The sequence below is a fragment of the Streptomyces sp. NPDC004126 genome, from assembly GCF_050275515.1.
Taxonomy (GTDB): Bacteria; Actinomycetota; Actinomycetes; order Streptomycetales; family Streptomycetaceae; genus Streptomyces.
In genome coordinates this window covers 1-182,593 of the sequence record NZ_JBNNPF010000012.1, presented here as the reverse complement: position 1 = coordinate 182,593, position 182,593 = coordinate 1, and the positions used below count along the sequence as shown (strand labels likewise).

Annotated in this window: 155 protein-coding genes; 74 read left to right on the top strand and 81 right to left on the bottom strand. The window is 73.0% G+C overall.

Annotated elements, in window-relative coordinates:
• Positions 1-257: 257 nt before the first annotated feature.
• Entirely contained in the window at positions 258-1,229 is a 972-nt protein-coding gene (locus tag ACQKM2_RS14655) for a helix-turn-helix transcriptional regulator (RefSeq protein ID WP_427709654.1), read from the top strand.
• A 257-nt stretch (positions 1,230-1,486) separates the two neighbouring features.
• Here ACQKM2_RS14655 and ACQKM2_RS14650 read toward each other — a convergent pair whose 3' ends face one another.
• Together ACQKM2_RS14650 and ACQKM2_RS14645 are read right to left on the bottom strand one after the other, a co-directional pair.
• Positions 1,487-2,536 carry a phosphatase PAP2 family protein gene (locus ACQKM2_RS14650; protein WP_427709670.1) on the bottom strand — a complete coding sequence of 350 codons (1,050 nt, stop codon included), beginning with the start codon at positions 2,534-2,536 and terminating at the stop codon, positions 1,487-1,489.
• 288 nt (positions 2,537-2,824) lie between these two features.
• Positions 2,825-3,955, bottom strand: a complete 1,131-nt coding sequence (locus tag ACQKM2_RS14645; RefSeq protein WP_427709669.1) for a hypothetical protein — start codon at positions 3,953-3,955, stop codon at positions 2,825-2,827.
• Positions 3,956-4,251: 296 nt separating this feature from the next.
• On the opposite strand from ACQKM2_RS14645, the gene ACQKM2_RS14640 reads away from it, so the two are divergent.
• Together ACQKM2_RS14640 and ACQKM2_RS14635 are read left to right on the top strand one after the other, a co-directional pair.
• Positions 4,252-5,994, top strand: coding sequence for an MFS transporter (locus ACQKM2_RS14640; RefSeq protein ID WP_427709652.1), 1,743 nt, complete (start codon positions 4,252-4,254; stop codon positions 5,992-5,994).
• Positions 5,995-6,089: 95 nt separating this feature from the next.
• Entirely contained in the window at positions 6,090-7,274 is a 1,185-nt protein-coding gene (locus ACQKM2_RS14635; RefSeq protein ID WP_125816313.1) for an acyl-CoA dehydrogenase family protein, read from the top strand.
• A gap of 57 nt (positions 7,275-7,331) precedes the next feature.
• On the opposite strand, the gene ACQKM2_RS14630 is transcribed toward ACQKM2_RS14635, so the two are convergent.
• Entirely contained in the window at positions 7,332-7,790 is a 459-nt protein-coding gene (locus ACQKM2_RS14630; protein ID WP_427709650.1) for a cell division protein SepF, read from the bottom strand.
• Positions 7,791-8,074: 284 nt separating this feature from the next.
• Here ACQKM2_RS14630 and ACQKM2_RS14625 point away from each other — a divergent pair, with 284 nt between their 5' ends.
• The 4 genes from ACQKM2_RS14625 to ACQKM2_RS14610 all read left to right on the top strand — a co-directional run bounded on the left by ACQKM2_RS14625 (position 8,075) and on the right by ACQKM2_RS14610 (position 11,918).
• Positions 8,075-9,394, top strand: a complete 1,320-nt coding sequence (locus tag ACQKM2_RS14625) for a DUF5685 family protein (protein WP_427709648.1) — start codon at positions 8,075-8,077, stop codon at positions 9,392-9,394.
• Between the two features lie 93 nt (positions 9,395-9,487).
• Positions 9,488-10,297, top strand: a complete 810-nt coding sequence (locus tag ACQKM2_RS14620) for a DUF1684 domain-containing protein (RefSeq protein WP_427709646.1) — start codon at positions 9,488-9,490, stop codon at positions 10,295-10,297.
• Positions 10,298-10,459: 162 nt separating this feature from the next.
• Positions 10,460-11,344: a S1 family peptidase gene (locus tag ACQKM2_RS14615; protein WP_427709645.1), complete on the top strand. Its 885-nt coding sequence runs from the start codon at positions 10,460-10,462 to the stop codon at positions 11,342-11,344.
• Between the two features lie 94 nt (positions 11,345-11,438).
• Entirely contained in the window at positions 11,439-11,918 is a 480-nt protein-coding gene (locus ACQKM2_RS14610; RefSeq protein ID WP_427709643.1) for a hypothetical protein, read from the top strand.
• A 21-nt stretch (positions 11,919-11,939) separates the two neighbouring features.
• Here ACQKM2_RS14610 and ACQKM2_RS14605 read toward each other — a convergent pair whose 3' ends face one another.
• From ACQKM2_RS14605 to ACQKM2_RS14570, 8 genes are all read right to left on the bottom strand, one after another.
• Entirely contained in the window at positions 11,940-12,836 is an 897-nt protein-coding gene (locus ACQKM2_RS14605) for a DUF4231 domain-containing protein (RefSeq protein ID WP_427709667.1), read from the bottom strand.
• A 73-nt stretch (positions 12,837-12,909) separates the two neighbouring features.
• Positions 12,910-16,887 (bottom strand): FxSxx-COOH system tetratricopeptide repeat protein, encoded by a 3,978-nt coding sequence (gene fxsT, locus ACQKM2_RS14600; protein ID WP_427709642.1) that lies wholly within the window; start codon positions 16,885-16,887, stop codon positions 12,910-12,912.
• Positions 16,884-18,311 (bottom strand): TIR-like protein FxsC, encoded by a 1,428-nt coding sequence (locus ACQKM2_RS14595; RefSeq protein ID WP_427709666.1) that lies wholly within the window; start codon positions 18,309-18,311, stop codon positions 16,884-16,886. Before ACQKM2_RS14595 ends, fxsT begins: the two co-directional genes overlap by 4 nt.
• Before the next feature lie 43 nt (positions 18,312-18,354).
• Positions 18,355-19,206 (bottom strand): aminoglycoside N(3)-acetyltransferase, encoded by an 852-nt coding sequence (locus ACQKM2_RS14590; RefSeq protein WP_427709640.1) that lies wholly within the window; start codon positions 19,204-19,206, stop codon positions 18,355-18,357.
• A complete protein-coding gene (gene fxsBH / locus ACQKM2_RS14585) occupies positions 19,203-21,458 on the bottom strand; it encodes a radical SAM/SPASM protein FxsBH, inactivated beta-hydroxylase extension form (protein WP_427709638.1) in 2,256 nt (751 codons plus the stop codon). The genes ACQKM2_RS14590 and fxsBH overlap by 4 nt, the downstream gene beginning before the upstream one ends.
• Before the next feature lie 29 nt (positions 21,459-21,487).
• The gene (gene fxsA / locus ACQKM2_RS14580; RefSeq protein WP_427709636.1) at positions 21,488-21,652 is read right to left on the bottom strand and encodes an FxSxx-COOH cyclophane-containing RiPP peptide; all 165 of its coding nucleotides are present in this window, start codon (positions 21,650-21,652) and stop codon (positions 21,488-21,490) included.
• Between the two features lie 229 nt (positions 21,653-21,881).
• Complete coding sequence (locus ACQKM2_RS14575; RefSeq protein ID WP_427709634.1) at positions 21,882-22,127, bottom strand: hypothetical protein; 246 nt, start codon at positions 22,125-22,127, stop codon at positions 21,882-21,884.
• 166 nt (positions 22,128-22,293) lie between these two features.
• Positions 22,294-23,184: an alpha/beta fold hydrolase gene (locus ACQKM2_RS14570; protein ID WP_427709632.1), complete on the bottom strand. Its 891-nt coding sequence runs from the start codon at positions 23,182-23,184 to the stop codon at positions 22,294-22,296.
• 285 nt (positions 23,185-23,469) lie between these two features.
• Between ACQKM2_RS14570 and adhE the strand changes: the two genes are divergently transcribed.
• Positions 23,470-26,064, top strand: a complete 2,595-nt coding sequence (gene adhE / locus ACQKM2_RS14565) for a bifunctional acetaldehyde-CoA/alcohol dehydrogenase (RefSeq protein WP_427709630.1) — start codon at positions 23,470-23,472, stop codon at positions 26,062-26,064.
• 60 nt (positions 26,065-26,124) lie between these two features.
• Here the strand turns inward: adhE and ACQKM2_RS14560 are convergent, their stop codons facing one another.
• Positions 26,125-26,727: a TetR family transcriptional regulator C-terminal domain-containing protein gene (locus ACQKM2_RS14560; RefSeq protein ID WP_427709628.1), complete on the bottom strand. Its 603-nt coding sequence runs from the start codon at positions 26,725-26,727 to the stop codon at positions 26,125-26,127.
• Positions 26,728-26,857: 130 nt separating this feature from the next.
• Here ACQKM2_RS14560 and ACQKM2_RS14555 point away from each other — a divergent pair, with 130 nt between their 5' ends.
• Both ACQKM2_RS14555 and ACQKM2_RS14550 read left to right on the top strand, forming a co-directional pair.
• Complete coding sequence (locus tag ACQKM2_RS14555; protein WP_427709626.1) at positions 26,858-28,234, top strand: purine-cytosine permease family protein; 1,377 nt, start codon at positions 26,858-26,860, stop codon at positions 28,232-28,234.
• Positions 28,235-28,266: 32 nt separating this feature from the next.
• Positions 28,267-29,916 (top strand): amidohydrolase, encoded by a 1,650-nt coding sequence (locus ACQKM2_RS14550; protein ID WP_427709624.1) that lies wholly within the window; start codon positions 28,267-28,269, stop codon positions 29,914-29,916.
• A 69-nt stretch (positions 29,917-29,985) separates the two neighbouring features.
• On the opposite strand, the gene ACQKM2_RS14545 is transcribed toward ACQKM2_RS14550, so the two are convergent.
• Positions 29,986-31,071: a DUF3533 domain-containing protein gene (locus ACQKM2_RS14545; RefSeq protein WP_427709623.1), complete on the bottom strand. Its 1,086-nt coding sequence runs from the start codon at positions 31,069-31,071 to the stop codon at positions 29,986-29,988.
• A 144-nt stretch (positions 31,072-31,215) separates the two neighbouring features.
• Between ACQKM2_RS14545 and ACQKM2_RS14540 the strand changes: the two genes are divergently transcribed.
• The 3 genes from ACQKM2_RS14540 to ACQKM2_RS14530 all read left to right on the top strand — a co-directional run bounded on the left by ACQKM2_RS14540 (position 31,216) and on the right by ACQKM2_RS14530 (position 38,032).
• Positions 31,216-34,821: a DNA polymerase III subunit alpha gene (locus ACQKM2_RS14540; RefSeq protein ID WP_427709621.1), complete on the top strand. Its 3,606-nt coding sequence runs from the start codon at positions 31,216-31,218 to the stop codon at positions 34,819-34,821.
• A complete protein-coding gene (locus tag ACQKM2_RS14535) occupies positions 34,818-36,170 on the top strand; it encodes a DNA polymerase Y family protein (RefSeq protein WP_427709619.1) in 1,353 nt (450 codons plus the stop codon). Before ACQKM2_RS14540 ends, ACQKM2_RS14535 begins: the two co-directional genes overlap by 4 nt.
• 1,001 nt (positions 36,171-37,171) lie before the next feature.
• Positions 37,172-38,032: an esterase/lipase family protein gene (locus ACQKM2_RS14530; protein ID WP_427709617.1), complete on the top strand. Its 861-nt coding sequence runs from the start codon at positions 37,172-37,174 to the stop codon at positions 38,030-38,032.
• Between the two features lie 19 nt (positions 38,033-38,051).
• Here the strand turns inward: ACQKM2_RS14530 and ACQKM2_RS14525 are convergent, their stop codons facing one another.
• The 4 genes from ACQKM2_RS14525 to ACQKM2_RS14510 all read right to left on the bottom strand — a co-directional run bounded on the left by ACQKM2_RS14525 (position 38,052) and on the right by ACQKM2_RS14510 (position 41,393).
• Complete coding sequence (locus tag ACQKM2_RS14525) at positions 38,052-38,621, bottom strand: hypothetical protein (protein WP_427709615.1); 570 nt, start codon at positions 38,619-38,621, stop codon at positions 38,052-38,054.
• A gap of 88 nt (positions 38,622-38,709) precedes the next feature.
• The gene (locus tag ACQKM2_RS14520; RefSeq protein ID WP_427709613.1) at positions 38,710-39,786 is read right to left on the bottom strand and encodes a lytic polysaccharide monooxygenase auxiliary activity family 9 protein; all 1,077 of its coding nucleotides are present in this window, start codon (positions 39,784-39,786) and stop codon (positions 38,710-38,712) included.
• A gap of 183 nt (positions 39,787-39,969) precedes the next feature.
• The gene (locus ACQKM2_RS14515) at positions 39,970-40,452 is read right to left on the bottom strand and encodes a DUF402 domain-containing protein (RefSeq protein ID WP_427709611.1); all 483 of its coding nucleotides are present in this window, start codon (positions 40,450-40,452) and stop codon (positions 39,970-39,972) included.
• Positions 40,449-41,393 carry an N-acetyltransferase family protein gene (locus tag ACQKM2_RS14510; RefSeq protein WP_427709609.1) on the bottom strand — a complete coding sequence of 315 codons (945 nt, stop codon included), beginning with the start codon at positions 41,391-41,393 and terminating at the stop codon, positions 40,449-40,451. The genes ACQKM2_RS14515 and ACQKM2_RS14510 overlap by 4 nt, the downstream gene beginning before the upstream one ends.
• 71 nt (positions 41,394-41,464) lie before the next feature.
• Here ACQKM2_RS14510 and ACQKM2_RS14505 point away from each other — a divergent pair, with 71 nt between their 5' ends.
• On the top strand, positions 41,465-41,854 hold the full coding sequence (locus tag ACQKM2_RS14505; RefSeq protein ID WP_427709607.1) for a GntR family transcriptional regulator: 390 nt from the start codon (positions 41,465-41,467) through the stop codon (positions 41,852-41,854).
• A 487-nt stretch (positions 41,855-42,341) separates the two neighbouring features.
• Here ACQKM2_RS14505 and ACQKM2_RS14500 read toward each other — a convergent pair whose 3' ends face one another.
• Together ACQKM2_RS14500 and ACQKM2_RS14495 are read right to left on the bottom strand one after the other, a co-directional pair.
• Positions 42,342-43,091, bottom strand: a complete 750-nt coding sequence (locus tag ACQKM2_RS14500; RefSeq protein WP_427709605.1) for a bifunctional DNA primase/polymerase — start codon at positions 43,089-43,091, stop codon at positions 42,342-42,344.
• A 149-nt stretch (positions 43,092-43,240) separates the two neighbouring features.
• Positions 43,241-43,867: a TetR/AcrR family transcriptional regulator gene (locus ACQKM2_RS14495; RefSeq protein WP_427709603.1), complete on the bottom strand. Its 627-nt coding sequence runs from the start codon at positions 43,865-43,867 to the stop codon at positions 43,241-43,243.
• 158 nt (positions 43,868-44,025) lie between these two features.
• Here ACQKM2_RS14495 and ddaH point away from each other — a divergent pair, with 158 nt between their 5' ends.
• A complete protein-coding gene (gene ddaH, locus ACQKM2_RS14490) occupies positions 44,026-44,835 on the top strand; it encodes a dimethylargininase (protein ID WP_427709601.1) in 810 nt (269 codons plus the stop codon).
• A 3-nt stretch (positions 44,836-44,838) separates the two neighbouring features.
• Here the strand turns inward: ddaH and ACQKM2_RS14485 are convergent, their stop codons facing one another.
• Together ACQKM2_RS14485 and ACQKM2_RS14480 are read right to left on the bottom strand one after the other, a co-directional pair.
• Complete coding sequence (locus ACQKM2_RS14485; protein WP_427709599.1) at positions 44,839-45,852, bottom strand: small ribosomal subunit Rsm22 family protein; 1,014 nt, start codon at positions 45,850-45,852, stop codon at positions 44,839-44,841.
• A gap of 9 nt (positions 45,853-45,861) precedes the next feature.
• Positions 45,862-47,268, bottom strand: coding sequence for a Bcr/CflA family multidrug efflux MFS transporter (locus ACQKM2_RS14480; protein WP_427709597.1), 1,407 nt, complete (start codon positions 47,266-47,268; stop codon positions 45,862-45,864).
• A gap of 108 nt (positions 47,269-47,376) precedes the next feature.
• Between ACQKM2_RS14480 and ACQKM2_RS14475 the strand changes: the two genes are divergently transcribed.
• Entirely contained in the window at positions 47,377-48,138 is a 762-nt protein-coding gene (locus ACQKM2_RS14475) for an SDR family oxidoreductase (protein ID WP_427709595.1), read from the top strand.
• Between the two features lie 79 nt (positions 48,139-48,217).
• On the opposite strand, the gene efeU is transcribed toward ACQKM2_RS14475, so the two are convergent.
• The 6 genes from efeU to ACQKM2_RS14445 all read right to left on the bottom strand — a co-directional run bounded on the left by efeU (position 48,218) and on the right by ACQKM2_RS14445 (position 54,782).
• A complete protein-coding gene (gene efeU / locus ACQKM2_RS14470) occupies positions 48,218-49,069 on the bottom strand; it encodes an iron uptake transporter permease EfeU (protein WP_427709593.1) in 852 nt (283 codons plus the stop codon).
• A gap of 22 nt (positions 49,070-49,091) precedes the next feature.
• Positions 49,092-50,363 (bottom strand): iron uptake transporter deferrochelatase/peroxidase subunit, encoded by a 1,272-nt coding sequence (gene efeB, locus ACQKM2_RS14465; protein ID WP_427709591.1) that lies wholly within the window; start codon positions 50,361-50,363, stop codon positions 49,092-49,094.
• Positions 50,364-50,394: 31 nt separating this feature from the next.
• Positions 50,395-51,546 carry an iron uptake system protein EfeO gene (gene efeO / locus ACQKM2_RS14460; protein WP_427709589.1) on the bottom strand — a complete coding sequence of 384 codons (1,152 nt, stop codon included), beginning with the start codon at positions 51,544-51,546 and terminating at the stop codon, positions 50,395-50,397.
• A 164-nt stretch (positions 51,547-51,710) separates the two neighbouring features.
• Positions 51,711-52,667 (bottom strand): heme ABC transporter ATP-binding protein, encoded by a 957-nt coding sequence (locus ACQKM2_RS14455; RefSeq protein WP_427709587.1) that lies wholly within the window; start codon positions 52,665-52,667, stop codon positions 51,711-51,713.
• A complete protein-coding gene (locus ACQKM2_RS14450) occupies positions 52,664-53,743 on the bottom strand; it encodes a FecCD family ABC transporter permease (protein WP_427709585.1) in 1,080 nt (359 codons plus the stop codon). Before ACQKM2_RS14450 ends, ACQKM2_RS14455 begins: the two co-directional genes overlap by 4 nt.
• Position 53,744: 1 nt before the next feature.
• On the bottom strand, positions 53,745-54,782 hold the full coding sequence (locus ACQKM2_RS14445) for a heme/hemin ABC transporter substrate-binding protein (RefSeq protein ID WP_427709583.1): 1,038 nt from the start codon (positions 54,780-54,782) through the stop codon (positions 53,745-53,747).
• Between the two features lie 163 nt (positions 54,783-54,945).
• Between ACQKM2_RS14445 and ACQKM2_RS14440 the strand changes: the two genes are divergently transcribed.
• From ACQKM2_RS14440 to ACQKM2_RS14425, 4 genes are all read left to right on the top strand, one after another.
• Positions 54,946-56,376, top strand: a complete 1,431-nt coding sequence (locus ACQKM2_RS14440) for an HtaA domain-containing protein (protein WP_427709581.1) — start codon at positions 54,946-54,948, stop codon at positions 56,374-56,376.
• Between the two features lie 62 nt (positions 56,377-56,438).
• Positions 56,439-57,923: an HtaA domain-containing protein gene (locus ACQKM2_RS14435; protein WP_427709579.1), complete on the top strand. Its 1,485-nt coding sequence runs from the start codon at positions 56,439-56,441 to the stop codon at positions 57,921-57,923.
• 36 nt (positions 57,924-57,959) lie between these two features.
• Positions 57,960-58,625 (top strand): PhzF family phenazine biosynthesis protein, encoded by a 666-nt coding sequence (locus tag ACQKM2_RS14430; RefSeq protein ID WP_427709577.1) that lies wholly within the window; start codon positions 57,960-57,962, stop codon positions 58,623-58,625.
• Positions 58,626-58,680: 55 nt separating this feature from the next.
• Positions 58,681-59,793: a hypothetical protein gene (locus ACQKM2_RS14425; RefSeq protein ID WP_427709575.1), complete on the top strand. Its 1,113-nt coding sequence runs from the start codon at positions 58,681-58,683 to the stop codon at positions 59,791-59,793.
• 46 nt (positions 59,794-59,839) lie between these two features.
• Here the strand turns inward: ACQKM2_RS14425 and ACQKM2_RS14420 are convergent, their stop codons facing one another.
• On the bottom strand, positions 59,840-60,487 hold the full coding sequence (locus tag ACQKM2_RS14420; protein ID WP_427709573.1) for a heme oxygenase (biliverdin-producing): 648 nt from the start codon (positions 60,485-60,487) through the stop codon (positions 59,840-59,842).
• 134 nt (positions 60,488-60,621) lie between these two features.
• Positions 60,622-61,479 carry a type I methionyl aminopeptidase gene (gene map, locus ACQKM2_RS14415; protein ID WP_427709572.1) on the bottom strand — a complete coding sequence of 286 codons (858 nt, stop codon included), beginning with the start codon at positions 61,477-61,479 and terminating at the stop codon, positions 60,622-60,624.
• 108 nt (positions 61,480-61,587) lie between these two features.
• Between map and ACQKM2_RS14410 the strand changes: the two genes are divergently transcribed.
• A complete protein-coding gene (locus ACQKM2_RS14410; RefSeq protein ID WP_427709570.1) occupies positions 61,588-61,836 on the top strand; it encodes a hypothetical protein in 249 nt (82 codons plus the stop codon).
• Positions 61,837-61,845: 9 nt separating this feature from the next.
• Here the strand turns inward: ACQKM2_RS14410 and ACQKM2_RS14405 are convergent, their stop codons facing one another.
• Positions 61,846-62,454: a hypothetical protein gene (locus ACQKM2_RS14405; protein WP_427709568.1), complete on the bottom strand. Its 609-nt coding sequence runs from the start codon at positions 62,452-62,454 to the stop codon at positions 61,846-61,848.
• A 72-nt stretch (positions 62,455-62,526) separates the two neighbouring features.
• Between ACQKM2_RS14405 and npdG the strand changes: the two genes are divergently transcribed.
• On the top strand, positions 62,527-63,231 hold the full coding sequence (gene npdG, locus ACQKM2_RS14400) for an NADPH-dependent F420 reductase (protein WP_427709566.1): 705 nt from the start codon (positions 62,527-62,529) through the stop codon (positions 63,229-63,231).
• A gap of 57 nt (positions 63,232-63,288) precedes the next feature.
• Here npdG and ACQKM2_RS14395 read toward each other — a convergent pair whose 3' ends face one another.
• A complete protein-coding gene (locus ACQKM2_RS14395) occupies positions 63,289-65,403 on the bottom strand; it encodes a TerD family protein (protein WP_427709564.1) in 2,115 nt (704 codons plus the stop codon).
• Between the two features lie 230 nt (positions 65,404-65,633).
• On the opposite strand from ACQKM2_RS14395, the gene ACQKM2_RS14390 reads away from it, so the two are divergent.
• Positions 65,634-65,813: a hypothetical protein gene (locus ACQKM2_RS14390; protein WP_427709562.1), complete on the top strand. Its 180-nt coding sequence runs from the start codon at positions 65,634-65,636 to the stop codon at positions 65,811-65,813.
• Between the two features lie 21 nt (positions 65,814-65,834).
• Here the strand turns inward: ACQKM2_RS14390 and ACQKM2_RS14385 are convergent, their stop codons facing one another.
• Complete coding sequence (locus ACQKM2_RS14385; protein WP_427709560.1) at positions 65,835-66,638, bottom strand: site-2 protease family protein; 804 nt, start codon at positions 66,636-66,638, stop codon at positions 65,835-65,837.
• Between the two features lie 94 nt (positions 66,639-66,732).
• Here ACQKM2_RS14385 and ACQKM2_RS14380 point away from each other — a divergent pair, with 94 nt between their 5' ends.
• Positions 66,733-70,239, top strand: a complete 3,507-nt coding sequence (locus tag ACQKM2_RS14380; protein ID WP_427709664.1) for an AfsR/SARP family transcriptional regulator — start codon at positions 66,733-66,735, stop codon at positions 70,237-70,239.
• A gap of 63 nt (positions 70,240-70,302) precedes the next feature.
• Here ACQKM2_RS14380 and ACQKM2_RS14375 read toward each other — a convergent pair whose 3' ends face one another.
• The 3 genes from ACQKM2_RS14375 to panB form a co-directional block, all read right to left on the bottom strand.
• A complete protein-coding gene (locus ACQKM2_RS14375) occupies positions 70,303-71,151 on the bottom strand; it encodes an ABC transporter permease (protein ID WP_427709558.1) in 849 nt (282 codons plus the stop codon).
• Positions 71,148-72,179, bottom strand: coding sequence for an ATP-binding cassette domain-containing protein (locus ACQKM2_RS14370; protein ID WP_427709556.1), 1,032 nt, complete (start codon positions 72,177-72,179; stop codon positions 71,148-71,150). The genes ACQKM2_RS14375 and ACQKM2_RS14370 overlap by 4 nt, the downstream gene beginning before the upstream one ends.
• 178 nt (positions 72,180-72,357) lie before the next feature.
• Positions 72,358-73,218: a 3-methyl-2-oxobutanoate hydroxymethyltransferase gene (gene panB / locus ACQKM2_RS14365; protein WP_427709554.1), complete on the bottom strand. Its 861-nt coding sequence runs from the start codon at positions 73,216-73,218 to the stop codon at positions 72,358-72,360.
• Between the two features lie 306 nt (positions 73,219-73,524).
• Between panB and ACQKM2_RS14360 the strand changes: the two genes are divergently transcribed.
• On the top strand, positions 73,525-74,553 hold the full coding sequence (locus ACQKM2_RS14360; RefSeq protein ID WP_427709552.1) for an endonuclease/exonuclease/phosphatase family protein: 1,029 nt from the start codon (positions 73,525-73,527) through the stop codon (positions 74,551-74,553).
• Between the two features lie 41 nt (positions 74,554-74,594).
• On the opposite strand, the gene ACQKM2_RS14355 is transcribed toward ACQKM2_RS14360, so the two are convergent.
• Both ACQKM2_RS14355 and ACQKM2_RS14350 read right to left on the bottom strand, forming a co-directional pair.
• On the bottom strand, positions 74,595-76,349 hold the full coding sequence (locus tag ACQKM2_RS14355) for an NAD+ synthase (protein WP_427709550.1): 1,755 nt from the start codon (positions 76,347-76,349) through the stop codon (positions 74,595-74,597).
• A 94-nt stretch (positions 76,350-76,443) separates the two neighbouring features.
• Positions 76,444-77,763 carry a DUF4190 domain-containing protein gene (locus ACQKM2_RS14350; RefSeq protein ID WP_427709548.1) on the bottom strand — a complete coding sequence of 440 codons (1,320 nt, stop codon included), beginning with the start codon at positions 77,761-77,763 and terminating at the stop codon, positions 76,444-76,446.
• Positions 77,764-78,366: 603 nt separating this feature from the next.
• Here ACQKM2_RS14350 and ACQKM2_RS14345 point away from each other — a divergent pair.
• Positions 78,367-79,095 carry a DUF998 domain-containing protein gene (locus ACQKM2_RS14345; protein ID WP_427709546.1) on the top strand — a complete coding sequence of 243 codons (729 nt, stop codon included), beginning with the start codon at positions 78,367-78,369 and terminating at the stop codon, positions 79,093-79,095.
• On the top strand, positions 79,092-79,991 hold the full coding sequence (locus tag ACQKM2_RS14340; RefSeq protein ID WP_427709544.1) for an alpha/beta fold hydrolase: 900 nt from the start codon (positions 79,092-79,094) through the stop codon (positions 79,989-79,991). The genes ACQKM2_RS14345 and ACQKM2_RS14340 overlap by 4 nt, the downstream gene beginning before the upstream one ends.
• Here the strand turns inward: ACQKM2_RS14340 and ACQKM2_RS14335 are convergent.
• The 3 genes from ACQKM2_RS14335 to ACQKM2_RS14325 form a co-directional block, all read right to left on the bottom strand.
• Positions 79,988-80,650, bottom strand: a complete 663-nt coding sequence (locus ACQKM2_RS14335) for a DUF305 domain-containing protein (protein ID WP_427709542.1) — start codon at positions 80,648-80,650, stop codon at positions 79,988-79,990. The two genes, ACQKM2_RS14340 and ACQKM2_RS14335, sit on opposite strands and share 4 nt — an antisense overlap.
• Entirely contained in the window at positions 80,647-81,297 is a 651-nt protein-coding gene (locus tag ACQKM2_RS14330; protein ID WP_427709540.1) for a DUF3105 domain-containing protein, read from the bottom strand. The genes ACQKM2_RS14335 and ACQKM2_RS14330 overlap by 4 nt, the downstream gene beginning before the upstream one ends.
• 71 nt (positions 81,298-81,368) lie before the next feature.
• Complete coding sequence (locus tag ACQKM2_RS14325) at positions 81,369-81,746, bottom strand: hypothetical protein (protein WP_427709538.1); 378 nt, start codon at positions 81,744-81,746, stop codon at positions 81,369-81,371.
• A 175-nt stretch (positions 81,747-81,921) separates the two neighbouring features.
• On the opposite strand from ACQKM2_RS14325, the gene ACQKM2_RS14320 reads away from it, so the two are divergent.
• Positions 81,922-83,283 carry a glutamine synthetase family protein gene (locus tag ACQKM2_RS14320; protein WP_007263785.1) on the top strand — a complete coding sequence of 454 codons (1,362 nt, stop codon included), beginning with the start codon at positions 81,922-81,924 and terminating at the stop codon, positions 83,281-83,283.
• A gap of 57 nt (positions 83,284-83,340) precedes the next feature.
• Here the strand turns inward: ACQKM2_RS14320 and ACQKM2_RS14315 are convergent, their stop codons facing one another.
• From ACQKM2_RS14315 to ACQKM2_RS14305, 3 genes are all read right to left on the bottom strand, one after another.
• Positions 83,341-84,030, bottom strand: a complete 690-nt coding sequence (locus tag ACQKM2_RS14315; RefSeq protein ID WP_427709536.1) for a hypothetical protein — start codon at positions 84,028-84,030, stop codon at positions 83,341-83,343.
• 56 nt (positions 84,031-84,086) lie between these two features.
• Positions 84,087-86,165 carry a PIG-L family deacetylase gene (locus ACQKM2_RS14310; protein ID WP_427709534.1) on the bottom strand — a complete coding sequence of 693 codons (2,079 nt, stop codon included), beginning with the start codon at positions 86,163-86,165 and terminating at the stop codon, positions 84,087-84,089.
• Positions 86,166-86,377: 212 nt separating this feature from the next.
• Positions 86,378-88,870, bottom strand: a complete 2,493-nt coding sequence (locus tag ACQKM2_RS14305) for a PIG-L family deacetylase (protein WP_427709532.1) — start codon at positions 88,868-88,870, stop codon at positions 86,378-86,380.
• A 500-nt stretch (positions 88,871-89,370) separates the two neighbouring features.
• Between ACQKM2_RS14305 and ACQKM2_RS14300 the strand changes: the two genes are divergently transcribed.
• The 4 genes from ACQKM2_RS14300 to ACQKM2_RS14285 are packed head-to-tail and all read left to right on the top strand — an operon-like array spanning position 89,371 to position 94,787.
• A complete protein-coding gene (locus ACQKM2_RS14300) occupies positions 89,371-92,358 on the top strand; it encodes a bifunctional [glutamine synthetase] adenylyltransferase/[glutamine synthetase]-adenylyl-L-tyrosine phosphorylase (protein WP_427709530.1) in 2,988 nt (995 codons plus the stop codon).
• Positions 92,359-92,406: 48 nt separating this feature from the next.
• Positions 92,407-92,868: a hypothetical protein gene (locus ACQKM2_RS14295; protein ID WP_427709528.1), complete on the top strand. Its 462-nt coding sequence runs from the start codon at positions 92,407-92,409 to the stop codon at positions 92,866-92,868.
• A gap of 9 nt (positions 92,869-92,877) precedes the next feature.
• Positions 92,878-94,305 carry a hypothetical protein gene (locus tag ACQKM2_RS14290; protein WP_427709526.1) on the top strand — a complete coding sequence of 476 codons (1,428 nt, stop codon included), beginning with the start codon at positions 92,878-92,880 and terminating at the stop codon, positions 94,303-94,305.
• A 41-nt stretch (positions 94,306-94,346) separates the two neighbouring features.
• Complete coding sequence (locus ACQKM2_RS14285; protein ID WP_427709524.1) at positions 94,347-94,787, top strand: hypothetical protein; 441 nt, start codon at positions 94,347-94,349, stop codon at positions 94,785-94,787.
• Positions 94,788-94,835: 48 nt separating this feature from the next.
• On the opposite strand, the gene ACQKM2_RS14280 is transcribed toward ACQKM2_RS14285, so the two are convergent.
• On the bottom strand, positions 94,836-95,432 hold the full coding sequence (locus ACQKM2_RS14280) for a dihydrofolate reductase family protein (protein ID WP_427709522.1): 597 nt from the start codon (positions 95,430-95,432) through the stop codon (positions 94,836-94,838).
• A 288-nt stretch (positions 95,433-95,720) separates the two neighbouring features.
• On the opposite strand from ACQKM2_RS14280, the gene ACQKM2_RS14275 reads away from it, so the two are divergent.
• Complete coding sequence (locus ACQKM2_RS14275) at positions 95,721-97,313, top strand: amidohydrolase (RefSeq protein ID WP_427709520.1); 1,593 nt, start codon at positions 95,721-95,723, stop codon at positions 97,311-97,313.
• Here the strand turns inward: ACQKM2_RS14275 and ACQKM2_RS14270 are convergent.
• The 3 genes from ACQKM2_RS14270 to ACQKM2_RS14260 all read right to left on the bottom strand — a co-directional run bounded on the left by ACQKM2_RS14270 (position 97,310) and on the right by ACQKM2_RS14260 (position 101,221).
• Positions 97,310-98,203 (bottom strand): phosphatase PAP2 family protein, encoded by an 894-nt coding sequence (locus tag ACQKM2_RS14270; RefSeq protein WP_427709518.1) that lies wholly within the window; start codon positions 98,201-98,203, stop codon positions 97,310-97,312. The two genes, ACQKM2_RS14275 and ACQKM2_RS14270, sit on opposite strands and share 4 nt — an antisense overlap.
• Positions 98,204-98,318: 115 nt before the next feature.
• Positions 98,319-99,350: a LacI family DNA-binding transcriptional regulator gene (locus ACQKM2_RS14265; RefSeq protein ID WP_042800839.1), complete on the bottom strand. Its 1,032-nt coding sequence runs from the start codon at positions 99,348-99,350 to the stop codon at positions 98,319-98,321.
• Positions 99,351-99,376: 26 nt separating this feature from the next.
• Positions 99,377-101,221, bottom strand: coding sequence for a glycoside hydrolase family 13 protein (locus ACQKM2_RS14260; protein ID WP_427709516.1), 1,845 nt, complete (start codon positions 101,219-101,221; stop codon positions 99,377-99,379).
• Positions 101,222-101,443: 222 nt separating this feature from the next.
• On the opposite strand from ACQKM2_RS14260, the gene ACQKM2_RS14255 reads away from it, so the two are divergent.
• The 6 genes from ACQKM2_RS14255 (at position 101,444) to ACQKM2_RS14230 (ending at position 108,096) form a co-directional block, all read left to right on the top strand.
• Positions 101,444-102,715, top strand: a complete 1,272-nt coding sequence (locus ACQKM2_RS14255) for an extracellular solute-binding protein (protein ID WP_427709514.1) — start codon at positions 101,444-101,446, stop codon at positions 102,713-102,715.
• Positions 102,716-102,723: 8 nt separating this feature from the next.
• Entirely contained in the window at positions 102,724-103,755 is a 1,032-nt protein-coding gene (locus tag ACQKM2_RS14250; RefSeq protein WP_427709512.1) for a carbohydrate ABC transporter permease, read from the top strand.
• Positions 103,756-103,922: 167 nt separating this feature from the next.
• The gene (locus tag ACQKM2_RS14245; protein ID WP_427709662.1) at positions 103,923-104,714 is read left to right on the top strand and encodes a sugar ABC transporter permease; all 792 of its coding nucleotides are present in this window, start codon (positions 103,923-103,925) and stop codon (positions 104,712-104,714) included.
• A gap of 51 nt (positions 104,715-104,765) precedes the next feature.
• Positions 104,766-106,355, top strand: coding sequence for a glycoside hydrolase family 13 protein (locus ACQKM2_RS14240; protein ID WP_427709510.1), 1,590 nt, complete (start codon positions 104,766-104,768; stop codon positions 106,353-106,355).
• Positions 106,343-107,356 (top strand): LacI family DNA-binding transcriptional regulator, encoded by a 1,014-nt coding sequence (locus tag ACQKM2_RS14235; RefSeq protein WP_427709508.1) that lies wholly within the window; start codon positions 106,343-106,345, stop codon positions 107,354-107,356. The genes ACQKM2_RS14240 and ACQKM2_RS14235 overlap by 13 nt, the downstream gene beginning before the upstream one ends.
• Before the next feature lie 485 nt (positions 107,357-107,841).
• Complete coding sequence (locus tag ACQKM2_RS14230) at positions 107,842-108,096, top strand: hypothetical protein (protein WP_427709507.1); 255 nt, start codon at positions 107,842-107,844, stop codon at positions 108,094-108,096.
• Between the two features lie 57 nt (positions 108,097-108,153).
• Here the strand turns inward: ACQKM2_RS14230 and ACQKM2_RS14225 are convergent, their stop codons facing one another.
• Complete coding sequence (locus ACQKM2_RS14225) at positions 108,154-108,408, bottom strand: hypothetical protein (RefSeq protein WP_427709505.1); 255 nt, start codon at positions 108,406-108,408, stop codon at positions 108,154-108,156.
• Between the two features lie 167 nt (positions 108,409-108,575).
• On the opposite strand from ACQKM2_RS14225, the gene ACQKM2_RS14220 reads away from it, so the two are divergent.
• Positions 108,576-109,361: an alpha/beta fold hydrolase gene (locus tag ACQKM2_RS14220; RefSeq protein ID WP_427709503.1), complete on the top strand. Its 786-nt coding sequence runs from the start codon at positions 108,576-108,578 to the stop codon at positions 109,359-109,361.
• Positions 109,358-110,005 (top strand): DUF7003 family protein, encoded by a 648-nt coding sequence (locus ACQKM2_RS14215; protein WP_427709501.1) that lies wholly within the window; start codon positions 109,358-109,360, stop codon positions 110,003-110,005. The genes ACQKM2_RS14220 and ACQKM2_RS14215 overlap by 4 nt, the downstream gene beginning before the upstream one ends.
• A gap of 104 nt (positions 110,006-110,109) precedes the next feature.
• Here ACQKM2_RS14215 and ACQKM2_RS14210 read toward each other — a convergent pair whose 3' ends face one another.
• A complete protein-coding gene (locus ACQKM2_RS14210) occupies positions 110,110-110,757 on the bottom strand; it encodes a hypothetical protein (RefSeq protein ID WP_427709499.1) in 648 nt (215 codons plus the stop codon).
• Positions 110,758-111,015: 258 nt separating this feature from the next.
• Between ACQKM2_RS14210 and ACQKM2_RS14205 the strand changes: the two genes are divergently transcribed.
• Positions 111,016-112,737, top strand: a complete 1,722-nt coding sequence (locus ACQKM2_RS14205; protein ID WP_427709497.1) for a carbohydrate-binding module family 20 domain-containing protein — start codon at positions 111,016-111,018, stop codon at positions 112,735-112,737.
• Positions 112,738-112,774: 37 nt separating this feature from the next.
• Positions 112,775-118,180, top strand: coding sequence for a pullulanase-type alpha-1,6-glucosidase (pulA, locus tag ACQKM2_RS14200; RefSeq protein ID WP_427709495.1), 5,406 nt, complete (start codon positions 112,775-112,777; stop codon positions 118,178-118,180).
• Between the two features lie 63 nt (positions 118,181-118,243).
• Here the strand turns inward: pulA and ACQKM2_RS14195 are convergent, their stop codons facing one another.
• The 8 genes from ACQKM2_RS14195 to ACQKM2_RS14160 form a co-directional block, all read right to left on the bottom strand.
• A complete protein-coding gene (locus ACQKM2_RS14195; protein ID WP_427709493.1) occupies positions 118,244-118,837 on the bottom strand; it encodes a polysaccharide deacetylase in 594 nt (197 codons plus the stop codon).
• A 177-nt stretch (positions 118,838-119,014) separates the two neighbouring features.
• Positions 119,015-119,539 (bottom strand): N-acetyltransferase family protein, encoded by a 525-nt coding sequence (locus ACQKM2_RS14190; protein ID WP_427709491.1) that lies wholly within the window; start codon positions 119,537-119,539, stop codon positions 119,015-119,017.
• Between the two features lie 29 nt (positions 119,540-119,568).
• Entirely contained in the window at positions 119,569-120,276 is a 708-nt protein-coding gene (locus ACQKM2_RS14185) for a TetR/AcrR family transcriptional regulator (protein ID WP_427709489.1), read from the bottom strand.
• A gap of 53 nt (positions 120,277-120,329) precedes the next feature.
• Entirely contained in the window at positions 120,330-121,373 is a 1,044-nt protein-coding gene (locus ACQKM2_RS14180) for a PDR/VanB family oxidoreductase (RefSeq protein WP_427709487.1), read from the bottom strand.
• Positions 121,370-122,266: a metal-dependent hydrolase gene (locus tag ACQKM2_RS14175; RefSeq protein ID WP_427709485.1), complete on the bottom strand. Its 897-nt coding sequence runs from the start codon at positions 122,264-122,266 to the stop codon at positions 121,370-121,372. The genes ACQKM2_RS14180 and ACQKM2_RS14175 overlap by 4 nt, the downstream gene beginning before the upstream one ends.
• A 153-nt stretch (positions 122,267-122,419) precedes the next feature.
• Complete coding sequence (locus tag ACQKM2_RS14170) at positions 122,420-124,342, bottom strand: hypothetical protein (RefSeq protein WP_427709483.1); 1,923 nt, start codon at positions 124,340-124,342, stop codon at positions 122,420-122,422.
• Positions 124,343-124,461: 119 nt separating this feature from the next.
• Positions 124,462-125,256 carry a tyrosine-protein phosphatase gene (locus tag ACQKM2_RS14165; protein WP_427709481.1) on the bottom strand — a complete coding sequence of 265 codons (795 nt, stop codon included), beginning with the start codon at positions 125,254-125,256 and terminating at the stop codon, positions 124,462-124,464.
• A 121-nt stretch (positions 125,257-125,377) separates the two neighbouring features.
• Positions 125,378-125,962 (bottom strand): rhomboid-like protein, encoded by a 585-nt coding sequence (locus ACQKM2_RS14160; RefSeq protein ID WP_427709479.1) that lies wholly within the window; start codon positions 125,960-125,962, stop codon positions 125,378-125,380.
• A gap of 92 nt (positions 125,963-126,054) precedes the next feature.
• Between ACQKM2_RS14160 and ACQKM2_RS14155 the strand changes: the two genes are divergently transcribed.
• Entirely contained in the window at positions 126,055-126,942 is an 888-nt protein-coding gene (locus ACQKM2_RS14155; RefSeq protein ID WP_427709477.1) for a hypothetical protein, read from the top strand.
• A 77-nt stretch (positions 126,943-127,019) separates the two neighbouring features.
• Positions 127,020-128,549 carry a PepSY-associated TM helix domain-containing protein gene (locus tag ACQKM2_RS14150; RefSeq protein WP_427709475.1) on the top strand — a complete coding sequence of 510 codons (1,530 nt, stop codon included), beginning with the start codon at positions 127,020-127,022 and terminating at the stop codon, positions 128,547-128,549.
• A gap of 99 nt (positions 128,550-128,648) precedes the next feature.
• On the opposite strand, the gene ACQKM2_RS14145 is transcribed toward ACQKM2_RS14150, so the two are convergent.
• The 3 genes from ACQKM2_RS14145 to glnII form a co-directional block, all read right to left on the bottom strand.
• Entirely contained in the window at positions 128,649-129,260 is a 612-nt protein-coding gene (locus ACQKM2_RS14145; RefSeq protein ID WP_427709473.1) for a winged helix-turn-helix domain-containing protein, read from the bottom strand.
• A 366-nt stretch (positions 129,261-129,626) separates the two neighbouring features.
• Complete coding sequence (locus ACQKM2_RS14140) at positions 129,627-130,583, bottom strand: DUF6891 domain-containing protein (protein ID WP_427709471.1); 957 nt, start codon at positions 130,581-130,583, stop codon at positions 129,627-129,629.
• 127 nt (positions 130,584-130,710) lie between these two features.
• A complete protein-coding gene (gene glnII / locus ACQKM2_RS14135) occupies positions 130,711-131,730 on the bottom strand; it encodes a glutamine synthetase (RefSeq protein WP_427709469.1) in 1,020 nt (339 codons plus the stop codon).
• A gap of 199 nt (positions 131,731-131,929) precedes the next feature.
• On the opposite strand from glnII, the gene ACQKM2_RS14130 reads away from it, so the two are divergent.
• Positions 131,930-132,868: a Gfo/Idh/MocA family protein gene (locus tag ACQKM2_RS14130; protein WP_427709660.1), complete on the top strand. Its 939-nt coding sequence runs from the start codon at positions 131,930-131,932 to the stop codon at positions 132,866-132,868.
• Here the strand turns inward: ACQKM2_RS14130 and ACQKM2_RS14125 are convergent.
• On the bottom strand, positions 132,861-133,388 hold the full coding sequence (locus tag ACQKM2_RS14125) for a hypothetical protein (RefSeq protein WP_427709467.1): 528 nt from the start codon (positions 133,386-133,388) through the stop codon (positions 132,861-132,863). The two genes, ACQKM2_RS14130 and ACQKM2_RS14125, sit on opposite strands and share 8 nt — an antisense overlap.
• Before the next feature lie 704 nt (positions 133,389-134,092).
• On the opposite strand from ACQKM2_RS14125, the gene ACQKM2_RS14120 reads away from it, so the two are divergent.
• Complete coding sequence (locus ACQKM2_RS14120; RefSeq protein WP_427709465.1) at positions 134,093-135,016, top strand: GDSL-type esterase/lipase family protein; 924 nt, start codon at positions 134,093-134,095, stop codon at positions 135,014-135,016.
• 151 nt (positions 135,017-135,167) lie between these two features.
• A complete protein-coding gene (locus tag ACQKM2_RS14115; protein ID WP_427709463.1) occupies positions 135,168-136,241 on the top strand; it encodes a Kelch repeat-containing protein in 1,074 nt (357 codons plus the stop codon).
• Between the two features lie 590 nt (positions 136,242-136,831).
• On the opposite strand, the gene ACQKM2_RS14110 is transcribed toward ACQKM2_RS14115, so the two are convergent.
• Both ACQKM2_RS14110 and ACQKM2_RS14105 read right to left on the bottom strand, forming a co-directional pair.
• The gene (locus tag ACQKM2_RS14110; RefSeq protein ID WP_427709461.1) at positions 136,832-137,296 is read right to left on the bottom strand and encodes a hypothetical protein; all 465 of its coding nucleotides are present in this window, start codon (positions 137,294-137,296) and stop codon (positions 136,832-136,834) included.
• Between the two features lie 191 nt (positions 137,297-137,487).
• On the bottom strand, positions 137,488-138,300 hold the full coding sequence (locus tag ACQKM2_RS14105) for a helix-turn-helix domain-containing protein (RefSeq protein ID WP_427709459.1): 813 nt from the start codon (positions 138,298-138,300) through the stop codon (positions 137,488-137,490).
• A 194-nt stretch (positions 138,301-138,494) separates the two neighbouring features.
• Between ACQKM2_RS14105 and ACQKM2_RS14100 the strand changes: the two genes are divergently transcribed.
• Positions 138,495-138,983 (top strand): ATP-binding protein, encoded by a 489-nt coding sequence (locus ACQKM2_RS14100; protein ID WP_427709457.1) that lies wholly within the window; start codon positions 138,495-138,497, stop codon positions 138,981-138,983.
• Here ACQKM2_RS14100 and ACQKM2_RS14095 read toward each other — a convergent pair.
• Complete coding sequence (locus ACQKM2_RS14095; RefSeq protein WP_427709455.1) at positions 138,973-139,410, bottom strand: MarR family winged helix-turn-helix transcriptional regulator; 438 nt, start codon at positions 139,408-139,410, stop codon at positions 138,973-138,975. The two genes, ACQKM2_RS14100 and ACQKM2_RS14095, sit on opposite strands and share 11 nt — an antisense overlap.
• Before the next feature lie 62 nt (positions 139,411-139,472).
• Here ACQKM2_RS14095 and ACQKM2_RS14090 point away from each other — a divergent pair, with 62 nt between their 5' ends.
• Positions 139,473-140,360 carry an alpha/beta fold hydrolase gene (locus ACQKM2_RS14090; protein WP_427709453.1) on the top strand — a complete coding sequence of 296 codons (888 nt, stop codon included), beginning with the start codon at positions 139,473-139,475 and terminating at the stop codon, positions 140,358-140,360.
• A gap of 5 nt (positions 140,361-140,365) precedes the next feature.
• Here ACQKM2_RS14090 and ACQKM2_RS14085 read toward each other — a convergent pair whose 3' ends face one another.
• Entirely contained in the window at positions 140,366-141,577 is a 1,212-nt protein-coding gene (locus ACQKM2_RS14085) for an alpha/beta hydrolase (RefSeq protein WP_427709451.1), read from the bottom strand.
• 142 nt (positions 141,578-141,719) lie between these two features.
• Complete coding sequence (locus ACQKM2_RS14080) at positions 141,720-142,106, bottom strand: ArsC/Spx/MgsR family protein (protein WP_427709449.1); 387 nt, start codon at positions 142,104-142,106, stop codon at positions 141,720-141,722.
• 106 nt (positions 142,107-142,212) lie between these two features.
• Here ACQKM2_RS14080 and ACQKM2_RS14075 point away from each other — a divergent pair, with 106 nt between their 5' ends.
• Positions 142,213-142,470, top strand: coding sequence for a hypothetical protein (locus ACQKM2_RS14075; protein ID WP_427709447.1), 258 nt, complete (start codon positions 142,213-142,215; stop codon positions 142,468-142,470).
• Positions 142,471-142,525: 55 nt separating this feature from the next.
• Here ACQKM2_RS14075 and ACQKM2_RS14070 read toward each other — a convergent pair whose 3' ends face one another.
• Positions 142,526-143,434 (bottom strand): thermonuclease family protein, encoded by a 909-nt coding sequence (locus ACQKM2_RS14070; RefSeq protein WP_427709445.1) that lies wholly within the window; start codon positions 143,432-143,434, stop codon positions 142,526-142,528.
• A gap of 16 nt (positions 143,435-143,450) precedes the next feature.
• Complete coding sequence (locus ACQKM2_RS14065) at positions 143,451-144,692, bottom strand: PP2C family protein-serine/threonine phosphatase (protein ID WP_427709444.1); 1,242 nt, start codon at positions 144,690-144,692, stop codon at positions 143,451-143,453.
• On the opposite strand from ACQKM2_RS14065, the gene ACQKM2_RS14060 reads away from it, so the two are divergent.
• From ACQKM2_RS14060 to ACQKM2_RS14035, 6 genes are all read left to right on the top strand, one after another.
• On the top strand, positions 144,610-145,299 hold the full coding sequence (locus tag ACQKM2_RS14060) for a VIT1/CCC1 transporter family protein (protein ID WP_427709442.1): 690 nt from the start codon (positions 144,610-144,612) through the stop codon (positions 145,297-145,299). The two genes, ACQKM2_RS14065 and ACQKM2_RS14060, sit on opposite strands and share 83 nt — an antisense overlap.
• 92 nt (positions 145,300-145,391) lie before the next feature.
• The gene (locus ACQKM2_RS14055; RefSeq protein WP_427709440.1) at positions 145,392-145,724 is read left to right on the top strand and encodes an effector-associated constant component EACC1; all 333 of its coding nucleotides are present in this window, start codon (positions 145,392-145,394) and stop codon (positions 145,722-145,724) included.
• On the top strand, positions 145,717-147,030 hold the full coding sequence (locus tag ACQKM2_RS14050) for a caspase, EACC1-associated type (protein WP_427709438.1): 1,314 nt from the start codon (positions 145,717-145,719) through the stop codon (positions 147,028-147,030). The genes ACQKM2_RS14055 and ACQKM2_RS14050 overlap by 8 nt, the downstream gene beginning before the upstream one ends.
• 51 nt (positions 147,031-147,081) lie before the next feature.
• Positions 147,082-147,474: a hypothetical protein gene (locus tag ACQKM2_RS14045; RefSeq protein WP_427709437.1), complete on the top strand. Its 393-nt coding sequence runs from the start codon at positions 147,082-147,084 to the stop codon at positions 147,472-147,474.
• Between the two features lie 114 nt (positions 147,475-147,588).
• Positions 147,589-148,482, top strand: coding sequence for a TIGR01777 family oxidoreductase (locus ACQKM2_RS14040; RefSeq protein ID WP_427709435.1), 894 nt, complete (start codon positions 147,589-147,591; stop codon positions 148,480-148,482).
• A gap of 172 nt (positions 148,483-148,654) precedes the next feature.
• The gene (locus ACQKM2_RS14035) at positions 148,655-149,929 is read left to right on the top strand and encodes an FAD-dependent oxidoreductase (RefSeq protein WP_427709433.1); all 1,275 of its coding nucleotides are present in this window, start codon (positions 148,655-148,657) and stop codon (positions 149,927-149,929) included.
• A 47-nt stretch (positions 149,930-149,976) separates the two neighbouring features.
• Here ACQKM2_RS14035 and ACQKM2_RS14030 read toward each other — a convergent pair whose 3' ends face one another.
• On the bottom strand, positions 149,977-151,416 hold the full coding sequence (locus tag ACQKM2_RS14030; protein WP_125595524.1) for a regulator: 1,440 nt from the start codon (positions 151,414-151,416) through the stop codon (positions 149,977-149,979).
• A gap of 173 nt (positions 151,417-151,589) precedes the next feature.
• On the opposite strand from ACQKM2_RS14030, the gene ACQKM2_RS14025 reads away from it, so the two are divergent.
• From ACQKM2_RS14025 to ACQKM2_RS14005, 5 genes are all read left to right on the top strand, one after another.
• On the top strand, positions 151,590-151,925 hold the full coding sequence (locus ACQKM2_RS14025; protein ID WP_427709431.1) for a hypothetical protein: 336 nt from the start codon (positions 151,590-151,592) through the stop codon (positions 151,923-151,925).
• Between the two features lie 78 nt (positions 151,926-152,003).
• A complete protein-coding gene (gene lipB / locus ACQKM2_RS14020; RefSeq protein ID WP_427709429.1) occupies positions 152,004-152,816 on the top strand; it encodes a lipoyl(octanoyl) transferase LipB in 813 nt (270 codons plus the stop codon).
• Between the two features lie 112 nt (positions 152,817-152,928).
• Positions 152,929-153,876 (top strand): lipoyl synthase, encoded by a 948-nt coding sequence (gene lipA / locus ACQKM2_RS14015; RefSeq protein ID WP_007263733.1) that lies wholly within the window; start codon positions 152,929-152,931, stop codon positions 153,874-153,876.
• Between the two features lie 253 nt (positions 153,877-154,129).
• Positions 154,130-154,327 (top strand): hypothetical protein, encoded by a 198-nt coding sequence (locus ACQKM2_RS14010; protein ID WP_007263732.1) that lies wholly within the window; start codon positions 154,130-154,132, stop codon positions 154,325-154,327.
• Positions 154,328-154,337: 10 nt separating this feature from the next.
• Positions 154,338-155,036, top strand: coding sequence for a DUF4191 domain-containing protein (locus tag ACQKM2_RS14005; protein WP_427709427.1), 699 nt, complete (start codon positions 154,338-154,340; stop codon positions 155,034-155,036).
• Positions 155,037-155,205: 169 nt separating this feature from the next.
• Here the strand turns inward: ACQKM2_RS14005 and ACQKM2_RS14000 are convergent, their stop codons facing one another.
• Complete coding sequence (locus ACQKM2_RS14000; protein WP_427709425.1) at positions 155,206-155,673, bottom strand: RDD family protein; 468 nt, start codon at positions 155,671-155,673, stop codon at positions 155,206-155,208.
• Positions 155,674-155,857: 184 nt separating this feature from the next.
• Here ACQKM2_RS14000 and glnA point away from each other — a divergent pair, with 184 nt between their 5' ends.
• Positions 155,858-157,267 (top strand): type I glutamate--ammonia ligase, encoded by a 1,410-nt coding sequence (gene glnA / locus ACQKM2_RS13995; RefSeq protein WP_427709423.1) that lies wholly within the window; start codon positions 155,858-155,860, stop codon positions 157,265-157,267.
• Between the two features lie 91 nt (positions 157,268-157,358).
• Here the strand turns inward: glnA and ACQKM2_RS13990 are convergent, their stop codons facing one another.
• A complete protein-coding gene (locus ACQKM2_RS13990) occupies positions 157,359-158,321 on the bottom strand; it encodes a hypothetical protein (RefSeq protein ID WP_427709421.1) in 963 nt (320 codons plus the stop codon).
• A 214-nt stretch (positions 158,322-158,535) separates the two neighbouring features.
• Here ACQKM2_RS13990 and ACQKM2_RS13985 point away from each other — a divergent pair, with 214 nt between their 5' ends.
• The 3 genes from ACQKM2_RS13985 to ACQKM2_RS13975 all read left to right on the top strand — a co-directional run bounded on the left by ACQKM2_RS13985 (position 158,536) and on the right by ACQKM2_RS13975 (position 160,561).
• The gene (locus ACQKM2_RS13985; RefSeq protein WP_427709419.1) at positions 158,536-159,993 is read left to right on the top strand and encodes a hypothetical protein; all 1,458 of its coding nucleotides are present in this window, start codon (positions 158,536-158,538) and stop codon (positions 159,991-159,993) included.
• A 13-nt stretch (positions 159,994-160,006) separates the two neighbouring features.
• Complete coding sequence (locus tag ACQKM2_RS13980) at positions 160,007-160,192, top strand: hypothetical protein (protein WP_427709417.1); 186 nt, start codon at positions 160,007-160,009, stop codon at positions 160,190-160,192.
• A 90-nt stretch (positions 160,193-160,282) separates the two neighbouring features.
• Positions 160,283-160,561, top strand: coding sequence for a hypothetical protein (locus tag ACQKM2_RS13975; RefSeq protein WP_427709415.1), 279 nt, complete (start codon positions 160,283-160,285; stop codon positions 160,559-160,561).
• 37 nt (positions 160,562-160,598) lie between these two features.
• On the opposite strand, the gene ACQKM2_RS13970 is transcribed toward ACQKM2_RS13975, so the two are convergent.
• On the bottom strand, positions 160,599-161,252 hold the full coding sequence (locus ACQKM2_RS13970; protein ID WP_427709413.1) for a TetR/AcrR family transcriptional regulator: 654 nt from the start codon (positions 161,250-161,252) through the stop codon (positions 160,599-160,601).
• Positions 161,253-161,337: 85 nt separating this feature from the next.
• Between ACQKM2_RS13970 and ACQKM2_RS13965 the strand changes: the two genes are divergently transcribed.
• On the top strand, positions 161,338-162,108 hold the full coding sequence (locus ACQKM2_RS13965) for an SDR family NAD(P)-dependent oxidoreductase (protein WP_427709411.1): 771 nt from the start codon (positions 161,338-161,340) through the stop codon (positions 162,106-162,108).
• Here the strand turns inward: ACQKM2_RS13965 and ACQKM2_RS13960 are convergent.
• The 6 genes from ACQKM2_RS13960 to ACQKM2_RS13935 all read right to left on the bottom strand — a co-directional run bounded on the left by ACQKM2_RS13960 (position 162,105) and on the right by ACQKM2_RS13935 (position 171,606).
• The gene (locus ACQKM2_RS13960; protein WP_427709658.1) at positions 162,105-162,623 is read right to left on the bottom strand and encodes a DUF4240 domain-containing protein; all 519 of its coding nucleotides are present in this window, start codon (positions 162,621-162,623) and stop codon (positions 162,105-162,107) included. The two genes, ACQKM2_RS13965 and ACQKM2_RS13960, sit on opposite strands and share 4 nt — an antisense overlap.
• A 117-nt stretch (positions 162,624-162,740) precedes the next feature.
• On the bottom strand, positions 162,741-165,422 hold the full coding sequence (aceE, locus tag ACQKM2_RS13955; protein ID WP_427709409.1) for a pyruvate dehydrogenase (acetyl-transferring), homodimeric type: 2,682 nt from the start codon (positions 165,420-165,422) through the stop codon (positions 162,741-162,743).
• A 278-nt stretch (positions 165,423-165,700) separates the two neighbouring features.
• Positions 165,701-166,327, bottom strand: coding sequence for a GntR family transcriptional regulator (locus ACQKM2_RS13950; protein ID WP_427709656.1), 627 nt, complete (start codon positions 166,325-166,327; stop codon positions 165,701-165,703).
• A gap of 212 nt (positions 166,328-166,539) precedes the next feature.
• Positions 166,540-168,285, bottom strand: a complete 1,746-nt coding sequence (gene sucB / locus ACQKM2_RS13945) for a 2-oxoglutarate dehydrogenase, E2 component, dihydrolipoamide succinyltransferase (protein ID WP_427709407.1) — start codon at positions 168,283-168,285, stop codon at positions 166,540-166,542.
• A gap of 53 nt (positions 168,286-168,338) precedes the next feature.
• Entirely contained in the window at positions 168,339-169,727 is a 1,389-nt protein-coding gene (gene lpdA / locus ACQKM2_RS13940; RefSeq protein ID WP_125595533.1) for a dihydrolipoyl dehydrogenase, read from the bottom strand.
• Between the two features lie 340 nt (positions 169,728-170,067).
• Positions 170,068-171,606, bottom strand: a complete 1,539-nt coding sequence (locus tag ACQKM2_RS13935; RefSeq protein ID WP_427709405.1) for a leucyl aminopeptidase — start codon at positions 171,604-171,606, stop codon at positions 170,068-170,070.
• A 356-nt stretch (positions 171,607-171,962) separates the two neighbouring features.
• On the opposite strand from ACQKM2_RS13935, the gene ACQKM2_RS13930 reads away from it, so the two are divergent.
• The 5 genes from ACQKM2_RS13930 to ACQKM2_RS13910 all read left to right on the top strand — a co-directional run bounded on the left by ACQKM2_RS13930 (position 171,963) and on the right by ACQKM2_RS13910 (position 178,854).
• Positions 171,963-173,990, top strand: a complete 2,028-nt coding sequence (locus ACQKM2_RS13930; RefSeq protein WP_427709404.1) for a hypothetical protein — start codon at positions 171,963-171,965, stop codon at positions 173,988-173,990.
• 157 nt (positions 173,991-174,147) lie between these two features.
• A complete protein-coding gene (gene pelF, locus ACQKM2_RS13925; protein WP_427709402.1) occupies positions 174,148-175,692 on the top strand; it encodes a GT4 family glycosyltransferase PelF in 1,545 nt (514 codons plus the stop codon).
• Positions 175,689-177,314 carry a hypothetical protein gene (locus ACQKM2_RS13920; RefSeq protein ID WP_427709400.1) on the top strand — a complete coding sequence of 542 codons (1,626 nt, stop codon included), beginning with the start codon at positions 175,689-175,691 and terminating at the stop codon, positions 177,312-177,314. The genes pelF and ACQKM2_RS13920 overlap by 4 nt, the downstream gene beginning before the upstream one ends.
• Before the next feature lie 62 nt (positions 177,315-177,376).
• Complete coding sequence (locus ACQKM2_RS13915) at positions 177,377-178,030, top strand: spherulation-specific family 4 protein (RefSeq protein ID WP_427709398.1); 654 nt, start codon at positions 177,377-177,379, stop codon at positions 178,028-178,030.
• Positions 178,027-178,854 (top strand): endo alpha-1,4 polygalactosaminidase, encoded by an 828-nt coding sequence (locus ACQKM2_RS13910; protein WP_427709396.1) that lies wholly within the window; start codon positions 178,027-178,029, stop codon positions 178,852-178,854. The genes ACQKM2_RS13915 and ACQKM2_RS13910 overlap by 4 nt, the downstream gene beginning before the upstream one ends.
• 496 nt (positions 178,855-179,350) lie before the next feature.
• On the opposite strand, the gene ACQKM2_RS13905 is transcribed toward ACQKM2_RS13910, so the two are convergent.
• The 3 genes from ACQKM2_RS13905 to ACQKM2_RS13895 form a co-directional block, all read right to left on the bottom strand.
• A complete protein-coding gene (locus ACQKM2_RS13905; RefSeq protein ID WP_427709394.1) occupies positions 179,351-180,034 on the bottom strand; it encodes a DUF4937 domain-containing protein in 684 nt (227 codons plus the stop codon).
• 130 nt (positions 180,035-180,164) lie between these two features.
• Positions 180,165-180,479 (bottom strand): 4a-hydroxytetrahydrobiopterin dehydratase, encoded by a 315-nt coding sequence (locus ACQKM2_RS13900; protein ID WP_427709392.1) that lies wholly within the window; start codon positions 180,477-180,479, stop codon positions 180,165-180,167.
• Between the two features lies 1 nt (position 180,480).
• Complete coding sequence (locus ACQKM2_RS13895) at positions 180,481-181,728, bottom strand: Twin-arginine translocation pathway signal (protein ID WP_427709390.1); 1,248 nt, start codon at positions 181,726-181,728, stop codon at positions 180,481-180,483.
• 112 nt (positions 181,729-181,840) lie between these two features.
• Between ACQKM2_RS13895 and ACQKM2_RS13890 the strand changes: the two genes are divergently transcribed.
• Entirely contained in the window at positions 181,841-181,981 is a 141-nt protein-coding gene (locus tag ACQKM2_RS13890; RefSeq protein ID WP_427709388.1) for a hypothetical protein, read from the top strand.
• Positions 181,974-182,228, top strand: coding sequence for a hypothetical protein (locus ACQKM2_RS13885; protein WP_427709386.1), 255 nt, complete (start codon positions 181,974-181,976; stop codon positions 182,226-182,228). Before ACQKM2_RS13890 ends, ACQKM2_RS13885 begins: the two co-directional genes overlap by 8 nt.
• Positions 182,229-182,593: the final 365 nt, after the last annotated feature.

The window sequence follows — 182,593 nt, the reverse complement described above, 5'->3', positions numbered from 1 at the left end:
CCCCAGACCCCCGCGCCTCAAACGCCGGCGGGGCTGAGATGTGCTGCGCACATCCCAGGCCCGCGCGGCGTTTGAGGCGCGGGGTCAGGGGCAGCGCCCCTGGGAACGGTGGAAGGGCGGGTAGGGGACCAGCCCCGCGCGGCGGCCAGCCCAGCCGCGGACGATTCACCGGCCCCGGCCACGGGAACCCGCAGCGGCGTGGATCCGGGAGGCCCGTCAGGGACGGGTGGTGCGGGCGGCGCGCCAGAATGGGGGGCGTGCTTGAGACCTCCGCGCGACTGCTGCGCCTGTTGTCCCTCCTGCAGGCCCATCGGGAATGGACCGGTGCCGATCTCGCCGCCCGCCTCGGGGTGACACCCCGCACCGTGCGGCGGGACGTCGACCGGCTCCGGGAGCTGGGGTACCCCGTGAACGCCAGCCCCGGCACCGGCGGCGGGTACCAGCTCGGGGCGGGGGCGGAGCTGCCGCCGCTGCTGCTGGACGACGACGAGGCCGTCGCGGTCGCCGTAGGGCTGCGCACGGCCGCCGGCAACGGCGTCGAGGGGATCGGGGAGGCCTCCGTACGGGCCCTGGCCAAGCTGGAGCAGGTGCTGCCGTCGCGGCTGCGCCGACGGGTCTCCGCGCTCAACGAGTTCACCGTGCCCATGCTGCGCGGCCCGGGCCGCGACACCGTCGACCCGGCCGTGCTCACCGACCTCGCCGCCGTCTGCCGGGACGGCGAGCGGCTCCGGTTCGGGTACCGGGACCACGGCGGCAGCGTCAGCCGCCGTACCGTCGAGCCGCACCGGCTGGTGTGCTCCGAGCGGCGCTGGTACCTCGTCGCCTGGGACCTCGACCGGGAGGACTGGCGGACCTTCCGCGCGGACCGGATCGAGCCCCGCCCGCCGCACGGCCCGCGCTTCGTCCCGCGCCCGGCGCCCGCCGAGGACCTCGCCGCGTACGTGTCCCGGGGCGTGTCGCACCGTGCCTACACGACCCGGGCGGTGGTGCGGCTCCGCGTCCCGGCGGAGGAGGCGGCGCGGATCATCGGGCCCTCCGACGGGGTGCTGGAGCCGGTCGACGCGCAGAGCTGCCTGCTGCGCACGGGGGCGGTGAGCCTCGACGTCCTGGTGATTCACGTCATGCTGATCGGCTGTGAGTTCGAGGTGGTGGAGCCCCCCGAGCTGGCGGACCGGATCCGGGCTCTGCGGGACCTTCTCGGGCGGGCCGTCGAAGCCCCGCGGGAGTAAGTCCGGGGCGGGTAATTCGGGTTCCGCGGGGGAATTCGAAAGGCGTCCGGAAAAGCCGGGATTACCGGCGGCGACCGTCGACAACCCGTGACACAAGCGTGACCCGGTACGGAGGAACATCCGCTCGGCGGGCTGACGTGTCCGGACATATGAACGCCGCCCGGCGGCGCGGAACGCCGACGGCGGGCCGGTCCGTCGGACCGGCCCGCCGTTCGCGCGGTGCGGGGTGGGGCTGTGCGTACCGGCCCCGCGTCGGGTCAGCCCCCGGTGGCCGGGCGGGCCGAGGCCCCCCGGGCGGAGGGCCGCTCGGTGTGTGCCGGCCGGCGGCTGCCGCCCGGGGTGATCGGGGTGCGCTCGGAGCGGATGACGTGCTGCCGGGAGACCTGGTGCGCGTGCGCGGCGGGGCGCAGCCCGGGGGAGTGCCCGGCGGGGGTCTGGGAGGCGGCGGCCGCCGGGGCCCCGTCCTCGGCGGCGGCGGGGGTGCGTCCGGGCTGCCACTTGCCGCCCGCGGAGAGCAGCGGGGTGAGCGCGGCGGCGACCGGTTCGGAGACCCGGCCGTCCTCCAGCCGGCGGCGCCACTGCTCGCGGAGTCCGAAGACGTAGGCCTCGGTGCGGGCGATGAGCGGCTCGAACCAGGGCAGCGCGAGCATGATGAGGAGTCCGGCGGTCCAGCCGAGGAGCACGTCGCTCACCCAGTGGGTGCCGAGGTACACGGTGGTGGCGCCGACGCTCAGCGAGAGGACCCCGGAGAGGATGGACAGCACCCGCCGGGTGACGGTGGTGGAGGCCAGGTAGGCCAGGATCCCCCAGGTCACGACGGCGTTGGCGGTGTGGCCGGAAGGAAATATATCGCCGCCGGCGAAGAGCTCCGCGGAGCCGATCTGGGTGGCGTAGTGCGGGCCGAGCCGGCCGAGGCCGAGCTTGACGGAGCCCACGGTGATGTTCAGGAGCAGCAGCGCGACGCCGAGTGCGATCAGCGGGCGGAGGGTGTGCTGGCGCCAGGAGCGCCAGCCGAGCCAGGCCGCCACCATCACCGCGGTGGGTCCGCGCTGGCCGAGTACGACGAGGTAGTCGAGGAAGGCGTGTACCTGCGGCCACTGCTCGTAGGGCCGGAAGAACATGATCTGCCAGTCCAGGCGGACGAGCCAGGAGGTCGTCAGCACGGCCACGACGATCACCAGGTAGAAGGCGAGCGTCGCGGAGAGGAGCACGATGCGGTGCCGGCTCATCTGCGGAGTTTGCAGATGAGCCGGTCGCTCGGGTTCCCGGTCGAGCCGGGCGAACACCGGCTCCAGACGGGCAAGCATTTGGTCAGTACGCACTCAATCGACGTTACCGCGCGTCGAAGCGCACCCCGGGCGAATCGCGCGCTTTGTGATGACCATGTGATGTGGAGTGCGTCTCACGGGGGACTTAATTCCCCTTGTTCCGGCACTTGTTGGAACTTTCCGGATTCAACTCCGGGAGTCCGGGAGTACTGCCACCGCAATTATCGGCATACTTACACGGTATTTATCGCCAGGGCTCAATTCCTTTGCACAACCATGGATTGGAATGATCCATTCCGTGATCGCGCCCGCAGGCCCGCGGTCGCCCTACGGGGGCCCCGAACCGTTCAGCCAGAACGCCCCGTACAGCGCCGAGGCCAGCGCCAGCGCAGCCGGCACGGCCGCCGCCCGCCCGGTCCGCCACCGCGCCAGGGCCGCCGCCAGGGGCAGCATCAGCGGGAACGCGGGCAGCAGCAGCCGGGGCTTGGAGCCGAAGTACCCGGAGGCGCACAGGGCCAGCGCCACCACGACCCCGCAGTACACCAGCAGCGCGGCCGGCTGCCGGTCGCGCACGCACAGCCGGTACAGCCACAGCACCAGCAGCACCCCGGCGATCAGCCCCGCCCCGGCGGCGAACGCGGGGGAGGCCAGCCGCGCCCAGACGAACCGCGCGAAGGCCCAGCCCCCGTCGAAGCCGTTGCCCCAGCCCGCCTGCACGTCCAGGTAGCCCGTCAGCCCGCCGCCGGTCCGGGCCCCCACCCACAGCGCGTACGCCGCCGCCCCCAGCGGGGCCAGCAGCACCCCCGCCGCCATCCGCCACGAGCGCTCCCCGCGCCGCCAGGCCAGGGCCGCCGCCACCCACACCGCCGCGACCACCGCCGCCCCGACCGGCCGGGTCAGCCCCGCCCCCGCCGCGAGCAGGCCCGCCACCACCCACCGCCCGCGCAGCACCGCGTACAGCGCCCAGGCGGCCAGGGCGGTGAACAGGGACTCGCTGTACGCCATGGACTGCACGATCCCCACCGGCAGCGCCGCCCACAGCGCCACCGCGAGCACCCCGGCGCGCCGCCCGTGGAGCAGGTCGGCGACGGCGAAGATCCCCCACGCCGCGGCGAGTCCCGCCACCGCCGAGACCACCAGGCCGGCCGAGCCGTACGACAGCCCCGTGGGCGCCGCCACCAGCCGCTCCAGCCACGGCAGCAGCGGGAAGAAGGCCAGGTTCGAGTGGACGGCCCCGCTCGGCAGGACCACCTCGTACCCGTACCCCTCGGCGGCGATCCGCGCGTACCAGAGGGAGTCCCAGCGGGCCGAGAGCAGGGTGTGCGGGCTGCTGCCGGACGCCGCGCTCCACAGTGCGAGCACCGCCAGCCCCAGCAGCCGCACCGCGGCGAAGGCCGCGAGTGCGGGCGCGGCACGGCGCGGTCCGGGGTACTTCGCGGGGGCGTCGTCAACGGGCAGAGTGGTCACGGGGACGAGTATCGGCGCCACGACCGGCGAAGACGAAAACCGTGGACACGGAGCGTGAGCGGGCGTGCGCGCGGGGGGGAGGGCGGATCGGGGCGAGTGGCGCACACCACACGGGGGCCGCCGTCGCGATGAGAGCTTGGCCACGTGTCGGGCACGCGAACTCGCGTACGCTGACCCTTCACTCGCGTGTCGATGCCGGACCCCGTAGGACGCCGCACAGCGCACCACCCCGCGGCGACCCACGACGCTGTCCGCCGAGTGCGAGGGACCACCTGGGAGGTACATGCATGTCGGGGACGAACACGGCCGGCGACAGGAAGTCCTCCCTCCGGCAGCGGGTCGCCGCCGCCTCCGGCGGGGCCAACCGCTGGGTGGTCCTGGCGGTCCTGTGCGTCAGCCTCGTGCTCGTCGCGCTCGACGCGACCATCCTGCACGTGGCCGTCCCCTCCGTCACCGAGGACCTGCGCCCCGGCTCCCAGGAGCTGCTGTGGATCGTCGACGCTTACCCGCTGGTCTGTGCCGCGCTCCTGATCCTCTTCGGCACCCTCGGCGACCGCGTCGGCCGCCGCCGGATCCTGCTCCTCGGCTACACCCTCTTCGGCGTCGCCTCCGCCATCGCCGCACTCGCCGACAACGCGCAGGTCCTGATCGCCGCCCGCGCCCTGCTCGGCGTCGGCGGGGCGATGATCATGCCGGCCACCCTGTCGATCCTGCGCCAGGTCTTCCCCGACCGGCGCGAGCGGGCCCTCGCCATCGGCATCTGGACCGCCGTCGCCGCGATCGGCGCGGCCAGCGGCCCCGTGCTCGGAGGGTTCCTCGTCCAGCACTTCTGGTGGGGCTCCGTCTTCCTCATCAACATCCCGCTGATGGCCCTGATCCTCCCGCTCGGCCGCTGGCTGCTGCCCGAATCGAGGGGCGCGGCCGACGGGCCCTGGGACGTGCTCGGTGCGCTGATGGCCGCCGCCGGCGTCCTCGGAGCGGTGCTCGGCATCAAGCGGATCGGCGCGGAACGCCACCTCACCGACCCCGGGGCGCTGGTCCCGCTGCTGCTCGGCGTGCTCCTGCTGGTCCTCTTCGTACGCCGGCAGAAGCGGCGCGAGCACCCGCTGATCGACATGCGGATGTTCTCCCGGGCCGCGTTCTCCACCTCCGTCGGCTGCATCGTGCTCGCCATGCTGGCGCTCGTCGGGCTGGAGCTGCTCGCCGTCCAGTACCTCCAGCTGGTGCTGGAGCTCAGCCCGCTGGAGACCGGCCTGCGGCTGCTGCCGCTGACCTTCGCCGCCATGGCCGCCGGCGCCACCGGCTCCTACACCCTGCAGCGGGTCGGCCCCCGCACGATGGTCTCGCTGGGCTTCGTGCTCACCGCCGGCGCGGTGCTGCTGCTCACGCTGATGGGCCACGACGACCGGCCCGTGCTGCTGACCGCCGGCTTCATCCTGCTCGGCTTCGGGCTCCAGACCACCCTCTTCGCCGCGTACGAGTCCATGCTGAGCGAGGCCCCGGCGGAATCCGCCGGCGGCGCCGCCTCCATAGGCGAGACCTCCTACCAGCTCGGCGCGGGCATGGGCATCGCCCTGCTCGGCAGCGTCATGAACGCCGCCTACCGGCCCGGCCTGCTGGACGTCCCCGGCGTCCCCGCCGAGGACTCGGCCGGAGCCGCGAACTCCCTCGGCGAGGCCTACAAGATCGCCGCCCACCTCGGCGGAGCGGCGGGGGAGTCCCTGCACACGGCGGCCCGGAACTCCTTCGTGCACGGGCTGCACGTCACCCTCGTCGTGAGCGCCTGCCTGCTGCTCGCGGGCGCCGTGATGGCGCTGAAGCTGCCGCGCACCATGGAGAACGCCGAGCCGGAGGGGAGCGCCGGGTGCGGCGCGACCGCCGCGGACGCCGTCGCCGATGCCGGGGCCGCCGTACGCCTGCCCGCGCAGCCCGCGGGCCCGTCCCGGCCGGCCGCCGGGGCGCGGATCCCCGGCCCGGCACACCCCGAGCGCGATCCCGCGGTCGGCGGCAGGCCCGGCCGCCAGGGCTGACCCGCCCCCGCCGGAGCCGGGGGTGGACCCGGGGCCTGGTCGGCGACAAACTTGCACCGCTAGGTTTCGCCCCACGTGGCCGCCGGGAGGCCCCTTTGTCCGCGCCGAAGACCCCGTTCGCCCCCACCGACCCGCTCGGACTCGACGAGCTGCTCGGCCCCGAGGACCTCGCCGTCCGCGACACCGTCCGCTCCTGGGCCGCCGACCGGGTCCTGCCGCACATCGCCCAGTGGTACGAGGACGGAGAGCTCCCGCAGATCCGCGAGCTGGCCCGCGAGCTCGGCTCCATCGGCGCGCTCGGCATGTCCCTGACCGGCTACGGCTGTGCCGGCGCGAGCGCCGTGCAGTACGGCCTGGCCTGCCTGGAGCTGGAGGCCGCCGACTCCGGGATCCGCTCGCTGGTCTCCGTACAGGGCTCCCTCGCCATGTACGCGATCTGGAAGTACGGCTCCGAGGAGCAGAAGCAGCGGTGGCTGCCCGGCATGGCGGCCGGCGAGCTGATCGGCTGCTTCGCCCTGACCGAGCCCGACATCGGCTCCGACCCGGCCGCGATGCGCACGTACGCCAAGCGCGACGGCTCCGACTGGGTGCTGAACGGCCGCAAGATGTGGATCACCAACGGCTCGGTGGCCGCCGTGGCCGTCGTCTGGGCCCAGACGGACGAGGGGATCCGCGGCTTCGCCGTCCCCACCGACAGCGCCGGCTTCTCGGCGCCGGAGATCAAGCACAAGTGGTCGCTGCGCGCGTCGGTGACGAGCGAGCTGGTGCTGGACGACGTACGGCTGCCCGCGGACGCGGTGCTTCCGGACGTCACGGGGCTCAAGGGTCCGCTGGGCTGCCTGAGCCACGCGCGGTACGGGATCATCTGGGGGTCGATGGGCGCGGCGCGCGCCAGCTTCGAGGCGGCGCTCGACTACGCGAAGACGCGGGAGCAGTTCGGCCGGCCGATCGGCGGCTTCCAGCTCACCCAGGCCAAGCTCTCGGACATGGCGCTGGAACTCCACAAGGGCATCCTGCTCGCCCACCACCTGGGCCGGCGCATGGACGCGGGCACCCTGCGGCCGGAGCAGATCAGCTTCGGCAAGCTCAACAACGTCCGCGAGGCCATCGACATCTGCCGCACCGCGCGGACCATCCTCGGGGCCAACGGGATCTCCCTGGAGTACCCCGTCATGCGGCACGCGACCAACCTGGAGTCGGTCCTCACCTACGAGGGCACCGTCGAGATGCACCAGCTGGTCCTGGGCAAGGCGCTCACCGGGCTCGACGCCTTCCGGTAGGCCGGTGAGGTGGGCCGGTGAGGTCCCCCGGCCACCGCTGGGAGGGTGCCCCCAGGCTCAGCTCTGGTTGAAGAAGTCGCGGGAGCGGCCGCCCGCCTCACCGCTGACGATCTGGGTGTCGGCCGGGGTCAGGAGGAAGACCCTGGTCGCCACCCGCTCGATCGACCCGCGCAGCCCGAAGGTCAGGCCGGCCGCGAAGTCGACCACGCGCTTGGCGTCGGTCGGGTCCATCGACGACAGGTTCACGATGACCGGGACGCCCTCGCGGAACAGCTCGCCGATGCCGCGCGCGTCGCGGAAGCCGTCGGGGGTCACGGTCGCGATGCGGCGTCCGCGCTCGACCGCGGAATCCGAGGCCACCTTCACCCGGGGGTCGGTGACCCACTGGTCGCCGGGGCCCGAGACCGAGCCCTGCTGGCGCTCCACCGCCTCCGCGTAGTCGTCGTCGTAGTACCGCTCGTCGTCGTTGTCCTCTACGAGACCCAACCACGCACTCGCCTTGCGTACCGAACCCATGGACGCCTCCTTTCACCGTGGCCAGTCTGTCTTCTTCTCCGCTGCCCCTATGGTCGTCCATGATGCTGACAACGCGCCAAGTGGATAGCCGCCGCGCAGATGTTTCGTGACGGGACTGGTGCAGAACATCCGTTGCACGGACGAGCTTCCCGGACGCTACCGCTGCTGACTGAGTGAAAATACGACCGCTGCCGCCGTCCGGGTGAGGCACTGGGGCGTACGAGTGATCGGCCCGGCTGGATACGATGCCCCGGAATCTTGCGTATGACACACGGGGGAAGCGGTTGTTCGGCATCGTCAGACCTTGCGCGCACCGGCTGGGCGAGCGCTTCAAAACGGAGTGGATGGCCCATCTGTGCGGCCTCTGCCTGGCACTTCGCGGCGACCACGGGCAGTTCGCCCGGATCGTCACCAACTACGACGGGCTGCTCGTCTCCGTCCTGACGGAGGCTCAGGCCGGTCCGCTGCCCGGCGCCCGGCGCACGGCCGGGCCCTGCCCGCTGCGCGGCATGCGCACCGCGCCGGTCGCCAACGGCGAGGGCGCCCGGCTCGCCGCCGCCGTCTCGCTCGTGCTGGCCTCGGCGAAGGTACGGGACCACGTGGCCGACCGGGACGGCCTGTTGGCCCGCGCGCCGATCGCCGCCGCCGCGCGCAAGGTGGCCCGGGGCTGGGACCGGGCCGGTGCCCGCACCGGCGCCTCGCTCGGCTTCGACACGGCGGTGCTCGTGGACGCCGTGGACCGCCAGGGCGGCATCGAGTCCCTGGCCGGGTCCGGTACCTCCGTGCTGGTGGTCACCGAGCCGACGGAGACCGCGACCGCGGCCGCCTTCGCGCATACCGCGGTCCTGGCGGGACGGCCAGGCAACGGCCCGGCCCTGGCGGAGGCCGGCCGGTACTTCGGGCGGCTCGCGCACCTGCTGGACGCCGTCGAGGACCAGGCCGCCGACGCGCGGACGGGCGCCTGGAACCCGCTCACCGCCACCGGTACCTCGCTCGCCGAGGCCCGCCGGCTGTGCGACGACGCGCTGCACGGCATACGGCTGGCCCTGCGCGAGGCGGAGTTCGCCGACGCGGGGCTCGCCCACCGGCTGCTGGTGCACGAGCTGCGCACCTCCGTGGACCGGGCGTTCGGCACCTCCTCGTGCGGGCACGCCGCGACGAACTCGGCTGGCCAGGGCTACGGCCAGCCCCCGCAGGGGTACGGGCAGCCGGGGTACGGCCAGCCCCCGCAGGGGTACCCGGCCGGGTACGGCCAGGGCGGCCCGTACGGCGGCGGCCAGGCGAACCCGTACGCCCCCAGCGGGCCCGGCGCGCCGCCGCCGATGGGCCCGGGCGGTGGCGGTGGCGGTGGCGGTTTCGGCGGGCTCCCGCCGCAGCGGCCGCGCCGGGGGCTGCTGGCCGGCTGCGCGGTGGCCATCGGCCTCTTCTGCACCTGCCAGCTCTGCTGCGCGGAGCACGAGGGCCCCTGGTCCCGGCAGAAGCGCGACCCCTGGTGCGACGCCTGCGAGTGCTGCGACAGCTGCTCCAACTGCTCCGACTGCTGCAACTGCTGCGACTGCGACGGCTGCTGCTGTGACGGCGGCTGCGACTGCGGCTGCAGCTGACCCGCCCGCCGCTGAAGGGCCGTCACTCTTCCCCAGGTCCGGACGGGTTACCGGAAGGTTCCCGCCCGGCCCGCGGGGGAAGGGCTGAGCGGCATGAGCGACGACGCAGAGACCAAGGCCTGGCGGGAGTGGCACGAGCACCGGACGGCCACCGTGTCCGCCCCGTACGGACCCCTCGCCCTGACGGGCACCTTCTGGCTCGCCGACTACCCGGAAGGTCGACTTCCGGCCGTTCCGGGGCACTGGCGCGTCCACGGCGGCGGGGTCCTGCTGAGGGCCCGCGCCGAGGACGGCGTCGAGCTCGACGGGCGGCCCTTCATAGGGGAGGCCGCCCTCGCCGCGGACGAGGGCCGGCCCGCGCAGTCCCGGCTCGCGGCCGGGGACGTACGGCTCGTGGTGATCCGGCGCGAGGGGCAGTGGGCGGTCCGCGTCTACGACCCCGCCGCCCCGGCCCGGCGCGCCTTCGCCGGGATCGAGGCCGGCCCGTACGACCCCGCCCTCGTGCTGCCGGGGCACTTCCGCCCGTATCCCGAGCACCGGACCGTCCAGGTCGGCAACGCCGACGGGCGCGCCCGCGGCCTCGGCCTCGGCGGCGAGCTGACCTTCGCCCGCGAAGGCGTCCCGCACACCCTCCAGGTGGCCGTGGACGAGGGCGACGGCAGCCTCTGGGCCGTCTTCGCGGACGCCACCAGCGGCGGCTCCAGCTACCGCTTCCGCTTCCTGCACCCCGGCACGCCCGGCCCGGAGGGCTCCATCACGGTCGACCTCAACCGGGCCCAACTCCCGCCCTGCGCCTTCGCCGACCACTTCATCTGCCCGTTCCCGCCCCCCGGGAACACCCTGCCCTTCGAGGTCGCCGCCGGGGAGCGGCGGCTGAAAGGCGCCCTTGCAGCCGGTAACTGACGCCAGGACACTCCCGTTCAGCGTCACCCGGCGGACTTGTCAGGGCCACGTCGAGAGTGTGGCTTCCCGGCCGCGCACCCGCAGTGTCCCCCCACCGCCGCTCACGGGCTCCGGCACCCCCACCCCAGCCGGGCCCCCGACCCCCATCCGGGAGGACGTGAAGTGAGGACCAACAGCAGCACCCGCCTCCGCCTGCTCGCCCTGGCCGCCGGCCTGGCCGCGACGGCGGCCCTCGCGGCCCCCACCGCCGCCAGCGCCGACGACAACGGCAACGGCTTCAGCGCCGCCCGCCTCGCCGCCGCCGGGGCCTCCGTCCTGCGCGCCGACGTCGCCGGCACCGCATGGCACACCGACCCCGCCACCGGCACCCTCGTGGTCACCGCCGACTCCACCGTCACGGCCGCCGACATCGCCAGAATCCGGCGCGAGGCCGGCCCCGACGCCGCCGCGCTCCGCATCGAACGCACCCCCGGCAAGCTGACCAAGCTGCTCTCCGGCGGCGACGCCATCTACGCCAGCAGCTGGCGCTGCTCGCTCGGCTTCAACGTCCGCAGCGGCGGCAACTACTACGTCCTGACCGCCGGCCACTGCACCGAGGGCGCAGGCACCTGGTGGACCAACTCCTCCCACACCACCGTCGTCGGCAGCACCGCCGGCTCCAGCTTCCCCACCAACGACTACGGGCTCATCAAGTACGCCAGCAACAGCCCGGTCCCGCCCGGCACCGTCGGCAGCCAGGACATCACCAGCGCCGTCAACGCCACCACCGGCATGTCCGTCACCCGGCGCGGCTCCACCACCGGCATCCACAGCGGCTCGGTGACCGGCCTCAACGCCACCGTCAACTACGGCGGCGGCGACATCGTCTACGGGATGATCAGGACCAACGTCTGCGCCGAACCCGGCGACAGCGGCGGCCCACTCTACTCCGGCAGCCGCGCCGTCGGCCTCACCTCCGGCGGCAGCGGCAACTGCTCCTCGGGCGGCACCACCTTCTTCCAGCCCGTCGTGGAGGCCCTGAACGCCTACGGCGTCAGCGTCTACTGACCTCCACCCCACCCGCCGCAGGCCCCCTGGACGTCCTCCCTCCTTCTGGGAGGATGTCCAGGATGTCCTGGGCGCCCACGGGGGAGGAGCTCGTATGAAGCGCATCGGAGTGACCGGCCACCGGTCGATTCCCGATGAGGTGCTCGGCCACGTGCAGGAGGGACTGCGGGCCGTGCTCACCGGCCACCCCGGCCCACTGGAGGCCCTCTCCAGCCTCGCCGACGGAGCCGACCAGCTCTTCGCGGACATCGCCCTGGAACACGGCGCCGACCTCACCGTCGTGATCCCCAGCGAGGACTACGAGGACACCTTCGAGGACCCCGACGCCCTCGCCGGCTACCGCAGGCTGAGGCGCCGCGCCGCCCAGGAGGTCCGGCTGGACTTCGCCCGCTCCACCGACGAGGCCTACTACGCCGCCGGCACCTACATCGCCGACTGCTGCGACCGGCTCGTCGCCGTCTGGGACGGCCTCCCCGCGCGCGGGCACGGCGGCACCGGCGAGATCGTCGCCTACGCCCGCGCCCTCGGCAAACCCGTCACCGTCATCTGGCGCGAGGGCGTGGCCCGAGCCTGAGCCACGCCCCGGAGCCCGGCCTCAACTGCTGTGCCGGGCCAGCCAGTCGGTGTGCTGCGGCGACACGTACCGCTCCGTCTCGTACACGGCGGACGGCCACTGCGTCTCCGTGATGGTCGTCTGCATCACCACCATCATCGCCGCCAGGTCCTGCTCGATCAGCGTGTGCGCCTCGATCAGCGGATGGCGGCGGCGCACCTCGTTCCAGGCGATCCCCGCCGCCGCGGCCGCGCTCAGCAGCCCCGCCGGCCCCGCCCCCGCCCCCGAGCCGAAGGCGCCCAGCACCGCCAGCAGCAGCGCCAGACAGGTCAGCAGCACGATCGCCCACGACCACACCGCCGTCGCCCGCCGCGACCCCTCCGTCCTGCGCCGGTACCAGTTGCGCTGCTCGATCAGCCGGTCCCGTACGTACGTCTCCCTGCGCACCTGGTAGTCCAGCCCGCGCAGCCGCTGCATCGCCCCGGTGATCTCACCGCCCTCCGGCACCAGCCCCGCCGCCCGCGGATCCTCCCAGCCCATCTTGCGCAGCTCGTCCAGCCCCTTCTCCAGCCGCTCCCGGTACACCCCCTCCGGCCCGGCGACCTCGGACCCGAACGGCGCCCCGTGCACGGCGTACCGCCACGCCAGGGACTTGATGAACTCGGCCGCGCTGCGGTTGAGCTGCCACTGCGGACGGGCCCGCCGGCTGCTCGCCCGTACGCCCGCGGCCAGCACCCCCGCGTACGCCAGAGCGCTCACCGCCGCGAACACGTGCAGCCCGCCGGCCGCGGGCCCGGCCGGCAGGGCCGCGGCCCCCGCGGCCGCGACCAGCAGCAGCAGCTGCACGCGCGTGGCCCGCGTCGACTCCCGCTGCCGGGAGACCGCCGCCTGATCGGTGTGGTGGAAGAGGACCGGCAGGTCCTCGTTGCGAAAGGTCATGCTGTCGGTCACGGCGCCCCCTGCGCTCGCTCCCGGGCGGCGGGGCCGCGAAGCCCCGCCGCCCGCCGTCGGATCACACCGCGAGCGGCTCCAGGTCCCGGTGGACCCTCCGCTCGTCACGGGCGTACCGGGTCAGACCGTGGTCCTCCCCGAGCAGCCGCGTCAGCTCGGCCACCGCCTCCGCCCGCACCCGCGCCGCCTCCTCCTTGCGGCCCATCATGTCCAGGCTGACGGCCATGTTCGACGAGCTCGCCAGGGTCTCCGGATGGTGCGCCCCCAGCGCCTCGCGCAGCCGCCCCACCGCGATCCGCTCCAGCTCCAGCGCCCCCTCCGGGTCACCCAGATCGGCCCGCGCGTTGGCCAGGTTCAGGTGAGCGAAGATCGTGTGCGGGTGGTTGTCGCCCAGCACCTCGCGCATGCTGCGGATCGTCTGCCGCAGCAGCGGCTCCGCCGTCTCCGCCGCGCCCGTGCCCCAGTGGAAGACCGCCAGGTTGTTGACCGCCGCCAGGGTGTACGGGTGCTTCTCGCCCGGCACCTTCATGTACTCGTCCACCACCTCCTGCGCCAGGTCCCGGGCCCCGCCCGGATCACCCGTCGCGAACAGGTCCGAGGCCAGGTTCAGCTCACAGGCCAGCAGGTCGGGATTGACCGAGGTGTACTTGGCCCGGTACCGGTTGCGCGTCGCCGTCGTCAGCCGCAGCGCGTTCTCCAGCTCCCCGGCCCGCCGCAGCGACACCGCCAGGTTCTTCGCCGCCGACAGCGTGCCCGGGAACGCCCGGCCCAGCTGCCGCTTGTAGATCTCGTACGTCCGGCTCAGCAGCTGCACGGAATCGTCGTACCGGCCCACCTCGCGCAGGTCCCGGGCCAGGTTCTGCGCCGAGGACAGGGTGTACGGGTGCTCCGGGCCCAGCACCTCGGTGCGCCGGTCGAAGACCTCCTGGTCGATCTCCCGGGCCCGCGCGTACTGGCCGACCATCCGCAGGTTCAGCGCCAGGTTGTTCGCCGCCGCCAGGGTGCGCGGGTGCGCCTCGTGGAAGATCTGCCCGAAGCCCTCGTACGCGGCCGTCGCCAGCTCCATCGCCTTCCCGTACTGCCCCAGCGCGCCCAGGTCCATCGCCAGACCGCTGGTGGTCATGTACGTGTGCGGGTGCGAGGCCCCCAGCGCGGCCCGCTGCCGCTCCAGCGTCACCTCGTCCAGCTCCTTCGCCTCCACGAACCGGCCCCGGGAGCGCAGGATGTTCGACAGGTGGAACCGCAGGTACAGGTACTGGAGGTCGTCGCTGCCCAGCATCTCCCGCCAGGCCTCGCGCAGCTCCTCGCCCAGCGCGTACGCCGCCTTGAAGTCACCGCGCTTCCACAGGTAGCGGACCCGGTCGATCAGCAGCCGGCGGGTCTCCGGCTCGGAGCAGAACCGGGCCTCGGACGGGTTCAGGTGCGGCCAGATGGTGTTGAACCTCGGCCAGGTCTCCGGGTTGTCGATCGGCTCGTCGTCGTCCGGGCGGGCCCCCGCCAGGATCCGGTGCACCGCGTGCCGCGCCTCGCGCTGCTCCTCCTCCGACAACTGCGCCCGGATCACCGCCTGGACCAGCCGGTGCACCTGGATGCTGTTGCCGACCTGGTCGACCTTGGCCATCGCGAACCGGCTGATCTCCCGGATCACTTGGCCCAGCACCAGCTTCTCCTGGAGCGAGGGGTCGTACGGCTTGAGCGCGTCGATCATCTCCTTGCTGTAGAGGAGGTTCGCCGAGATCGGCTCCGGCGCGAAGAACGCGCACAGCTGGAGCAGCCGCACGGCGGCGGGGGAGCGGGACTGGAGCCGCTCGATCGACACGTTCCAGGTCGCCGCCACCGGCTTCGGGTAGCGCTCCGGCCGGTCCAGGCTCAGCACCCGCGCCGTCTGCTGGGCGAGCTGGTCCAGGTACACCGACACCGGCATCGCGCTCTCCGCGATCCAGGCCCCCGCCTGTTCGACGGCCAGCGGCAGGTCGCCCACCGCCACGGCCACCTGCTCGGCGTCCTCCTTGCTCAGCCCCGGCGCCCGGCGCTGGAGGTGCTCGATGGACTCCTCGCGCAGGAACACGTCCACCGGCAGTGCGTCCCCGTACTGCGACCAGGACTGGTTCCGCGAGGTGACCAGCACGTGCCCCGGGCCGCCCGGCGGGATGTACCGCTTCAGCATCTCGGGGTCGTCGGCGTTGTCGAACACCAGCAGCCAGCGCGAGGTCGGCACCCCGCGCCGCAGCAGGTCGATCGCCTCCTTGGAGGCGGCCTCCACGTCCTCGCCGGTCTGCGCGCCCAGCCGTACGGCCAGTTCCGCGAGGGAGGCGCGCACGGCGTCGGTGTGCTCCGAGGAGATCCACCACACCAGGTCGTAGTCGGCCATGAAACGGTGCACGTACTCCAGCGCCACCTGGGTCTTGCCCACGCCGCCGAGCCCGTACAGGGTCTGCGGCTGGGGCAGCACCACGGCCATGCCGCCGCCGAGCTGGTCGCGCATCCGCTCCAGCACGATGGAGCGGCCGGTGAAGCCGGGGTTGCGGGGCGGCGCGTTCCAGATCTTCGGGACCGTGCCGGGGAAGCGGGGGCCGGGCTGCGAGGAGCTGGCCACGGTGTCCGGCAGCGCCATCGGCCGCTCCACCGCGCGCAGCAGGGCGGCCGTCGCGTGCACCTCGTCGAGCCGGAACAGGTCCACCGGGTTCCGGTCGATGTAGGGCGTGGCCAGGCGTACGTCGCCCACCCGCAGCGGTATCAGGTGGCGCCGGCCCCCGGTCGGGTCCTCGGCGGCGGCCCGGTTCCACACGTCCACGGCCCGGGCCGACTTGAGGTAGGCGCTGGAGAGCAGCACCACGGTCCGGGCGGCGGTGTCCACGCCGAGCCCCGCCCCGCCCAGGGTGTCGCCGGCGGCCGCGTCGGGCGCGCGCTCGGCGGACACGTCCTTGGGGACCACCCGGAACCCGGCCCGGGTGAGCACCGACTCGATCCAGTCGGCCCACATCCGGTTCTCGGCGACGTAGGAGAGGAACAGGTCGGCGGGCAGCGCCGGGCGGCGCCGGGTGAAGGCGTCGCGGATCCGCAGCCGCACCTCCTCGCCGATGACCGGCATGGAGGTGATCTCGCCGCCGGTGACCACCGTGGTGAGCCGTTCGAAGGCGGAGAGCAGGGAGTTGGTCAGCCCGGCCTCGTCGCCGAAGGTGGCCAGCGTCTCCTCGTAGGCGTAGTAGGGGCGGTACGGGATCTCCACCGCGCCCCAGTAGGAGGTCAGCTCGTCCCCGACGAGGCCGTTGGGGAAGCGGTCGAACTTCAGGCGGGCCAGGGCGCGGCCGGCGTCGGCCTTCTCCTTCTCGCCCTCGTCGATGCGCATGGGCACCGGGTAGATCTTGATGCCGCGGTCGTTGAACCGCTCGTCGATCTGCCGGGCCACCGAGGCGGCGCCGTCGATGGACTGGTCGGACAGGGTGAAGCAGTCCACCAGGACGTCGGGGAGGTGGACGGTGCAGATGTCGGCGATGTCGGACAGGCCGGTACGGCTGTCGATCAGGACGTAGTCGTAGTTGGCCTTCATGTCGGCGCGCAGGGCGTCGAAGAAGAGGCCGCCGCCGAGCCGGTCGTAGAAGTTGTCCCAGTCGAAGGTGGACACGGTCGCCGAGTACTCGCGGTTCTGCCGGCCCGCCGAGACGAAGTCGAGGGTGCCGCCGTCCGGGAACTCCCAGCCGAGGGTCTCGGGGGTGAGGGAGACGGCGTGCGGCTGGATCCGCGCGTACTCCTTGTGCCAGTCGGCGGCGCGCTGCACGGGGCTGGTGGCGGCCCAGGCGTACTCGCTGATCAGGTCGATGACGCCGGTGGTGGCCCCCAGGGTGGAGGGGTCCAGGAAGGGGTGGAAGAAGCGGTGCAGGCCCGGGGCCTCCAGGTCCCAGTCCACGGCGAGGACCCGCTTGCCGTTGGCGGCGAGGATCCAGGCGGTGTTGGCGAGGGCCATGGTGCGGCCGGTACCGCCCTTGTACGAGTAGAAGGTGACGATGCGTCCGTCTCGGCTGTCACGACTGGCTGTCATCCGCGTCCCCCCGGGTCTGTGTCGGTGTCTTCGCCGTGCTCGTCGGTCTCGCCGTCCGGGCCGCCGGCGCCGTCGTGCCGCCGTGCGGGCGGGAAGGGGGCCGGCGGTGGTAACGGAGGCGGCCCGCCCATCCCCATCGGGCCCAGCAGCCGCGGACGTCCGGTGGAGGTGTTCCCGGCCGGCAGGTAGACCTGCGCGTGTCTGAGGTACTGCTGCGCGGCCGCCTCGACCACCTGCGGCAGGATCTGGCCGAGGGTCTCCATGCTGGCCACGCCGTTGGCCGCGGCCCGGCAGGCGGCCCGGCCCTGGCTCATCTTGACCGGCAGGGTCTCCTCCAGCCGGCGCGCGAGCTCCGCCTCCTTGGCCCGGCTCTGGTGGTCGTACCGGTTCCACGGCACGACCACGTTGATCCACGGGCGGTGCTCCTGGTCGAAGGCGGCCAGCCGCTGGCGCCGCTGCTCGTCCTCCACCGCCCAGCGGTCGACGATCAGGATCTCGGGGCGGGTGGGCGGCTGCTTGCTGTCGAAGTGGCCGGCCTCGTCGTCGAAGGAGGACATCGTGGTCTGGTAGTTGAGGTTGCGGACCAGGTCCTCGGCGACGTAGGCGACGGGCCGCTGCGAGGTCGGGTGGTACGGGTTCCAGTCGAGCGCGCTCTCCCCGTAGTACTCGGGGCTGCGCCCGTCCGGCAGGTCGTGCCGGGAGGCGGCCGCCACGGTCACGTGGAGGGTGCGCGAGGGGCTGCCGCCAGGGACGGGGCCCTGGCCGCCGCTGTGCCCGAACGCGCTCGGCACCACCCGGTAGTCCAGCGGGCGCACCGGGTGCAGCCGCACGGTCTCGGCCACCCGGACGATCCGCCGGGCCAGTTCGTACACGGCCTGCTCGTACTGCTCGGCGTACCCGCGCAGCTTGATCAGGCCGTACAGCCCGTCGGTGACGTAGCGCTCGCCGAAGGTGTTGTGGTTGAACTGCAACCGCTCGGCGGGGCCGGGCAGTTGGGAGGGTGGTACCGGCACCCACAGGGCGGGGACGATGGCCTCGGCGGCCGGCTGGTTGCTGACCGCACCGTGCTGGATGGTGCGCTGCGCGAAGGCGAACCACTCCTTCCCGCACATCTCACTGGCGAAGTAGCGCGGCGAGAACAGGGGGACGAAGACCCGGCAGGTGGCGAGCGCCGCCCCGAGCCGTTCCGACCAGCCCTCGCCGCTGCGTATCTCCCGGTCCATGAAGCCGGCCTCGGACCCGGCGGGCAGGTCCGTGAGCGCCATGATGTGGCTGCACAGGTCACGGAAGAGGCGCTCCACCCACATGTCGGGATCGGGTCCTCCCGGCCCGAACCTCGGTGTATGCGCATAACTGAGGAAAAAATACGGCTGCACTGATGCGGGCACACGACCCCCGTCCCGAAGCTGCGAGCGAAGAAACATCATTCCGGAGCTGCTTCGCCACATCCCCTCATCGTTCAGTCAATCAGCGTCTGTTTTCGGTCATCCAGGCCTGAGCGTGGTCCACGGCGTGCGGAATCGAGAAGAACACCGCGGACGCCCCTCCCACCCGCCCCCCGCGCACCAGGGAATCCGGGAACGCCCGGCCGATCTCCTCGAAATCCCCGTCGTCCAGCGCGACGTCCTCGTACGTCGTCCACTCACCCGCGTCGGAGCGCCCTCCCCGCCCCTCGTGCCCGCCCCGAAGGTTCACCTTCACCACGCAGTCGTACATCCGCAAGGGGGGCTTCGGAATTCGATACTCCGCGAGATGGAAAGCGGTACAGGCCGAAAATCCCACATTGATCATGAGTACCTGTCCTCCCTCCCAGCACAGCTTTCCCAGCGGGGAATCCTCACCCAGGTGGCTTTCGGTGCGGTGCCCCGCGCACAGCCGGCGCGCGTCCGCGCCGAGCGCGGCGAACGAGGTCTGCGGGTGGCCGCTGCGGGCGGCGCCCGGGGTGGTGCGGACCACCTCGGCGAAGACGCCCACGCCCTGGCTCGGGGTGCGGTCCGGGTCGAAGGGCTCCATCCGCGCCCGGAAGGCCGCCGCCCCGGCCTCGTCGAGACCGGCGACGCGGGCCAGGTGGGCCGTGGAAGTGAGGGAGTTCTCCGCCGTGAAGGCCGGGACGACCAGCGTGCCCCGGGGGCCGAGGACCCCGAGCAGGGCGTCGCGCAGCGTCCCGGCGCGCAGGCCGGTCCCGCCGAGGGCGGCGTGCACCAGCAGCCGCTGCCCGGGGCGCACGCCGAGCAGCCGCAGCTGGGCGGCGAGCCGGTAGCGGCCGGGCGGGGCGGGCGGGGCGGGTGGGCCGGCGGCCGGGCCGGGCGGGGCGGTCACGCGTCGACCGCCTTCAGTTCCCAGCGCAGCTCCTCCACCAGCCGCTTGCCGCTGACCGTCAGTTCCGCCGCCTCCGCCAGCCGGTCCAGCGCGCGGTGGATCCGGTCCGAGCCGCCCGGCTCCTGCGTGCCCGTCGCCCGGCGGTACGCCTCCACCGCGACCCGCTCGTGCACGTCGGCCAGCAGCCGCGACACCGGCACCGGGCGGGTCCGCCAGGGCGAGGGGTGCTGCCAGGCCCCGTCCAGCGCGTAGAGGTCGGCCACCTCGGTCAGCTCCCGCAGCCGGGCCCGCCGCCGCCCGGTCAGCAGGGCCAGCGCGGTCTCCCGCACCCCGGCCGCGTACGGCACCCCGAGCGCGGCCGGCCCGTGCCGCCCGGCCTCGCCCCAGCCCCCGGCCCGCGGGCCGCCGGCGAGCGGGGTGAGGGTGCCCAGCCCGGCGACGGCCGCCCGCGCGAAGCCGGGGACGGTGCGCAGCAGCAGTGCCCGGGCCGCGTCGAGCCGGCCCCGCCACTCCTCGGCCTCCCCGGCGCCGAGCCGCAGCCGGGGCGGGCGGGCGAAGCAGTTCCGGTACGGGTCCAGGTCCTCCAGCGCAACCGCGGGCTCCCCGGTCCCGGGCGACCAGGTCCGTACCGGCAGCCAGCGCGCGTCCCCCGCCGACGGGCCGAAGCGGTGCTCGGTGCGGCCCGCGCGGACGACCGCGTACCCCTCGCCGGTGGCGTGCAGCAGGGCGCGGCCCCGGGTGCCGGGCTCTCCGAGCCGCAGCAGCCCCAGCGTCGGCAGGTACACCTCCCCGTCCCGGTAGGCCACCTCGGCCGGCAGTTCCAGCCCGCCCCGCAGCACGGCGGCGGCCGTCAGCGCGGCGAGCCGGCGGGCCGCGGCCGGGCCGTCCGGGCGCCCCTCCCGCACGGCGTCCAGGGCCTCCAGCACCCAGGTGCGGGTGAACGGGTGGGCCAGTACGGCGTCCAGCGCGTCCGCACCCGCCTCCCCGGCCCCCTCCACCCCGGCCAGCAGCTCCCAGGCCCGCGCCCAGGCGGGGTCCCCCGCGAGGTCCCCGTGCAGCCGGGCCAGCAGGATCCGGGTCAGCTCCTCCTGGGACCGGGCCAGTCCGGCCGGGTCGGCCAGCTCGGGGGCGGTCTGCCGGGCGGCGGTGCGCCCCTCGACCCCGTCCACCAGCTCGCGCAGGTCGGAGCAGTACACGGAGGGGTTGTCGAAGCCGTTGTCCTCCCGGTAGCGGTGCGTGTACAGGCCGCCGCCGCACGAACGTACGACAGGGCAGCGGCGGCACGTGCCGCTGACGCCGGCGAGCCCGAGCTGCCGGGCGCGCACCCCGGGGTGCGCGGCGACCTCGTCGAAGGCGTGGCGGAAGACGTCGAAGCCGGTGGCGGCGGCCCCCTCGAAGGCGCTCTTGAGGGAGTCGACCTGCTCCAGCGTGCCGTCCGTCTCCACCACGACCAGGTCGGTCGGGGCCAGCCCCAGGGACTCCGTCAGGCTGGGTCCGCCGCGCAGCGTGGACAGCAGGGACTCGAAGAGCCGGACGGGCACCGGCCGTTCCAGCTGCTCCCAGCGGTCGAAGACGCGCAGCAGCCAGCGCGCGTAGGCGTCGGGCGCGCCGTCGGGGCGCTCCGGCGGGGTCTCCCAGGTGGCGTGGGGGAGCAGGAAGTCCACCCGCGGCGGCTCCAGGGCGACCAGTGCGTCCAGCACGGCGACCGGGTCGTTGGCCACGTCCACGGTGCACAACAGGCCCTGGTAGAGGTGCCGGTAGGGCGCGGAGCGCAGCAGTTCCAGGGCGGCCAGGACCAGCGGGTGGCTGGAGCGGCCGTCGGCGAAGCGGCGGTGGCGGTCGTTGGCCGCGCGGTCCCCGTCGAGGGAGACGCCGACCCGGACGCCGTACTCGGCGAAGAGGTCCAGGTAACGGCGGCTGAGCTGGAGCCCGTTGGTGTGGATCCTCAGGTCGAGCTCGGCGGTTCCGGCGAGTGCGCGGGTGAACTCCTCGCACACGAGGCGCAGCCGGTCGGGACCGGCCAGCAGGGGTTCCCCTCCGTGGAGGATCACCGTGACGGAGGGGAGTGCATGGTCACGGGCATGTTCGGCGAGCCGCGACGCGGTCTGGGAAATGACCTTGGGGGAGATCACTTTCGGCCGGGCTCGCCAGCTCTGATCTGCGTGTTCGTAGACATAGCAATGATCACAAGCGAGATCGCATCTGCTGTGAACCTTCAGGACGATCTCGCGGAAAGCGATCGTGCGGGTCATTCCACCAGTCTAGAGCGCATAACTGATCGTCAGAGCGCGGAGTTGAAGATCGGTGCCTGAACGCGACGACCGGATTCCGACGGAAGTACGCGTTCGAGGACGGCGGCCGCGGAAGCGCTGCGGACGTCGATCTTCGCGAGCGGGACACGGCGGTTCTTGACCGTGCTGGTCGGGGGGGTTGCGGAAGTGTTCACGACACCGTCCTCGGGGAGGCCATGTGAAATGGGAGGGATTGACATCAGCGCATCGCTGCTGTCAAGCGTGGACTTTACTCGGCCACACCCCATTGGCAACCGAGGCATGACGCCTGGTCAAGCGTTCTATAGAAAGCGTGACGCATTTATCGAGCGCCCGCGTCCGGCCGTTCGCCGAGGCGTCGGATCCGGTTTCCCGGCCGTCCGCCCCGGACGGCATCACCGCAGGTCAGGTCCGGCTGGAGGACTGAGTGGTGCCCAGGGGGGCCTCCGGGCCGGACGCCTGCTGCTGACTGCCCCCGCCGAACAGGAGCACGAGGGCGGTGACCACCATGGTGGCGGCGGCGATGGCGCCTACGACGTCGCCCTTCCCGGCCGGGCCGGAGGAGCGCTTCGTGTGGTGGTGGACGGTGTAGCCCACGACGAGGCCGACGACGAGGATGCCCATGCCAAGGGGGCTGATGTGCAAGGTCATTGGGGTGCCTTCCCGGCTCTCGCTTCCGCGAGGGTGAGGGCGGGGCCGGACGCTTCGCTGCGGTGCCGGCCCTGCGCGGCTTACCCCTTTCAGTCTACTGCTCCGGATTCCTCGTCCGACTGCGACGGCGGATCCGTTTCCCGTGGGACGCGCGGGCCCCGAGGGGCTACGCCGGCTGCTGTTCCCCCAGGGGTTCGCGGAGCAGCCAGGCGAGGACGTCGGGCAGTGCGCGCAGGGCCGCGAAGTGGGCGGCGGCCGGGTCGATGGCGGTGGTGGCGCCGGGGATGCGGCGGCCCAGCCAGCGCGCGTGGCCCACGGGGGAGAAGACGTCGAGCTCCCCGTGCCAGATCAGTACGGGGCAGCGGATGTCGGCGGGGTCGAAGCCCCAGGGGCTGCTGAAGGCGAGGATGTCGTCGATCCAGCCGTAGGCCGAAGTGCGCACGCCCTCGCGGTAGTTGCGCAGCAGCATCGACCGCAGGCCCGCGTCCGAGACGATCATGCGGTCGCTCGCGGTCAGCTCCCGGCGCAGCTCGTCCAGGAGCCGGCCGGGGTCCCGGGCGATGCCGGCGGCGCGCGGGATGAGCCGGGCCGCGAGCTCGTCCGGGTCGTCGGTGGCGGTGGTGTACTCCCGTACGTTCGAGGCGGCCATACCGGCGAACCAGTCCAGGTCCTCCGCGTCCCGGGGCGCGAGGGGCACCAGGGCCGCGGTCCGCGTCACCCGCTCCGGCAGCAGGGCGGCGCAGGCCAGGGCGCCGGGGGCGCCGCCCGAGCGGCCGGCCACGGCGAAGGTGTCCAGCCCGAAGGCGTCGGCGACGGCGGCCACGTCGTGGGCCACGTCGGCGACGGAGCGGCCCGGGTGGCGTCCGGAGCCGCCGTAGCCGGGCCGGTCGTAGGCGATGAGCTGTGTCCGCCGCTGGTAGAGGACCATGCCGCGGGGGGCCGGGCCGAGCCTGCTGCCGGGCATCCCGTGGAGCAGGAAGACGGGCCTGCCGTCCGGGTCGCCCCACCGCTCCGCCGTCAGAACGCGGCCGTCCGCGGTGCGCACCTCTTTGCGCACGCGCTCCCTCCCTCACGTCAGGCTCGGGCAGTCAGGCCGATTGTGCTCCCCGGTGGGGGAGCGCGGTAGGGCGCACAGGGAGGGAAATTCTTGTGAAAGTTTTCACAAGCGCACACGGGTATTTCGTCCTCCGGTGTTTCCGCAGCTCAGTGGCGTGATCGCGAGGCCCGGTGCGGGTGGCGAGGGGCTTTCGGCCTACCCGGAAAGGCCCTTTTCGGCAAGGTTGCTTCCGCTTTTGGGTGTCGAATTGAGCCATCAGGATTTCCCATCGAAGGAGTTCCCGCCATGCAGGCCGACGAGATGGTGGACGCGCTGGTCGAAGGGGCGCTGGAGGCGCTCCGCCGGTTCGAGTCGCTCGATCAGGAGCAGGTGGACCACATCGTCAGGAAGGCGTCGCTGGCGGCCCTGGGCCGGCACGGCGAACTCGCCCGGCTCGCCGTGGAGGAGACCGGCCGGGGCCTCTTCGAGGACAAGGCGGTGAAGAACCTCTTCGCCTGCGAGCACGTCGTGAACTCGATGCGCGGGCTGAAGACCGCCGGCGTCGTCCGCCGCGACGAGCTGAACGGCATCACCGAGATCGCCGAACCCGTCGGTGTCGTCTGCGCGATGACCCCGGTCACCAACCCCACCTCCACCACCGTCTTCAAGGCCCTGATCGCCCTGAAGACGCGCAACCCGATCGTCTTCGCCTTCCACCCCTCCGCGCAGAACTGCTCCGCCGAGGCCGCACGGACCGTGCGCGACGCCGCCGTCGCCGCGGGCGCCCCGGAGAACTGCGTCCAGTGGGTCGCCGAGCCCTCCATGGAGGCCACCGCCGCCCTGATGAACCACCCGGACGTCTCCACCATCCTCGCCACCGGCGGCAACGCCATGGTCAAGGCCGCCTACTCCTGCGGGAAGCCGGCCCTGGGCGTCGGCGCGGGCAACGTCCCCGCGTACGTCCACAAGAGCGCCAAGCTGGGCCGCGCGGTCCACGACATCGTGCTCTCCAAGGCCTTCGACAACGGCATGATCTGCGCCTCCGAACAGGCCGTCATCCTCGACGCCGAGATCTACGAGCAGGGCATGGCCGAGTTCGAGAGGCTCGGCGCGCACGTGCTGACCGCCGCCGAGAAGACCAAGCTGGAGGAGTACGTCTTCGGTACGACGGCCCGCGCCGCGAACTGCTCCGGCGCGAAGCTGAACGCGGCGGTCGTCGGCAAGTCCGCGGGCTGGATCGCCGGACAGGCCGGCTTCACCGTCCCCGAGGGCACCTCGATCCTGCTCGCCGAGTGTGCCGAGGTCGGCGAGCGCGAGCCGCTGACCCGCGAGAAGCTCTCCCCGATCCTCGCCGCGCTGAAGGCCGCCGACACCGAGCACGGCATCGAACTGGCCGCCGCGATGGTCGAGTTCCACGGACTGGGCCACAGCGCCGCCGTACACGCCGAGGACGAGGGGCTGGTCGAGGAGTTCGGCAAGCGGGTCAAGGCGATCAGGGTCATCGCCAACTCGCCGTCCACCTTCGGCGGCATCGGCGACGTCTACAACGCCTTCCTCCCCTCGCTCACCCTCGGCTGCGGCTCGTACGGACACAACTCGGTCTCCGGCAACGTCACCGCGGTCAACCTGGTCAACATCAAGCGGATCGGACGGCGCAACACCAACATGCAGTGGTTCAAGGTCCCGCCGAAGATCTACTTCGAGCGCGGCGCCATCCGCTACCTCGGCGAGATGGAGGGCATCGGCCGGGTCTCGATCGTCACCGACAAGACCATGGTCGCCCTCGGACACGTGCGGAAGGTCACCGACATCCTCCAGGCGCGCCCGGGCGGCGTCACGGTCCAGGTCATCGACGACGTCGAGCCCAACCCGGAGCTGTCGACCGTACGGGCGGGCGCCGCGCTGATGCGCGACTTCCGGCCCGACACGATCATCGCCCTCGGCGGCGGCTCCCCGATGGACGCCGCGAAGATCATGTGGCTGATGTACGAGCGCCCCGAGGTGGAGTTCGGGGACACGAAGGAGAAGTTCTTCGACATCCGCAAGCGCGCCTACACCTTCCCCTCGCTCGGAGAGAAGGCGAAGCTCGTCGCCGTTCCGACGACGTCCGGCACCGGCTCCGAGGTCACCCCGTTCGCCGTCATCTCCGACCCGGCCGCGGCCCGGAAGTACCCGCTCGCCGACTACGCGCTGACCCCGCACGTGGCCATCGTCGACCCGGTCCTGCCGATGAACCTGCCCCCGGACGTGACGGCCGACTCCGGCTTCGACGCCCTCACCCACGCCACCGAGGCCTACGTGTCCGCGTACGCCAACGACTACACCGACGGGCTGTGCCTCCAGGCGATCAGGCTGGTCTTCGGCAACCTCGCGCGGTGCGTGGCCGACGGGCCGGGCGACCCCGAGGCCCGCGAGAAGATGCACAACGCCTCCACGGTGGCGGGCATGGCCTTCGCCAACGCCTTCCTGGGCCTGGTGCACGCCATGGCCCACACCCTGGGCAACACCTTCCACGTGGCCCACGGACGCACCAACGCGATCCTGCTGCCGCACGTGATCCGCCACAACGGCACGGTCACCCACAAGGCCACCCCCTGGCCGAAGGCCGAGGTCTACCGGGCGCCGGAGCGCTACCAGGAGATCGCCAGGACGCTCGGCCTGCCGGCGGCCACCCCGGCCGAGGGCGTGGAGTCCTACGCCCGGGCGGTCGAGGAACTGCGCGCCGAGTGCGGGATCCCCGCCTCCTTCGCGGAACAGGGCGTGGACGAGCGGGCGTTCATCGAGGCCCTCCCCGTCCAGGCCGTGAACGCGTACGCCGACCAGTGCGCCCCCGCGAACCCGCGGATGCCGATGATCGAGGACATGGAGCAGCTGATGCGCCGCGCCTACTACGGCGCGTAGCCGCCCCGGACACCCCGGCCGCCCCGCGGCACACCGTGCCCCCGGACCCCGTCCGGGGGCTCAGCGGTGCTCGACCAGCAGGGCCGCCGCCGAGCGCGCCCGCTCCAGGGCCCGCGCCCGGTCCGCGTCCCGCTGGCCCAGCACCACCCGGGTGCTCAGCCCGTCGAGAAGGGCGAGCAGCTCCGAGGCCCGGGCGGCCGTGTCGGTCGGCGCGAACCGGCCCTGCTCCACGCCCTTGGCCAGCAGCGCCCCCAGGTCCGCGTGCCAGCCCGCGTCGATCTCCTCCTGGGCGGTGCGCAGGTCCTCGTTGGACGGCGTACGGGCCCACAGCTCGATCCACAGGGTCCAGCGCGGGTCGCGGGGGCCCCGGGGCAGGTACAGCTCCAGGAAGAGCTCCAGCTTGCGGGCGGCCGTGACCCGGCGGCGCAGCAGGGCCGCGCGTTCGGCCGCGAGCTGTTCCTCGCTCCAGCGCAGCGCCTCCAGCAGCAGCCGGTCCTTGCTGCCGTAGTAGTACAGGATGTGGCCGCCGCTGGTGCCGAGGCGGTCGGCGAGCTTGGACATGGTCAGTGCGGCGAGCCCGTCCTCGGCGATCGCCGTCATGGCCTCTTCCAGCATCCGCTCCTGGGCGATCTGCCCGTCGCGCCGCCGTGCCGCTCCTGCCACCGCTGCCGCCTCCCGATCTTCGTGGACCGACCTTATCCCGGACAGGGTCTTGACGGGGGTCGGACGCACCCCTCATCTTGAATGCCATTCAAGAACTTAGAACGCCATTCAAGATCAAGGTGCGTGCACGATGAGTGACGAGATCTTCAGAGTCGAGACGCGCGGCATCGATCCGATCCCGGACGCCGAACGGCACGGCAGCGCCCGTGACCTCTTCTGGCTCTGGTTCGGCTCCAACCTGACCTTCACCTACGTGATCAACGGGGCCCTGGCCGTCGCCTTCGGCCTCACCTTCTGGCAGGCCACCGCCGTGGTCGTGATCAGCGGACTGGCCTTCTTCGCCATCAGCGCCGCCGGACTGTCCGGCATCCGCACCGGCACCGCCACCCTGGTCATCTCCCGCGCCGCCTTCGGCGTCCGGGGCAACCTCCCCGCCGGAGTCCTCAACTGGCTCGTCGGCATCGGCTACACCATCCTCAACACCGTCGTCGGCACCCTCGCCCTGGAGGTCTTCCTGGAGGACCTGGGCCTGCTCCACGGCACCCCCGCCCGGGCCGCCGCCCTCTTCGTCACCCTCGCCCTGACCTTCGTCGTGGCCATGTGGGGCCACGCCACCGTCCAGTTCGCCGAACGCTGGATGGCCTACGTCCTCGCCGCCGGCTTCGCCGCCCTGCTCGCCTTCCTGCTCCCCGGCGCCGACACGGCCGCCCCCGCGACCACCGTGCCCGGCGCCTCCGGCTGGAGCCTGGCGTTCGTGATCATGCTGGCGGCCCCCTTCTCGTACCTCCCGATGCCCGCCGACTACACCCGCTACCTGCCCCGCACCACCTCGCTGAAGTCGATCACCTGGTACGGGGCCCTCGGCGGCTTCCTCTCCTCCGTCGCCCTCGGCGTCGCGGGCGTCGCCGCCGCGACGCGGACCGACATGACCGACGCCGTCGCCGGCACCGAGAGCCTGCTGCCCGGCTGGTTCCAGCCGCTGTTCCTGGCCCTCGTCCTGGGCGGCTCCGTCACCAACTCGATCATCACCCTCTACTCGTCCAGCCTGAACCTCCAGGTCCTCGGCATCCCGTGGACCCGCGCCAAGGCCATCGTCGTCAGCGCCGCCATCACCGGAGCCGGCTCCCTCGCCGCGCTCTTCCTCACCGACTTCACCAGCGCGCTGACCTCCTTCCTCTCGCTCCTGATCATCGTCTTCGCGCCCTGGGGCGGGGTCTTCCTCGCCGACATGCTGCTGCGCCGCTGCCGCTACGACGGCCACGCCCTGCACACCACCGGCCCCGACAGCGCCTACTGGTACCGCTCCGGCTACCACCCGGCCGGCCTGGCCGCCCTCCTCGCCGGCATCGTCTTCGCCGCCCTGACCTGCGACTCCGAGCTGTGGACCGGCCCGCTCGTGGCACCGCTGGGCGGAGCCGACCTCACCCTCCTCGGCTCGGTCGTCTCCGGCCTCGCCTACGCGGCCCTGTACCGCCGGACCCCCGCCGCCGTCCCGGCCGCGGCCTGACCCCTCCCACCCCCGCGACAGGAGCACCACCCGTGACCGCGAACCACCCCGCCGACCTGCTGCTCACCGGAGCCCGCATCCACACCGTGGACCCGGACCTGCCCGAGGCCGAGGCCCTCGCCGTGCGCGACGGCCGCATCGTGTGGGTCGGCCCCGACCGCGAGGCAGCCGCCTGGGCCGGGCCGGACACGGAGCGGATCGACGCCGCCGGGAAGCTGGTCCTGCCCGGGTTCATCGACGCCCACAACCACGTCCGGCTCGGCTCCGACGACGCCTGCGTCCAGCTCGCCGGGGTGCGCACCCTGGAGGGCATCCACGAGCGGATCCGGGCCTGGCGGGCCGAGCACCCGGGCGCCGAGTGGATCGAGGCCGAGGCCTTCGACTACTCCGCCATCCCGGGCGGCCGGATGCCGTGCGCCGCCGACCTCGACCCGGTCACCGGGGACGTACCGGCGATCGTGCTCTCGTACGACGTCCACACCGCCTGGCTGAACACGGCCGCCCTGCGCCGCCTCGGCGTCGGCCGCGACCGCACCGACCTGCCCTTCGGCACGGCCGCGACCGACCCGGAGACCGGTGAGCCCACCGGCTTCGTCACCGACTTCGCCGTCAAGGGGCTCTCCCGCGCGGGCCACCGGGCGCTGCGCGAGCTCGGCGTGCCGTGGGCGTCGCCGGACCGGCAGTACGGGCGGCTCGCCAAGAGCCTCGACGACGCCATCGGCTTCGGCATCACCACGGTGGTCGAGCCGCAGAACTCCCTCGACGACCTCGAACTCTTCGAACGGGCCCGGGCCGAGGGGCGGCTGCGCTCCCGGATCGTCGCGGCGCTGTTCCACCCGCGCGGCACCGGCGACGCCGACCTCGACGAGTTCGCCGACGCGGCCCGCCGCTTCGCGGACGACCGGCTGCGGGTCGGCCCGCTCAAGCTGTACATCGACGACGTCGTGGAACCCCGTACGGCCGCCCTGCTGGAGCCGTACACCGGCTGCGGGCACCACCGCGGCGAGACCTTCTACCCGGCGGAGGAGTTCGCGGAGCTGCTGGCGAAGCTGGACGCGAAGGGCTTCCAGTGCTTCGTGCACGCCACCGGCGACCGGGGCATCCGCACCGTCCTCGACGCCGTCGCGCACGCCCGGGCGGTGAACGGCCCGCGCGACGCCCGCCACCAGGTCGTCCACGTGGAATGCCTCGACCCCGAGGACGTGCCCCGCTTCGCGGAGCTGGGCGTGGTCGCCTGCATGCAGCCGAGGCACTGCGCGCCCGAGATCGCCGGTCCGGGCCAGGACTGGGCCGAGAACGTGGGCGAGGAGCGCTGGCACAAGGCCTGGCCGATGCGGAGCCTGCACGGGGCGGGGGCGGTGCTGGCCTTCTCCAGCGACTGGAACGTCGCCGAGATGGACCCGATGATCGGCATCTACACCGCGGTCACCCGCCGTCCCCTGGGCGGCGGCGAACCCTGGCGGCCGGAGGAGACGGTGGACGTGGAGACGGCGGTCCACGGCTACACGATGGGCTCCGCCCACGCCAACTTCCTGGAGGGGGAGCGGGGTTCGCTCACGGTCGGCAAGGCCGCCGACTTCGTGGTGCTGTCCCGCGACATCCTGCGGATCGCCCCGGAGTCCATCCCCGGCACGGTGGCCGAGACGGTGGTGGTGGCGGGCGAGGTCGTCCACCGGGCCTGAGCAGCCGCGCGGGTCACCACCGCCGGCGGGTGCGCGGTGGGCGGTGGTTCCCGGCCGCCGGGGTGGTGGTCACGTCCCGGTGAAGCGGGGGACGGACGGGGCGTCGTCGGGGAGGCCGCTGCCCACCGCGGCTCCGGGGCGGCCGCGGCGCATGACGCCGCAGGCCAGGGTGATCACGGAGCCGGCCACCGCCCAGGCGGCCAGCACCAGCATGGGCCCGCCCGCGCCGTTGCCCTTGAAGTACGCGATGGAGCGCGCGGCGTACGTACCGGCGCCCGGCGGCAGGGCCGGGCCGATCGCCCGCCAGAACGGCGGCAGCAGCGGGTACGGGTAGGCGCCGCCGGCACTCGGGTTGCCGAACACCACGACCACCAGGATGGCCAGGCCGATGCCGACCACGCCGGCGACCCCCTGGAGGGCCAGGGTGAGCGCGCCGACGGCGAAGACCACCAGGGTGCCCAGCCCCCACAGGGCCATGAGCGGGCCGGGCAGCGCACCCAGCACCGGGCCGGCGATGACCGCTCCGAGGAGCCCGGCGGCGATCGAGTACAGGAGCAGCGCGCCGAGCCGGATGACCGCGCGGTGCATGTTGGCGGGCCGGGCGCCGGCGCTGATCGCGAGGATCGCGGCGCACAGGTAGCCGCCCACGCACCAGCCGACCACCAGGTAGAAGGAGCTCAGACCGCGGCTGTCGCCCCGGTCGGCGGGGGCCACGTCGACGACCCGGACCGTGCGGCCCTGCGCCTTCTCGGCCAGGCCGACGATCTGCTCCAGGGCCTGGGAGAGCGAGGCCCCGGCGCCGCTCGCGACCAGCAGCCGGTCGGTGGTTCCGGCCGGGTCGACGACCAGGGCGCCGTCCACGTCGCGGTTCCGGATCTGCGCGAGCGCCGCCGCCTCGTCCTCGACCGCGCGCGGGTCGAGCGGCCCGCCGGGCAGGTCGTCGAGCGCCTTCGCCGTCCGCGCGGCGAGGGCCTCGGCGGGGGCGGCCACCGCGATCGGGATCTCGCTGGGCTTCGGGTGGTGGAAGGCCCCGATGTAGGAGGTGATGAACGCCAGCTGGAGGGCCAGCACCCCCAAGACCAGCAGGGCTGCCCGGGCGGTCACGGCGTCCTTGATCTCGGCGAGGAAACCGCTGCTCTCGGTGGGGTGGGTCATGGTGCCCACGCTCGGCGCGCCGGGGGTCCGGCGCAGCAGGGGAGGCCCGAATGGATGATCGAACAAGTGTTTCGCACGGATATTCGAATTGCTCTATGGTGGAGAAGGGGGAGGTCGAAGGTCGAGCGAAGCAGGAGGCCGCGGGTGCCTGGTTTTACGCATCTGCACACCGTTTCGGGGTTCTCCGTGCGGTACGGGGCCTCGCACCCGGAGCGGCTGGCGGAACGGGCCGCCGAGCGGGGCATGGACGCCCTCGCCCTCACCGACCGCGACAGCCTCGCGGGCGCGGTGCGGTTCGCGAAGGCGGCCGCCGCGGCCGGGATCCGGCCGCTGTTCGGCGTGGACCTGGCCGTTCCCCCCGCGGACCCGGCCGTTCCTCCCGCAGGCCCGGCCGGCGAGGCCTCGTACCGCAGGCGCACCCCCGTCAGGGGCGGGGCCTTCGTGGACGAGTCCGCCCCGCGTGCGCTCTTCCTGGCCCGGGACGGGGCCGCCGGCTGGGCGGAACTGTGCCGGATGGTCACCGCCGCCTCCGCCCTGGCCGGGCGGGGGGAGGGGAGCGGGGCCGGGGCCGCCACCCCCGATGGCGCCCCCGACGGGGCCCCCGGCGGCGACGGGCTCGTGGTGCCGGGCGGCTTCGACGGCCCCGGCCGGTTCGCGGGGCCGGGTTCCGGTGCCGCCGGAGCGCAGGGGCTGTCGTGGGAGGCGTTGCGCGGGGAAGGGGTGTTCGTGCTGCTCGGGCCCGGGTCCGAGGTGGGGCGGGCGCTCGCCGCCGGACGCCCCGACCGGGCCGCGCGGCTGCTCGCGCCCTGGCGGGAGGTCTACGGCGACGCCCTGCGCCTGGAGGCCGTCCACCACGGCCGCACCGGCACCGGCCCCGGCTCGCTGCGCCTGGCCGCCCGTACCGTCGGCTTCGCCGCCGAGCAGGGCGTCACGGCCGTGCTGACCAACGCCGTCCGGTACGCCGACCCCGGCCAGGGCCCCGTGGCCGACGTCCTCGACGCCGCCCGCAGGCTCGTCCCCCTCGGCCCCCGCACCACCCGCGACAGCGGCGAGCGGTGGCTCAAGGACCCCGCCGCCATGACCGAGACCGCCGAGCGGATCGCCGAGGCGGCCGGACTGCGCGCCGCCGACGCCCGCCGGCTGCTCGCCCGGACCCGGGAGACCGCCGGGGCCTGCTCCGTGGACCCCGAGGACGACCTCGGCATCGGCTCCGTGCACTTCCCCGAGGCCCGCCTCGTCGGCGCCGCCCGCCGCACCGCCCAGCGGGTGCTCGCCTCCCGCGCCTCGGCCGGCATGGTGCTGCGCGGCTACGCCGGGCGGCGCGCGTACTGGGACCGGATGGAGGAGGAGCTCGACGTCATCGCCCACCACGGCTACGCCTCCTACTTCCTGACGGTCGCCCAGGTCGTGGACGACGTACGGGAGATGGGCATCCGGGTGGCCGCGCGCGGCTCCGGCGCGGGCTCCCTCGTCAACCACCTCCTCGGCATCGCGCACGCCGACCCCGTCGAGCACGGCCTGCTGATGGAGCGGTTCCTGTCCAAGCGCCGCCGCGTGCTGCCCGACATCGACATCGACGTGGAATCCGCCCGCCGGCTGGAGGTCTACCGCCGGATCATCGGCCGCTTCGGCACCGAGCGCGTCGCCACCGTCGCCATGCCCGAGACCTACCGGGTCCGCCACGCCGTCCGCGACGTCGGCGCCGCCCTGTCCATGGACCCGGCCGCCGTCGACCGGCTCGCCAAGGCCTTCCCGCACATCCGGGCCCGCGACGCCCGCGCCGCCCTGGCCGAACTGCCCGAACTCCGCGAGGTGCGCGAGGCGCGGGCGGAGGAGCACGGGCGGCTGTGGGACCTCGTCGAGGCGCTCGACGCGCTGCCGCGCGGGACCGCCATGCACCCGTGCGGGGTCCTGCTCTCCGACGCCTCGCTGCTCGCCCGCACCCCGGTGGTCCCCACCAGCGGCGAGGGCTTCCCCATGTCCCAGTTCGACAAGGACGACGTGGAGGACCTCGGCCTGCTCAAACTCGACGTGCTGGGCGTGCGCATGCAGTCCGCGATGGCGCACGCGGTCACCGAGCTCAAGCGGGCGACGGGCCTCGACCTCGACCTCGACGACCCCGCGCAGGTCCCCCCGGGCGACGGGCCGACGTACGAACTGATCCGCTCCGCCCAGACGCTGGGCTGCTTCCAGATCGAGTCCCCCGGACAGCGCGACCTGGTGGGCCGGCTCCAGCCCGACTCCTTCCACGACCTGGTCGTCGACATCTCCCTCTTCCGGCCCGGCCCGGTCGCCGCCGACATGGTGCGCCCCTTCGTCGAGGCCCGGCACGGGCGGGCCCCGGTCCGCTTCCCGCACCCGGACCTGGCCGACGCGCTGCGCGAGACCTACGGGGTGGTGGTCTTCCACGAGCAGATCATCGAGATCGTGCACGTCATGACCGGCTGCGGCCGCGACGAGGCCGACCGGGTGCGGCGCGGGCTCTCCGACCCGGAGTCCCAGGGCCGGATCAGGGCCTGGTTCGCGGCGACGGCCGCCGGGCGCGGCTACGCGCCCGAGGTGGTCGCCCGGACCTGGGAGATCGTCGAGGCCTTCGGCAGCTACGGCTTCTGCAAGGCGCACGCCGTGGCCTTCGCCGTGCCCACCTACCAGTCGGCGTGGCTCAAGACCCACCACCCGGCGGCCTTCTACGCGGGGCTGCTCACCCACGACCCCGGGATGTACCCGAAGCGGCTGCTGCTGGCGGACGCCCGGCGGCGGGGGGTGCCGGTGCTGCCGCTGGACGTGAACCGGTCGGCGGTCGCCCACCGCATCGAACTGGTGTCCGATGGTCCGGAGCGGTGGGGGCTGCGGCTCGCCCTGTCCGACGTCCACGGCATCAGCGAGGCCGAGGCCCGCCGGATCGAGGCCGGACAGCCGTACGCCTCCCTGCGCGACTTCTGGGACCGCGCCCACCCGGGCCGCCCGGTCGCCGAACGTCTCGCCCAGGTCGGCGCGTTGGACGCGTTCGGCGCCAACCGGCGCGACCTGCTGCTCCACTTGACGGAACTGCACGGCGCCCAGCGCACCGCAGGCGCCGGGGGAGCGGCCCAACTGCCCCTCGGCAGGGGCCGTTCCACCGCCCCCGTCGGGCTGCCCGACCTGACCGACGCCGAACGGCTCAGCGCCGAACTCGGCGTCCTCGGCATGGACGCCTCCCGCCACCTGATGGACGACCACCACGCCTTCCTCGCCGAGCTGGGCGTGACCCCGGCCGCCCGCCTGCGGGACACCGGGCACGGGCGGACCGTCCTCGTCGCGGGCGCCAAGGCGGCCACCCAGACCCCGCCGATCCGCTCCGGCCGCCGCGTCATCTTCACCACCCTCGACGACGGCACCGGCCTGGTCGACCTGGCCTTCTTCGACGACAGCCAGGAGGCGTGCGCGCACACCGTCTTCCACTCCTTCCTGCTGCTCGTACGGGGAGTCGTGCAGCGGCGCGGCCCGCAGAGCCTGAGCGTGGTCGGGGCCGCCGCCTGGAACCTCGCCGAGCTGGCCGAACTGCGCGCGCACAGCGGCCTGGAGGCGGTCACGGCCCGGCTCGCCGAACCCCTGGCCGGGGACGGCACCGGGGACGCGGCCGGCACCCGCCGCCGCATCCACCTCCCCACCGGCTACGAGATGAACCCCTGGGCCGACCTCCAGCCGCCCGGGGAGCGCGCCGCCACCGGCCGCAAGCTGTGGCACTCCAGCCCGGGGAGCGCGGGATGAGCACCGCCTCGACGAGCACCGCCGGGGCGGGCACGGCCGGGGCGAGCACCGCCGGTGCGGCCGGCGTGCTGCACGTCCGCTGCGCCCCCACCCTGTCCGGGGAGGGCTACCGCGAGGTGCTGGAGCTGCTGCGCGAGTTCTCCCCGCTGGTCCAGGCCCTGCCGCCGCGCGCCGCACTGGTCCAGGTCCGCGGCGCCCAGCGGTACTTCGGCGCCGGCCCGGCCCGCATCGCCGAAGTCGTCCGGCTGCGCGCGGTGGCCCGGCTGGGCACCGACGTCCGGATCGGGGTCGCCGCCACCTGGGCGGTGGCGTCCATGGCGTCCGCCCGGATCGAGGGGCCCGGCGGGGTGCTGGCCGTGCCCGGAGAGGCGGTGGCCGGCTTCCTGGACCCGCTCCCGGTGGAACGGCTGTACGGGCTCGGCTCCCGGCAGGCCGACGCGCTGCGCCGGTACGGGCTGCACACCGTCGGGGCGCTCACCCACGTCCCGCCCGGGGTCGTCGAGCGGATCCTCGGCAAACGGGCCGGCCGGCTCGCGGCCGAGCGGGCCCGCGGGATCGACCCGCGCCCGGTCACCCCGCGCGACCTGCCCTCCTCGGCCGCCGTCCGCACCGGGTTCACCCGCCAGGAGCTGGACGGCCCGCACGCCCGCGCCGAGCTGCTCGGCCTCGTGGTCCGGCTCGGCGCGCAGCTGCGCGGACGCCGCCAGGCCGCCCGGTCCCTGTCGCTGACCCTGCAGTTCGCGGGCGGCACCCGGTGGGAACGGTCCCGGCGGCTGGCGGAGCCCTCCGCCCACGACGAGGACCTGCGCACCCTCGCGTACCGCCTGATGGACGCGGCCGGCCTGCAACGGGCCCGGCTGACCGGGATGGTGCTGCGCGCGGAGGACCTCACGGCCGCGGAGGGCGTGACCCGCCAGCTCACGCTGGACCCGGTCCGCGAGTCCCGGCTGACGGTGGAGGCGGCCGTCGACCGCGCCAACGCCCGGTTCGGGCCCGGCACGGTCCGCCCGGCGTCGGTCGCGGGCCCGGTACGGCGGCGCTCAGATCCCGTCGAGCATCAGCCGGGCCGTCTCCGCGCGCAGCGGGGTGGTCTGGGCCTGGATCAGGTGGAACTGGGCCTCGCGGGAGAGCCGGCCGGCGGTGTGCCCGTACTGGATCGCCCGGCCGCCCGCCACCGCCACGCAGGTCGCGGCCGCCCGGACGGCCAGGTCCAGGACGGCGGCCCGCAGGGTGAGGCGGTCCCCGGTGCGCTCCCCGCGCGGGACCTCGTCGCGCAGGGCGTAGGCCTCGGCGCGCAGCCGGGCGGTGCGCTCGGCGAGGCGCAGGCCGAGGTCCTCGTACGGGGGTGACTGGAGGAGGAAGGCGGCGGTGGCACGCAGCTGGCCGAAGACGGCGGGCTGCGCGTCGGCGTTCTCCAGGTCGTAGGCGCGGATCCAGTCGGCCCGCGGCAGCAGCCCGACCACCCGCCCGTCGGGTACGCGGACGTCGCGCAGCTCGACGGTGGCGGTGTGCGTGCCGCCCATCGCCCACAGCGGGGCCCCTTCGGCGGATCCCAGGCCGCTGTCGGTGCGGTCGACCAGGGCGAGGACCGCCTCGTCGGAGGGGCCGACGGCGCCGGCGAACACGGTGTCGGCCAGGTCCCATCCGGTCACCCAGGGCATCCGCCCGTCGAGCCGCCATCCGCCCGGGACCCGCCGGGCGGTGACGGGCGGGCGCGGGTGGCGCAGGAAGGCGAAGCCCGCGGTGGCGCGCGTCTTCCCGGAGGCGAGGTCCGGCAGCCGGCTCTCGCGCAGGGCGTCGCCCGCCGGGCCGGCCGCCTGGTGCAGGGCCTTGGCCAGCGGGACGTGCTGGGTCCACACGAACCAGGTCGAGGGGTCCACCGCCGCCAGTACCTCGTGCACCTCCCGGAACACCTGGCGGGCGGTCAATCCCCCGGCCGGATCCGGTTCGTATCCGATCAGCCCGTACGCGCCCGCCGCGGCGAGCGCGTCCAGGTGCGTGCGCGGCACCCCGTTCACGGCGGTCCGCTCCGCCTCCGGCGCCAGTACGCGTACGGCGGCCTCCGTGACGGCGGCGACCAGCGGATCGGCCGCCAGTCCGGGCGGGGCGGCCAGGGCGGTACCGGCTCCGGGGGCCCTCTGCATGGCGCGGGTTCACCTCAAGTCCGTGTCCGGGGGCGTCCATTGTTCCTGAGCGGGACTGGAGGAAGGCTCGACACACCAGTTTTTACCGACGCGTAACTTCCAAGTTTTGCTACTGGACCGTAATTTAGCCACAGCAGCCCCCCTTGTGATCCGGATCACGGGACGAACCCCCACGCATTCCCCTTGACCCGCAAGGAGATCACACGATGCTGCCCTGGAGACGCCTGCTCCGCCCGCTGGCCGTCCTCGCCCTCACCGCAGCCGCCCTCGTCGCCCCCACCGGCGCCGCCCAGGCCGCGACAGCCCCCAGCAGCGGCTGGAACAACTGGTCCTGCAAGCCGTCCGCCGCCCATCCCCGGCCCGTCGTCCTGGTCCACGGCACCTTCGGGAACTCCGTCGACAACTGGCTCGGATTCGCCCCCTACCTGGTCCACCGCGGCTACTGCGTCTACTCCCTCGACTACGGCCAGCTGCCCGGCGTGCCCTTCTTCAACGGCCTCGGGCCCATCGACAAGTCCGCCGGCCAGCTCGACGCCTTCGTCGACAAGGTCCTCGCCTCCACCGGCGCCGCCAAGGCCGACCTGGTCGGCCACTCCCAGGGCGGCATGATGCCCCGCTACTACCTCAAGTTCCTCGGCGGCGCCGCCAAGGTCAACGCCCTCGTCGGCCTCGCCCCCGACAACCACGGCACCACCCTGTCCGGACTCACCCAGCTGCTCCCGTACTTCCCCGGAGCCGAGGACCTGATCAGCACCGCCACCCCCGGACTCGCCGACCAGATCGCCGGCTCCGCCTTCCAGCAGAAGCTGAACGCCGGCGGCGACACCGTCCCCGGGGTGAAGTACACGGTCATCGCCACCAGGTACGACGAGGTGGTCACCCCCTACCGGAGCGCCTTCCTGGACGGGCCGGACGTCCGCAACGTCGTACTCCAGGACCTGTGCCCGCTGGACCTCTCGGAGCACGTGGCCATCGGCCTGACCGACCGGATCGCCTGGCACGAGGCGCTCAACGCCCTCGACCCGGCCAACGCCGAACGCACCACCTGCGCCTCGGTCTTCGGCTGAGACCGGGCGCGGGCCGTCCTCACAGCGCGTTGAACGACCAGAAGACGCCGACCTCGTCCGCGGACACCGCGACCAGGCCCAGATCCATCATGTAGCCGGTGAAGGGGTGGCCGCCTTCGAGGTCCCGCGCCAGGAAGTCGGGCGCGTCGCAGGCGCGGGCGAGGTCGGAGGAGGTCCAGAACGCCGCACCGGGGCCGAAGCGGTCCAGCACGGTCCGGGCGTCCGCGAGCACCGCGTCGCGGTCCTCCCGCGCCCGGACCGGGGAGGCCTCGAAGAACCACTCCTGCGCGAGCGAGGCGAGCAGCCCCACCGCGGCTCCGGCCTGGATCGGCCGGAGCCCGGCCCGGACGTCCTCGGCGGGCACGGCACGGAACGGGTGGAAGGGGTGACCGCCCTCCCGCACCGCGTCATCCGCCTGCCAATCCAGTGCGGACCAGCCCCGAGGGTCGGCGACCGAACGCTCCATCACGGCGAGAACGTCCTCGGCCCAGTCCTCGTGCAGCCTGGGGCCGCTCCTCGCGAGGGTGTGGACGTCGCCCAGGAGCCGCACCAGTGCGGCTTCCCAGGTGTTCCTGTCGGGGGCGTTCATCACGGATCCTGCGGTCCTCCGGTCGGGGCGGGGCGAGTGCCCCTCACCCCGGCCCCATCGTCCCACCGCTCCCTCGCCCCGGCGGACGTCAGCGGCCGTGCCGGCCGGCCGTCGCGCGGCGGCGGGCCATCGCGAACATCACCGCCGCACCGGCGGCGAGCGCCCCGGCCCCCGCGACCGCGATCAGCGGGGTCGCCGAGCTGCCGCCGGTCGCGGCGAGGTCCCCGCCGGTGCCGGTGCCGGTGCCGGTGCCGGTGCCGTTGGCATTGGCGGCCGGCGAGGACGCGGCGGAGGCCTCGCCCGAGCCCGGGGCGGCGGCGATCGGGGAGGCGGCCGCCCGGCCGTTCGTCTTCGGGTCGTTGTCCCCGTGGCCGTTGTGCTCGATCGTCGACTTGCCCGAGCCGTCGGAGATCTGCTGGTCCGTCGGCGCCTTGGGCGGCTCCACGGGCTTGGCGGAGGAGCCGGCCGACGGCTTCGCGCTCGGGGCGGTCCCCGTACCGGGCGCCGTACCGCTGCCGCCGCCGTCCTTGCCGAAGACCACGTCCGAGCAGGTGTAGAACGCCTCCGGGCTGTCCGAGCGCTGCCAGATGCTGAAGATCAGATGGCGGCCGGTCTTCTTCGGGACCGTGCCGCCGAAGACGTAGTCGCCGTTCTGCATGCCCGGGTCGGTGGCCTTCGCGAACGGCGCCGGCTCCAGGTCGGACCACTTCAGCGGCTTCGACGGGTCATAGCCGTCCTTCGTCACGTACAGCTCGAAGGAGCCCTTGTGCGGGGCGGTCCCCTTGTACCGGAAGGTGTGCGCGCCGGCCGTCATCGGGGAGGCCGGCCAGTCGGCGCGGGCCAGGTCCAGGCCCTTGTACTTGGCGTTGCCCGCCGAGCACAGCTGCCCGTCCGGGATCAGCGACTTGTGCTGCCCGGCCGCGTTGGCGATGTTCACCCCGTTCCAGTCGTAGAACGCCTGCGGCCCGGCCGCCGTGACGGCCGCCTTGCACGCCGCCGACTTCGGGGCCTCGGGACCCTCCGCGTAGCAGGCCGCCACCCGGCTGACCGGGTCCGTCATCGACCCGTGGGCGGCCGCCGGCCCGGCGGCGTACGCGGCCACCGCGAGCGGGGCCAGACCGGCGGCGGCGATACGGGCGGCGGTACGGGAACGGCGTGCGGACATGGGTGGATCTCCTTCGGGCGCAAGGCGGGGGAGCGCCAGCGGAACCGGCCGGCGGCCCTCCCTGGCCCCGCCAAGCTAGCCCGCGGAAAAGCCCGTCCGGCCCGGATGGGGCCCCGGGAGGGGATCCTTAGGGTCCGCTTAAGGAAGGCCTAAGCGGGCCCACAGAAACGCCCCCGCCGACGCCTATGCGAGGAGCCCGGCGAGCCCCTCCGCCGTGCGGGCACGCTCCTCCAGGGAGTCCAGTGCCCGTACGGCCCGGGCCGCCGCCTCCGGGTCCCGCGCGGCCAGCCCGCTCGCCGCGAACTCGTCCTCGTCCAGCCGCAGTACGGACTCCCCGTCCGCGGACACCCACAGGTCGAGGTCCAGGTCGTCGACCACGATCTCGCCGCCGCGGACCACGGCGGGCCGCGTCACGTCGCAGTACCAGCCCTTGAGGACGCCCCCACCGGTCCACACCTCCTTGACCGCGTACCAGCGGGTCCGCCAGAAGTGCTCCACGAACACGTCGCCCGGCTCGAAGCGGACGAACCCGAAGTCCTTCACCCCCTCGGCCGCCCAGGGCGCGCGCACCGAGATCCGGTCCCCGTCGTCGGCGAGCTGCGCCGCCGGGTAGCTGATCTTGGTGCGGCCGGCCTTGGTCAGGGTCACGGTCCAGGACACGGTCATCGGGAGGCTCCCAGCTGCTTGGTGAAGCGCGTCTCGGTCGCGCAGGTCTCGTACCCGAACCACTCGTTGATCGCGAGCATCGGGCTGTTCCCGGCGTCGTTGCCGGTGAAGGCCTCGGTGTACCCGGCCGCGCGGGCCCGGTGCAGCGAGTCGGTCTTGGCGAGCTTGGCCAGCCCGCGGCCGCGGAAGGCGCGCCGGGTGCCGGTCATCGCCGTGCCGTAGCGGGTCGCGCCGTCCGTCCGCGCCGCGGTGAAGGCCGCCACGGCCCCGTCGACGAGGACGACCGTCGTCAGCTCGTGGTCCAGGGTCGGCTCGTGCCAGACGGTGTCCAGCCAGTCCTCGTAGTCGTCCAGCTCGATCGGCACGTCGCCCGGCTCGTCGGCCGTCACCTCGGCGTCGGCCTCGTACAGCGGGCGCGGGTCGGCGGCGAAGGCCGACCCGGGCCGCAGCTCCACCCCGGCCGGCAGCTCCCCCGGCAGCGGCGGCAGGGTGCCCGCCGCCAGGTCCAGCCGCAGGAAGTGCGCGCTGCGGCTGGGGCGGTAGCCGTGCCGCTCGGCGAAGCCCCGGTGCGCGGGCCCGTCCAGCACCCAGGCGTACGCGTCCACCGCGCCCCGCACCGCGAGGTGCTCCTCGGCGGCGCGCAGCAGCGCGGTCCCGGCGCCGAGGCCCTGGTGCGCGGGGTCGACGTGGACGTTCACGAAGGACAGCCCCGGCTGCGGGCTGTCGTACGCGAGCCCGGCCTGCGCGGTGCCGAGGGGACGTCCGTCGGGGGACTCGGCGAGGAGCAGGCGGTAGTGCTTCTCCGGGTGGGCGGAGGTGAGTTCATGGGCGACGCCGACGGGGGTGCTGATCATGAAGGGCAGTGCCGCGCGGCGGATCCGTACGACGGCCTCGGCCGCCGGGAGGTCTTCGGGTCGGACGGCGCGGACGTGGATGGTCATGGGGCGGACGTTACGGGCGGAGATCCCTGCGGCGCCTGCGAATTACCGGCCGGATGGGGGAGAATCGGCCCGTGACCTCGACCAACCTCAGGATCAGGATCGACGGCTCGGCCGGCTCGGCCGCCCCGTACGAACAACTGCGCGCGCAGATCGCGGACCGGGCCCGGTCGGGAGCACTGCCGGCGGGCTACAAGCTGCCGACCGTGCGGGGGCTGGCGGAGGAACTGGGGCTGGCCGCGAACACCGTCGCGAAGGCGTACCGGGCGCTGGAGGCCGACGGGCTGATCGAGACGCGCGGCCGGAACGGGACGTTCGTCGCGGCGGCGGAGGGCTCCTCGCGCGAGGCGGCGGCCGCCGCGCAGGCGTTCGCGGACCGGGCCCACCGGCTGGGCCTCACGGAGGCGGAAGCCGTCGCCGCCGCCACCGAGGCCCTCCGCGCCCGCTACGCAGGTACCTTTTAACGCGCCGCTCGCGCGGCTCGGCCCCTGGGGGCCTCCCCGGCTTCGCGCCGCTGCGCCGGACTCCGTCCGTCGGGGCCTGGGCGGGGTTGGTTTGGGTGGCCGTTGCCGGTGGGTGTGTGCGGGTGGTGGGCCGCTGCGCGGGGCGAGGTCCCCTACCCGACCTTCCACCGTTCCCAGGGGCGCTGCCCCTGACCCGCGCCTCAATCTCCCCCAGCTACCGCTGGGAGGTGCCCCCAGGCGGGGCTGAAAGACCCCGGGGCTCCGCCCCGGACCCCGATACCGGACGCTCCGCGCCCGGTGCGCTCAAACTCCCCCAGCTACCGCTGGGAGGGGCCCCCAGCGCGGGCTGGATTCGCGCAGCGAATTCCAGCCTCGCCGGCGTTTGAGGCGCGGGGGTCTGGGGGCGGAGCCCCCAGGAGGGGGTCCGGGCGGAGCCCGGGGAACGGGCGAAGGGTGGGTAGGGGAACCAGCCCCGCGCGGCGAAGGGCTAGTGGCCCGGGGGCCAGGCGGCCGCGGCCGGGGTCTGGTCCAGTGCGCCCGCGTACTGGGCGCAGGCGTCCGTCAGGGTTTCCAGGAGGGTCAGCGGGTCCGGGAGCGGGTGGCGGACGTCGCGCAGCCAGGTCACCGCGTGGTCGCCCGGGAGGGCCGCCGGGGGGAGCAGGACGTAGCTGCCGCGGCAGTGCCAGCGCAGGCCGGGGTGTTCGTCCATCGTCTCGGGGTGGCAGTCCAGTTCGCAGGGCCACCATTCGTCCTCGTCCTCCGGCGTACCGCGGGTCGCCGTGAAGAAGAGCATCCGGGCCTGGTCGCCGGTGCCGCCGGACTCGGCGACGGGGCCGACCTCGATGCCCGCGGCCAGCAGGCGGTCCAGCGCGCTGCGGCCGGCCTCCAGGGGGACGTCCAGGACGTCGTGCACCATGCCCGTCGCGGTGATGAAGTTGGCGTGGGGCTGGTTGCGGGCCCAACGCTCGATCTGCGCGCGGTCGGTGGTCGACTGGGTCTGCCAGGCGAAGGAGACGGGGTGCCGGGCCGGCGTGGGACAGCCGATGCGGTCGCACGAACACCGGTACCCCGAGGGATGGGCGGCGGGGGCGAGGGGGAGTCCGGCGGCGGCGACGGCGAGCAGGAGCGCTTCGCGCTCCTTGCCGGGGTCCTCGGGGGCGGGTTTCGAGCGGCGGCGCAGCCACTGGGAAATCCTGCTCAGCTCGCCGCGTTTGACGCGGCCGGACTCAGACCCCATCTATCCCCTACCTCACCGTTGCCCCGGCAGACCATTCCATGGTCCCACCATCGGGAGCGCCGAGTGACCGCACCCCCCGGAGGGACTCCCCGAACGAGTGCCCCACATAACGGCACAATCAGGCCATATGGTTCTCGGCCGTGCCGGTGTCAGCGGCTCTCCGGCCGCCCGGCGGTGACGTATCCCACGCCCGCCAGCACCACGTCCACCAGCGCGTCCGCGAACCCGTGCGCCAGCGGGGCGGTCCGCAGCAGCCACCGGTAGGTCAGCGGGCCCAACAGCATCTCCACCGTCAGCCGCAGGTCGGTGCCCGCCGGGAGCTGCCCGGCGTCCCGGGCCGACCGCAACCGGGCCTCGTACAGCGCGAGCTGCGGCTCCAGCAGCCGCTGGGTGAAGCGGGCCCCCAGCTCCGGGTCGGTCGCCCCGGCCGCGGTCAGGGCGCGCGCGGGGGCCTCGTACCGGGCGTCGGCGAACTCGTCCACCGTGGCCCGCAGTACGGCCTTCAGGTCCGCCGCCAGGTCCCCGGTGTCCGGGAAGCCCGTCCAGCCGGCCTCCGCGCCCGCCTCCCCGGCCAGCGCCAGCGAGGCGTCCAGCAGCACCTCGGCCTTGGAGGACCACCACCGGTAGATCGTCTGCTTGCCGACTCCCGCGCGGGCCGCGATGGCCTCGATGGTCAGCTTGTTGTAGCCGACCTCGCCGACCAGCACGAGGGAGGCGTCGAGGATGGCGCGCCGGGAGCGGTCGCTGCGGCGGGTGGCATCAGGGGTCTTGGTCACCGCCCCAACGTACCAAGCCGGTCCGAGACGTCTCGTCTTCCGGCCGTTGTGGTAATTCACCCGATCAGTTCACTGCGCGGCCACCCCCGAGGAGAGACGATTCTCTCGACACACGCACAGCACCGTGAGTCCGTAGTCACAGTCGTGAGGAGCTTTCTTTGCGCAGAGACGCCACACCCCGGCGCTACCTGATGTGCCCACCCGCGCACTTCAAGGTCACGTACTCCATCAACCCGTGGATGGACCCCACGAAACCGGTGGACCTGCCCCTCGCACTCGCCCAGTGGGAAGACCTGAGGGACCGCTACCTCTCCCTCGGGCACACCGTCGAGACCCTCGTCCCCGACCCCGGCCTGCCCGACATGGTCTTCGCCGCGAACGGGGCCCTCGTCGTCGACGGCCGGGTGCTCGGCGCCCGCTTCGCCTACCCGGAACGCGCCGCCGAGGCGGAGATCCACCTCGACTGGTTCCGCGCGCACGGCTTCACGGACGTCCACGAGCCCTCGCACGTCAACGAGGGCGAAGGGGACTTCGCCGTCACCGCCGACTACATCCTGGCCGGCCGGGGCTTCCGCTCCAGCCCCCTCTCGCACGACGAGGCCCAGGAGTTCTTCGGCCGCCCCGTCATCGGCCTCGACCTGGTGGACCCGCGCTACTACCACCTGGACACGGCGCTCTGCGTCCTCGACGGCGACGAGATCATGTACCACCCGCCGGCCTTCTCCGCCGGCAGCCAGGCCGTGCTGCGCCGGCTGTTCCCGGACGCCCTGATCGTGGAGGAGGCGGACGCGGCGGCCTTCGGCCTGAACGCGGTCTCCGACGGGCGGCACGTCCTGCTCCCGCAGGGCGCGACCGGACTGCCGGCCCCGCTGCGCGACCGCGGGTTCGAGCCGGTCCCGATGGACCTGGGCGAACTGCTCAAGGGCGGCGGCAGCGTGAAGTGCTGCACCCAGGAGCTGAGGCCGTAGGCCCTACTCGGCGTCGGAGGCGGCGGGCGGCCAGGCGTCGCCCCACTCCGCGTCCCGGGCCGCCTTGTAGAGGCCGCCGTGGCGCTTGGTCACGGTCGCCCGGGACAGCCCCGCCTCCTCGGGACCGCACAGGTCCAGCAGGACCATCCCCTTCCGGATCTGCGGCTTGCGCGTGATCCGGGAGGGGACCGGCGTCACGGGGAACCGCGTCGCGGCGACGTAGCTGAACTTCTCGTCCTCGTACGGCAGGGACCCGCCCTTGACCTTCCGGTGCAGCGAGGAGCGGCTGACCCGCGCCGAGAAGTGGCACCAGTCCTGCCCCACCTCGATGGGGCAGGCCCCGTCGTGCGGGCACGGCGCCGCCACCGTCATCCCGGCCGCGAGCAGCTGCTCGCGGGCCTCGCGGATGCGCAGGTAGCCCTGCGGCGTGCCCGGCTCGACCAGGACGACGGCCCGCCCGGCGCGGGCCGCCTCGGCGACGACCGCCGTGCGGGCCTGCTCGGTCAGTTCGCCGAGTACGTACGACACGGTCACCAGGTCCGCGTCCGGCAGGGCGATCCCGCTGCCGATGACGGCCCGGCGCCACTCGGCGGCGCGCAGCACCGCCGACGCCGAACGGCCCGCCAGCTCCTTGCCGAGCGCCAGCGCCGGCTCCGCCCAGTCCAGCACCGTCGTCGTGCGGGGCCCGTCCCAGGTCGCGTCCACGGCCCAGGTCGCGGAGCCCGTGCCGCCGCCCACGTCCACGTGCGAGCCCGGCGTCCAGTCGGGGGCGGCCTCCGCCAGCCCGTCCAGGGCGGACCGTACGGCTTCGAAGGTGGCCGGCATCCGGTACGCCGCGTACGCCGCCACGTCGGAGCGGTCGCGCAGCACGGGGGCGTCGGTGGGGGTGGCGCCCCGGTAGTTGGCGATCAGCCGCTCGACGGCGGCCGAGGCCTGCTTCGGCGGGAGCCCGTCGAGCAGCCCGGCGAGGGCGCTGCGGAGGGTTTCGGCGGTGGTGGGGGCGGGTGCGGCGTTCACCCGGGAAGTTTACGGCGCCCCGGAACCCGGCTCGGAGCCCGCGCCGGAGCCCGCGCCGGCCTCCGCCGGTGCGCCCGGTGCCGCGGGCCCGGCCATGGGCTCCCGCGTCCGCCAGGGCCGGCACATGCCGAGGAAGCAGGCCACCGCCAGCAGCGAGCAGCTGACCTGCACGAGCGCCATCGGCACCGCCGTGTCCTCGCCCGCGATCCCGACCAGCGGCGAGGCGACCGCGCCGACCAGGAAGGAGGAGGTGCCCAGCAGCGCGGACGCCGATCCGGCGGCGTGCGGGGTGCGCATCAGGGCCTGCGCGTTGGTGTTCGGCAGGACCAGGCCCATCGCCGACATCAGCACGAACAGCGCGGCGGCGACGGGCACCAGCCCGGCCTTCCCGAACACCCCGGTGGACATGAGCAGCAGGGCGACGGAGGCGGCGGTGATGACTGCGAGCCCGGTGGCCAGGGCCTTGTCCAGGCTGACCCGGCCCACCAGCAGCTTGCCGTTGATCTGGCCGACGACGATCAGCCCGACGGAGTTCAGGCCGAACAGCAGGCTGAAGGCCTGCGGGGAGGCCCCGTAGATCTCCTGCACCACGAAGGGCGAGGCGGAGATGTAGGAGAAGAGCACCGCGAAGGCGAAGCCGCCCGCCAGGGTGTAGCCGGCGAAGACCCGGTCGCCGAGCAGCCCGCGCATGGTCCGCAGCGCGGCACCCACCCCGCCGGTCTGGCGGCGCTCGGGCGGCAGCGTCTCGCCGAGGCTGCGCCACACGACGAGGGTGAGCGCGAGGCCGACGGCGGTGAGGACGACGAAGACCCCGCGCCAGTCGGCGAACCGGAGCACCTGGCCGCCGATGAGCGGGGCGATGATCGGGGCGGTGCCGGATATCAGCATCAGCGTCGAGAAGAAGCGGGCCATCTCGACGCCCTCGTACAGGTCGCGCACGACGGCCCGGGCGATCACGATGGCGGCCGCGCCGGCCAGGCCCTGGAGCAGCCGGAAGGCGATGAGCAGCTCGGCGCTCGGGGCGAGGGCGCAGATCGCGGTGGCGAGGACGTAGACGGCCATGCCGGTCAGCAGCGGTCTGCGGCGGCCCCACTTGTCGCTCATCGGGCCGATGACCAGCTGTCCGAGCGCCATGCCGGCGAGGCAGGAGGTGAGGGTGAGCTGGACGGTCGCGGCGGGGCTGTGCAGGGCGGCGGTGACCTCGGGCAGGGCCGGGAGGTACATGTCCATGGACAGCGGGGGGAGGGCGGTGAGCCCGCCCAGGATGAAGGTGACGAGCAGGCCGGTGCGGCGCGCGGCCGTCAGGGGGGCGGCGGTACCGGGGGCTTTCGGGGACGACGGCGCGGGCGACGGCTCGGGCGACGGCCGGGGCGACGACCCGTGTGAGGAGGCCGTAGAGGGGCCACTCTCCGACATGCGGAACTCCAGTCTTTTCATCTGCTTTACGCACCCCTGACCGACCCATGCTCTCAGCTGTTGGAACGTCCCAGAACGGATGTGCGCTGTGACGTAGCCTGCGGCCCCATGAGCGCACCTGCGAAGAAGATCGCCGTAGTGACCGGAGCCGGCTCCGGGATCGGCCGTTCCGTGGCCCTGGCCCTGGCCGGGGCGGGCTGGTCGGTGGCCGTGGCCGGGCGCCGGCCGGGCCCGCTGGAGGAGACCGCCGCCGCGGCCGGAGCGGGCGCGGACGTACTGCCCGTACCGGCCGACGTCAGCGACCCGCAGGACGTCGCCGCGCTGTTCGAGGCCGTACGGGACCGGTACGGGCGGCTCGACCTGCTCTTCAACAACGCCGGCACCTTCGGCCCCGCCGGGGTCCCGCTGGAGGACATCGGCTACGAGGCCTGGCGCCAGGTCGTGGACGTCAACCTGACCGGCTCCTTCCTCTGCGCCCAGGCGGCGTTCCGGGTGATGAAGGAGCAGGACCCGCAGGGCGGCCGGATCATCAACAACGGCTCCATCTCCGCCCACGTCCCGCGCCCGAACTCCATCGCGTACACCGCGACCAAGCACGCCATGACCGGCCTGACCAAGTCCCTGTCGCTCGACGGGCGCCCGTACCGGATCGCCTGCGGGCAGATCGACATCGGCAACGCGGCCACCGAGATGACCGAGCGCATGCAGACCGGCATCCTCCAGGCGAACGGGCAGCTGGCGGTGGAGCCCGTGATGGACGCCGCCGACGTGGCCCGCACCGTGCTGCACATGGCGGACCTGCCGCTGGAGGCCAACGTCCAGTTCGCGACGGTGATGGCCACCGCGATGCCGTACATCGGCCGCGGCTGACCGGGGGACCCGGGACGCGGCGAAGGCCCCCGGTACGCGCGGGTGCGCGTACCGGGGGCCTTCGCCGTCGGTGCGGGTGTCAGCTCCTGGAGCCGGTCCGGGAGTCCGCCGGCGCCTGTGCCGGGGTGCGCAGGCGGGCCGGGAGGAGGAACAGGGTCAGAACGACCGCCAGGTACAGGGACCACACCACCAGCTGGTAGACGGTCGGGTCCGGCTGGAAGTTGAAGACGCCCTTCAGCAGCACCCCGTACCAGCTGTCCGGTGCGATCACCGAGCTGATGTCGAAGGCCCTGTCGTTCAGGCCGCCGAGGAACTCGGCCTCCTGGAGGTCGTGGACCCCGTACGCGAGCACGCCCGCGGCCACGACCACCAGCATCCCGCCGGTCCACTTGAAGAACTTCGCCAGGTTGATCTTCAGCGCGCCCCGGTAGAACAGCCAGCCGAGGACGATCGCCGTCGCGATGCCCAGCAGCACGCCGATCAGGGGGGCCGAGGAGCCCTCGCCGCTCGCGCGGACCGACGCCCACACGAACAGCGCCGTCTCCAGGCCCTCGCGGCCCACCGCCAGGAAGGCGGTGGCCACCAGCGCGCCGGTGCCCATGGCGAGCGCCGAGTCGAGCTTGCCGTGCAGTTCGGCCTTCAGGTGCCGCGCGGTGCGCTTCATCCAGAAGACCATCCACGTCACCAGGCCCACCGAGATGATCGACAGGCTGCCGCCGAGCAGCTCCTGCGCCTGGAAGGTCAGCTCCTGGGTGCCGAACTCCAGCAGTGCGCCGAAGGTGAGCGAGAGCCCGCAGGCGATTCCGATGCCGAGCCAGACCGGGCGCAGGGCGGCCCGGTTCCCGGTCTTGACCAGGTACGCGACGAGGATGCAGACGACCAGGCTGGCCTCCAGCCCCTCGCGCAGGCCGATCAGATAGTTGCCGAACACGGCGTTTCCTCTCCGGCGGGGACTACGCGAACAGGGACCGGCCCCACCAGTCGTCCTTGTCGCGGACGCCCGGCGGGACGGCGAAGATCGCCGAACCCACGTGCTGGATGTACTCGTTCAGGACGTCCGACTTCGCCAGCTGCCGCTGGATCGGGATGAAGCCCTTGCGGACGTCGCGCTGGTAGGCCAGGAAGAACAGGCCGGCGTCGAGGCGGCCCAGGCCGTCCGTGCCGTCGGTGAAGGAGTAGCCGCGGCGCAGGATCGTCGCCCCGTTGTTGCTGTCGGGGTGCGCGAGGCGCACGTGCGCCTCCGGCTTCATCGCCTTCAGGAACGGCTCGTCGCGCTCCTTGGACTTGCCCACGGGGGCGCCCTCGCCCTTGTCGCGGCCGAAGATGTCCTCCTGCTCCTGCAGGGGGGTGCGGTCCCAGATCTCGATGTTCATCCGGATGCGCCGCGCGACCAGGTACGAGCCGCCGGCCAGCCAGTCGCTGCCGTCGCCCGCGCCGACCCACACGTGCTTGTCCAGGGCGGCCTTGTCGGTACCCGAGATGTTCCGGGTGCCGTCCTTGAAGCCCATCATGTTGCGCGGGGTCTGCTCCTCGGGCGTGGTCGAGGAGGTCTTGCCGAAACCGAGCTGCGACCAGCGGACGGCGACCTTGCCGAAGCCGATGCGGGCCAGCTGGCGGATGGCGTGCACGGCGACCTGCGGGTCGTCGGCGCAGGCCTGGACGCACAGGTCGCCGCCGGAGCGGGCCTGGTCCAGGTTGTCGCCGGGGAAGAGCTCCAGGTCCACCAGGGCCTCGGGGCGCTTGCCCTCCAGGCCGAAGCGGTCCTTGGCGAACAGGCCCGGGCCGAAGCCTATGGTCAGGGTGAGGCGGGAGGGCTTGAGGCCGAGGGCCTCGCCGGTGTCGGTGGGCGGCGCCTCGGGCGAGCCCTCGAACACGTCGCCGACCGGCAGTCCGGCCGTCATCAGCCGGGCCGCGGCCGTCCACTCCTTGAGGAGCGCGACCAGCTCGTCGCGGCTCTTCGTCTTCACGTCGAAGGCCGCGAAGTGCAGCCGGTCCTGGACGGCGCTCGCGATGCCGGCCTGGTGCTCGCCGTGGAAGGGCACGGCCGCCCCGGCGGAGGCCGCCGGGGAGATGTCCGAGCCGCTGCCGAACGCCGCGACCGCGCCGCCGGCGGCGGCCGCTCCGACCGCCAGCCCCGCGCCGCCCCAGCCGAGCACGGCACGGCGCGAGGGCGTTGCCTTGGCGCCCTCGGCGCCGGTGGTCTCTTCCGACACCTGGTCGGTCATGGTGGTTCTCCCGCCTCTGACTGGCTCTGGACTACTTGGCGACCGCGGCGGCCAGCTTGGAGAGCGGCTCGCCCAGCGCGCTGACGGCGTCCGAGAGTTCCTTGCGCTCGGCCTCGCCGACCTTGTCGTACGCGGTGAACTCGTAGGTGTTCTTGTCGGCGCGGTACTTGTCCAGGAGGGTGTTCATCGCGGCGAACTGGGTGTCCAGCTGCTTGGCGAGCTCCGGGTCGTTCTTGGCGGTGACCGTCTTGAGGAGCTCGTAGGACTTCTGGGCGCCCTCGACGTTGGCCTTGAAGTCGACCAGGTCGGTGTGGCTGTAGCGCTCTTCCTCGCCCGTCACCTTGCCGGTGGCGACCTCGTCGAGGAGCTCCTTGGCGCCGTTGGCCATGGAGGTGGGGGTGATCTCGGCCTGGCCGACCTTCTTCTGCCATTCGGTGAGGTCGGCGATCAGGGTGTCGGCGAGCTTCTTGTCGTTGTCGTCGATCTTGTTGTCCTGGAAGAGGGACTTCTCCAGGCGGTGCCAGCCGGTCCAGTCCTTGGCCGGGTCCTGGCCGGCCTCCAGGCCGTCCTCGCGGACGTCGACCTTCGGGTCGATGTCGCCGAAGGACTCGGCGACGGGCTCGGTGCGCTCCCAGCCGATGCGGGACGGGGCGTAGGCCTTCTTCGCCGCCTCCAGGTCGCCGGCCTTGACGGCGTCGGCGAAGACCTTGGCCTTGGGCAGGGTCTCGTCGGCCTGCTCCTGGACGTACTTGCGGTACGCGGCGACCGCGGCGTCCAGCTCGGGGCTGCGCTTCTCGGTGCCGCCCTTGCCGGTGGCCTTGACCTGGGTGCGGATGCCGTCGCCCTTCATGCCGGGCTTGCAGGTGAAGGCGTAGTCGCCCGCCTTGATCTCGGCGGTGATGGTGGCCTTGGTGCCGGGGCCGATGTTCTCGCGCTCGGCGACGATCCGGTCGTCCGGGAAGAGCACGTACAGCTCGGTGACCTTGGAGCCCTTGTTCTCGACCTCGATGGTGACCTTGCCGGCCGGGAACTCGGTCTTGGAGACCTCGCAGGCGCTGTCGGTCGCCTTCACCTGGATCGCGCCGGAGCCGCCCTTGTCGCTCTTCTCGGCGCAGCCGGTGACTGCGGTGAGCGCGGCGACGGCTGCGGCCGCGGTGAGGACGGTGAGGCGGGCGGGGCGCATGTGGGCTCCTGGCGGGGGTGAAGGCTGGGGGAGGGCCGGTGAGGCGGACCTAACTTAACCGAGGCTTACCTGACCGATACCCACTCGTCCAGTGATTCAGCTCTCACCTTTCGGCCCCGGACACAAGCCCGTCACGGGCCCTCCATGACCGGCTCAAGCGAGGGTCAAGCGGGAGTCAAGTCGCCGTCCGAATTCCGTGCGGGACCCTTGTTACCGTCCGGTTCGATCCCTTGTGCCGCCTGGGCGGGAGGCTGATCCGGAACACCTCCGTCCCGTATCGGGAGCACCAGCGGAGCACCCGTGCGGGGGTGCGCCAGCACCTCCACCGGCTGCCGGTAGACCCGGCTCAGCAGCCCGTCCCCGAACACCTCCGCCGGGGGCCCGGCCGCCGCGATCCGGCCACCGTGCAGCACCGCCGCCCGGTCCGCGTACGCCGCCGCCAGCCCCAGGTCGTGCAGGACCACGACCACCGCGTCCCCGGCCGCCGCCCGCTCCCGGCAGAGCCGCAGCACCAGCTCCTGGTGGCGCAGGTCCAGGGCCGCCGTGGGCTCGTCGAGCAGCAGCAGCGGGGTCCGCTGGGCCAGGACGCGGGCCAGCGCGACCCGGGCCCGCTCGCCGCCGGAGAGATCCGGGAAGGACCGATCGGCGAAACGGGTGACCTCGGTGGCGGCCATCGCCTCCGCCACCGCCTCCTCGTCGGCGTCCGCGAGGCCCGTCCCCGCCCAGGGGGCACGGCCCATCCGGACCACATCCGCGACCGGGAAGGGGAAGGACAGTGCGGCCGACTGGGGGAGCACCGAGCGGCGCAGGGCCAGCTCGGCGGCGCTCCAGCCGTCCACCGGGCGCCCGTCGATCCGTACCGTGCCCGAGGCGGCCGGCAGGTCGGCGGCGAGGGCCGCCAGCAGGGTGGACTTCCCGGCCCCGTTCGGGCCGACCAGCGCCAGCACCTCGCCGGCGCGGGCGGCCAGGCCGATCCCGGCGAGCACCTCGCGCTCCCCGAGCCGGACGTGCAGGTCTACGGCCTCCGCGACGGCGGCCCCGGGCGCGGGACGCGCGGGCACGGTACGGCGGCCGCGCGGCAGGAGGCCGGCCGGCAGGAGGCCGGTCGGAAGGAACCTCATGCCCAGCCCCCCTGACCCCGGCGGGTGCGGCGCAGCAGCCAGAAGAAGAACGGGCTGCCGAGCAGCGCCGTCAGCACGCCGAGCGGCAGCTCCGCCGGCCGGGCCGCCGTACGTGCGGCCAGGTCGCCCGCGGCCAGGACCACGGCCCCGGCCAGCGCGCTGCCGGGCACCAGGAAGCGGTGCCCGGGCCCGTTCGCCATCCGCAGCAGGTGCGGGACCAGCAGCCCCACGAAGGTGATCACCCCGGCGACGGCCACGGCGGCGGCCGTCAGCAGGGCCACGACCACGATCAGGGCCAGCCGCAGCCGCTCGACGTCGACCCCCAGGTGGCGGGCGGGCCGCTCGCCGAGGGCGAGGAGGTCGAGCCTGCGGGCGTAGAAGGGGGCCGCGACCAGCCCGACGAGCGCGCACGGCAGTACGGCGAGCACCTTGGGCCAGGTCGCCTGCGCGAGGGAGCCGAGCTGCCAGAAGGTGATCTGGTTGACCTGGCCGCTGTCCGCGAAGAAGACGAACAGCCCGATCAGGGCGCCCGCGAAGGCGTTGACGGCGATTCCCGTCAGGATCAGCGTGACCACCTCCGTCCGGCCGCCGCTGCGGGACAGCAGGTAGACGGCGCCGACCGTGACCAGCCCCGCCACGAAGGCGCAGGCGGTGACCGTCCAGTTGCCGAGGAAGCTCAGGCCCAGCGCGATCGCGGCGACCGCGCCCACGGCGGAGCCCGCCGAGATGCCGATCACCCCGGGCTCGGCCAGCGGGTTGCCGAACACCCCCTGCATCAGCGCCCCCGCACACCCCAGGCTCGCGCCGACCAGCAGCGCCAGCGCGACCCGGGGAAGGCGTACGTTCCACAGCACGCTCTCCCCGACCCGGTCCAGCGGAGCCCCGCCGAGGCCCGCCCGGTGCTGGACGGAGGCGAGCACGTCCCCGGTGGGGATGGCGTACGCGCCGACCCCGGCCGAGACCAGCGCGAGCAGCAGCAGCGCGGCCAGCAGTCCGGCCGCCAGCAGCGGCGCCCCGCGGCCCGGCCGCCGCCGCGCCGGCACCGCCTCCGGGCGCGCCCCGGCGGAGACGGCCACCTCAGGCCCCCTTGCCGTGGAGCTGCGCGACCAGCGAGGACAGCACCTGGTCGGTGCGCGGGCCGTAGTTCAGCAGCACCCCGTCGTCGACGGTGACGACCCTGCGGTCCATCCCGGCCGGGGTCTGTGCCACGCCCGGGATCTTCACCAGCCCGTCGACGCCGCCGACCGATTCGAGGCCCTTGGACATGACGAGGAGGGCGTCCGGGGCGGCCGCGGCCAGGGCCTCGCTGGTGATCGGGGTGAAGTCCTTGCCGAGCCCCGACTCCTTGCCGGTGTCCACCGCGCCCGCCGCCTCCAGCAGCGAGCCGGCGCCCGAGTCGGAGCCGCCCAGCAGGTAGACCGAGGCGGTGCCGCGCAGGTAGAGGAAGGCCACCCGGGGCTTCTTCCCGGTACCGGCCGGAACGCCCTCGCGGGCGGCGGCGATCCGCTCGGCGGTGCGCCGGTTCAGCTCGGCGCCGGCCTCCTTGACGCCGAGCGCGGCGGCGACGGCCTCGATCCGCTTCGGTACGTCCTCCAGGGCCTTGGCGGGCGCGACCACCAGGACCGGGACGCCCGCGTCGCGGATCTGCCGCACCGCCTCGGCGGGGCCGGTGGTGGTCTCGGCCAGGACCAGCGTCGGCCGCAGCGAGAGCACGCTCTCGGCGGAGACCTCGTGGCCGCGCGTCACCACCGGCAGGGCGGCGGCCTGTTCGAAGGTGGCGGTGATGTCCCGGGCGACGACCTGCGGGCCGAGGCCGAGGGTCTGGACGATCTCGTTGAGGCTGCCGGTGAGCGGGATGACCCGGTCCGCGGAGGTGACGGTGACCTGCTGCCCGTCGGCCGAGGCGACGGTCACCGGCAGCGCGGGCCGCGCGGCGGCCGCGATCGGCTCCACCCGGTCGGGGAGGGCGGGGGCGGAGCGTCCGGCGGCGGGGCCGGCGGGGCTGTCCGTACCGGCGCAGCCGGCGGCGGAGAGCGCGAGCACGATCGAGAACGCGAGGGCCCTCAGGGCAACGCCCAGGCGGGAGAAGCGGGTTGAGGAGGCGGGCGTAGGCACGAGGACACCGTCCTGATCGGCCGGCCGGGAGGCGGGGCCGGGGGCTGGGTCGGATCGAGGGGTTCCCCGCTCGACCGGGATAGCTTAGGTTAGCCTAACCTTAGTTACCAGTCCTCGGGATCTTCCGCCGGTCCCTCGATCGCCAGACCCTGGAGGGGACTTCATGTCCGCAAGACCCGTCCGCGCGTTCGCCGTGACCCTGCTCGCGGCCCTTCTCGCGGCCCTGCTCCCGGCCGCCGCCGCCCGCGCGGAGAGCCGTGCCGTGCAGGGCGGACGGCTCGACTGGGGCCTCAAATCCTCCTTCCAGAGTTACGTCACGGGTCCGGTCGCGAAAGGCGGTTTCCAGCTGAAGGGCGGAGCCGCCACCGTCGGCGGCAGCCTCTTCCGCTTCCACTCCGCGACCGGCTCCTACGACCCGGCCTCCGGGCGGTTCGAAGCCGCCTTCTCCGGCGGGGTGACCTTCCAGGGCCACCGGAAGCCCGATGGCACCCATGAATTGGACATGACCATCAGCCGCCCCACCGTCCGGATCGCCGACGGCAGCGGCACCCTCTACCTCGACGTGTCGAGCAGGGCCAAGGACACCGGCGCGGTCGTCAACCAGTCCCAGGTGCCCTTCGCCACCCTCGGCCTCGGCGGCATCGACATGAGGGGCGGCGGCAGCCCCATCGCCCTCACCAACGTCCCCGCCACCCTCACAGACCAGGGCGCCAAGGCCTTCGCCGGCTATTACCAGGCCGGCGCGCAGCTCGACCCGGTCAGCCTGTCCGCCGACGTCAAGGCGGCCCCCGCGGCACCGGCCGCCCCGCAGCCCACCCCGCCCGCCCAGCCGCCCGGCACCCCCGCCGCCGCCCAGCCGGCACAGGCGGCCTTCACCGACGCCGCCGTCGACTGGGGCGTGCGCCGCACCTTCCGCGAGTACGTCACCGGCGCTGTCGGCCAGGGGAAGTGGACCCTCGCCGAAGGCGCCCAGGACGGCGGCGCGCTGTTCCGCTTCCCGCAGGGCAAGGGGACGTACGACAGCCAGAAGGGCGCGCTCGCCGCGGAGTTCACCGGTAGCGTCCGGTTCACCGGCGCCCAACTCGACCTCACCCTCGGCAAGGTGGGCGTCAAGGTGGAGAACGGCAAGGGCGTCCTCTCCGCCGACGTGACCACCGGCGGCCGGACCAGCCCGGCCGTGGCGCTCGTCGAGTTCGACGCCAAGGGCCTCAAGGCCGAGGGGAAACTCGCCACCCTGACCGAAGCCCCCGCCACCCTCACCGAAGGCGGCTCCCAGGCCTTCGGCTCCATGGCCCCACTCTCCTCGTACAAGGCCGGCACGGAGATGGACCCCGTCTCGCTGGCCGTCGCCCTCGAAGCCGGTGCGCCGCTGCCCGCCCTGCCCGACATCGGCTCCACCGCCTCCCCGGCCCCCGCGGCACCGCCCGCCCCGTCCTCCGCCTCCCCGGCCCCCGCGGCCGCCGCCCCCGCGGCCGACTCCGCCGACACCGGCCTGTACGCGTCCCTCGCCGTGGCCGTCCTGGTCCTGGCCGGCGGGGCCGCCCTGCTGGTGGTCCGCAGGCGCCGCGCGACGGCGTCCGGGACCACGCCGTAGCCCCCCTTCCTTTCTTCCTTCCTTCCTTCCTGTTCGTCACGTACCTCCAGGAGTTCTCAGCCATGTCCTCCCACCGCCGCCCGATCGCCGCAGCGGCCGCCGTACTCACCGCGGCCGCCCTCGGCACCGCCGCCCTCGCCCTGCCCGCCACCGCGGCGGACACCGCCCCCGCCCCCGCCGCCGGGGCCGCCCGGCCCGCCGGCGCACCCATACCGATCGTGGGCGGCACCCTCGACTGGGGGGTGCTCGCGAGCTTCCGCACCTACGTCACCACCATGGCCAAGGGCAAGATCACCACGGCGGACGGTGCCGCGCAGAACACCGACGGCACCTTCCGGTTCGGCTCGGCCACCGGCCAGTACGACAAGGACGGCGGCCACGTCGTGAAGGCCGCCTTCAAGGGCAGCGTCACTTTCGAGAGCGCGGCCCACGGCTTCGTCATCAAAATGGAGAACTTCCGCTTCGACACGGGCATCAAGAAGCTCACGGTCGACATCACCAAGAACGGCACGCTCACCAAGGACGTCCCGGCGGCGACCGTCGCCTTCGCCGGGACGAACATGAACGGCCTGGCCACCACCCTCACCAAGGAGTTCGGCGAGCAGCTCGGCGCCCCCCAGTACGAGGGACGTGACGGCGACAAGCTGACGGCAGCCCTGGAATTCCCGAAGCCGCCGGCCCCGTCCCCCTCGACGTCCACCTCCGGCTCGCCGTCCCCGTCGGCGCCCACCGGCTCCGCGCCCGCCCCGACACCGTCCGCCGACGGCCCGCAGAAGATCCTGCGGGGCAAGCTGTCGTGGGGCGTGATGGCCTCCTTCCACGACTACGTCGGCGAGAAGGGGATCACCGCGAGCGGCGGAGCCACCAAGAACGGCAAGTCCTTCGACTTCTCCTTCGGCAAGGGCGAACTCGACGTCAAGAAGCAGAAGCTGAACGCCGCCTTCGAAGGCGCCGTGCGCTTCGAGTACGCCGCCCACGGACTCGACCTGACCTTCGGCAACATCCGGATCGAGACCGCGGGCAAGACCGGCACCCTGGTCCTGGACGCCAAGACGGCGGCGGGCGCGACCAAGGACGTCCCGTTCGCCACGCTCGACCTGTCCAAGGGCGACTACAAGACCAAGGACGGCCTGCTGACCCTCGCATCCGTCCCCGCCGTCTTCACGGAGAAGGGCTCGGCCGTCTTCGCCAACGGCGGCTCCGTCCCCGACAAGTACAAGCCGGGCAAGCCCATGGACCCCGTGACCCTCTCCGTCTCCGTCGACAAGGACGCCCCCCTCCCGACCTCCGGCGCCACCGGCACCCCCACGAGCGGCACGGGTACCACCGGCGGCTCGGGCGGCACCACCACGGGCGGCACGGCCGGCGGGTCCGTGGGCGGCGGTGGATCCGCGGGCGGGTCGGCCGGCGGCTCCGCGGGCGGCAACCTCGCCTCCACCGGGGCCGAGGTCCCGGCCGGAGCCCTGCTCAGCGCCTCCGCCGGCGTGGTCGCGGCCGGCGCGGGAGCCGTCTACCTCGGGCGCCGCCGCCGGGCGGCCCGGAGCTGACGGAGTCCGGACACCGGGGCGTGCTTGAATGCCAGCGTGAACGATCTAGACGTGATCAGGGTCTTCTGCGCGGGTGACGGCCGCTTCGGCAACCTGCTCGGAGTCGTCCGCGACGGCCGCACCTGCCCGGACGACGACGCCCGGCAGGCCCTCGCCGCCGAACTGGGCTACAGCGAGACGGTGTTCGTCGACGACCCCGAGCGCGGGGTCGTCGACATCCGCACCCCCGGCACGCGGATGTCCTTCGCGGGACACCCGCTGGTCGGGGTCGCCTGGCTGCTGGACATCGAGGAGCTCCAGCCGCCGGCCGGATCCGTATGGGCGCGCGACGACGGGGAGTTCACCTGGATCACGGCCCGCCCCGAGTGGGTCACCGGCAAGCGCACCGAGCAGTACGCCACCCCCGCCGACGTCGACGCCCTGCCGGCCCCGCCGCCCGGCGAGGGCTGGCTGTACGCGTGGGCCTGGGAGGACGAGGCCGCGGGCCGCATCCGCGCCCGGGGCTTCCCGCGCCGCCCGGACGGGGCCATCACCGAGGACGAGGCCACCGGCTCGGCGGCGATCCTCCTCACCGCCCAGCTGAACCGCGCCCTCAACATCACCCAGGGCGCCGGCTCCCAGATCCTCACCGCCCCGGGCCCCGACGGCACCATCGAGATCGGCGGCCGCGTCCGCTTCGCCGAGCACCCCCCGAACGCCTGAGCTCCGGTCAACCAACTTCTCGCCGAGCAAGGTCATTTGGCCTAGGCTGCTGCGAATGAGCGGCATAGACCTGGGCAACGGAGTGGTGGGCGCGGTCCTGGGGGTGGTCTTCGCCACCCTGTTCCAACAGTGGCTGCAGGACGCGTGGTTCAAGGTCAGGCGGCGCTCGGCGGGAATGATGCGCAGCATCACCTTCCGGGACCGGAACGAGCCCCGGGCCTGGTCGACGTTCTCCCTCGGCCCGCTGCGCACTTCCGCCCTGCTCGTCGACGGCGACGGCGAGACGGTGATCGCCCCCGAGTCCGTCCACATCCAGGTCCTGGACGGCGAGGTCGAGCTGCCCGCGGAGATGGCGGCCTGGCGCGGCGAGATCGAGGCGGAGGAGGGGCGGGTCCGGGCGACGGGCGAGCGGGCGCCCGTGTGGAACGGCCCCCGCTACGCCGTCGAGTCCGTCGAAGCCTCCCGGACCGCCCTCGACGAGCAGGCGGAGATCCACCTGCGGCTGCGCCCGACGGACTACTACACCTTCCTCGCGGCCCAGCAGCTGGACCGCAGGCTCCCGGACGGGAGCACGCCGCGCACCCGCCACCTCGACCCCGGCCGGCCGCTGGTGGCCCCGGCCTTCCTGCAGTGCAGCTTCGCCCTCAACGTCGCCGTGGTCACCTCCGACCACCTGCTGGTCGTGAGCCGGCGCAGCGACCGCGTGCGCATGGCGCCCGGCCTGTGGAACTCCTCCGTCAACGAGGGGCTCTCCCGGCACATCGACTCGGCCGGCCGCAACGCCCCCGACCTGTACGCCGCGGCCCGGCGCGGCATGCGGGAGGAGCTCTCGCTGGAGCCGCACGAGTGCACGCTCTCCCTGCTGGGCATCGTCCTGGACGTCGACAAGCGCCACTGGAGCGCACACTTCTACGCCCGGCTGAACGACCTGACCGGCGAGCAGCTCCAGGCGCGCATGAGCAGGGGAGTGCCCGACCGCTGGGAACACCAGACGATCGAGTACGTCCCCTTCCGCGCCGCCGAGGTGGCCCGGTACCTGCTGCGCCCCGACCGGATCCACCACTGGGCGCCGCTCGCCCCGGCCCTCTTCCACCTCGCGCTGGTGCACGTGCACGGCAGGGCGTCGGTAGAGCGGGCCGAGGCGCAGGCCGTGCGCCGGCTCGGCTGACCTGAGCGCCGAAGGCTCACGCGCCGAGGGATCACGTGCCGACGGGCTACGCGCTGAGCGGGAACTCCTCGCCCAGCTCGCGGAAGACCGCCCCGTTGAAGTCGAAGGCCCGCTTGCACTCGTCGATGATCCGCTGCTTCTCCAGGTCGTCCGCGGCGATCGCGTCCAGCAGCTCCCGGTAACCCCGCTTGAAGGCGGCCGGGTTGGAGATGTCCGCGAAGACGTAGAACCGGACGCCGTCGCCCTTGCGCTCGAAGCCCCAGGTGCGCTCGGCCTTGTCCCGGATGATCTGGCCCCCGGACAGGTCGCCCAGATAGCGCGTGTAGTGGTGGGCCACGTACCCGCCCGGCCAGGAGGCCGCGCACTCCGCGACCCGGGCCGCGTACGCCTCCGTCGCGGGCAGCGCGCGCACCGCGTCGCGCCAGCCGGTGCCCAGCAGGTGCGCCAGGTCGCGCTCGATCTCGGCGACGCGCATCAGCTCCGGCTGTATGAACGGGCCCGCCACCGGGTCGTCCCGCAGGGACGCGGCGCCGTCCTCCAGGGCCCGGTACACGAACCACAGCTGTTCGGTGTAGCGGGTGTACGCGTCCACGCCGAGCCGCCCGCCGAGCAGGTCGCTCATGAACGAGGAGGTCTCGGCTTCGGTGTGCTGCTCGTGCGAGGCGACACGGATGACCGTGGAGAACGCGTCCAAGACTGACCTCCGTCGGGAGAGGGGCGGGCCGTGGCGGCACGCCGCCGCCACGCCCGATCCTCCTACTTAGGCTTACCTAAGTCAATGTGTTCCCGACGTGTTGTCGGTAAAAACCCTCCGGGCGGCAAAAACTCCTAGGGCAGGGTCAGGATCTCCGTGCCGGTTTCCGTCACCACCAGCGTGTGCTCGAACTGTGCCGTGCGCTTGCGGTCCTTCGTGACGACCGTCCAGCCGTCCTCCCACATGTCGTACTCGTGGGTGCCCAGCGTCAGCATCGGCTCGATGGTGAAGGTCATCCCGGGCTCGATGACGGTCGTGGCGTGCGGGCTGTCGTAGTGCGGGACGATCAGGCCCGAGTGGAACGACGAGTTGATGCCGTGGCCGGTGAAGTCCCGGACCACCCCGTACCCGAAGCGCTTCGCGTACGACTCGATGACGCGGCCGATGACGTTGATCTGCCGGCCGGGCTTGACCGCCTTGATCGCCCGGTTCAGGGCCTCGCGGGTGCGCTCCACCAGCAGCCGCGACTCCTCGTCGACGTCGCCGCACAGGTAGGTGGCGTTGTTGTCGCCGTGCACCCCGCCGATGTACGCGGTCACGTCGAGGTTCACGATGTCGCCGTCCCGCAGGACGGTCGAGTCCGGGATCCCGTGGCAGATGACCTCGTTGAGCGAGGAGCACAGGGACTTCGGGAAGCCCCGGTAGCCGAGCGTCGAGGGGTAGGCGCCGTGGTCGCACATGTACTCGTGCGCGACCCGGTCCAGCTCGTCGGTGGTCACCCCCGGCGCGATGTGCTTGGCCGCCTCCTCCATCGCCTGCGCGGCGATCCGGCCGGCGATGCGCATGGCCTCGATGGTCTCGGCCGACTGCACCTCCGGTCCGGTGTACGGAGCGGGCGCGGGCTTGCCCACGTACTCGGGCCGGCGGATGTTTCCGGGGACGGAACGGACGGGAGAGAGCTCGCCTGGAACGAGCAGCGACTGGCCAGACATGCAAGCGAGTGTATCCAGCGGTCATGGGGCAGCATGGCGACGAGGAGCGGTATCGAACGGTATCGAGCGGCGGTGCCGGGAGACCGAGCCGGAAGGAGTCCGAAGGCGATGGCCCTGTTCAAGAAGCGTCAGGTGGGCAAACCGGGCGAGTGGTACTACTGCCTGGTCCACCAGAAGGTGGAGGAGGGCCCCGAGTGCCCCGCCAAGGACCGGTTCGGCCCCTACACCACGCGCGAGGAGGCCTCCCACGCCATGGAGACGGCGCAGGAGCGCAACCTCGAATGGCAGAACGACCCCAAGTGGAACGACAAGACCCGTGAGGAAGAGGAAGGCGGCGGCACCGCCACCACCCCCTGACCCCGCGCCCTACCAGCGGCTGGGCGACGGCGGGGCGGTCAGCTGGTCGGCCAGCCGCGCCAGCCGGTCGCGCAGCCGCCGCGGGCCGCGCCGCTGCGGCGGGGCGTTCTCCCCGGCCGCCGCGCTGACCAGGTGCTGCACCGTGTCCAGGTCCAGCTCCGAGCCGGCGGCCGGCACCGACAGGGCGTCGTGGGCGAGACCGGCCAGGTCCGGGTCCCCGCCGTCCAGGGACAGTACGGTCGCCCCCGCGCGCCGGGCGTCGTGCACCCGCTCCAGCAGCCCCCCGCCGGGCCGCTCCGGAGCCACCACCAGCAGCGTGTGCCCGCGCCGGGCGGCCTCCAGCCGGCCCAGCCCCACCGACAGGTGCGGCGGCTCACCCGGCCGCACGTGATGGCGCACCAGCGTCGGCGCCAGCTCCGGCTGACCCGACCAGGCCGCCTCGTCCACCAGGTGCGCCGCCAGGTGCCAGGGCTCGTACTGCTCGGTGCCCACCAGCAGCAGGCTCCCGCCGGCCGGCGCCACCGACCGCCGCAGCGAACCCGCGAACCGCCGGGCCTCGTCCGGCCACCGCGTCCCGGCGAGCACCTCGCGCAGCAGCGCCACCCTCACGGCATCCATGCGGCATCCATGGCCGCATCCTGCACCATCGGACCCTCCTCGTCCGGCCTACCCGGCAGTACGCTCGCCAGCATGACTTCCTCAGACAGCACGCAGAAGCCGCCGGCCAGGGACCCCTGGGACCTCCCCGACGTGTCCGGCCTCGTCGTCGGCGTCCTCGGCGGCACCGGCGACCAGGGCCGCGGCCTCGCCTACCGGCTCGCCCGCGCGGGCCAGAAGGTGATCATCGGCTCCCGCGCCGCCGACCGCGCCGAGACCGCCGCCGCGGAGCTCGGCCTCGGCGTCGAGGGCGCCGACAACGCCGAATGCGCCCGCCGCAGCGACATCGTGATCATCGCCGTCCCGTGGGAGGGCCACGCCAAGACCCTCGAAGCCCTCCGCGAGGACCTCGCCGGCAAGCTCGTCGTGGACTGCGTCAACCCCCTCGGCTTCGACAAGCAGGGCGCCTACGCCCTCCAGGTCGAAGAGGGCAGCGCCGCCCAGCAGGCCGCCGCCCTGCTCCCCGGCTCCCGCGTCACCGCCGCCTTCCACCACCTCTCCGCCGTCCTCCTCCAGGACGCCTCGGTCGAGGAGATCGACACCGACGTGATGGTCCTCGGCGAATCCCGCGCCGACACCGACGTCGTCCAGGCCCTCGCCGGCCGCATCCCCGGCATGCGCGGCGTCTTCGCCGGACGGCTGCGCAACGCCCACCAGGTCGAGGCGATGGTGGCCAACCTCATCTCCACCAACCGCCGCTACAAGGCCCACGCCGGCCTCCGCCTCACCGACGTGTGACCCCACCGCCCCCCGGACCCCGCACCGGCGGCGGGGCCCGGGGGCAGGGGGCAGCCGTCAGCCCTTGCGTCCCGGACGGGTCTCGAAGGCGCCCAGATGGGCCAGCACGCCGTGGTAGAAGCGCTCCACGGCCTCGTCGACGCCGCGGATGAACCCGGACTCCGTGTTGCCCCGCGTGGTCCCCGTTCCCTTGAACAGCGACAGCCGGAACCCGGTGAGCTGGGAACCGTCCCTGGGCAGCAGGTCACCCGGCTCCGGCCGCAGCCGCTCCAGCGTGCCGCGCGGCCCGTTCGCCCCCTCCACGAGGCTCTCCACGTGCAGGTCGGCCGGCGCCTCCGCCAGCAGCCGCACCAGCCGCTTCACCGTGGTCAGCGGGTACGAGCCCACCGGTGCCGGCACGTCCACGGACGTGCGGACCTTCGCCGTCCGCAGGTCCGCCGTGACCGCGATGACCGTGCTCGTCCCCTCTATCCGCAGCTCCGCCGCCAGCCGCCCCTCCGCGCAGAGCCTCTCCGCCGCCGCCACCCGCCGGGCCTGCGGGTCGCTGCCGCGCCGCGCCCGCTGCACCGGCAGCGCCTTCTGACCCAGCTCCCCGCCCAGGCGCAGGCAGACCTGCCGGATGAGCCGCTCCCAGCTCTCCACGACGTCCACGGCCCGCGGGTCGCCGGCACTCAGGGTCTCGTCGTCGATCCCCTTGCGCACGGGAACCCAGGACGGCCCCATGTTCTGGAAGCCGTGGCAGCCCGAGTTCTCGTGCCGCAGGTACTCCAGCAGTTCCTGGAGCAGCCAGGCGTGCGCGGCGTTGGCCACCCCTTCGTGCCGGATCAGCATCTGGGTCTGGTGCGCCACCTCCGCCCACGACAGGTGCCACAGGCTCACCTTGTGCTTGCGCCGGCCGTCGATCTTCACGTCCACCACGGGAGCTCCGTCGAGCGCCACGTCGTTCGAGAGCGTGATCACGGCCTCGTAGCCGCGGCGCGCGGCGATGTCCATGTACTCCTGGACCTGCTCCGCCTTGAGGGGGTTCCCGTTGGTCTTGGTCTCGACCAGTGCCGTCCACAGCTTGCCCGCGCGCTCGACCCGGATCACGCCGTCCGGGCGCCGGGGCGTCTCGCCGTGCGGCAGGGACACCTCGGTGAAGGTCTGCATCCGTCCGGCGGGCGCGCCGAAGCCCGCGGTCAGCCGGCGGCCCAGCTCCGGCACCTGGGACATGACGGCCAGCAGCACCGACGTCGCGCGGACCTCGCGCTCCCGGTCGCTCTTGAGGGAAGGGACGGGGAACAGCCGCGCGGGGCGCCAGGAGTCGTTCTCGGCGAGGGACTTCCCGGCCACCTTGGGGAGGGTGACCTTCTTCCTGGTGGTACGGCCCCTGCCGCGGGTCTGCGCCGGCACGACCGGCCCGGCGTCGGACGCGGGCGCGGACGCGGGGTCCCGCGCCTCCTGGGCGGCCTCCGCGTCGCCGTCCGCCCCGGGGACCCCGGGGACCGGGGAGACCGCGGAGACCGCGGAGACCCCGGGGGTCGCACCTGCGGTCTCCCCGGGCTCGGCCGGGCCCGCCGCCCGCCCCGCCCCCTCGGCGGCCGCCGCCTCCGGCTCGGAGGCCCCGGAGGTCCCGGAGTCGTCGGCCTCCTCCTCCACCACGACGCCGAAGTCCGTGGCCAGCCCGGCCAGCCCGGTCTCGTAGCCCTGTCCCACGGCGCGGAACTTCCACTCCTCGCCCCGCCGGTAGAGCTCCCCGAAGATGAAGGCGGTCTCCACCCCCGCGTCGTCGATGGAGAACCCCACCAGCGGCTCACCGGACCGGTCCGCCACCGTCACCCGCAGGTCGTCGAGGTCACCGAAGCGGGCACCCCCGTACTGGCTGGCCGCCACCACGATCCGCGCCACGTCCTGCGGCACCGCGGTCAGGTCCAGGCTGATGCGGTCCTCGTCCCCGCTGTCGGTGGGCGTCTTGCCCAGGAGCTGCACGCTTCCGTCCGGGGCGGCGGGGTTGTTGTAGAAGTAGAAGTCGTTCTCGCTGCGGATCTTGCCGTTCTCGTCCACCAGCAGCACGGAGACGTCCGCGTCTCCCGCACCCGACGCGCTGGTCCAGCCCAGGCTCACGACGACCGCGCCGACGTCCTCGCTGAGGGCGTTCAGGCTGACGTTCGCACCCTTCTGGATCTCCTGCATGGCACTCCCCCCACCTGCCCGGATGCTCCCGCCGACGACGACGGGAACCCGGGCTGTCGTTCTGCTCTTGCCGTTCTCGCACGATCGAATCGCGCGCCGGGCGAACCGTAACCGGGAGCAGAGCGGAAGATCAGGCAAAGCGGGAAATCGACCCCCACCGGGGACGGGGGACGGATGGGGGACACTGGAGGGGTTCCACCCCCTTCCGTGTCGCCGAGGAGCTGTTCCGGATGCCCCGCCTTGCCCTGTTCGCCGTTGTCGTCTGCGTCCTCGCCGTGGCCGCGGCCGTGGTCGCCTTCGTGGAGGGCAGCTTCCTCGGGATCGTGTGGGTGCTGCTGGCCGGCGTCACGTCCAACATGGCCTGGTTCTACTTCCGCAAGGCCAAGGCCGAGAAGCAGCGGGCGGCGTAGCCCGCCGCGCCGGTCCTGGGGTCAGTCCTGCGGGGCCGTGCAGAAGAAGCCCTCGGAGTCCTGCCAGAAGCGGTACAGGTCGCGGCCGCAGTAGGTCTCCAGGTCCGAGACGCCCAGCGCGCGCAGGACCCCGCGCACCGCGTCGAAGAACACGGCGTTCACCTCCGGGATCCACAGCAGCGCGAACACCCCGATCAGCGCGAACGGCGCCAGCGGGGCCAGCTCGCGGCGGACGCGGTGGGACAGCCACGGCTCGATGATCCCGTAGCCGTCCAGGCCCGGCACCGGCAGGAAGTTCAGGATCGCCGCCGAGACCTGGAGCAGCGCGAGGAACGCCAGCGCGAAGCGGAACGGCAGCGGGACCCCGTCGAGGGCGTCCAGCCAGAACGGCGCCGTGCAGACGACGGCGAAGGCCACGTTCGTCAGCGGGCCCGCCGCCGACACCAGGCTGTGCTTCCAGCGGCCCCGGATCCGGTCGCGCTCGATGTACACCGCCCCGCCGGGCAGGCCCAGCCCGCCCAGAATCACGAAGACCACCGGCAGCACGATGCTGAGCAGCACGTGCGTGTACTTCAGCGGGTTCAGGGTCAGGTAGCCCTTCGCGCCGACCGTGATGTCACCGCCGTGCAGCGCGGTGCGGGCGTGCGCGTACTCGTGCAGGCACAGCGAGACCACCCACGCCGACGTGACGAAGAGGAACACGGCCAGCCCCGGGCTCGCCGCGTAGCCCGTCCACACCGCCCAGCCGGTCACCGCCATGACGGCGACGATGCCGAGGAACACGGAACTGATCTGCCGCTCACCGCGGACGCCCTGATGAACCATGCGGCGAAACCTATCCCGGGCTCGGCGGCGGCGGGGGTGCGGGGCCGGGGAGAATGGGCCGGTGCGTTACGTGATTCTCGGCACCGCCCAGGCCATGAGCGACGACGGCAGCCCCGTCGCCGTCGGCGGAGCGCGCCTGCGCGCGCTCCTGACCGCCCTCGCCCTGCGCCCCGGCCGCGCGGTCCCGGCCGGGCTGCTGGTCGCCGAGGTGTGGGACGCCGACCCGCCGGGCGACGCCGTCGCCGCGCTCCAGGCGCTGGTGGGGCGGCTGCGGCGGGCGCTGGGGCACGCGGCCGTGCGGTCCGTGGAGGGCGGCTACCAGCTGGAGGCGGAGCGGGAGGACGTCGACCTGTACCGCTTCGAACGGCTCGCGCGCGCCGCCGCGGCGGACCGGGACCCGGCCCAGGCGGCGGCCCTGTACGACGAGGCGCTCGCACTGTGGCGGGGCCCCGCGCTGGCCTCCCTCCCCGATCCGGCGGCCGAGTCCGCGCGCTGGGAGGCCGTACGGATGGACGCGCGCCGGGGCCGCCTGGGCGCGGCACTGGCACTGGGCGAAGCGGAACAGGCCCTGCCGGAGCTGACCGAGCTGTGTGCGCGGCAGCCCCTGGACGAGTCCCTGCAGGTGCTGCGGATCCGGGCCCTGCGGGCGGCGGGCCGCCCGGCGGAGGCGCTGGCCGCGTACGAGACCGTCCGTCAGGACCTCGCCGCCCGCCTCGGCACGGACCCGGGCCCGTCCCTCCGCACCCTCCACGCGGAACTCCTCGCCCCCACCCCCGACACCGCCCCGGCCGGCCCCGCGACCGGCGCCCCGGCCGCCTGGCCCGGAGCCCCGGCGCCCTCGGCCCCGGCTGCCGCTCCCGGCGCCCCGATGCCCGCGGGTCACGCCCCGGCCCTGGACCCGGCCGCCCCGGCCACGTGGCCCGCGGACCAGTCCGGGGCCCCCACCGGCGGCACCCCGACGCCCGCACCCGCCCCGGCCGGACCCGCGACCGGCGCCCCGGCCGCCTGGCCCGGCGCCCCGGCGTCCGCGGCCCCGGCCGCCGTCCCCGGGAACCTGCGGGCGCGGCTGACCACCTTCGTCGGGCGGGAGGAGGACATCCGCGTCATCGGCGACGACCTCGGCAGGGCCCGGCTCGTCACCCTGCTCGGTCCCGGCGGGGCCGGGAAGACGCGGCTGTCGCAGGAGGCCGCCGAGACCCACGCCCGCACCGCCGGCGGCGACGACGGCTGGGCCGACGGGGTGTGGTTCGTCGAGCTGGCGCCCGTGGAGGATCCCGAGGACGTCCCCGAGGCGGTCCTCGCCGCGCTCGGCGCCCGCGAGACCAAGCTGCGCGGCGCCGCCGCCGAGGAACTGCGCGCGCTGACCGACCGCGGCGGGGACGACCCCCTCGACCGGCTCGCCGAGCACTGCTCCCGCCGCCGGCTCCTGCTGCTCCTCGACAACTGCGAGCACGTCATCGGCGCCGCCGCCCACCTCGCCGAACGCCTCCTCACCCACTGCCCCGGCGTGCGGATCCTCGCCACCAGCCGGGAACCCCTCGGCGTGCCGGGGGAGTTCCTGCGCCCCGTCGAACCCCTGCCGGACCCCGTCGCGCTCCGGCTCCTCGACGACCGCGGGGCCGCGGCCCGGCCCGGGTTCAGCGTCGCCGCGGACCCGGCCGCCGCGGCCGAGATCTGCCGCCGCCTGGACGGCCTGCCGCTCGCCATCGAGCTGGCCGCCGCCCGGCTGCGCCTCCTCACCCCCCGCCAGATCGCCGACCGGCTCGACGACCGCTTCCGCCTCCTGACCGGCGGCGCCCGCACCGTCCTGCCCCGCCAGCAGACCCTGCGCGCCGTCGTCGACTGGTCCTGGGAGCTGCTGGACGAGCCCGAACGGGCCGTGCTCCGCCGGCTGTCCGTCTTCGCGGGCGGCTGCGACCTGGAGGCCGCCGAAGCCGTCTGCGCGAGGGCCGAGGACCTCGTCGACGTCGCCGACGCCATGGCCACCCTCGTCGACAAGTCCCTCGTCGTCGCCGCCCCCGGCCCCGCCGGCGACATGCGCTACCGCCTCCTGGAGACCGTCGGCGAATACGCCGCCGAGCGCCTCGCCGAAGCCGAAGCCGAAGCCGGCGCCGGCCGCGACCGCGCGGCCACCGAGCACCGCCACCTCGTCCACTACCGCGAACTCGCCCGCACCACCGAACCCCTGCTCCGCGGCCACGGCCAGCGCGCCGCCGCCGACCGGATCGCCACCGAGTACGAGAACCTCCGCAGCGCCCTGCGCCGAGCCGTCGCCGACCGCGACGCCCACGAGGCGCTGTGCCTGGTCCACTCCCTCGGCTGGTACTGGCACATGCAGGACCTGCGCGCCGAGTCCCGGCACTGGTCCGAAGCCGTCGCCGGACTCGGCCCCGACCCCTTCCTCGCGCCCCACACCCCCGCCGAGCCCGTCTACGAACGGCTCGTCGACTCGCCCCCGCCCTACTCCGGCGAGGTGCTCGCCGAGGGCTGGCGCGCCCTGCACCTCGTACGCCTCTCCGCCCGGGACCAGACGAACACCGACTGGGACAGCCCGGAGGTCCGCGAGCAGGTCGCCGGGGTGCTGGCCACCTACCGGCCCGGCCTCCCGCAGACCTGCCGCACCCCGGCCTCCCTGTGGATCTACGCCGTGATGATCGCGGGGGATCCGGGCCTGCTCAAGCGGGTCGTCGACGCGACCGTCGACACCGCCCGCGAGCTCGGCTACCGCTGGGAGCTCGCCTCCGGCCTCCAGCTGAGGGCCAACATCCTCGCCAACCGGGCCGACTGGGCCGGCGACGCCTCCCGCGACGCGGACGAGAGCCTGGCCCTCTTCCGCGAGCTCGGCGACGACTGGGGCTGCGCCGAGGCCCTGTCGGCCCGCGCCGAGACCCGTGAGAAGTGCGGGGACTACGGCCTGTCCGCCCAGGACTACCTGGAAGCGATCGAACACGCCGAGCGCCTCGGCGCCAAGGCGCAGGTGACGGTGCTGCGCGTGCGGATGGCCGGCTCCCTCGTCGAGAGCGGCCGGATCGAGGAGGCCGAGCGGATCCTCACCGACACCCTCACCACCTCGGTGCGGTTCGCCAACGAGTCCGTGCCCGCCGCGCGGATGTTCCTCGCCTCCGTCTACGGGCGCACCGGCCGGATCCCCGAGGCCCGGGAACAGATCCGGCTGCTGCGCGAGGAGTTCGCGATGGGCGCGTTCGCCGTCTTCGACGTGTTCCTGCTCGCGACGACGGCCTGGCTGGACAACCAGGACGGCAAGTACGAGGAGGCCCTGGTCCTGGCCCGCGAGGCCGCGGGGGCCGTCCGGCACCCCCTCGCCATGATGGTCGCCCCGTACATGCCGGCCGTGTACCTGCTGACGGCCGCCGTGGCCCGGCTCGGCCTCGGCGGCCCCGGGCAGGCGTACGAGGCCGCGCGGCTGATCGGCGCCTACCGAGCCCAGCTGCCGCCCGGGCACGTCCCGGTCTCCTCGGAACGCGAGGACGCCGCCCACGCCGAGGAGGGGGCGAGGGCGGCGCTGGGCGACGCGGCGTACGAGGCCGCGTACGCCGAAGGCGGCGGCCTCTCCCTGGAGGAGGCCACCGCCCTCATCTGATCCGGCCGGCTCCCCCGTGCGGTGCCGTCCGGGACGCGATCCGGACGGACCGGCCGCCCGGGATCAGGTCTTCTGGCGGAACTTGCGGACCGCGATCGGCATGGTGACGGCCGTGATGCCGACCGACCAGGCCAGGGTGATCCACACGGAGTTGCCCAGCGGGGTGCCGTTGATCAGGCCGCGGGCCGCGTCGGCCAGGTTGGACAGCGGGTTGACGTCGGTGAAGCTCTGCAGCCAGCCCGGCATCGTGGTGGGCGGGGCGAAGATCGAGCTGCCGAACTGCAGCGGCATCAGGACGATCATCGCCATGCCCTGGACCGCCTGGGCGGTCTTCATGGTCAGACCCAGCAGGATGAAGATCCACATCAGCGAGGAGCCGAAGACGGCCGACAGTCCGATGGCCAGGAACAGGTCCAGCACCGAGGACTCGATGGACAGGCCCAGGATGAAGCCCACGGCGAGCAGGATCGCGATGGCGACCATCATCCGGCCGAGCTCGACCACGATCTTCGCGATGAGGACGGAGGACCGGGCGATGGGCATGGACCGGAAGCGGTCCATCACGCCCTTCTTGAAGTCGTCGTTGACGCCGGTGCCGACGCCCATGGAGATGTTCATGCCCATCATCGCCATCAGGCCCGGCACGACGTAGTTGACGTACTCGCCGTTGTTGCCCTTGCCGGAGATCGCGCCGCCGAAGACGAACACGAACAGCAGCGTGAAGATGATCGGCATGAACACGACGTCGAACATCGACTCCGGGTCCTGCTTGATCTGGAGGGCGTTGCGGCGGACGAGCGCGCCGATGTGGCGCAGGTTGCCCCGCAGGCCGATCCGGCCCTCGCCGGCCGGCGGGGAGGCGGCCGTGGCGGCCGCGGTGGTGCTGGGCTTCGTCGTGGTTACGGTGCTCATGCCGCGACCTCCTGATCCGTCTCGGTCTTCCGGGTGGGCGCGGCGTCCCCGTCCGCCACCGGCTTCTGGCCGGTGATGGACAGGAACACCTCGTCCAGGCTGGGCAGGTACGTGCCGAGGTCGGCGATGGCGTACCCGCGGGCGGCCAGCAGGCCGACCACGGCGGTCAGCTGCTCGTCGCTGAGGATCGGGACCAGCAGCACGCCCTCGTCCGGCACCGCCTGGGAGCCGGCGACGCCGTCCAGGCCGGTCTCCGCCAGCGCGCGGGCCATGCCCGGCAGGTCGGACGCGTCCACCGGACGGATCCGCAGGGTGCGGCCGCCCACGCGGGCCTTCAGCTCGTCGACCTTGCCCTTGGCGATGACCTTGCCGCGGTCGATGACCGTCAGCTCGTTCGCGAGCTGCTCGGCCTCCTCCATGTACTGGGTGGTGAGCAGGACGGTGGCGCCCTCGGCGACCATCCGCTGCACCTCGTCCCACACCTCGTTGCGGGTGCGGGGGTCCAGGCCGGTGGTCGGCTCGTCCAGGTAGAGCACCGCCGGGCGGCCGATCATCGAGGCGGCCAGGTCGAGCCGGCGGCGCATGCCGCCGGAGTAGTTCATCGCCGCCTTCTTCGCGGCCTCCGTGAGGGAGAACCGCTCCAGCAGCTCGTCCGCGCGGGCCCGGGCGTCCTTGCGGGACAGGTCCAGCAGCCGGCCGATCATGTAGAGGTTCTCCCAGCCGGAGAGCTTCTCGTCGACCGAGGCGTACTGGCCGGTCAGGCCGATCGTGCGGCGCAGCTGCCGGGGCTGGCGGACCACGTCGTAGCCGGCGACGGTGGCGGTGCCCGCGTCGGGGACGATCAGGGTGGACAGGCAGCGGACCAGGGTGGTCTTGCCGGCGCCGTTCGGGCCGAGGACACCGAGCACGGTGCCCTCGCGGACGTCCAGGTCGACCCCGTCCAGTGCCTTGGTCTCGCCGTAGTGCTTGACCAGCCCCCGCACTTCCACGGCGTTGGGGTTCTTGTCGTTTCGCGTCATGTCCACCATGGGACCAGCCGCCACTGACAAAGCTCCGACAGTCGACCGACAGCCCACCGACAGCCGACCCGGTCTCGAACGACAGCCCGCCGACAGGACTGTCGGCGGGCTGTCGGTACCGGTCGTACGGCCGGTCGTACTACCGCCCGGTGGCACCGGGCGGTGCCACCGGCCGGGTCTCCCGGGACTAGTGGAAGGCGTGCTCCTCCTGCGGGAACGCTCCGCCGACCACGTCCTCGGCGAAGGCCTTCGCCGCGTCACCCATGGTCCGGCGCAGGTTCGCGTACTGCTTCACGAAGCGCGGCATCTTCCCGCCGGTCAGGCCCATCATGTCGGTCCACACCAGCACCTGCGCGTCGCACTCCGAGCCGGCGCCGATGCCGACCGTCGGGATGTGCAGGGACCGGGTGACCTCGGCGGCCAGCTCGGCCGGGACCAGCTCCAGGACCACCGCGAACGCGCCCGCGTCCTGCGCCGCCTTCGCGTCCCGCAGCAGCTGGTGCGCGGCCTCGTCGGTGCGGCCCTGCACCCGGTAGCCCATGGCGTTCACGGACTGCGGGGTCAGGCCCAGGTGGGACATGACCGGGATGCCGGACTGCACGATCAGCTCGGTCTGGTGCAGCGAGCGCTCGCCGCCCTCCAGCTTGACCGCCCCGACACCGGCCTCCTTCACCAGCCGGGTGGCGCTGCGCAGGGCCTGCACGGCGCCTTCCTGGTAGGAGCCGAACGGCAGGTCGCCGACGACCAGGGCACGGCTGGTGCCCCGTACGACGGCCGCCGACAGCAGGGTCATCTCGTCCATCGTCACGGGGACGGTGGTGTCGTAGCCGAGGTGACAGTTGCCCATCGAGTCACCGACGAGGATCACCGGGATGCCGGCCTCGTCGAACACGGACGCCGTCATGGCGTCGTACGCGGTGAGCATGGGCCACTTCTCGCCGCGCTCCTTGGCGAGCATGAGGTCGCGGACGGTGATCCGCCGGGTGCCAGTGCCTCCGTACAGGGTGGGGGAGGCGGCTTCGCGGGCAGGCGAAACGGCATGCGTCATTGCAACTGCTCCTTGTGTCATCTCGAGGCGCCCTCACGGCGTCCCCGGACTCACCCACCATGGTGGCACCCGTCCGGCCGTCGGCGGAAGTGGCGGAGCCGCGACGCGCTGACCCGTCCGTCACACTCCCGGCCCGCTTCCGGGCGCGCCGGAGCCAATGTGCGCGTTTCGTGACAACCGGAACCCTTGCCGCACGGCCGTTCGTCCTCCCGGTTGTACGGCCGCGAGGTCGGCACGGAAGGCTCCGAACATCGCCTAGGGTCAAGGGGCGGGGACGGAGCGCGAGCACGGCAGCGAGGAATGGGCATGGCACAGGCGTACATGACGGAGACGGGGAACGGCGGCTCCGAGCCCGGGCCCTCCGGATCCGGACTGAAGCGCCGGCTGGCCGAGCTGGGCCGTGACCGGGGCATCTGGAAGCGCGGGATCGTCACCGCCGGGTTCGCCGCGCTGATCTCGCTGATCATGATCTTCCACGCGGAGCTGCCCAACGACATCGGCAACCTCGGCAGCCTCACCGAGACCTTCCTGCCCTGGCTGGGCGTGTTCGTACCGGTGCTGCTGGCCATCGCGGTGGTCCGCAAGTCCGCGACCGCCCTGATCGCGATACTGCTGACGGCCGCGGTCTGGGTGAACCTCTTCGGCGGCCTGGTCACCGACAAGTCGGGCTCCGGCGGCAACCTCACGGTCGCCACCCACAACGTGGACGCCGACAACCCGGACCCGAAGGGCACCGCCGAGGCGGTCGCCAAGTCGAAGGCCGACGTCCTGGCCTTGACCGAGCTCAAGGCGAGCGCCGTCCCCGTCTACGAGAAGGCCCTCGAAGGCACGTACAAGTACCACGCGGTCGAGGGCACGGTCGGCGTGTGGAGCAAGTACCCGCTGACCTCCAGCAAGCCCGTGGACATCCGCCTCGGCTGGACCCGCGCCATGCGCACCACCGTCGCGAGCCCCTTCGGCGAGATCGGCGTGTACGTCGCCCACCTGCCCTCGGTCCGCGTCAAGCTCAACGCCGGCTTCACCGCCAACCAGCGCGACAACAGCGCCGACGCGCTCGGCGCGGCCCTCGCCGCCGAACCGCTGAAGAACGTCATCCTGCTCGGCGACCTGAACGGCACCATGAACGACCGCTCCCTGTCCGAGGTCACCTCGCAGATGCGCTCCACGCAGGGCGCCGCCGGCAACGGCTTCGGCTTCAGCTGGCCCGCGCAGTTCCCGATGGCCCGCATCGACCAGATCATGGTCCGCGGCGCGAAGCCGGAGGCCTCCTGGACCCTGCCGCGCACGGGCAGCGACCACCTGCCGGTCGCCGCCCGTCTGAGCGTGCGCAAGTAGGCGGCGCGACGCGGCCGTGGGCCCTGCGGGCGGGGCGGGGGCTACGGCCGCTCGCGCCAGCCGTTGGTGATGGGCAGCCGGCGGTCCTTGCCGAACCCCTTCGCGGAGATCTTGGTGCCCGGCGGGTACTGGCGGCGCTTGTACTCCGCCGTGTCCACCATCCGCAGCGTCCTCGCGACGAGCTCCCGGTCGAAGCCGGCCGCGACGATCTCCTCCAGGCCCTGGTCCCGGTCCACGTACCGGTCGAGGATCGCGTCGAGCACCGGGTAGTCCGGCAGCGAGTCCGTGTCCACCTGCCCCGGCCGCAGCTCGGCGCTCGGCGGCTTCACGATCGAGTTCTCCGGGATCGGCGGGGTCTCGCCCCGCTCCTCGGCGGCCCGGTTGCGGTAGCGGGCCAGCCGGAAGACGTCGCTCTTGTACACGTCCTTGATCGGCCCGTAGGCGCCGACGGAGTCCCCGTACAGGGTGGAGTAGCCGACGGCCAGCTCGGACTTGTTGCCCGGGGCCAGCACGATGTGGCCCTCCTGGTTGGAGACCGCCATCAGCATGGTGCCGCGCAGCCGGGACTGGAGGTTCTCCTCGGCCAGGCCCGTCAGGCCCAGCGAACCCATGTAGGCGTCGAACATCGGCTCGATCGGGACGGTGCGGAAGTTCAGCCCGGTCCGCGCCGCCAGATCGGCGGCGTCGCCCTTGGAGTGCTCGGAGGAGTACTTCGAGGGCATGGCGATGCCGTACACGTTCTGCGCGCCGACCGCGTCGCAGGCGATGGCCGCGACGAGCGCCGAGTCGATGCCCCCGGAGAGCCCGATCAGGACGGAGCGGAAGCCGTTCTTGCGGACGTACGCGCGCAGGCCCACCACCAGCGCGTCGTAGACCTCCTCGTCGTCGTCCAGCCGCTCGGCGTAGCCGCCGGTCACGACCGGCTCGTACGCCTCCAGCGGCTCCTCGGAGAGGATCACGCGGTCGATGCGCAGTCCGTCGTCGACGACCCCCTCGGGGGCGTCGGGGCGTGCCGCCGGGAGGTCCAGGTCGACCAGGACGCAGCCCTCGGAGAACTGCGGGGCCCGGACGACGACCTCGCCGGAGGCGTCCACGACGATGGAGTCGCCGTCGAAGACCAGCTCGTCCTGGCCGCCGATCATCGCCAGGTAGGCGAGGGTGCAGCCGGCCTCCTGGGCGCGCTTGCGGACCAGTTCGAGGCGTACGTCGTCCTTGTTGCGCTCGTACGGGGACGCGTTGATCGAGATCAGCAGGCCGGCCCCGGCGGAGCGGGTGGCGGGGACGCGGCCGCCCTCCTGCCAGAGGTCCTCGCAGATGGCGAGGGCGACGTCGACGCCGTGGACCCGGACGACGGGCTGGGTGTCGCCGGGCACGAAGTACCGGAACTCGTCGAACACGCCGTAGTTGGGCAGGTGGTGCTTGGCGAACCGGAGCACCACCTCGCCCCCGTACAGCACGGCGGCGGCGTTCTCCGGGGAGCCGGCGGGGCGGCCGAGCCGGGGGGCGGCCCGCTCGCTGCGGTCGAGGTAGCCGACGACGACCGGGAGCCCGCCGAACCCCTCGTCCGCCAGCCGCCGGGCCAGCGCGGTCAGGGCGGCGCGGGACGCGTCGACGAAGGACGCGCGCAGGGCCAGGTCCTCGACGGGGTAGCCCGTCAGCGTCATCTCCGGGAACGCCACCAGGTGGGCGCCCTGCTCGGCGGAGTGCCGCGTCCAGTGCACGACCGAGTCGGAGTTGGCGGCGATGTTGCCGACCTGCGAGTCGATCTGATTCAGAGCGAGGCGAAGTTGAGGCACGGGGCCCAGTCTAATCGTCTTTCTGACGCGATGTCCTGGGCCCCGGCCGTTCCGGGCGGTTCTCAGGTGCCCGGCGCGTGGTTCGGCGAGTGGTTCAGCGGACGGGGCCGGTGAACTTCGCCGGGGGCAGCAGGACACTGGGGGAGAGCTCCGCGCTGATGCTCGTGGTTCCCGCGGGCACCTCGTACGCGGCACTGCCGGAGGCCGTCTGACCGGGTTCGAGCACCCGGTCGACGCGCTTGGGCGTCCGGCCGTCGAAGACGAGCCTGCCGGCGTTGCCCCGGCCGTCGCGGACCTCGGGGATCGCGTGGACCACGCGGAGGGGCTCGGCGGAGGTGTTGGTGATGGTGAAGGGCACCTCGACCGCGTTGCCGACCTCGATCCACTTGTTGCCGCTGGTGTACTTCCGGGGCGCCTCGACGGTCACCTTGACGCCGCCCGGGTACGTGTACGTACGGCCGAAGTCGAGCGGGGTGGTCATGCCGGGGCCCGGCGGCGGCGTCGGGTGCGGGTTCACCTCCCAGTCCTCGCCGTCCCCCCAGTCCTCGTCCCAGTCCGGCTCGACCGTGGCGGCTTCGCGGGCGCGGTCGACGGCCTTGCCGACGAGGTTCACGGTGAAGAACCAGCCGCCGACGGAGGCGCCGAGACCCAGGACGCCGAGGGCGACGCCGAAGAGGGACATCACCTTGCGCGGGGCACCGGCCCGGGCGCGCACGAAGGCGGCGATGCCGAGGGCGACGGCGGTCACGCCGAGGAGCGTGCCGACCCAGAACACGAACGGCACGAGCGCGACCGGCACCGCCGCCAGCCCCAGCACCAGTGCGGCGACGGCCATCCCGTTGGAGGGCGCCGGGGGCACGGGCGGGTACGCGGCGTATCCGGGGTACCCCGGATACCCGGGGTACCCGGCGTAGGGCGCCGTCGGGGCCTGACCGGGCGGCCCCCACGCGGCGGCGGGCGGCACGGGCGGCGCCGGGACGGCCCCGGGGGCGGGGGTCGCCCAGGGGTTGAACTCCCCGGCCGGGGGCGCCTGCACCTGAACGGGCTCCGACCACGGGGCCCCGCCCGGCGACGGCCCCGGCTGCGCGGGCGCGGCGGTGTCCTGCGGGGTCTTCGTGAGCGAGGGCCTGGCGGGCTCCGGCTGGGGTGCGGCGGGCCCGGCGGGCGGGGTGTCCGCGGGCGGGGTGGTGGCGGCGGGCTCCGCCGGTGGGGCTGCGTCCTGCGGGGTCTTCGTGAGCGACGGCTTCGCGGGCTCCGGTTCCGGTCCCGGCTCCGGTGCCGCGGTCCCGGGCGTGGGGGCGTCCGCGGGCGGGGTCTTCTCCAGGGACGGCTTCGCCGCCTCCGGTATGGGCGTGGCCTCGGGCTCGGGCGGCGGACCGGACGGGGTCCCGGGCGGGTTCGGGGGCGTGCTCATACCTGGCGGCGTCCTTGGGGTGTGCGGCGTACGGGGCGGGAACGCGGTGTACGGACGATGCGGGCAGACTGCCATGCCCCCCGGCACCCTCCAAGCCGTTTCGGCCCCGGCCCCCGCACCGGCGAGCGGTATCTGCCGATGTGCCGGAATCAGGACCTCCACCCGGGCGGGGCACGGGGTGTCCGACGGATCAGGACCGGTTCCGGCCGCCCCGGCCTCCGCCGGGGCCCCGGGCACGTCCCCCCGGCGGTGGCCGCGGAGACCCGGACCGTCCGGCCGGGACCAGCGGGTCAGCCCCGTGGAACGCGGCAGCGGGCACGCAGCTCCCGACCGTATCCGGCAGCCCCGGGCCGGCCGGCCGTGCTCGCAGCCCCCGGGGGAGTGCGGCAGCGGGCACGCACGTCCCGGCCGTATCGGGCAGCCCCGGGCCGGCAGGCCGGCCGTGACCGCAGCCCCCGGGGGAACGCGGCGGCGGGCGCGCACGTTCTCAGCGTGTGGGACTCGGCCGGATGGCCCAGGACGCGTATCCCGGCGATCCCCAGCGGCGGCGCCGCCCGGCAGCGCCGCACGCCGACGCCGGATCTGCTGAGGATCATTCACACCATGCGCACAGAACGCCCGAACCGTCCGCCCCGCCCCGAAGGAGCCCCGCCCCCCACCACGTGGCCCGTCGTCCTCCTCGTCGGTCTCGGCGCGGCCGCCTACACCGCCTGGGTGCTCGAAGTCGTCCTCTCTACCGGCCTCAACCCCATCGAGACCTACGTCAGCGAGCTCGCCGCCCAGGACCAGCCCCTCGGCGGCCTCTTCCGGGCCACCGACTTCACCGCCGGCCTGCTCGTCTTCCTCGGCGGGCTGCTCGCCCTGGCCCGCCTGGTCCGCCACCCCGGGTCCCGGGGCTTCTGGGCCGTCACGGGCTGGGCCGGCGTCACCCTCTTCGGCGCGGCCACCGCCGCCGACGCCTGGCTGCCGCTCAGCTGCCAGCCGACCGCCGACCCGGAGTGCGCCGCCCGCGAGACCGCCGGCCTCGTCCCGGCCACCCACCAGGCCCACGCCGTCAGCAGCAGCCTCGCCATGACCGGCGCCCTCATCGGGATAGTGGCCCTCACCGTCGCCGCCCGCCGGTACCGGCGGCACGCGCCCCTCGCCCGCTACGGCCCCGCCCTCGTCGTCCTGGAACTGCTCGCCACCGCCTGGACCCTGACCGCCATCGCCCTGTTCACCGCCGGGCACGGGACCTGGGCGCTCGGGGCGGGGCAGCGGCTCCAGGTGCTGCTGGTCGCGCTCTGGCTGGGGCTGCTCGCCTACTCCGTCCACAAGGAGGGGCGTACGTGAACACCCGCTTCGTCCGGGTCGACGGCGTCCCGCTGCACGTGGTCGTCGAGGGCGCGGGGCCCCCGGTGGTGCTGAGCGCCGGGCTCGCCATGGCCTGGTTCGACTGGGACCCGGTCGCGGCCCTGCTCGTGGCCGGGGGCCGCACCGTGATCCGCTTCGACCGCCCCGGGCACGGGCTCAGCGCCCCGGCCGGCGGACCGTCCGGCGCCGCCGCCGAGGCCCGCCGGATCGCCGGGCTGCTGGACGCACTGGGGCCGGGCGCGCCGGGGCCGGGCGCCGCCCCCGGTACAGCCCCCGGTACAGCCCCCGGTACAGCCCCCGTCACCGTCGTCGGGCACTCCATCGCCGGGTTCCACGCCGAGGCCTTCGCCCGCCTGTACCCGGAGCGCACCGCCGCCCTGGTGCTGGTCGACTCCAGCGTCGAGGAGGCCCCCCGCACGCTGCTGCCCGCCGCACTGCGCACCGGCGCCGCCCGCGCCCTCGGCCGGGCCGTCACCGCCGCCGGGCTCCCCGCCGCGCTGGGGCCCGCGCTGCGGGGCGCGGCCGTACGGGCCTCCCGGGCCGGCCGGGCCGCGGACCCGGCCGCGCGGGACCTCGTACGCCGCTGCTACCGCACGGGCCGGGTCTGGCGCGGGGCCCTCCTGGAGAACTCCCGCTACCCGGACACCGCCGCCGAGCTCCTCGCCCTGCGCGCGGAGCACCCGCTGAAGGCCCCCGCCACCGTCCTGGCCGGCCACGACGGCCCGCCCGGCGGCCCCGCCCCGCGCTGGCTCGGCCGCCAGGCGGCCCTGGCCGACGTGCTCGGCGCCCGCTTCGAGGTCGCCGCACCGGCCGGGCACCTGGTCATGCTCGACCGCCCGCACCAGGTGGCCCGGGCGGTCCTGCGGGCGGCCTAACGCGGCGCCGCCCCCCGCTGGCGGAGCATGTCCTCCATCAGCTTCAGCTCAGACTGCTGCGCCTCGACCATGCCCTGCGCCAGCGCCTTCTCCGTCGGGGTGGCGCACTGGCGGGCGCAGCCCTCGGCCATCGCGACGCCGCCCTTGTGGTGGTCGGTCATCAGCTGGAGGTACAGCACCTCGGCGTCCCGGCCGTTCGCCGCACCGAGCCGCTCCAGCTCCTCCTTGGTGGCCATGCCGGGCATCAGCGCCCCGGCCTTGGCGGCGCCGTGCCCCGCGTGGCCGCCGTGGCCCTCGCCGGCCTGCATCCACGACATCGGCGGCTCGTCGGCCACCACCTTCGGCAGCCCCCACAGGTCCAGCCAGCCCAGCAGCATGCCGCGCTGGTTGGCCTGCGTGTTGGCGATGTCGTACGCGAGCCCGCGCACGGGCTCGTCCTGGGTGCGGTCGCGGACGATGAAGGACATCTCCACCGCCTGCTGGTGGTGCACCGCCATGTCCCGGGCGAAGCCCGCGTCCGGCGAGTACAGGGCGGGCGCGGCCGGCGCGGCGCGGTCGCCGCGGCCGTCCGGGCCGTTCGCGGTGGCGACCGTGGCCCCCACCGCGAACAGCACGGCCAGCACGACCGCCGCGCCCGCCGCCCAGTACGTACGGGTCACTTCTCGCCCAGCCCGTTGGTGCAGGCCGCGCCCGGCTCGGGGGTCTGCGGGCCCTGCACGTACTTGGTGAAGAACTGCGCCACGCGGGGGTCGTCCGCCTTGTCCACCGTCAGCTGCTTGCCCCAGGCGCTGAGCATGATCGCCCCGGCCTGCTCCTTGACGGGGCTCAGCAGCGTGTAGGGGGTCTTGCCGACCTTCGCCGCGAGCTTGTCGACCTCGGCCTTGTCGGCCTTCTCGTTGTACGTCACCCAGACCGCGCCGTGCTCCAGCGAGTGCACGGCGTTCACCTCGGGGACCGCGTTCTTGTAGACGTCGCCGTTGCAGTTCATCCAGCGCGGGTTGTGGTCACCGCCGACGGGCGGGTTCATCTCGTACTTGACCGGGGTCTCGACGTGGTTGCGGCCGAGCTTCTTCGCGTCCCAGGTCTGCTCGCCCGAGACGGGGGCCTTGCGGGCCGCCGCCTCGTCCTTCTCCTTCTGCTTCTGGTCGATCAGCACCCAGGCCCCGAAACCGACGAGTCCGGCGACGATCGCCGTGGAGATGCCGATCGCGAGGAACTTGTTGCGCCGCTCGCGTGACTGCTCGGCGCGGCGCATCTCGGCTATGCGCTGCTGGCGGGAGTTCTGCTGTGACGTCCTGCTGGCCATGTGCCCTTGATTCCTTCTGCTGAGGGGGGTGTGGGGGTGGTGCCGTGATGCCGTGCGGTGCGCCGGAGCGCTCAGGTCCGCAGCACTTGCAGGACGTGCAGGCCGGGGGCGCGTGCGAGGGTGCCGGGCGGCCGCACCGGCCCCGTGGCCGCGCCCGGGCGGGCGGCGGGCGCCGGCCCGTTCCCGGGCAGGGCCGCGGCGGGCGGCGGGGCGGGCAGCACGGCGGGGGTCACATGGGAGAGGGGGGAGCAGCCCGGAGGGTCGTACGGGGACACGCAGGTGGCGTGCGCTCCGTGTCCGGCGTGCACCCGTCCGGGTTCCGCCGCCGGCCGCACGCACAGGAAGGCCATGCCGGCCGCCACCCCTGCCGCGACCAGCAGCACGAGGACGGCACGCCGGAAGGGACGCCGCTCGTGGCGCCCGCTCCGCGTGTGCTCCCAGCCCCCCATGGCCGCTGATGGTAATGCTCATGACGGCCCCTGGGTCAGAGCGGGGGTGCCATCGTCCTCGGGGGGTGCGTAATGTGGCGGAAACCACCACTGGCGATACTGGACGGGCCCGGCTGCGCCCCCCGTCCTTTTGGGGTGGTGGTGCACAGATCGTCTGAACTGCGAGGATGAAGGCATGGACAAGCAGCAGGAATTCGTCCTCCGGACGCTCGAGGAGCGCGACATCCGCTTCGTGCGCCTGTGGTTCACCGATGTGCTGGGCTTCCTGAAGTCCGTCGCGGTCGCCCCCGCCGAGCTGGAGCAGGCCTTCGACGAGGGCATCGGCTTCGACGGCTCCGCGATCGAGGGCTTCGCCCGGGTCTACGAGTCCGACATGATCGCCAAGCCGGACCCGGGGACCTTCCAGATACTGCCGTGGCGCGCCGAGGCGCCCGGGACGGCCCGGATGTTCTGCGACATCCTGATGCCGGACGGCTCCCCGTCCTTCGCGGACCCGCGCTACGTCCTCAAGCGCATCCTGGCCAAGACCTCCGACCTGGGCTTCACCTTCTACACCCACCCGGAGATCGAGTTCTTCCTGCTGAAGGACAAGCCCCTGGACGGCACCCGCCCCGTCCCCGCCGACAACTCCGGCTACTTCGACCACACTCCGCAGAACGTCGGCATGGACTTCCGCCGCCAGGCGATCACCATGCTCGAATCCATGGGCATCTCCGTGGAGTTCAGCCACCACGAGGGCGCCCCGGGCCAGCAGGAGATCGACCTCCGCTACGCCGACGCCCTCTCCACGGCCGACAACATCATGACGTTCCGCCTGGTCATGAAGCAGGTCGCCCTCGAACAGGGCGTCCAGGCCACCTTCATGCCGAAGCCCTTCTCCGAGTACCCGGGCTCCGGCATGCACACCCACCTGTCCCTCTTCGAGGGCGACCGCAACGCCTTCTACGAGTCGGGCGCCGAGTACCAGCTCTCGAAGGTCGGCCGCTCCTTCATCGCGGGCCTCCTGCGCCACGCCGCGGAGACGGCGGCGGTCACCAACCAGTGGGTCAACTCCTACAAGCGCATCTGGGGCGGCTCCTCCCGCACCGCCGGCTCCGGCGGCGAGGCCCCCTCGTACATCTGCTGGGGCCACAACAACCGCTCGGCCCTGATCCGCGTCCCGATGTACAAGCCGGGCAAGACCGGTTCCTCCCGGGTGGAGGTCCGCTCGATCGACTCGGGCGCCAACCCGTACCTCACCTACGCCGTCCTCCTGGCGGCGGGCCTCAAGGGCATCGAGGAGGGCTACGAACTCCCGGCGGGCGCCGACGACGACGTCTGGGCCCTCTCCGACGCCGAACGCCGCGCGATGGGCATCGAACCCCTCCCGCAGAACCTGGGCGAGGCCATCTCCCTGATGGAACGCAGCGAACTGGTCGCCGAAACCCTCGGCGAGCACGTCTTCGACTTCTTCCTGCGCAACAAGAAGCAGGAGTGGGAGGAGTACCGGAGCGAGGTCACCGCCTTCGAACTCCGCAAGAACCTGCCGGTGCTGTAGGGCAGCGGCCGTGCTGTTCCTCCGGGCCCCGGGCGTCGACCGGGGCCCGGAGGCGTTTCAGGGCTTGACGCAGGACAGGGTGAGTTCCGGGCTCTTGACGGCGATGTCCGCCGAGGGGATGTGCAGGGTGACGTACCCCGTCGGTGGTTGTCCGCCGACGGAGTAGAAATCGGCCACCACGGGGACTGGCTGGGTGGTGGTGCCGCCGGGGAAGGTGACCTTGCCCCCGCCTATGCGCTGGGAGCCGGAGATGAGGGTCCAGTAGTAGCTGACGTCGCCCTTGCCCGTGGCGGTGATCCGGCCGTCGAACGCGACCCTGATGCTCTTCTGGGTGCAGTCGACCGGGGTGCCCTGCTTGGTGACGGGGGAGATGACGACGGTCGTGACCCGCACGTTCCCCTGCTTGCCGCCGTCGTGCTTCTCCCGGGGCGGGGTCAGGCAGCCGGTGCGTTTGCCCTTGGCGGTGACGCTGTACTGGCCGTAGCGGACGCCCTGCTTGTCGAGGGTGCCGTCGTCGCCGACCCGGGTGCGCTGGCTGGTGTTCGGGCCGTTGATCGTGACCGACTGGTTCGGGTCGAAGCCCTCCAGGACCAGGGTGTACGGGCCGCTGCCGGCCTCCCCGGTCGCGACCAGCTCGCACGAGGCGGCCGGCAGCGGGGCCGCGGACGCCGGGGACGCGAGGGCGGCGGCGGCCGGGGAGAGGAGGAGCGGGACGGCGAGGAGCGTGAGGTGGCGGTGCCGGATCATCGTGCTGCCCTCCGGGACGGGAAAGCCCCCGATGCTCCTCCCAGGATATCGGCGGGTCAGGCGGGCGGCGGGAGGACGGCCGGGTGCCAGCTGGCGGCGGGGGAGGCGGGGCGGCCGGTGGTGGTGTGGAGCAGGGCGTCCAGGCCCAGGACCGCCGTCGTCGTGGTGCCGGACGGGTCGAGGACGGCCGAGGGGGCGCCCGCGTACAGCATCCGGGACTCCGTCCAGGCGGGCGGCCCGCCCAGGGTGGTCGCGGCGACGGTGCCGGAGTCCGCGCGGCCCGTCACCGAGCGCCCCGCGACGCCGACCGCGCCGTAGCCCGCCCGGCCGCCGGACTCCGAGACGCTGGAGACCTGCGGGGCGCCCGGGCCCGCGGTGACGAGCGCGCTGCGCACCACCCCGGAGTCGGGGCGGCGGAAGTAGAGCCGGACGCCCGCGCCGTCCCGGGCCGCCGAGAGGGGGACCGTGGTGGCGGGGAGTCCCGTCGGGTACGGCCCGGCCAGCGGGGCGCCGGGGGCGGGCTGCGTCCAGGCCAGGGCGGACTTGGTGGTGGTGGCGTACACGTGGCGCCGGCCGGCGGAGTCGACGACGGCTATCGGGTCGCTCTGGAGGTCCTCGCCGCCCAGCTGCTGCCAGTCGGCGAAGGCCCCCGACGGCTGCTGCACGCGGGCGCGCAGGGTGCGGCGGGTGTCGCGGAGGTAGACGGTGAGCCGGCCCTGGGCGTCGACGGCGGCGGCGGGGGCGCTGACGGCCGAGGTGCCCGGCTCGTCGCCCGGCTCGGGGGTGCCGAGCGACTGCCACGCCCCGAACGGGCCGTCGGGCGCGGCCTGGGCGGCGTACACCACCTCGCGCCGGTAGTCCGCCGGCCGGGGCCCGAGGGTGGTGCGGGTGGCGAGGACCGTGACGCGGCCGTCGGGCAGCCGGACGGCGGTGGCGCCGGGGTCGATGCCGGTGCCGGGGAGCAGGGCGGGCCCGGTCCAGGTCCCGGCCCGGTCGCGGTTCCAGACGGCCATCCGCCCGTCCAGCACGGCGAAGGCCCAGAGCCGTCCGGGGGCGCCCTCCGTGAGCCAGGAGGAGGTGTCGGCGCGGGCGTAGCGCAGCGACTGGGCCCAGTTGCGGCCGGTGGGGCTGCCCGCCACCTTGCGGTCGCCGCAGCCGGAGGGGGAGCCGCCGCAGTAGTCCGCCCGGTCCTGCCAGGCGTACGTCTTCAGGAAGCCGGTCTTCGTCTCGGCGGTCTGCGGGTCGAGCGCGTGGGGGAGGGTGCCGTTGTGGTACCCGAGGTAGTTCTGGACCGAGAACCGCGGCCGGTCCGCGACCTGCTCCGCGTACAGGGCGGTGGCGGCCTGCACGAAGCGGGCGCCGTACATGTGGTCCTGGTGGTCGGTGTACTTGCCGGTGTCCGCGTACCGGCCCGGCGTCGGGTCCTGCATCCGTATCGTCGTCGGCCGGTACCGCTCCAGGATCCCGGCTATCGACCGGACCACCTGGTCCTTGGTGTACGAGAACTGCTGCTTGACCGGGGTGCCGGTGGTGAGCTGCGCCTCCAGCGCCGGTATCCGCCCGTTCCACAGGCCGCGCAGGCTGTCCGGGTTCTCCGCGGCCGGGTTGCGGGCCTCGCGGAGCTGGAACCAGACCAGGTTGACCTGCGGGCGGGCGACGAGGACGTCGAGCTCGGCCTGTCCGCCGCCGGCGGTGGGTATGACCGTGCGCTTCCACGCGCTGGTGCGGTCGCCGGTGGCCATCTGCGCGTACGCGGACCGTATGCCGTTCTGCCGGGCCTCCGCGTACTGGGCGCGGTCGGCGGGCTGCTCCGGGTCCTTGGCCTCGCCGCCGCGCGCCTCGTTGCGGCCGTCGGCCTCGCCGGAGGTGAGGTAGGCGGTGGTGACGGGGATCCCGGCCAGCAGCGAGCGGCTGAGGTCGGGGTTCATGAAGAACAGGTCGTCGTCGGGGTGCGCGACGATCTGGACGACCGTGCCGGAGGTGGTGCTGGCGGGCAGGGCGGCGGCCGGGCCCTTCCCGTCGGCGGTCTCGGCCGAGGTCTGCTGGCCGGAGGCGATGGAGAGGACACCGGAGGCGCCCACGGTCAGCATGGGCAGCACGGCCGCGAGGAGGAAGCGGCGGCGGGAAAGGGGCATGGTCACGGCCTCTTGAGGTCGCTTCGGGCAGGAAGAACCGCTGTGCAGTCAGTGAGAGGCCAAATCGGGGGAGTTGGTTCACCGATTTCGCCGATGACGCACGCTTTTCCGAAAACGACCGGATGTGATTGTGCCCTGCCGGTGCCCGGGCGGTGCCGAACCGCCCGGATCGTGGACGGGGTTGGGTCGGGCCGGGTGGGCGCGCGCTGTGGCTACGGGGCCGTGTTGCGCGGGCCCACCGGCTGCCACGGCGCGAGGTACGCGTCGGAGTCGTCCGTCGAGGAGGTGACGTACAGCCGGGCGTCGAGGCCGACCACGGCCAGGCTGACCAGGTTCTTCCCCGTCATCGTGCTGGACGGGGCCCCCACGAACATCAGCGGCGAGCGCTGCCAGGCCCCGCCCGGGCCGACGTCCGAACCCAGTTGCCCGCCCGCCGAGCGGCCCGCCAGTACGTGCCCGCTCGCCGTCACCGGGCCGTAGCCCGCGAGCCCGCCCAGGTCGGTGAGGGCGTCCGCCTTGAGCCCGCCGTCGGCCGTCACCAGCGCGGAGCGCACGTTGCCCGAGCCCGGCTTGCGGAACAGCAGCCGTACGCCGCCCTCGCGCCCCTGCGCCGTCAGCGGGAGCGTGGTGTCCGGCAGCCCGGTGGGGGTGGCCGGGCCCAGCGGGGCGCCGGGCTCCGGCTGCGCCCAGGCCGTCACCGTCTTCGTGGTCGCGGCGAACACCATCCGGCGTCCGGCGCCGTCGGTCGCGGTGGCCGGGGTGCCGTGCAGGTCGGAGCCGCCGAGGGAGTCCCACGGACCCCACTCCCCGTCGGGGCGCTGGACGCGGCCGCGCAGGGTGGAGGCGCCGTCGCGGACGTACACGGCGAGCGCCCCGGTGCCGTCCACGGAGACGGCGGGCGCGCTGATGTCGGAGGTCCAGGTGTCGTCGGCGCCCTCCGGGGTGCCGAGCGACTGCCAGGGGCCGAACTCCGCGGAGCCGGGGGCCTGCTGGACCGCGTACACGACCTCGCGGAGGTAGTCGGTCGGCTTGTCGCCGAAGGAGGTGCGGGTGCCGAAGGCGGCGATCCGGCCGTCCTTGAGGGTGACGGTGGATATGCCCTGGTCCATCCCGGTTCCGGGGAGCAGGCGGGGGCCGGTCCAGCTGCCGATCAGGCCGGTGCGGTGCCAGACGGCGACCTGGCCGTCGAGCACCTTGAAGGCCCACAGGCCGTGCTCGGCGTCGGAGGCCAGCCAGGAGGTGCTGGTGCCGCGGGCGTAGTTGATGGACTGCGTCCAGCGGTTGCCGGAGGGGTGGTCGGCGACCTTGAGGTCGCCGCAGCCGGCCTCGCTGCCGCAGTGGTTCTCCTTGTCGAGCCAGGCGTAGGTGTCCAGGATGTCCAGCTTCTCCTTGGCCTCGCCGGGGTCGAGGGCGCTGGGGAGCGAGCCGTTGAAGTAGCCGATGTAGTTCTGCACGGCGAAGTGCGGGCGGTCCTTGACCTCCTGCGCGTAGGCGGCGGTGGCCAGCTGCGCGAACCGGGCGCCGTAGAAGTGGTCCTGGTGGTCGGTGTACCGCTTGGTGTCCTGGAACCGGCCGGGGGTGGGGTCCTGGGCGCGGATGGTGGTGGGCCGGTAGCGCTCCAGGACGCCCTCGATGGTCCGGACGACCTGCTCCTTGGTGTACGTGAACCCCTGCCGGACCGGGGATCCGGAGGCGAGGACGGACTCCAGGTGCGGGACGCGGCCGTCCCACAGGCCGTGGAGGCTGTCGGGGACGTCCGCGTAGACGCTGCCGGCCTCGCGCAGCTGGAGCCAGACGAGGTTGATCTCGGGCTTCGCGACGAGGACGTCCACCTCGGCCTGGCCGCCGCCCTTGGTCGGGATCACGGTGCGCTTCCAGGCGCTGCGGCGGTCGCCGGTGGCCATCTTGGCGTAGGCGGCGCGGATGCCGTTCTGGCGGGCCTCGGCGTAGGCGGGCTTGTCGGGGCGGGTGGAGGCCTGCTTGGCGGCGCCCGCGTTGATGCCGTCGGCTTCGCCGGAGGTGAGGTAGACGGAGGTGACGGGGTGGCCGGCGGCTATGGAGTACCGCAGGTCCGGGTTCATGAAGTACAGGTCGTCGTCGGGGTGGGCGACGATCTGCAGCACCCGGCCGGGGTCGGGGGCGTCCACCGCGGTGGCGGTGGTGGCCCTGGAATCGGCGGCGGTGGGCGCGTCGTAGGCGGCCAGGGCCTCGTTGCCCCGGATGACGAGCATGCCGCCGGCGGCGGTGGCGGCGACGAGGCCGACGGCCTTGACGATCTTCCGGGCGACCGGATGCCGGGCGCCTGCGGCGGGCTGGGCAGCGCTCCGGGCGGCATCGGCCCCGACCCCGGCATCCGCCCCGGCCTCGGGGCGTCCGGCCGGGCCGGGTACGCGGGGCTCGGCGGCCCCGCCTGCGGCGGGCTGGGGCGTGCCGGTGCCGGCCGCCGCCGGGGCGGTGTCCGCGCCTTGGCCGGGCGTGTCCCCGGCGGCTTCGGCCCCGGGCCCGGCAGGCCTCGGAGCCGGAACGCGGGGCTCGTACGCGGGGTCCACCGGGGTGGGGTCGCCCGGCTCGGCCGGGGGCACGGCGGCTTCGGTGGCCCCCGGGCCGGTGTCGGCGGCCGAGCCCGCCGGGGCGTCCGGGGCGTGCGGGCCCTCCGGGGCGGCGTCGGCGGAACCCGCGCGGGCGCCCAAGGCGTCCGGGGACACGGACGCAGGGTCCCCGGGTGCGTCCGGGGCTGCGTCCGCAGGGTCGGCGGGTGTGCCCGGAGCTGCGCTCGCAGGGTCGACGGGTGCGTCCGGAGCTGCGCCCGCAGCGTTGGCGGGCGCGTCCGGGACTGTGCCCGCGGGGCTGGCGGGTGTGCCCGGAGCTGCGCCCGCAGAGTCGGCGGGGGCCTCCGGGTCCGCGGTGGCCGGGAGGGCGGTGGCTTCGCGCTGCTGGGGGACGCGTGGGGCGGGGGTGGAGGACGGGTCGAGCTGCGGCGCGGAGGGCGGGGTCGCGGCGGAGCCGGCGGGTCCGTCGGACATGGGGGCACCTCGCGGCCGGTCGGGCGGGGACCGGGCCCCTCGGACATAGATCTAACAAGTAAGCAGATAATCCGATAATCCGCCTCATGATATCGGCCACGGCGCCCGGTGAGTCGAACGCCTGCTCCGGCTAGGCTCGCCCCTGGGCCAGACGGCAGCGACGCACCTCGGGAGGCGGCGGGATGACAGTCCCGGGACGCAGGAGCAGCACCTTCATCAGGCTGCTGCGCAGCGGGTTCACCGACCCCACGCACGCCGCCCGGCTCCTCGACGCCGACGCGCTGGCCTCCGTACGCGCCGACCCGGTCCTCCTCGACGCCCTCGGCGCCACCGCCGACCCCGACCTCGCCCTGCACGGGCTGGTGCGCCTCGCCGAGGCGCAGACCCCCGAGGACCTGCCCCTGCTCCTCGACACCCTCGTCAGCGCCAAACCCCTGCGCGACCGCCTCCTCGGCGTGCTCGGCGCCTCCGAGGCCCTCGCCGACCACCTCGCCCGCCACCCCCGAGACTGGCAGGCCCTCGTCACCTACGAGGCCGCCGACCTGCACCCCGGCCTCGCCGAGTTCGAGCAGGGCCTCGCCGACGCCCACGACCCCGTCGCGCTGCGCGTCGCCTACCGCCGCTGCCTGCTCTCCATCGCCGCCCGCGACGTCTGCGGCACCACCGACGTGGCCCAGACCGCCGCCGAGCTCGCCGACCTCGCCACCGCCACCCTCCGCGCGGCCCTGCGCATGGCGACCGCCGCCGCCCCCGAGGACGCCGCCCGGTGCCGCCTCGCCGTCATCGCCATGGGCAAGTGCGGGGGCAACGAGCTCAACTACGTCTCCGACGTCGACGTGATCTTCGTCGGCGAGGCCGTCCCCGGCGCCGAGGAGCACAAGGCGCTCCAGGCCGCCACCCGCCTCGCCTCCCACCTCATGCGGATCTGCTCCGAGACCACCGTCGAGGGCAGCATCTGGCCCGTCGACGCCAACCTCCGCCCCGAGGGCCGCAACGGCCCCCTCGTGCGCACCCTCTCCTCCCACCTCGCCTACTACCAGCGCTGGGCCAAGACCTGGGAGTTCCAGGCCCTGCTCAAGGCCCGCGCCGTCGCCGGCGACCCCGACCTCGGGGCCCAGTACGTCGCCGCCATAACCCCCCTCGTCTGGCAGGCCGCCGAACGCGAGAACTTCGTCGCCGACGTCCAGAAGATGCGCCGCCGCGTCGTCGACAACATCCCCGCCGCCCAGGTCGACCGGGAACTCAAGCTCGGCCCCGGCGGGCTGCGCGACGTCGAGTTCGCCGTCCAGCTGCTCCAGCTCGTCCACGGCCGCAGCGACGCCACCCTGCACTCCGGCACCACCCTCGACGCCCTGCACGCCCTCGCCGACGGCGGCTACGTCGGCCGAGCCGACGCCGCCCAGCTGCACGACGCGTACCGCTTCCTGCGCGCCATGGAGCACCGCATCCAGCTCTACCGGCTGCGCCGCACCCACCTCGTCCCCGAGGACGAGGCCGACCTGCGCCGCCTCGGCCGCTCCCTGGGCCTGCGGACCGAACCCGTCGCCGAGCTCAACAAGGCCTGGCGCCGGCACGCCTCCGTCGTGCGCCGCCTCCACGAGAAGCTCTTCTACCGGCCGCTGCTCGACGCCGTCGCCCAGCTCGCCCCCGGCGAGACCCGGCTCTCCCCGCGCGCCGCCGGCCAGCGGCTCGAAGCCCTCGGCTACGCCGACCCGGCCTCCGCCCTGCGCCACCTGGAGGCCCTCTCCTCCGGCGTCAGCCGCAAGGCCGCCATCCAGCGCACCCTGCTGCCGGTCCTCCTCGGCTGGTTCGCGGACTCCGCCGACCCGGACGCCGGACTCCTCGGCTTCCGCAAGGTCTCCGACGCCCTCGGCAAGACCCCCTGGTACCTGCGCCTGCTGCGCGACGAGGGCGCCGCCGCGGAGAACCTCGCCCGCGTGCTCTCCGCCGGACGCCTCGCCCCCGACCTGCTGATGCGCGCCCCCGAGGCCGTCGCCCTGCTCGGCGACCCCGAAGGCCTCCAGCCCCGTACGCACGAGGCCCTCGAACAGGAGGTGCTCTCCGCCGTCGGCCGCGCCGACAGCGGCGAAGCGGCCGTCGCCGCCGCCCGCGGGGTCCGCCGCCGCGAGCTGTTCCGCACCGCCGCCGCCGACATCATCGCCTCCTACGGCACCGAGGACAGCCCCGCCGAGAAGGACTGCGGCGCCCTCGTCGACCGGGTCGGCGACGCCGTCTCCGACCTCACCGCCGCCACCATCGCCGGAGCCCTGCGCGCCGCGGTGCGCGACCACTGGGGCGAGACCCTCCCCACCCGCTTCGCCGTCATCGGCGTCGGCCGCTTCGGCGGGCACGAGCTGGGCTACGGCTCCGACGCCGACGTCCTCTTCGTCCACGAACCCCGCGAGGGCGTCGACGAACAGGAGGCCGCCAAGGCCGCCCAGACGGTCATCGCCGAAATGCGCAGGCTGCTCCAGCTGCCCACCGCCGACCCGCCGCTCCTCATCGACGCCGACCTGCGCCCCGAGGGCCGCTCCGGCCCCCTCGTACGCACCCTCTCCTCCTACGCCGCCTACTACCGGCGCTGGTCCCTGACCTGGGAGAGCCAGGCCCTGCTGCGCGCCGAACCCGTCGCCGGCGACATCGACCTCGGCAACCGCTTCATCGAACTGATCGACCCGCTGCGCTACCCCGCCGAAGGCCTCGGCGAGGACGCGGTCCGCGAGATCCGCCGCCTCAAGGCCCGGATGGAGTCCGAACGCCTGCCGCGCGGCGCCGACCCCACCCTGCACACCAAACTCGGCCGCGGCGGGCTCAGCGACGTCGAGTGGACCGTCCAGCTGCTCCAGATGCGGCACGCCTGGGCCGAGCCGGGCCTGCGCACCACCCGCACCCGCCAGGCCCTGACCGCCGCCCACGCCGCCGGGCTGCTCCCGACGGAGGAGGCGCAGATCCTCGACGAGGCCTGGGTCCTCGCCACCCGCGTCCGCAACGCCGTCATGCTGGTCCGCGGCCGCGCCGGCGACACCTTCCCCTCGGACGCCCGCGAACTGGCCGCCGTCGGCCGCTACCTGGGCTACCCGGAGGGCAGGGTCGGCGAACTGCTGGACGACTACCGCCGCACCACCCGCCGCGCCCGCGCGGTGGTGGACGAACTGTTCTACGGGGCATAGCAACTGACCGGCCATCAGGCCACTGCGCCGCCATGGTGCAATGGCCCGATGGCATGGGACGAGTGGGACAGGGCCAAAGCGGACGTGGCCGCCCGGCAGACGTCGATGAGGCTCAACCAGGTACCGGGAGGCTCGGCCGATGCCGACCTCGTGGTGCATCAGGACGACCTCGGCGCGGTGGGGCACGAGGCGTTCGGGCTGCACGGCCGGCTCCAGAAGCAGGCCGACATCGCGGGGGCGGGCATCGACCAGGAGGGCTCCGGCTCCACGATGCAGGCCGCGGCAACGCTGAAGGCGAGCGGCTTCGCCCTGGGCGGCGAGCTGGAGACGGCGGTCTCCGTGTGGACCTCGCAGGTCAAGGCGGTCCTCCAGGCGTGCGCGCACATCTCGAACCACTTGGACTACTCGCAGAAGGCACATGCCGCGGACGACGAGGCCATCGCGGCGTCCCTGCGCAACCGGGACGGCTCGGCCGTGGCGGTCTCGCGGCTCAGCGAGTACTTCAAGTAGGGGGACGGCGTGAACTACGACCAGTTGATGCAGGTCGACCTCGCCAAGCTGGAAGCGGCGGTCACCGACTGGAAGCGCGTGGCGGGCGACGTGGAACGTCTGGGGGGTGAGGCCCGCGGCGGCCTGAAGGCGAAGGCCGACGGGGCCCGGTGGGAGGGCGTCAACGCGGGCGTCACGCGGGGCTTCGTCGACAAGACGGTGAAGGAGTTCGGCGACCTCCACACCGAGGCGCAGAGCGTGTCCGGCGTTCTCGACGACGCCTGCGCGGAGCTCAAGGGCCTGCAGCAGCAGGCGAAGAGCCTGACGGAGGACGCCCAGGCGAACGGCTTCACCGTCTCGTCCGGGAAGGACGGCGGCGTGGTGATCGCCGAGCGGGTCTGTTCGGTGGAGCGCAGCCGGCGGGTGGCCGACCTCATGCGGTGGTTCGCCGACACGCTCACCGGCGTCGTGGTGCACGCGAACGAGATCGACGCAGCCGCTGTGAGGTCCCTGCGGGGCGCCCACGGCGGTGACCCGAACAACGCGGGACACGGCGTGTACACCTCGCTCGACCAGGACATGCTGCCGAGGGCCCTGAAACTGGCGGCGTTGGGCGGGGGCGCCGACGAACAGCAGCAGAAGGAACTGCGGAGGCTGTGGCAGTCCCTGGGCCCCGAGTCCAGGAGCCGGCTGTGGACGGACCACAAGGACGACCTGCTCGCCGCCGGCCTCCTGACCCCCCAGGTCAAGCGGGTGGCGGCGGACAAGGGCGCGGGCCGGTTCGGAACCGAGTCGCCGGGGGCGTCCGACTACTGGAAACTCCTCCAGGCCAGGGGGATGTCGAACGCGGGTGACTTCCTGGGGATGCCTGACGCCGCTCGCCACATGGATCACTATCTGCGCGGCACCGGGACCCCGCTCGACCTCGACGTCGACCGGATGCTGACCGATGACGCGAACCTGAGGGCAGCCGCCGCGGCCGCACGCGCCAACGAGCGGGACCAATGGCGCCGTCAGGCGTTGGACGCCTTTGAGGCGTCAGGCGGCAAGCCCGTCGCCCTACCCGTGGAGACCCTGGGTGTGGGGTACAAGCACTCTGAGGGCGCCGATCAGAACTGGTACCTGGCGGTCGGCAGGGCCATGACGAACACGACCGGGGTGGTGACCGCTGTGCCGGGCCCGGACGGTAAGCCCCAGGTGGCGATCGACTACCAGGTCAACGTCTGGGACCGCTACAACTGGGACGCCGGGAAGTTCACGCCGATCGGCCCGACGTCAGTCACTGACGACGACATGGCCCGATTCCACACCGTCGGCCTGGCAAGGGAATTCGACATGAGGGGAAGCAGCTCGGTCCAGCAGTACGACCTGGACTCGGGCGGCCCCGGGCCGGCCCCCGCGGACCCGGGCCGGGACGGTACCCGCACGGACCTCGGGCGGAACGGAGACGCGCGGTGAAGGGCCGGCGGACCCGGCTTGGCGGGGTGTGCGGGGTTCTCGTGGCCTCCGTCTTGCTCCTCGGGGCGTGTACCGGCGCTCCGGCCGAGCCGCGGGTGCCCTACTGGATGGACGGGGTCACCGTCGAATCGGTGGCACGGCACGTGAAGGTGGAGCTCCCGGCGACGGCGACGGGGGCCGGGGCCGCCCACCAGCGGGGGCACGACGACATGCTCCTCCTGTCCTTCGTCCTGCCCACCGGGGAGGTGGACGGCTTCCTCGAAGGGCTGAGAGCGGAGCATCCGCTCCGACCGGGAATCCCCTTCGCCGGCGAGAGGGGGCTGTTCGACCGTCTCGGACTGCCCGAGCCGGCATCCGTGCCCGGTGTCCGGGAGGCGCAGGTGTGTGCTCCCTGCCTGGAGCGGGACCTTGGTTTCCTCCAGCTCGCGGTGACCCGGGTCGACGAGAGGAGCAGTCGGCTGTACTTCAGGGCCGTCGACTGAGAGCGCGGGGGCCGGCCACCCCTCGGGCCGGCCGGCCCCCGCGGCGGATTACGCGGTCGCCGGCCGGCGGTAGACGCAGACCTGGACGCCCGTGCCGCTGACGGTCGTGGAGGCCAGGTCGAACGTGCGGAGCACGCCGTCCTCCGGGAAGAGCCGCTTGCCGCCGCCGAGGAGCACCGGCATGATCATCAGCCGGATCTCGTCGACCAGGTCCTCGGCCAGCAGGGTCCGGGCGAGCGAGGCGCTGCCCATCACCACCAGGTCGCGGCCCTCGGCCTCGCGGAGCTTGCGGATCTGCGCGAGGGCCTCGCCGGCCGGGATGAGCGTGGTGTTGTTCCACGTCAGGTCGGCCTCGCCGAGCGTGTTCGAGACCACGTACTTCGTGACGCCGTTCATGTGGTCGGCGAAGGGGTCGCCCGCCCGCTCCGGCCACGCCGCGGCCATGCCCTGCCAGGTGCGGCGCCCGAACAGCAGGGCGTCGGTGGCGGCGGCCCACTCGGCCAGCGCGCCGCCCATCACCTCCGGGTCGAAGAACGGGTGCGTCCAACCGCCGTGGGCGAAGCCCCCGTCGGTGTCCTCCTCCGGGCCGCCCGGCGCCTGGACGACGCCGTCCAGGCTGATGAATTCACCCAGCACGATGCGCATGGGAGTGCCTCGCTTCCTGATCCTTCGGGTCGGGTTCGTCCGCGACAGGGAAAAGCTATGCAGCGTTTAGTAATCCGGCAATCAAGTCTTGATGGGAGCTGCTGTATGTGCTGGTCAAGTGAGGTAAATCGTTGCAGTTGATCTGAATTGAACGCAAGGTTTGGTCGTGGGTCATTGCAATGAATGGAGGTGAACGCATGCCCGCCGCCACCCCCGCCCCGCCCCCGCCGCGACATGATGACCCCGAGCCCAGCCCGCCCGCCCGGAACCAGAAGGAGAACCGCCGCCGTGCCCGCTGCCGACACCGTCCTCACCGGAGCCCGCGTCCGCACCCTCGACCCCGACCGCCCCGAAGCCGGTGCGGTCGCCCTGCGCGGCGGCGAGATCGCGGCCGTCGGCGACGCGGCCGACGTGCGCGACTGGCTCGGCCCCGGCACCGAGGTCATCGACCTCGGCGGGGCCACCCTCACCCCCGGCCTCACCGACGCCCACAGCCACCCCGTCTGGGGCGTCGAGATGGCCACCGGAACCGACCTCTCGCACGTCCGGGACCTCGACCAGCTGCGCGCCGCCCTCCGCACCGCCGACCGCACCGGCGGCTGGGTCCTCGGCTTCGGCCTCGACCACAACGCCTTCGGCGGCCGCCCCGTCGACCGGCACCTCGTCGAGGACGTCCTCGGCGGCACCCCCGCCTTCCTGCGCCTCTACGACGGCCACTCCGCACTCGCCACCGGCCCGGCCCTGGCCGCCGCCGGCGTCACCGGCCCCCGCGCCTTCGACCAGCGCTCCGAGATCGTCTGCGACGGCGACGGCCGCCCCACCGGGCACCTCGTCGAGCACGCCGCCATGTCCCTGGTCGGCGCCCTCGCCCCCAAGCCCGCCCCCGCCGAACGCCGCGCCCGCCTCCTCGCCCTCCTCGGCGCCATGGCCGCCACCGGCCTCACCGGAGCCCACGTCATGGACCTCGGCGACGGGGACGTACCCGCCCTCCTCGCCACCGTCGAGTACGAGACCGACCTGCCGCTGCGGCTGCGCCTCGCCCCCTGGTGCATGCCCGGCGCCGACGAGGAGGCCCTGGCGGCACTGGTCGGGCTCCAGGGCGTGCACGGACGCCACTGGCAGGTCGGCGGCGTCAAGTTCTTCATGGACGGCACCGTCGAAGGAGGCACCGCCTGGCTGGACCACGCCGACTGCCACGGCCAGGGCACCGAGGCCTTCTGGCCCGACCCGCACGCCTACGCGCGGGCCGTGCGCTTCCTCCACGCGGCCGGGGTGCGCACCGCCACCCACGCCATCGGCGACGCGGCCGTCCGGCACGTCCTGGACACGGTCGCGTCCCTCGGTGAGGGCGCACGCGGGCGGCACCGGATCGAGCACATCGAGACCGTCCCCGACGACCAGCTGAAGCGGTTCGCCGAGCTCGGGGTGATCGCCTCCATGCAGCCGCCGCACACCGCGTACACCCGCGCCGACCACACCGACGAGTGGTCCCGGCGGCTCGGCGCCGAACGCGCCGCCCGCGCCTGGCGCTGCCGGGACCTGCGCGACGCCGGCGCGGTCCTGGCCCTCGGCTCCGACTGGCCCATCGCCCACCACGACGCCCGCCGGGTCCTCGCCACCGCCCTGCGCCCCCTCGGCGCCGCATCCGGCGGCCGGGCCCTGACCGGGCTGATGGCACTGGAGGGCATGACCTCCCACGCGGCGCTCGCGGCCGGCGAGCAGGCCGTCGCGGGCCGCATCGCCCCGGGCTACCGCGCGGACCTGACGGCCCTCGCCCTCGACCCGGTCACCGCGGCCCCCGACGAACTCGCGGAGGCCCCCGTACGCCTGACCGTCTCAGGCGGCCGCATCACCCACCGCGACGGCGTCCAGACGGCCTAAGCCCGGCGGAACCGGTTCAGCAGTTCCGACGCCGGGTGCGGACCGGTGTGCACCGGCCGGCGCGGCAGCCGGTGCGGCAGCGATCCGTACCAGGCGCGGGACACGGTGTAGCCGAAGGCCAGGCAGAGCACGCCGCCGACGGCGTCGAGCCAGAAGTGGTTGGCGGTGGCCACGATCACGACCAGGGTCGCCGCCGGGTACAGCAGCCCCAGGATCCGTGCCCACGGCGCCGAGGCCACCGCGAAGATCGTCAGCCCGCACCAGAGCGACCACCCTATGTGCATGGACGGCATCGCCGCGTACTGGTTCGACATGTGCTTGAGGTTCCCCGAGGCCATGGAACCCCAGGTGTGGTGCACCAGCACGGTGTCGATGAAGTGCCCCCCGTTCATCAGCCGGGGCGGCGCGAGCGGGTAGAGGTAGTAGCCGACCAGGGCGACGCCCGTGGTGGCGAAGAGGACGAGGCGGGTGGCGGCGTAGCGCCCGGGATGGAAGCGGTAGATCCACACCAGCACGCCGATCGTCACGATGAAGTGCAGCGTCGCGTAGTAGTAGTTCATGCCGACGATCAGCCACGTCACCGAGTTCACGGCGTGGTTGACGGACTGCTCCACCGCGATGCCGAGCCCGCGCTCCACGGACCAGATCCAGTCGGCGTTCGCGAGCGCGGCCGCCTTCTGCTCGGGCACGGCGTTGCGGACCAGCGAGTACGTCCAGTAGCTGACGGCGATCAGCAGGACCTCGAACCAGATCCGCGGCCGCCGCGGGGCCCGCAGCCGGGTCAGGAGCGCGCCGTCCGAAGGCACGGTGGATGAGGAGACGTCCGTCCTGGTGGCGCCCCCGGCGGTAGCTGGGGGAGTTTCCAGTGTCTTCACGCTCGCTTCACCCATGGGCAGAGAGTCTGCCAGATGCGTTACCGCGTCCGATCATCCCTCGGGACGGTCTTCCGTGCCCCTTCTCAACCCGGGGGACTACCCGGTAACCCCTAGGGGGTACCGGGCAGTACTAAGGGGTGCGCCGCTGCGCCGGACCCGACGCCGTCGAGCCCCGGACCACCAGCTCGGGCAGGAACACGAACTCGCTGTGCGGGGCCGGCGTACCGCCGATCTCCTCCAGCAGGGTCCGCACCGCGGCCTGCCCCATCGCCTGCACCGGCTGCCGGATGGTGGTCAGCGGCGGATCGGTGAACGCTATGAGCGGGGAGTCGTCGAAGCCGACCACCGACACGTCCTGCGGCACCCGCAGCCCCTGCTGCCGGGCGGCCCGGATCGCACCGAGCGCCATCATGTCGCTCGCGCACACCACCGCCGTGCAGCCCCGCCCCACGAGCGCGGCCGCCGCGGCCTGGCCGCCCTCCAGCGTGTACAGGGAATGCTGGATCAGCTCCTCCACCTCGGCCTCGCCGAGCCCGAGCCGGTCCCGCATCGCGGCCCGGAAGCCCTCGATCTTGCGGAGCACCGGCACGAACCGCTTCGGGCCGACCGCGAGGCCGATCCGGGTGTGCCCCAGCGCCGTCAGGTGCGTCACGGCCAGCTGCATCGCGGCCCGGTCGTCGGGGGAGACGAAGGGGGCCCGCACCTTGTCGGAGAAACCGTTGATGAGGACGTACGGGACGCCCTGCGCCCGGAGTTGGTCGTAGCGGCCCATGTCGGCGGTGGTGTCGGCGTGCAGCCCCGAGACGAAGATGATCCCGGAGACCCCCCGGTCCACCAGCATCTCGGTCAGCTCGTCCTCGGTGGACCCGCCGGGCGTCTGCGTCGCCAGGACCGGCGTGTACCCCTGCCGGGTCAGCGCCTGCCCGATGACCTGCGCGAGTGCGGGGAAGATGGGGTTGTCCAGCTCGGGGGTTATCAGCCCGACGAGCCCGGCGCTGCGCTGGCGCAGCCGCACGGGCCGCTCGTAGCCGAGCACGTCGAGCGCGGCCAGCACGGACTCACGGGTGCCGGCGGCCACACCGGGCTTGCCGTTGAGCACGCGGCTGACTGTGGCTTCGCTGACCCCCGCCTGGGCTGCGATGTCGGCTAGCCGTGCGGTCACGGCACTGGACTGTACCGGTAGCCGGCTCACATCGCCCACCACGTGCAGGAATCGGGGGGAAGACGGACCGTTCGGCCGTCGGTCTCCACCGGGGCGCTGGAGAGCACCGGCCGGCCCGGAGAGGGGAGCTCCACGGCGGCGGACCTGGTGTTGAGGGTGCAGGCGAAGCCGGGGCGGGTGAAGAGGAGGACCCCGTCGGGCGCGGGCCGCCAGCGCATCCCGCGCGCGAACACCGCAGGTCCCGCCCCCGTCCCGGGCCACTCCTCGCGGCACCCGCCCTGCCCCGACTCCGGCGCGCCCAGCCCCGGCATGGCCCGGCGCAGCTCCAGGGCCGCGCGGTACAGCTCCAGCGTCGAGTGCGGGTCGCCGGTCTGCGCGGCGACGCTCAGCCCCGCCCAGCCGGCGGGCTGCGGCAGCCAGCTGCCGCCGGGGCCGAAGCCGTACGGGGCCTCCTCGCCGGACCAGGGGAGCGGTACCCGGCACCCGTCGCGCAGCCCGTCCTGCCCCTCGGCCCCGGTGGCCCCGGCCTCGGCGGCCCCGGCCCGCGCCCCGGCCTCCGCGGCCCCGGCCCCGGCCCCGGCCGGCCCGGCCTCCGGAGTCCCCGCCCCGCCGGTCCCCCCGCGGCCCCCCGCAGGGCCCCGTCGGAACGCCGGGTCCTGGCGGGCCCCGTCCGGGAGGTCGGTGACCTCCGGCAGGCCGAGCTCCTCGCCCTGGTAGACGTACGCCGACCCGGGCAGCGCCAGCATCAGCAGCGCCGCCGCCCGCGCCCGGGCCAGGCCCCGCGCCCCGCCCCCGTACCGGGTGACGTGCCGCACGACGTCGTGGTTGGACAGCACCCAGGTCGTCGGGGCGCCCACCGAGGCGGTCGCGGCCAGGGACTCGTCGATCACGGTCCGCATCGCCGCCGGGTCCCAGGGGCAGTTCAGGAACCGGAAGTTGAAGGCCTGGTGCAGCTCGTCGGGCCGCACGTACAGGGCCAGCCGCTCCGAGGTCGGCGCCCACGCCTCCGCGACCCCGATCCGCCCGTCCCCGTACGAGTCGAGCAGCCGGCGCCAGGAGCGGTGGATGGCGTGCACCCCGTCCTGGTCGAAGAAGGGGAGCGGCTCGGTGCCGATGAGGGTGGCCTGCGCGCCCCGGCCGATGTCGGGCAGCCCCGGGGCCTTGACCATGCCGTGGGCGACGTCGATGCGGAAGCCGTCGACGCCCAGGTCGAGCCAGAAGCGCAGCACCGACTCGAACTCCGCCGCGACCTCCGGGTGCTCCCAGTCCAGGTCGGGCTGCTCGGGGGCGAAGAGGTGCAGGTACCAGTCGCCGTCCGGCACCCGGGTCCAGGCCGGGCCGCCGAAGACGGACTCCCAGTCGTTGGGCGGCAGCTCCCCGGCCGCGCCCCGCCCCGGGCGGAACAGGTACCGCTCGCGGGCGCCGGGCACGCCGGCGAGGGCCTGCCGGAACCAGGGGTGGGCCTCGGAGGTGTGGTTCGGCACCACGTCGACGATCACCCGCAGGCCGAGCGCGTGCGCGGCCCGGACCAGGTCGTCGGCGTCGGCGAGGTCCCCGAAGAGGGGGTCGACGGCCCGGTAGTCGGCGACGTCGTAGCCGCCGTCCGCCTGCGGGGACACGTAGAAGGGGGTGAGCCACACGGCGTCCACCCCGAGCCGGGCCAGGTGCGGCAGCCGCTCGCGCACCCCGCGCAGGTCACCGACGCCGTCGCCGTCGCTGTCCGCGAAGGAGCGGACGTAGACCTGGTAGATGACGGCATCGCGCCACCAGCCGCCGCTCACGGCCGGCTCGCCGGGAGCACCGCCGGAAGCCTCGCTGAAAGCGTTGCTGGAAGCTCTTGCAAGCGGGAGGGCCGTCAACTCGTGGTTCATACCGCAGTCAACGCGCGTACACGCCCCGTGGTTGCGGGCCTGCGCAATCGAAGGGGACTCGAACTAACAGCAAGCTGCGGCAACCGTAGGGACACACGGATGTAACGATCGCCTCCGCTTGCAGAAAATTGCCGCAAGGTCTTTCCGTCGGCTTTCAGGCTTGTTACGTTCCTGGCAACTCGGGACCGCGAGGGCGCGGCCGGGATCATCGAAGGAGTTCATATGCGGCGTGGCATAGCGGCCACCGCGCTGGTCGCGACCCTGGCGCTCGCGGCGACGGCTTGCGGCGGTGACACCAAGGACGACGGTGGGCAGAAGGCCGGCGGCGAGCTGTCCGGCACCGTCACCTGGTGGGACACCTCGAACGACGCCGAGAAGGCGAGCTTCCAGAAGATCGCCGCGGCGTTCACCGCGAAGCACCCGAAGGTGACCGTCAAGTACGTCAACGTGCCCTACGGCGACGCCCAGAACAAGGTCAAGAACGCCTTCAGCAGCGGCGCCGACGCCCCCGACGTGATCCGCGCCGACGTCGGCTGGGTCGCCGACTTCGCCTCGCTCGGCTACCTCGACGAGGTCCCCGCCGACACCGCGAAGAAGATCGACGCCGAGTTCCTGCCGCAGGCCGCGGCCAGCGGCAAGTTCGAGGGCAAGACCTACGCGGTCCCGCAGGTCATCGACACCCTCGGCCTCTTCTACAACAAGAAGATGCTCGCCGACGCCGGCGTCCAGCCCCCCAAGACCCTTGAGGAGCTGAAGGCCGCCGCCACCGCCATCAAGGCCAAGACCGGCAAGACCGGCCTCTACCTGCGCGGCGACGACTCCTACTGGTTCCTGCCCTTCATCTACGGCGAGGGCGGCGACCTCGTCGACGCCAAGACCAAGACGGTCACCGTCGACAACGCGGCCGGCGTCAAGGGCTTCAAGGCCGCCCGCGACCTGGTCACCTCCGGCGCGGCGGTCACCAACGCCACCGACGGCTGGACCAACATGCAGACCGCCTTCAAGTCCGGGGAGGTCGCGATGATGATCAACGGCCCCTGGGCCGTGGCCGACAGCTACGCGGGCGACCAGTTCAAGGACAAGTCCAACCTCGGCGTCGCCCCCGTCCCGGCCGGCTCCGCCAAGGCCGGCGCCCCGCAGGGCGGCCACGACCTCGCCGTCTACGCCGGCTCCAAGAACACCGCCGCCGCGCACGCCTTCGTCGAGTACATGACCTCCCAGGAGGTCCAGGTCCAGTCCGCCAAGGACCTGAGCCTGCTGCCCACGCGCACCGCCGCGTACGAGCAGCCGGACGTCAAGGCCAGCGAGATGGTCCAGTTCTTCAAGCCGGCCGTCGACAAGGCCGTCGAGCGCGCCTGGATCCCGGAGAACGGCTCCCTCTTCGAGCCGCTGAAGGTCGAGTACACCAAGGCCGTCACCGGCGCCTCGTCCCCCGAGGACGCGGCCAAGGCGGCCGGTGCCGAGTTCCGCAAGATCCTCAAGGGCTGGAAGTAGTACGGACGATGGCTGCTGACACCAGCCGGTCGGTGGCGAAGGCCGCGGACGGCGAGACGACCCTCGCCGCCCGCGGCCCCAGCCGCACGACTGCCAAGAACGCCGGAAGCCCGCGCGGCGGCCTCCGCCGCGCCCTCGCCACGCACTGGTACGCCTGGGCCATGACCGCCCCGGTCGTGCTCGTCCTCGGCGTGATCGTGGGCTGGCCGCTCGTACGCGGCGTCTACCTGTCGCTGACGAACGCCAACGAGCGCAACGTCGCCCGCACCATCGGCGTGCGCCACATCGACGCCACGTACGAGTTCGTCGGGCTCGACAACTACACGACGGTCCTCGGCGACCCCGTCTTCTGGCAGCGGCTGGTGTGGACGGTGGTGTGGACCGTCGCCTGCGTCTCCATCACCTTCGTCCTCGGCCTCACCCTGGCCACCATGCTCAACCGGCAGTTCCGGGGCCGCGCCGCCTACCGCATGGCGCTCATCCTGCCCTGGGCCGTGCCCGGCTTCGTCTCCGTCTTCGCCTGGCGGTTCCTCTTCAACCGCGACAACGGCATCCTCAACAAGGTCCTCGACGGCGGCGGCATCGCCGCGATCCCTTGGCTCGACGACCCCACCTGGGCCAAGCTCTCCGTCATCGCCGTCAACGTCTGGCTCGGCATCCCCTTCATGATGGTCGCCCTCCTCGGCGGCCTCCAGTCCATCCCCGGCGAGCTCTACGAAGCCGCCGAGATGGACGGCGCCGGCCCCTGGCAGCGCTTCCGGCACATCACCCTGCCCGGACTGCGCGCCGTGAGCATGACCGTGATCCTGCTCTCCACCATCTGGACCTTCAACATGTTCCCGGTGATCTTCCTGCTGACGCGGGGCGGCCCCGGCGACTCCACCGAGATCCTGGTGACCCAGGCCTTCCGCGAGGCCTTCATCGCCAGCCCGCGCGACTTCGCCGGCTCCGCGACCTGGGGCGTGCTGATCCTCGGCCTGCTCATGATCTTCGCGCTGGTCTACCGGCGCTCGCTGCGCAAGCAGGGAGAGGTGTGGTGACCGTGACCACCAACGAGAACGCCTCGACGCCGGGCGCCTCCGCGCCGGCCGCCGCGAAGCGGTCCGCTTCCGCGTCGGCCGCTTCCGCGTCGGCCGCTTCCGCGTCGGCCGCCTCGAAGCAGGCGCAGCGTCCGCGCGGCAGCCGCTCCCCGCTCGCCTCCTTCGGACTGCACGCCACGCTCGCCGTCGCGTCCGTCATCGCCGTCTTCCCCGTGCTGTGGATCCTGCTGACCTCGCTCAAGCCGGCCAAGTACGCCATCACCACGGACTTCGTGAAGGAACCCACCCTCTCGAACTACTCCTACCTGCTGGAGGACAGCCACTTCCTCAGCTGGTTCTGGAACTCCGTGCTCGTCGCCGGCGTCACCACCGTGCTCGGCGTGTTCATCGCCGCCACCACCGGATACGCGGTCAGTCGCTTCAAGTTCCCGGGCATGAAGCCGCTGATGTGGACCCTGCTCATCACGCAGATGTTCCCGATGGCCATCCTCATCGTCCCGCTCTACAACCTGATGGGAGACCTCGGGCTGCTCAACCAGCCCCTCGGCCTGATCATCACCTACCTCACCATCGCCGTGCCGTTCTGCGCCTGGATGATGAAGGGCTTCTTCGACACCATCCCGGTCGAGATCGACGAATCCGGCCGCGTCGACGGGCTCAACCCCTTCGGCACCTTCTGGCGCCTGATCCTGCCGCTCGCCAAGCCCGGCCTCGCCGTGACCGGCTTCTACGCCTTCATCACCGCCTGGGGCGAGGTCGCGTACGCCTCCGCCTTCATGGTCGGCGAGGAGAACCTCACCCTCGCGGGCGGCCTGCAGACCTTCGTCACGCAGTACACCTCCAACTGGGGCGCCATGAGCGCGGCATCCGTCCTCATCGCGATCCCGGCGGCCGTCTTCTTCCTCTTCGCCCAGCGTCACCTCGTCGCCGGTATGACCGCGGGCGCCACCAAGGGCTGACCACCCGGCGTCCGTTCCATTGCTCCACCGGCCCGATCTCTCAAGGACACCATGACCCAGCACCTCGCCGACGCACTCCCCACCCCGACCGGGACCCAGCCCGGCTGGTGGAGAGACGCGGTGATCTACCAGGTCTATCCGCGCAGCTTCGCCGACTCCAACGGGGACGGCATGGGGGACCTCGAAGGCATCCGCAGCCGACTGCCCTACCTGCGCGACCTGGGTGTCGACGCCGTGTGGCTCAGCCCCTTCTACGCCTCCCCGCAGGCCGACGCCGGCTACGACGTCGCCGACTACCGGGCCATCGACCCCATGTTCGGCACCCTGCACGACGCCGACGCCGTGATCCGCGAAGCACACGCCCTGGGCATGCGGATCATCGTCGACCTCGTCCCCAACCACTGCTCCGACCAGCACGAATGGTTCAAGCAGGCGCTCCGGGAGGGCCCGGGGACCCCGCTGCGCGAACGCTTCCACTTCCGGCCGGGGAAGGGGGAGTCGGGCGAGCTGCCGCCCAACGACTGGGAGTCCATCTTCGGCGGGCCCGCCTGGACCCGGGCCGAGGACGGGGAGTGGTACCTCCACCTGTTCGCGCCGGAGCAGCCCGACTTCAACTGGGAACACCCGGCCGTCCAGGACGAGTTCCGCTCCGTCCTCAGGTTCTGGCTCGACCTGGGCGTCGACGGCTTCCGCATCGACGTCGCCCACGGGCTGGTCAAGGCCGCCGGGCTGCCCGACCTGGGCCGCGACGAACAGCTCAAGCTGCTCGGCAACCAGGTCCTGCCCTTCTTCGACCAGGACGGCGTCCACGAGATCTACCGCAAGTGGCGCACCGTCCTCGACGAGTACGCCGGCGACCGCATCGGCGTCGCCGAAGCCTGGGCCCCCAACGTCGAACGCACCGCCCTCTACGTACGCCACGACGAGCTGCACCAGGCGTTCAACTTCCACTACCTGACCACCGGCTGGGACGCGGCCGCGCTGCGCGCCACCATCGACGCGTCGCTCGACGCCATGCGGCCCGTGGGCGCCCCCACGACCTGGGTGCTGTCCAACCACGACGTGGTCCGCCACCGGACCCGCTTCGGCAGCCTGGCGCGGGCGCGCGCCGCCGCACTGCTGATGCTGGCCCTGCCCGGATCCGCGTACGTCTACCAGGGCGAGGAGCTTGGACTGCCCGAGGTCACCGACCTCCCGGACGAGGTGCGCCAGGACCCCTCGTTCTTCAAGGCGAACGGGCAGGACGGGCTGCGCGACGGATGCCGCGTCCCGCTCCCGTGGTCCGGCGACACGGCCCCGTACGGCTTCGGGACCGGCGGCAGCTGGCTCCCGCAGCCCGCCCAGTGGGCGGAACTGAGCGTCGAGGCGCAGACCGGGGACCCGCAGTCCACGCTGGAGCTGTACCGCACCGCCCTGCGGATCCGGCGCGAGCACGCCGACCTGGGGTCCGGGGACGCCGTGCAGTGGCTGGACGCCCCGGAAGGGGTGCTGATGTTCCGCCGGGGCGGCTTCGTGTGCGCGGCCAACACGACGGGGGACGCGGTGCGGATACCTTCGCCGGGCGAGGTGCTGCTGGCGAGCGGCGAGCTGCCCGAGGCGGGCGTCCTGCCCGGTGACACGGCGGTGTGGTGGCAGGGGTGAGTTCCCCGCTGCGGCTGACGGACATCGCCTCGCAGGCCCAGGTCAGCGAGGCGACGGTCAGCCGCGTCCTCAACGGCAAGGCGGGCGTCGCGGCCGGCACCCGGCACCGGGTGCTGGCCGCCATGGACCTGCTCGGCTACGAACGGCCGGTGCGGCTGAAGCGGCGCAGCAACGGGCTGGTGGGGCTGCTGATCCCCGAACTGACCAACCCGATCTTCCCGGCGTTCGCGCAGGTCATCGAGCAGGCCCTGGCCGGGCAGGGGTACACGCCGGTGCTGTGCACCCAGACCCCGGGCGGCGCCACCGAGGACGAACTGGTCGAGCAGCTGGAGGAACGCGGAGTCACCGGCATCGTCTTCCTCTCCGGCCTGCACGCGGACTCGTCGGCCGACCCGGCGCGCTACCAGCGGCTTTCGGCGCGCGGGCTGCCGTTCGTGCTGATCAACGGCTTCAACGAGGCCATCAGCGCCCCCTTCGTCTCCCCGGACGACCGGGCGGCCGCCGACATGGCCGTACGGCACCTGGAGGAGCTCGGACACCGGCGCATCGGGCTCGCCATCGGGCCGACGCGCTACGTCCCCTCGGCGCGCAAGGAGCAGGGGTTCCTGGCCGCGCGGCCGGGGGCGGCGGAGGAAGGGCTGGTCCAGCGCACCCTGTTCACCGTCGAGGGCGGCCACGCGGCGGGCGGCGCCCTCCTGGACCGGGGCTGCACGGGCGTGGTCTGCGCCAGCGACATGATGGCCCTCGGCGTCATCCGCGCCGCCCGCGAACGGGGCCTGCGCGTCCCCGAGGACGTCTCGGTGGTCGGCTTCGACGACTCCCCGCTCATCGCCTTCACGGACCCCCCGCTGACGACGGTCCGCCAGCCGGTCCGTGCCATGGCCACGGCGGCGGTCGGCGCCCTCCTGGAAGCGGTGGCCGGCACCCCGGTCCAGCGCACGGAGTACGTCTTCCAGCCGGAGCTGGTGGTCCGAGGCTCGACGGGGACGGCGCGGGGGTAGGGGAGCGGGATCCCCCTGGACCGGATCGGGGAGGGTTTGGGGGTTTCCCGTCAGTCCCATCGTCCTTCCGGTTCGGGCCGTCCTGTCAAGGGCGCTCCTTCGTCGCGTCGCTTCGCGATGGCCTTCGGCGACCCTTGACAGGCCGTCCCGCCCCGGAATGCCGAAAGACTGCCGGGAAACCCCCAAAAGGAACGGTCACAGGGGGAGAGGAGCGAGAAGCGGTTCCGTCAGCGATCCAGGAGGTGTCGGGGCCGGCTCGCTGGGCATCCGGGCCCTCAGATGTCCTGACTCCGGGCCGGGGGCCCGGCTACCCGCACGAAAGGCCGAACAGAGCCCCGGGGACGCCCTCAAGCGCAGCAGATCGCTACGCGCTCCTCACGTCTCGGCGTCCGACGGCCGTCTGGGGCTGGTACCCGCACCGGAGGTTGATCATGGTCAGGCCGTGTCCGCGCAGGTACTCGTCCTCTTGTGAGAGCCTGCGCCGCATGGGGATCGCGAAGAAGGGCACGCGGACGATCGTCGTGGACGGCGAGAGGTACCGGTGGGTGGTCGCGGCCGATGACGAGCCCGGGCTCGGCATCGTCGTCGAGCACGCGGAAGCCGAGGGGCAGCGGATGGTGACGTGGGTCGAGCACGGGACGGTGATCGCGCCGGGGCTCGTCGAGGTCGTCGTCCGGCGGGCGTTGGAGCGCCACGGCTGGACGCCCCGGGAGCGGGGGAGGCAGCTCACGCTGCGCTAGAACGCCGCGGGGGCGGACCGACGTTGCCGTCGGGCCGCCCCCGCGGGTCGTTCCGGGTCAGGCGCCCAGGTGGGAGCCGTTCGCCCACTTCTTCTCGCCGTCCTTGTGGCAGGAGGAGTGGAAGACCGGGCCGGCGAAGGACGGGAGGTTGTGGGGGACCGCGGCGAACGTCGAGCAGTCCGACGAGTGGGCCTTGTGGCCGGCGTCGAAGTAGTCGATCTCGACACCGTCGTTGGCCAGGGCGGCACCGGCCCCGCCCAGGAGGATGCCGGCAGCCAGGACGGACGCGGTGACAGCGGAACGAATGCGCATGACTCCCCTAAGGATCAATGGTCGGACGCGCCGGTCGATCCGCGCGTCGGCCGGTCCAACCGTGCGCGGGCGCCGCCAGGAACGGCCGTTCACTCCAATGCCCGCAGCTGTATCGTTTCGGCGTCCCGCGCTTCCGCCGGTTGGGTGCGTCGTGCAAGCATCTGCGGATGATCAGACTTGCCGATGATCTCGGCCATCTCGCGTACGTCGTTTCCGGTGACGGGCCGCCCGTCGTACTCGTGCACGCCGGCGTCGCCGACCACCGGATGTGGGACGACGTCGTGCCCGCACTCGCGGAGCGGTACACCGTCATCCGCCACGACCTGCGCGGCTTCGGCGAATCCGCCCCGCCGGCCGGCCCGTACAGCGACGCCGACGACTTGCGGCGCCTCCTGGACCACCTCGGTCACGACCGCGTCCGGCTCGTGGGCGCCTCCTGGGGCGGCCGTGTCGCCGTGGACTTCACCCTCGCGCATCCGGAGCGGGTGCACTCGCTGGCGCTGTTCGCCGCCCCCTGGCCCGGCTACGACTGGTCCGCGGAGATGCACGCGTACGACGGCGCGGAGACGGCCGCCATGGCCGCGGGGGACGTGGACGCCGCCACGCAGGTCAACCTCGACATGTGGCTGCGGGGGCCGGCGCGGGAGTGGGCGGACGTGGCCGCCGGTCTGGCCGACCGGGTGCGTGAGCCGATGCGGACCTCGCTGGTGAACATGGCCGCCCGCGACGAGCACGGGCAGGGGCCGGGGAAGGGCGATCTCGCCGCGATCTCCGTTCCCACGCTGGTGGGGGTCGGCAAGCTGGACGTCGCCGACTTCCAGGACATCGCCCGGCGCTACGCCGCCGAGATCCCCGGTGCGGCCCTGGTCGAATTCCCCACCGCCGCCCATCTCGTCGCGATGGACGCGCCCGTGGAACTCGGTGCGCAGCTGGGAACGTTCCTCGCCCGATGATGACGACCTCTTCGATCCTCGGGCATTTCGACCTCAGTGCGGAGCGGGCGGACTTCCCCGACCTGAACAACGGCTACTACTACCCGGTGGACGCACGCCTGCACCTCTTCGGGGACCGCTCGCGCTGGGCCGTGGTCGTCGAGCTCCTGGGCTACACGCCTCGCGGCGGCAACCTCATCGACGTGGTGCACAGCCTGGGGAACTGTCTGACGCGGGAGCCGTCCGGCTGCCTGAGCGACGAGGACTTCCTGGAACGCGTCGAGAACATGGACGAGATCGACCCCGAGGGCGAAGAGGTCTTCACGGGAGGCGTCCCCGTGGTCGTACGCGGCGCCGCGCTGGCCGTCGACGCGGACGCCGGAACGCGCTTGCGGGAGGTGTTCCGCAGCCTCGTCCCGGCACACCGGGACCTCCTGCTCGCGGACGAGACAGAGCTGCGCGCCCGCATCCCCGGGGACCTGCCCGTGCTGCTTCGGCTCGACGAATGGCACCAGCCGGAAAACTTCTGGGACGTCAAGCCGAGTGAGCACGAGACCTTCCGGATGCTCGCCGAGGTCCTGGACTCAGGGGACCCGACCCGCTACCGCCCGACCCTCCCGCCGAACACCCACTGGTCCCACTGGCCGGACGCCGGGACGCTGTAGCGGCTCGCCTCTCCTCTCCACGCGGACACCAGCCCCGGAATGCCGATGGGACTGACGGGAAACCCCCAAACCCTCCCTGCTCCCGCTCGGCGAGATGGGGTTCCTCAGGGTGCCGCGCTGGCCGTGAGGTTCTGGTTGGCGGTGATGGTGGAACCGGGGCTGCCGAAGTTGTTGGTCGTGTTGTTGTTGAAGATCGGGGCCACGCCGCTGAGATCGACCGGAAGGATCGACCCGCCGCCACCGGCTCCGTCCGGGTTGTCGCAGCCCGGTCCGGTAATGCGGGTCGGGTCGCTGGCAGCGTCGTAGAAGATTCCTGCGGTGACGCGTGCGGTGTTGGTGACTGCGCACGGCGCGGTGTCCGCGATGTTGACCCGAACCTCGAGCGTGTAGCCCTGGTACGCCGGCAGAGCATCGGTGTCGCACTGGAGCACGGTGCGTTCGGGGTTGGCTGTACAGGCGAGGTTCAAGCCGGTGGGAAGAGCCACGGCTTCGGTGGCCGCGACGGTGATGCCTTGCGGAAGCGTGTCCGACATGACGGACCCTTCGAAGGTCGTCGCATCGCCTCGGTTGGCGACCGTGATGATGTAGGTCCCCGTACCGCCCCTGGCGAAATCCCCCGAGTGGGTCTTCGAGATCTCCAGCTGTGCCGACGCGTACGCCGGGCCGGCCCCCGAGGTGAGCGTCAGGGCGATGCCCAGCCCCAGGACGGTGCCGAGGGCGCCGAAGCGTCGCTTCAACGTGTGGTTGGCCATGGTGGTTTCTCCTGTCGTGTATGGGTCTGTTGGGAGCTGTGCTCGCGTGGGACCCCTGCACACCCGGGAACGCGCTGGGCCACGGCCGATTACGGGCATGGCGTCCGCCTCACCCGTTCGCCGCCCGCCATCAGCGATCCGTGATCGGAAACAATTCTGCAATCTCTTGCGCAAGGTCTTGCAACACTCCTGGTCGCCCCCCTACGGTCGCGTGCAACCCCCCACGCCCCCACACCTTCCCGCCAGGAGGACCCCCGCATGGCTCGATCCCGATCCCTGTCCGCGCGCGCCGGCAGAGCCGCGCTGGCGGCGGCCGCGTTCGCCGCCGCTTCCCTCACCGTGCAGGCGCCGCCGGCTTCGGCGGCGCCGCCCGGGGAGAAGGACGTCACCGCCGTGCTGTTCGAGTGGCGGTTCGCCGACGTCGCCAGGGCGTGTGCCGGCAGCCTCGGCCCCGCCGGGTACGGGTACGTGCAGGTGTCGCCGCCGCAGGAGCACGTGCAGGGGTCCCAGTGGTGGACCTCGTACCAGCCCGTCAGCTACAAGATCGCCGGGCGGCTCGGGGACCGGGCCGCCTTCAAGGGCATGGTCGACGCCTGTCACGCCGCCGGGGTGAAGGTCGTCGCCGACTCCGTCGTCAACCACATGGCCGGCCCCGCCGACCCCGGTGCCACGTTCACCGGGACCGGCGGGTCGGCGTACTCCAAGTACTCCTACCCCGGGCTCTACTCCGGTGCGGACATGGACGACTGCCGGGCCGAGATCTCCAACTACCAGGACAAGGGCAACGTCCAGAACTGCGAGCTCGTCAAGCTCGCCGACCTCGACACCGGCGAGGAGTACGTGCGCGGGCGGATCGCCGGGTACCTCAACGACCTGCTCTCCCTCGGGGTCGACGGGTTTCGGATCGACGCCGCGAAGCACATGCCCGCCGCCGACCTCGCCAACATCAAGTCCCGGCTGAGCAACCCTTCCGTGTACTGGAAGCAGGAGGCGATATACGGGGCCGGGGAGGCGGTGAGCCCGGCCGAATACCTCGGGACCGGTGACGTGCAGGAGTTCCGGTACGCCCGGGACCTCAAGCGGGTCTTCCAGAACGAGAACCTCGCCCACCTGAAGAACTTCGGGGAGGCCTGGGGGTACATGTCCTCCGGCGCGTCCGGGGTGTTCGTCGACAACCACGACACCGAGCGCAACGGCGAGACCCTCAACTACAAGAACGGCGCCGACTACACCCTCGCCAGCGTGTTCATGCTGGCCTGGCCCTACGGTTCGCCCGACGTGCACTCCGGGTACGAGTGGACCGACAAGGACGCCGGCCCGCCGAACGGCGGCACCGTCAACGCCTGCTACTCCGACGGGTGGAAGTGCCAGCACGCCTGGCCGGAGATCTCCTCGATGGTCGGATTCCGCAACACCGCGCGCGGGCAGGGCGTCACCGACTGGTGGGACAACGGCGGTGACCAGATCGCCTTCGGGCGCGGGGCCAAGGCGTACGTCGCCCTCAACCACGAGGGGTCCGCGCTGACCCGGACCTTCCAGACCTCCCTCCCCGCCGGCACCTACTGCGACGTGCAGAACGGCGGCCGCGCCGTGACCGTCGACTCCGGCGGCCGGTTCACCGCCACGCTCCAGCCGCAGACCGCCCTCGCCCTGCACACCGGCGCCCGGAGCTGTACGCCGGCCTCCGCCGCCGGGGCCTCGTTCGCCGTGAACGCCACCACCGTCCCCGGCCAGGACATCTACGTCACCGGCGACCGCCCCGAGCTCGGCGGCTGGAACACCGCCGCCGCCCTCAAGCTCGACCCGGCCGCCTACCCCGTGTGGAAGCTCGACGTCACCCTCCCGGCCGGGACCTCCTTCGCCTACAAGTACGTCCGCAAGGACGCCTCCGGGAACGTCACCTGGGAGAGCGGGGCCAACCGCAACGCCACCGTCCCCGCGGGCGGCAAGGTCACGCTGACCGACACCTGGCGCAACTGACACCCGACCGCACAGCCCGAGCCCGAGGAGAGACGCCTTGATACGCCCCGCCGCGGGAGCCGTCGCAGCCGCCCTGGCCGTGACGCTCCTGCCCGCCCTCCCCGCGGCCGCCGCCGCGCAGGCCCCGCCGCCGCCGTCGGACGCGAAGCTGGCCGCCGAGCCCGCCCGGCACGACCTGACCCGCGAGCAGTTCTACTTCGTGCTCCCGGACCGGTTCGCCAACGGCGACCCGCGCAACGACCGGGGCGGGCTGGCCGGCGGCCGTCTGGAGACCGGCTACGACCCGACGGACAAGGGCTTCTACCAGGGCGGGGACCTCAAGGGGCTCACCGACCGGCTCGACTACATCAAGGGGCTCGGCACCACCGCCATCTGGCTGGCGCCGATCTTCAAGAACCAGCCGGTGCAGGGCAAGGGGGCCGATGCCTCGGCCGGCTACCACGGCTACTGGATCACCGACTTCACCCAGGTCGACCCGCACTTCGGCACCAACGCCGACCTGGAGCGGCTCGTCGACAAGGCGCACCGCAAGGGGATGAAGGTCTTCTTCGACGTCATCACCAACCACACCGCCGACGTCGTCGACTACCGCGAGGGCTCGCACGAGTACCTGTCGAAGGGGGCCTTCCCCTACCTGACCGAGGACGGGGTCCCCTTCGACGACTCCGAGTACGCGGACGGCGGCAAGCGGAAGTTCCCCGCCGTCGACGCCGGCGGGTCCTTCCCCCGTACGCCCTTCGTGCCCGAGGGGAAGAAGGACCTCAAGGTCCCCGCCTGGCTCAACGACCCGGCGATGTACCACAACCGGGGCGACTCCACCTTCGCCGGGGAGTCCTCGGAGCAGGGCGACTTCTCGGGCCTCGACGACCTGTGGACCGAGCGCCCCGAGGTCGTCAGCGGGATGGAGAAGATCTACCAGAAGTGGGTCGAGGACTACGAGATCGACGGCTTCCGCATCGACACGGTCAAACACGTCAACACCGGCTTCTGGACCCAGTGGGCGACCGCCCTCGACAAGTACGCGGCCCGGCGCGGCCGCCCGGACTTCTTCATGTTCGGCGAGGTGTACTCCGCCGACACCGCCGTCACCTCCCCCTACGTCACCCGCGGCCGCCTCGACGCCACCCTCGACTTCCCGCTGCAGGACGCCATCCGCGCCTACGCCTCCCAGGGCGCGCCCGCCGGCCGGCTGGGCTCCGTGCTCGCCGACGACTACCGGTACACCACCGACAAGGCCAACGCCTACGAGCAGGTGACCTTCCTCGGCAACCACGACATGGGCCGCTTCGCCTCCTTCCTGAAGCAGGACCGGCCCGGGGCGGGGGAGCGGGAGCTGCTCGACCGGTACCGGTTGGCGAACGAGCTGATGTTCCTCTCCCGGGGCAACCCGGTGATCTACTCCGGCGACGAGCAGGGCTTCACCGGCTCCGGCGGCGACAAGGACGCCCGCGCGCCCCTCTTCGCCACCCGCGTCGCCGACTACCTGGACGACGACCAGCTCGGAACGGCGCGCACGCACGAGAGCGATGCATACGATCCGGAGCACCCGCTCTACACCCAGATCAGTGCTCTCTCGAAGCTGACCAAGGCCCACCCGGCCCTGCGCGACGGCATCCAGAGCGAGCGCCTCGCCGACGGCTCCGCGTACGCCTTCGCCCGCACCGACCCCAAGGCCCGTACCGAGTACCTGGTCGCCGCCAACAACAGCGGCACCGCCCGGACCGTCGAGGTGGACGCCCCGCCCGGCACCTCCTACCGGCCCCTGTACGGCGCCACCGGCCCCGGCGGCACCCCCTACGCCGCCCCCGCCCCCCTCACCGCCTCCCCGGCCGGCAAGCTCACCCTGAACCTGCCTGCCCTCGGCACCGTCGTCCTCCAGGCCACCACCCCCCTGCCCGCCCCCACCGCGGGGCCCTCGCTCACCCTCAAGGCCCCCGCCCCCGGCGCCACCGGCACCGTCGAGCTGTCCGCGGACCTCACCCCCGGCGCCGGCCCCGGCGCCCTCACCCGCGTCGTCTTCGCCGCGCAGACCGGCACCGGCACGTGGCAGGTCCTCGGCTCCGCCGACCACGCCCCCTACAAGGTCACGCAGGTCATCGACCCGGCCACCCCCGCCGGCACGCCCCTGCGCTACAAGGCGGTGGCCGTCGACTCCGCCGGCCGCACCGCCTCCGCCCCCGCCGCCTCCACCACCGGGCAGACCCCGCCGCCCACACCCCCCACCGCCACCCAGCGCGACTACGCCGTCGTCCACTACAACCGCCCCGACGGCGACTACACCGACTGGCGCCTGTACGCCTGGGGCGACCTCGCCGACGGAGAGGCCACGCCCTGGCCCGAGGGCCACGCCTTCACCGGCCGCGACGCCTACGGCGCCTTCGCGTACGTACGCCTGGGGCCCGGCGCCTCCTCGCTCGGCTACCTCGTCATCGACAAGGACGGCAACAAGGACGTCGCCGCCGACCGCACCCTCGACCTGACGAAGACCGGCGAGATCTGGCTCGAACAGGGCAAGGAACCCGCCCGCACCGACCGCCCCGCCTACCCGCCGCAGGACCGGACCAAGGCCGTCCTGCACTACCAGCGCCCCGACGGCTCCCACGACGGCTGGGGCCTCCACGTGTGGACCGGCGCCGCCAACCCCACCGACTGGTCCAAGCCCCTCCAGCCCACCCGCACCGACTCCTACGGCGCCGTCTACGAGGTCCCCCTCGCCCCCGGCGCCACCAGCCTGAGCTACATCCTCCACAAGGGCGACCAGAAGGACCTGCCCACCGACCAGTCCCTCGACCTGAAGGCCACCGGCCACGAGGCGTGGCTGCTCGGCGGCCGCGAGAAGTACCTCCTCCCGCAGCCCGCCGGCTCCTCCGCCGCCCTCGACCCCACCAAGGCCGAGGCCGTCTGGATCGACCGCGACACCCTCGCCTGGAACGCCCCGCAGACCGCCGCCTCCCTCCAGCTCCTCGCCTCCCGCGACGGCCGGATCACCGCCGCCGGCGGCGTCCTGCACGAAGCCGGCGCCCAGTGGCTGCGGCTGAACCGCTCCGCCCTCACCCCCGCCCAGAAGCAGAAGTTCCCGCACCTGGCCGCGTACACCGCCTACACCGTCGACCCCCGCGACCGCGACCGCGTACGCGAGGCCCTGCGCGGCCAGCTCGTCGCGAGCGCCCGCGCCGCGAACGGCGCCGCCCTCGCCGCCACCGGCGTCCAGCTCGCCGGCGTCCTCGACGACCTGTACGCCGCCAACGCCGCCGGCACCCCCCTCGGCCCCGTCTTCAAGGACGGCCGCCCCACCCTCTCCGTCTGGGCCCCCACCGCCCAGCAGGTCGCCCTAGAACTCGACGGCCGCACCGTCCCCATGCGCCGCGACGACACCACCGGCGTCTGGTCGGTGCGCGGCGACCGCTCCTGGACCGGCAAGCCCTACCGCTACGCCGTCACCGTCTGGGCGCCCAGCACCCGCCAGATCGTCCGCAACCTGGTCACCGACCCCTACTCCACCGCCCTGACCACCGACTCCACCCACAGCCTCGCCGTCGACCTGGCCGACCCGAGGCTCGCCCCGCCCGGCTGGAAGGAACTGCGCAAGCCCGCGCCCGTCCCCTTCACCAGCGCCCAGATCCAGGAGCTCCACATCCGCGACTTCTCCATCGCGGACACCACCACCAGGCACCCCGGCCAGTACCTGGCCTTCACCGACACCGGCTCCGCCGGCATGCGGCACCTGCGCGACCTGGCCGCCGCCGGCACCTCGTACGTCCACCTCCTGCCCGCCTTCGACTTCGGGACCGTCCCCGAGGACCCGAAGGCCCGCACCGAACCCGCCTGCGACCTGAAGGCGTACGCCCCCGACTCCGACCAGCAGCAGGCCTGCACCGCCGCGGCCGCCGCGAAGGACGGCTTCAACTGGGGCTACGACCCGCTGCACTACACCGTCCCCGAGGGCTCGTACGCCGGCGACCCCAACGGCACCGCCCGCACCGTCGAGTTCCGCAGGATGGTCCAGTCCCTGAACGGCGCCGGCCTGCGCACCGTCATGGACGTGGTCTACAACCACACCGTCGCGTCCGGGCAGTCGGACAAGTCGGTCCTCGACCGGATCGTCCCCGGCTACTACCAGCGGCTCCTCCCGGACGGCTCCGTCGCCACCTCCACCTGCTGCTCCAACACGGCGCCCGAGAACGCCATGATGGGCCGCCTCGTCGTCGACTCGGTCGTCACCTGGGCCAGGCAGTACAAGGTCGACGGCTTCCGCTTCGACCTGATGGGCCACCACCCGAAGGCCAACATCCTGGCCGTCCGCAAGGCCCTCGACGAGTTGACCCCCGCCAAGGACGGCGTCGACGGGAAGAAGATCGTCCTCTACGGGGAGGGCTGGAACTTCGGCGAGGTCGCCGACGACGCCCGCTTCGTGCAGGCCACGCAGAAGAACATGGCCGGCACCGGCATCGCCACCTTCTCCGACCGGGCCCGCGACGCCGTCCGCGGCGGCGGCCCCTTCGACGAGGACCCCCGCGTCCAGGGCTTCGCCTCCGGCCTGTTCACCGACCCCAACGGCGCCCCGGCCAACGGCACCCCGGCCGAGCAGCGGGCCCGCCTGCTGCACGCCCAGGACCTCCTGAAGGTCGGCCTCTCCGGCAACCTCGCCGCGTACGCGTTCACCGACTCCGCCGGCCGCCGCACCACCGGCGCCGGCGTCGACTACAACGGCGCCCCGGCCGGCTACGCGGCCGCCCCCGGCGACGCCCTCGCCTACGCCGACGCCCACGACAACGAGTCCCTGTACGACGCCCTCTCCTACAAGCTGCCCGCCGGGACCTCCACCGCCGACCGGGCCCGCATGCAGGTCCTCGCCATGTCCACCGCCACGCTCTCCCAGGGCCCGGCCCTCTCCCAGGCGGGCACCGACCTGCTCCGCTCGAAGTCCCTGGACCGCAACTCCTTCGACAGCGGCGACTGGTTCAACGCCCTGCACTGGGACTGCCGCGACGGCAACGGCTTCGGCCGGGGCCTGCCGCCCGCCGCCGACAACCGCGCCAAGTGGCCCTACGCGAAACCCCTGCTGACCGGCCCGGCCCCCGGCTGCGCGGAGATCACCGGGGCCTCCGCCGCCTACCGCGACCTGCTGCGGATCCGTACGACGGAGCCGGCGTTCGCCCTCACCACCGCCGAGGCCGTGCAGCAGCGGCTGTCGTTCCCGCTGTCCGGGCCCGAGGAGACCCCGGGCGTCCTCACCATGGCCCTCGGCGACCTGGTCGTCGTCTTCAACGCCACCCCCGCCGACCAGCGGCAGCGCGTCCCCGCCCTCGCCGGCACCGGCTACGCCCTGCACCCCGTGCAGGCGGCCGGCGCGGACCCGGTGGTGAAGCGGTCCGCGTACGACCCGGCGACGGGGGAGTTCACCGCCCCGGCGCGCACGGTCGCGGTGTTCAAGCGCGGCTGACGCGCGGCCCCGAGGGGGAGGTACCGGCCGCGGTCCGGTACCTCCCCCTCGGTCGTTCCCCGCTCAGACCCAGACGCGTACGGCTTCCATCCGCCGCGACTGGCCCGTGGTCCCCACGTACACCGGGTTGCCGCTGACCGCGTTCAGCCAGGCGTAGTCCGCCACGTGCGCCTGCGCCGCCACGCCGCCCGAGCCGACCTGGAGGCCGAGCGCCTCCATCCGCCGCGACTGGCCGGTCGTGCCGACCGTCACGGCCTTGCCGTCCGCCGCGCACCGCCAGCCCTGCCAGCCGATGTCGGCGAGGTGGGCGTTGGCACAGATGCCGCCCGTTCCGCCGGTCGCGATGGTCAGGGCCTCCATGCGGCGGCTCTGGCCGGTGGTGCCGGCGATCGCGCCGTCGCACACCGCCGACTGCCAGCCGATGTCCTGCACGTGCGCGGCGTAGCAGACCACCCGTGCCGCCGGCGCCAGCGCGTGCTGCCGCGCGGCCGCCGCCTCGACGTCCGCGACCACCGCGGCGGGCGCCTCGGCCGCCGCCCCGCCCCGTTCCGGCGCCGCCGGCCGCTCCTGGGCCCCGGCCACGCCCGTGGCCCCCAGGACGCCCGCCAGCGCCATGCCTAAGACGGCGCCCGCGGCCCTGCCCATGGACTTCCCCATGATCTGTCCCCTCTTGGTACCGATGTGGTCCGACTGGTCGCCACCATCAGTACCGGCGCGCCGGAGCGGGCGGCAACCGGTTGCCCGGCGCACGGCCGAGAGCCGCCCCGGCATGGCGCGCCCGGAGCACTTGCGGGGTGCGCGCAGGGCGTGCTTCGGGCGTGCTTCAGAGGTGCTTCAGACGTCGAGGCGCCGCTCCAGCAGGATCACCCCGTACACCCGGCCGTCCTTGCCCTCCTTCGAGGGGAACTCGCCGACCACCCGGTAGCCCGCGCTCCGGTAGTACGCCAGCAGCTTCGGGTTGCTGGACACGCAGTCCAGCCGCGCCCGGTCCCGCCCCGTCCGGGCGATCCGGTGCTCGGCGTGCTCCAGGATCCGCAAGCCCGCCCCGGGCGGCGCGGCCTTCCGCTCCACCATCAGCCGGTGCACGTAGCCCGCCACCGGCGGCTGCACGCCCCAGGCCTCCTCGTCGGACCACCAGAGCTCGTACGCCCCCACGATCCGCCCGTCGGCGTCCTCGGCGAGCCAGACCTCACCGTCGCGCATCCGCGCGCGGAAGTGCTCGGCGTCCTTGTCGCCCGGCTTCCACTGGTCGATCCCCTGGTCGAGCATCCACCGGGCGGCCTGGTCGTGCAGCTTCGCCAGCGTGGCGGCGTCTTTCTCCCCGGCCGCCCGGAACAACATCCCGTCGTCAATGATCACGCGGGCATTATCGCCAGCCGAGCGACCGCTCAGTCTCCCTGCCCCGTCCCCGGGACGAGGGCCGCCAGCCGCCCGACCAGTTCCCCGAACGGTCCGTCGGCCGGCTCGTCCGCGAGGATCCGTACGAGGATCCCCGCCATCTCCGCGTCGTACGCGGCGCTCACCGCCGCCAGCGCCGCGAAGTCGTGCACCAGCTGGAGTTCCAGCTCGGCCCGCGGGATCCGCCGTCCGTCGAGCCACAGCAGGGCCGTGGACTCGGCCAGCGACACCCAGGACCGCACGACGAGCTCCAGCCGGGCCGGCGGGTCCTGCACGCCGATGTGCACGAGGATCTGCTCGTACGCGGCCTGCCGGACCTCGTCGATCATCGCGTTGGCGCGGCTGCTGCCCGCCGCCGGGCCGCCGCGCAGCAACGCCGAGAAGCCGGGCCCGTGTTCGTCGACGAAGGCGAAGTAACGGCCCATCACCCGCAGCAGCCGGGGCCCCAGCGGCCCCTCCTGCGGCTCGACGAACCGTGCCGCGAGCTCGTCGGCGGCCCGGCGCAGCGCGGCCTCGTACAGGCTGAGCTTGCCGGGGAAGTAGTGGTAGACGAGCGGGCGGGATATCCCGGCGGCCGCCGCGATCTCGTCGATCGACACGTCGTCGGGGGAGCGGTGGCTGAACAGCTCCAGGGCCACCCCGATCAGCTGTTGCCGCCGCTCCTCGACACCCATCCTGCGTCGCACCCCGGTTGTCATGCCGACACCCTACTTCCCGGGCGGGGGTGGGCCGTACGGGTGCAGGTCCGCCGCTACAGGTCCAGTACGAGCCGGTCCGAGTCCGCGCGGGAGACGCACAGCAGCATCGAGCCGGCGCGTTCCCCGTCGGTGAGGAGCTCGTCGCGGTGGTCCACCCTGCCTGCGAGGACCCGGTGCCGGCAGGTCCCGCAGAAGCCCTGCTCGCAGGAGTACGGGGTGCCGGGCAGCACCCGGCGCACCGCGGCCAGCGCGGACTCGTCCGCCGCGACCTCCACGGCGGCGCCGGTGCGGGCGAGTTCCACCGTGAAGGGCTTCGCCTCGGCGGGGGCGGCCGCGGCGAAGCGCTCCAGCCGGACCGCGTCCGGGTCGGGGACGGCCTCGGTGACCGCCCGCATCAGGGGCTCGGGGCCGCAGCAGTAGACCAGGGTGCCGGGCCGGATCCCGGCCAGCGGGGCCAGGTCGGGCAGGCCCGTCTCGTCCTCGGCGGCGACCGTCACCCGGTCCCCGTAGGCGGCGAGTTCGGGCAGGAACGGCATCGAGGCGCGCGAGCGGCCCCCGTAGAGGAGGGTCCAGTCGGCGCCGGCCGCGGTGGCGGCGCGGAGCATCGGCAGGACCGGGGTGATGCCGATGCCGCCCGCGACGAAGGCGTACGAGGCCGCGGGCTCCAGCTCGAACCGGTTGCGGGGCGGGCGCACCCGGACCTCGGTGCCCTCCACGAGCCGTTCGTGCGCCTCGCGGGATCCGCCGCGGCCGTCGGCGACGAGCCGGACCGCGATGGTCCAGCGGCCCGCCTCGGCCGGGTCGCCGCACAGCGAGTACTGGCGCACCAGGCCGGAGGGCAGCGTCAGGTCGACGTGCGCGCCCGGGGTCCAGGACGGCAGTTCGCCGGACTCCAGCACCAGGCGCAGCACGCCCTCGGCCGGCTCGGTGCGGGAGGTGATCCGGGCGTGCAGGGTCCGGCGGGGCGAGTACCCGGACACCGGGTCCGCCAGCGCGGGCAGGGGCCACAGGGGGGAGCGGCCGATCCGCTTGAGCAGTGCGCGCCGGGTCAGGACGGCGGCCCCCGCCACCGCCGTGACGGCCAGGGCCCGCCTCACGGCCGCACCCCGCCGTTGGCGCCGGGCGAGGAGGCCAGGTAGGCGACGGCCTGGGCGGTGGAGCCCTCCTGGGAGGGGTGGTAGGTGCGGGAGAGGTAGGTCGGGATGGACCGGGCCATCGCCCCGGCCGAGGGCAGCACGCCCTTGCGGCCGGCCCGCAGGAACTGCCCGTAGGAGGCCTTGGCGCCGGGCCGCTGGGGGTCGTTCTCCACGAAGAAGCGGGCGCCGCGCTGCCAGAGGAAGAGCAGCGCGGCGAAGGCGCTGGCCCAGGTCCGCACCCGGCGGCGGTAGCTGCCGTCCAGGTGCATGAAGAGGTCGAAGGCGACCGAGCGGTGCTCGACCTCCTCCGCGCCGTGCCAGCGCAGCAGGTCCAGCATCATCGGGTCGGCGCCGCGCCGGTCCAGCTCCTTCGCGTTGAGCACCCAGTCGCCGAGGAAGGCGGTGTAGTGCTCGATCGCGGCGATCATCGCGACCCGCTCCATGAGCCACCACCGGCGGGCCCGGCCCGGGGGGAGGGTCCGGTCGCCGAGGAGCTTCTCGAACATCCAGTCGACCTGGGCGGTGTAGGGGGTCGGGTCGAGGCCGAGGCGCTTGAGGTGGGGGAGCACGTCGTCGTGCGCGGCGGCGTGCATGGCCTCCTGCCCGATGAAGCCGATGACGTCCGCCCGCAGCCGCTCGTCGGTGATGAGCGGGAGCGCCTGCTTGTACACGTGCACGAACCAGCGCTCACCGGCGGGCAGCAGCAGGTGCAGCACGTTGATGGTGTGTCCGGCGAAGGGCTCGCCGGGCAGCCAGTGCAGCGGGGTGTCCTCCCAGGAGAAGGACACGTTGCGGGGTTCGAGGTCTATGTGTTCCGACGCCACGGGGGCGGGGGCGGGCGGCCTATTAGACATGGCGTCAATGTACTGACGGGTCACCGTCAGGAAAACCCCCTGGCACCGCCGAATCCGCGCAGGGCTGCCCCGACAGGGGCGCGGGGAACTGCGCGACCAGCCACGGACGACCCGCAGCCGAAACACAGCGCACCGCACCCCAACCCGGACAACCTAGCGGAGCGCGCCGGCCTTGCTGCCGTCCGTCAGCTTCCCCGACAGGTCCACCTGTGCCCCCTCCGGCGCCTTCACCGCCAGCCGGTTGCCGTTCGCGCTCCCGCTCACCCCCGCGCCCGACGCCGACAGCGAGGCGAACTGCGCACTGCCCGCCGCCAGTACGTACCACTGCCCCGCCCGGGACTTCCACAGCACCCCGGCCAGCACCCGCGGCTCGCGCGGCCCGCACGCCGGGGAGCCCTCCGCCTTGGCCGCCTGCGCCGCCAGCGGCGCGCCCGGGGCCAGGAACTGGGCCTGCACCCGGTCCGCCGTGCCCCGCCAGGTCTCGGCCCGGCTGCACAGCCAGGTCGCCGTCCCGTCGCCCTCCGGCAGCGGCTGCTTCGCGTACGTCCAGGCGTTCACGGACCGCACCCCGTGCGAGCGCACCGAGGGCAGCAGACAAGCCGTCTTCGACCACTCCCCGAGCTCCGCCGCCTCCGTGACGTCCCGCGCGGCGCCCGGCGCGCCCGAGGTCAGCCGGGCCGGGGTCAGCTCGCCCAGGTCGGTCACCAGGCGGGTGGCGCCGTCGCCGGTCAGGGACAGCGCGCTCCAGCCGGTGCAGTCGCCGTTCGGGGCGGGACCCAGCACCGGCGGGGTGACCCCGTCCGGGGTGAGCTTCAGCGAGGCCGGCTCCTCGCCGGGCTTGAGCAGGTCGCGCAGGGCGGCCCCGGTCACCCAGGGGGCCGTCAGGTAGCGGACGTTGCCGTCGACCCGGCTCAGTACCAGCGCCGTCGCCGTGTCGGCCGTGGCCCCGTCGGTCCGGGCGAAGTCGAGGGCGGCGCCCGCCGTACCGTTGCGCGGCTCGGCGTACCGGACCACGCGCAGCCCGTCGTACAGCAGGACCACCACGGCCTGGTCGACCGCGCCCGCGAACAGCAGCTGCGGCGGGCCCATCGGCGGCCCCGACGGGGTGCCCGGCGTCGCCGAGACCACCACCTCCTTGCCGGGCCGGGCCCACACCGCGAGCGCCCGGCGCAGCAGCTCCGCGTCCTGGGCGCGGTCGCCGCGCGCCGGCCAGGCCGAGTAGTCCGTACGGGAGGACGTACGCCACACCGTGGGCGCCACCCGCAGCAGCTGCCCCGGGTCCAGGGCCTGTTCGGCGGCCGCGTTGCGCGCGTACAGCGGGGCGGAGGGCCCGTCCGAGCCCCAGCCCCCGCCCGGCAGCGCCAGCAGTGCCCCGCACACGGCGAGCGCGGCCGCCGCGGCCAGCCCGGCCCGCGCGAGCCGGCGCCGCCGCAGCAGGTCGGTGGGCCGGGCCTGGAGCACGCACGGGTCGAACTCGGGGGAGGCGAACAGCCCGTCGTGCGCCGGGTCCCCCGACTCCGCGACCGCCGCCTCCGGGTCGGCGACCCCGGCCTCCGCGAGCACCCGCAGCACCTCCGGCCCGTCCAGCCCCTCCAGCGCCCGCAGCACGCAGGCCGCGCGGCCCGGGCCGTTGAGGGTGGCCAGCCACTGGTCCAGCGCCAGCTCCTCGGCCCCGCCCGCGCGCGGGAACAGCCGCAGCCCCCAGACCTGCGGCAGCAGCGCGGGCAGCTGCCCGCGCAGCGGGAGCGCCTTGAAGGTCAGCGGGATCCCCGCCTCCAGGGCGGAGCGCAGCACGCGCAGCCGGACGTACGCGTACCCGGACTCGGGCCCGCCCAGCCCGCCGCGCTGCGCCGGGACCCCGCCCTGCACGGCCGCCGGGTCGGCGCCCCGCCGCCCGCGCGGCAGCGCCCGCTGGGTCAGCGAGTGGGCGGTGAGCACCCGCCGGTTGCGGCCCAGGGAGGGCGGCAGCACCAGGTAGGCCAGCCGCACCAGCCGCGGGTAGTGCTCGACGATGGCGGCCTCGGCCTGCTCGACGTCGGGGGGCAGGGGGCGGGTGGCGGTATCCGGCGCAGTCACGTTCAGCAGAACGAGCGAATCGTCGGATGGTCACCCGCCTTCGCGCACCCGTTCGGGGGAATTTCGCGTTTCGAGGTGTACGCGCCGGGTTGCCGGGGTTTCACCCGGTACCGGTCAGATCAGGCGATGAGCTTCGCGCGCAGCGCCGCCACGGTCTCCTCGGAGACGCCGAGGCCCTCGTGCACGTACTTCTCCATCGACCCGTAGCGGACGCGGACCTCGTCCAGACCCGCCTCCAGGTAGGAGGGGAACACCCCGATCAGCGCCAGCGCGATGTCCGGGTCACCGCCCGCGGCGGTGAAGCCCTCGATCATCGGGGCGAAGGCCTGCTTGACCGCCGGATTCACCGACAGGTACTCGGCCATCAGGGTGTCGTCGTCGGCGCCGAGCAGCGCGAGGACCACCGTCGCGCCCCAGCCCGTACGGTCCTTGCCGGCGGTGCAGTGGAAGAGCAGCGGGCCCCCGTCGGGGTCGGCGGCCTCGGTGAGCAGCGTGCGGTACGCGGCGTGCGCGGAGCCGGTGCTGACGAAGGAGCGGTACACGGAGCCGAAGAGGGCCTGGGCCTTGCCGCCGCCGAGGTGCTCCTCGGCCACCGCCGGGTCGCCGAGGAGGTCCTTGAGCTGGGTGGCGGCCGGCATCCGGTGGTCGCTCATCTTGTCGGCCAGCACGTCGCGCACCAGCAGCCGGACCCCGTCGGGTATCCGGTCGGGGTGGTCCGCCCGCTCGGCGTCGCTGCGCAGGTCGATGACGGTCCGCAGCCCCAGTGCCGCCACCGCCGGGTCGGCGTCGAGGTCGAGCCGGTCGAGGGCGCCCGCGCGCAGGACGAGGCCGGGGCGGACGGCGCGGCCGCCGGCGAGCGGGGTGCCACCGAGGTCGCGGAGGTTGGCGACGGTGGTGGAAGGGGTGGCGGTCATCGTGGCGGCTCCAGCGGTGAGGCTCGTTCGTGCGTGACGTGTCCGGGCGCGCGGTGCGTATCGCGCGGTGCGTATGCGGTCCGCATGCGGGTGGTGCGCCCGGTGGTGCTCGTTCGTGTTGCTAGTTATGTGCGATTTTCCGACGGTTTGATCCGGAAAGACAATCGATGGCGACCGACAGCCCTATCCCCACGCCCAGCGCCACGAGGTGGCCGGCGTCGGTGAAGGTCCGCCCGCGCCGCAGCACCGGCTGCGCGGCGACGGCCAGCAGGCCCGCCCGGGCCGCGTTGCGCACCGTCCCGCGCGGCAGCGCCGAGGTCAGGGCGCCCAGGACGGCGTTGAAGCCGTAGCTCGTGCCGACGTCCAGGGCCCGGCGGGTCTGCCGGTCGGCGGTGCGGCGCAGGGCGCCGTAGACCAGGAGGGTCGCCGCGGCGTGCCCGAAGAGGAAGACGGCGGCCGTCCACCAGGCGCCGTACGCGTACTCCGCGTAGCCCAGGACCGCGACCAGCAGCAGGGCGTACGGCAGCGGCATGGGCTCCTCGACCACGAAGGCGCTGCTCAGCAGGGTCTCCCAGTGGCCGGTGTCGAGGTTGTCGACGTTCGTCGAGCAGCCGCGCAGCACCCGCTCCCGCTCGGCCGGATCCAGCCGTTCGAGGGCGTGGGCGCCGAGCTGGACGCCGCCCGCGTAGGCCGCTCCCAGCGGCAATGACCATGACCATGGCGATGGATTCACCGGTCCATGATCGGATACGGCCCTCTTGCGGGCAGCGGCGGGCCCCGTGAGACCATGACCGGAACATGACTGAATCCCCACCCCGTGCGCCGATGCGCGGTACGCGGGCCGCGATGTTCGCGGCCGTGTGCGTGGCATTGGGTGCGGTGGGGCATTCGTACATGTCCGGGATGAATGTCCCCCTCGGCAGCCTGCTGGCCGCCTTCGCCGTCACCGGGGCCCTCGCGTGGGCCGCCGCCGGACGGCGCTGCGGACCGGCCGGCATCACCGCCGCGCTGCTCGCCGTACAAGGGGTCCTGCACCTCGCCTTCTCCGCCGGCCAGGCCGCGGGACACGGGCACACCGCGCCCGCCCCCGCCCTCGCCGAGCCGATGCCCGGACACCACCACGTACCCGGCATGCGGATGGACGCCCCCACGGGCACCGCCGCGGCGGCCGACGCCGCGGCGGGCGCCGGTGACATGGCGGGCGGCATGGCCGACATGGCCGGCATGGCGGGACACGGCGGTCTCGGGATGATCGCCGCGCACGTCCTCGCCGGGCTCTTCTGCGCCGCCTGGCTCGCCTGGGGCGAGGCCGCCGTCTTCCGGCTCGCCCGGGTCCTCGGCGCCGCGGCGCTGCTCGCCGCCCGGCCGCTCGCCCGCGTCCTCGCGCTGCTGCTGACCCGGCCGGCCCCCGCACCGGCGCCGCCCGCGCGCCGCCCCGCGTACGAACGCCCGCGCCGGCTGCGCGGAGCCGTACACGCCCACACCGCGGTCCGCCGCGGCCCGCCCGGGTGGCGAGACACCCACAGCACGGCCCCGAGGCCGTGCCGCCAGAGCCCCGCCCGGCCGACGGCCCCCGCCGCGTACGCACACCGCGTCGCCGCGGGCCGCCGGTGCGCCCCTTCGCGCGCGCACGCACCGGCCGGAGCGGTACCGGCGGCACCCGTTCCGCAGCCCGCGCGCGCCTGACCGGCGCGCTCCCGGACGTCGGACGGAGCGGAACCCGGGGCTGGTCCCCCCCCGTTTCGCCGAACCCGAGGACCGACATGTCCCTTGACGAACTCCAGCACGGCCCCGCCCGGGACGCCGACGCGGCCGACGCCGCCGTTGCGCCCGACGCGCCCGACGCCGCCGCCCCGGCCGCCGCCGACGACACCGCCGAAGCCCCTGCCAAATCCCCCCGCCGCACCGGCGGGGGCTGGGCCGCGCTGCGGCCGCTGCTCCTGCGCATGCACTTCTACGCGGGACTGCTGATAGCCCCGTTCCTCTTCCTCGCCGCCGCCACCGGACTGCTGTACGCCGGCTCGTGGCAGGCCGAGCGCATCCTCTACTCCCACGAGCTGACCGTCGACAGCGTCGGCGAAGCCGCCGTGCCGCTCGGCACCCAGGTGAAGGCCGCCCAGGCCGCCGCCCCCGAGGGCAAGGTGCTCGGCGTCTGGCCCGCGCCCGAGGCCGACGCGACCACCCGGGTCATCATGGAGAAGCCGGGCCTCGCGGAGGGGAAGACCCTCACCGTCTTCGTCGACCCCTACACCACCGAGGTCCGCGGGCAGCTCACCACCTCCGGTGACGCGCTGCCGCTGCGCGCCTGGCTGAGCGAGTTCCACGCGAGCCTCCAGCTCGGCGAGTTCGGCCGCAACTACAGCGAACTCGCCGCCAGCTGGCTGTGGGTCGTCGCCCTCGGCGGCCTCGCCCTGTGGTTCGGCCGCCGCCGCGCCCGCAAGGCCGACCTCGTCGTGCCCGACCGCAAGGCCACCGGCCGCCGCAAGACCCTCTCCTGGCACGGCACCGTCGGCCTGTGGGCCACCGTCGGCCTCGTCGGCCTCTCCGCGACCGGCCTGACCTGGTCCAACTACGCCGGCGAGAACATCGGGCAGCTCCAGGACCGACTCGGCGGAGCCACCCCCTCCGTCGCCGCCAAGCTGAACCCCGGCGCGGCCGCCGGCGCCGACGCGGGCGACGAGCACGCCGGGCACGTCATGCCCGACGGCATGGAGATGCCCCCGCCCGCCCCCGTCACCGACATCGGCATCGACAAGGCCGTGGAGGCCGCCCGGGCCGCCGGAGTCACCGAGAGCCTGCGCGTCACCCTGCCCGCCAAGGGCAAGGGCTACGTGATCAAGGAGAACGACAAGACGCTGCCGGTCCACCTGGACTCCGTCGCCGTCGACCCCGCCGACGGCCGGGTCATGGACACGCTGCGCTTCGCCGACTACCCGCTGCTGGCCCAGCTGACCCGCTTCGGCATCGACCTGCACATGGGCCTGACCTTCGGCCTCGCCAACCAGATCGCGCTGGCCGCCCTCGCCGTCGCCGTGATGTTCCTGATCGTCTGGGGCTACCGGATGTGGTGGATGCGCCGCCCCACCAAGGAGAACCGCCGCTCGGTCGGCCGCGCCCAGCCGCGCGGCGCCTGGCGGAAGCTGCCGGTGACCGTGCTGCTGCCGCTCGCCTGCGCGACGGCGGTCGTGGGCTGGTTCGTCCCGCTGCTGGGGCTCAGCCTGGTGGCCTTCCTCGTCATCGACCTGGCCGTCGGCTTCGCCGCGCGCCGTCGCGGGGCGAACGCCGCCGCCTGACCGGGGCCTGAACGACGGTGGGCCCGTACGCGCGAGAGCGCGTACGGGCCCACCGGCATGTCAGGCGCCGGCCCCGGGTGCCGGGCGTCGGCCCGGGCGTCAGGGCGTGTACTTGTACCCCACGCGGCGGACGGTCTGGATCGCGCCGCGGTGCGCCGCGCCCAGCTTGCGGCGCAGCCGGGCGATGTGGACGTCGACGGTCCGGCCGTCGCCGACGTGCCCGTAGCCCCACACCGTCGTCACCAGCTGGTCGCGGCTGTGCACCCGGTGCGGGTGGGCCACCAGGTGGGCGAGCAGTTCGAACTCCAGGTAGGTCAGGTCCAGCAGTTCGCCGTCGACCTCGGCCGTGCGCTGCGCGGAGTCGATCCGCACGAGCGCGTCTCCGGTCGTCGTCGACGGCCCGGACGCAGACTGGGCGTGCGGGGCCGGTCCGGCGACGGGCACCGGAACGGACTGCGGGGCGAAGGCGATCTGCTGCTGGTCGGCCGGTACGAGGACCAGGTAGCCGACCATCGGGGGCTGGCCCGGCAGCGTGGGAACGGCGTGCTGGGGCGCGGGCAGCCAGGTGGCGCCCGGCGGGAGCAGGTCCACCACCCGGGCCACCTCGTCCCGGTCCACGGCGCGCAGCCGGTGGCGGGGACTGGGCGGGAAGGGCAGGGGAGCGGAGGTCGCAGCGGAGGCGGCAGAAGCGAAGGAACGGGTGTTCGTCATGAGTGGTCAGCTCTTTCACGCGGAGTGATCGGCAGAAGACGTACGTGTGCATGTACGAGTGCACGTAGTCGTTGCGTACCGCGCAGACCGAAGGCCCCGGGGCGGGTCTGGTGAGAGGGTCCCGGAGGCTTTAGAGGGCCGGCGCGTTCTCGGCGCGGCAACACACCCGGTCGAAGTCGTGATCCTGACGGGACGGCCAGAACGGCTCCAGGTCGCTGCGACCTGTCGGGAAGTACGAATGGCTGGCCATGAGCGCCATTGAAGCAGAAACCAGGCGCCCGAGGCAGGTTGCGTCTCACTTGCTGGATCGGAATCTCATATTCCGTCGTCAAGACTTCGTAGACCCGTCACAATCCCGACATACCGTCAGCCAGAAAGCCGCTTCCGCCAGTCCATCCCGGTCACTCGTATCGCATCGTGGGCCGATCCGTTCCACGTCCACGCCAGCCCCACACCGTCCAGTGCCGCGACCACCTCCCGCCCCACGGAGGCCGTCAGCTCCTCGTCGGACTCGAAGCCCCCGTAGAGGAGCCACAGGTCCCCGCCGTCGGCCGCCCCCTCCGTGCACTGGGAGTGGAAGAAGACGAAGCCGCGCGCGTCCTCCTCGCCCTCGGCGTGGATCTCGCCGAGGCCGCAGGTGCGGCAACAGGTGAAGTTCTCCCGCGCGGTGATCCCGCTCGCGTCCAGCACCTCGAAGGCCCGGGCCAACCGCTCGGGGTCGGTCTCGCCCACCCAGCCGGCCTGCTCCGCGACCCGCTCCCGCCACAGCCGGTCCACCAGGTCCGCCGCCTGCGCCCGGGACACCGGCCGGTCGTCGCCGGACACCAGGTACTCCTCGGCGTTCTCCGTCAGCGCCGCCCGGTCGTCGTACCCGCAGCGCAGCCAGCCCCGCACGGCCTCCGCCAGCTCCTGCGCCACCTCCGGATCCAGCGGCGCCACCTCCTCGACCGGGAAGTCCAGCCGCTCCCAGGCCGGCCCCCGGTCCCACTCCTCCTCCCGGGCCGCCCAGCGGAGCATCACCTCCACCACCTCCTGCGCGGAGTCCGTGAACGCCTGGAAGTGCCGGTCGGGCGCGCCCGCGCGGTGCTCCAACTGGTAGTCGCCGCCCGTCTCGTGCCAGACCTGCACGTAGACGTCCGGGTCGTCCGGGACCCGGTTCACGACGAGGAACCGCTCGCCGTCCCCGCCCAGGCCCGCCACGAGCGCGGACAGCGGCCCGCGGCTCCCGGGGCCGGAGAGGTCGTGGTGGCGACCCGGCTCGGTGTGGACCCTGACGGGGTGGATCGCGTCGTCGGAGCGCTCGCTGCGCCGGCTGCTGCTCATGGGGACACCGTGACAGGCCCCACTGACAACGGCCGCGGCGCCCGCCTCCGGGAGTGGAGGGCGGGCGCCGCCGTTTCGCCGCGAGGGGGCAGGGCAGGGCCGGTCCGGTCGGGACCGGCCCGGCCGGTCAGACCAGGCCGTCCTTCTCCAGGCCCGTGCAGCAGGTGTCCGTGATCAGACGGGTCACCACGTACGGGTCCACGTTCGCGTTCGGGCGGCGGTCCTCGATGTAGCCCTTGCCGTCCTTCTCCACCTGCCACGGGATGCGGACCGACGCGCCGCGGTCCGAGACGCCGTAGCTGAACTCGTTCCACGGGGCCGTCTCGTGCAGACCCGTAAGGCGCTCGTCGATGCCCGCGCCGTAGTTCTTGACGTGGTCCAGCGGCTTGCTGCCCTCGCCCAGCGCCTCGCACGCCGAGATGATCGCGCGGTAGTCCTCGCGCATCGCCCTCGTGGAGAAGTTGGTGTGCGCGCCCGCGCCGTTCCAGTCGCCCTTCACCGGCTTCGGGTTCAGCGTCGCCGACACGTTGAAGTCCTCGGCCGTGCGGTACAGCAGCCAGCGCGCGATCCACAGCTGGTCGGAGACCTCCAGCGGGCCCAGCGGGCCGACCTGGAACTCCCACTGGCCGGGCATGACCTCGGCGTTGATGCCGGAGATCTCCAGGCCGGCGGCCAGGCAGTGGTCCAGGTGCTTCTCGACGATGTCGCGGCCGAAGATCTCGTCCGCTCCGACACCGCAGTAGTAGCCGCCCTGCGCCGCCGGGAAGCCGCCCACCGGGAAGCCGAGCGGGCGGATGCCGTCGAAGAAGGTGTACTCCTGCTCGATGCCGAAGATGGCCTCCTGCGAGGCGAACTTCTCCGCCACCGGACGCAGCAGCGCGCGGGTGTTCGACTCGTGCGGGGTCATGTCGATGTTGAGGACCTCGCACAGGACGAGGAGGTCGTTCCCGCCGCGGATCGGGTCCGGGCAGGAGAAGACGGGCTGGAGGACCCGGTCCGAGGCGTGGCCCTCGGCCTGGTTCGTGCTCGAACCGTCGAAGCCCCAGATCGGCAGCTCCGCACCTTCCGCGAGGATCTTCGTCTTGGAGCGGAGCTTCGCCGTCGGCTCGGTGCCGTCGATCCAGATGTACTCAGCCTTGTAGCTCACGGGACCATCCTGACTCTGCGGGTGCTGCGGAACGCTGCGGTGTTGACCGCAGCGTGCCCCGTGGCGATTTCTCATCCGTTGCCCATGTGTGAACCCCGTGTTACCGGGGTTTACGCCGCAGGTCGGGTGGCTTGATCGAGTCGGTCGCCGTACATCCGTCCGAGTGCGGCAGACTGAGCGGGTGAGCATTTCGTATGATTTGAACTCCATCGGTGACGGCCCGGGCGACGGCCCCGGGCGCGCCCGCCCCCGCGTCGGCCTCCTCGGCACCGGCCCCTGGGCCCGCCGCACCCACGCCCCTGCCCTCGCCGCGCACACCGGCTCCGAGTTCGCCGGAGTCTGGGGCCGGCGCCCCGGAGCCGCGGCCGAGCTCGCCGACGCGTACGGCGTGAAGGTGTACGAAGACCCCGACGCCCTGTTCGCCGACTGCGACGTCGCCGCCTTCGCCCTCCCGCCCGACGTCCAGGCCCCGCTCGCCGTGCGCGCGGCCGCCGCCGGCTGCCACCTGCTGCTCGACAAGCCCGTCGCCACGACCGCGGAGGACGCCCGCGCCGTCGCCGACGCCGCGGCGGCCCACGGCGTCGCCTCCGTCGTCTTCCTGACGCTGCGCTTCGCCGAGCCGACCGCCGGGTGGGTCCGCGAACAGGCCGGGCGCTCCGGCTGGTTCACCGCCTCCGCGCACTGGCTCGGCGCGGTCTTCCCGCCCGACGGCGAGCCCAGCGCGTACGCCGACTCGCCCTGGCGCAAGGCCAAGGGCGGCCTGTGGGACGTCGGCCCGCACGCCCTGTCCGTCCTGATCCCGGTACTCGGCGAGGTCACCGCCGTCACCGCCACCCGGGGCCCGTCCGACGTGGTCCAGCTGGCCCTGCGGCACGCCTCCGGAGCCGCCAGCACCGCCGTGCTCAGCCTGGGCGCGCCGCGCGCGGCCGCCGGGGTGGGCCTGGAACTGCGGGGCGCCGAGGGCGTCTTCTCGCTGCCGGACTGGAGCGACGTACCGGGCGCCTACGGGCGGGCCCTGGACGCACTGCTCGACGCCGCCCGGACGGGGGTGCCGGACCCGCGCGGGGCGGAGTTCGGGGCCCGGCTGACGCAGATCCTGGCCGAGGCGGAGGAGCAGCTCGGGCGGCTGCCTACTTGATGAAGGCGTTGGCGACGATGATCACCAGCCCGATCGCGGCATCGGCCAGGCCGATGAGCAGCGCGGACGCGATCCGGTAGCCGACCCGCAACGCCACGAAGGCCCCCCAGGCGAACAGCAGCGCCGTGTTCAGGCCGAGCCCGACCGCCGTCACCCCGTACGGCTCCCAGCCCGCGATCTGGGCGAGCAGCAGCAGGAGCAGGGTGGGGAGGGTGGCCGCGATCATCGGCCACTCGTTCCACAGGGCCCGGGCCAGCAACCTCCACCGGTGCGCGCCGGCGCCGGTCCGGCGGTCGGGCTGGTGGTCGGCCATGTGGTGCGCGTAGCCGTGCGCGAGGGCCCCGGCGGCGGCGGTGACCAGGATCCAGGCGCCGTCGGCGAGCGGGGTGTAGTGCCCGCCCCGCTCGTCCAGCGCGGCCAACAGCCCACTGGCCAGCACGGTCCCGTACACCCCGCCGAACATCCAGTCGGCGCCCCGGTGGCCGGGGTGGTGGGTGGGGCGGGAGTGCTGGTCGGGCATGGGGCTGTCCTTTGGTGTGGTTTCGTCCTATTTATTCCTCGGGCCACCCTAAGGGGGGCGGGGTGGGGGCGGTGTGAAGGCGCGGGGCGGGGTGGGGTGGGCGGGGTCTGGGGGGCGGGATCTCCCTGGCCCGGATCGGGGAGGGTTTGGGGGTTTCCCGTCAGTCCCATCGTCCTTCCGCGTCGGGCCGTCCTGTCAAGGGCGCTCCCTGCGGTCGCGTCGCTTCGCGATGGCCTTCGGCCACCCTTGACAGGCCGTCCCGCCCCGGAAAGCCGAAAGACTGCCGGGAAACCCCCAAAAGGAACGGTCACAGGGGGAGACGAGCGAGAAGCGGCCCCGTCAGTGACGAGGCGAGGGGCCGGGGGCCGGCACGCCGAGCATCCGGGCGCTCAGATGTCCTGACTCCGGGCCGGGGGCCCGGCCACCCGCACGAGAGGCCGATCAGAGCAGCCCAGGAGTCCGGCAGGCGCGTCAGATCGCTACGCGCTCCTCACGTCTCAGCGTCTGACGACCGCCTTGGGCCGATACCCGCACCAGAGGCCGAAAAGACCAGCCCAGGGAGCCGACAGGCGCGTCAGATCGCTACGCGCTCCTCATTTCTCAGCGTCCGGCGGCCGTCTGGGGCTGATATCCGCACCAGACGGTGGGAGGGGAGTGGGTACCTTGATCCACACAGCTGATCGATTTCTGAAGAAAGCATCACCGTGAGCGATTCGCGCCCCCACATCCTCTTCTCGTTCGGCACGTTGATGGATCCCAAGGTCCAGACGGCCCTCTTCGGCCAAGTCGTGCCCAGTCGCCCCGCATCGCTGGCCGGGTACGCGACCAGGTCGCTGAAGATCACCGACCCCGACGTGATCGCCGCCAGCGGCCTCGACGTACACCTGATCCTGGAGCGGAGGATCGGCAGTGCGGTCGAAGGCGTCGTTCTTGAGCTCACGGACGAGCAGTTGGCGGCGGCCGACGACTACGAGGTCGACGACTACGCGCGACGACGGGTGCTCCTCGCCTCCGGGGAGAGCGCCTGGGCGTACCTGGACGCGAAGCCGCTGCAGCCGGCGGCGCGGATCGTGATCGTGGGCGACAGCATCGCCTACGGGCGGTGTGATCCGGAGGGCGGATGGGCCGCCCGCCTGGCGGCCGCACACATTGCGGAGAACGAGAGCGCTCACCGGGTCTTCAACCTCGCCATCCCCGGTACCACCCTGGCCGCCGTCAGCGAGCAGACGCCCCCTCTTCTGGGTCCTCGCCTGCCCGACACGATCGTGGTCGCCGCCGGTATCAACGACTCCGCCGTACCCCTCGCAACCCCGGACGTCGACGGGCTGACGAACGTCGTGGACGGTCTCGACGCCCTGGCGACCACCGCCCACGCCCACAACGCGCGCCTGGTCGTCCTGGGGCCGATCTGGCTGGACGAGGAACGGACCGGGGACTACGAGGGTCTCCGCTTCACCCGGGACCGGGCCCTGAGGCTGCGCGAATCCCTGCGGACCTGGTGCGCCGACAACCACGTCGACTTCGTCGACATGTGGGAGCCCCTGCGCGACAGGGCCGACCTCCTCGTCGACGGCATCCACCCCACCTCCGAAGGCCACCAGGCGCTCTACGAACACCTCACCGGCTGACCGCTTCAGTCTTTTGCCGCGTCCGGCGTCCGTGGAGCCGCTGCATGGACGTTCCACCATGGATGAAATGTCCGATTCTTTCGAGAGTGGGGAATCCATGGCCGGAGTGGAGAGACGGGGGAGGGGAGCGGTCTACCGCTGGCTCCTCCTCGTGGTTCTGGCACCGCTGTTGATGTGGACGGGCGGTCCCGCGCACGCGCAGGGGGCGTGGCTGACGACCACCCCGCTGCCCGTGGGCCGCGCGGACATCGCGGCGACGGCGGCGGCGTGCCCGTCGGGCGTTGCGGGCCTGAGCGGTACGTGCGTGTACGCCATCGGCGGTACGACGGGCAACACGGTGGAGGCGTTCAGCCCGGCCACCAACCGGTGGGTGGCCTTGCCGCCCTTGCCCGTACCGCGACGGTCCGTCGCGGTGACGACCGCCCCGTGCCCAGGCTTCGCGGGCCTGTTCGGCAACTGCGTGTACGCGATGGGCGGCGGGGTGGACTTCAGCGCGATGGACACGGTGGAGGCGTACAGCCCCGCCACGAACCGGTGGGTGTCCCTGCCCCCGCTGCCCAACGCCCGTGCCTGGATGGCGGGGGCGACCGCGCCGTGCCCGGCCGGTGTCACGGGCCTGACCGGGACGTGCGTGTACGCGCTCGGCGGGTCCCAAGCCCTCAACCTGGGCGCCTCCACCAACACGGTGGAGGCCTACAGCCCTGCGACGAACCGATGGGCGACCCTCCGTTCCCTGCCCACGGACCACGGAGCCCCCGCCGGAGCGGCGGGACCTTGTCCGCACGCCGTCCTGTCACAGCAGCAGACCTGCGTGTACGTCGCGGGCGGCTCCCCCGGTCCTGCCGAGCCCGACGAGAACCACCGCAAGGTGGCGGCGTACTACCCAGGCGCCAACGTCTGGGCGACGCTCCCCTCGCTCCCCACCATCCGGAAGCACCTGGCAGGAGCAGCGGCCCCCTGCCCGGCCCGTCCGGCGGAAACCTGCTTCTACGCCGTCGGTGGCACGGGGTTGAGCGGCGAAGTCCTGGACACGGTGGAGTCGTACAACTCGGTCGACAACGTGTGGTCGACGCTGCCCTCGCTCCCCACCGCCCGCTGGTCCCTGGCCGGGGCGACCGCCCCCTGCCCGGCGAACCTGAACCGCACGTGTGTCTACGCCATCGGCGGCAAGGACACCGGCGGGAACCCCGTGCCGACAGTTGAGGCCTTCGACATCGAAAGGTGACGGCGAGGCAGGCAGACGCCGAGATCAGGGAAGCGCGTAGCGATCTGACGCGCCCACGAGCTTCCCGCCCGTCCTGATCACCCTCTGGTGCGGGTATCGGCCCAAGGCGGTCGTCGGACGCTGAGACGGGAGGAGCGCGTAGCGATCTGCTGCGCCCCTCGGTCCCCTGGGCTGCTCTGATCGGCCTCTCGTGCGGGTGGCCGGGCCCCCGGCCCGGAATCGCAGACGTGAGGGCCCGGATGCTCGGCGAGCCGGCCCCCGGCCCCTCGCCTCGTCTCCGACGGAACCGCTTCTCGCTCGTCTCCCCCTGTGACCGTTCCTTTTGGGGGTTTCCCGGCAGTCTTTCGGCTTTCCGGTTCGGGCCGGTCGGTCAAGGGTGGCCGAAGGCCATCGCGAAGCGACGCGACCGCAGGGAGCGCCCTTGAGGGACCGGGCCGAAGCGGAAGGACGATGGGACTGACGGGAAACCCCCAAACCCTCCCTGACTACCGCCGGAGAGGATCCCGCCCCCGGCCCCGCCCCACCTTCCCCCGCCCCACGCGGGAAGGGCCCCGCCCGGTGCCGGACGAGGCCCTTCGTTCCGCTTGCGGTCAGTCGCCGGTGTTGGTGGCCCAGACGGGTCGGCCCGAGCCGTCGTAGACGACGGCGTTGCCGTCGTCCTGGACCGCGAGGTAGCGGCCCTTGGACCAGGTGCCGGCGGCCCAGACGGGGGTGCCGGAGCTGTCGTAGACGACGAAGTTGCCGTCCTCCTGCATGACGGCGGTGGCGGCCTTGGGCCAGACGTTCGGGGCCTGCCAGGCCGCGCGGCCGTCCTTGTAGAGGACGAAGTTGCCGTCCTCCTGGACCCGCAGGATGGTCCGGCCGTTGCCGGAGGTCCAGGCCTGGTTCTTGCGGATGGTGGAGGGGGCGTTGAAGCGGGCGTCGCTCCGGAGGGCGGTGGGGGACGCGGCGGCGGCGTTGGCGGGGGTCGCGTCGGCGGCCGGTACGGCGGTCAGGACGGGCAGGAGGGCAAGGGCGAGCGCGGGCAGACCGCGCCTCACGAGGTTCTTGATCATGTCGACCGTTCTAGGCGCCCCGCCCATCCCCGCGACAGCGCAGAAACGACGGCCTCACCCGTTCGGCCCATCCCTTTCACCAGCTGAAACGCCACTTCGCCTCTGGTCTCCGGCTGAGTGGTCGCCGTGACGCGGCGAAGGAGCCCTTGGCGGGCCGCTGACCGTGCGTGCCGGTCTCGGTAGGACGGGGCTTACGAGAGTCTTTCCATCTGCGCTTGGATCAGGTCAGCGCTCTGCCTCTCTGGAAGGGCCTCGCCCATGAGGTCCTCGAAGGCGCGTTGCACGCGCAGTGTGAACTTGCGGTCCGCGACGACTCCCGCGGTATTGGGCGGTGCCTCGATGCACGCCACGGTCACGTGCTTTGGGCTTGTCAGGAAGCTTGCGTCATAACAAATCAACGGGTGCGGCTCTGAGTCGAACGGCAATACGCGAATGCGTGTGGTGGGGCGCTCCATATGGGTCAGGAGCAGCGCGAGTTGGTCACGCATGACTTCCTTCAGTCGCAGGCTTCGGTGGAGCACCGACTCGCATAGCACCACTCGTAGCTCCGGAGGGGAGGCCCGGTGGAAGATTTCCTGCCGGGCGATTCGCCGCTGTACGGCGGCTGTGAGCTCAGCTTCGTTGGCGCGGATGTCGCCTTGGCGGATGATCGCCCGAGCGTAATCGGGGGTCTGGAGGAGCCCTGGTACGACGGTTTGGGACCACTCCCCGATGGAAATCGCTTTCCGCTCCAGCTCAACACGGTGTTGGTGCATGGCCGCGAAGGTGTTCGCAGTGATCGCGTCGTACAAGCCCTTGAAGGAACCTTCTGTTCTGAAAATCTGGTCTAGAGCCGAAGGTAGCTCGGGCGGGATGGGTCCCTTGCCCGACTCCACGCGGCTGATCGTGCTCTTGGACGTCCGAGCCATTCGCGCGAGGTCCGTCTGGGTCAGTCGGCGTTCGCGGTGTAGCTCCCGGGCGCTTCTGAGCTCCTCGGCGAATCGGCGGCGCGGGTTCGAGTCCACGGTCGTCCCCTTCCCACGTTCCCATGAGGTTGGTCACGGCTGAAATCAGAGAGTCTGCGCAGGTCAGCCTGCTGGCATATGCCGACGCGACCGTCGCATGGGTCGGTCACGCGAGCGCTTTCGATCGTAGCCCCGCCTGCGTAACTCTGGCCTCACGCAAGGCGATTGAGTACGCGAACGAATGGTGGAATGTCATGCGTGATGCGACCGGCGCAGACGAAGAAACGGAATGGCTCGCCAACCTCCTCCCCCAACTGGACCGGGCCTGGGCCGACCTGGTCACCGGGCTGGACGCCGCCCTCCAGGGCTTCGTCTTCGTCCAGCGGTTCAGTGCCACCCCGCGCGGCGCCCGCCTCGCCCGGCATCTCGCGCTCGTGCAGCTGCACGCCTGGGGGATCCCCCACGGCACCGGGGTCGCCGACGACGTCGGCCTCGTCATCGCCGAGCTCGCCGGCAACGCCGTGACGCACGGGCGGGTGCCCGGGCGGGACTTCGAGCTGCGGGTCACCCGCCTCGGTGCCGCGATCCGCGTCGAGGTGTCCGACGGGCGGCGGGACCGGCGGCCCCGTCCCAGGGAGGACGGGTACGGGCTCCGGATCGTCGGGGGTGTTGCCGCCGCCTGGGGCGTCTGCGACCGGCTGGTCGGGAAGACCGTGTGGGCGGAGTGCGCCCTCAGGGGGTGAACGCCGCCCGGGCCGCCGTCAGGAAGGCGCGGATGGTCTCCCGCTCGGCGGGGGAGAGGGGGGTCAGGGCCTGGACGACGCCGTCCAGCATCGGGCCGAAGAACTCCCGCCCCAGCGCGACCGCCCCCGGGGTGACCCGTACCAGTACGCGGCGGCGGTCGTCCGGGTCGCGGACGCGTTCCACGTGGCCCAGGCGCTCCAGGCGGTCCACCACCGCCGTCGTGCCGGCCGAGTTGAGGCCGAGTCGGGTGCCCAGCAGGCCCGGGGTGGCGGCTTCGGCCGCGCGGGCCGCGTCGAGGAGGCAGACCAGGGCCCGTACGTCGGTCGGGTGCATGCCGTTGGCGGCGGCGAACTCCGCTTGCCGGAGGCCGAATTCGACGGTCACCGCGCGCAGCAGGTGCACCAGTTCAAGGTTGTCGTCCACCATGCCTCCAGCCTAGTATCTCTCGCTGAGCGAGATTATCGCCCATCGAGGGATCGGAGTAGGCCATGTCCCGCACCCCCATCCACACCCCCATCCACACCCCCTTCCGCACCGCCTACGACGAGGCGCTCGCCCGGTGGCCCGGCCCCGTCGAGGCCCTCGACGTGCCCACCCCGTACGGGGTCACCCGGGTCAACGGCTGCGGTCCCGCCGGGGCCCCGCCGGTGGTGCTGTTGCCCGGCGGCGGGGCCACCTCCACCGTGTGGGGGGCCTGCGTCGCGGCCGGGCTCGGGCGGAGCCGGCGGGTGTACGCCGTTGACCTGGTGGGGGAACCCGGGCTCAGTGTTCCGGCGTCCGGGCGGCCGTTGCGCCGTGCCGGGGACCTCACCGCCTGGTTCGACGCGCTGCTCGACGGGCTCTGCGCCCTCGACGGCCTCGGCGACCGCCCCGTGACCCTGGCCGGGCACTCCTACGGGGCCTGGATCGCCGCCCACGCGGCAGCCCACGTCGCCGCCCGGCGGCCCGACCGGCTGGACCGGCTCGTGCTGCTCGACCCGACCCAGGTCTTCGCCGGGCTGCGTCCCGGCTACGTGCTGCGGGCGCTGCCGATGCTGGTGCGGCCCACCCCGGCCCGGATCCGGTCCTTCCTGGCCTGGGAGGCCGGCGGGGCGGCGTTCGACCCCGCCTGGGCGCGGGTCCAGGAGGAGGCGGCCGCCTTCCCCACCGTGCGGCCGGTCACCGGCCCGCGCCCCGACCTCGCCGGGCTCGGGGAGCTGCCGGTGGAGGTCCTCTTCGCGGGGCGGGCGCGCTGCCACGACTCCCGCAAGGTCGCGGAGGCGGCGCGCCGGGCGCTGCCGGGCGCGCGGGTCGACGTCATGGACGGGGTCCCGCACCACGCGCTGCCGCTGACCGCGGCCGGGGAGATCGCCGGGCGTCTGGCCCCGGTGGCCTGAAGGCCTCAGCCGCCGCTCGGCTTCGGGCCCTTCATGACCTTGCTCAGGGCCTCCAGGCCCTGTTCCCTCATGCCGCGCACGTAGTCCCAGCCGTTGTGGTCGCCGCCCTGGATCTCGTACAGGTCGATCTTGATGGGGCCCTTGCCGTTCTCGCGCTGGAACTTCTCCAGCCGGTCCCGGCCGCCCTCCTTCGTCCCGTACTGGAAGTTGACGTAGACCTCCGGCCCCTTCGACTGGATCAGCTTCTGAGCCAGTTTGGCGGGGTCGTTGGCGTCCATCTCCGCCTTGTTGTTCTTCCACAGCGGGGAGTCGGGGGCCGTCTCGCCGCCGTTCGCGATCACGCCCCGGAACTTCTCCGGGTGCTGCATGACCTGCTTGAGGCCCACGAAGGCGCCGGAGGAGTTGCCCATGATGGCCCAGCCGTCGCGGGACTTGTACGTGCGGAAGTTGGCCTTGGCCAGGTCGGGGACGTCCTCGGCGATCCAGGTGCCCATCTTGGGCTGTCCGGGGATGTCGGAGCCGTCGTAGTAGTTCTTGCTGTCGGGGTTGAGCAGCGGCATGACCAGGATGAAGGGCAGGCCCTTGCCCTTGGCGGAGGCCTCCGCTATCGCCTTCTGGAGGCCGATGTTGGGCATGGTCGCCCAGTAGTTGTCGGGGTAGCCGTTGCCGCCGGGGAGGGCGATCATCACGGGGAAGGCGCTGTTGGCGTACTTCGCCTCGTCGTACTCCTTGGGCGTCCACACCCAGACGTCGCCCTCGAAGCCGGACTTGGCGCCCTTGAGGCGGGTCTTCGATATTCGGGTGCCGTCGTCGAGCTTGCTCGACTGCTTGAACTGTGCGGCGGGGCCCGTCGGCAGCGAGATGTCCGGGTCGGGGCCGTTCGCGGCCGCGCCGCCGGAGGCCGCGCCGCCCTGGGCCGGGGCCTTGGGCTTGGCGAAGGAGACGTCGTCGCCGTTGCCGTCGAACCAGTCCGTCCCCCAGTACGCGTAGCCGCCCCCGCCGGCGAGCAGTGCGGCGATCACGGCCGCGCCGATCCAGAGCTTGGCCTTGGACCGCTTCGGGCGGCGCGGGCCGAACGGCGGCTGCCCGCAGTGCACGCACAGCTGCTCCGTGCCGGCGCCGGGCCCGTGACCGGGGCCGCGGCCCATGGGCGGGTGCCCGTACGACGGCTGCGGCTGCTGCGCGTACGGCGATGTCTGCGGGTACTGCTGCTGCAACGAACTTCACTCCGAGCGGTCGGGGCTGCCCAGCGGGCGAGCGGTGGTATCTCCCTGTCAGTCCTGATGGGAGAACGTACCGTCCGGTTGCAGAACCGGCAGAATTTGCCGCAGTTTGCCGGATTTGTTCAGTCTCGGAGGCTCATCCGTGGCTGCCGGTGCCCGTGCGGGAGAGCGCGTCGCGGACGGCCTCCTCCGAGCGGGCGACCACCGCCGTGCCGTCCTCGGCGGTGATGATCGGGCGCTGGATCAGCTTCGGGTGGGCGGCGAGGTGGGCGATCCAGCGGGCCCGCGCCCCGTCGCTCTCCTCGCGCGGCAGGTCCCGTACGCCGGTCTCCTTCGCGAGGGCGTCGGAGGTGCGCGTGATGTCCCACGGCTCCAGCCCGAGGCGGCCCAGTACCTCCCGGATCTCGTCCTCGGACGGCACGTCCTCCAGGTAGCGGCGCACGGTGTAGTCGGCGCCCTCCGCGTCCAGCAGGGTCAGCGCGCTCCGGCACTTCGAGCAGGCGGGATTGATCCAGATCTCCATGCCCGCAAGGGTAGTCAGACTCTGCCCGGCCAGGGCTTTTGTCAGTGCCCGCCGGTAAAATCGAAGGAGAACGACAGGAAGCCAACTACCGTTTGGGAGGCTGTAGATGGCCGCTGCCGCGATCATTTCGATGCCCAAGAAGAAGCCGCTGCCGGCGGGCCTGCCCCGCGAGTGGTACGAGAACCACAACCGCCGCCTGAAGGCGATGCGGCTCGCGATCTCCCTGCTCGACTCGGGGACGTACGACGCCAAGCGCGCGACCAACCGCAAGATACGCACGATGGCGGTGCGGGTGGGGATCCACCGCCCGTCGAACGTCACCTGCCGGATGGTGCGGGCCTTCATCGTGGCCAACGGCGGCTGAGGAACGGGCCCGGGCAGGGGGTCGGCCGGTGAGTGGGTCACCGGCCGACCGCCGCTCACCTCTCCTCGAAGACGACCTCCGTCGGCCCGTGGGTCATCCTCAGCCGCCGCCCGCCCGCGACCACATCGTCGAGGACCTCGACGATGTGGTGCAGGCCGCTGAGGGGCTCCGAACTCCCCGGGAGGTAGTACCGGTCCTCCCAGGCCCCCGCCAGATAGGCGCGGAAGCAGGCCAAGGAGGTGTCGGCCGGGTTGAAGTCGAAGTAGTCCTTCAGCCGGCGGAAGAGCTTGGGGAGGATCACGGCTCCGTCGTCGACGGTGAGCGAGGGCAGTCCCGCGATCGCCGTCCCGGAGGGGGCCGTGGTCGTGTCCCGTGCCCACACGCCCTCCTTGGCGTCACGCGCCGCATCGGCGGCGGCGGTGAGGGAGGCGCGCATGGGCTCGGGGATGCCGGTGTAGTAGGTCGGGTAGGCCAGGCCCGCCTCGACCAGCTGGTAGTTGACCGTTTCCCGCAGCGTCCGCTCGTCGACCTCGATCTCGTAGCCGTTGAAGACCGGCGGGAGGCCCTTGCCGGCCAGGGCGACGCACCGGCCGTAGACGTCGGCCCCGCGGGCGAGGACATAGCCGGGCACGGTCTCGGGGATGGTGCTGGTGATCTTCTCGGTCTTGTCCCGGTGGAAGTCGGTGAAGCCGAGTGCCGTCAGGAGCGCGTCCGCGGCCTCGTGCGCCAGGGGCAGGGGCTGGTGCTGCACGCCGGAGGGCGAGTCCTCCTCGCCGTAATGAGTCTCCAGGGCGTCGACGCCCTCAAGGCGGATGGAGACCTGGCCGAACGCCCTCGGCACCACCGGTCGCGGCCCCGGGACGAGCTTCCAGTCGGCCACGTCGTCCGGGGTGAAGGAGATGGTGTCCCCGTCGGGCCTGGTGCCCTTTGCGCGGAAGGTTCCCCTGATCAGCAGCATGGACATGGTGACTCCCTAGGTGTCAGTCGGTTGCGTGCAGTGACAGCAGCAGCAGCGCCACGTCGTCGCGCGGGCCGCCGCCGGTGAAGGCCGCGAGGTCCCGCCACACCGCCGGGACCAGGCCCGCCGGGTCGTTCGCCAGCACCGGGACGCGGACCGCCAGCGGGTAGAAGTGCCCGGCCGCGTCGCGGGCCTCCGTGACCCCGTCCGTGTGCGCCAGCAGCCGGTCGCCCGGCAGCAGCGGCAGCTCCGCCACCGCCGGGAGGGCCGGCCCGGTCAGGCCCAGGCCCAGCGGGGGGCCCGGCTCCACGGCCACCTCCGTGACCGTGGGCCCCCGCAGCAGCAGCGCCGGCGGATGCCCGCACGACACCATCCGTACGAGGTCGGGCCCGGGCGGGAACTCCAGCAGCAGCGCCGTCGCGAACAGCTCCGGGTGCGCCACGGAGTCCGCGGCCGCGTCCGCCGCCAGCCGCCGGTCCAGCCGGGCCGCGACCGCCGCGAGCTCCCGGTCGTCCAGGACCGCCTCGCGGAACGCGCCGAGCAGCGAGGCCACCGTTCCGACGGCCGCCAGCCCGTGCCCCTGTACGTCCCCGACCACCACCCGCACCCCGTACGGCCCGGCCCGTACGTCGAACAGGTCGCCGCCGACCAGCGTCCCCCGCTGCGCGGCCCGGTACAGCCCGGCGCAGCGCACCCGGCCGACCCGCTCCGGCACCGGCGGCAGCACCGCCAGCTGCGCCGCCTCGGCGACCGTCCGGACGCTGACCAGCTGCGCGTCCCGGCGCCGCCGCACCCAGGCGATGATCACGCTGAGCAGCCCGACGGTGGCCACGGTGGCCAGGTCGCTGCCGCGGGCGTGGCCCACCCTGAGCTCGGGTACGCCGAGCAGGAGCAGCACGAGCGCGGCGAAGACGGCGGTGCCGCCGGGCCCGTACGCGAAGGCGGCCACGGCGGGCAGGGCCGCCAGGAAGTAGCCCAGCTCCTCCGTGCGGGTGGTCCACTGGGTGAGGCAGAGCGCGACCAGGGCCACCGCGGGCGCGATCCGGGCCCAGCGCGGCGGCGGTGCCCCCTGCAGCCAGCCCGGCTCCTCCCGTCCGCGTCTCACCCCTCCACCCTGGTACGGCGTCCCGGGCCGCGCACGCCGGGTGGCCCTGCCGGGCGCGGGCCGCGACAGTGGTGGCGTGGCGGACACGCGGAGCGCGGCGATCAGCACCCGGCTGAACTGGCTGCGTGCGGGGGTGCTCGGCGCCAACGACGGGATCATCTCCACCGCGGGCCTGGTCGTCGGCGTGGCCGGCGCCACCACCTCGCGCACCGCGATCCTCACGGCGGGGGTGGCCGGGCTGCTCGCGGGCTCGCTGTCGATGGCGGCGGGGGAGTACGTGTCGGTCAGCTCGCAGCGGGATTCCGAGCGGGCGGCGCTGGACGTGGAGCGCCGGGAGCTGGCGGAGGAGCCGGAAGCGGAGCTGGACGAGCTGACGGAGCTGCTGGCCGCGCGGGGCCTGACCCGGGAGCTGGCCCGGGAGGCCGCCGAGCAGCTGACGGAACGGGACGCGCTGCGGGCGCACGCCCGGGTGGAGCTGGGGATCGAGCCGGACGAGCTGGCGAACCCGTGGCACGCCGCCTTCGCGAGCCTGCTCGCCTTCACGGCCGGGGCGCTGCTGCCGCTGCTGGCGGTGGTCCTGCCGGGGGCGTCGTGGCGGGTGCCGGTGACGGTGGCGGCGGTGCTGGGGGCGCTGGCGCTGTGCGGGATCGCGAGCGCGCGGCTGGGCGGCGCCCCTGTCCCGAGGGCGGTCCTGCGCAACGTGCTGGGCGGGGCCGTCGCGATGGCCGTCACGTACGCGGTGGGCACCCGGCTGGGCGCCGGCTGACCTGTTGACGGTGGACCGGGCGGCCGGGATGGTGTGGGTGGGCGGCCGCGGAGGGGCGTGCCGTCCGGCAGGGGAGCGAGAGGGGCGGGCTGGTGGGGGAAGGTTCACTTCTTGCCGAGGTGTCGGTGTCGGACCCGGGCGAGCTGCGTTCGCTGCGCGAGCACCTGCGCCTGGTGCCCGGCGTGGACGTGGTGCAGGCCCCGGGCTCCCCGGGGGAGGGGGAGCTGGGCGTATGGGACGTCCTCCAGGTGACGGCGGTCGGCAGCGGGGCGCTCGCCGTGGCCGTCAGAACCCTTCCGGCGTTCATCCGCTCGCGCCGTTCCACCGTCACGGTCACGGTGAAGACGGCCGGGAAGACGGTGACCGTCACCGCCGCCAACACGGACGAGGCGATGGCCATCGTGGAGAGGGCGCTGGATGCCTGACGCCCTGGACCGTGACTTCTCGCGGTCACGGGCGGTCTTGATCGGCACCTGGGACTACCGCCACCTGCGACCGGTGCCTGCGGCGGAGCACAGCCTGCGACGGATGCGGGACCTGCTGACCGGCCCGCTCTGCGGCAGTTGGCCCGAGGACCGGGTGACCGTCGTCGGGAACCGGGCGAGGCTGGGCGAGTTACCGCACGAGTTGACGCTGGACCTGCGGGACGTGGTGGACGTCGCCCTGTTCTACTACGTAGGCCACGGCCAGTACGACAATGACGACAGGCTCTGTCTCGCACTGGGCGAGTCCAGCTCGGATCCAGTCCTGCGGACGACGAGCAGCCTGACCTTCGACGCCGTGCGCCTCGCCTTCCGCGCGAGCCGGGCGGCCACGAAGATCGCGATACTGGACTGCTGCTTCGCGGGCCTCGCCGCCGGCCGAGACGACAGGCTCTCGGGAGCGGACGACCTGCCCCGCTCGCCGGGCTTCTGCCTGCTGATGGCCAGCGGGGAGTTCAGCACCGCCTGGTTCGAGAGCGCGGCGGACGGTCCACGCCCCCAGACCTACTTCACCAAGTACCTGGTCGACCTCGTGGAACACGGCGTCCCGGGCGGGCCGCCCGGACTCGCCCTCGGTCCGGTCTTCCAGGACCTCGCCCACGCGCTGGTCCGCGACGGCAAACCCCCGCCGCGCAGTCGCTTCGGCGACCACGCGGCCGAATTCGTCTTCGCCCGCAACAGCGCCCATCCGCACCACGGGGCACCCCGGGGGGCGGGCCCGCCGGAGCAGGACCGGCCGACACGGTCCGGGCCGGCCTCCGGACCCCCCGGTGCACCGGCCGGGACTTCCGCACCCGGCCCGGACGCCGACGCGGTGTACGCGGCCGCCCTCGCCCTGGAGAACGGCCTGGACGGAGCCGCCGACCTCGCGGAGATCGAGTCGCTGTACCGCACGGCCGCCGATCGGGGGCACGCCGACGCGATGGCCCGCCTCGGCCTCGTCCTGGAGGGCCGGACCCGGGCGAGGCTCCGGGGGGAACTCTTCAGGGAGACCTCCGACGCCGGCGTCGAAGAGGCGATGCACTGGTACCGGAAGGCCGCCGACCACGGCAGCGTGTTCGGGGCCTTCTGGCTCGGCCTCCTGTACGAGGACCGGCTGGGGGACGCCGCCGAGGCGGTGAAGTGGTACGAGACGGCCGTCCGCGGCGGGCACGAGGGCGCGAGGGAGGCACTGAAGGGGCTGCGGGACAGGCTCTCACGGGGACTCGGTCCGCTGAGCCACGCGGCCGGATTCAAGGAGGCGCCCTGATCGAACCGCTCGACCGGACAGGCGGGGCAGCACGAGGCAGAGGGGGCCGGAATGGTCAACAGGTACGCGGAAGAGCAGCTCGTGATCGTGGCGAAGATGCTGATGCGCACGGTGACGAGGCGGGAACGAGCGCGTTTCGACAAGAACCACGACCGGTGGCTGAGGGAGGAATGGCACGGAAGCGAGATGCGCGCCGTCGTCGCGTGCCTGGCCGCCGTGTCCAGGGCGTGCGGCGGCCCCCGCGGCGAGTGGGGCACGCTCACGCAGGAGGAACAGAGCGCCGTCGTCCGGTACTTCGGCATGACGTACCTGCCCACGCAGGACGAAGCCTACGAAGACGCGGAGGAGTTCGTGGAGACGGAGGTCCGCGGCCTCGACATCGGCCTGAAGGGGCTCGCGCAGCACCTCGTGCGGGCCTTCTCCGGTTCCCCCGGATCCGCATAGACCCCCGGCCCCGCCCCGCACCCGACGGACGGAGTCCGGCGCAGCGGCGCGTGAAGAAGGCGCCCCGGCGCCGAGCCGCGCGAGCGGCGCGTCAAAAAAGGAAACACTGGGGGCATGCGCATCGCCATCACCGGAGCCTCCGGACTCATCGGCAAGGCCCTCGTCCGCTCCCTCCACGCCGACGGCCACGACACCGTCCGCTTCGTGCGGCGCGACCCCGCCCGGGAGGGGGAGGCGCGGTGGGATCCGCGGACCGGGTACGTCGACCCCGACGGGCTGCGGGGGTGTGACGCCGTCGTGCACCTGGCCGGGGCCGGGGTCGGGGACCACCGGTGGACGGAGGCGTACAAGAGGGAGATCCGCGACAGCCGGGTGCTGGGGACCGGTGCCCTCGCCCGGGCCGTGGCGGCGCTGGACGAACCGCCGGGCGTGTTCGTGTGCGGGTCGGCGGTCGGGTACTACGGGGACACGGGGGAGCGGGCCGTCGACGAGTCCGCCCCCGCCGGCAGCGGGTTCCTGCCCTCCGTCTGCGCCGAGTGGGAGGCCGCCGCCGCCCCCGTCCGCGAGGCCGGGATCCGGACCGTGTTCGCCCGCACCGGACTGGTGGTCGCGGCCGGGGGCGGGGCCTGGGGGCGGATGTTCCCGATCTTCAAGGCCGGCCTCGGCGGACGGCTCGGCAGCGGCCGCCAGTACTGGTCGTTCATCTCCCTGCACGACGAGGTCGCCGCCCTGCGGTTCCTGCTGGAGACCCCCGGCCTCGAAGGGCCCTTCAACCTCACCGCCCCGCAGCCCCTGACCAACCGCGAGGTCACCGCGGCCATGGGCCGCGTACTGCGCCGCCCGGTCGCCTTCGCGGTCCCCGCCCCCGCCCTGCGCCTCGTCCTCGGGGAACTCTCGCAGGACGTGCTGGGCAGTCAGCGGGCGCGCCCCGCCCGGCTGTTGGAGTCCGGGTTCACGTTCACGTACCCCGGTGTCGAGGAGTCGATCAGGGCGGCCATGGGCGAGTAAAAGCGGGTAAAGGCGGGAGCAGGGGCGGGATCGTGTGCGACCGTTCGTGACCCGTGTGCGACCGTCGTGCGACCGGAGTTGTGCGCAATCCCCAGCCGGACTCGGGTTCTCCCGTAGCCCGTTGGGGGAAGGAGGATCCCCACACAGCCGCGCCGACCTCGGGGAGGGGCACGTGCTCAGCAGCTCACACCATGCCGCACATCACGCGGACGTCGTCATCGTAGGAGCCGGAGTCTCAGGACTCGCGGCCGCGCACCACCTGATCGCGGCAGGGGTCACCGTCAGCGTCCTGGAGACGGCCGACGACCCCGGCGGCCGCATGGCCACCGCATCGGCCGACGGGTTCCGGCTCGACCGGGTCGGCCAGCTCCTCAACACCGCCTACACCGAACCGGCCCGCACCCCGGGCCTCTCGGGGCTGGTCCTGCGCCCCTTCGCCCCCGGCGTCCTGGTGCACGGCGCCGACGGCAGGCAGCAGCGGGCCGGGGCCCTGACCCCCGCCCGCGCGCTCGCCAGCGGCTCCCTCGACCAGGCCCGCTTCAGCGCCGCGCTCGGCCGGCTCGCGGCGCTGCCCCTGGACCGCGTCCTCGCCCGGCCCGAACGCACCGCCCTCGCCGCCCTCGGCTCCCGCGGCCTGCCACCGCGCACCGTGACCGGCGTCCTGCGCCCCCTGCTCTCCACCCTGCTCCGCGACCCGGAGCTCACCACGTCCAGCCGCGTCGCCGACCTCGCGCTGCGCACCTTCGCCAGAGGCCGCCTCGCCGTGCCCGAAGGCGGCGCCGCCACCCTGCCCGGCCTGCTCGCCGCCGCCCTGCCGCCCGGCACCGTCCGCACCGGCATCCGCGTGCGGTCGGTGGCGACCAACCTCGTCACCACCGAGGAGCACGGCGACTTCGGCTGTCGCGCCGTCCTGCTCGCCACCGGGGCCCGGGCCGCCGCCGAACTCCTCCCGGGGCTGCGCGTCCCGGCCTTCCACGAGGTCACCGTCATCCACCACGCCACTCCCGAACCCCTGCCCTGGGACGGCTCCCTGCTCCTGGACGCCGACCCGAAGTGGCCGCTCGCCCACACCACCGTGATGAGCGCGATCGACCCCACCCGGGCCCCCGCCGGCCGCAGCCTGGTCACCACCACCGTGCACGGCCCGCCGCCGCCCGCCCGGACCGTCGCCTCCCGGCTGGCCCGGCTGTACGACACCCCGACACGGGACTGGGAGCTGCTGGCCGTCCACCACACCCCGGAGGCCGTCCCGGCGATGCCCCCGCCCCACGACAGGCAGCGGCCCGTACGCGTCCTGGCCGGGCTCTACGTCTGCGGCGACCACCGCGACTCCAACACCGTCCAGGGCGCCCTGCACTCCGCGCGCCGCGCCGCGACCGCCCTGCTGCGCGACTTCGGCATCCCGCTGCCCGCCCGGCCCGAGCCCGCCGTCCCGGCGGCCGCCTGAGCACCACCGGCCACGGGCCCGGTCCCCTCGGGGGCCGGGCCCACCGGTCAGCTCAGCGCCGACACCCGGTCCCGGTAGGTCCGCACCGCCGCCGCGTCCCGGTACGGCTCCAGCCGCCGCTCGAAGTCCCGTACGTACTCCACCGCGCGCACCGACCGCATCTCCATCGCCTGCTGCGCCGCCTCCGCCCCCAGCGCGCACGCCTGGTCCAGCTCGCCCAGCCCCAGCCGCGCCGTGGCCAGCACCACCCGGCAGAACAGCCGCGACCGCGCGAACCCGGGCGCCCGCAGCTGGAGCGAGCGCTCCGCGTGCTGCGCCGAGGCCCGGTACTGCTGGAGGTCCCGGTGGCAGTGCCCGAACTCGTCCGCGAGCTGCCCCTCGTCGAACAGCCGCGCCCAGTGCGGTACGTCGTCCCCCGGCCGGGCCGCGCCCAGCGCCCGCTCCGCCCGCACCAGCGAGGCCGTCGCCGCCCGCACCTCGCCCAGCACCGCGTGCCCCCGCGCCTCCGAGGCGTGCAGCAGCGACTGCACCACCGGCGGCGGCCCCGAGCCCACGCCCTGCTGGGCGACCCTGGCCAACTGCACCGCCTCCCGGCCGTGCCCCAGGTAGACCGCCTGACGGCTCATGGTGATCAGCACGTACGACCCGTACGGCCGGTCCCCGGCGGCCTGCGCCAGCCGCAGCGCCTGGACGAAGTACCGCTGGGCCAGGCCGTGCGCGGCGATGTCGTACGAGGTCCAGCCCGCGAGCCGGGTCAGGTCGGCGGCCGCGGCGAACAGCCGGCGCCCGGTGGTCTCCCCGTAGGTGCCGCGCAGCATCGGCTCGGCCTCGTGCTCCAGGTACCGCACCAGGGCCTGCCGGGCGTGTCCGCCGCCGTAGGTGTGGTCCAGGGTCCGGAACAGCTCGCTGACCGAACGCAGTGCCGCGATGTCCCCGCTGGTCACCCGCTGTCCGGGCCCCCGGTCGATCTGCCGCTGCCGGGGCACCGAGGTACGGCCCTGGGTGGGGACCCGGTGCGCGGCGGGGTCGGCGCCGCGGCCGACGCGTTCATCGGCGCGTCCGATGAGCCAGTCCCGGCTGGGCACCACCAGGCCGGCCGGGGTGAAGGCGATCTTGCGGAGCTCGGCGTGCGAGCCGGAGTCCTTGCGCCACAGCCCGCTCGCGATGTCCACGGCCTCCTCCGGGGTGGCCGCGAACTCCAGCCCGGCGTAGACGGGAGCGCACGCGTCCAGGCCCAGATCCTGTGCCGACAGCCGCCGCCCGAGGCGCCGCGTGAAGACCTCCGCGATCAGCGCCGGGGTGGTGCCGCGGGGCTGCTGGCCGCGTAGCCAGCGGGTCACCGAGGTTTTGTCGTACCGCAGGTCCAGACCGTGTTCCAGACCGAGCTGGTCGACACGGCGGGCGAGCCCGGCGTTGGAGAACCCGGCTTCCGCGATCAGTGCCGCGAGCTGCCGGTTGGGGACACGCTGGGCAGGTCGTTCGGTCATCGGCTCCACGGTTTCCGTACGTGACGGACCGGGGTCCCGGCCCTGTGAACGGCGTGAATGTAGCGGCCAACTCCCCTCACACCGCCCTCTCTGCCCCACATTCATCCGATCGTGTGCAGAATGGGTAGGGCTCTTTACGGACCGACCCACTCGGTCCGCGTACTCTGCGCCACATGACCCGCCGTCCCCACGGGGCGTACCTCCCCGACCCCTCCGCGGAATCCACCGCCCCGCTGCCCGCCCCCGAGATCACCGAGGCGGAGTGCCGCCGCTGCGGCACCCTCATCGCGGGACTGGACGGGCGCTACGCGTGCGGGGTGTGCGGCTGGGTCAACGACCACTCCGAGGGCCACCGCAGGCTGCCCAGGGCCGACGAGGACCCGGACCGGCCGGCCGCGGGCCGCAGGCGCCCCCGCCGGCTGCCCGCCGGCCCGCCGCCGGAGGCCGGTGCGGGACCTGCGTCGGGACCTGCGCCGGGGCCCGTGCCCGGGCCCGTGCCGGGGGCCTGAAGGGCCGCGCACGGGTCGCCGTACTCTTGACCGGAGTGCGATAGGTGCACACAGCAGGTTCAACGAGGAGGCGCTGCGGTGACTGAGCTTCGGTTTGTCCATCTGGGCTTCGGGCCGGAATCCGTCGAGTACACCGAGGCCTGGGAAGAGCAGCGCCGGGTGCACGCGGCCCGCTTCGCGGACGAGATCGACGACACCTGCCTGATGGTGGAGCACGAGCCGGTCTACACCGCCGGCCGCCGCACCGACCCCAGCGAGCGCCCCCTGGACGGCACCCCGGTCATCGACGTGGACCGCGGCGGCAAGATCACCTGGCACGGCCCGGGCCAGCTGGTCGGCTACCCGATCATGAAGCTGCCCCGCCCCGTCGACGTGGTCGCCCACGTGCGCCGGCTGGAGGAGGCCCTCATCCGCACCGCCGCCGAGTTCGGCCTGGAGACCACCCGGGTCGAGGGCCGCTCCGGGGTCTGGGTGCTCGGCGACCCCGTGGAGCAGCGCCCGCAGATAGGCGGCCTCTCCCTGGACTTCAGCGTCCCCGCGCCGGACCCGCGCAACGGCGACGACGAGTTCGACGCCCGCCTCCACGGCCCCGAGTACGCCCCCTCCAACGCCGGCCAGCGCCGCGAGGACCGCAAGCTCGCCGCCATCGGCATCCGCGTCGCCAAGGGCGTCACGATGCACGGCTTCTCCCTGAACGTGAACCCGGACAGCACCTGGTTCGACCGGATCATCCCCTGCGGGATCCGGGACGCCGGTGTGACCTCGCTCTCGTACGAACTGGGCCGCGAGGTCACCATCGCGGAGGTGCTGCCGGTCGTCGAACGGCACCTGAAGGACGTGCTGGAGCACGCCGAGCTGCGGCCCCGCGAGACCGAGGCCGCGGGGGCCTGACCGGCCCGGGGGAATGCGTCCGGCCGGCCCCCGGTTGGCGGACGTAAGAGCGTACGAATTTACGGGCGTACCCTGGTGGGCGCCGAAGAATCGAAGTCACAGGGAGCCGGTCGTGTCCGCAGTCGCACCCGACGGACGCAAGATGCTGCGCCTGGAGGTCCGTAACAGCCAGACCCCCATCGAGCGCAAGCCCGAGTGGATCAAGACCCGGGCGAAGATGGGCCCCGAGTACACCAAGATGCAGGCCCTGGTGAAGGGCGAAGGACTGCACACGGTGTGCCAGGAAGCCGGCTGTCCGAACATCTACGAATGCTGGGAGGACCGCGAGGCCACCTTCCTCATCGGCGGCGACCAGTGCACCCGGCGCTGTGACTTCTGCCAGATCGACACGGGCAAGCCCGAGGCCCTGGACCGGGACGAGCCGCGCCGCGTCGGCGAGTCCGTGGTCACCATGGACCTGAACTACGCCACCATCACCGGCGTCGCCCGCGACGACCTGGCGGACGGCGGCGCGTGGCTGTACGCCGAGACCGTGCGCCAGATCCACCAGCAGACGGCAGGCCGCGAGGGCGGCCACACCAAGGTCGAGCTGCTGGCCCCCGACTTCAACGCGGTCCCGGAGCTGCTGGAGGAGGTCTTCGCCTCCCGCCCCGAGGTCTTCGCGCACAACGTCGAGACCGTGCCGCGCATCTTCAAGCGCATCCGCCCGGGCTTCCGCTACGAGCGCTCCCTCGACGTGATCCGGCAGGCCCGCGCCTACGGCCTCGTCACCAAGTCCAACCTGATCCTGGGCATGGGCGAGGAGCGCGAGGAGGTCTCGGAGGCCCTGAAGGAGCTGCACGAGGCCGGCTGCGAGCTCATCACCATCACCCAGTACCTGCGGCCCTCGCCGCGGCACCACCCCGTGGAGCGCTGGGTGAAGCCGGCCGAGTTCGTGGAGCTGGCGAAGGAGGCCGAGGAGATCGGCTTCTCCGGTGTGATGTCCGGCCCGCTGGTCCGGTCGTCGTACCGCGCGGGCCGCCTGTACAACCAGGCGATGGAGAAGCGCGCCGCCGTCTGATCCGGCGGCCGCCCGGCCGTGCATGACCGTGCGTGAGTGTGAACTCACGCACAATACCTACCAATGGGTAACACCGCATCGACGCGGCCCCTAGGCTCTTTTCGTGTGAGGAGCCCGGCGGGCCGCGTCTGTGTTTGCAACGTGTCAATCACATTTGACCGACCGGTCATGCCCTGGTAACACCAGTCAGTGACGCTGGATCCACGCACCGCACACGCCCACGATGCGAGCAGCGAGAGTAGGGGTCGACATCATGCAGGCCGCGCCAGTCCGCGCCATCGCCATTCCGTCCGTAAGCGAGGCCTTCCGTGGCCTGGAATCGCTGCTCATGAGCGGTGCCCGGCGCAACGCCTGGGCCGCCGTCCTGGAGGACCGCCGCCGGGCGAAGGACCGCGTGGAAACCGAGCACGTACTCGAGGCCGCGGCGACCCGGACCCCGCAGGACACGTAAACTTCGCCTTATGGCGAGGAAGTCAAACGCAGAGACTGCTGCGAACCCCGGGCGACTGAAGCAGATCGCCCTGACGTACAAGATGACGCGCAAGGCCGACCCGCAGGTCGGTCTGATCGTCGCGGGCGTGGGAATCGTCACCTTCGGTGTCTTCCTTGCGATCGGCTTCCTGATCGGCCACCCGGTCTACCTGGGCATCCTGGGCCTCCTGGTGGCGTTCCTCGCGATGGCGATCGTCTTCGGGCGGCGGGCCGAGCGGGCTGCCTTCGGGCAGATGGAGGGGCAGCCGGGCGCTGCCGCGGCCGTACTGGACAACGTGGGACGGGGCTGGACCACGACCCCGGCCGTCGCGATGAACCGGAACCAGGACATCGTCCACCGGGCCGTCGGCAAGGCGGGCGTCGTCCTGATCGCGGAGGGCAACCCGAACCGGGTCAAGGCCCTGCTCGCGGCCGAGAAGAAGAAGATGGCCCGGATCATGCCCGACGTCCCGGTCCACGACTTCATCGTGGGCACCGGCGAGGGCGAGGTGCCCCTCAAGAAGGTCCGCACCACGCTGCTGAAGCTGCCGCGCGTCCTGTCCGGCGAGCAGATCACGATGACCAACGACAAGCTCCGTGCCATGGGTGACCTCATGAGCAACATGCCGGTCCCGAAGGGCCCGATGCCCAAGGGCATGCGCATGCCGCGCGGCGGAAAGATGCGCTGACGCACTCCTCGTACACACACAGGGGCGCCCCCGAAGCCGGATGGCTCGGGGGCGCCCCTGTGTGTATACGACCGGTGCTTTCCGGCCACCGCCGCCGTACGCGTACACCTCTACACGCGGGCGGTGGTGCGCCGCTGGTGCACCACTGGAACCGGACCCGGGTCCGGGACTAGATCCGGACCTGGACGGCGCCCGCGAGGCGGTCGTGCAGTCCGCGCCCGTCGCGGTCCCAGATCAGCGCCGGGATGACGAGGGCCAGCAGCAGGGTCCGCAGCACCACGCGGGGGATGCTCAGGCGGCCGCCGCCCTGTCCGACCACCCGGAGGCCGACCATCCGCTTGCCGGGGGTGAATCCCACGGTGCCCACGGTCAGCAGGGTCAGGGAGAGGAAGAGCGCGAGCGTCCAGTTCCCCGCGGCGGACAGATCGCCGTGGGTGATGAGCCCGTACGCGATCAGCTGGCAGCCGATCCAGTCGATGAGGACGGCGCCGAGCCGGCGTCCGAAGCGGGCCGCGGAGCCGGGTCCCGACTGGGGCAGGCCGAGCCGCTGGCCCGGATAGCCGAAGTCGACGCCCATCTCCTCGGCGGCCGCGCGCGGGCCGGAGAGCCAGGAACCGATTGCTTGCCTGTTGTCCACTCCACCACGGTACCGGTGCTCCTCCACGGGACCTGGACCGGACCCTGGTTAACTTGTGCGAAACAAATGGGTCATGCTTGGGAAATCCCGTCTGCTTATGGTCGGTCAGCGTGCGGCACCGCACTGACGCACCACGAGCTACAAAGCCCGTCCCTGCCCCGGGACCGGGAGTAGGAGGAGTTGGATGTTCAAGAACGCCGACGAAGTGAAGCAGTACATCGAGGAGAACGACGTCAAGTTCGTCGACGTCCGCTTCTGCGACCTGCCTGGTGTGATGCAGCACTTCACCATCCCGGCGCGAGCGTTCGACCCGGCGGAGGAGCTCGCCTTCGACGGTTCCTCGATCCGCGGCTTCCAGGCGATCCACGAGTCCGACATGGCGCTGCGTGCCGACATCACCACCGCGCGCCTGGACCCGTTCCGCAAGGACAAGACGCTCAACATCAACTTCTTCATCCACGACCCGATCACGGGTGAGGCCTACAGCCGCGACCCGCGCAACATCGCGAAGAAGGCCGAGGCCTACCTCGCCTCCACCGGCATCGCCGACACCGCGTTCTTCGGCCCCGAGGCCGAGTTCTACGTGTTCGACAGCGTGCGCTTCGCGACCTCCGCGAACGAGGGCTTCTACCACATCGACTCCGAGGCCGGCGCCTGGAACACCGGCTCCGAGGAGAACAACCGCGGCTACAAGGTCCGCTACAAGGGCGGTTACTTCCCGGTCGCCCCGGTCGACCACTTCGCCGACCTGCGCGCCGAGATCTCCCTCGAACTGGACGCCCAGGGCCTCCAGGTCGAGCGCCAGCACCACGAGGTCGGCACCGGCGGCCAGGCCGAGATCAACTACAAGTTCAACACGCTGCTGGCCGCGGCCGACGACCTGATGCTCTTCAAGTACATCGTGAAGAACGTCGCCTGGCGCAACGGCAAGACCGCGACCTTCATGCCGAAGCCGATCTTCGGCGACAACGGCTCGGGCATGCACGTCCACCAGTCCCTGTGGGCCGGCGGCGAGCCGCTCTTCTACGACGAGGCCGGCTACGCGGGCCTGTCGGACACCGCCCGCTACTACATCGGCGGCATCCTCAAGCACGCCCCGTCGCTGCTCGCCTTCACCAACCCGACGGTGAACTCGTACCACCGCCTGGTGCCGGGCTTCGAGGCGCCGGTCAACATGGTGTACTCGCAGCGCAACCGCTCCGCCGCCATGCGCATCCCGATCACGGGCTCGAACCCGAAGGCCAAGCGCGTCGAGTTCCGCGCGCCGGACCCGTCCTCGAACCCGTACCTCGCCTTCGCGGCGCTGCTCCTCGCGGGCCTCGACGGCGTCAAGAACAAGATCGAGCCGATGGAGCCGATCGACAAGGACCTCTACGAGCTCTCGCCCGACGAGCACGCGAGCGTCCCGCAGGTCCCGACCAGCCTCGAGGACGTCCTCAAGGCCCTGGAGGAGGACCACGAGTACCTCCTGGCCGGCGGTGTCTTCACCCCCGACCTGATCGAGACCTGGATCGACTACAAGCGCACGCACGAGATCGCCCCGATCGCGCAGCGCCCGCACCCGCACGAGTTCGAGCTCTACTTCGACCTGTAAGAAGCAGCGGCGGCGCCCGGCAGGCTGCCGCCCGGGTGTGATCAGCGTCGGCCCCATCCGTCAGGGTGGGGCCGACGTCGTGTCTGCGGAGCTATGCCGCCGACGGTTCGGGTACGCGCCAGCTGATGTGGAACCGCTGGTCGGGCGGAAGACCGAACCTGCCCACCGGAACGATCGCCTCGATGAGGTACCCGCAGATCTGATGGTGGGCTTCTTCGGAGAGCTCGTGCCAGGTCTCCGGGGTGGCGGTGAGGATCTCCCGCATCAGGGACGTGTCCGATTCCGCACGCAGCATCTCGATGCGGTGCTCGCGGTCCATGCCGTCGTCGGCGTGCATGGCGCCGATCGACCGCTGGAGGAGGTTGGGCTCGACGGCCAGTCGCCGCAGGACCTGCCGGCAGCCGTAGTGGAAGGCCGCGAGCGCGTCGGCCGCTTCCTGCCCCGGGTGGTGGTAGCCGAAGGGGCTGCCCGCCTCGACGCCCACGTAGTCGCCCTTCAGGGTCCGCAGGAGGGCGCGCAGCGCGAGCTCGGGACCGTGCGCCTCGATGAGGCGGACGCCGGCCCGCACCCAGTCGTCCTCCGAAACCGTCGGCTCGTGCGGCACCGCGAGTGCGGGGTCGATCTGGATCGCATTGAACGGGTTGATCATCAAGCCGATGACCGCCTCGGCGGTCCACCGCCCGTCGTCCGTGCCCCATCCCTGGGAGAGGTCCAGCTCCCGGGCCGACTTCACGGCGCCGGCGTCCCCTTCCCGCACCGCACGCCACAAGGGCAGGAACCGCGCCACCTCGGCCGCCGGATCCCGGGGCGGATCGACACAGGCCGCGGCGAGCACCGCCACGATCGACTGCAGGGTCTCCCAGCGCGGGACGGTCAGGCCCTTGAGGGCCGTGCGGACTCCCTCGTGACTGATGAGACCCGGGTGATCGCCCTCCGCGATCTGAGCGCTCACCCTCCGCATGCTGGGGTGCCCGGCCGCCCGGTGCAGTTCTTCCAGAGCGTCCACCAGCTCCCGGTGGGCCGCGTTCGAAGCAGGGGCGGTGTCGCTGGTCATGGTGCGGCGGTTTCCTTCGGTCGGCGGGGCGACGGTCCAGACGGCCGTCAGATCGTGCCAAGAGCGTAGGAGGGGCAGGTGGGGTACCCCATGTCAGATTGCGCCAACTTCGCGGGCCCGGGTGTCAGGGGAAGACAAGCGGGCTGGGACGGTCCGCAGGATGGATGCAGCGCCGTGAGCGAACCGGCGCGTCTTCCCGAGGAGCTGACTGCCCGTGCACATCCCCGAGTACGCCCGTCCTCTGATCCGGTCCGCGCTGCCGACCGTCCCCTCGTCCCGGCAGGTGGGGGCGTTGGACTGCTGCCTGTGCGACGAGCCCTTCGGGGAGAGGGCGGTCGTACCGCTGGGGCCGAGGCCCGATGCGGGACTGTTCGCCTGCCGTCCCTGCCTGACCCGGTTGGTCGCCAGGGCGCGGCGGGCCCGTGACGCCTCGGTGGTCCAGGACGCCGAGCGGGCCGCGGCGGAGTCCGCTGCCTGGCTGCCGGTGCGGGAGCGGCACCTGGCCCGGATGGACGGCGTGCGGGAGGCCGCGGAAGCCGTTGCCGGGCTGGCCCGGGGCGACGGCGTCGAGGCGCTGCGGGTCGCCTGGCTCCTGATCTCGCTGGAATCGGCGTACACCTGGGTTCCGGACGCGCCTGAGCCGCCCGCTTCCGTGGACCGCGAGGACCCGGAGATGAGGGACGAGGCCTTCCGGCTCGACCTGGCCATGATCTCGGCGCGGGAGGCGGTGGCGGAGCGGCTCGCCTATCACCTGATCAACGAGGTGCAGCCGGTGGACCCGGAGATGTGCGAGGAGTACGAGTGCCCGGAAGGGTGCTCGGGGCGTCATGACTCCTCACACATCGATTGCGGTCCGGACGCCGTCTACGAGGATCTGGCGGAGCACGGGATCACCGTGGAGCCTCCGGAGCCCGAACCGCTGGGGCCGCTCCTGGCCGCCCTGCTGGGGAGGGCCGGCGCGGACGGGGAGGCCCGCTCGCCGCTTCCGGCGGTGGAGGAGCCGGCCGCCGCCGTCCTCGCGCACTGCGGGGTCGACGCGGACGACGCCGATGTGCTGCTGAGCGCCGCCGCGGTCGGGCTCGTCGTCGACGCCTGGCGGGAAGGACCACTGGAGGCGATTCGTGCGGCGGGCGACGGTCCGAGCGACGGTCAGGTCCTGGCGCAGAGCGCCGATCTGTACCACCGGGCCCGTGCCGCGCTGGCAGCCGCGGAGGACGACGGACCCGAAGCGCTGCGCGCGTTCGCGGCCGTCGCCTCGGCCGTGGACCTTCCGTGGGCCGGAGGCACGTGTTTCACGCTCCGGTCGGTGTCCGGTTCCGCGGCGGAGTTCGTGCGGCACGTCGAGGACCGGGTCCGGTTCACCGCCGAGCTGATGCGTGCGCAGGGCTGGCGTGCGGGGCTGCTGCACAGGGCCGGTTCGGCCGTGCTCAAGGAGCCGGCGCACTTCGGCATGCCGGGTTGGCAGGGGGTGGTCGCTTCGGCGATGGACCGCCTCGCCGTGCTGGACCGATCGGGCGCCCCCGGGGCGATGGCCGACCTCGTGGAGGTGCGGACCGCACTGCTCGAAGCGCCTGACCGGCTGGGTGTGGAGGCTCTCGACTGGCTCTGCGGCCGAGTCGCGCTCGGCGGTCCGCCCGGTGCGGAGCCCGGAGGGCCGGCGGGGACGGCGTGAGGGAGGCCCGTAGATGACGTGGGACCGGATGACCCTCGCCCTTCTCGCCTCGTTCGGCCTCGTCACGCTGCTGCTGATGCAGATCGGCGAGGTGCTTTCGAAGCTTCCGCCGATCATTCGTGCGTGGCGCCGGGTGCGGGACGAGCTGAGCGGTGGGGGCCGGAGTGAGGGCCGGGGCGAGGGCGAGGGCGGGCCCTGAAGCGGTCCGCTGCTTTTGACAGCTCGCCTGATCGGAGTAACGGTTGATAGGACCTAAAAGCCCGATAAGCGCTATTTGTATCGGAGGTGCATGAAGATGCGCCGTAGGATCGTCGGAGCCGTTGTCGCCGGGGCCGCCGGACTCACCCTGGGTCTGCTGCCGGTCGCGAACGCCTCCGCACACGACGGTGGCCGGGACTCGCGCTCGGACTACCGCCACTCCAACCACTGGGACGACGACGACTGCGGTGGGAACGGCCGCTGGAGCGACCACGACCACGGCTGGAACGACAGCGACTGGGGTCGTTGGGACAACGCCGACTGGCACGGCCACGGTGGATGGAACGACGACTGGGGCGGCTGGCGCTGACCGCCTCGCACCCCCTCTTCCGGTGCCCCTGTTCCGCTCAGCGGAGCAGGGGCATCGCGCCGGTCAGCTCGCGCAGGGCGCGGACCGCGAGGTCCGCGGGGGAGCCTGGGCCCGAGACCGGGGCGTCGCCGGCGGACCACAGTTCCAGGGAGACGCGGATCGCGTCGGTGGCGGCCGCCGCGAGCAGGCGTACCGACATCGGGTCCGCCTCCGGGCCGGCCAGCCGGGCCACCACCGGGACCAGGCGCTCCTCGGAGTCCTGGTTCACCCGGTACCAGACCGCCCGCAGCGCCTCGTCGGAGGCGGCCGCGCGGAGCAGGCCGCGGGTGACCTCCAGCCCCTCCTCCACGGCCTGGGAGTCGCTCAGCGAGCGCGTCACGGCCCGTTCCAGCGCCTCCGCCAGGGGGGTTCCCGGGCGCTCCTCGGCGAGCAGCGCCCGCCAGGCGTCGCCGCCGCCCGCCAGCAGCGGGGCCACGGCCTCCTGCTTGTTGCGGAAGTAGCGGTAGAACGTGCGCAGCGCGACCCCCGCCCGGTGGGCGATGTCCTCGGCGGTGGTGCCGTCGGGGCCGTGCGCGGCGAAGAGCTCGCAGGCGGCGCGCGCGATGTCGAGCTGGGTGGCGGCCTTGCGGCGCTCGGTCAGCGACTGGGTTCCGGGGCCGCTCTGGGGGGAGTACGGGCGGGGAGATCTCACGGGTGAAGACTACGCCAGGACTAGCTGAAGAATGCATTTCATGCCAGTCTGGCAAAACGTGTCACGTCCTCGGTAGGCTCGCCCCATGAACCGTTACGAAGGACGTCGCGTCCTCATCACCGGCGGCGGCTCGGGCATCGGCCAGGCCACCGTCCACCGCATTCTCTCCGAGGGCGGCCGCGTCCACGCCGTCGACGTGAACGAGGCCGGACTCAAGGCCACCGCCGAGCAGGCGGCCGCCGAGGGCAACGCCGACCGGCTGACCACGGCCGTCCTGGACATATCCGACGAGGCCGCCGTCAAGACGGGCGTCGCCGCCGCCGTCGACGCCCTCACCGGCATCGACGTCCTGGTCAACGCGGCGGGCATCCTGCGCTCCGCGCACACCCACCAGACCACCCTCGACCTGTGGAACCAGGTGATCTCGGTCAACCTGACCGGCACCTTCCTGATGATCCGCGAGTCGCTCTCCGCCCTGCTGGCCGGCGAGCAGCCCGTCGTCGTCAACTTCAGCTCCACCTCGGCGAGCTTCGCCCACCCCTACATGTCCGCCTACGCGGCCAGCAAGGGCGGCATCCAGTCCATGACCCACGCACTGGCCGCCGAGTACAGCAAGCAGGGCCTGCGCTTCGTCTCCGTCGCCCCCGGCTCCATCGAGAGCGGCATGACCACCGGCACCGGCCCCGGCCTGCCCGAGGACACCGACTGGAGCCTGTTCGCCAAGCTCGCCCCCGCCCTCGGCCAGGGCTTCGCCGGCCCGCAGACCGTCGCCGGCGTCGTCGCGATGCTCGGCTCCGAGGACGGCGCCTTCATCACCGGCACCGAGATCCGCATCGACGGCGGAACCCACTACTAAGGGCGGAACCGGTCCCAGAGCCGGGGGAAGCGCTCCGCCAGCACGGCTTCGTTCTCGAAGTCCAGCGGGGCGCCCTCCGGCTCCTCCGCCTGCAACGGGATGCCCAGGTCCGGGGCCACCACCCCGGTCAGCTGCTCGTACGCCTCGTCGGCCGCGTACCCCAGCTCCTCGCCGTCCCCGTCGATCTCCTCGTCGAAGTCGCCCAGCAGCTCCGCCAGCCGGTCCGGATCGTGCACCCCGCCCTCGAAGACCTCCCGGCCCTGCCCGATCAGCCAGCACCGGAAGTAGTCGAACGCGTCGTCGCTCGCCCCGTCGAGCAGCACCCACGCCGCGCCCCACAGGTCCCAGGTGTACGCCCGGTTGTACCGGGACTCGAAGTGCCGCGCGAAGTCCAGCACGGAGTCGGGATCGAGCTGCGCCAGCCGTTCCACGAGCAGCTCGGCATGCTCCTCCGGGTCGCCCTCAGCGGCCTCGCGGGTACGGTCGACGATCTCCCAGAACTCCGTCTCGTCCATCACGGGTCCAGCATCACGGCTCCACCCCCGCGTCGCCACCGCTCGTACGGCCAAAGGCCGGTGTCCGACCCCCTTTGGGGTTGGACACCGGCCTACGGCACTTCAGCGGGACACGGCTCAGAGGCCGTAGCGCTCCCGGGCCTCCTTGACGGCGGACGCCGGCACCTCGCCGCGGCGGGCGAGCTGGGCCAGCGAGGCCACCACGATCGACTGGGCGTCGACGCCGAAGTGGCGGCGGGCGCCCTCACGGGTGTCGGACAGACCGAAGCCGTCCGTACCCAGCGAGGTGTAGTCCTGCGGCACCCACTGGCTGATCTGGTCCGGGACCTGGCGCATCCAGTCGGAGACCGCCAGGACCGGGCCCGGGGCGCCCTCCAGCACGCGGGTCACGTACGGGGTGCGCTCCTCGCCGCGCAGCAGCGCCTCGTCGCACTCCAGCGCGTCGCGGCGCAGCTCGCCCCACGAGGTGGCGGACCACACGTCGGCGGCCACGTTCCAGTCGGCGGCCAGCAGCTTCTGCGCCTCCAGGACCCAGTGGATCGCCGTACCCGAGGCCATCAGCTGGATCTTCGGGGCGTCGGCGGCCGGGGCGGCCTCCAGGGCGGCGGCCGTGTTGAACCGGTACAGGCCCTTGAGGATGCCCTCCTCCACGCCCTCGGGCATGGCCGGCTGCACCTTCGGCTCGTTGTAGACCGTCAGGTAGTAGAAGACGTCCTCGGGCTGCTCGCCGTACATCCGCCGCAGACCGTCCTTGACGATCACCGCGATCTCGTACGCGAAGGCCGGGTCGTAGTTGAGCGACGCCGGGTTCGTGGACGCGATCAGGTGCGAGTGGCCGTCGGCGTGCTGGAGGCCCTCACCGGTCAGCGTGGTGCGGCCGGCGGTGGCACCGACGATGAAGCCCTTGCCGAGCTGGTCGGCGAGCTGCCACATCTGGTCGGCGGTGCGCTGCCAGCCGAACATCGAGTAGAAGATGTAGAACGGGATCATCGGCTCGCCGTGCGTCGCGTACGACGTGCAGGCGGCGATGAAGTCGGCCATGGCGCCGGCCTCGGTGATCCCCTCGTTGAGGATCTGGCCGTCCTTGGCCTCCTTGTAGTACATCAGCTGGTCGCGGTCGACCGGCTCGTACGTCTGGCCCAGCGGCGAGTAGATGCCGGCCGACGGGAAGAGGGACTCCATACCGAAGGTACGGGCCTCGTCGGGGACGATCGGCACCCAGCGCTTGCCGGTCTCCTTGTCCCGCATCAGGTCCTTGACGAGGCGGACGAAGGCCATGGTGGTGGCCATCTCCTGCTTGCCGGAACCCTTGATGAGCGGGGCGAAGGAACGGTCCGCGGGGGCGGGCAGGGCGACCTGCTTGACCTTGCGGGCCGGGGCGGGGCCGCCGAGGGCCGCGCGGCGCTCGTTCAGGTACTGCACCTCGGGGCTGTTCGCGCCCGGGTGGCCGTAGGGCACCTTGCCGTCGACGAAGGCGCTGTCGGGGATCGGGAGGCCAAGGAGGTCACGCATGTCCTTGAACTCGTCGACCGTCAGCTTCTTCATCTGGTGGTTCGCGTTCTTCGACTCGAACCCGGCGCCCAGCGTGTAGCCCTTGACGGTCTGCGCGAGGATGACCGTCGGCGCACCCTTGTGCTCCAGGGCGGCCTTGTACGCGGCGTAGACCTTGCGGGGCTCGTGGCCGCCGCGGGAGCTGTGGAAGCACTCGGCGATCTTCGCGTCGGAGAGCAGGCCGCCCAGGGCGACGAGCTCGGCGTTGGCGCCGAAGAAGTGCTGGCGGATGTAGGCCACGTCGCGGGTCGCGTACGTCTGGAACTGCGCGTCGGGTACCTCGCGCAGGCGGCGTACCAGGGCGCCCGTGGTGTCGAGCTGGAACAGCTCGTCCCAGGCGGAGCCCCACAGCGACTTGATGACGTTCCAGCCGGCGCCGCGGAACTGGGCTTCCAGCTCCTGCACGACGCGGAAGTTCGCGCGGACCGGACCGTCGAGGCGCTGCAGGTTGCAGTTGATGACGAAGGTCAGGTTGTCGAGCTGCTCGCGGGAGGCCAGGGCCAGGGCGGCGGTCGACTCGGGCTCGTCCATCTCGCCGTCGCCGAGGAAGGCCCAGACGTGCGAGTTGGCGGTGTCCTTGATCCGACGGTTCTGCAGGTAGCGGTTGAAGCGCGCCTGGTAGATCGCGGACAGCGGGCCGAGGCCCATGGAGACCGTGGGGAACTCCCACAGCCACGGCAGGCGCCGCGGGTGCGGGTAGGACGGCAGGCCGTTGCCGCCGGACTCCTGGCGGAAGTTGTCGAGCTGCTGCTCGGAGATGCGCCCGTCGAGGAAGGCGCGGGCGTAGATGCCGGGGGAGGCGTGGCCCTGGATGTAGAGCTGGTCGCCGGATCCGTCGGCCTCCTTCCCGCGGAAGAAGTGCTGGAAACCGGTCTCGTACAGCCACGCGGCGGAGGCGAAGGTGGCGATGTGGCCGCCGACGCCGTACTTGGAGCCGCGGGTCACCATGGCGGCCGCGTTCCAGCGGTTCCAGGCGGTGATCCTGGCTTCCATCTCCTCGTCACCGGGGAAGGCCGGCTCGGCGGAGGTGGGGATGGTGTTGACGTAGTCCGTCTCCAGCAGCTTCGGCAGGGCGAGGCCGGCGGCCTCGGCGTGCTGGAGCGTGCGGCGGAGCAGGTATTCGGCGCGGCGCGTACCGGCGGCCTTTGCGACGGCGTCGAGGGAGGCCGCCCATTCGGCGGTCTCCTCGGTGTCGCGGTCCGGGAGCTGGTCGAGCTCGCTCGGAAGCTTTCCTACGGGGTCGGACATCGGTGTGCGCCGCCTTCCGGACAAAGGAGAGGAGGTGGTGAAGAAAACCCTGACGGGCAGGACAGGGTCGTTGGACCCGGTTGGGGCCCGCAGTGACTGTAAATCCCTGATCGATGATCGATCAAATAAAAGTGACGAATAATCGACGGCGGGACGAAAGTCGGCACCCGGTGCCATGAAGGCAGGCACCCGGTGCCGGTTTCATCAGTACATGCCACTGGGGCTGGGATCCACTGGAGGATCGCTAAAACCCGCAGGTCAAAGAGGTGTGGAAGCGGTCAGGCGCTACGCGGGGCGCAGCCCAGGACGTGCCGCTTCACCAGAACCCCGATATCGGGGTCCTGGCTGCGGAACGCCGCGACGAGGGCCTCGTGCTCCTCGGCGTAGGACTTCTGCACGGTTCCCAGCCACCGGATGGACAGGGCCGTGAAGACCTCGATGCCCAGGCTCTCCCAGGTGTGCAGCAGCACGCTGTTCCCGGCCGCCCGCACCATCTCCCGGTGGAAGCCCACCGTGTGCCGCACCTGCGCCGTGCCGTCCTGGATCCGGTCGGCCTCCCACAGGGCCTCCACGTGCGGCTCCAGGGCCGAGCAGTCGGCCGCCAGCCTCGGGGCGGCCAGCTCGGCCGCGATCTGCTCCAGACCCGCCCGGACCGGGTAGATCTCCTCCAGGTCGGCCGCCGAGAGGTTCCGTACGCGGACGCCCTTGTTCGGCGCCGACTCGATCAGCCGCAGCGTCTCCAGCTCGCGCAGCGCCTCGCGCACGGGCGTCTGGCTGACCTCCAGCTCCACCGCGATCCGGCGCTCCACGATCCGCTCGCCGGGCTTCCAGCGGCCGCTGACGATCCCCTCCACGATGTGCTCGCGGATCTGCTCGCGCAGCGAGTGCACGACGGGTGGGGTGATCATCGGGTTTCAACTCCTGTGTGTGCGGACACGCGGGGCCTGATGCCTAGACAATAAGGCCGCCGTGGCCTGCTCCGATGCGTTCGTGGTCAGGGACGCAGGGTGAGGCTCGTTACAACGCCGGCACGGCGCGGGCACCAACGACGGCGCCCCCGCCCGGACGAATCCGGACGGGGGCGCCGCAAGCGACAGCCGGGGCTGTGCGCAGGGCCTTACAGGCCGAGCTCGACCTCGAACTCGCCGGCCTCGAGGATCGCCTTGACGGCGGTGAGGTACCGGGCCGCGTCCGCGCCGTCCACCAGGCGGTGGTCGTAGGACAGGGTCAGGTACGTCATGTCGCGGACGCCGATGACGGTGCCCTCCTCGGTCTCGATGACCACGGGACGCTTGACCGTGGCACCGATGCCCAGGATCGCGACCTGGTTCGGCGGAACGATCACCGTGTCGAACAGCGCACCGCGCGAGCCGGTGTTGCTGATGGTGAAGGTCGCGCCGGACAGCTCGTCCGGGGTGATCTTGTTGCCGCGGACCTTGCCGGCCAGGTCGGCGGTCGCCTTGGAGATGCCCGCCAGGTTGAGGTCACCGGCACCCTTGATGACCGGGGTCATCAGGCCCTTCTCGGAGTCCACGGCGATGCCGATGTTCTCCGAGTCGAAGTAGGTGATGGTGCCCTCGTCGTCGTTGATCCGGGCGTTGACGACCGCGTGGGCCTTCAGCGCCTGGGCGGCGGCCTTGACGAAGAACGGCATCGGGGACAGCTTGACGCCCTCGCGGGCGAGGAAGCCGGCCTTGGCCTTCTCGCGCAGCTTCATGATCTTGGTGATGTCCACCTCGACCACGGAGCTGAGCTGCGCCTGCGAGTGCAGGGCCTTCATCATGTTGTCGCCGATGACCTTGCGCATGCGGGTCATCTTGACCGTCTGACCGCGCAGCTCGGACACCGCGGCCGGAGCCTTGGCGGCCGGGGCGGCAGCCGCGGCGGCCGGAGCCGGGGCGGCGGCGGCCTTGGCGGCCTCGGCGGCGGCCAGGACGTCCTGCTTGCGGATGCGGCCACCGACACCGGTGCCCGTGACCGTCGACAGGTTGACGCCGGACTCCGAGGCGAGCTTGCGCACCAGCGGGGTCACGTACGCGCCCTCGTCGCCGGAGACGGCGGCGGGAGCGGCCGGGGCGGCCGGGGTGACCGGAGCCGGAGCGGCGACCGGCGCCGGGGCGGCGACCGGCGCCGGAGCGGCCACGGGGGCCGGGGCGACCGGAGCCGGAGCGGCGGCGGCCGGGGCGGCGGCCGGAGCCGCACCCGCGACGCCGATGACGGCGAGACGGGCGCCGACCTCGGCGGTCTCGTCCTCGGCGACCAGGATCTCCAGCAGGGTGCCGGAGACCGGCGCGGGGATCTCGGTGTCGACCTTGTCCGTGGAGACCTCGAGCAGCGGCTCGTCGGCCTCGACGGACTCGCCGACCTCCTTCAGCCAGCGGGTGACGGTGCCCTCGGTGACCGACTCGCCCAGCGCGGGCAGCACGACGTCGGTACCGGAGGCGGCGCCCGCCGGAGCGGCGGCCGGAGCCGGGGTCTCGGCCGCAGGAGAGGGCGCGGCGGCAGCCGCTCCAGTGGAGCCGTTGCTTGCAACGGGGGCCGGGGCCTCGGCGACGGGGGCCGGAGCGGCCGGGGCCGCGGGGGCCTCGGCGGCGGCCGGGGCGGCAGCGGCGGCCGGGGCGCCGGAGCCGTCGTCGATGACGGCCAGCTCGGCGCCGACCTCGACGGTCTCGTCCTCGGCGACCTTGATGGAGGCCAGGATGCCGGAGACGGGGGAGGGGATCTCGGTGTCGACCTTGTCGGTCGAGACCTCGAGCAGCGGCTCGTCAGCCTCGACGCGCTCGCCCTCGGCCTTGAGCCAACGGGTGACAGTGCCCTCGGTGACGCTCTCGCCGAGCGCCGGAAGGGTTACGGAAACCGACATGGTTTCAGTTGCTCCTAACGAAAGTGCGGAAGTGGTCGTCGCGCCCGTGACGATTAGTCGTGTGCGTGCAGCGGCTTGCCGGCCAGGGCCAGGTGGGCCTCGCCGAGGGCCTCGTTCTGGGTCGGGTGCGCGTGGATGAGCTGCGCGACCTCGGCCGGCAGGGCCTCCCAGTTGTAGATCAGCTGGGCTTCGCCGACCTGCTCGCCCATCCGGTCACCGACCATGTGGACGCCGACCACGGCACCGTCCTTGACCTGGACGAGCTTGATCTCGCCCGCGGTCTTCAGGATCTTGCTCTTGCCGTTGCCCGCCAGGTTGTACTTCAGGGCGACGACCTTGTCCGCGCCGTAGATCTCCTTGGCCTTGGCCTCGGTGATGCCGACCGAGGCGACCTCGGGGTGGCAGTACGTGACGCGCGGGACACCGTCGTAGTCGATCGGCACGGCCTTCAGGCCGGCCAGGCGCTCCGCGACGAGGATGCCCTCGGCAAAGCCGACGTGCGCGAGCTGCAGGGTGGGGACGAGGTCGCCCACGGCCGAGATGGTCGGCACGTTGGTCTGCATGTACTCGTCGACCAGGACGTAGCCGCGGTCCATCGCGACGCCCTGCTCCTCGTAGCCCAGGCCCTGGGAGACCGGGCCGCGGCCGATGGCGACCAGCAGCACCTCGGCCTCGAAGGTCTTGCCGTCGGCCAGCGTGACCTTGACACCGGTCTCGGTGTACTCGGCCGACTGGAAGAAGGTGCCCAGGTTGAACTTGATGCCGCGCTTGCGGAAGGCGCGCTCCAGGATCTTGGAGCTGTTCTCGTCCTCGACCGGGACGAGGTGCTTGAGGCCCTCGATGACGGTGACGTCGGTGCCGAAGGACTTCCACGCCGAGGCGAACTCGACGCCGATGACGCCGCCGCCCAGGATGATCGCGGACTGGGGAACGCGGTCCAGGACCAGCGCGTGGTCCGAGGAGATGATCCGGTTGCCGTCGATGGTCAGGCCCGGCAGCGACTTCGGCACGGAGCCGGTCGCCAGCAGGACGTGGCGGCCCTGGATGCGCTGGCCGTTGACGTCGACGGAGGTCGGGGAGGACAGGCGGCCCTCACCCTCGATGTAGGTCACCTTGCGGGAGGCGACCAGGCCCTGCAGGCCCTTGTACAGGCCCGAGATGACCTCGTCCTTGTACTTGTGCACACCGGCGATGTCAACGCCCTCGAAAGAGGCCTTGATACCGAACTGTCCGGCCTCGCGTGCCTGGTCGGCGATCTCACCGGCGTGCAGCAGAGCCTTCGTGGGGATGCAGCCGTTGTGCAGGCAGGTGCCGCCGAGCTTGTTCTTCTCGATCAGCGCAACGTCGAGACCCAGCTGGGATGCGCGGAGAGCCGCGGCGTAACCGCCACTGCCACCGCCGAGGATCACTAGGTCGAAAACGGTGCTGGCGTCGTTCGCCACGTCACGTCCTCCATGCATGTGCGCCGGGCACCGGTCCTCTGTGACCGGGCGGCGGCTGGTAATCGGCCGCTTGTTTCTTCGGCCCTGTGGTGGGGGCCCTGTCCTGCCGAGAACCCATCTTCGCATTTGTCGGGGGACCGCGGGACGCCGGGCCCCGGGTGTGGACCGTCGTTCTGCCCGAGATCAGGGTTACCCGTGCGTAGAAACCTACTGATCCTCGACGTTTCTTCCAGAGCGAACGCGCCCCGGGACCTCGATGGGGGTCCCGGGGCGCGGCGCGTGTCACAGCGGGCGTCTCACGAGGTGGTACGCGGACGCCCGCGCGACGGGGTCCGGGGCGTCAGCCCAGGTCGCCCGTGGCGGTGCGCTCGGCCAGCCGCACCAGGGTGCGCACGGCGGAGCCGGTGCCGCCCTTGGGGGTGTAGCCGTACGGGGCGCCCTCGTGGAAGGCCGGGCCCGCGATGTCCAGGTGCGCCCAGGTGATGCCCTCGCCGACGAACTCCTGGAGGAAGAGGCCGGCCACCAGGCCGCCGCCCATCCGCACACCCATGTTGGCGATGTCGGCGGTGGGGGAGTCCATGGTCTTGCGCAGGTCCTCGGGGAGCGGCATCGGCCAGGAGGCCTCGCCGACCTCTTCCGCGATCTCGTGGATCGAGGTGCGGAAGGCGTCGTCGTTGGCCATGATCCCGAAGGTGCGGTCGCCGAGCGCCAGCACCATGGCGCCCGTGAGGGTGGCGACGTCGACGATCGCGTCCGGGTTGTCCTCGGAGGCCTTGGTCAGGGCGTCGCCCAGGACCAGGCGGCCCTCGGCGTCCGTGTTCAGGACCTCGACGGTCTTGCCGCTGTACATGCGCAGCACGTCGCCCGGCTTGGTGGCGGAGCCGGAGGGCATGTTCTCGGCGAGCGCGAGCCAGCCGGTGACGTTGACCTGGAGGCCCAGCTTGGCGGCGGCGATGACGGCGGCGAAGACGGCGGCGGCGCCGGACATGTCGCACTTCATCGTCTCGTTGTGGCCGGCCGGCTTCAGGGAGATGCCGCCCGAGTCGTAGGTGATGCCCTTGCCGACGAAGGCGAGGGTCTTCTCCGCCTTGGCGTGGGTGTAGCTGAGCTTCACCAGGCGCGGCGGGTTCTCGGAGCCCTTGCCGACGCCCATGATGCCGCCGTAGCCGCCCTTGACGAGGGCCTTCTCGTCCAGGACCTGGACCTTGACGCCGTTCTCCTTCGCGGTCGCGGAGGCGACGGCGGCGAAGGCCTCGGGGGTGAGGTCGTTCGGCGGGGTGTTGATCAGGTCGCGGGCGACGTTGACCTCGGTGGCGACGACGACGGCGCGCTCGGCCGCGGCCTTGTGCTCCTTGTCGCGCGGCTTGGCGCCGAGCAGGGCCACCTCGGCCAGCGGCTGCTTCGGGCCGCCGTTCTTGTCGGCCTTCCCGTTCTTCTTCTCGCCGCCCTGGTAGGCGGTGAAGGCGTACGCGCCGAGCAGCGCGCCCTCGGCGACGGCGGTGACGGCGGAGGCGTCGTCCAGGGGGAGGGCGAACGCGGCCTTCTTCGAGCCGTGCAGGGCGCGGGCGGCGGAGCCGGCGGCGCGGCGCAGGGCCTCCTCGTCGAAGGACTCGTCCTGCTCAGGCGCCGTACCGAGGCCGACCGCCAGCACGACCGGGGCCTTGAGGCCGGCCGGGGCGGGCAGCTTGGTGGTCTCGCCCTCGGCGCCCGTGGCGCCGAGCGAGTCGAGCACGGCGGCGAGCTTTCCGTCGAACGCCTTGTCCACGGCCTCGGCGCCTGCGGCCACGACGAGGCCCTTCGGGCCCTTCGCCACGCCGACCACGAGGGCGTCGGCGCGCAGCGTCGCAGCGCCGGCAGTGCTGAGAGTCAGAGCAGTCACGGTGGTGAAGTCTCGCTTCCGTTTGTGTTAGTGGGCGCTTGGGTCGCGTCGGGGTCACCGGCCGCTCCGCAGCGATCGTATTCGGGCCCGGCGGCCGCCGGAAACGAGCCTACGCGCAGGTAGACGTCCGTACGCCACTACAAGGTTTGTCAAGTTGTTCGATCAACGCGCCATCAGGTTCACCCATCTGTGGACTCTGCTCCAGGTTTGCCCTTTAGAGCTGACGGGGTCCGAGAGACTCGCATCACTCTCGCAAGGGGACGTGGGGTCCTTTTGCATGATTTCCACAGTGCCTCCCCGGCCCGGCCGTCCGCCATGGGCCGTCGTCGAGGGATGCCTGCGGGGGGAAGGCCGAAATGGTCAACAAGAACCGGATGAACAGGGCCGCCGCGGCGATGGCGGCGGCAGCCCTGATGTCCGTGGCAGTACCCGCCGCGACCGCCCAGGCGGCGGCCGCGACACCGCGCATCGACCTGAAGGTGCTCGTCGTCGACGACGGCGGCAGCTCGGTCGGCGCGATCACAGCGCAGCTCAAGGACACCGGCGTCCCCTACACCCGGGTCGACCTCGGCGCTTCCGGCCGCCCCGTCATCGACGCCGCGTTCCTCGCCGACACCGTCGACGGCCGCCCCCGGGCCAAGTACCAGGGGGTCGTCCTGCCCAACGAGAACCCCTTCGGCCAGGGCTCCGCCGAGATGGCGGCGCTCACCGCGTACGAGACGACGTACGGGATCCGCCAGGTCGACGCCTACACCTGGGCCCACCCGGGGGTCGGGCTGGAGTACACGGACAACGGCGGCTACAGCGGCCAGCTCGACGGCACCCAGGCCGCCGTCACCGCCGCCGGCAAGGCGGGCCCCTTCGGCTACCTCGGCGGTCAGGTCACCTTCGAGGACAACTCCGCCATGGTCCCGGAGAGCTACGGCTTCATGGGCAAGCCCCGCACCGGCTACACCAGCTACCTCGACGCCCCCGTCACCGGCGGCCGCGCCTCCCTCGTCGGCGAGTACACCCACGACGGACGCAGCGAACTCGTCGTCACCTTCGGCTACAACCAGTACCAGCAGCAGTTCCGGCTGCTGGCCCGCGGCATCGTCGACTGGCTCACCCAGGGCGTCCACCTCGGGCAGGAGCGCAGCTACTTCGCCGTCCACGTCGACGACGTCTTCGCCCCCGACGCCCGCTGGAGCAAGGAGCTCAACTGCACCCCCGGCGACTACGCCTGCGCCGGCGGCGAGGGCAAGGAGAGCACCATCCGGATGACCGCCGCCGACGCCCAGTACGCGGCGCAGTGGCAGACGTCCAAGAACTTCAAGCTGGACATGCTCTTCAACGCGGGCGCCGGCGAGGAGTGGAAGGCCGAGAACGGCGGCACCGACGCGATGACCGCCCAGCTCGTCGCCGACCGGGCCAAGTTCCGCTGGATGAACCACACCTACACGCACCCCTTCCTCGGCTGCGTCCAGGACACCAGCGCCAACCCCTGGGCCTGCACCAAGAACGCCCAGGGCGCCACCAACTGGATGAGCCGCGCCGACATCTCCGCCCAGATCCGCGACAACAACAACTGGGCCGCGGCCAAGGGCATCACCCTCGACCGCTCCGAGCTGGTCACCGGCGAGCACTCCGGCCTCAAGACCCTCCCGCAGCAGCCCCAGGACAACCCCAACCTGGCCGGCGCCCTCGCCGACAACGGGGTCAAGTGGGCGGGCAGCGACAACTCCCGCGAGCCCGACCAGCGGGCCGTCGGCGCCGCCCTGACCGTCCCCCGCCATCCGATGAACGTGTACTACAACACGGGCACCAACGCGGAGATGGCCGACGAGTACAACTGGATCTACACCAGCCGTGCCGACGGCGGCAGCGGCGTCTGCGAGGACAACCCGGCCACCTCCACCTGCCTGCCGGCCCCGCTGGACACCAACACCGGCTACCTGAACTACATCGTCCCCGCCGAAGCGCGCACCGCCATGCGCCACGTGCTGGCCAACGACCCCCGGCCGCACTACGTCCACCAGTCCAACCTCGCCGAGGACCGCACCCTCTACCCGGTGCTCAACCAGGTCCTCGACACCTACCGCGCGCTCTACGCGCCCAGCGCGCCGATCGTCAACCAGAGCATGAAGGACACCGGCGTCGAGCTCCAGCGCCGCGCCGCCTGGAACAAGGCCGTCGCCGACGGCAAGGTGACCGCCTACAAGATCGGCAAGGACGTCGTCGTCAAGGCCCCCTCCGGAGTCGTCGCCCCGGTCACCGCCCCGAACGGCACGAAGAAGCAGCTGCTCCTGGGCACCGCCGACTTCGGCACCGCCTACGCCGGCAACCGGTCCGCCTGGACGGCCCCCGAGGTGCTCCAGTCGCAGGTCACCCTCAAGCTCCTCTGACCCGGCCGCACCACCCGTACCACCCGCGCGACCCGTCCCGGCCGTACTGCCCGTACCGCCGCCCGGACGACCCGCGGCACACGTAACACCCAGAGCCGGCGCTCCACGCACGCACCACGGGCGCCGGCCCCTTTTCCGTCCTGGGGGGACACACCACATGAGCCATGGGCGTCATGTCACCATGCTCACCGAAGGCACCTACCCGCACGTCCACGGCGGCGTCAGCACCTGGTGCGACCAGCTGGTACGCGGCATGCCGGAGGTCGACTTCAACGTCATAGCCCTCACCGGCTCCGGACGAGAGCCGGTCACCTGGGAGCTGCCGCGCAACGTCTACCGGCACACCGCGGTCCCGCTCTGGGGCCCGCCGCCCGCCCGCACCCGCCGCACGGCCCTGCGCGGCAGGGCCCGCCGCCGCTTCACCGAAACGTACGAAACCTTCCTGCTCTCCCTCATCGACCCCGCACACGGGGGCTTCTCCGAGGCCCTGGGCGAACTCACCCGCCTCGCACGCGCCGGCCGCCTCGCCCCCGCCCTGCGCTCCGAAGCGGTCCTGCGCCTGCTGATGACCGTATGGACCCGCCCCGGCCTGGTCACCGCCGCCGCCGAACCCACGGTCCACGACGCGCTCACCGCCACCGACCTGCTGGAACACGCCCTGCGCCCGCTCGCGGTACGGATCCCGCCCGACAGCGTCGCCCACGCCGTCAGCAGCGGCCTCGCCACCCTCCCCGCCCTCGCCGCCAAACGCCTCGACGGAGTGCCCTTCCTCCTCACCGAGCACGGCATCTACCTGCGCGAGCGCTACCTCGGCTACCGCACCGCCGCCCAGCGCTGGCCCGTCAAGGCCCTGATGCTCGGCTTCTACCGCGAGCTCAACTCCGAGGGCTACCGGCAGGCCGACCTGATCACCCCCTGCAACCAGTACAACCGCCGCTGGGAAGAACGCGGAGGCGCCGACTCCGAACGGATCCGCACCGTCTACAACGGCGTCGACCCGCACGCCTTCCCCGAAGCCGGACCCGAACCGGACGTCCCCACCCTCAGCTGGTGCGGCCGCATCGACCCCATCAAGGACCTCGAAACCCTCATCCGCGCCTACGCGTTCATGCGTGAGGAACTCCCCGCCCTGCGCCTGCGCCTCTTCGGACCCGTCCCGGCCGGCTGCGAGGACTACAGACTCCGCCTGGAGAAACTCGCCGCCGAACTCGGCGTCACCGACGGCATCACCTACGAGGGCCGCATCGACCAGGTCGCCAAGGCCTACGCCGCCGGCTCCGTCGTCATGCTCTCCAGCATCAGCGAAGGCTTCCCCTTCAGCATCATCGAAGCCATGTCCTGCGGCCGCACCACCGTCTCCACCGACGTCGGAGGCGTCCGCGAAGCCGTCGGCGACACCGGCCTCGTCGTCCCGCCCCGCGAACCCGAGACCATGGCCCGCGCCACCCTCGCCCTCCTCCGCGACGACGAACGCCGCGCCGAACTCGGCCGGATGTCCCGCCGCCGGGTCGTCGAGAAGTTCACCCTCCACCAGTCCGTCGACGGCTTCCGGCACATCTACCGCGAACTCGCCGACCAGACGCGTCCCGGCCGGCACGTCCTGCCCGTCCGCACCCACGGCGACTGGACCCGGCGGATCACCGACCCCTGGTCCCAGGACCCCCGCAACAAGGAACTCGCGGCCGACGGGAGCATGTGGTGAGCGGATCCCTCTGGCTCAAGCCCCCCGGCCCCGAAGGCACCTGGGTCCACGTCGGCCACCCGGCCCCCGCCGGCCGCACCGACACCCCCGCCGGCCGCACCGACACCCTCCCCGAACTGCCCCGGCCCCGCCCCGGCGGGCCCGGGACCCCGGCCGCCGACGCCGGAAGCCCGGCCGCCGACCCCATGGACGAACTCGCCGACCGGCTCGGCGCGTTCGCCGGTGCGGCCGTCCACCCCGACGAGATCGCCGCCATCCTCGAATCCGACGGCATGACCGACGAACACATCCGCCTCACCTACGGCCGCCAGGACTCCTTCGCCCTCGCCGAAGACCTCTACGCCCGCGTCCCCCGCACCTTCCCCGAACCCGACCGGCTCCCCGACCCCTGGAAGGTCTCCCTCACCGCCTGCCTGCTCCGCGGCCTGATCTTCGCCCTGCCCGGCCTCGCCTACGTCCTCGGCGCACCCCTCCTCGAAGGTCCGCCCGACCGGCTCGGACTGCCCGCCGGCACCCTCACCCTGCTCGCCGGAGCCCTCATCGGCTGGGTCTGGGACCAGAGCCTGTCCCACCGCGCCTACTCCTGGCTCGGCCTCGGCGACCGGGCCGCCGCCGGACGCACCCTCCTCGTCGGAGCCCCCGCCGGCGCCCTCCTCGGCACCGCCGCCGCCTTCGCCGTCCCCGGCGGGCCGCCGTTCTCGTACGCCTTCGCCGCAGGCCAGGCCGTCTACGTCGGTGCCGCCACCGTGCTCCTGGTACTGGGCCGCGAACGGCTGCTGCTCGCCGCACTCGGCCCCATGGCCGCCGGAGCGGTCCTCTCCCTGTTCACCGACCCGCCCGTGCCCGTACGCGTCACCCTGCTCCTCGTGTCCCTGCTGGCCGCCTGCACCCTCGCCCTGCGGGAGCTGCCGCTCGCCAAGGGCGTACGGGCCGGGGTGCGCAGGATCCACCGCTGGGCGGAACGCCGCCCCGGCGAAGGCGGCCCGGTCCGCTGGCGGATGCTGCGCGGCGCCGAGGAGGACCACACCCGGCGCGGACCCCGCATCGGAGACTCCGCCCCCTACGGGGTGTTCGGCCTCGGCACCGGCCTGCTCGTCCTGTACGCCGCGCTGGGGGAGGTGCTCAGCGGCGGCCCCGCCGAAGCCGTCGCCGCACCCTCCGCGGTCGCCCTCACCCTCAGCATGGGCCCCGCCGAATGGCTCCTCCACCGCTTCCGCAGCGGCAGCCTCGCCGGGCTGCGGGCGGCCCGCTCACCCGGCGCGTTCTGGCGCCGGATGCTCGCCACCCTGGCCCGCTGCCTCAGCGTGTACCTGGCGGTGCTGCTCGTCCTCGGCGTCACCGGCACCCTGCTGTGGCCGCACGCCCCCGGCCTCACCGGACTCCGCATCGCCACCCTGCTGCTGCTCGGCACCGTGATGTGGACCGGGCTGCTCCTGCAGTCCTTCGGCGCGGTCCGCCCCGCCGCCGTCGTCTGCTCCGGCGCGGCCTTCGCCCAGAGCCTGGCCCTGCTCGCCGGCATCGGACAACCCCGCCTGGTCCAGCTGGCGGTGGCCGGCACCGCGGCGGCCGCCCTGGCCTTCCTGGTCTGCCTGCTCCTCGGGCGCGCCACGGCACACCGGTGACGCGGGAAGACAAAGGAAGACGAAGGAAGACGAAGGAACAGGAAGGAAAAGGTAGGAACCCCATGCTGCTGGTGCCGCTCTACGAGCACCCCGCCGACCGGCCCGAGGAGTGGGACCGGCTCATCCGCTCCGCCGGACAACTCCACTCGGTGGTGCTCAACCCCGACAGCGGCCCCGGCCGGGCCCCCGACGAACGGTTCGCCGCCGTCGCCGCCCGGCTCCGCGACGCGGGCGTACCCGTCCTCGGCTACACCGACACCGACTACGGGCGCCGCCCGCACGCGGCCGTCGTCCAAGACCTGCTGCGCCACCGCGACTGGTACGGGGCCGACGGCGCCTTCCTCGACCAGGCCGCCGCCGATCCGGAACTCCTCCCGCACTACGGCCGGCTCGCCGTCGCGGCCAGGGCCGCGGGCGCCCGTACGCTCGTCCTGAACCACGGAGTCCACCCCCACCCCGGGTACCTCCGGCTCGCCGACCTGCTCGTCACCTTCGAAGGCCCCTGGGACGCCTACCGCGACCAGGCCGCCACCCCGCCCCCGTGGACCGCCGACCACCCCGCCGGGCGGTTCTGCCACCTCGTGTACGCCGTCCCGCCGGACGCCCCCGCCGCCGAACTCGCCGCCGAGCGCCACGCGGGAGTGCACTGCGCGGTCCCCGGCACCGGGGCCCACCCGTGGGGCACCCTCCCGTACGCCTTGGAGGCAGCCGGATGAAGCGTTTCACCACTGCGGTCGTGGCCGGCCTGCTCCTCCTGGCGGCGGCGGCCTGCACCGCCGAGCCCGACGACGACTCCGAGACCCCGGCCCCCGGCCCCTCCTGGCCCGCCCAGAAGCCGGGGGAGCGCTGGCAACCCCGGCCCGGCACGCCCTGGCAGTGGCAGCTCACCGGCAAGCTGGACACGTCGGTGGACGTGCCGGTGTACGACGTCGACGGGTTCAACACGACGAAGGAGCAGGTCGCGGCCCTGAAGGAGCAGGGCCGCCGCACCATCTGCTACATCTCCACCGGCGCCTGGGAGGACTTCCGCCCCGACGCGGCCGACTTCCCGGACTCCCTGCTGGGCAAGGGCAACGGCTGGGAGGGCGAACGCTGGCTCGACATCCGCCGCACGGCGGAGCTGGAACCGCTGATGGCGAAACGCTTCGACATGTGCCGAGACAAGGGCTTCGACGCGGTCGAGCCCGACAACATGGACGCCTACCGCAACGACTCGGGTTTCCCGCTCACCGCTGACGACCAGCTGGGGTTCAACCGCCTCATCGCGAAACTCGCCCACGACCGGGGCATGGCCGCCGGCCTCAAGAACGACCTCGACCAGATCCCGCAGCTGGTCGGCGACTACGACTTCGCGGTCAACGAACAGTGCGCCCAGTACGACGAGTGCGAGACCCTGACCCCCTTCATCAAGGCGGGCAAAGCCGTCTTCCACGTCGAGTACGAACTCCGGACGAACCGCTTCTGCAACCAGTCCAGGCGCCTGCAACTCAGCTCCCTGGAAAAGAAGCAGGACCTGGGAGCGTGGCGCAAGACGTGCTGACGGAGCCCACGGCCCGGGGGTTGGGGGCGGGATCCCCCTGGCCCGGATCAGGGAGGGTTTGGGGGTTTCCCGTCAGTCCCATCGTCCTTCCGTGTCGGGCCGCCCTGTCAAGGGCGCTCCCTTCGGTCGCGTCGCTTCGCGATGTCGCTGCGCTCCACCCTTGACAGGCCGTCCCGCCCCGGAAAGCCGAAAGACTGCCGGGAAACCCCCAAAAGGAACGGTCACAGGGGGAGACGAGCGAGAAGCGGCCCCGTCGGAGACGAGACGAGGGACCGGGCGCCGGCACACCACGCATACGGCCCCTCAGATGTCCTGACCCCGGGCCGGGGGCCCGACTACCCGCACGAGAAGCCGACCAAAGCAGCCGAGGCAGCGGACGGGCGCGACAGATCGCTACGCGCTCCTCATCTCTCAGCGTCCGACGACCGCCTGGGGCTGATACCTACACCGGAGGACGAACAGACCAGCCGAGGCAGCCGACAGACGCGTCAGATCGCTACGCGCTTCTGTGATCTCGGCGGCCGGCGGCAGTCTTGGCCTGGTGCCCGGTCGACGGTGGCAGGACGCGCCAGGTCGTCTCAAGTGGCAACGTGTGGCCGGTCATCGACTGGATGTCGCTCTCCAATGCCACGCGGGAGCGCAGGGCCTGCAGATGCCGGGTGGTGTAGCGGTGGTGAGCTGCGGAGCTGGACCACAGGGTGGTGACCAGGTAGCGGTCTGCCTCCAGCCGGGTGACGAAACCCGTGAGCATGCCGCCGGCCGCTGCCATGCCTGGAGCCCACACCGTGCTCTGGACATCGAGGAAATGCTCCTGGCGTCCGGGTAGTAGTCGGCAGTCGGCGACCCTCAGGAGAGTGGCACGTTCAAGAGCGTGGGGCGGTTCTGTCTCACCGGGCATCTCCAAGACGACCTCGCCGGTGGCGACCTCGATCGCGGAGTAGCTGGAGCTCTGCCGGTTGTCGGCGATCACCGAGTCGTGCCGCTCCTGCATGAAGCCGAGGTACGCCTCCGCATCGGTCCACAATCCCAGCACGTGAGCACAGTCGGTGCCCGGGTCCCAGCCGCCGACCTGCCCGACCAAACCTGGTTGATCACTGATCGTCGACCAGATGCCCTGGGCCGCAGAGAACTCTCCCCGCGCGGTCACCGGCACCTTGCAACTGATCCATTTGCCCCACATGAGCAGCTTCCCTCCCAGGCGCGAACCCGACGAACCAACGTGAGGAATCATCGATCGCGGACCCCGACCGACGTATCGGCCGATGGACGCAGCAAGCCTGGGACCAGCGAAGTAAGACCTGCGGACCGGCTCAGTCCAGGGGGAGTGACTGATGGGCGGCGACGATCGCGTCGATGCGGTGGGCGAGGTCGAAGTCGGCTGCGGTGAGACGGTACCCGGCGTCGTGGGTGGTGATCGTCGCCCGCAGGTGGTCGATCCGCAGGTCCAAGTCGGCGTGGTGCTGGATGCGCCTGGACCGGTCGGCGATGGTGACGATGACTGCCACGGCGGCGTGGTAGCGGATCTCGTAGGTGCGTGTGATCTCGTCGCCCTTGCGCTCCCAGCCCGGCAGGCCGGCCAGGTTCTCGGCGATCTGCTCGTCGGTCAGGACTGTCGGTACGCCCATGTCAGCTCCCCTTGCCAACCGGCGCCAGGACCTCGGCGAGGTCCCGGCCTACGGGGGCATCGTGCCACGGGCGCATGGCCCGTTCCAGGGTGAGCAGTTCGCGGACCATGCGTGCGGATCGGGTCTCGATGGCGATGCCGACGGCTTCGCGGGCGATTTCCACCGCGTGATCGGGTTCCCGTGCGGTCGCGGCGGAGGTGGCGTGCCGGGCGAGGTAGACGCCACGGTCCCGCCGTGCGCTCGCGGGGACGATGTCGAGGACCTGTGCCCAGAGCGCGTCCGCTTCCCTGCCGAGGCCGAGTCGCCCGTAGCAGGTGGCGCGTTGGACCTCCAGGTATCCGGGTGTCCTGCGGCAGGCGTTGCCCCAGGGAAGGTCGTCGTCGACGCCGGACAGCAATCCGTCGGCGGTGTCGATGAGCCGATCCACGGTGGTTCGGTCGCCGGTCAGGCTGGCGCCGTGGGCCTGCTGCTGCATGGCCATGACGCGGATCTTGGGCAGGAGCCCGCCCGACACGTCCAGGGCGGCCTCGCAGAGGTCGATCACGCCGTACCCGTCGCTCAGATCCGTCCGGACGTGCGCCTGGTTGACGAGGCTGTACCCGATGAGCTGGGGGTCACGGGACCGGACGGCCGTCTCCTGCGTGACACCGCGCCAGAAAGAGGCGGCACCGAGATCGCCCGCGTCCTGGTAGAGCCATCCCACGAGCGCGGCATAGGCGGCCCCCGCTCGCAGAAGTCCCTGGCGCACCTCGCCCTTCGCGGAGCGGATCAGCTTGTCGATCAGCTGGTACTGCGCGCTGACGGTACCGATCAGGTCGTGCGGGCCGAGATACATGTCGGCCCGGTAATGCCCTTCGAGCTGCTGCTCGAAGTAGTCGATGAGTGCCGGGTCCACGTGTTGGGGCGACATCGGCCCGGGAACGAGGGCTGCGGCTGTGACGGAGACGAACTGTCTTCTGTTCACGTCTTCCTCTTGACGGGCCTCGGGGCGAATCCAGCCGGCGGGCACGCTGAATCCGAGATCCTCGGGCCAGCGGCCCAGCGCGTCGTGCAGCACGATCGCGGTCTCCTCAGGAGGCCAGCCCGGCCGCTCGCCTTCCCATCGCCGCCAGGTGCGCGGCGACACCTCGAAGTGCCGGTCCTGCAGAAGCCGCCGCCCGTGCTCGGACAGGTTCTTCGCCGCCTGGTCCATGGTGCGCCAGCCGGCGCGCAGTCTCGCCGCCCGCAGTGCGTCATTGCGTTGGCTCATGGATCCAGCTTGAGGCGTCATCGCACCCATCCGCTTCCGTGGCCGCCACGTGGCCACCGATGGCCACACGGCGACCTGTCCGCCCCTGCGCCTGCCCGCTCATCATCTCCGCATGACGACGAACAGCGCAGAGGAACAACCCGAGTTGCGGGGATGCTGTCATCCCAGCCCCGGACTGATCGCCCGCGCGGCAGCCGGATGGGAGAGGTTCCTGCGCAGCGCAGCTGAGGAAGCGGAGCAGGGCGATGAGTGAGCAGTACGAGTACGTTCCCCATCGCCTCCTTCGCCGCCGTGTCCGCGACATCGCCTCCGGCGTCGAGGGCGAGCTGATGGCCGTGATCAACGAGAACGTCTCCGACACCAGTATCGAGCGCTGGATGGAGCTGGCCTACATCCGGGGCGCCTCCGGTCGCGAATTCACCACCGCCGCCGCCAACGTCGAACCCGCCTGCGACCAGCCCCAGGCGGCCGCCGGACGCCGAGATCAGAGAAGCGCGTAGCGATCTGTCGCGCCTGTCGGCTCCCTGGGCTGGTCTTTTCGGCCTCTGGTGTAGGCATCAGCCCCGGACGGTCGTCGGACGCTGAGGCGGGAGGAGCGCGTAGCGATCTGTCGCGCCCGCCCGCTCCCTGGGCTGGTCTGGTCGGCCTCTCGTGCGGGTGGCCGCGCCCCCGGCCCGGAGTCAGGACATCTGAGGGCCCGGATGCTCGGCGTGCCGGCCCCCGGCCACTCGCCTCATCTCCGACGGAACCGCTTCTCGTTCGTCTCCCCTTGTGACCGTTCCTTTTGGGGGTTTCCCGGCAGTCTTTCGGCTTTCCGGTTCGGGCCGGTCGGTCAAGGGTGGCCGAAGGCCATCGCGAAGCGACG

Coding starts and splice junctions, on each gene's coding strand:
- ACQKM2_RS14650 (WP_427709670.1), bottom strand. CDS start 2,536: ATGCTTGCCCGTCTGGAGCCGGTGTTCGCCCGGCTCGACCGGGAACCC.
- ACQKM2_RS14640 (WP_427709652.1), top strand. CDS start 4,252: ATGTCGGGGACGAACACGGCCGGCGACAGGAAGTCCTCCCTCCGGCAG.
- ACQKM2_RS14630 (WP_427709650.1), bottom strand. CDS start 7,790: ATGGGTTCGGTACGCAAGGCGAGTGCGTGGTTGGGTCTCGTAGAGGAC.
- ACQKM2_RS14620 (WP_427709646.1), top strand. CDS start 9,488: ATGAGCGACGACGCAGAGACCAAGGCCTGGCGGGAGTGGCACGAGCAC.
- ACQKM2_RS14610 (WP_427709643.1), top strand. CDS start 11,439: ATGAAGCGCATCGGAGTGACCGGCCACCGGTCGATTCCCGATGAGGTG.
- ACQKM2_RS14605 (WP_427709667.1), bottom strand. CDS start 12,836: ATGACCTTTCGCAACGAGGACCTGCCGGTCCTCTTCCACCACACCGAT.
- fxsT (WP_427709642.1), bottom strand. CDS start 16,887: ATGACAGCCAGTCGTGACAGCCGAGACGGACGCATCGTCACCTTCTAC.
- ACQKM2_RS14595 (WP_427709666.1), bottom strand. CDS start 18,311: ATGTTTCTTCGCTCGCAGCTTCGGGACGGGGGTCGTGTGCCCGCATCA.
- fxsBH (WP_427709638.1), bottom strand. CDS start 21,458: ATGACCCGCACGATCGCTTTCCGCGAGATCGTCCTGAAGGTTCACAGC.
- ACQKM2_RS14575 (WP_427709634.1), bottom strand. CDS start 22,127: ATGACCTTGCACATCAGCCCCCTTGGCATGGGCATCCTCGTCGTCGGC.
- adhE (WP_427709630.1), top strand. CDS start 23,470: ATGCAGGCCGACGAGATGGTGGACGCGCTGGTCGAAGGGGCGCTGGAG.
- ACQKM2_RS14555 (WP_427709626.1), top strand. CDS start 26,858: ATGAGTGACGAGATCTTCAGAGTCGAGACGCGCGGCATCGATCCGATC.
- ACQKM2_RS14545 (WP_427709623.1), bottom strand. CDS start 31,071: ATGACCCACCCCACCGAGAGCAGCGGTTTCCTCGCCGAGATCAAGGAC.
- ACQKM2_RS14535 (WP_427709619.1), top strand. CDS start 34,818: ATGAGCACCGCCTCGACGAGCACCGCCGGGGCGGGCACGGCCGGGGCG.
- ACQKM2_RS14530 (WP_427709617.1), top strand. CDS start 37,172: ATGCTGCCCTGGAGACGCCTGCTCCGCCCGCTGGCCGTCCTCGCCCTC.
- ACQKM2_RS14525 (WP_427709615.1), bottom strand. CDS start 38,621: ATGAACGCCCCCGACAGGAACACCTGGGAAGCCGCACTGGTGCGGCTC.
- ACQKM2_RS14520 (WP_427709613.1), bottom strand. CDS start 39,786: ATGTCCGCACGCCGTTCCCGTACCGCCGCCCGTATCGCCGCCGCCGGT.
- ACQKM2_RS14515 (WP_427709611.1), bottom strand. CDS start 40,452: ATGACCGTGTCCTGGACCGTGACCCTGACCAAGGCCGGCCGCACCAAG.
- ACQKM2_RS14510 (WP_427709609.1), bottom strand. CDS start 41,393: ATGACCATCCACGTCCGCGCCGTCCGACCCGAAGACCTCCCGGCGGCC.
- ACQKM2_RS14500 (WP_427709605.1), bottom strand. CDS start 43,091: ATGGGGTCTGAGTCCGGCCGCGTCAAACGCGGCGAGCTGAGCAGGATT.
- ACQKM2_RS14480 (WP_427709597.1), bottom strand. CDS start 47,268: ATGTCGGAGAGTGGCCCCTCTACGGCCTCCTCACACGGGTCGTCGCCC.
- ACQKM2_RS14475 (WP_427709595.1), top strand. CDS start 47,377: ATGAGCGCACCTGCGAAGAAGATCGCCGTAGTGACCGGAGCCGGCTCC.
- efeB (WP_427709591.1), bottom strand. CDS start 50,363: ATGACCGACCAGGTGTCGGAAGAGACCACCGGCGCCGAGGGCGCCAAG.
- efeO (WP_427709589.1), bottom strand. CDS start 51,546: ATGCGCCCCGCCCGCCTCACCGTCCTCACCGCGGCCGCAGCCGTCGCC.
- ACQKM2_RS14455 (WP_427709587.1), bottom strand. CDS start 52,667: ATGAGGTTCCTTCCGACCGGCCTCCTGCCGGCCGGCCTCCTGCCGCGC.
- ACQKM2_RS14440 (WP_427709581.1), top strand. CDS start 54,946: ATGTCCGCAAGACCCGTCCGCGCGTTCGCCGTGACCCTGCTCGCGGCC.
- ACQKM2_RS14435 (WP_427709579.1), top strand. CDS start 56,439: ATGTCCTCCCACCGCCGCCCGATCGCCGCAGCGGCCGCCGTACTCACC.
- ACQKM2_RS14425 (WP_427709575.1), top strand. CDS start 58,681: ATGAGCGGCATAGACCTGGGCAACGGAGTGGTGGGCGCGGTCCTGGGG.
- map (WP_427709572.1), bottom strand. CDS start 61,479: ATGTCTGGCCAGTCGCTGCTCGTTCCAGGCGAGCTCTCTCCCGTCCGT.
- ACQKM2_RS14410 (WP_427709570.1), top strand. CDS start 61,588: ATGGCCCTGTTCAAGAAGCGTCAGGTGGGCAAACCGGGCGAGTGGTAC.
- ACQKM2_RS14405 (WP_427709568.1), bottom strand. CDS start 62,454: ATGGATGCCGTGAGGGTGGCGCTGCTGCGCGAGGTGCTCGCCGGGACG.
- npdG (WP_427709566.1), top strand. CDS start 62,527: ATGACTTCCTCAGACAGCACGCAGAAGCCGCCGGCCAGGGACCCCTGG.
- ACQKM2_RS14395 (WP_427709564.1), bottom strand. CDS start 65,403: ATGCAGGAGATCCAGAAGGGTGCGAACGTCAGCCTGAACGCCCTCAGC.
- ACQKM2_RS14390 (WP_427709562.1), top strand. CDS start 65,634: ATGCCCCGCCTTGCCCTGTTCGCCGTTGTCGTCTGCGTCCTCGCCGTG.
- ACQKM2_RS14385 (WP_427709560.1), bottom strand. CDS start 66,638: ATGGTTCATCAGGGCGTCCGCGGTGAGCGGCAGATCAGTTCCGTGTTC.
- ACQKM2_RS14380 (WP_427709664.1), top strand. CDS start 66,733: ATGAGCGACGACGGCAGCCCCGTCGCCGTCGGCGGAGCGCGCCTGCGC.
- ACQKM2_RS14375 (WP_427709558.1), bottom strand. CDS start 71,151: ATGAGCACCGTAACCACGACGAAGCCCAGCACCACCGCGGCCGCCACG.
- ACQKM2_RS14370 (WP_427709556.1), bottom strand. CDS start 72,179: ATGGTGGACATGACGCGAAACGACAAGAACCCCAACGCCGTGGAAGTG.
- panB (WP_427709554.1), bottom strand. CDS start 73,218: ATGACGCATGCCGTTTCGCCTGCCCGCGAAGCCGCCTCCCCCACCCTG.
- ACQKM2_RS14360 (WP_427709552.1), top strand. CDS start 73,525: ATGGCACAGGCGTACATGACGGAGACGGGGAACGGCGGCTCCGAGCCC.
- ACQKM2_RS14350 (WP_427709548.1), bottom strand. CDS start 77,763: ATGAGCACGCCCCCGAACCCGCCCGGGACCCCGTCCGGTCCGCCGCCC.
- ACQKM2_RS14345 (WP_427709546.1), top strand. CDS start 78,367: ATGCGCACAGAACGCCCGAACCGTCCGCCCCGCCCCGAAGGAGCCCCG.
- ACQKM2_RS14330 (WP_427709540.1), bottom strand. CDS start 81,297: ATGGCCAGCAGGACGTCACAGCAGAACTCCCGCCAGCAGCGCATAGCC.
- ACQKM2_RS14325 (WP_427709538.1), bottom strand. CDS start 81,746: ATGGGGGGCTGGGAGCACACGCGGAGCGGGCGCCACGAGCGGCGTCCC.
- ACQKM2_RS14320 (WP_007263785.1), top strand. CDS start 81,922: ATGGACAAGCAGCAGGAATTCGTCCTCCGGACGCTCGAGGAGCGCGAC.
- ACQKM2_RS14315 (WP_427709536.1), bottom strand. CDS start 84,030: ATGATCCGGCACCGCCACCTCACGCTCCTCGCCGTCCCGCTCCTCCTC.
- ACQKM2_RS14310 (WP_427709534.1), bottom strand. CDS start 86,165: ATGCCCCTTTCCCGCCGCCGCTTCCTCCTCGCGGCCGTGCTGCCCATG.
- ACQKM2_RS14300 (WP_427709530.1), top strand. CDS start 89,371: ATGACAGTCCCGGGACGCAGGAGCAGCACCTTCATCAGGCTGCTGCGC.
- ACQKM2_RS14295 (WP_427709528.1), top strand. CDS start 92,407: ATGGCATGGGACGAGTGGGACAGGGCCAAAGCGGACGTGGCCGCCCGG.
- ACQKM2_RS14280 (WP_427709522.1), bottom strand. CDS start 95,432: ATGCGCATCGTGCTGGGTGAATTCATCAGCCTGGACGGCGTCGTCCAG.
- ACQKM2_RS14270 (WP_427709518.1), bottom strand. CDS start 98,203: ATGGGTGAAGCGAGCGTGAAGACACTGGAAACTCCCCCAGCTACCGCC.
- ACQKM2_RS14260 (WP_427709516.1), bottom strand. CDS start 101,221: ATGAACCACGAGTTGACGGCCCTCCCGCTTGCAAGAGCTTCCAGCAAC.
- ACQKM2_RS14255 (WP_427709514.1), top strand. CDS start 101,444: ATGCGGCGTGGCATAGCGGCCACCGCGCTGGTCGCGACCCTGGCGCTC.
- ACQKM2_RS14250 (WP_427709512.1), top strand. CDS start 102,724: ATGGCTGCTGACACCAGCCGGTCGGTGGCGAAGGCCGCGGACGGCGAG.
- ACQKM2_RS14240 (WP_427709510.1), top strand. CDS start 104,766: ATGACCCAGCACCTCGCCGACGCACTCCCCACCCCGACCGGGACCCAG.
- ACQKM2_RS14230 (WP_427709507.1), top strand. CDS start 107,842: ATGGGGATCGCGAAGAAGGGCACGCGGACGATCGTCGTGGACGGCGAG.
- ACQKM2_RS14225 (WP_427709505.1), bottom strand. CDS start 108,408: ATGCGCATTCGTTCCGCTGTCACCGCGTCCGTCCTGGCTGCCGGCATC.
- ACQKM2_RS14220 (WP_427709503.1), top strand. CDS start 108,576: ATGATCAGACTTGCCGATGATCTCGGCCATCTCGCGTACGTCGTTTCC.
- ACQKM2_RS14215 (WP_427709501.1), top strand. CDS start 109,358: ATGATGACGACCTCTTCGATCCTCGGGCATTTCGACCTCAGTGCGGAG.
- ACQKM2_RS14210 (WP_427709499.1), bottom strand. CDS start 110,757: ATGGCCAACCACACGTTGAAGCGACGCTTCGGCGCCCTCGGCACCGTC.
- ACQKM2_RS14205 (WP_427709497.1), top strand. CDS start 111,016: ATGGCTCGATCCCGATCCCTGTCCGCGCGCGCCGGCAGAGCCGCGCTG.
- ACQKM2_RS14195 (WP_427709493.1), bottom strand. CDS start 118,837: ATGGGGAAGTCCATGGGCAGGGCCGCGGGCGCCGTCTTAGGCATGGCG.
- ACQKM2_RS14185 (WP_427709489.1), bottom strand. CDS start 120,276: ATGACAACCGGGGTGCGACGCAGGATGGGTGTCGAGGAGCGGCGGCAA.
- ACQKM2_RS14175 (WP_427709485.1), bottom strand. CDS start 122,266: ATGTCTAATAGGCCGCCCGCCCCCGCCCCCGTGGCGTCGGAACACATA.
- ACQKM2_RS14165 (WP_427709481.1), bottom strand. CDS start 125,256: ATGACCGCCACCCCTTCCACCACCGTCGCCAACCTCCGCGACCTCGGT.
- ACQKM2_RS14155 (WP_427709477.1), top strand. CDS start 126,055: ATGACTGAATCCCCACCCCGTGCGCCGATGCGCGGTACGCGGGCCGCG.
- ACQKM2_RS14150 (WP_427709475.1), top strand. CDS start 127,020: ATGTCCCTTGACGAACTCCAGCACGGCCCCGCCCGGGACGCCGACGCG.
- ACQKM2_RS14145 (WP_427709473.1), bottom strand. CDS start 129,260: ATGACGAACACCCGTTCCTTCGCTTCTGCCGCCTCCGCTGCGACCTCC.
- ACQKM2_RS14140 (WP_427709471.1), bottom strand. CDS start 130,583: ATGAGCAGCAGCCGGCGCAGCGAGCGCTCCGACGACGCGATCCACCCC.
- ACQKM2_RS14125 (WP_427709467.1), bottom strand. CDS start 133,388: ATGCCCGACCAGCACTCCCGCCCCACCCACCACCCCGGCCACCGGGGC.
- ACQKM2_RS14110 (WP_427709461.1), bottom strand. CDS start 137,296: ATGATCAAGAACCTCGTGAGGCGCGGTCTGCCCGCGCTCGCCCTTGCC.
- ACQKM2_RS14100 (WP_427709457.1), top strand. CDS start 138,495: ATGCGTGATGCGACCGGCGCAGACGAAGAAACGGAATGGCTCGCCAAC.
- ACQKM2_RS14095 (WP_427709455.1), bottom strand. CDS start 139,410: ATGGTGGACGACAACCTTGAACTGGTGCACCTGCTGCGCGCGGTGACC.
- ACQKM2_RS14090 (WP_427709453.1), top strand. CDS start 139,473: ATGTCCCGCACCCCCATCCACACCCCCATCCACACCCCCTTCCGCACC.
- ACQKM2_RS14080 (WP_427709449.1), bottom strand. CDS start 142,106: ATGGAGATCTGGATCAATCCCGCCTGCTCGAAGTGCCGGAGCGCGCTG.
- ACQKM2_RS14075 (WP_427709447.1), top strand. CDS start 142,213: ATGGCCGCTGCCGCGATCATTTCGATGCCCAAGAAGAAGCCGCTGCCG.
- ACQKM2_RS14070 (WP_427709445.1), bottom strand. CDS start 143,434: ATGTCCATGCTGCTGATCAGGGGAACCTTCCGCGCAAAGGGCACCAGG.
- ACQKM2_RS14065 (WP_427709444.1), bottom strand. CDS start 144,692: ATGATCCCGTCGTTGGCGCCGAGCACCCCCGCACGCAGCCAGTTCAGC.
- ACQKM2_RS14050 (WP_427709438.1), top strand. CDS start 145,717: ATGCCTGACGCCCTGGACCGTGACTTCTCGCGGTCACGGGCGGTCTTG.
- ACQKM2_RS14045 (WP_427709437.1), top strand. CDS start 147,082: ATGGTCAACAGGTACGCGGAAGAGCAGCTCGTGATCGTGGCGAAGATG.
- ACQKM2_RS14040 (WP_427709435.1), top strand. CDS start 147,589: ATGCGCATCGCCATCACCGGAGCCTCCGGACTCATCGGCAAGGCCCTC.
- ACQKM2_RS14030 (WP_125595524.1), bottom strand. CDS start 151,416: ATGACCGAACGACCTGCCCAGCGTGTCCCCAACCGGCAGCTCGCGGCA.
- ACQKM2_RS14025 (WP_427709431.1), top strand. CDS start 151,590: ATGACCCGCCGTCCCCACGGGGCGTACCTCCCCGACCCCTCCGCGGAA.
- ACQKM2_RS14010 (WP_007263732.1), top strand. CDS start 154,130: ATGCAGGCCGCGCCAGTCCGCGCCATCGCCATTCCGTCCGTAAGCGAG.
- ACQKM2_RS14005 (WP_427709427.1), top strand. CDS start 154,338: ATGGCGAGGAAGTCAAACGCAGAGACTGCTGCGAACCCCGGGCGACTG.
- glnA (WP_427709423.1), top strand. CDS start 155,858: ATGTTCAAGAACGCCGACGAAGTGAAGCAGTACATCGAGGAGAACGAC.
- ACQKM2_RS13990 (WP_427709421.1), bottom strand. CDS start 158,321: ATGACCAGCGACACCGCCCCTGCTTCGAACGCGGCCCACCGGGAGCTG.
- ACQKM2_RS13980 (WP_427709417.1), top strand. CDS start 160,007: ATGACGTGGGACCGGATGACCCTCGCCCTTCTCGCCTCGTTCGGCCTC.
- ACQKM2_RS13975 (WP_427709415.1), top strand. CDS start 160,283: ATGAAGATGCGCCGTAGGATCGTCGGAGCCGTTGTCGCCGGGGCCGCC.
- ACQKM2_RS13965 (WP_427709411.1), top strand. CDS start 161,338: ATGAACCGTTACGAAGGACGTCGCGTCCTCATCACCGGCGGCGGCTCG.
- ACQKM2_RS13960 (WP_427709658.1), bottom strand. CDS start 162,623: ATGGACGAGACGGAGTTCTGGGAGATCGTCGACCGTACCCGCGAGGCC.
- aceE (WP_427709409.1), bottom strand. CDS start 165,422: ATGTCCGACCCCGTAGGAAAGCTTCCGAGCGAGCTCGACCAGCTCCCG.
- sucB (WP_427709407.1), bottom strand. CDS start 168,285: ATGTCGGTTTCCGTAACCCTTCCGGCGCTCGGCGAGAGCGTCACCGAG.
- ACQKM2_RS13930 (WP_427709404.1), top strand. CDS start 171,963: ATGGTCAACAAGAACCGGATGAACAGGGCCGCCGCGGCGATGGCGGCG.
- pelF (WP_427709402.1), top strand. CDS start 174,148: ATGAGCCATGGGCGTCATGTCACCATGCTCACCGAAGGCACCTACCCG.
- ACQKM2_RS13915 (WP_427709398.1), top strand. CDS start 177,377: ATGCTGCTGGTGCCGCTCTACGAGCACCCCGCCGACCGGCCCGAGGAG.
- ACQKM2_RS13910 (WP_427709396.1), top strand. CDS start 178,027: ATGAAGCGTTTCACCACTGCGGTCGTGGCCGGCCTGCTCCTCCTGGCG.
- ACQKM2_RS13905 (WP_427709394.1), bottom strand. CDS start 180,034: ATGTGGGGCAAATGGATCAGTTGCAAGGTGCCGGTGACCGCGCGGGGA.
- ACQKM2_RS13900 (WP_427709392.1), bottom strand. CDS start 180,479: ATGGGCGTACCGACAGTCCTGACCGACGAGCAGATCGCCGAGAACCTG.
- ACQKM2_RS13895 (WP_427709390.1), bottom strand. CDS start 181,728: ATGAGCCAACGCAATGACGCACTGCGGGCGGCGAGACTGCGCGCCGGC.
- ACQKM2_RS13890 (WP_427709388.1), top strand. CDS start 181,841: ATGACGACGAACAGCGCAGAGGAACAACCCGAGTTGCGGGGATGCTGT.
- ACQKM2_RS13885 (WP_427709386.1), top strand. CDS start 181,974: ATGAGTGAGCAGTACGAGTACGTTCCCCATCGCCTCCTTCGCCGCCGT.